A 227,132-nucleotide genomic window follows, 5' to 3' on the forward strand; every position below is an offset into this window, starting at 1 on the left:
GATCTGCGACACGCCAAGTTTCAGGCGCAAGACGATGAGCAATTGGAATCGTCGATCCGCCAGCCAACGGACGAGCGGCTCTGGGCGATCGCTGAGGGGCTTCGCCGAGGTTGGAGCGTGGAGACCGTCAACAAGATTTGCAAAGTGGACACCTGGTTCCTGCGCAAGATGCTCAAGCTGTTGGACATTGAGCGCGAACTGACGGAGGCGCACCAGTCGGATGTTCCGCTAGAAGACATTGTCTTCCGAGCATTCATGATCGGGTTCCCAAGCCCGGCGATCTTCGACATTGCCAAGACCGACGATCCGGCTTTCACTGAAAGATTGAAGCAGGTCGTGGATAACCTGAAGGTACAGCCGGTGTTTAAGATGGTGGATACCTGTGCAGGCGAGTTTGAATCGAAGACGCCGTACTACTATGGAACCTTCGAAACCCAAGACGACGTCGTTAGAGCTTAAGATTCGAGTCGAATAGCTCGATGGGATTGCCATCGGGGTCGTTGATGAGGACTTGCTTGCCACCGGGACCGGTGACCAATCCAATCCGAATTTTGGCGCCTTTCTCCACCAGTTTTGGCAGCTCGTTTTCGAGTTGATTGATTGGGACGACGATTCGATTCCACCCTCCGGGCGTCGCTTTTTCACCGATCTGCTCGGCGGCGGTGGCGGCAGAGGTTTGGGGGCCGCTCAACCAAAGCTGGTTTGACTTATCGAGGGTCATGATGGCGAAAGCCGGTCCCCACTGAACGACCAATTCGAACCCTAACACATCGCGGTAGAAAGCGATGGACTTTTCCAAGTCGGAAACAAAGTAGCGAATGTTCATGCGGGCATCTTACTACGCCCTTCCTTAACCTAGCAAATGTTCCAGGAGGATAAACTAAGGTCATGCGTTTCCTTGCCCTGGTTCCGGCAGTGCTTCTCTCGGGAGCCTGCCTCGCCCAAAAGCCGCTGACTTTGACCATTCTTCACTCGAACGACCTTCATTCTCACGAGGATCCTACGGCGATCAAAGGGAAGATGTATGGCGGGCTGGCTCGAATCACGACCGTGATCAAGCAGGTTCGGGCCAAGGAAAAGAATGTCATTTTGTTGAACGCCGGGGACTGCTTCCAGGGCACGCTATTTTTCAATATTTACGATGGCTTGGCGGAAGCGGCGGTTCTCGATAAGATGGGCTACCAGGCGTCGTGCATCGGTAACCACGAGTTCGACAAAGGCGTCCCGAACCTGGTCGATTTCTGCAGGCACGTCAACTTCCCGATGCTTGCCTGCAACATCGATATGACCAAAGAGCCGGAACTGGCGAAGGTCGTCAAGCCTTACACGATCCTGACAGTCGATAAGCAGAAGATCGGGGTGGTAGGTCTGATTACGGATACGACAGGCAACATCACGCTCGGCGCGGACAATCTCGTTTTTGAGAAGCATCTTGCGCCGACGCAGAAGGCCGTCGATGAACTGACGAAGCAGGGCGTCAACAAGATCATTGTTTTGAGCCACATCGGCTACGAGGAAGACCAACAGCTTGCGGCAAAGCTCCACAACGTCGATCTGATCGTGGGTGGGCACAGCCATACGCCTTTGGGCACTCCGGCTTTGGATGGATGGCGACCGGCGGCAGGTCCATATCCGACCTACGTGAAGGATGCCGACGGGAATTCTGTGCCGATCGTGCAAGCGTGGGAATGGGGCAAAGTGTTCGGCGACATCAAAGTTCAGTTTGATGCGAAAGGGAAGCTAACCAAGGTTTTGGAGGCCAAGCCGATCGTGATTGATGCCAGCATTCCCGAGGACCCAGAGGTTGCTAGCCTGATCGATACGCTTCGAAAGCCGGTGACGGCGATGGGCGACGCAGTCTTGGGAACCTCATCGGAGGCTTATACGGACCGTACTTCGGTCGGATACTTTGTGGCCGATTCGTACCTGATGGCGACGAGCAAACTGGGCACGAATCTGGCTTTGATGAACCCGGGTGGCGTGCGCGCGAACCTTGAGGCAGGGAAAATCACGTTTACGGCGGCCAACTCGATCTGTCCGTTCCGAAACTCGTTGGTGATTGCGGAGATGACGGGCGCACAGATTATCGCCGTGCTGAACGACAGCAAAGGCAGTCTGATTCCTTCGAAGGGGACGCACTATACTGTGGCGGGTGGCGGCGTTCGCGACCTTATGATCAACGGTGAGGCCGTTGACGTGGGCAAGACTTACAAGGTTGTGGTCAACAACTTTATGGCGGGCGGCGGAGACAACCTGGCGACCCTGAAAGATGTGAAGAAGCTCGATACCGGGTTATCCGATATCGATGCTTTCGTCGACTATATCAAGGCAAACAGCCCGCTTTCGACGGGCGGCGAAGTGCGAATCGGGCACTAAACCGTTTGGCTAGGCTCGGGGAGCCTAGCCACCCAATCCGTCCCAGCAGTTCTTGACGCCGCCGGCGAGTTTGAGCACGTCTCCCTCGCCTTCGTAGTGCATGAATGCGGTGTCGGGGGAGCCGCCGAACACGTGTCGGTGGATCGCCGTGATGTGGATTCCAACCTTTCGAAGGGCGTCGATCGAGTGCTGAAGATCTTTTTGGGTGCAGCAGGTGTCGCCCATCGCCATTGTCAGGCCGCACTCACACCCGCTGAAGGCCACCCAGGAGCCGAGGCCCATGCCGGGGGTGAATGACTCATCCAGAACCTTTACGTTTAGGTCTTTTCGGGGTGTAGCGAAGCGAACGACACCGCTTGGGAAGACTTGGGGGGCTGCGCCGAAAATTTTGCCGAGCGCTTCTTTGTCGATCTCGGGTTTGCCCATCTTGGGAAGAACCTTGATCTCTTCGCCGTGGCCCAGAATATCGAGCGCTGGCTTGAAACCCTTAGCGAGATCGGCGGGTGAGCCAACTTTTTGGAAGTGCAGGTAGAAGAGGCGAGGCTGCTCGGATGTCATGTGGTTGTGTAGCGACACGATCTCGAAGTCGGCTTTGCGGAGGGCATCGATCACTCCGTCGATCTCACCTTCGAGCATGGCTACATCGCCAACGGCAAGAGAGTGGTCGGTTGGTGAAGAGAAGGCGATATAGGTCGCGAGGCCGAGATCGGTGGGAATCGCCATTCCTCTTGAGTTCTCAAAGGTGACGTCGTTGCGGGGAAAGTTGATGCGATAGGTTCCGTCAGCGTTAAGCGTTCCGTTTTTACCGATGATTTTGGCGGCGTCGGTGTACGGCGTCGGTGGGGTCTGTTGACCAAAGCTTTGGGACGTGAGAAGGGAAGCGAATAGGGCGAACGAGAGATATGTGGGTTTCATGGTTGTTCTGCCTCCATTGTCGCACTTTTGCAAATCCGAAAAAAGTACGGTCGGTTTGGCACTTTTTGGCACGGGAGTCGGTATTCTTCATTTGAATACCCTACCCCTGGTGGGTAATCCTGATTTTCATGAATGGCCTCCTAGACTTCCTTCAAAAGGGCGGGGTGATGATGTACCCCCTCATCATCTGCTCCGTCCTTATGATCGCCCTTATTCTTGAGCGCATCATCGTCATGCGAAAGGAGTCTCCAGACGTGGAGAGTATTTTCGAGGACATTCGAGAGAATTATCAGCCGGGCGATGACCCGAAGAAAGCGATCGACATGATTCAGCGAAAGGGCATTCCGGGCAAGGTGTTTGCCCGTGGGCTCCTGAACTCGAGGCGGGACGCCGACGCAATTGAGATGGCGATGGAGTTAGAGGCGACGGGCGAAACTCCGACCCTGGAATCCAACCTGGCGATCATCAAAACGATTATCAATATTTCTCCGCTTCTGGGTCTTTTGGGCACGATCGCAGGCATGATCGCAAGCTTTCGAGCGGCGAGTCAGGTTGGTCTCAGCAATCCGACGCAGATTCTGGGGGGCATTTCGGAAGCCTTGATCTCGACGGCGACCGGTATCTCGCTGGCAGTGATCGGCTTTGTGTTCCACAACTACTTTTCCAACCGAGTTCGGCGAACGATCGAAGACATGGAGTATTTCGGGGCCGAACTCGTGAACCTCATCACCGGGCGAGTGGAGTAAGCCATGAGGAGTCGCGTCAAGATCGGTCGGCGCAAGCCGATTGAAGAGCCGGAAATCATCGTCATCCCGATGATCGACGTGATGATGTTCCTGCTGTTCTTTTTCATGGTGGCAAGCCTGGCGATGGCGGTTCAGAATGGGATTCCGGTGAACCTGCCCAAGGCGAGCACCGGGAAGGATGACCGGTCGCAGACCGTGACGATTACGCTTCAGCCGGACGGATCGGTGTATTTGAACACGGCGAAGATCAAGCTTGACCAGCTTGCGCCGAAGCTGAAGGAATTAGGTGTCACGGGACGGACCCTCGTGACTCTCAACTCGGACGATAAGGTGCCGTATGGAACGGTGGTTTCGGTCATGGACGAGGCGAGGCAGGCAGGCGTACAAGCGTTCGCATTTGCGACCAATAGGCAGTAAAGATGGCGAGCCGACGACGACGACGAAAAAAGAACCCTCTGCTCACGAGAATCTTCGTCATCACCGTTATTCTCCATGCCATCGCGTTGCCGATCGCAGCTCACTTTGGCGTCTTCAAGAACATCAAACGCGGAAACGGTACTTCGCAGATTGTGATGTTGACGACCAGCCTCAAAGATCAGCCTGAACAGCCCAAGGAAAAGCAAAAGCCGAAACAGGTTAAGGATACGAAGAAGGCCCCGTCGGGAGCGAAGTCGGCGAGTAAGGGGAAGTCGGACAATTTGCCCCAGCCGAAGGTTGTGACCTCGGGTCCGGCTAATGGAGCCGGTGGCGGCGGAGATACGCCAAGCGCAGAGTCGGGAAGCGGCAAAGCGGGGCAAGTTCCCAACGGGGGCAAGACCGAACCGGCGAAGACGGAGCCTACGAAACCCGAGCCAAAGCCCGAGCCAGAAAAGAAACCGGAGCCCAAGAAGCCCGACCCGCCCAAACCGGAACCGGCAAAACCGGAACCCGAAAAGAAGCCAGAACCCCAGCCAAAGAAGATCATTGAGGCGGTGGTCTCCGAGGCTCCGCAACCGGAGATTCCTGAAGACCTTCGCTATGACCCGCTGGACAAGACTCTAGTGGTGGAAGCGCAGATCGATACCGGCGGGCACCCGATCAATGTCGAGATCGTGACTTCGACCGGGATTAAGGAACTCGACGATGTGGGGCTGGAGACGGCGAAGAAGTATCGCTTTACTCCGGCGACGATCGACGGCGTGGCCATCGAGCAACGGGTCCGATTCAAGATTTACTTCAAAGTCGAATGATGCAGAACCTTCGTATGTTGTCGTTAGCTGCGGCGTTGGCCGCCGTGCCGTGCGCCTATGCCCACGGGCTGTCGCGGGTGTGCTTCGTGGTGGTCGATCCGGTGACGCGAATGCCGGTGGAAGGGAAGGTGACGGTCACCGACGATGCGGGGCGGAGCATACAGCTCACCAGTTCTTACTTGCGGCTAGGGCGGACCGAGGCCTTGAATACGTTGGCATGGCGTTCCGAACCGGAAGTTGATCCTGACGTGACGGTGATCACGATTCCGGCAGGAGCGGGAACCACGATCCAGCAGAAGGACCAACTTCCGACGAAGGAGATCACGATCCATGTGACGGCGACACGGCTGAAGCCGAAGACGCCGGGGACGACTTCGGGCACTACTCGCGACAACACGGAACTGAAGAAGTTTGGCGGCGGCGGTGCCACAGGCAACGACAACAACCGACTAACCAAAGGACAGGCGGGCGTGGCAGAGGACTCGGCGGGGCAGGCGCACGTGCGCGGCGAGCATAGCGAGATCGCCTATGTGGTGGACGGTGTTCCGCTTCCCGACACGCTGTCCGGTCGGCAAGGTTCGATCGTGGTCGAGAGCACCATCCAGACCCTGGAGATGATTACCGGAGGATTTGCACCGGAATTCGGCGGGCAAACGGCCGCAGTTCTGAACATTTCGACGTTGGCGAACATCAAGAAGCGCCGATGGGATTACTCGACTTCGGCGGGAAGCTTCGATACGTACGGGGGTGAGGTTACGGCGGTGAGCCCGCTTGGCGAACGCGGCAATATCGTATTCGACGTTTCATCGAGCAAGACGAATAGTGCACAGGAGTCGCCCCAACCGGACAACCAGACGGCGCACAACGCAGGATCGACGCGGTCGTACTTCAGCAAAGTGCGGCTTGCGCCGAACTCGAAAGACGCCTTTACGGTGACGCTAAGTCACAATCCCGACGGCCTGCAAATCGCCAATCGATCGGGTTTGCCGGACTCGTTCGCCTCGGCAGGGCAAGGGTACGGACTATTCGGCCTGCGAAATGCGGACGGGTCGCGACCAGACGTCAATTCGAGCAACTCCGGTTTGCTGGGAGCGGCGCCGGTGGTGCTCCAGAGCCAACAGCAGGCCGGGCAGGACATCAACCAGTCGGAAGTCAGCGAGTTTGCCACCATCAACTATCAGCGGCAGATGGCGAAGGGGGAGTCGGCACAATTGGCGATGACGCTTCTGCACAGTGGCCAAGATGTCACGAATAACAACCCGTTGATCGACCTTAATAACCTGCCGGTGGACAACAGCATCGAATACAACCCGACGGCGATTCGCAACGTCCACCACGTGCAGTTTTCGGGCAGTTGGCAGGCGAAGCGGGGGGCTCATCAGCTCAAGGCGGGGTTCTTGTGGGATGCTCAGAGCGGGACCGAGTCGTACAATGTCATTCCGGCTTCTCAACTGGCGCTCGACGCGTTGGCGGCGTTGGCACCGGACTTGGCTCCGCCGGGCACGACGAACGGCCAGCTCGACATCAACGGCAATCCGGTGTATACGGCGAACGGTTCGTCGCCGACCTTGAATGTGCATCGAACCGGTTCGTACAAGGCGGCTTACGTGCAGGACACGACAAAGTTTGGACGGTGGACGGCGAACTACGGCTTTCGTGGCGACTGGTACGACCAGGAGCAGAACTTGGGGCAGAACTCGGTTAACTCGTTCCAATTCTCTCCACGCGTGAATCTGCAGTATCAGATCGACCGAACGATGGACCTTCGGATGGCCTACAATCGCCTTTTCAACACTCCGCCGCTGGCGCAGGGCGCGATTGTGGGCGAGGCAATCCAGCCCGAGACTTTGAGCCAGTACGACATCGCGGTTTCCAAGCGGTTCACGCCTCGGCACACGATGACGCTGGCCTACTACTACAAGGACATCCGAAACCAGGTGGATACGGGATTGCTGATCCCGGGAAGCCAGATTGGGCTTTATAGCGCGGTGAACCTCCAGTTTGGCGGCGTCCACGGCGTCGAGTTTAGCTACGACGTTTCGGCCCCGAAGGACGGCGGCTGGGACACGTACGTTCACTACTCGTACTCGGCGGCAAAGCCGAACGGCGTCGACAACACAGGCGAGCCGGTCGATGACTATAACGACCACGATCAGCGGCAGACGGTGGGAATCGGCGCGGCGTACACGTGGAAGTCGGGTGCGACCTTTGCGATGACGATCGACCACGGCTCAGGCTTGGCGAGTAGCATCGTTCCTCCGAGTGAGGGGCGAACGCCGCGAACCCAGGTCGACCTGCACTTTTCAACGGGCGACAAGCTGTTCAAGGGCAACGGCGGATTGGCGTTCGATGTGTCAAATTTGTTCGATGACCGAACGGTTATCAACTTCCAGTCGGCGTTTAGCGGAACTCGATTCCAGCAAGGGCGACGAATCGCCCTTACTGTCTTCGGGCACTTCTAGAGTTCCATCTTGGGCGGTGGCTGGGGGCTTTCCTTCGTCCGTGCCTTTTTGATGACTCGGTTCACGATCCAGGCGATAAGTCCGAGAGGGATCAGCCAGGGAGCGACGGCGACCAGGAACAAAAGGAGCGCGGTCGCGACCTGCTTCATGACATCCATCGAGCCTCCGAAGGTGCGCCCGACTTGGGTTTTGACGCCGGGGGAGCCTTGGGGAACGAAGTCCTTGATCTCCTGCATGGCGATGTCGATCGTCGACATGTCGGCTTGGTTGGCAAGGAGGCGCATGCGGCCTTCGATGCGCTCGGCTTCTTCGCGGACGCGGCTGAGTTCCTTTTCGAGGGTCAGCACGTCGCCGAGTTTGCCAGATGATCTTTTCAGGAGGTCGATGAGGCGGTCCTCCTCAACCTTCTTGTTCTTGAGACGGGCGGCAGCATCGTAGTATTCCTCGCTGACGTCTTCGGCTTGGCGGTTGCTGGATTCGAGTTCACCGAGTCCGGAGAGGAACTGCATGAAGCCGTCGAACTGGGGGGAGGGGATGCGGACGGTCCAGTGGGCGGTGCGGATGGTGCCTTTGGCGCCGGTTGTTCCGCCGCCGCTGAGGTAGCCGCCGACTTTGCGGATTTGGGAGGCGAGTTGTCTGGAAGCAGAATCCAGGTCCTCGCAAGCGAGTTGGACGGTGCCCTTGTAAATGACTTTGCGGGGCATGGCGTCGGGGATCGACGAATTGGGATTGGACGGGGTCTGGGCGGCGACCATTTCGGCGGTAGCGGCGGCGGTGCTCGCTACTGTTCCGGCCGAATCGGCTCCACTACCCGATCCACATCCTACGATGGCGATGCCTGCGCACGCCAGGTAGATTAGTTTGCTCATCTCTTGGTGACCTCTCAGTCATGAGTTGTTCTTGTTAACCTGGCATTCGAGACAGGGGTTCCTAGTCTTTGGTACTTGAAATTGGGCTTCAGGCTTCAGAGAGAGCACAGGGCGCGGGGCACAGAGGGCGAGGCGCAAAGTGCGAAGTGCGAAGTGCGAAGTGCAGGAGACGGTAATGCTTGGTCCTGCGCCTTAATCATTTTGCTTACTTGGGATAACGATAGTGGCCGATGACGCGCCATTTGCCGAGGACGTCTTCTTCGAGTGGGGTGCTCATGTTATGGACGACCATGTATTTTCCGCTTGGGCCGCGTTTGTCGGTGACGAGGCCGATGTGGTCGAGGCCGCTATCGAGAATCCAGTAGACGATGTCGCCCGGTCGCCAGTCTTTATTGGTCGGGAGGTTGGCGTTCTTGGCCCGAAAGAAGACAGCCATGTTTTTGACTCGGCGGTGGTCGATATTGGGATCGAGTTTGCCTTTCGGATAGAGGCTCATATGAGTCCGTTTGTGCTCAATGATGAGCTTTTGGAGGTCGATATGGACGCTTCGATAGGATCGAATAATGACGTCGGTGCAGACTCCTTTGGTTCGATCAACGTCGCCGCCGGGGTATTTCATCGACACATAGGAGGGGTCGTAAGTTGTGCCCCAAGTGAGTTGGTTGCGGGCGGACGCGATGAGTTTCTGAGGAATCGTGGCTTGGAGCAGAAGGATAGTAGCGACGATCATTTGTTGGTTCAACGTGGATTTGCCGGGAAATGTCTCGGAAACTTGGGACGGGCGAACATCCGCTTGTCCTAGGACCTGGCCGGATCGGCCCTATTTGTTCTGTATGATTCCCTCGCAAAGCTCGGTGGGGTCGCTTCCGCCTTCGCCGAGGCTATGGCGGACAAGCCGCTCCTCGGACTTTTTCTAATGCGGGACTTTCCTGGGGTGCAGGCACCCCAGGCTAAGCTCTGGGACCCCGCTGGGGTCCTAAATTCGCACTTTGACTAGTCTGAACGACATTCAAACAGGATATAAAATCGGCTGGTTTTCGAACCTAGGTGGGAAGGCTTTGTACCCAAGTCGACTAATGGCGTCCAACTCGCTCAGACCTACGGGCCTAAACAAAATCATTTCCTGTCAATATTACTGAACATTCACTGAACACGGGTTTTGGTTTTTCGTCCATTCGTCCGAAGCGGAGCATACAGATGAAAATCTCTTCTAAAGCAATAACCTTGATTATTGTTTCGGCACTCGGTGTATCGATGGCGTTGGCCCAGGGCGGCCAAGGCGGCGGCGGTCGTGGCCAGCGCGGCGGTGGATTTGGCCAGCGCGGCGGCGGCAATTTCAACTATGAGCTGAACCTCCTCAATCGATCCGACGTTCAGAAAGACCTCGGACTCACCAACGACCAAAAGACGAAGGTCGAAGACTATATCGAAAAGAACCGACCGCAGCGCGGTCAGGGCGGCGGCCAGCGTGGCGCTGGCGGCGGTAACGGTGGCGGCGGAGGCCAGGGCGGCGGTCAACGCGGTCAGGGCGGCCAGGGTGGCGGTCAGCGTGGTCAAGGCGGCCAGATGACCGAAGAAATGATGAAAGCCATGGCCGAGCGACGCGAGAAGACCCGAAAGGATCTTCTTGAGATCATCAGCGACACCCAACTGAAGCGAGTGGACGAAATCCACCTCCAACTTCAGGGCAATCTGGCGATCATGGAGCCGGACGTGCAGAAGGCACTAGGACTTTCGTCTGATCAGACCGATAAAATTAAGGACCTGCAGACCAAGCAAGGCGAGGCAAATCGGGCTTTATTCCAAAAAGTTCGCGATCAGGAGATATCTCGCGAAGATATGCAGGCAGCTTTTCAGAAAAATAACGATACAATGAAAAGTGAACTTGGCAAGATTCTAACGTCCGACCAAGCCGCAAAGCTGAAAGCGATGCAGGGCAAGCCGTTTACGGCGGACGAAGACGGCGGAATCTAGACGACTTCATTAGCTGAACTCCTAAGCAAACACTCCCGGGACCGCCTTCAGTGCGGTCCCTTAATTCTTTTACTGGGAGTATTTTTCGCGTTATTCGGGGAATTCTTCTCCGACCAGCTTTTCGCTGACGGCCCAAAGAGCACGAGCACGATCGGCGTCCAGGGCGTAGCCGCGGACTCCTTCCATCACTGGATTGATGCTTTGGTCATCGGGAACGATTTGGCCAACGTGACAGTTTTCGCAATAGCGTCCGCCGACTTCGTCTACCGAAGCGACGAATCCGGCCCACACGGATGTGGCCGCGCCCTGGGGGATGGTCTTCCATTGGAAGGGCGGCTTGCCTTGCTCGGCCAGTTCACGGTTTAGGTTTTCGAGGAGGGCCGCGACGTTCTCCTGACCCATGTGGCGACCGAGCTCGGTTTGGATGCCTCCGGGGTGGACCGCAGTCGCGCGGATGCCTTTGCTTCGATAGCGTCGGTCGAATTCCACCGCGAAGAGAATATTGGCGGTCTTCGAGCGTCCGTAGGCGGCGAAAGGCTCGTACGGGGTGGATTCGAAGTTTGGATCGTCAAGATTGACGTCGCTAAACCGATGACCCGACGACGCGAGGTTGACCAGCCGACCGCCAGGGCGGAGCAGGGAAGCGATCCGGTTGATAAAGACGAAGTGGCCCAGGTGGTTGGTGCCGAACTGAGTTTCGAAGCCATCGGCGGTGAAGCCGAGCGGAGTGGCCATGACGCCGGCGTTCGCGATGATCACATCGAACGGACGCCCGTCGGCGAGGAGAGCATCGGCACAGGTCCTGACGCTAGAGAGGGAAGCGAGGTCGAGTTCGACGATTTCGAGACTGCCACCCGAGGCGGCTCCGGCTTGGATGTGGGCAGTAGCGGCCCTGGCTTTGTTCAGGTCTCGTGCGGTACCAACAACATTGGCACCGTGGGCGACCAAGGTTCGGGCGGTTTCGACGCCGAGTCCGGCGGAAACCCCGGTAACCAATACACGCTTGCCTTGGAGCTGAATTCCGTCCAAGACTTCATCGGTGGTCGATTTCGCATCAAATTGCTTTGTCATTTCTTTCCTTTTACGGCTGTCCACCCTTGTTATTCAGTAAAATGGAGACAGCCTCCATTTCTGAGAGTATAAACGGAGGATGGCTCCGTTTTCAATACATACGCCATGTCCGACGAAAATTCTTCATCCTCGCCTCGAAAATTGCGGTCCGACGCGCAACGGAATCGGGACCACATTCTGAAAGTCGCGCGGGAGGCCTTCGCTGAGAGAGGCGATTCGGTGACGTTCGACGATATCGTAAAGCTTTCTGGCCTCGGGGTGGGGACTCTGTATCGCCACTTCCGGACCCGCGAGGCGCTGGTTGAGGCGATGTATTTTGGAGAGATCGAAAAGCTGGCGGCGGCAGCAGGGGAGTTGGCGAAGTCGCTTCCGCCAGTGGAGGCTCTGCGGCAATGGATGCTGCTCTTCGTCGATTTACTGGTCACAAAGTATTCGATGCCAAGCTCGGTCAACGCGATTGTGGGGAGCGCTACGGCGCGATATGGCACTTTGAGCGATATGGTTGAAGCGGCGATCGGCGGGCTGGTCGATCGGGGCGTGGCAAGCGGGGAGATTTCGCTGTCGTTTCCGCCATTGGACCTTTTACGAGCGCTGGCAGGCGTGGCGAACTCCGGCGCGGGTGACCAGTGGGTGGAGAATGCCCGGCGAATGGTCGATGTCCTGATCGCTGGTATTCGGACTTAAGCGTTTAGCCTTTGGGCCAGCATACGGTGGAATTGGTGGGTGCCGATTTCCCGTTGAGGCGAGAAGCGTCCTCGTCCATAGAAGCGTGAGCGCAGACCTTTTTGGACAAGTTCGACGACCTGCTCGTCTTCGCGCTCCACGCGGTCGATTTCGGCTCCAGCTCCGACGCCCAACAGCTCCTCTCGCCATACGTAGCGGATGAACGAGACCTTGGTGGTGTCGATGCCCGTAGGGCGGACGACATTGATGCTGAGACCCCACGGGTAAAAGTTGAGCATCAGGTTGGGGAAGATCCAGTAGTAGTACGCCGCGATGCGCCGGCCATGGTCGGGCGAGGATGTGGGGAGGTCGAAGATGCCTTCGCCGCCTTTGGCCTCCGCAAGTTGGAGGTTGCCCCAGGCGAATCGCTCGGTGTGGTAGCTGTCGTACTCAAGGATGTCGTTAAGGGCAGTGTGCACGAAGGGAATGTGGAAGCCTTCGAGGTAGTTGTCGACGTAGAGCGCCCAGTGAGACTTGACGAGGTAGTCGCGGGAGTTAGCCGGATCGTGACGGAACTCGTCGAGCGGGAGCCAGGCGAGGCGTTCGAGGATGGGACCGAAGACTTCTTCAAAGGGCGCGGCGGGTTGAAGCGAGGCGAAGAGGAATCGGCTCCAGGCATGGAAGGGAACTTGGGTCAGATTGTCGGCGTCGGTAGGGAAGTTACAGACGTCTTCAAACTCGGGCATGGATTTGAATTTGCCGTCGAGCCCGAAACGGCGTCCGTGGTAGCGGCACCGAAGAAATCGCTCATTGCCGGGGCCTTCGCAAACCTGCATTCCGCGGTGGGTGCAGACGTTGCTGCAAAGGTGGACTTGATCTTCGGTATCGCGGGTGAAAAGGAGGGGTTCGGGCAAGAAGCCGGGCATGAATTCGAAGGGGTAGACCTGACCAGGAACGCGGATAAGGTCGGTGTCGCCGACGAGTTGCCAACTGTTAGCGAAGTAGGCCTCCTTGCCTCGGTTATAGGCGTCTAGGTCGTGGTAGTAGGCACCGGGGAGAGTCGAAGCATTTCTGATGTCTTCATCAACTTCATAAATGCGGGGCATGCTTCGATTTTAGACGGTAGCGTCGGCTAAGATGGAGAGAATGCTCAAGTACGCGGCTGTTTTCGGCCTAGTTGCCTTTTCATCTTTTGCCGCTGCCGATTCTACGGCGGACTTTCTGTCGGGGACAGGTTATAAGGCCTTTCTGGCGTACGGTGTGGTGCATGCGTTTGGGTCGGAGCACGACGAGGGTGTGCGATCGTTGGACACGCTGTTGTGCTCGGGGCTGGCGGCGGAAGGCTTGAAGCGGTTGACTCGGGTCGAGAGGCCGGACCATACGGACCATGAGTCCTTTCCCAGCGGACATGCGACGGCGGCATTTGCAATTGCGACCTTTGAAGCCGACCACCATCGAAGCGAGGCACCACTTTGGTACCTCGGTGCGGGGCTGATCGCGCAATCCCGCGTAGACCTGCATCGACACCATGAGACGGACGTGCTGGCGGGCGCGGCACTGGGCTTCCTGATGGCGAGGGCCGAGGAGCGCTCGAAGGACGGATTTCTGATTCGTCCAACCCCGACAGGGGCGGTAGCGCTTGGGATTAGCCTAAAGTTCTAAGCTCGGAGATCGAGGCGCTTTCGGAAGCGGATTTCTCGGGAAAGGAACTCGCGCAGGCGGGCGATGAGCGTCGGCTGAGGCTCAGGTACGAGCGTGTGCAGGAGTTCGGGGCACTTGGCGAGCAGGTCGCCGAGGGTTTCCGCAACGTGATCGACCTCGGTGTCGAACTTACCGGCCCAGTTGCAGAGGGTGCAGGTCTCGGCTTCGACACGAGTCAGGCTATTGCAGACTGGACACACCTTTAGGCGCAGAACCAAAGTCTGCATCTGCTCTTCCGTTCGGGTGTCTCTCAATCGTTGAATGTCTTCCATAAGCCTATTCAAATTTTCGGTTTGAGCCTCCATTCTTCCTTACGACTTTCGTGGCGAAAAACCTACAATTTCACGCGAGGATTGCCGGGGCGGCCAGGGATTAGACTGGTCTCGGGCCTCGAAGGACGCCATTTGGGGCCATGGACCCAGGTGGATAGGGTCATACTAGATTCATGGAAGCGAGAGATCGACAGGCCCAGTCTGCGGCCCGCCTTTCCCTGTTCTATAACTGCTTCCAGACCGCGCTGAAGCTATTTGGGGCGGCGCTGACGGGTTCCGTTAGCCTGCTCTCCGAAGGTCTCCATAGTTTGAGCGACATTTTGTCGTCGTTCATCAGCTTTGTGAGCATCCGGGCGGCCTCGGCTCCACCAGACGAAGAGCATCCCTATGGTCATGGGAAGATTGACACGCTGGCAGGCTTGAGCGAAGCGATCGTGCTCTTTCTGTTCTCGGTTTACACGTGCATTTTGTCGACGATGAAGTTCTTCCAGAAGCCGGAAGTGTCGAAGGTCGATGCCGGCGTAGGGATCATCGTGGCGTGTACGTTATTGGGCGGATTGATCTTCAACCGCATCAATCAGGCGAGCAAGGAGTGCGAATCGTTCGCTCTGAAATCGAACGCCCAGCATTTGTTGGTCGATTTGGCGACGTCGATCGGCGTTTTGGTGGCGTTGCTGGTGACCCGGTACACTGGATGGCATTATGCCGACCCGCTGTTTGGCCTCGGTTTGTCGCTGTGGCTCGGATATTCGTCGGTGCGGATGATCCATCGGTCGTTCGACGAGGTTATCGACCGGCGAATCGAGCCGGAGGAATTGTCGACGATCGAGGGAATCTTGAAGTCGGAGCCCGACTTGCTGAGCTACCACAAACTGCGGACTCGGCATTCGGGGAATGTGCACTATATCGATGTTCATTTGGTGGTGCCTCGGACGTGGAGCGTGGTGCAAGGACATGAACTGGCGGACCGGGTAGAGAAGGCGATTGAGAGCGCACTGGACCCGGCGGTTTGTACGGTCCACGTGGACCCCAGCGACGAATAGAACCCAGTAATTCTGCGGGCGTTGGACCTGGTAGGGGTGCGGAATAACTCACCTACCATGATCGAGTGGCTGGTCTACCTTTTGACAGGCGCTTTTGCGGGCTTTGTGTTAGCCTTCGGTATCGCATTGTTCAAAGTTGGGCCCGGAAAGCCTGAGTTCGCATTTGGCAAGGCTTTGTTGGCGTGCCTGGCGGTGGCCTGGGTTGGACCCTTCGGCTATGTCGAGGTCATGACCAAGCTCCACGAGCAGGCGCTTGAGCCGGTGGTGAAGGACTACTTCACTAGCGACGACTGCCCGATCCAGGGCACGATGAAGTACTTCAAGGTGCTGTACGCGACCAATAACACCGCAGTGGTGTATCTGGTGTCGAATGAGCCTCAGGACTGGGGCGGCAACGACTCACCGCTGGTGAAATTGAAGCTGAAGCACAGTCCGACGGCGGCGAACGCCAAGATGGGCGGCTGGGAAGTGACTTCAACGAAGCTGCTCCGCTCGGATCGCCTTCAAAAAGACAGCGTCGTGTGGCCTCCGTATCAGTAAAATGGAGTCTATGACTCCGACGTTGGGGTTTTTCGGCGCAGCGAAAACCGTTACTGGCTCAAAACACCTTCTTTCCCTCGGCAAAGCCAAAGTCCTCATCGACTGCGGAATGTATCAAGGGACCCGCGACCTCAAGGATCGGAACTGGCAGCCTTTTCCGTTTGATCCGTCCGAACTCGATGCGGTGGTTATCACTCACGCTCACCTCGACCATATCGGCATGCTGCCGCGGCTGGTAAAGGACGGTTTCACCGGGCCGATCTATGCGACCGCGCCGACGATCAGTCTTTCGCGAATATCGCTGGCGGACTCTGGCCGACTTCAGGAAGAAGAGGCTCGGTACCACGTGAGGCATGGCCTCCGTCACGACGCTAAGCCCCTGTACGATGAGGACGACGCCTATCGGGCGATGAAGCAGTTCAAGGCGGTGCCGTTCAACACAAGGCACGAGTTACCAGGCGGAGGATCGTGGGTGTATAAGCATGCGGGGCATATTTTGGGCTCGGCCTACGCGGAGATTGCTCTGCCGAACGGCGAACTGCTGCTGATGAGCGGAGACCTGGGTCGGTTCGACACGCCAATCATCAAGGACCCTGAGGTCGTCGATTACACGGATTATCTCGTGATCGAGTCGACTTACGGCGACCGTCTGCACTCCAAGGAGGACCCAATGATCAAGCTAGAAGAGGCGTTGAATTGGGCTTGGCAGAACGGCGGGACGATCTTGATTCCGTCCTTTGCGATTGGGCGCACGCAGGAGATGCTGTTCTACTTCAAGATGCTGCAGGAGCAGGGAAGGATGCCACGCATTCCCATTTACATCGACAGTCCGATGGCGACTTCGGTGACGAAGGTTTACGCCGACGCGAAGGACGACCACGACGACGAAATGAAGGTTTCCATCGCTGAAGGTCAAAGCGAACTGGAGCCGACGGGGCTGAACTACATCCGCGATCGGGAGCAGTCGCAGGCTCTGAACAAGCAGCATGGTCCACAGGTCATCATCGCGGGAAGCGGCATGGCGAACGGCGGGCGCATCAAGCACCACTTGATGCACCGGCTGGGCTTACCGGAGACGATGGTCCTGTTTACCGGCTATCAGGCTCAGGGGACGCTGGGCCGAGAACTGATCGAGCACGCGCCCTCGGTGAGCATTTTTGGGCAGGATGTGATGGTTCGAGCCAAGGTCGATAAGTTGAATGCGCTGTCGGCGCACGCCGACCAGGGCGAGATTATGCACTGGCTGAGCTTCTTCAATACACCCCCGAAGAAGACGTTCATCGTCCACGGCGAGCCTCCGGCGCAGGAAGCGTTGGCAGCGAAAATTCGGGATGAATATGGGTGGGATGTAGTGATTCCGGCGTTCGGCGATCATGCCGAATTAAGCAACTAGGCTTTGTCGGTCCTGCCGAACAGGACGGCAAGACCGACGATGACGAAGAGAGCGGCTCCGCCGATCATCAAAACCCATACGAGGTTGCCACCCACCGGTTCGCCATGAGGCATGGCGAGAATCGTACCGGCCACGATGCCGATACCGAGGACCATGCTGGCCACGCCGTGCCACCTCTTCATACTCATTGGGACGATTCACAGCCTGTCAATAGACCGGTAGTCCTACTAGGTTGACAGATAGTCTCGTTTGGTGCAAACTCATAGTGTTTCTCCCCACGCATGGTTGGGGAGCCTTAGTTGAGGGGCAAAATGAAAAAACTAATCATGACGGCGATGTTCGCCGTGCCTGCCGCGCTCTCGTTGGCGCAACTTTCTTCCGTGGGACCCTTTACCGGTTCAATGAGTGAAGGCTTTGAGTCCTTTACCAATTCCCAAATCGCCGGTCACTACCAAACGATGTCGATCTTTGGTGGCGGTGGCACACTCAACAGCGTTCCGATGAATGCCGAGCACATGTATGTGTACGAGCCAGGTGCTGGCGCGACCTGGGGCCTTGGCGGTCTTGGATCCGCCGGAGTCAATAGCGGCGCGAAGGCCGTTGGCTTTGAGGACATCAGCGCAAACCCGTCGGGCGATCAGAATGGAGAAATCCTCTTCGCCAGCCCAGTTGACTCCTTTGGTGGATACTTCGCCCTCGAAGCGAGCTCTCCTGCCTTCTTGCAGTTCTTTGATTCCGCCGGTATGCAGATCGGTACCGATCAGCAACTGATGTCGGCCACCAACGTCCTGCAGTGGCAAGGTTGGTCATCGACGGTTGGTATTTCGAGGATCGAAATCGTCAGCAGAGACAACTATCTGGCGATGGACGACCTTCAAGCGAATACCAGCACCGTTCCTGAACCGGCTTCGCTGGCCGTGCTTGGCCTGGGCGCGATCGCATTGATCCGACGCCGAAAGTCTGCCTAAGCGGATTTTGAAGCAACAAAGAAGGTCTTGGCGATTCTCGCCAAGACCTTCTTTGTTTTGACGCTTACTCCGAGGTGGTCGGGTCGATGATGGTTCGAACTTCGCTGATCGAGTTCGCCGGGAAGCCGCCTTTGGAGGCGTGCTCACGGACCATTTCTTCGTTGGGGGCAATGTAGACGCAATAGATTTTGTTGTCGGTGACATAGCTCTGAACCCACTGAATGGAGGGTCCCAGCTCGCGAAGGACGGAGCAGGATTTTTGTGAAATTCCTTGGAGATCACCGGCCGAAAGGTTTCCAGCACCGGGGATCTCTCTTTCAATTACAAACTTAGGCATTTTGTACTCATTAAGCCACATGAAGTAGCCAACTATAGTCTCGCGCATTTAGCGGTAACAAGACCAGTGGCCAAATGCCTAAAGGCAGTTATTCGTTCCGCAGAGTTATCCCCATTATTGGAATCTTGAACGAAGGACTTCCATGAACCTGCGTACGGCTGCCGATTGGCTGCTGCCGGCCAAGCGGACAATGTGTAGTTGCCGAGTAAACCGGAATGGGGTTTGTAGCTCGATAACCGCTTTTTCGCGGAACTCGGACTCGAGCGCCAGTGTGGAGACCACGCCGAGCCCCAAGCCCGTCGCGACAGCATGGGTAACCGCCTTCGTGCTCCCCATAACGCAAGAGATGGTCGGATTGAATCCTAACCGATCAAATCCCTCTTCGACAATTCTTCGGGTGCCAGAACCATGTTCGCGCATGATGAATCCATACTGAGCGAGGTCGGATAAGGAGACGGCTCTATTTGCCAACGGGTGTTCCGGCGGTGCGATGACCGATAGCTGGTCTTCGGCGAGAACGGACGTTTCGAACTTGTCAGAATCGACTCTTCCCTCCGTAAATCCGATGTCATATCGACCGTCGAGGACCCCTTGCTGGATCATTTCGGTATTTGAGACTTCAAGCGATATCTTGACCTTTGGATACTGAGTAAGGAATGAGGAGACAGCTTTTGGGAGCAAGTAGTCGCCAATCGTCGTGCTTGCGCCAATCTGAATGCTGCCAGCATCCAGGCCCTGCAAATCGTTTAGAGCAGCTATCGCTTCCCGTTCGAGTTGAAAGATCCGCCGGCCATAGTCGGCCAGGAGTCGGCCAGCTTCGGTTGGCCGAACCCCTTTCGGATATCGATCGAGAAGACGGGTACCAAGGGCGTGTTCGAGATCGGCTATGGCGCGCGAAATTGCCGGTTGGCTGACCGCAGCTCTTTGGGCTCCGCGAGTCACGCTACCTTCTTCGACCACCAAAAAGAACTGATGCAACTGACTGAGATTCACTTATAAGATTTCCTTATGGATTCTATGATTATTATGTCTTTGACTTATGGCTATTAGGGCAACACAATGAAAATATGTTCTTCAACACGGCCAGCGTCAGGGTGGTTTTCTGGGGACTCTGCCTGCTGTGTTTGGTTCCGCTCCTTCCGCTTCCATCGGCTGTCGGATCATTGGTTGCTCCCATCGCCCTTTTGAGCGGGGTGGCCTTGGCCCTGACTGTCGGAAATCCTTATCCATTCGAAGCAAGAAAATGGTCGAAGAACTTGCTTCAGATGAGCGTCGTGATCCTTGGTTTTTCGATGGATGTCGGGAAGGTCGCGAAGGCTGGACAAAGCGGCCTCATTTTTTCGCTTGTTTCCATCACGGGAATTTTCTTGCTTGGGTGGGCGCTTTGCCGAAGGCTGGGTATGCGGTCAGTTACCGGGTTCCTCGTGAGTGCGGGCACGGCGATATGCGGCGGTTCGGCCATTGCGGCTGTCAGTTCCGTGATCGATGCGCCGGAGGAAGACATTTCGGTGGCAGTTGGAACCGTGTTTGTACTCAATGCCCTGGCGCTGCTGGTGTTCCCACCCATCGGCCACTTCTTGGGGCTTTCGCAACGTCAGTTCGGCTTTTGGTCGGGAATTGCGATTCACGACATCGCCAGTGTGGTTGGCGCCGGCGCTTCGTATGGGCCGGTTGCGCTCGACGAGGCGACGGCTGTGAAACTATCCCGCGTCCTCTATCTGGTGCCGGTGATCTTCGTCGCCAAGTGGATTTTTCGCCGACAAGGCAAGACCGGTCAGGCGAAGGGGCAGATTCCCTGGTTTGTCGTTTTCTTCTTGCTGGCGGCTGCGCTGCGCACCTTCATTCCGGCGATCCACGGGTTTGAGTTGGACTTCAAGCGGGTTGCAACGACCGGATTCGCGCTGGCGCTGTTCCTTATTGGAACGGGGCTGCGCCGCGAAACCTTGAGGAGCGTTGGAGTAAAGCCCTTGCTCCTGGGGACCACGCTTTGGCTGACGATCTCAGTTGCCACCCTTCTGATTGTTCGACTAGGCTAAGATGTCGGCGGTAGGACGCCGACATCTTGCGAGCCTTTCCTAGTGGTTGATGCCAACCGCAAGTTTCGCGGTGTATCCGGCGGCGATGCTACCACTCATAGTTGCCATCTGGTAGGTGGTTCCATCGCTAAACACGTTGTCTTGCGCGAAGCTGGTGACGGACGTGTTCTGACCGTGGGCGGCGTACAGGGTGGAGTTGTAGACCGCAGTGGTGATGTCCTGCGGGAAGGCCATCTGCGAGGTCGCCGTGACGTTGGTCTGCGAGAGGGTCGTCAGGTAGACCTGGAAGTGGACGTGAGTAATGCGTCCGGTGTACCAGCCGGGATAGATGGTGGTGAAGGTGACTTTCCCAGTGGCGTCCGTTTTGTAGATGCCACGGCAGAAGGTTTGGCCTTCGTAGCCGTTGTAGCCGGAGTAGTTGCCGTCCTTATCGCAGTGCCAAATGTAGACGTAGGCATCGGGGATCACGGCGCATCCGCCGTTCACGTTGACCAGCGTAAGCTCGATGGTGAGAGGAACGCCGGTTTTGGTTTCGTTGACGGCGGTGCGGATCATCGACGAATTGCTGAGGACGCTGTAGAGCGGATAAGGGCCGTCGGTTTCGGTAGGGATGAGGTGGCACGACGTACTGGTCGAGGTGACGGTCAGGCTGACGCTATTCGTTTTGCCGGACTCGGATTCCGTGACCTGGATGATCGCGTTTCCGCTGGAGAGACCACTGACCAAACCGGTCGAATCGACGGTGGCGACGCTGGTGGAAAGGGAAGTCCACGTGACGTTTCCGCTGGAGACCAGTACTACTGCGCCGTTGGAGTCGAGCGCGGTCATGACCAGTTGGAGCGTGCTGCCAACTTCGACCGATGGGCTGCTCGGAGTGATCGAGAGCGAGCTAACGGTCGAATTCATGGTGATCGACAGGGTCGAGGTGACACCCGAGGTGATGGTCACCGATTTGGAGGCGCTGGCTTGGGCGGTTCCGGTACCATCGGCGTTGGGAAATGCCTCGGCCTTGAGGGTCAGACTTCCGGCGACGAGCCCCGAGAAGGAGACCGTGGTCGAGGATGCGGAACTGGGTCGGGCAACGGTTTGGGTGGCGACGACGACGGAGCCGTTGAGGAAGGAGATCGTGATGCTTTCAGAAGCATCGGGGATGAGACGCGATCGGTCAGGCCAATCGATGGTGAGAGCGGCGGCACCGGCGGCGGATGCCGAATCGGTACCTCCGCCGCACCCGACGACGATGGTCGAGGCGACGATGCCGGCGCTGGCAAGGTACTTGACGGCGTCGCGGCGCGAGAACTGATGGTCGCTGAGGGTCTTTTGATCTTTCATCGAGTCTTCCTGGTTTCGAGTTGGTTGGTTTTGCAGGTGGTGATGAGCGACGCATCCTTGCTCGCGCATCGAGGTTTTCAGTGCCTGTCGGCCGGTGGGGAGGCGCCCGTGATTTCCTCTTCCGACCGATATGGTTCCTTGATGTCCAACGACGTCGAGGAACTGGACTTCATTTCTAGCTTCGTCGGCAAGTATGAAAAATATTTATTTGATTTTTGTTTGGGGCTTTGTTTTTGAACCTAGGCATCGTCTGAAGACCTGGTAGGAACACTAGGGCAAGTGGTCTCGTAGTATGCTATGGATGAATGGCAAAGGGGCCTCGTTGGACGTTGCTTTGCCACTGACTATTAGAGGAATAACGTCATGATTTTAACTCTCGCAATCGCTCTCGCCACTCAGCAAGCTCCGACTCTCTCATGTCCGGTTATGGGCGGCCCCGCTTCGAAGGATTCGGTAGTGACCGAATACAACGGCGTGGCATTCAGCTACTGCTGCGGCGGATGCGACACTAAATTCAAAGAGAATCCGAAGGAGTACATCGCTAAGGCCGCGAAGGACGGCAAGACGATCGGTGTCTCGTACTTTGACCCCGTCAGCATGAAGCCGATCGACATGAAGAAGGCCGAGGGTGGATTCTCGGACTATAAGGGCATTCGATACTACTTTGCTTCGGCCGACGAAAAGGCGACCTTTGACAAGACTCCGGCGAAGTACGGATCGTTGCCGAAGAAAGAAGCGCTGTTCTGCCCGGTTAGCAAGGAAGCAGTTAAGTCGTACGACAAGGCTGGCGGCTATGCGGACTACGAGGGAACTCGCTACTACTTCTGCTGCCCGATGTGCAGCGGCCAGTTTGTGAAAGATCCTGCAAAGTTTGCGGCTAACTCCAAGGGACATATCGCCGACCCGGCGACGATGGATCAAAAGAAATCGGACTAACGGTTAGTCGTTAAGTGCGTTTTTGAAAGGGGGCTATGTTCCTCGGCCCCCTTTATTGCTCTGTGGCACGTTCCTCTTTCTTATTTCTGCGGGCTTTTCCTGCCCGATGATTGCTGTTCGGGTCCTATTCATCAATTGCTTTGGCCCGGGATACTTCGAAAGATGATATCTTAGGACGGTGCGTGCGATTAAGTCTCATTTGCTAGCGTGCTTGCTCTTTGTCACTACCAATGCCTTCGCTTCTGAAAAGCAGGTGTATGACATTGCCTCGTTCGATTCTCCAGTCGCTTGGACCCAACAAAATGGCGAAGGATTTCTCTCGTATTCCAAGACCGAAGGAGAAAATTGGTGTCAAATCGCCATCTATCAACATCGGACAAGCGCCGGAGACATTCAGGCTGATTTCGATAAGGATTGGAAGGACTTAGTCGCGAATTCGAGGAAGATTTCGAACGCGGAAAAGGCAAAGCCGGAGTCAGCAGGTGGCTGGACCGTAATGAGTGGCTCGGGAGTTTGGCAATACAAGGGCTCGAACGTGGCTACGATCCTCACCGTCTACTCAAATAGCAAGATTTGCCTTTCGGTTCTCTGCAATGCCACGACGTTGTCATACTTCAAGGACTACCAAGCGCTCCTTGCCTCGATGACGCTGGATGCGAGCAAAGTTACGTCGACCAACTCACCGGATGTCAAGAGTGCGTCACTTGTCGGGCTGTGGGATGATTACATCACCGAATCTAATGGGACCAGCACCAATGGCTTCCCTCAACTCACGGCGGGGTATTTTCGCCGCGAGTATCTGTTCAAAGCTGACGGAACCTATGTCTTCCGCGCCAAAGATTGGAGCGTCTATACCAAAGATATTTTGTTCCTTTATGAGACTGGCACCTGGAAAATTGGGGGCAACCAACTCACCTTGACCCCAAAGAGCGGCCGGGGACAATGGTGGGGCAAGGCCGCCAGCGGCAGTACCAAGGGATGGGGAAGTTTGGATAAGGCCTCCGAATATAAGCCGCAGACGGTCACCTATTCGTTCGAGTTGAAGTACAGGGATGATGTTAAGGAGATCCATCTTGTCCTCTACAACCCTAAGCGGACGTCGCGAGACCGGGGGACGAGTGGTTCGACTGGCATGAATCGGTGGGACTACCGGTCCCGACCTATCGATCAATCCCTCATCGATAATCCTCCGGGATTCAAGGTTCCGACTGTGTCGACCTCTAGTTCTGAAGGGACTACCGAGGCAAGATTGCGGAGAAGTCTTCGTGTTCTACGCTTGTCGATCATGCTGGCCTGCTCGTTGCCAGCATGATCGACGAACGCAGCGTTAGGCTGCGAGCTTTAGGTGGTTCTTTTCGTCGATGACGAACTTCGTGGCTGCCTCTCGAAGCTCGGCCGATATCGCTTCGAGGTCTTCGGCCGCGGCGGCAAGATGAGTGGTTGAGGCGCGCAGTTCCTCGGCGCAGGCCGACGACTCCTCGCTAATGGCGGCCGAACTGTTGGCCGAGTGCGAAACCGTTCCGGCAATTCCCCGCATTTCTTGAGCGATTTTGTTGCCGTTGGTTGCAACTTGTTGAAGGGCAACCATTTTCTTGCTCGTTGCTTCGGCTTCGGAACTGACGACCAGGATTTGGTCGACGGTTCCGTTAATGCTCTCGACGATGACCGACAAAATGGAGCCCGTTTCCTTGGTGAGTCCTACGCCGGTCACGACTTCGCTTCGCATCTCTTCGACGCAGTGGACGACTTCGTTAACGGAGGATGTCACATCGTTGATAAGGAGACCGATCTCCTTGGCGGCGTCGGATGCTTCCTGCGATAGCTTGCGCACCTCGTCGGCGACGACGGCAAATCCACGTCCATGCTCACCGGCACGTGCGGCTTCGATGGAGGCATTGAGCGAGAGAAGATTTGTCTGAGCCGCGACATCCTCGATGGCTTTGACGATGGAGCCAATCTTATGGCTCTTTTCCTTAAGGTCTTGGACAACGGTCAGCGACTGATCGGCCTGTTTGGAGATACTTTCCATCGCTCCAACCGTTTTCGCGACGGCGGCAGAACCCTGCTTGGCGTTATCCGCCATGTGTCCGGACGTCTGGTTGACCATGTCCAGCGCTTGGTTGGCCGAAGTGAGCGATTCGAGGGATTCCTCAACGGTGTCGAGCTGCTTCATCGAACCGTTTGCAGCCGTTTCGATGCTTTTGTGAAGTTGTTCGAGAGACTGGGCGGTGCTAGTGGTGGCCTCGGCTAGCGACTCGGACCCGCGGGCGATTTCCGTTGAAGTCTGCATCGTCATGTCGACGGCGTTCTTCATGCTCTCGCTGGCCAGGGCTAGCTTTTCGGCTCCCGACGACATCTTGCTGACGGTGTTGCTGAGCCCGGTCCGAGCGGCATCGTATGCGCCGACCATCTCTTCGGTGCGGTCGGCCATGCTGTCGAAGGCGGAGGCAATTTCGTCCCGAGGTCCTTGGGACATGCGAACGGCTTCGATTTGCGGACGGTAGGCCAGGTTTCCGGCCGCCAGGTTGTGTAGAGCCTCTGTGAGTGGACCGATGACGGAGTTTTCGAGTTCTTTGGCCGCATCCTTAACGTCTTCGGCGCGCTTATTGATGCGTGATCCGAGAACCCAAAGCGACACGATTGCGAAGGCGCCCATGGCGAAAACCGCAAAGAGGGAAACCTTGAGGTTTGTTTGACTGCTTTCCGAGGCAATAGCCTTCTCCTTGGCTGCATCACCTTGGATTGTGTTGCTAAGGTCGGCCATCTTGCCTTCGAGGACTTCAAAGGCTTCAAGGAACTTCGGAAGCTCGCCTTTGCCCTTTTCGTAGTCCGAGTAAGCCAAATTCGTAATCTTTCCGGCGCTCGAAACGTACGAGTCGAGGGCAGGCTTTACGTCATCCAGAGCCTTGCGGGTGAGGGGCGTGAGCGGCATCGAGTCGTTTTCCTTAATCATCGACTGGAAATGATCGGAGTGGTCGGCTAGGCCCTCAAGAATCTCCTTTTTGTCCTTTCCGCCCTGAGAAGCATCGTAGAGGGCGGCGATGACGTCGGCGCGCAGCGCGTCGTGCATCATGTCGGCCTCGAGGTGGTTTCGCAGAATCTTCGAACTCTTGATTGCACCTTCGAGCCCTTCCGATACGTGCTGCACGGATCGGATTTGGAACGTCCCAATCAGGAACGAAACGACGAAAGCGAAGACGATCAGAACGGCAAGCTGCTGCTTAATTGAAAAGTGGCGCATTGAAACAATCCCCCCAAAAGTTTTGCGGTCTTAGGGAGTTATCGGCTCTCCAACAATGACGACTGTAGCTCGTTTTATCCTTTTGTCGAAAATCGCTTCATGGTTGGTTTTTGAACCCAATAAAGCAATGAACTAAGGTGCGGAATTTGCTGCCGAAAGGGGTACTTTTGCCTTCTTCAGGAGGTGCTAAGGGAAGTCCGTACCTAGAAGGCGGGGGAGGCGTCTTGATCGCAGGAGGAGGCGGACGATAGAATGAGTCGGGGCCTCGTGACCGGTGCAAAGGCTACGCGATATGGAAACGAAAGGCGATTTGCCGATTCTTGGCTTTACGAATGCCGCCGCCTTTGCTTCGTGGATTTGTGGTCAGCCGTCGACGGCGGGTCTGTGGCTGAAGATTGCCAAGCAAGGGTCGGGAATTGCGAGCGTGACCAAAGCCGAGGCGATTGATATCGCCCTTTGCCACGGCTGGATCGATGGGCAACTCGCCGCCTACGACGATCAATTCTGGCTAATTCGCTTTACGCCACGCCGGGCTCGGAGCAAGTGGTCGGAGATGAATCGCACGCGGGCGATCGAGTTAATCGACCTGGGACGAATGACGGAAGCGGGCTTAGCCGAAGTCGAAGCCGCCAAAGCCGACGGTCGATGGGAGGCCGCCTATGCGCCCGCTAGCCGAGCCACGGTTCCGCCCGACCTGCAGGCGGCTCTCGATGCCAACGAAAAGGCCGCTCAGTTCTTTGCGACTTTGACCGGGGCGAACCGCTATGCCGTGCTGTATCGCATCGGCGTGGTGAAGAAGAGCGAAACTCGGGCGCGGAAGATCGAAAGCATTATCGCCATGCTGGAGCGTGGCGAGACTTTCCACTAACGCCGTGGCATATCAGGACGCAGAAGCGAACAACTAGGTCTCCAGCATATCCTACCAACACAACGCTCGGGCAGAGCGTCGGATACGCGGACCACTTCAATTAACCATGCTCACGAAGTGACTCGTCAATTCAACATTTTTTCATTAATACGTGATAAAGTTCATTGTTGGTATTTGAGGCATTTTGGTGATGAAAAATGTTGAAGAGAATGAGTTATACCGAAAACGATAAAACTGTGTCTCGGGCAGTTGTATCGCTACCAAGTAATAGAGTTGGTGAAGGGAAGCCCAACCCTCAAAAATCGATTGAACAGATATCTGAGGAGGCAAAGACCTTGAATATGTCCTGCACTGTATGCGGCGAAGTGGTCGCGTTGCAGGTTCCTATTGCGTTCGGCCAGCTCTTATGCACCTGCGGAGGCGAACTTGATCCCGTCAGTTGGCCCAAAAAACAAGATGCAAAGATCGAAAATATGGAACTGCGACAATATGAAGCAGTTCCCATAAACCACCTTCTTATGAGGCGGCTGATTGCTTGTTGCTACCGCAAACCGGCGTTCGCACAGGTAGTAATCAACCACTTTAGGCGCGACTGGGATCATGCTCGAAACCAGGAATGGGGAATTGACTGCGAGCTACTAGTCGCCCACGCTTCTCAGGCTATAGTAATGAAAGGACACCGTTCAGTCTGGCCCTATTTTGTGATTTTGGTAGCCAGTCTGACCTTCTTCGTGTCTCCACTAGTCTACGCAATTCTTTGCTTGCCGCTTCTGATACTTGCTGTTTGGATGGCAGCAGGCAATACGTCGAACGAGCAGCACTGGAAGAACTACTGTCGCTCTGATTCGTACGACCCCAGCAAGATTCTCCTAGAGAATAAGGAACGTGTGAACAAACTGCGCTCGTACTGTGATGGGTCCCAGCAAAAGAATCTGCTTTTTTTTGGTGGCTATCATCCATTTGCCTTGCTAGGGGAAGAAGATTCGGGATGGAGTCAAATGGTCGACAGGAGAAAGAGGTCAGATGGTGAGCAATCCCAGGAAGCAGCGGATCTAAATATCGATAGCACTGAGGAAAAGATTGTTCAGAGCATCACCGATGCGCTCGTAACATCTTCGGCTCGAAACGAACATCGACTTGGTAAGTTTGTTGCATCGCGACTGTCCGTCGATGAAATCGTGCTCACTAGTGGTCTGGGATTGAGGCACGAAGCGAGCCAATTTCTCGATAAAGGTTCTCCGAAGCAAGCTCTCTCCGTTGAGGAAGTCGAGCAGACTAAGTCCGAGTCAAACTCCACATCGCGAGTATATAAGAGGGTTTCCTACTATGATCCCGTAAGAGATTTAGGTGTAATGACTTTCTTTCGTTTGGCCCACGTTGGTCCATTTACCTACCTGGAGTCCTCAGGAACAAAGTTGTTGCCCGTAGTTGACAAGTTCTTGGGAATCTACTCGGATGAACCAACATCTCAAGAGTTAGAAGTTGATGGGCGTGGTCCTTCCTGGTGGCAAGCGCTATCAACAAGTCAAAAAGAGAAGGTGGCCGCCCTCATTATTGCCCTGGTCTTTTTTCACTTAGGGTCTGCGTGTGGGGTTGCCTTGGCTGGAGCTATGACGAGTCTTGACTTGAGTCAGCTTTTGAGTCAAGCTGAGACCTCAAAAGAAGACACATTCCTGCCGTTATTAGCAATAGTCGCAATGTCTTGGTTACCGGTCCTCATCCAAGTCTTTGCACACCATGGATTCATGCCAAAAGTGACCGATGAATTCAGCGAGAAAGAGCCGTCGGTATTCGAAATGGTAATGTCGCTTGGCTTAGCTATGATCCACTATGCTCCGGAGGTAAAACGCCTTGAGCTAAGACGAAAAGTGAGAATTCTGAAGACGACCGGTGAGTGGAATTATAGTCCTACAAAGATTGCATTTAGGGTGTGGCAAAGCAGGAAGTATTCTCGAAATGAGTTTGAGGCCACTGATCTCCTCATGCTTCGCAAAGTCAACGATGTAGCAATCCAGGAGGGTTTTAAGGATTGCCTTGAATCGGCAGGTATCGATACGACTTCCTTTGACGAAGGAGCCGCAATCGTGAATAACTTCGGAATAATCAACCAAAGCGGATCAATTAGCGGTGGAGCCATTGTAAGAAATGAGAAGCCAGCGAAAGCAAAGCCCAGCAAGAAAAAGGGTGCAGTAGTACTGGCAGCCCCAACGCCAACTGCAGAGTGAGACAATGAGAGTAAACGAAAATAAAGGTGTCATTAACTATAAAGGAACCATCTCCGGCGGTATCCACGTTCAAAACGTTTCTGCTGAGCATTCTTCAAGTAACGAAGAAGCAATTGACCTAAAGCAATTGGCCGAAGAGATCAAACAACTGAGACGGAGTGCACGTCTTGAGGCCTCAGAAGTAGAACATGACCACGCCGTTGCAGAATTGGCGTCTGCGGAGAAGGCAACAAGAGAAGGGGACGCTCCTACGGCCCTGGGACACTTGAAGAACGCTGGGCAGTGGGCTCTGGAGGTTGCAGAGAAAATCGGAGTTCCCTTAGTTCTGGAGGTGCTGAAGAAGAGTATTTAAAGCTTTTTGAGCGTGCCGCAAATCACCAAAAGTAACAAGTCATAAGAGCGAGCGTGGTAATTGGTTTGCGCATCCGATAGGATACGCTGGAGACTGGTCATGGGGCTCCACGGGTTATGTCGCACATACCCGGTGCAGAATCTAACAGAAGCCAAACGGATGACTACTCGAATTCGCTCGGGTGAACTTTCCCAGCAAAAGTGCGTAAGATAAGGAGCCGGTAACCGTGATCCGCAAGCCGTGAACTGGGAACAAGAGTTCTGTCGACTGCAAACTGCCAACTAGCGACTGGAAGTGGTGGGCGATGAGGGGCTCGAACCCCCAACCCTCTCGGTGTAAACGAGATGCTCTACCATTGAGCTAATCGCCCGGGGAAGTCCGAATGAACCGGACAGCGATTCAAGATACCCAGAAAAAAGCCGAAAATTCCAAGGGGGAGAGTGTCCACTATCGAAAAAAGCATGTACAATTACCGGGTCAGGATGAGAAAACTGCATCTAATTCTGGCGCTAGGGACGGCGCTCAGTACAGTAGCAGCGGCCTCGCAATCCCGAGTCGCTTCCGTTAACTTCACCTTCCGGGAGACTCCCTTGCGCGGCTATCGAGTGGGAGATGAGTTCCTTTTGCCCCTCGAAAACGTGGCCGACCTCGGTTGGACCGCGAGTTCGGCCAATGCCGGCGCGAAGATCGTCGCCGAGAGTCGAACCTTTAACATTCCCACACGGCAGGTCGAGGGCAAAACGTGCATTCCGCTTCGCGCGGCCGTCGATAAGGTCGGCGGAGATTCCAGTTGGAACCCCGGCGGATACGACATCCTTCAAGTTTCCAGTCCCGTCTTTCGCGTTTCGGTCAATAAAGGCGTTCTGAACGTCGACTCGGCCATGGCGGTCAAGACGACAGTTTCGGTGATCGGTAGCAAGAAGGTCGTGATCGACCTTGATGGCGCGAAGTTCACCCGAGAGACCAAGGTGGACGCCGACGGCAGTACCAGCGTGTCGCAGTACGGCCCCAACACGGTGCGCATCGTCCTCAACCTCGATTTCGTTCCGAACCTCCCAAAGGGGCAGGTTTCTAATTCAAGCCAGATCAAGCTTGACCTGAGCCCAGAACCGGTCCGACCCAAGGAAGTCGCGACGCCGAAGCCGGATAAGACGGTGCCGAAACAGGACGACCCGCCCAAGACGGACCAGACGACGCAAAATCAGACCCAAAACCCAACTCAGAATCCGGTTCCGACGGGTCCGATCGATCTTCCCATCGCGATCAATTGGGAGAATGAGACGAACACGTCGATGGCGATCAAGTTTGCGCCCGGCCAATGGGTTGGCACTGCGACCTGTCGTAAGCCGGAAAAGAACATCCTGGAGTTGGAGCTTTCCAACCTCGACGGCGTTTTGCCCAAAGACTTTGAACTGAAGTCCAAGGCGATCAAAGAGATCACGGCCGAAAAGAACGGAACCTCGACGATCCTTCGCCTTCGGCTTGAGCGCGCGATGGGCGCCGACATCACGACCTCGGCGACGGGCGTTGTTTTGAACTTGGTTCGACCCACCAGCACCGGCGGACGCCTGGACGGAAAGGTCATCGTTTTGGACGCCGGGCACGGTGGACGCGACCACGGCGCGACGGCGGCGGGCATCATGGAAAAGAACATCAATCTTTTCCTTTCTCGCTATGTCCGGGACGCTTTGACGGCGGAAGGCGTTACTGTGATCATGACGCGCAACGACGACTCGTTCCCCGAGCTCGAAGCTCGTCCGGCGCTCGCGAACAAGAACAGCGCAGACATCTTCCTTTCGATCCACGTCAACGAGCCGGGAAGGGGCGGCGGCACGACGCCGTCGGGCACCATCACCTTCTATCACAAGGGGAGCGCGATCAGTAAATTCCTCGGCGAATGCATCCAATCCGAAATTGTGAAAAGTAAACTCTTACCAGATATGGGCGTGCGAAGCGACGGGACGATCTACCAGTCAGGCTTCGCGGTCCTGCGGCTTTCGAACATGCCGGGGGTTTTGATCGAAACCGGGTTCATCACGAACCCGAAAGATCGTCAGGTTTTGCAGTCGGAAGCCTTCGGAAAGGCATTGGCTAAATCAGTGGTGGCAGGGCTGAAAACGTACTACGGGCAATGAAGAATCGCAGTTTTCCATGGGCGCTTATCGCGGTGGCCGCGGTGGCCGGAGCCGGTTTTGCCGGCGTGATCAGCTATGTGCGCAACGAGCCTAAAAACTCGTTTGTGACGAACCAGCCGATCGATCAGCCGGGTGAGGTGATCTCCAAACCGCAGACGACGAGCGGGGGCACCACCTCCGGCACGCCTGCTGGGCAGAAGACCACGCACCTATCGCGCGCGGAAGACGTCAACGCGGCGCTGAAGGCGAAGAACTACGGCGAGTTTCGAGTCTTGGCGGTGAACGTTGAGAACGGCAACGCCATCGTGGACATGAACGACAAGCTTTTGGAAGGCATGGGAAGCGAGGCGGAGGCCGACTTTATCGAGACGATGAAGGCGGCGCTGGCCAAGTTTGACGACGTGAAGACGTTCCAAATCCGCATCGACGGCGAAATTCAGAAGTCGCTAAGCCACTTCGAGATGCTCGACCCGGTTCCGGTCCGCTAACTTCTCTTAGCTGAAGAATTCATCTTGACAACGGCAAGGCCGATGCCGAACAGGCTAACGCCCGCCCATAACAAAGCCCAGACGATCGCCGGAATGTGCGTGCTCTGGGCCATTAGTTGCGCATCGGTTGGTACGTCGGTCCTGGCGAGGAGTACGAGGTCGCGTACAGACTTGAGAGCATTCAGGCACTGTTGGACCGCGAAGAACTGAGCCGCGAAGACTAGACTGTCACCTTTGAGGCGACTGGCCAGCACCAGAATGACGACCGGCCAGGCGAGGCCGATGGTCCAACCCACCAGGTCGCCTCGAACCCAGATCACATTGGAGACGAGTACCATTCCGCCTAGTACTTGGAGCCAGATGCGAGCCGCTTTCTCGTTGGTTGCCGACTGGATCATGGCGGCACCAAACAGCGACGAGCCGAGGTAACCGGCCATTTGGATCGCGGGCGTGAGGCCGCCGCGCGTGAAAGTCACGCCCGATCCATCGGTGAAGACCTGGATATGGCTGACTTGCCCGCCGGTCAGGATGGCGGTGAGGGCGTGGAACATCTCGTGCAGGTGCGTGTTCAGGTAGTCGAACGGGAGCAGAAGGAGCCGAACAATGGGGAGGTACGGCAGGACGATCGACAAGGCGATCGCGATGAGGAACGCTCGGGTGACGGGCCGCTCTAGGTTCATACTTGCTGAGGCTCCGGTGCGGGGGGCTCATCGCCTTCGGACTTCTTGGCCCGCTTTTTGGCGATGAAATCCCACAGCCAAGAAATCAGTACGGCGTAGAAGGCACCTACGATCCAGCCCAACAGCACTTGATAGGGAAAATGCATGCCGGTGTAGATTCGGCTGAGGCTGACCAGGAAGGCGAGCAGGAGCCAAGGTATTCCGCCCCAGCGCAGGGCGATGAGCATGCAAATGGCGGCGGCCATCATGTTGGCAGAGTGGGCTGACGCCGTTCCTGCAGTGTGAGCTTCGGGCAGGCGAACCATGATGCCGGTGACGGTCGGATCGTCAAACGGACGGGGAAGCGGGAACCAATGCTTGAAGAGGTTAGTAGTGCCGTCCGAAAGCGGGAAGGCGATCATGCTACAGATGGCACCCTTGCGGGTGTCCTTTCCGGCCGCGATCATCGCGATGAGGACGATGAGCAGGAGAACCTGAACCCACCGCATGTTGATGGCTTGGCTGAAGAACTGCATCGCCGATTCCAAACTTGAGGGCCAGGAATTGATCCAATGGAACACGGCATGATCGAACTGCACAGGCGTAGTGTACATTGAGAGTAGCGCGCGTGTTAAGTTTTGCGAACCTGCTGGCCCGAAACACCTGGTTCCTGATCCTGCATTGGATGAGGCGGCCGTGGATGCGCCGTTTGCACCTCATGCCGATGCAGAAGATGGTCGGAGACCGGCGAACGCGGTTCTACACCACCTACAAAAATCAAAACCGTTTGGCGAGGCGGATCGGGCTCCCGTTGCTGAAGTCGGCGTTTTTTCTACTGTTAGCGTCGGCTTTGTTGCAGTTGACGTTGATGCTCGCGCTGACGATGAATGAACACGGGTGGCTGACACCGCCGCAACTGGATTCGCACCGCCTTAAGGACGGATAGGCTCGTAGTTGGTCCAGTCGCCCAGGTACAACACTTCTTCTTCTAGCTCCACGCCGAATCGCTCTTGGACACTGATCTTGGCGTAGTGCGCCAACGAACGGAGTTCGGTGGCGGTCGCGCCCGAGACGTTCAGTAGGAAGTTGGCGTGGCGGGAGCCGATCATGGCGCCGCCCAGGCGAAAGCCTTTGAGGCCGCAAGCTTCGATGAGGAAACCGGCGGGGACGACTCGGTTCTTGCGCATGCCTTCGGTCAAGCCCTCGATACGCTGGGATAGCTCCTCGCTGACGACGTTCTTGAAGAAACTTCCGGCCGAGGCAGAGGGTGGCTGTTTGCCGATGCGCTGTCGCTGGTATTCGCGAGCTTCGTCGTAGATGAACTTCGGTTCGCGCTCGGGTAGGCGCATGCGCACACGCTGGATGACGGCGCTGACGGGGTCGGGCTTGCGGAGAACCGAGTCGCGATAGGAGAACTGCATCCAACTGGGATCGACCCATTGGGTCGTTCCCCCATGGGTGATCTCGATTTCGACGAGGAACTCGGAGATGTCGCTTCGGTAAGCACCAGCGTTGCTGACGAGCGCGCCGCCGACACTGCCGGGGATTCCGACCGCGAATTCGAGGCCGCCGAGACTGCGCTGGGCGCATTGGAGAAAGAGGTTTTGGAAGCCGGTTCCGGAGTCGCAAGTGACCACGCCGTCGTCGCCGAAGTCGATGTTGGAGGCGAGGTTGACGGCGATCATGCCGGGGACGCCCTTGTCGGCAGGGAGAACGTTACTGCCCCATCCGAGCGGGGTCAATGGGATATCGTGCTGTTGACAGCCTTCAGCGATCTTGCGCAAGTCTTCGGCGGTGCGGGCAATGGAGAAGTATTCGGCGTTGCCCCCGGCCTTAAGCGTCGTGTAAGTTTTGATCGGCACCTGGCGCTCGACGATTTCCCAGTTCATGTGGTGCCTCCGGCGAGGCCGAGGCCCTTCTTCTGGACGGAGATGCTGGGCTCGATGAGGTAGGTCGGGACAAACTCCTCTGGACTCGTACGCTTCAGATGAGGCAGGAGAGAGGCGAAGCGGGCGGCGAGAGGGAAGGTTTCGTTGGCAATGCCTTTGCCAAAGCCGACAAAGTCGTGCTCGGGCAGGGAAGTGGTTCGGTACGGCTCCTGGCCTGGCTCACGGATGAACCACTCGGTCTTCTTGGATGGGAGAACAACGGTGCGGTCGGGGGCGATAAGATCGAAGGATGTCGCGCCGGCGCACCGGGCTTTGGCCACGTAGGCCAAAGTTTTGGCAATAGCCACGCCCACGCGAGTACCGGTGAAGGAGCCGGGACCAATGTCGGCAAGGAAAAGGGTTCCGAGTTTGGGGTCAAATCCGGCCCGGTCGAGCATTTCGAAGCAAGCCGAGCTGGCTTGCATGCTGGCGGCTTTTTCTTCGGCAAAGAGGATTCTGCCCTCGGCGTCGAAAACGGCGACCGAGGCGATGGCAGAGCTCGTGCTGAAGGCGAAGACCACTATTTCTTTTGGGTCAGGTCGGCCTGGAGAAGGTACTTCGTGACGATGGCCTGAGCTTTGGTAAAGTCGGCTTTGGTCGACGACGAATAGAACGCATGCAGGTAGACGGTCCCGACCTGGGTGACCACGCAGTCACAGGTGAGCAGAGGGGAGGAGTCTTTCGCAGAGACACCGGTTCGCCACACCATATCCCGCATCTGTTTGTCCGGGTTGTGCTGGAACGTCTTGTCGATGCGATAGATCGAACCAGTGAAAAGCTTGGCCGATTCAGCCGCCTTGGTCTGGAAGATGAGACTCGGTGGGTTGCCGCCCGTGTCGTAGGCGGTGAAGATGATCGAACCGTTGATGCCGGGAATCGTCACTGAAGCGGCGGAATCCGATAGCTTCGCGACCTTAGAACCTGCGGGCAGATTGAGGACGGTCGCGGTGGTTCCAGCCATTAGGTCTTCCTTGACGGGAAGCGGAGCGGGTTTGCCCGGACTGGGGCGAACAATGGCAATCTTCTTTTCAACAGCGACGGCCGGCTTCTTGGCGGGCGTAACCTTGATCTCGCGAAGGGTCTCAAGGGTTGACTGCATGTAGGGTTCGACCTTGTCGAATTCGCCGGAAATCGAGCTCACAGAGAGGACGAACTTCGACTTGTCTTCGCGGAAGAGGATGCCACGCACCGTGGTAGAGCCGCCCTTGGAGAAGCGAGTGAGAGCCATCGTCGAGTTCATGAGGTCGAGCTTCCACTGCTTTTCGACCGTGTTGCCGCCGGTGATGAGAATCTGCTTGGTGGCGGCGAGGAAGCCGTCGACGTCGGTGGATTGGTCCGATGAGTAGGCGAGGTCCATGCGCCCCTCATTCTTCGAGCCAGGAATCGGGATTTTGAAGGAAGCGACGAGGTTGGAGTCCTTTGGGTTTGCGACCCAGCTTTTGGGAACGGACACGGACAATCCGCATTGCTTGACCTCGACGACCCGATAGTCGGGCGCCTTTTGCGCGCCTTGGAGCGTGAGTGAGGCGAGGAGAATCGGTACGACAGTCATGGCTCTTACTGGATTATGGACGGCTCGGGACGCGTTTGGTTTTCATATCGAGGCAAGATAGTCGCCGAATTGCTTGAGAACTTTGCCGCGATGGCTGACCTGGTGCTTTTGCTGGGCCGTCAGATCAGCCATGCAACAATCCAATTGGGGCAAATAGAAGATGGGATCGTAGCCGAATCCACCGTTCCCGCTAGGCTCGGCGGCGATTTCGCCTTCGCAGATGGCTTCGAAGACTTTGACGGGATGGTTCGGACCGACGAGGGCGACATTGCACCGAAAGCGGGCCGCGCGGGTATCGGCATCTTCGAGTAAGTGAAGGATCTTCGCCATCTTTTCAGGAAAGGGAAGGTCTTCGCCACCGAAGCGCTTGCTGTAAAGTCCAGGCGCGCCGTCAAGGGCGTCGATTTCCAGGCCCGCGTCATCGGCCACGCACCAGTCGCCGGTGAAATCGAAGGCAGATTGGGCCTTGATGGCGGCGTTTTCGGAGTAAGTGGTGCCGGTTTCTTCGGGTTCCGGTGCACCCTCGATGTCGGCGAGGGTGAGCAGTTCAAGCGACGGAAACCGTTCGGACAAGATGGTCATCATCTCGCCAGCCTTCTTCCGGTTGTGAGTCGCGATGACGAGCCGAGCGATCATGGAAGGCCGAGGACTTCTCGCTGAGCGGCCATGAGTTCGTCACAACCTTTCTTGGCAAGCTTGAGCATGTGCCCCAGCGTGACCGCGTCGAACGGATCGCTTTCGGCGGTGCCCTGGACTTCGACGAACTTACCCGCGCCGGTCATCACGACGTTCATGTCGGTGTCGGCGACGCTGTCTTCGTCGTAGTTGAGGTCCAGTACTTCGGATCCTCGGTAGACCCCGACGGAAATGGCCGAGATCTGGTCCTTGAGAACATCCTTCTTCAGCATCCGCTGGCTCTTCATCCATTCGAGGGCGTCGAACGTAGCAATGTAAGCGGCGGTGATGGCTGCACATCGGGTGCCGCCGTCGGCGCGAATGGCGTCGCAGTCAAGCGTGATGGTGCGCTCACCAAGGTTTTCGAGGTCGACAACCGCGCGGAGGGCGCGACCGATCAGCCGCTGAATCTCCATCGAGCGTCCGTTCGGCTTCATCAGCGACCGGTCGTTGCGCTGGCGGCCCGAACGGGGAAGCATCGAATATTCGGCGGTCAGCCAGCCGCTTCCTTTGCCCTTCAGGAACGGAGGGACTCGTTCTTCGACGGTCGCGGTAACCAGCATGTGGGTGTCTCCGATTTTGAGGAGGCAGGAGCCTTCGGCGAACTTGGCAAAGCCGCGATCGAAGCTGAATGGTCTTAACTGGTCGGGTTCTCGCCCGTCGGGTCTCATATGGTAAAGGGTACCAGCCGAAGTCGCAAGACGACCGTCGAAAGTCATCGGATTCTCTTTACATTCGCGGGATCGTCGGCTAACCTATCAAGCATGATTTCGTCGGTCGTTTCGTTCGTCTTGATGGCGCAAAGCCAAACCGGGCCGTTGACCAAAGCCGAGGCCACTAACTACCAGGAGACCTCGTCGTACGCCGACGTGATGAAGTTTCTGGAGGACCTGAAGGCGACGGGTGCGCCGATCGACATTCGGTATAGCGGCACCAGCACAGAAGGGAAGAAGATTCCGATGGTGATCGCGGCGCGGCCGATGGTGAAAGGTCCAAAAGAGGCGGCGAAGTCCGGCAAACTGATCATCTACATCCAGGCGAACATCCACGCGGGCGAAGTAGAAGGGAAAGAAGCCGCGATGATGCTTCTGCGCGACTATTGCCGCCAAAAGAAAGGCGTGCTGGATAAGGCGATTCTCATCGTTCAGCCAATCTACAACATCGACGGGAACGAGAAGTTTGGTCCGCAAGAGCGCAATCGCCCGGGGCAGAACGGTCCGGAGATGATCGGCGTTCGGTACAACGGGCAGAACCTCGACTTGAACCGAGACTGCATGAAGGTGGAGTCGCCGGAGATGGAGGGCGTGCTGAAGCATATCTACACCTGGCACCCACACGCGATGTTCGACCTGCACACGACTGACGGCACGCGACACGGTTACCAACTAACGTACGCTGGTCCTCTGAATCCGAACACGCACCCAGCATTGGCCAAGTACGAACTCGACGAATTCCTTCCCGCCATCCGCAAGAACATGAAGAAGGACTATGGGAAGGACATCTTCGACTACGGAAATGGCATCAACGAGGGCGGCAAATGGCGTTTTGAGACCTTTGGCGGCGAACCGCGATACGTGACGAACTATGGCGCGCTCCGCAACACGCTGACCATCCTCAGTGAGTCCGTGGTATACGAGACCTTCAAGGACCGAGTCCTGGACACGGAGCATTTTGTGGACGAGTGCATGCAGAAGCTGCTGAAGGACGAAAAGCGGGTCAAGGCGATGCAGAAGCGGGCGGATGCGGCGATTGTGAATTGGGGCAAGAATCCAACGAAAGCGCCGCAAATGGCGATTCGCTACAAGATGAAGCTGCGAGGCAACGAGCCGGTTCTGCTGGAGAAGGGGCTGGCGGACGGCGGCCGACGATCGGGGCCGGTGCGGGATATTGAGACCGTACCGATGGATGTGTACGACCGGTTTGAGGGCGAGAAGTTTGCGAAGTATCCGTTCGCGTTCATCGTGCCAAGCGACGCCACCAAGGCGATCGAGAAGCTGAAACTCCACGGAATCAAGATGCAGGAGATTGCCGACGCACCACAGACGATTCCGGCCGAGGAGTTCCATATCGAGAAGTTCAGCCAGGCCCGGAACGCGTTTCAGGGCCATAAGCTGATCACTCTGGACGGCGAATGGTCGCCAGTCGCGCACAAGGTTTCGGGCTACTTTGTTCCGATGGCGCAACCGCTGGGCCTGCTGGCGTTCGAACTTTTGGAGCCGGATGCGGTGGATGGACTGACGGCGTGGGGCTTTTTCGGCGACACATTTGAGGAGAATTCGACCCACCCAGTTTTGCGGGTTTCTTTGCCGATCAAGGTCAATCTGAAAGGAAATTAGCTAGAATAGACCCGATGCGGTCTCTATTTTGGGCATTTTTCTGCCTGCTAGCTTTGTGTGTGTTGGGTTGCGCCGGTGGCGGCGTCAGCGTTGGGTCGGGCACGGTCAACGCGCTTTCGATTAATCCGAATCCGGTTCATCTTAAGCCGAAGGAAAAGATTCAGTTAACGGCCATTCTCAATGGCGGTACGGCTCCGATCACTTGGACCGTCAACACCGCGAATGGTGGGACGATTTCGCAGGAAGGCATCTACACGGCCCCCGCCGCATCGGGGAGCTATGAGATTCAGGTTGCACTGACTTCCGACCCCAGCAAGCTGGGCAAGACGACCGCGATTATCGATTCCGGCTATACGGTTTCTATCACGCCGTCGTCTTCGTCCTCGACGAAGGTCTACGCGGCATTCGGTGGGACCCTCCAACTGACGGCAAAGGTGACGGGTGCATCGACGGACGCGGTGACTTGGTCGACCACGAACGGCGCTGTGGACGCCAACGGCTTATTCACGGCTCCCACCTCGGCCGGAACCGCCGTGGTGACGGCGACGAGCGTCGCCGATCCAGGCAAGTCCTCGACGGTGACCATCGACGTCGTACCTCCCGTCAGCATTGAGAACGACAACGCATCAAACACGACCATCCCGATGGGTTACTTCAAGTACAAGGCGCTGGTGACCGGCGTGGAGTCGAGCGACGTCGATTGGACGGCGACCTCGGGCACGATCGATACGACGGGCAAATGGACGGCCGATGCGTCCTATCTGGGCAACGTGACGATTACGGCCACGAGTAAGACCGACTCGTCGAAATCGGATTCGGTGACGGTGAACGTGGTCAGCAACTTGAACGTCCGGTTCAGCTTCTTGAACCAAGGCGATGTGGTCTTCGCGTTGAGGCCGGACAAGGCTCCGAACACCTGCGCGAACCTGGTGTCGCTCGCAAACGCGAAGTTTTATGACGGCATTTATGTCCACCGCTACGAGGCCGGATTCGTGGTTCAGTGGGGAGACCCGCTGACCAAGACTCTTCCGCTGACCGATCCTTCGATCGGCACTGGCGGACCGGGTTACACCATCGATTTTGAAGCTAACGACCTTCTCCACCTGAAGTATGCGCTCGGCATGGCGCGGTCCTCCGGTTTGAACACAGCGGGAAGCCAAATCTACGTCTGCCTCGATGACTTACCTTCTCTGGATGGCAATTACGTGGTGTTTGGATCGGTGGCGAGCGGGACTTCGGTGGTCGATGTCTTACGAGTTGGCGACAAGATCACCACGGCTCGAACCGAAGCGCCGTGATCTTTGCGTGGGTGCTCCTGGTCGCTTCGACGAGGACACCCATTCTGACGTATCACGACATCATTCCCAAACGAAGGGCCAACTCTGTCTGGTTCGACTGCACGGTGCAGGAGTTCCGAGACCAAATTGCATGGCTTCGAAAGCGTGGGGCAGTGTTCGTCAGCACGCATGACATCTATGAAGCCCTCGAGCATCGAAGGACTCTGCCGACCAAAGCGATCTGCATCACGTTTGCCGACAACTACGAGGGGTTCTACAAGTACGCCTGGCCGATCCTAAGAAAGGAGAAGATTCCCGTCACACAGTTCGTGCACACGGGGTTTGTGGGCTCCAAGGTGGGGCGACCAAAGATGACATGGGCTCAGTTGAAAGAGTTGAGTCAATCTGGGCTGGTCTCGGTGGCTTCGCAGACCGTCTCGCATCCGGCCGACCTAACCACGATGAGCGACGAAGCGGTGACCAAGGAGTTCACAAAGTCGAGAGAATCCATCGCCGCCCATATCGGGCATCCCACATCTGAATTGGCCTACCCGAACGGGAAATACGACGCTCGCGTGGCGGCGTTGGCTTCGGCAACCGGCTATCGAATCGCGTTCACCGAGGATTGCCGACCGGCAGAAACCGCCAAGGGGCTTTTCACCGTTCCTCGGTATGTTCACACCAAATATCGCCAAGCCTGGGCCGACAAAGAGTTACGGAACTAGCGATTGACCCTAAAAATACTGTCCAAGTTTGCTGATAAGTTTAGTACTAAGCTTAAGTGACGACAATGAATTTGAATCGGGGGATATGTCACTGGGTCGGGGAAATCGACACCGAGGTCGGAGAATTCTTGCGCCTGCAGGGATTCGAAATTGTGCCGCATGAGCACAAGGCCTATTCGGGATTTGCCGAAGAAGGACATCACTTTTACGTGATTCGGTGCGATCAAAAACCGACGAGTCAGTGTGCTACAAGGTTGGCAGGGGAGGCGCGAAAGCGACACACAGTTGTCGTTTGGACCGAACCGGAGTACGCCAGCGACTGGTATCAGTTGGGAACAGAGTTGGTCCTCACTTCGGGGCCAATCGATCAAATCAAGCATTTTCTGGACTTCGCGATCAAGATGTTTGACGACCGAAGCCAGTGGCGCGAGGCCGAAGAGCGGCTGACGCGAACGAACGACGACTTGCATGCCAGCATCGAAAGCCTTGAGATCGCCTCGCGACGCTTTGAGGCGCTGTTCAACGGTCTGCCGATTGGATGCTTCACGTTCGATGCCAAGGGCATGATCCATGAGTGGAACGGTCTAGCGACTGAGATCTTCGGCATCGAAGGCTATCAGGCATTTCTCAATTCAGTTTGGGACGTTCTCGATCCAGACTATACCGGCGCATGGTCGGCGGAGCAGATCGCAGAGATTTTCGCCAGCGATGGCGGCTCGGAATTCGACTGGACGTTCACGCGGGACGACGGAGACGTCGTTCATTTGGCGTGTAAGGTGGTGTGCCTGACTAACAAGAAGGGCGAGGTTGTCGCCGCGATCGCGGGCAACCTGGACATCACGGCACGCGTTTTGGCGCAGGAGCGACTGGAAGAACAGATGCGAGAGAACCGCAACTACCTGAAGGTCATGGAGCGACAGCGTCTGAAGCTGCAGGAGGCGAACCGCCAACTGCGACGGCTGGCCGTTACCGACGGTCTGACCTCGCTGACCAACCGCCGACGGTTCAACGAACTGTTGGAAGAGGTTTTGGATCGTGCCATTCGGCAGAGCCACACGTTCTCGGTGCTGATGTTCGACATCGACCATTTCAAGTCCTTGAACGACGTGTTTGGCCACCAAGCGGGCGACGAGATTTTGGAGAAGTTTGCCGAGATTCTGCGGGAAACCGCACGACGCTACGAGCGTCCGGCGCGCTACGGCGGAGAGGAATTCGCAATCATCTTGGATAACTGCGACAAGACATCTTCACTGATCGCGGCGGAGCGGTTCCGCACCGCGATCAACACGTATCACTGGCCTTACCGCGAGATCACTTCGAGCATCGGCTGCTCAACGTTTACGGGCGTCGAGAGCGTGCGCGAGTTGGTGGAGCAAGCGGACTATGCGCTGTACGCGTCCAAGAACAATGGTCGCAACTGCGTGACGCACATCGACGATGTGCCGCGCGAAGCGAAAGCGGCCTAACCGAGTATCGACTTTAAGGCGTGGTGGACAATGTCCACCGCGTTTTTGTCGTTTAGGGAGTCGATTTCCACCCATTCGACGAGGTCGGTGGTTCCGTCAATTTCGTTGGTTAACTCACCAGCCTTGACCTCGGCACCAAAGAGGAATTGGAGGAGGTGAAGCGACTTCTCGTCGAACTCGGCTACCCGCGAATGAAAGCTGATCAGACCGCTCGATTGGACTTGCAGTCCCGTCTCTTCCAGAACTTCGCGAACCATCGCTTCCTCTAGGCTTTCGCCGAATTCCAATCCTCCCCCAGGAAGTGTCCAGCGGCCACGATGCTCAAGTCCATCGGAGAGACGGCATAGCAGAACTCGGTTGTTCTCGTGCATCACGGCGTAACATCCGACGCGGGTTTCCTTGGGTTTCGACATGGACGGAAGATAGAATAGCTGAATATGTCGTACGCCAAGCTCGTCAAACCAGGATCGAAAGTAAAGATGCGCGACTTTGACCCGTCGGACACCGCCGGGCTGTCGAAGGACGACGGATTGGAGAAGATCGCAAAGTTAGGCGAAAAGGTTTCAAAGCTGCAGGAACTCCATTACGCGGCGGGCGGAAATCCGATTCTAATCGTCCTGCAGGGGCCGGATACGGCGGGGAAGGACGGCACGATCCGAAGCATCATGCAGTTCATGAACCCGCAATCGACGCGGGTTGCGTCGTTCAAAGTTCCGACGCCGATCGAGTTGGCCCACGATTTTCTGTGGCGAATCCATCAGCAAACGCCGGCGAAAGGCGAATCGGTGATTTTCAACCGATCGCATTACGAGGACGTGCTGGTGGTGCGGGTCCACGAGATTGTTCCGAAGGAGGTCTGGAAGGAACGGTACGCGATCATCAACGCGTTCGAGGATGCCTTGGTGAAGTCGGGAACGATCGTCCTGAAGTTCTATCTGTGCATCTCGAACGATGAGCAGAAGGAGCGGTTGATTGCTCGGCAGGAGGACCCGACAAAGGCGTGGAAGCTGAGCGTTGGCGATTGGAAGGAGCGCGAACTATGGGACGACTACATGGATGCGTACGACGACCTGCTGGAGAAGTGCTCGACGGATGAGGCGCCGTGGCGAGTGGTGCCCGCCAACCAGAAATGGTTCCGTAACCTAGCCGTGCTAGAGGCGATTCACGACGCGCTGAAGCCGCACGAGGAAGAGTGGAAAGCGAAACTCGACAAGATCGGCGAGGCGGCGATGGCCGAAATTGTCGAGTTTCAGAAGACGACAGACTAAATTCTCCCTCGCTTGCCGAGGGAGTCCGTGAGTCGGGCCCTAGGACGAACGGGTGGGAGCTAGTCCGAAGGAGACTTAACCCTTCTTCAGCTTATCCCGGTAGTGCTCGCGGAACTTGGCAACCTTAGGCGAGACCACGAAGGCGCAGTAGCCCGCGTTCATGTGGCTTCGCTCCTCTTCCGAGGCGGCTTCGTACTTCTTGAAGTAATCCTGGTGGTACTCCTCGGCACGAACGTAGTTCTTCAGCGGCTCCAGCGTCGTAACGATGGGGTTCGGGTAGATCTTTTCGGCCGAAATCTCCTTGATGATCTTCTCGCCAAGCGCCTTTTCTTCGTCGCTGGTGTAGAAGATCGCCGAGCGATATTGGGTGCCGGAGTCCGGTCCCTGTCGGTTCAGCGTCGTCGGGTCGTGGGCCACAAAGAAGATGCGTAGGAGGTCGGCTTCGCTGACCTGCTTAGGGTCAAAAGTGATCTTGACCGCTTCGGCCGCGCCGGTTCGACCGGTGCAGACATCGCCATAGGTGACCGTGCCCTTGAAGTCGCCCGCGTAGCCGCTTTCGACGTCCAGGACTCCCTTCAACTCTTCGAACTGGGCTTCGACGCACCAGAAGCAACCGCCGGCGACGACTAACTGTTTTCCTTCCATATGTTTCGTGGGGGGTGTCGGCTGACCCTTCTGTCCGGTCGACGCCTGCACCGTGTTCATGGCGCAGGCAGCGCAGACGACGAGACTAGCGAGGGCTCCGCCGATTCCTATTTGCTTGACCATTCTAAGGTTCATACGAACGGAATGCCGATGAAGTGCGTTTAGTTTCCGGAAGTTTCGACATTTTCCCTTGGGTTTACTTTGGGAATATGAGTTCAGAGTTGAAGCCGATGGTGACGATCGACGTTTTGGAGTCGCTGGATATTCGGATGGGGCGGGTCATGAGCGTGGAACCGGCACCCGATGCACCAAAGAAGTCATACAAGCTTCAGGTCGATTTTGGGAAGTATGGGGTGCGAACCTCGGTGGCGCGGCTGACCTGCCATTCGGTCGATGAGTTGGTTGGTCTGCATGTTTTTGGCGTTCTGAACTTTCCGCCGCGGATGGTCGGGAGCACCGAGTCGGAGTTCTTGTGCCTTGGCGTGCAAGTGGCCAAGTTGGACAGTGGGGAAGCGACGCCGATTACGCCGCTGAACCCGAACGTGAAGATCGGGAGCAAGCTGTTTTAGCTTCAATCTTCAATCTTCTAGCTTTGGAATCTACCTAACGGCTACCAACTCTTCAGCGCCATCGTGATTTCATCCAACTTCTCCGACAAGCCTTCGTCGGCCAAAATCTTCTCGACGGTCATGCCGTGGCTGGCCAAGGGTACCGTGAAGGGAAGGATGTGGGCCTCCATGACCGAAAGCGTCTCGCGCAGGGCCGCATTCGCGATGGTCGCCTGATGCGAGCAGTTGACGACGACGGTCGGCTTCTTCATGAACTCACCGCTTCCCACCACCCAGTCGAGGGCATTCTTCATGACTCCGGTGACGCCATGGGCGTACTCGGGACTAGCGATGATCACCACCCGCGAGGCTCGGAGCAGGCGGCGGAACTCAAGGACAGGCTCACCTTCCGAGCCTTCGTCGTCGGGGTTAAACGGTTGGATGCCCGCAAGCCCTTCCCAAATCTGGATTTCGGGCAACTTGGTTTGGAGGGCTCGGAGAACCATGCGGTTCAAGGATTTGGCGCGGAGGCTCCCGCAAATGCCGAGGATCATGAGACTATTTTGGCGTCTTCAGCGCCACTTTCGGTTGTTGGCGAAAATCGGCTAGTCAGAGGCTAAAAAAGGTACAACTAATGCCCGTGACACAGTTTGCGTCCATCATCGATGCGGCCTGGGAAGACCGCGCCAATATTTCGGCTTCGGAGTACTCCGAAGACCTCAAGATCGCCATCGACGTCGTCTTTACCGGCCTCGACAGCGGCGAACTCCGAGTGGCCGAGAAAATCGACGGACAATGGGTCACCAACCAGTGGATCAAGAAGGCGGTCCTGCTGTCATTCCGCATCACCGGCAACGACGTGATGGAAGCCGGGTGCTTCCGCTACTTCGACAAGGTGCCGCTGAAGTTCGAGAACTATCGTTACGATAATTTTGCCAACGGCGGCTTCCGCGTAGTTCCGCCCGCGACGGTTCGCCGAGGCGCGTACCTGGGACCTAACGTCGTGGTGATGCCGAGCTACGTGAACGTTGGCGCATACGTCGACGAAGGCACGATGGTGGACACCTGGGCGACAGTTGGCTCGTGCGCGCAGATCGGCAAGAATGTCCACCTCAGCGGCGGCGTTGGCATTGGCGGCGTGTTGGAGCCGATCCAAGGCAATCCGGTCATCATCGAAGACAACTGCTTCATTGGCGCGCGATCCGAGATCGTCGAAGGCGTGATCGTCGAGGAGAACTCGGTGATTTCGATGGGCGTTTTCATTGGCCAAAGCACTAAGATTTACGACCGCGAGACGGGTGAGATCATGTACGGCCGTGTTCCTGCGGGTTCGGTGGTCGTGCCCGGCAACCTGCCGAGCAAGGACGGAAGCCACAGCCTTTACTGCGCGGTCATCGTCAAAAAGGTCGATGCCCAAACCCGCTCGAAGACGAGCCTGAACGAACTTCTGCGGGACTAAGCCGAATGCCGACGGTTGTCGAAATCGCTACCGAACTGATTCGACGGCCCTCGGTCACGCCCGACGATGCGGGTTGCACCGACTACTTGGCGGCACTGTTCGCCGATGCAGGCTTTACCGTCCGGCACCTAGACTTCAACGACGTCAAGAACCTCTGGGTGACGCACGGAACGGCTGAGCCGCTAATCGTCTTCGATGGACACTGCGACGTGGTTCCGCCCGGGCCCCGAGAGGCTTGGAATACCGATCCATTTACGCCGACGACCGTTGACGGCACGATTTACGGGCGCGGCGCATCGGACATGAAGGGCCCTCTGGCCGCGATGGTGGCGGCGCTGCTGGATTATGTGAAGGCCAATCCCAACCACCCCGGCACGCTTGGCATGCTGGTGACGAGCGATGAGGAGGGCTATGCGGTCGATGGCACCGGACGGGCTCTCAAGACGCTGGTCGAAGAAGGGGTGAAGATTGATTTTGCGATCGTGGGCGAGCCGACGAGCGAGGACTCGTTTGGCGACATGATCAAGGTCGGACGGCGCGGTTCCGTCAGCGCGAAAATGGTGGTCCGGGGCAAGCAGGGCCACGTCGCCTACCCGCATCTAGCGCTGAATCCCATCCACACGCTTTCTCCATTCCTCACCGAACTACTGGCGTTCAAGTGGGATATGGGCAACGAGAACTTTCCGCCCACCACACTCCAAGTAACAAATATCCATGCTGGGACCGGGGCGGTGAACGTCATTCCCGGCAGTGTCGAACTAGATTTCAACCTGCGCTACAACACTCTCCTGACCGCACCGATCATCCAGGATCGGATCACCAAGATGGCGCATGCATTCGGCCTAGACTGCACCTTCGAATGGAATGCGTCGGCGATGCCATTCGTAACGCGCGACCGACGACTGATCGGGGCGATCGCGACGGCAATCATCAAAGAGACCAAGCAGACGCCGCGCGAAGGCACGGGCGGGGGAACCTCCGACGCGCGGTTCTTTGCCGTGCACAAGATTCCGGTGGTTGAGTTTGGCCCCAGCAACGCCACGATCCATGCGGCTAACGAGTGCGTAGCGATTGGGGACCTAGAGGCGTGCGTTCGGGTCTACAAGGACGCACTTGCGAACCTCTTGTCGGGCGAGTAAACCTTTCGGGCCGACGTTCGTTATCGCCTACCATGAATGGGTTGGGACGAGCGGGAACAGTTTCGATGGTGACGATTTTGGCGGCGGCCAGCCAAGCCAATCTTCTTCTGTCCGCGTTACCCAAAACGAATGTGGCGCTGGTCGATCAGTCGAGCCTGATCGTCTGGGATCCGGCGACGAAGACCGAGCACCTGGTTCAAACCTCGACCTTTTTGTCCAAGGCCAACCGCTTCGACATCATCGTGCCGACGCCGACGATGCCGAAGGTTGAAACCGTCGGACCAACCGTCTTCGATCGCCTGATGAATGTGCTCCATCCGGCTACAGATTTGGTCGATTTTGGCGGTCAACAAACGCCAACGCAACCGGCCAAAGCGCCCTCGGTGGGATACCTAAAGACGACCAGCCTAAAGGCGTCGGACGTGGTGGCGCTGTACGAGTGGATGGATAAGAACGGCTACAAGCCGAGCATGGACCAGCGAAAGTGGCTGGAAAAGTATGTGGTGAAGGGGTGGTATCTGACCATGCTCCAGGTTCAGACCAACGAAGAATCCTTCCGAACCTTGCCGATTCGACTGTCGTTTAAGACGAACGCACCGGTTGCACCCACTTCAACGCCGGACCACACATGGCTGGCCGGGGTTCGACGACAGACCTTTCTGCTTTCGCCCGAGAGCCGAGACGGCTACTACTCGCTAAAGAAGTCGTGGAGCGCCGAACCCGAAAGCCACGCCTACGTGACAACGACAATAACCGAAAGGCTAATGAAAGATCTGAAGCTGGCCTCGAACGACCTACCTGGAAAGGCGTGGGTGAATCGGTTTGTCGAAATGGGCAAAGAGTCAACAAGCCCAGATGACTTGGTCTTCCTACCGAAAACAGCCGTGAAGAAGCAGACTAAAGCGCGGAAACCGACGGAGAAGCCAACGGGTTCACGTTCGGGATATTGATCTGCGGCGTGTACGTCGGCGCTAAATAGCTTCGGGGTTGATTATAGTTCTGCCTAGGCGGCTGAGCTGGTCGGTAAACCGGAGGCGTATACGTCGGTTGCTGGTAAGCGGGCGGCGTATACGTCGGCGCAGTGTAGTTTTGCGGGGCTGCAGCTTGGGCCGATGGCTGAGGCGGAACCAGGTTGGTTCCATTGATTTCGTCAAGCTCCTTCTGCATCGGCTCGGCGTACTTTTCGGCCATCTTGCGAGTGGAATCTTCTTGCTGCTTCTTACCGCCGCCGATCATGTACACGCAGAAGTAGGCAAGCGCAATGAGACCTACCACAAGGAGGGAATAAAGCACGACTTCGAAGATTAGTCGTGTTTTGTCCGCCTTCGTTGGTATTGCCGCTGTATAGGAGCCCGTCGTCATCTCTTACCCGTCCCTGACGTTACCGCCATCCCTTCGTATTTTTGGCAGGTCTTAGGCAATATTTTACGGCTTTACACGGCGAGGTATGTAAAAGAATGACTAAATTCACGCAAATTCCTAGACGAAATGACATAATGAACCTGGTTATCTATGACGACTGCGGCTTAAAAAGCCTGAACGACCTAGCCGTTCGGGCATCAGAAGAAATATCGTTTTGTGCGCGTTCCCGCGCCTGTCTTCTGTTACAAGCCAACTCCCTTGAAAGAAAAACTGAATCAACCGTTTCGTTGTCGCAACTGTGGACAAATGGTCTTTCCCGAAAATGCCGGAAGTCGGCATCGGAACCATTGCCCCCTATGTCTTTGTAGCCGTCACCTAGATTCGTCGCCCGGCGACCGAGAGGAAAGCTGTGGCTCGGTCATGGAGCCGATCGCCGTTTGGGTCCGAAAGGGCGGCGAGTGGGCTTTGATCCACCGATGCCGCGGGTGTGGGGCGATCCGCTCGAACCGAATCGCCGCCGACGATAACCCGGCGTTGCTGATTTCTATTGCCGCAAAGGCGCTTGCCAACCCTCCGTTTCCGCTGGACCGAACATTATGCGTGGAGAGCGAATGAATGTGGAAACTAATCGGTAGAATAGATTGGAGCGAGCCAAATGCCGAAAAGAGTTGAAACCGTAGTTCTGCACGACAGCACGATGCCCCAAATTCCCGGTGTGGAGAAGGGCGGCGGATGGCTGGTCACCAACATCGAAACTCTTGTCAGCCAAGCTCGAGCCAATTCGCTCTGGCCCGTCACCTTCGGCCTCGCCTGCTGTGCTATCGAAATGATGAGTGCGGCCGACCCGCGATTCGACATTGCCCGATTCGGTTCGGAAGCCTTCCGCGCGACTCCACGACAAGCCGACGTGATGATCATCGCCGGACGGGTCAGCAAGAAGATGGCGCCGGTCCTTCGACAGATTTACGATCAAATGCCGGAACCCAAGTGGGTCATCTCGATGGGCGCTTGTGCCTCCTCGGGCGGTGTCTATAACAACTATGCGATCGTGCAGGGCGCGGATCAGGTGGTGCCAGTTGACGTCTACGTTCCTGGATGTCCGCCATCGCCAGATGCCCTCATCTACGGCATCATGAAGCTTCAAGAGAAGATCAAGCGAGGCCGAGCCAAGACTTTCAGCGATCTGAAGCTCGTCGAACTTGAAGCACGAACCACCCAAGAGGTGACCGCCTAATGTCCCTAATCGAGAAGGTCGTCAAACCGCTCGTCGACGGAATGGGCATTACCGGCAAACGGCTGGGCCACGAGAAAGAGACCGTCATGTATCCCGAAGAGAAGCGGGAGCAGTTCGAGCGGACTCGCTGGCGACATGTTTTGACCCGATACGACAGCGGCCTGGAGCGGTGCATCGGATGTTCCTTGTGTGCAGGTGCCTGCCCCGCCAAGTGCATCAATGTCGTCGCAGCCGAGAACACCGACGAAGAGCGATACAGCCCGGGCGAGCGGTATGCCGCCCGCTACGAGATCAACATGCTCCGGTGCATCTTCTGCGGCTATTGCCAGGATGCTTGCCCGACCGGCGCAATCGTCCTAAGAAAGGATTTTGAACTCGCCAACTATGACCGCGAGAACTTCATTTTCACCAAAGAAATGCTTCTTGAGCCCATCAAAGAAGCGTAAACCCTAGAGTTCCGCCGCGCGATCTTCCGAGAATTATTCTCAGGGAAAGATATGTCTGAAGCCAAGGAAGATGCCGCGCCAAAAAAAAAGGGAGGGAAGATGCCCATTATCCTGGCGCTCGTCCTCATGCTTGGGGGCGGCGGATTCTTCATGATGAAGAAAGGCGGCAAGCACGAAAAGCCGAAAATTACGCTCGCCAAAGAAGAGATTCTGCTCGACGATGAATTCATCGTCAACATGGCCGACAACCGAACGTATGTACGCGCCAAGATCGGCCTAAAAGCCAAAGACGGATTCAAGGCCGAGGAAATCGTCAGCCACAGCGCCGAAGTTTCCGACGCGATCAACTCGATCCTGCGAACGACTAAGCCCGAACAAATCGTCACTGAAGAGCAAATTCACACGCTCAAGGTTCGAATCGCGACGGCGCTCAACAAGATATTCAAGGCGAGCGAGGAAGACGCGACCGACGAAGAATCCGATTCGAAGGACGACAAGAAAAAGAAGAAATCGTCCGACGACGAGCAGACGGACGACAAGTCCTCGAAGTCGAAGAAGGATTCCAAAGACGAGGAAGACACCAGTTCCGATCCTGAAGAACTTCCCGACGGATGGGATTCGGCCAAGGGGCCAATTCTCAAGGTCTTCTTCAAAGCGCTGGCCACGCAGTAAGGCTCGAAAAACCTGGAGAAATACTTCAGGTTTTTCGCATTTCTCCCTTAAGAACCTGCTAATTTTGCCGATTTGACACTTGGAAGTTCCAAAAGGAAATCGAAGTTGTCAGATATTCTCTCTCAAAACGAAATCGAGCAGTTGCTGAGTACGCTCAGCAGCGAGGTCGGCTCGAACCCGATTCCGGGTGCGAATCCTCCTCCTGGGATGCCGGCCAAAAAGTCCTCGGACAACCACGGCTCTCACCGGGTGATGCGGTCGTCTTCGGTCGCCTATGAACTTTACGATTTCCGCCGCCCGGACAAGCTGAGCAAGGATCAGCTTCGTACGCTCGGCATGCTCCACGACACCTTTGCGCGAGCCGCGGGCTCTTCGATTTCCGCCCAGACTCGTTCGTCGATCAACGTCGAGATGATCTCGATGGAGCAGATTCCTTACGACGAATACCTGCGATCAATCAGCTCTTCGGTCTTTGGCATCGTTTCGCTCCCTCCGCTCTCTGGCCAAATCGTGGTCGAGATGGAAACCACGCTCATCTTCGCCCTCGTCGATAAGATGCTCGGCGGCCCCGGACGACCGATCGAGCGCAACATGCTCACCGAGATCGAAAAGCCGTTGGTGAAGTCGATCATGGAGCGAATGCTCGGCGCACTGAAGCAGGCATGGGAAGCGGTGGTGGTCGTCGCCCCGTGCGTGGACGGCTTGGAAACCAGCAGTCAGTTTGTTAGCGTCGCGCCGCCCAACGACATCGTCCTCGTCATCCTCTTCGAAGTCAAAATCGGCGAAGTCCGCACGGCCATGAGCCTGTGTATTCCTTACCTTGTTCTCAAGCCGATCACCATCAAGCTGAGCGCGCAGAAGTGGTTTGCAAGCTCCAGCCGACGCCAGAGCCCGCAGACGCGACGCCTGATGAGCAGCCAGGTGGCTAGCTCGCAGGTCGATCTTTCCGTCTTGCTCGGCAAATCGAAGATGGCGTTCGAAGACTTCTACCAAATCAAGGTCGGCGATGTCATCAAGCTCGACCAAGACACTCAAAAAGACCTGACGCTCCTGATCGGGAATGTGGCCAAGTACAAGGGCCGCCCGATGATGAACGGCAGAAAATACGTTTTTTCCATTACGGAACCAATCCAGCAATAAGGCCAATCCATGAACCAAATGCAACTCCTACAACAGATTAGCGACGTCCTACCAAGCGTATGGGCGACCGTTAGCGAAATGGTCACGAACTCGTCGCCGGCCCCGGCTAAGTTCGAGTCGCCGATCGCCATGCGGGCGACGCCGCAAGACCTGTCCGCCGAACTCGGCGGCAATATGCTGATCATCCAATTCGCGATGGCTGCCCAGCCGGACGCGATGCAGTTGATCATCATCCGCACCGAAACGGTTCTGGAAGTCGCCCGAATCATCACCGGCATGAGCTGGGATGAGGTGGACGACAACGTTCAGGCTGAGATTCGCCCGTTCGCCGAAGCGATCATTCAGGGTATCTGCCTGGGTCTCGGCAATGTGCTGTTGGAAACCGTCGTTGCGACGGGCATGAGCATTCGATACCAAGACCTCCAGCTTCCCGAAAACCTGAGCACCTCGCCTTCGCTGGTGCGAACCCAGGTCGCGATGTCGATGGAAGATCTTTCCGGCGTCGTGCTGTGGCTGATGGACGATGAAACCGCGATGTACGTGACCGGTCAGGACAACGACGACGATCAGGTTTCTGCGCCGAGCATTCCGGCTATGACGGCCGCCGACGGCATGATGATGGCGGGCAACAACAACTCGGGACGACCCGAGTTCGATTCGAGCATGGAAGTCCTGCTCGACGTTCCCCTCGAGATTTCGGTCGAACTGGGCCGAGTGAAGATGATGGTTCGCGAAGTCCTCGACCTAGGAACCGGTTCGATCATCGAAGTGGACAAGGCCGCCGGTGAGCCGGTGGACGTGATGGTGAACGGCCGACTGGTCGCCAAGGGCGAAGTCGTGGTCATCGAAGACAACTTCGGTGTCCGTATCACCGAAATCCTCAACCCGGCCGAACGATTCCGACTGGATGCCGCCTAAGATGCAACGATTTCTCGCCCTGAGCTTTGCCGCCCTCACCGCCTCGGTCGCATTTGCCGAGGATGGGATGCTGGGCACAAAGAGTGACTCCATCTCGGCCCTTCAGGGACCGACGAGCAGCGGAGGAAGCCTTTTGCAGATGATCATTGCCGTGATCGTCGTATTCGGCCTCATGAAGTTCCTCCTGCCCAAGATGATGGCGAAGTTCGGCGGCAAGCTGACGACGGGCGTGGGAAGTGGAATCAAGATAGAGGAATCCGCTTCGTTCCCGGGTGGAACGCTTTACCTGGTCAACGTCAAGGACCGATCGCTGTTGTTGGGAGTGACTCCGACCTCGATCAATACGCTGGCCGACCTCGGTGCCGTCGTCAAGAACGATCCCGGCCCCACCTTTATGGAATTTCTCGATTCGACGGATGGATCGAAGGCAGTCGTCACGGAAGCGCCCGCCGCTGAACCGCAAGAGGAGATCGCGATGGCGGTCGTCGGAACCGACGATGAAGCCAAAATCGCCCTCGAACGGCTTCAAAAGTTAATGAGTTAATTGAATGAAAAAGCTCTTTTGGATTCTCGTGTTGCTCGGTCTGATCCAAGTCGCTTCGGCGCAGGCAGGGCTCCCCAAAATCAGTATCGGAATGGACCAAGCTCACACTCAGGGTGACGTTTCCACTTCGTTGCAGATTATGGCGATGCTGACCGTGCTCAGCTTGGCCCCCGCGCTCATGATCCTCACGACGGCGTTCACCCGCATCGTGATCATCCTCAGTTTTGTTCGCACCGCTATCGGCACGCAGTCGATTCCGCCGAACCAAGTCATCATCGGCCTGTCGCTGTTCCTCACCTTCTTCGTGATGGGACCGACGTGGACCAAGGTGAACGACCAAGCGCTTCAGCCTTACTTCGCCCATAAGATCGACCAGAAGGTCGCGATCGATCGAGCCAGCGTTCCGGTCCGAAACTTCATGCTGAAGAACACCTACGAAAAGGACCTGCGACTCTTCCTCGATATCCGCAAAGAAGCGCCCAAGAGCAAGGAAGACGTATCTCTCACGACGCTGATTCCGGCGTTCGTGGTGAGCGAACTCAAAACCGCGTTCGTCGTCGGCTTCTACATCTTCATTCCGTTCCTTATCATCGACCTCATTGTGGCGAGCGGCCTGATGAGTATGGGCATGATGATGCTTCCACCATCGATGGTGTCGCTCCCTGCGAAACTTCTCGTCTTCATTCTCGCCGACGGGTGGGGAACCCTTGTCTCGGCCATCTTGGCAGGATACAGATAAATGAACCAAGCTCTCGCTCTCGATACCGCCCGCCTCGGCATGCAGACCGCCCTCATGGTCTCATTGCCGATTCTGGGCACCAGCCTCCTGATCGGCCTGTTGGTCAGCCTCTTTCAGGCCGTCACCCAGGTTCAGGAAGCGACCCTGACGTTCGTGCCGAAGCTCATCGGCGTCGGCATCGCCACCGCCCTCCTGGGGAACTGGATGCTGATCACGATGATCCAGTTCGTTCATCTGTGCTTCCAGCGCGCCGCCGGTTTGGGTCTGCAGTAAACGATGCTTCCGGTCAACGACATCGATGCTCTGTTCGGCCTGTTCATGGTCTTCGTGCGGTGTAGCGCCGCCGTCATGTCGTCGCCTTTGTTCGGAGCGCAGAACACGCCCGTTCAAGTTCGAATCTTTACGTCGCTCGCGATCAGTTTCGCCATCAGCCTGACCGTGAAAGGGAACCTTGGCCACGCGCCAGAAAATCTGGGCGGACTCATCATGGTCATCGCCAACGAGGTCGCTTCTGGACTGCTCATCGGCATGCTGCTCCAGTTGGTGTTGCAAGTCGCGATGATCGCGGGTAGTTTTCTCGATCTTCAGATCGGCCTTGGTATGAGCCAGACGATGAACCCGCTGTTGGGCATCCCCGTGACGATCATCGGGCAGTTTAAGATGATGCTCGGCACCATGATCTTCCTTTCGATGGACGGCCATCACATGGTGATTCGCGCCATCATCCAAAGCTACAAAGTCGCTCCGACCCTGACCGCTTCCGATCTTGGCATTCTCCAGTCCGGCATCCTGCACCTGCTGACCAATTTCATGCTCCTGAGTCTGCAGATCGCCGCGCCGGTGCTCGGTGTTTCCATCATCATCGACGCCGCGCTCGGATTGATGTCTAAGGCTCTGCCCCAGCTTCAGCCGATCCAGATTGGCGCGCCGGCCAAGCTCGGCCTCGGTATGGCTTCGATTTCGTTGTGTCTTCCGGCTTTGGTCGCCGCTACCCAGAGTGGCGTGGCCCAAAGCATGGACCTAATCGGGCGAGTTTTCGCGAGGTAGACCATGGCGGGCGAAAGCGGACAAGAGAAGACAGAACAACCAACAGACCGTCGTAAAAAGGAGGCTCGCAAAAAAGGCACCGTCGCCAAGTCGATGGACATGATCAGTGCCGTCGTCTTCATGTCGATCCTGATGTCGGCCCCGACCATCATCGGCATGGGCTTCCAGGGCTTCAAGGACGGATTCCGAAGCTCGATGACGGTTGCCAATCTCGAACCGACATCGGCCAACATTGGCCGCGCGACCTTTGCCGCGATTCAGCCGATGCTTCCCGCGCTTGCTATGTTGATGGGGGTGGCGATGATGGTTGGCCTCGTGGGGAACTATGCTCAGGTTGGATTCAATTTCAGCGCCGAGGCGATGGCGCCGAAATTCAGCAAGCTCAACCCCGCTAATGGCCTGAAGCGACTTTTCGGTAAACCCGCTCTGTTCGATCTGGCCAAGAGCCTGGTCAAGTTATTCCTGTTTTCGTGGATGACCTACACCGCCATCCGCGACAACTGGCTTCAGATCGGCATGATCTGGAGCTTGTCGCCGCTCGGCGCATTTGCCGTCATCGGCGGCATCATCCGTACCATCCTGCTCCGCGTGGGCATGGTGTGGCTGATCCTGGCCGTCGGCGACTTCATCTTCCAAAAGAAGCAGGTGAACGATCAGCTCAAGATGACCAAGGAAGAGGTTCGGCAGGAAATGAAGGACGCCGAGACTTCGCCTGAATTAAAAGGCGCGCGGATGCGACAGGCGAGAAAGCTGACACGGATGCGGATGACCCAGGCGGTTCAGTCGGCGGATGTCATCGTCACGAACCCGACGCACTATGCGGTGGCACTGTCGTACAACCAGGGCAAGAGCCATGCGCCGGTGGTGGTGGCGAAGGGTGTGGACCATTTGGCATTCCGCATTCGAGAGATTGCCAAGGAAGCAGGTGTGCCGATCGTCGAGAATCGACCGCTTGCCCGAGCCCTGCACAAGCAGTGCGAAGTCGGCGACTTCGTGCCGCGCGAACTGTTCCAGTCGGTCGCCGAAGTCCTAGCTTACGTTTACCGAATGACGAAAAAGGTTCGAAAGTAGGCTTATCTTTCATCCGTGAGGGAGTCGATGTCGAATCGCGACGGTGCAACTCTCCCTCATTCGTGAGGGAGACGGTGAGCAGGCCGTAGGCGAACCGGTGGGAGCAAGAATATATGGTCCAAGCAAAAAACTTTAGAGCAAGGTTTGCAGATTTGTAATCGGGTCAGCTCACTTAGAGCCGTGAGCATTTCGCTCGCTCAGATAGAGTAGTAGACATGATGCGGCCGACCACGAAGTGGTCGCGGACCTTAGCCTGGTGGTCGGAGTGAGGAACGAACGCAGACCCCAGGATAGAAAGTGATTCCGAAATAGTCCGAGGAGCGTCTCGTCTGCCAAAGCATGGCGATGGCGGAAGCGACCCGGTCCTTACGACCGCCATGTCTGAGAGTTGCGAGCAACAAGGGAGGTGCCAGCAAGCCCTAAATCAACTCCAATGACGCGCAAGTAGCCTCGTTACTCATCCGGCCCCTGGTCAAGAACATAATCCCGAATCCAATCGAAGCGCCGCCTAGGATCCTCAAGGAGCCTCGATACATATCCCAATGCCTGGTCCCGCTCAATCCAGCCCCGCTGGAAATTGCCATAAACCCACAGGCTCCGCCGATACGGAGCCGAATTGGGTGGAATGGGCCCCTCCAGGAATTCACCCATCGACGGATCATCGAGATCGATCAGCGCTCGTTCGATATAGAAGCGAACGACGGGATGCGTCTCCTTGGCTCGCATGATCGCGAGAAGCCCAGGCCCTTCTTTCCGGAGTTGACTGAGCGCATCTGCAACTCCGCACCGCATCACCCACCAATTCTCCAAGCTAGAAGCATCAAGCAGAACCGGAAGATCGAGCGGCTTCGGGCTCGCCGCAAGGATGTCGACCGCCAGGATCGTCTCGTTCTTGTCGCCGCTCCAGTAGGCGTTATGGATGTAATCGCGATCATCCGCCCGAAGCGCCCGCCCCGCCCGAACTGAGTCTAACAGTGTTTGCAAACGATCGAGAGTGGGCGACATCTACCCTCTATTTTGCGGGATTCGCACCATCGCCAGCGGCGCGGGCGTCCATATTCCTTAAGCCATGAATGTTGTCGTCCTTACTGGAGCCGGAATCTCGCGCGAGTCGGGAATCAAAACCTTTCGCGACGAGGATGGCCTTTGGGCGGGCTACAACATCGAGGAGGTCTGCACTCCGACCGCTCTGGCGCGCGACCCGCAGAAAGTCCTCGACTTCTACAACTTGCGGCGCAGGGAAGTAGCGGCGTGCGAACCCAACGCTGGTCACTTTGCTCTCGCCGAACTGGAGAAGTATGCCGACGTGACGGTGGTGACGCAGAACATCGACGACCTGCACGAGCGAGCCGGGAGCACGAACGTGATTCATATCCACGGCGAGGTGTTCAAGGCTCGGAGCATAGACGACGACGAACTCATCGTCGAGGTGCGCGGCGACTTTAACGTCGGCGATCTCGCGCCGGATGGCGGCCAGCTTCGCCCGCACGTGTGCTTCTTTCACGAGATGCCGTATCGATGGAATGAGGTCGCATTCCTGGCGATGGATGCCGACGTCTTCGCCGTGATCGGAACCTCGCTGAACGTCTATCCGGCGGCCGGGCTGGTCGATGTCACCAAAGCAAAGTCGATCTACATCATCGACCCGAATCCGCCAAGGGTGGCGTCGCGGTGGGGAAATATCGAGGTCATCGCCGAGCCTGCGACGACTGGAGTCCAGCAATTGGTTAACCTCTTGCGGAATTAGCGGTTCTTCCGTCTATCCTCCCGTCCACATGGCCGATCTCGACAGCAGAGTGGCCCGACCACGGAGTGGTCGCAGAGCTTAGCCCGGGGTCGTAGACCCCGGGAAAGATCCAAAATTGATAGAGTCCTAGGAGTCCCGAGTGTCGGGACGAACCCGCCATTATGGCGGCAGCAAGACCAGTAAGTTTTGATAATAATACGTATAATTATATCATTATCGATTAGGAGTGTAAATGGTGTGAAGGTTCAGGTGGGCCTACACCCTAGAAAATCGTGCCAAAATGTGCCACAATTGCTCTGTCGCCCGAACATTTCTGACCTTTTCTGGCGGCATCCCCTAATGTCTAACTCAAATTCCCCGATTGCGCCTGCCCGCAAGCATGGCTCTGGCGGCTCGCGCAACAAATTCCGCAATTACGGCTCCTCGAAGCAGGGGTCCAATAACCGATTTTCATCCCATCAGGAGCGAGGCGGCCTCCAACCCAAGCCGCGCACCGACGAACCCAAGGTGGTCGCCGTCGATTTTCTGCGACTCGGTATCAGCGAAGGACTCGCCGCTCGACTGGGCGCGAACTCGATTCTGCATCCAACTCCGATACAGGAGATGGCGATTCCGGCCGCGCTCACCGGCGACGACCTGATCGGTCTCGCGCAAACCGGAACCGGCAAGACGCTGGCGTTTGGCCTGCCAATGCTAATGACGCTTGCTAGCAACCAGCAGGGATTGGTGCTTGCACCGACCCGCGAACTGGCGATGCAGATCGACGAGACGTTTCGCAAGCTTGGCGTTCGGACCGCACTGCTGATCGGCGGAGCGCCGATGCCGAAGCAGATTTCGCAGTTGCGAGGCAATCCGCGAGTCATCGTGGCAACCCCGGGACGAATGCAGGATCACCTGAACCAGCGTACCGCTGACCTACGAGATGTGCAGACCGTCGTTCTCGACGAAGCCGACCGAATGCTCGATATGGGCTTTGTCACGGCTATCCGCGCGATCCTCGGCAAGGTGCCTAAGGGACGCCAGACGATGCTCTTCTCGGCCACGTTCCCTCGATCGGTTGAAGATATTTCGAAGGACTTTATGACCGACCCGACTCGGGTCGAGATTCCGCGCGACACGCTGACGGCCGATACGGTGACGCAAGAGCTGATCGTGGTGGAGAAGGACGATAAGCCCGAGATTCTGACCAAGCTCCTCAAGGATAACGACGGCTCGATTCTGGTGTTTGCCCGTACGCGCCACGGCGCACGCAAGATCGCAAAGTCGATCAACAGGCAAGGGCACTCCGCCGCCGAAATCCATTCAGATCGAACGCTGGCTCAGCGCGTAACCGCGCTCAACGGGTTCAAAAGCGGCGAGTATCGGGTGCTGGTGGCAACTGACATCGCGGCACGTGGCATCGACGTCAAGAACATCTCGCTGGTCATCAACTACGACATTCCCGAGCATGCGGACGACTACGTGCACCGAATCGGGCGAACCGGACGAGCAGGGAAGAAGGGGCATTCGATTACGATCGCAACCCCGGAGCAGCACCGCGACGTGCGCGACATCGAGCGACTGATCAAAATGAAGCTCGACTCGTCGAATCTGTCTCAGGCAAGCTTGCCCGAATGGCAGCCCAAGCCGCCGACTCCGGCGAAGACACGCAAGTTCCGACCAGGTGGAAACCGTGGCGGTAAGGCGTTCGCCGCAAAGCGGTAGTTCTTTACTTCGTTTGCGTTGAGTGAAATTGTGGCGGCGATTAGCCGCCACAATTATGTGAAAACTACTTAAATCCCGGCAGGAACTGAGCTTCGGCTTCGAACAATCGTCGAGTCAGTTCTTTGACCTCAGCCGGTGAGCACACGGCGGCGGTAAGCGGATCGAGCATCAAAGCCCATTCGGCGAGTTGGATCGATCGTTGGACGGCCGCGTCGGCAGCGAGGTCGAACATGCGCATGTTCGAGTCGCAGATGGCGGCCATTTGCTTGGGCAGGCGTCCGTACTTGGTCGGCTGGTAGCCGTTATGGTTGATCAAACAGGCGACTTCGATACAGCCATCGGTCGGAAGGTTGGCGATGCAGCCGTTGTTGGGTGCCATGTTTCCGTACACCACGATCGGGGCATTCTTCTCGATGGATTCGATGATCCACGCGCCGTATTCGAACGAGCGCTTGAGGTCGAGTTCCTTCTCACCGGAGATCATTTTGTCGCGGTTTTCGTCGGCGGTTTTGCGCCAGTTCGGCCAGTTGTTGGCGTAGAACGACTCTTCGCCGCGATATCCGGTGTCGGTGTACTTGTCGAGGAGGTCCTTTCGCTTGCGGTAGTAGGGAAGGTACTCACTGAGGTGGCCGCTGGATTCGGTAATGAAGGCGCCGAAGTGGAGCATCATATCGGAGCGGACCGGCTCCTTGGTGGCAAACTCGGACGAGCGGTCGGCGGCCATCGCCATCAGCTTCGGATAGAGCGACTTGCCGTCCGGGCCATTGAACTCCGTGAACCAAGCGAGGTGGTTGATGCCAGCGCACTGCCACTGAACCTGCTCGTAAGGAACTTCGGCGAACCCGGCGAGCATGCGAGACGTGCCTTGGACCGAGTGGCAAAGGCCGATCTGCTCAATCTCGGGTACCGCGCGGGTTCCGGCGAGGATCATCATGTTCATCGGGTTCGTGTAGTTGAGCATCCGCGCTTTGGGGCAAAGCTCGCGCATGTCCTGGAGAATGCCGATGTAGACTGGGATCGTTCGCATGCCCTTCATCAGGCCGCCCGGGCCGATGGTGTCACCGATGTTTTGGCTGATGCCGAATTCGAGCGGGATGTCGTTGTCGAATCGAACGCAGTCGACGCCGCTGACCTCGATAGAGTTGATGACGTAGTCGGCACCAGGGAGCAGTTCACGTCGGTTGGTGGATTTGACCAGCTTCCATTTATCGCTCTGGCCGACGGCGTCCACGACCTTCTGCATGAGCTTGGCTTGGAGCTCGAGACGAACCGGGTCGATGTCGCACAGGCGAAGCTCACCGCCGAGGTTATCAGGGATGAGAATGACATCGCGGAGCACCGAATTCGTGAAGAAGCTTCCCGCGCCCATCATTACGACGTTGATCTTGCGGGGCATCGCGCCAGGAAGTCCGTTGCGCTCGTCGGGTTTGCTGTGTTCGAGATGTGATTCGGTGGTCGCCGCCATGGAAGCTCAAGGATACCGAACGGGTTTGGGCGCAAGTATAGGGGAAAAACGATTGATATTTGGGATGGCTTGATCATCCCTTCCGTGGTGCAACCTTCCTCTCGATTCGCCAGAGGCTCCTGGGATCCAGCGACAATCTTTGGGAATGAGCTAAGTTAGTTGGATTGGGGCAAGATGTCTTTTCCCCTCCGAAGCTCGGAGAGGTGTCAATCCTTGTTTCCGACTTTGGGCGTTAACTTTCGTTGCAGGATCGACGGGGAGGATGACTTCGGGTTTTCATCATCCCTTCCGTCGCATCGCCCATAATGGCCGCCGTGCCACCTTCCCAATCTTTGGGAAAGAGTTGGTTGGTTCGGTGTCGGGAAATAGTTGATTCCCCTCCAAAGCTTGAAGTGGTGTCGATCCGTGCCTCCGACTCGGCACATTGTCTTTCGTGGCAGGATCGACGGGGTGGATGGCTACGGGTTTTCATCATCCCTTCCGCCGCACCGCCCATAATGGCCGCCGCACCACCTTCCCAACCTTTGGGAAGGAGTTGGTTGGTTCGGTGTCGGGAAATAGTTGATTCCCCTCCAAAGCTTGGAGTGGTGTCGATCCGTGCCTCCGACTCGGCACATTGTCTTTCGTGGCAGGATCGACGGGGTGGATGGCTACGGGTTTTCATCATCCCTTCCGCCGCACCGCCCATAATGGCCGCCGCACCACCTTCCTCCCGATTCGCCAAAGGCTCACGGACTCCCTCACTTCTGAGGGAGAACTTAAAAGAGCCCGTCGATCGACAAATAGCGCTCGCCGGTATCGTAGCAGAAGGTGAGGATGGTCGCGCCGTCGGCGGCTTCGGGCAGTTTCTTAGCGACGGCCGCCAAGGAAGCACCTGACGAGATTCCCACAAAGATGCCTTCTTCGCGAGCCAGACGGCGGGCGTACTCCATCGCTTCTTCCTCCGAGACTTGGATCGCTCCGGTGAGGACGTCGGTATGGAGGTTGGCGGGAATGAAACCTGCGCCGATGCCCTGGATTCGGTGGGGGGAAGGCGACCCACCTGAAATGACCGGCGACTTTTCGGGCTCAACGGCGAAGACTTGGAGCGAAGGGAACTTGGGCTTGAGTATTTCGGCGACGCCTGTGAGGTGCCCACCGGTTCCGACGCCGGTGATCAGGTAGTCGACGCCATCCGGAAAGTCGTTCAGGATTTCAACCGCGGTGGTTTGGTGGTGAGCTTCAATGTTAGCGGGGTTCTCGAACTGCTGAGGAATCCACGAGTTGGGAATGCTGGCCTGAAGATCGATGGCGCGTTGGATGGCCCCATTGACGCCAAGCTCTTTGGCGGTGAGGTCGACCTTCGCGCCGTATGCGGCCATGATGCGGCGGCGCTCGATCGACATGGATTCGGGCATGACGAGAATGACTTTGTAGCCCTTGGCGGCGGCGACCATGGCAAGGCCAATTCCGGTATTGCCTGAGGTCGGCTCGATAATAGTGGTGTCCGGGTTGATGACGCCATGCTTCTCCGCTTGCTCGATCATCGAAAGGGCGATACGATCCTTGATCGATCCTCCCGGATTCTGCCTTTCCAACTTGAGGTAGACCGAAACGCGGTCGCCGAACAGGCGGCTGAGTTTGATGTGCGGTGTGTTGCCGATCGCTTGGAGAATGGAATCGTATTTCATGGCTGTCGCTTCGTGGTGGTGTTGGGCGGGATAGAGGCGGTAACCCAGGAGTTTCCGCCAACGACCGAGTTGGCCCCAATGACGGTGATACCTCCTAAAATCGTGGCATTGGCGTAAATCACCACATGATCTTCTACGGTGGGGTGCCGTTTAGTATTCGCGAGGTCCTTGGATACCGAGAGGGCACCCAACGTGACTCCTTGATAGATTTTAACGTGTGAGCCCACTATCGCGGTCTCGCCGACGACCACGCCCGTGCCGTGGTCGATGAAGCAGTAGGGTCCGATTTCTGCGCCCGGGTGGATGTCGATGCCGGTTTCGCGGTGGGCTTTCTCGGTGATGATGCGCGGAATCAGCGGGTAGCCCTTTCGCTGCAAGGTGTGGGCGATACGGTAGTGTGCGAGGGCGCGAAAGCTCGGATAGGCGATGACGACCTCGTCGATGGAGGTCGCCGCGGGGTCACCGTCGAGGGCGGCTTGGGCGTCCGTGAGCAGGACTTCGCGGATGCGAAGCAGCTCATCGGCGGCTTGGCTCAGCGAGAGAGCTTGGTATCCGACAAGGCCCTCCAGGCGCTCAAAGTCGGACCAGATTTGGCTGAGGTCATCCTGGACGGCGGACTCATTACAGTCGATCTTTAGGCAGAACTGAGGAAAGATGAGGGCCAGGGCGCGCTCGATCCATTGCTCGGTCCGTGTTTTGAGCAGGGAAGTGGCGTGACTGGTCTCCCTAATTTCGACAAACTTCGAAAGGGTTTCGGTAGAAAGATCGTGGTTCATCCGATAGATTTGCATACGGATCGAGCAGGTTCCTCGTCCGCTTCGGACGGAAGGATTCTCAATCTTGGTAAGATAGATATTGAAGGGAATGACTTCGAGAATCAAGCATCTTGTAAAAGAGGTTGCACTACGGCTCAGGAAGATGTCATACTTTTCTTTCGCACGCGGGTGTAGCTCAGTGGTTAGAGCGCCGGCCTGTCACGCCGGAGGCCGCGGGTTCAAGTCCCGTCATCCGCGCCATTCGAGTGCCACGGTAGCTCAGTTGGTAGAGCAAAGCACTGAAAATGCTTGGGTCGCCGGTTCGAGTCCGGCTTGTGGCACCATATTCCTCCTTTTCGTAATGGCACCGTTGGCTCATGCCGACCAGACCGCCCAGCTTCAAGACGTTGTCGTCGTTCATTGTCAGTCGGAAAGCCGCCTGAATGGCCGCTACCGAGTGCTGTCAAACGGTTCGATCAATATTCCGTCGCTTGGCCAGATCGTGGTAGTGACCCGTTCAAGCGGGTTGATTCAAAGCCTCATTCAAGACAAGATCGCCGACGTTTATGGGATTCGGGATCAGGTGGTTGTGAGCGTGGTAGCCGACCGATCTTCGGCAGTGACGATCACCGGTGCGGTGAAGAAGGAACTGCTTTTGACTCCACCCACCAAGATGACGGCCAAAGAACTGCTGAGCCTGGTGGAGGTGACCGACTCGGGCGACGCCAGCGCGGCGTCGGTAACGGACGCTGAAGGGCATTCGGTTCCGCTAACTTCGATGGTTCGACCGGGAGACCGAATTCGGGTGCCGGTCCAGGCAGCCAGGGCCGAAATTTTCGTGATTGGCGGCGTGGAGAAGCCAGGATCGTTTCGTTTTTATGACGGGATGAGCCTCAAGGCGGCGGTGGAATCTGCCGGGGGCGTCGGGCCGCGTGGCGACTCGAAGCGAGTCTTCATTATTCGAAGCGTACAGATGGGACCGTTCGACTTGTCGAAGGATGGCGAAGTAAAGGTCCAGCGCGGTGACTCGATCCGAGTCGAAGCGAAGGCCGAAGTTCAGTATGTGGCGGTGACCGGACTCGTTCGGAAACCGACCAATGTCGTTTGGTCGGACAAGCTGACGGCGAAAGACGCCATCAAGCAGGCCGGCGGGGTGGCAAATCCCAATTGCTTTGTGGTGGTGAGGTCGCTGGTGAAGGTCAATAAGCCAGAAGTGAAGGTCCGCTGGCGCGACTTCGATAAGGACAAAAACAAAGATATTCCGCTGGAACCCGGCGACATTGTGGATGTGGTCGAAAAGTGACGGCTCCGAAGCCGGTCAAGGCTCGTCCGCCCATCAAGTGGGACCGCACGAAGGGGCGTCCCGAGCCCATACGCCTGCTGAACTACATTGATGAGAAAGAGAATGCCGATCCGCTCGTCGATCTGCGCATCGAATGTCCCTCGGTTCGAATTCTGCGACCCCAAGTGATCCCATATCTAAGGAGCAAAGTGGCGGGCATGCTGGAGTATGCGGCTCGTTCGCTTCCTGAAGGAATTTATCTCGGCGTGATCGACGCTTGGCGACCGTTCGACCGCCAGCAGAGAATCTACGATTTCGTGTGGGAGTGCGCGAAGATCGCCTTCCCAGATCGCAATAATGTCGCTTTGCGACGGACCGTTTGCCGATGGGTTGCGCCCACCGACCAAAAGGCCCCTCCTGGGCATTGCACGGGTGCGGCGGTTGACGTGTGGCTGGTCGACGAGAACAACGAACCGATCGATGTGACTTCGCCCTACGACCGATTTGGGGCGGCTCCAACCTATGCGTTTGGGCTGACGGATGAGGCGCAGTACAACCGGAGCGTCCTGGTGGAAACGATGCTGGCGGCGGGATTCTCCAACTGTCGCGACGAATGGTGGCACTATAGTTGGGGCGATGCGGGTTGGGCGGTGCGGATGGGCCTCAAAGAGTGCGTATACGGGCGCGTCGACTTGCCGAAGGAGCTTTACGAAGAGCAGGAACAACTATGGATCGCGGCGATGAAGGACCGCGTGAATCCGTTCATCGAACCGTCTTCACCGTGAGGGTGGTTTTGATAGCTTCCAAGTAAGAGGATTACCGCGATCGTCCGTGCGCCAGGCGGCAAAGTCGTCGATCGTCTTACGATAATCTCTGGTTGGACTGGATTGCTCTAAGTTGACGGGAAAGGCAATTTGAACGGACGGGAATCCGGACTCGTTGAGGCGCTTACTTTGGATTGCGACTCCTCGCTCATCGAAGTAATAGTCAAAGCCTGCGTCGCCAACGTGGCCGGGTATTTGGACTCCGATTTCGTGCAGATTTGCCGGATAGTGGCCGGTCTTTGCTTTGGCCTCAAGGGACTTGAAGATGGTTTGGATCAGGGCGTTGGTTTCGACATCGATGTTGAAGTTTTCCAGGATGCTGTCCGCATCGGTCATGCCGTAGACTTGCATGAGCTGGGGCGGGGCGTCGATCATTGCGTCGAAGCAGGCGGCGAACTCGTCCGGTCGGTCGAAAGGCGTAATTTTTCCGCCGACTAGGTCGGTCATGAACGGCTTCCATCGCTCAAGGCGTCGGCGAAGGAACCGGCGAACGGTGTGGCTCTCCGGCATATAGTCGTCTTGGCGGACCTTTCCGGCCTTTTCCAGTTCGGAAAGGGAAGGAGCAGGGAAGAGGCGGGCGAGTGGTCCGCTAAATGTCTTCTTGTCCATCAGAGTTGAATCGAAGGCTCGGGCGGTAACGACTTGAGCCATGAAGTCGCCTTCGAGAATTCGTAAGTCGTTGCCGTGGTGGAAAAAGTCGGGCGACGTGAAGTACTGGGCGACTTCGTGAAGCATTCCGGGCTTGGCTTCCACGATTCGAAGTCCGGCGTTTGCCATGATCTTCATGCACGCGGCGCCCAGGAGGCGCCCAATGAGTTCGTCTCGAGTTTCGCAATGTTGCGTCAATCGCTTGGCCGAGTCGAAATTCCGACGCATGGCCGAGGTGTCGCCCTGCAATGCGGCGACATAGGCGGCAAGGGAATAGTCCTTCACTAGCCCCTTCATCGTCGCGAACTCGGGAAGGAGCATGGCGTACCCCTCGTTGTAGTTGTGGGGCACCTGGAGATTGGGTTTGGCGGTGAATGCTTTGTCGATTTTGTCGCGAATGGGCTGATTGACGGCGAGGTAGCGGCGCATCGCCGGGAGGTCCGCCTGTGTTCCGGCCATCAGGAGGTCGTTGGCGATGCCGACCCGGTACAACGGGCCGTTGCCAAAGCCGTGCTTGTTGAAGAGGAGCGGGGCAATATCAACCCAGGCGTTTTGGCTATCGGGGATTTTGTGGAAGAAGTCCGTTCCGTTGGTGGCGACGCCCATCGCTTTGTAATCGGCAATGAGGCGCTCGATAGCTCGTCCGTCGGCGTCGTATTGGATTTTTGAGGCGACGACCAAGGCTCCCCCAAAAAAGAGGGTGGTAACAGCGACTCCTGCGGCAAAGTGAATGGGCTTCAAATCACTTAGTCTCCTGACGGCAATGGTGAGGTCGGCCGACCAGCCTTTGGCCGCTGGCCCAATCGGTCGATGACCCCCTTTCGATAGTCTTGGACGTCTTGTTTCTGCTTTTGTTGCGATTTGAGGGGGAGGTATGTCGTTGCCGGATAGGAAATGATAAAGTCGGGAGCTCCGTCACCGGCGGTGACGGGCCGAGTCTGAAGGATGAATCCGTTTTCGGTCAGCTTATAGAGAATCCCCCCGAGGACGGAAAATGAACTAAAATCGACCCCGACGGCGTCCAGCTTCGCCGGATATTTTCCGGTCTTTCGTTTGACGTCGAGAATCTTCCAGATCGCCTGATTGGCGTCGGCGAGATGCTTGTTCCGAAAGAGTTGTTTGTAGCCGTCCTCGCTCGCTTCCGACGACGGCGAAAGGTCGTAGACCTTCTTGAGGCTCTCGGGCTCCTGGGATTGAACGCTCAATACAGCTTCGTACTTAGAGAAAGAGGGGAAGAAGTCGTTGCCTTTGGACTCGACCACCTCGCGCATGAGAGGTTTCCACGCCTCCATGACGGCGAGGAGATACTTCCGATCGGCCGCGCTTTCCGGCACATAATCGCCCGGGCGGGGGTGAGCCTCGAAGTAAAGGTCCTCGTCGGTTGGTGCTTTTTTGAGTTTGTTGAGAGGGAATGGCGGCTCGGAAACGTCGATGAGCGGTGAGTCGAAGTAGCGGATGCTCGCGATCTGTGATAAGAACTCATACCGGAAAAAGGGCTTCATATCATAGACGACAAATCGGTCGTTTGTCGTCATGAAGTCGCGAATCGGTTGATACAGGTTTGGGGCTTCTTCAATGATTCTGAGAGCCGTTTGGATGACGGTCAGCTGAATACTCGTACCGACGGCCCGGGCGATCCAATCGCCTCGTTCGAGGCACGAGTTGGCAAAATCGCAGGCCACTTGCAGGTTCATCGTTGCTTCTTCGGCGTTGCCCTGAATCCCGGATCGGAGCGCGGCGACGCGGAACTCACGAGCCGCATTGCGGAAGAACGCGCATTCGGGCACAAGCACCATGTCCCCTTCGTTGTAGTCGTGGGGCACCTGAATTTTGGGTTTTTGGCCAAGGACCTTGGCGATGGCTTCGCGGGCGCTCTTGTTCTGAGCGAGGTATCTGTCGAGGACGTCAAGGTCGGCCTTGTCGGCGAATCGGACGAGGGTCAACGAAATTCCGGGTTCGAATACGCCCGAACTCCCCTCGGGCGCTCCCTTCTTGATCAGGAGCGGCTGAAGCTCGTCCCAGGCGTTTTCACTGTCGGGAATCTTGTGGAAGTACTCTTCGCCGTTGGTGGCAACTCCCATTTCCTTGTATTCCTTGACGAGTTTTTCGATGGTTCGTCCGTTTGCGGCATGCTGGAGTTTGCCACGACCCACCAAAAAGCCGGATACAGCGATGGCACCGACTGCGATTCCGATAGCAATGTGGAAGGGTTTCAAGGCGCTGTTCCTATGGTATCCGCGTTTGGCCGGATTTCGAATGTTGTCGCAGATGGAAACGCTCCATCTGCTTCTTATACATAGCAAGCGCTTGGGGCATCAGGGAATCGGAAATTGGAAATGCCATTTGGTGACCGACGTTACCGTTCGATGCTTCGAAGTAGGTCGAGTCAAGTTGAAAGCCCTTGGTGGTTTGTCGGTATATGAGATTTGGCGGATCCTTTGAGAACGAAGCCTCTTGAAGATTGGTGGGGAAGCGGCCATGTTTGACTCTGAAGATGAGGACGGCACGGACGACGGCAAGCAGGTTCCTTAAATCGTGGTACGCATCGAAGTGCTGGTAACTTATGCTTGCACCCTCCATGTCTTCGAGTAGTTTCTTGAGGCGTTCGGGCACCTGCGGGCCGTATTTCATGCTTTCTTCCAAATCGGTTCTTTCTGGAATGGCTGATTCCTGTGACCGAGGACCGAACTTGAGCATGAGGCTGCGCCAGGATTCCAAGCGTTCCCGAAGTAACGAACGCCCTGCTCGGCTCTGGGGGACAAAATCGTCCGTGTGTCTGGCACCGGCTTGCCTTAACTCATCATCGGAGGGCCCCGTTATGTGCCGACCGAGCCATCCAGAGAAAGTCGGCTTATCGAGCAGAGATGAATCGAGATTTCTTACGGTGGTCACGTCCGTCAAGAACGCCGATAAGACAATGCCGCGACCACTAAATGGTGGCCCCCGAAGTTCGCTTGCAATGGCCATTGTGGTCTCTGGCCGCACTTCGACGATTTTCATTCCGAAGGCCATCAGTTGTTTCCACATGGTCGCACTGAGAATTGATTCCGAACCTGGGTAGCCCGAGTAGTAGTTAGCGATATAGGCTGCCGCTTTGAAGTTCTTAAGCGTCGACTTGTCATTCCGTTCGAGCGCATCTACGACCGCAGAAAAGGCGAACTCATTCATGATCGTATAAGCGTCAAAGTAGCTTATTTGACCAAGTGATGCATTCGAGCTAAGGTCCTTTGATTGGATCAAGAATTGGCTCAGGGTCGCCTTGTTGCCATTCGCATAATCCCTGAATGCGGACGAGTCTGAGGGGCCACCGGCAAACAGCATTGCCTCAATCGAAGGATACTGGTATTTCAGAAGATTTCCCTCGTAGGCAAAGCCTAAGTTTGTCCGGCTCTCGTCATCGTGCTTGTAGGCTGGGTACTGTTGATCAAATTCAGACTTCGTCGTCGGAACACCGGCCGATTTGAGCTCCTTGATGATCCGATTGATCGCCTCACCATCGGCGTTATAGGCTCGATTTCGGACGGCGGAAGAGACAAGCGTCGCGATAATGGCGGCGACTGCAATTGCAAGAACGATCCTGACCGGTTTCACCTTTCGGCTACGCTTTCTTCTGCATCTTGGCCACTCCGAACGTCAGCAGACCCAGCAGGACGCCACCAAAAGTGCCTTCGATGACAGCAAGAGCGGCAGTCACCGTCCGTGGGCTGATGCCCTGCGGGTAGGCGCTGAGGAGGTCGCCATGAGTGGCCGAATACGCGTCGAAGAACGCGAACCGGAACGTCACCAAGTAGATACAGCTAATGATGCCGAGCATGAAGCCGTGGAAGAAGAACTGGCCGGTTGCGTGTTTGGCGATGAAGTAGGAACAGAACCCGAAAATGAACACCCAGAGGATAACCTCGTACATCTGCGGGATGAAGCTGATCGTGGCGATGGCCATCACGAAGGCAAAGAGTGACAAGTAGACCAGCAGTCGCCAATTCATATTTTCCCCGGACCCAGTATGTGAAACCTGTTAGAGGAATTTTAGACGGATTCGCCCTTCACTGCAAGGGGGAGGGCTTCTTTGAACCTAAACTTGCCAGGTTACACGCTTGATTTTCCGTCTGGGACGCCTTGCAAAAGTACGCCCCTACTTTGAAGCGCGTACCTTAGGCAAGGTTTGACGCAACCTTGGGACTTTCGACCCCGTAAATTTGTATAACAAAGAGATGCCTCGATTTAAGTCCCTTGGGAACGAGCCAACCTTCGAAATTCCTTCCGATTTTGTTCCATTCGAGGTTATTCCCAATCCGACGCCGATGGTGTCGAAGATAGAACGGCACGCTAAGGACAGTCGGCGTCGGGTGCAATCTCGCATATGGATTTGCGAGGACATTTCTCACCCCATGCGTGACTTTCTTCTCCTTTGCCTGAAGTTTGTCGGGCACTATAACAGTAGCTTTAGTACTGGTGCCTACGCCGTGGCCAAGGTGGCGAACTAGTGGGCGGACTCTGCGTTAAGACAGTTCGTCGCTTCTCAAACTGGTTCGTGTTTTCAAGTCGAAATAACGAAAGTTGGTATTCGTACGTCGAAAGTACTAGATCGGGGGGTTGGGAGAGGCAATGAAGCTTTACTCTTATCGGAGGCAGCGCTGTTCTAGGGGGGGCATTGGCGCAGACATTGGGGGTCGGCATTCTGTCGAGAGGCAGGGGTGGGTTCGTTCCTGTGGTTATGCATTCCGAATACCAAACAGCTTTGGTTCGCTTGTTACCGACAGAAGTCGGAGGGCAAGCCAGATTTTTCTTGTGGGATAACGTATGCCTGATTGGAAGCAAATAACCGACGACAGTCGACTCCCTAACTCGAACGAGTTAGAGGGATACGACGTTTATGACGTCTTCGAATCTCAGACTCGACCGAGAAAGGTTGGGTCTCCCGACATCGAGCTTCGCCTAGAGTTAGGGGGACGCCTTATGGGAACGCTTGATCTTGGCCGTAATGGAAGCGGGTTATTCCGATTCGGTCTGGCCAAGTACGGCGTCTCGTACCAAGTGACTTCGTCGTCGTGCGGCGACACGTTCTATTTGGAAGTCTTTGACTTGGAGTTTGAGCGGCTTTTGGGGCGGGCGATGGCGCATGGCATCGTGAGCCTGGTCCACATTATCGGCCTTGAAGTCGAGCAATCGGTACTCCTGACCGAGGGGCCGTGCGTCAATCTCATGCGCGGGCGTACTTCGGTAACCAAGACGCCGGTTATAGGAAATGGGGAGCGAGACGAATCAGCAATTTGTCAGATTTATGTTCGCAAGGACGTCGAGGAGCCCGATTTGCTGGTACTGAATAGCCTTCTGTTGTCTGATCAAGAAGCGTGGCATTCCATTACGGCGCGAGTATCCTCTTCCTAATGAAGCAGGTTAGGTGTCAATGCCAAAGCTGACTTCGTTTCATGACGGCGACTCAGGGTTCTCGAAAGCCGAGCATTTTGAACACTATGCTGCTTTCGAGGTGACCAGCGAAAAGCAGTCCTTCTTTGAGAATCCGGCTGACGGCACTACATACCGAATTTACGACGAGCGTGGACTCCACGCGACATACATTTCAGGCGCCAACGGTTCGTACACGACCTCTGAGAAGCTGTTCGATGTGCGACGAACGATCGCATACGAAGGAAATTACGGCGGTCATTACGGTTTAGAAGCGAGTTTGCCCGGTCAAAACTTGCTCCAACTACAGGCCTTGTATTCGTTCAGCATGTTGGGAGTACAGTCGATCGTGGCAATTCGCGGCCTCGATTTGATTCGGACGACGGAAAACCGAGAGGTGTCGATAGCAGGAATGCGCAACGGTTCGGTACTTACCGCGAAGGCACCTGTGTGGAAGGATTCCGATACGAGCAGAGGCGTCTTGTTCCGAATCCATGTTCGAAAGGATCTGACCGGGAACCTATGTGATCTGCTCCTCCTCGGTGCAATGGTTAGAATGAATCCCGACTGTTGGCACACTCTGATAGAAGACCGGCTGTAAACAAAAAAAGCCCCGGAGAAAATCTCCGAGGCTTGTGGACCGAAGTCCGAAATTACTCGCCCGAACCGACAGCGAGAAGTCGGAATCCGGTAACCGTCGTGCCCTTGGCTTCTTCGGCCAGGTACTGAGCAACGGTCTTGCTCGGGTCGATGTAGAACGGCTGTTCGAGCAGAACGGCTTCCTTGATGAACTCCTTGTTCACGCGGCCCTTCGCGATGTTCTCGGCGATGTTGGCGGGCTTGCCTTCATTGATGGCGCGCGTGTACTGGATGTTGTATTCGTTGTCGAGGAGTTCCTGCGAGAGATCGTCCTTGCTGACGACCTGCGGTCGCGAGGCGACGACCTGGACAGCGACCTTGCGGACCGCTTCAGATCCGGCGTTGTCGCCGGTCGAATCGACAATGGCGCCCTTCGTACCGTCGTGGTGGACGTACGAAGCAAACTTGCCGTCGGTCTTGACCTGCTCGGCCAGATTGACCACGCAGTTCTCGCGAAACTTGGCGATCAGTTCCTCGCCGTATTCCTTCATCTTTTCCTCGCTCAGGGTTCCGTTTTCGAGTGCGTACTTGGCGATCTCTTCGACAAGCTTGACGAAGCCTTCGTTGTTGGAAACGAAGTCGGTCTCGCTCTCGGCGATGGCCAGTCCGGCGGTCTTTCCGTCGGCGCTCAACGCGATGCCAACGCGTCCGGCGTTGGTGGCTCGACCGGCCTTCTTGCCGGCGCTGGCCTTGCCCTTCTCGCGAAGGATTTCCTTGGCGCGCTCGTAGTCGCCACCGGCTTCTTCAAGCGCAGCCTTGCACTCCATCATAGGAGCGTCGGTTTCTTCTCGTAATCGCTTTACGTCTGCTGCTGTGTAGCTCATTGCTTTTCCTTATGCGCCTTCCTTGTCCGCGCCGAAAGCCTTGAGAAGCTCGTCGTCGACATGGATCGGCGCTTCGTCGTCGAGATCGGCCGGAGCCTCACCGTCGCCCGTCACGCCTTCGGTGATGGCGTCGCTGAGCGGTCGTGCTTCCAGGATCGCTTCGCTCATCTTCTGGGTCACGAGTCGGATCGCGCGGATCGCGTCGTCGTTGCCCGGGATGATGACGTCGGCCATATCCGGATCGCAGTTAGTATCTACGATCGCGACGATGGGAATGTTAAGCTTCTTGGCTTCGGCCACGGCGATGGCCTCCTTATTGAGGTCGACCACGAACATGACGGCCGGCATTTGGTTCATGTTTCGGATGCCACCGAGGAACCGCTGCAGCTCGTCTCGCTCGCGTCGTCGCTCCAGAGCTTCCTTCTTGGGCAGTCGCTCGAAGTAGCCGTCGGCTTCCATTCGGTCCAGTTCCTTCAGGCGCTGGATGCGCAGGCTGATGGTCTTCCAGTTGGTGAGCGTGCCGCCCAGCCAACGTTCGGAAACAAAGAACTGACCGCTTCGCTCGGCGGCTTCCTTGACTGCGGCCTGAGCCTGCTTCTTGGTGCCGACGAACAGCACGGTGCCGCCGTCTTCGACGATCTTCTTGACGTAGTTGAGGGCGTCCTCGAACATCTTGATGGTCTGGTGAAGATCCAGGATGTAGATGCCGTTGCGGGCGCCGTAGATGTATCGCTTCATCTTGGGGTTCCAGCGTCGGGTTTGGTGCCCGAAATGCACGCCGGATTCCAAGAGCTCTTTCATGCTCAATTGAACCATTCGTTATTCTCCAGGTTGTATCCTCTGGATCTCGCGGGTTTTACGCACGGTGAACTTTGAGCCCTTATGGGGTCTTCAGAACCTGGCCGTGCCACGGATCCATGTGTGATCGGGCAAGAGTATACCTTTTTGGAGTGCGAGTGCGAGTGCGAGTGCGCTACGATCGCGTCTGAATCTTGGAGTCCTTAGTTCCGTCTGGCTTCAGTAAAACTAAGTGAGGATGTTCGCCAACCGTTCTGGCAAGGATGTCGCCATTGGGCAACAAGGGATTCTCAAGCATTAAAGCGACTAGATTGTCGTTTGGGGTACGGAAGGTTGTTTGATATTTGCTCCAGGGGGCAATTGGCTCGTTGAGACCTTGGATCGACAACTGACTCAGGTCGAAGTACTGATTCCCAGTCCATAGGAAGGTCTTGCTGTCAATATCTTTGTGTCGGGCGTTGATTAGGCACGTCCCGTCGTCGCGAATACCGACCATCTCGGCCATTTGATATCCATTCGGAATAGGCAGGTAGGTCAGTTGATGGTCTCGCACCATAAGCGGGCGCGACGCCCAGGAGCAATTCTTGACGGCATTAAGCCCAAGCACGCCACCATTCGACATCACCATTTCCGAGTTGATTTGAACTTGCTCAAGCTCAGGAACCAACTCGAAACCCGTTTCCGTCAATTGGCAAAGACGAGCTGATCGACTCTCTTCGCAAGCGTAGAGGGATGTACCGCCCCACATTTCACCATAGACCTTGCCTTTTCGGTCCATCACAACCGATTGAGTCGCAATACTTCGATCGGTCGGTTCAAATATGCCGACCATTCTAAGACCGGCAACGATGGGGCTCTCGACACTTACAGGCTTGCGGCTAATAGTTTGCGTCGACCCGTTCGAATCGAAAATGAAGTCTTGTTGTGATGCATCGTATCGGATGTTGTAGAACTTTCCACCGGACGACTCAAATAATCGGTTCCGGTCGACCGAGGTAGATAGTCGCCTTACAGGATGGTTGGCAACTTCTTCACCATCGACGAGTAGCTTTCGACTGTCCATTTCGCCAACGCACTCGACCAAATGTCCGTCCCGTGAATATTGGGCGGGATTGAGCCCAAGATATCGATACTCGCCCTTTGGTGATCGAATGAAAAGTCCTTCTTTGGGTTGCCCTTTATAGTCAGATGGCATCGTTTTGCCGTCACAGCTAAGAATCAGGTCGCCCAGATCGTTGGTCGACACAGGATTTGAAACGCCGAGGTCTACGGCATGAAAAGAGGGACCAGATTCGGGTGCCGAAGCCGGAATCGACGTTCCGTGAGGAATTTCAATGCCAATGCCTTTGGTGAATTGAAAATACGCTTTCTCTCGTTGCTTCCAGAAGCGATTCCTCTCGATTACTCGATAGCCGTTTCCAAGTAGGACGGCAGACGCCAATGCCGAAAGAATAATCAGCTTTCCGTATTTCTTAAGGCGAACTAGCAACAAAGATATTTTAATCTGTTTGTCACCAAGGTAGAAACTAGATTTTCATGCCACTCAATTCTGCACTCGCAAAATAACTGGGTGAAGCTGTCTCTCTCTTGAAGCGAGAGAGACAGCTTCACCTTTACAGCTTCGTCTTTACTTCTTCCGTCGCCGCATAAGCGCCAACGCACCGATGCCTAGCACCGCGAACGAAGCAGGTTCGGGGACGGGGATGACTTGGATATCGCCCATGTTCGTGCCCGTGGCAATAGTGCTTTCGTAATTCCAGGACGAATTGCCGGAATCATAAAGGAATCGGTCGATCTTGTTCCCGGTATGGCTGGAAACGAACATCTCCTGCTGATCGGGGCTAAAAGCGACGCCGATCGCACCACCGACGTTCGCGACCACCGAACTGCCGGTCACCGCGCCGTTGGCGTCGAACTTCACATCGAACACCTGTCCGGTCCCAAAGTCGCTGACATAGAGATCGTCGTTCAGCCATGCGCCGAAGTGGAGTCCCGAAGCGCCGGAGATCGAGTAGTTGGTGACCGAGGAAGTCGCGAAGTTGTAGCGCGTCAGGGTTCCATTGACACCCTGTGTGGCGTACAGGTTTGCGCCGTCGGCGGAGAAGGTGACGTCTCGCATCGGACCGCTGAGCAGAGTTCCGTTGGCAGTCGCACTTGACGATGTGATCGAAAAGATTGAGAGCCCACTGTTGACGTTGGCGGCGTAAAGGTCATTCGTACCCGGACGCACCCACACGCCATGAACGCCAAACAGACCGTTGCCAGTGATGGTGCCGTTCGAAGTGAAGCTGTCGGTTCCGGCATCGAAGGTGAATCGGGAAATGCTGCTGGCGAAGCTGTTGCCGTGGCGGTTGCCGACAAAGAGTTCGCCACCGTTGTAGAACAGGCCGACCGGGTCGGAGACTTGGCTGGCCGAAATTCCGGTCAGCGAGGTAGCCGAAGAACCAGTTCCGCTGAACCCATAGCGCTGAATCCCCTGCCAAAGGTTCGAGTTCGAGTTACTGCCCATGAACGATTCCGTCACGAGAATCTCGAATGGCGAGGCCATCGCGTGGCTGACGGTCCCAAAAAACAAAGTTGCTAGAGTGATCCTCAAAGCTTTCATTAAATGCTCCTGGGCTCCAGTCGAGCCCTACGAAGACACTGTACAGGCCGAGCGTGACAAAGCGTGACAAAGCGTGACGAATTGTCTTAGAAAAATGGTACAGTACCAGTTATGCTTCTTACCCTTCCTTTGATCATCGGCCTGCAAAGCAAATGGCAGCCGCCCTACCAAGCCGTTGAGCCGCCCGTGCAAGTGGAAAAATATGCCTCCCAAGTGCGGGAAGGCGACGGGAAAGTCATTTTGGATGGTGACCTGCTTACGTTGGTTGCGAAAGGGAAGGAGAACCCGATGTCTGTTCTGAATCGCTTTCCTACGCCGATGAAGCAAGTGGGGGGAACCGACGTCTGGATCGGCCAAGCTCGGTTCAAGGATTGGGACAAAGCGTTCTTCAGCTACTCGATTCTGCGGGATGGGAAGACCGAGCCTCATCGCTTTCGGGGCCCTCGCGCGCCACGATTTCCATCTGAGGCGAAGATGCTGAAGGGAAGTGTGACTTCGTACACGCTGACGAGCAAGGATCTGGACGGCGACCGGACCGTCGATGTGTACGTTCCGCCGACGGCTAATGTCGACCTTCCGGTTGTGGTGATGGCCGACGGGCAGTCATGCAAAGAGTTCGCAACCGTTGCCGAGCCGCTAATTCTGGCCAAGAAGGTCCGACCCTTCGTGATCTTGGGCGTGTACCACGGCGACTACACCGGCCCGAAGGACAGCTACGATTTCAGCAAAGACTTCCGAGCGCGCGAGTATCTCAAACTTGCCGACCCCGACCGCTTCGCCGCCCACTTACGGTTTGTTTGTGATCAGGTCCTGCCCTGGGCTCGGGACAAGTTTCACGTATCGAGCCGTCGCGAGGACACTGCGGTGTTTGGGTTCTCCAACGGCGGCGCGTTTGCGCTCATCGCGGCATTGGAGAGGCCGGACGTGTTTGGAGGGTCGATGCCAAGCTCGGTCGCCGCATACGACCCAAAGGATCTGGAATCTCTAGCCGAGAAAGGCAGGGGCACCAAGTTCTTTTTTGTTGCCGGTGAACTCGAACTCTTTTCGCGAAATACGCGTCAAGCCGTAGATACAGTGAAGCCCAGGGTGGCGAATTGCACCCTGGACACTTACTACAGTTGCCACGACGAGGGCATGTGGATGCTTGGCTTTGCCAAGGACATTCAGAAGGTCTTTCCGATTCAGAAGCGGTAGATGCTGTACATGTTCCAATCCGGCTCCAGCGCCATGCGTACCGCTGCCATCTGGCCGACGTGGTAGAACTCATGGGCAATGAAGAAGTCTTTGGCGAAGTGAGACTCTTCGTCAAACCGCTCCAGAGCGATCGCGGAGGACTTAGCCCTTTCGCTCTGGTACAACGCGATTAACTCGCTCATCGTGCCTTCGGGGAACTTGTAATTGCCCCAATCGTGCTTCTCGCCTCGGCTGATGGTCTGCACGGCAAGGCAACACTCGGTCATGTGCTCAAGGCACTCCTTCATCGACATCAGATGCTCGACTGGTTTCTTCTCGAAATCGGACTCCGACAACCCCTTCAGGCATGCCATGAATTGAAAATCGCTCTCTTCGAGCAAGGTTTCGGCAAATGCTTTTCCTGTCATGGCCAAAGTATAGAATGAACCGTGCATAGTTCGGAACTCACCCCAGAAATGATTTACTGGGGTTACCGTGAGGGGTGGTTTCCGATGGTGATGGACGAGGAAACCGACGAGACGCAATGGCTGAAGCCTCGCGACCGGTGTCTGTTTCCGATCGAGGGGATCCGCCTTTCGCGGTCACTCCAAAAGACGATCCGACAGGGCAAGTTCGATATCCGGTTCGACACGAGCTTCACGCAGGTGATCGAGAACTGTCGCCGCCCCGAGGCGAACTGGATCAACGACGACTTTATCCGTGTGTACTCGCAAATATATACGGAAGGTTGGGGCCACTGTGCAGAATGCTGGTTTTCGGGAAAACTGGTAGGCGGAGTGTACGGCATCGCCATCGGTGGCGTGTTTTTTGCCGAATCCATGTTTCATCGGATGACCGATGCGTCAAAAGTCGCCCTTTGGGCTCTCGTCGAAACTTGTCGAGACAAGGGGTTCGTACTCTTTGATGCGCAGATTATGAACCCTCATTTGTTATCGTTAGGTGCCTATGAGATTCCGAATGAGGAGTACGACCGTCTATTAGGTGAGGCGATCGTTCTTGGAACCGAGTGGTCTGCTTGAAAACCTGTAAGAAAAGTATTATAAAATAGGATCAGACTATGGCATCGAAGCTAATGTCCATGAGCGAAATCAAGTCGGCGTACGACCGGCTGTCTCGCGATAACAACATGATGGCCTTATCGGCCGTCCTCCGCATCGGCGCCGAACAGATCGAACGGCGAGGAAAGATCGGCATTTTCAAGAATATTGTGATTGCGACGGGCGGTATCGCCCTGTGCTTCTCAATTGCCGCCTTTTTCGCACCGGACAACATCAAGCCGTCCCTGCAAATCTGGCAGATCGTTGCGATCTGTTTGATGGCGATCTCGCTGGGCCTGCTTTGGCGCGTGCGCAACAACATGGAGCAGTTCTTGAAGGACGAACAGGATATTCGGGTGCTGATGGTGGAAACCGCCCAGCGAATTGTTGGCGTTCCGACCTTCAACCCGACCCCGCTCTCAGAAGAACTGCGAGGAACCTTGAGGAACGCCGTCGCTCACGTCCGCGTGAAGGCGAGCGACGAACTCACGGCCATCATCGACCGTCACTAAGACATCTTGATGTCCAGTAGGTGACGGGACTCTTCTCTGATCGGCTCAAAGCCGGTCTCGTCTGCATATTGCCGGACTATGTGCTGAACCACGATCCCGGTTGCCGTTGCGACGTTGAGCGATCCCATGAGCCCGAACATGGGAATGGCGATGTGGGCATCACAGTGCCTGAGCACCTCGTCGGGAATGCCGTCCTTTTCGGAACCTACCACTAGGGCCAAGGGAAACCGGTAGGGAAAGGTCGCGAAATCCACTGCCTCGTCCGAAAGCGTCAGGGCGATCTTTAGCCGATTCGGCTTTTCGGCCAGCGCCTCCAGTGGCGAGAGCCAGCGGTAGGGTTGCCATCGCGTCGATCCTCGGTTGCCGCTGAAATCGTTAGCGTGGTCTTCCTCGTGGGCAAAAGTGACCATCTCGATGCGAAACGCCTCGGCCGTCCGAAGAATTCCACCGTGATTGACGCTCTTGCCGAGTGGACAAGAGACAATCTCCAGCGGCACGCGCGGCGCATTCCGAATCTGCTCGCGGATGGAGCCAGGCAACGCCTCAACCTCCAGCCACGCGTCCTCACGCGACTCTCTCATGCGCTGTTGACGTTGTTTGTAATTCAGCCTCAACCCCTTGCCTCTCCCCTAGAATACTGGAATCCCAGTATTTGTAATGGGCTGGATAATTACCAGCCAAGGAATCTACTAGTCATGCTGGAAGGCCGAACAGGGATGGGCGGCCACAGAGGGATATACAAGGAATGTCTAAGCGTCACATGAAGGTGGTGCGGCTTCTCGAACCCGAAATGTGTCTTAACTGTCGTTTTGCGCAAATCGCGGATGTCGAGACTGCAAGCGGAGGAAAGCAGCGTATGATCTACTGCCGCCGACTTGATTGCGACAATTGGGATATGACTAGTGCCGAAACAGCAACCGACGTCCAAGTTCGCGACGATGAAGCAGCTTAGGGTGCGGGAGGGTTAACTACTTTTACGCCTTTAGGGGGGTAGTGATCTAAATTCATACGGGTGTAGGAAGTGGAGGGCCTGCACCCGTCTTTTCTATTTAGCTCCCGGTACTTCTCGGGGGCTCGGCAACTTTTGTACTGAGAGACTTGTTGTTAGTCTCGTGCAATCGAAGAAAGTTTCTCGTCGAAATATCCTAAAATGGGGCTCTGCTACCGTTGTGGGTGGCTTGCTTGGCGAGGGACTGATCGAGCCGAACCGGTTGGAGCATGTCGCGATTTCGGTGCCAATCAAAGACCTTCCAGCATCGTTCGAGGGGTTCAAGATCGGGATTCTGAGCGATATCCATTGGGGACACGCGATCGACTCGAAGTTCATGAAGATGTGCTGTGATTCGGTCATGGCGTTCAAGCCGGACCTGATGGTGGTCCCCGGCGACTTTCTGCACGGGATCGATCGTCACACCCGCACCCGGCCACGACTGGAGGGCGTGATCGAGTCGCTCGATTCTCCCCACGGCGTATTGGGAGTCCTCGGCAACCACGACCACTGGACCGGCAAATCTTACGCTATCGACCAGGTGCATACCCATTCGCGGGTTCAACTGATCGACAACCAAGGTGTGATGCTGGAGCGGAACGGCGGACTGCTGGCGGTCGGCGGCGTTGGCGATCTTTGGGAAGATAAGGTTGAACTGGATAAGGCGTTCAAGGGTGTCTCGCCGGACACGCCTCGCATTCTGCTTTCGCACAATCCCGATGTCGCCGAGTTCGTCGAGCACGATCCCGGGACCCGAGTGGACCTCCAGATCAGCGGCCACACCCACGGCGGCCAGTTCGTTCTGCCCGGAATCTATGATGCCACTTGCCGCGTCAGCCATTACGGCAGTAAATTCAATCACGGTTTGGTGAACGGCAAACGAAATCGAGTTTATGTGACGAAGGGCGTGGGACGTCCCCACGGCATCCGGCTGTTTGCACCGCCCGATGTGACGTGCCTGACGCTCACGAGGGCGGCTTGAAGCTCTCCCGACGAAAACTCCTCAAATTCGGTTCGCTGGCGGTGGGTGGAGCTTTGTTTGGTGAGGCATTGGCCGAGCCGAATCGCATTGAGACAATCCGGTTGACGGTGCCGATTCACGACCTGCCCACCGCATTCGAGGGATTCCGTATCGGGCTCCTAAGCGATGTTCATTGGGGGCATAACATGGATGCCGACTTTGTGGGGCGGGCGTATGGTTTGCTGAAGCCGTTCAAGCCCGATCTCATTGCGATTCCCGGCGACATTTACCATGGTCAAGGACAGACACCTGCGAGCGCCCCAAAGCTAACGGGCGCGTTCGACATGCTCCAGGCTCCGTTTGGAGTGGTGGGCACACTCGGGAACCATGATCACCGCATTGGCCGACGGTTCGTCGAGGATCAGATCGCTCGCTACTCAGCTATTCGCTTGCTCGACAACCGAAGCATGGTCATCGAGAAGGGTGGGCAGGCGATCGCAATTGGAGGAGTCGGCGACTTGATCGAGGATGTGGTTTTGCTCGATCAGGCCTTCGAAGGTTTGCCGCCCGATATCCCCCGGATTTTGCTCTCACACAATCCCGAAACGGCGGAGCACATCGACCACGACATGGGAACTCGAGTGGACCTCCAACTCAGTGGCCACACGCATGGCGGGCAGATCGTGATTCCCGGTATCGTCGATCCCTACTCATGGTTCAGCCATTACGGAAGCAAGTTCAATCGGGGGTTCGTGGAAGGGAAGCGGCACCGCGTGTTCGTGTCGAAGGGATTAGCCCGGCTCAACCACATGCGCTTGTTCGCTCCGCCCGACGTGGTGTGCATTACGCTTGTTCGGGCGTGATGGATTGCTCGCGTTTTCGAATCGCGTCCAGGACATCCTCTTTGATCTGAAGAGCATCAGAGTTTCCGGGATTGAGTTCGAGGGAACGATCCACCCAGTAAATGGCTTCGTTAGCTACATCGAAGTCGTGATACAAGAGCCCGGAATAGATTTCCGCCAAAAGCAGGGCAAGCTTGCCGGATTCGGGATCGAGCCGCGCTCCTCGGTTGGCGGCGTCGAGGATTTGCTCGGATTTGGAAACCCAACCGTCAATGTCTCCCCAGTCGTTTTCAAACATTTGCTTGGCGTACCAGTAGCACACATCAGCATTATTCGGTTCTATCTCTAAGGCGCGGATTGGGCAGGCGTGGTCGGCTGTTTGAGATTGGACTTCTCGCTGGACTCGGCGGCAATCCTCAACGGTCGAGACATGATCGGCCAAGGCTTCATGGATGAGATTTGAATGAAAATGATGAAACCGAATGAGGGCGTCAACATCGCCCGGGGTGAGTTCCATCGCCCTGGCGGCAAAATCCTCAACTCGCTTCTTGATCCAAAGAGTGGAATAAAAGCGGCAAGCGATGTAGCACTCGTTGACGTCGGAGGTAGAGAGAGTTACCTGTTCACGAAACATCGCGCGAGCTTTGGTGACCTCACCATCGATGGCTAACTGAAGAACTCCGGCAATCTCCGGATACTGGGATCCGTACGTGCGGATCAAATCCTCGAAAACTTCCGCATGATGATCGAGCAACTTAGTAGGTAATCCGAAGATCGGGTCCGCGTCTTCCAAATCTGGATCGCCAAACGGAGAGCCGGATGCCTTCTTTCTATATGCGATCCCGGTAGCCACCAATCCAACTCCAATCGCGGCAAGCCAGTTCATGTCTCACTAAAGTATCCTCACCGCTGCATAATAAGTCTATGTTCAAAGTTGGAGTCGTCGGCGCTGGGCGGCTGTCGCGAGTTCATGTCCGGCACCTGTCTCGAATTCCTGACATCTCATTCCTGGTCTACGATCACCACTTTGAACGGGCCGAGCAGTTGGCAACCGAATGCGGAGGCACGGCGGTCGATTCCTTTTCCGGGCTCCTGGAGCAGGTCGATGCGGTCGATGTGATCACTCCCAACGACACGCACGGCGAGTATGCCGTCAAGGCAATTCAGGCGGGGAAGGCGACCTTTGTCGAGAAGCCTTTGGAGGCGTCGCTGGACGCGGCCAAGCAGATTCTCGACGCGGCCAACGACAGTGCGGCGACGGTCATGGTCGGTCAAGTGGTTCGTTACTTCGCCATGTACCGACGAGCGCACGACCTGGTCAAGGCGGGTTCGATTGGCAAACCCGCTGCGGTCCGAATGACACGTGGCGGTGGCATGCCGGGCGGTGAAGCAGGCTGGTTTGCCGACCATTCGCGGTCGGGCGGCGTCTTCATCGACCTCGCGGTGCATGACTTCGACTGGTTACTTTGGACGATCGGTCGAGTGACAGAGGTCTATGCCAAATCGGTTGGATCTCAGTCAGGCCAGGGACCTGACTATGGCCTCGCGACACTGACTTTCGACAACGGTTGCGTAGCTCATGTCGAATCGACTTGGATGGATAAAAACGAAAGCCGAACCGCGTTTGAAGTCTGCGGCTCCGGGGGCATGTTGGAGTTCGATTCGCGCACGACCCCGACCTTGCGAAGCGGCAGTCGGCTTGATCAGAACTTCTTGCCCGACGACGATCCGTTCTTCCTTCAACTGAAGGACTTTGTGGAGGCGGCGCGCGACCACCGACCAGCACCGGTGCTTGTAGCCGACGCTTTTGCCGCGCTTCAGGTGGCTGATGCGTGTCTGCGAAGCGCTAAATCCAACGCACCCGTCTTTCTATGACCGTCGGCGAACTTCTGGCTGAACTGAGGAACGCGAAGCCGGACTTCGTCCCGTTTCAGCCGTACGTTTGTGGGATGCCAACGGCGGACGTGCCGACCGGTCACGATGATCCCATGCTTCGGGCCGCCATTCATGTCTATTTCGGCGACCAGAACGGGGCGCACGACCAGCTTCAACCCCTTGAAGCGATGCCGGAGGCGTCGTATCTGCACGGCATCATCCACCGCCGCGAAGGCGACTTCTGGAATGCGAACTATTGGTTTCGGCAAGCCCGATCGATCGCCCGCCAAATTGGCATCGATCCCGAAGACCTGACGGAGCGAGTTCAGGCATCTCCAGACCTGGATAACCTGCTCGCCGACGATCTGTTGGCCGAGTGGAAGTCGCTCGTTGATCTTCGTCTGCGACAACTAGGCTAAAAAGCGGCCAGGCTGATGAGAGCCTGGCCCAAGGACTTAACAGCATTTGCTGCCATTTTGGTTGGTTGTGAGGATCGCTCCAACCTTCCTGCCACTATAACTGCCCCTCGTGACGACCGCGTGACGGGGGCGCCCCGTACACCGTTAACCGTTATCCGAGAACCGGGAATCCAGAGTTGGATTGCGATTTCTTCGACCCATTTAACGCTTAAGCGAATCCTAAAAATGACACCGATAGTATATAACCACGATTTAGAACTCGTCATGGCCATGCCAGAACTGACCACGTGGGAGACTGAGCCGCTCCTCGAAGGCTACGACCCCGAAACCAAAGAAGGGGAATTTAAGATTGCGCCCGCCAAGTGGATTTGGTTGCCATCCGAGCGCACATTGCCATGCACGTTCGTGATGTTCCGCAAGCAATTCGAACTTGAAAAGGTTCCAAAGTTCGCCCGAGGGTGGATTGCGGCCGATAGCCGCTATGTTCTGTACGTGAACGGCGAGCGCATCCAATTTGGGCCGGCACCGCACGACCCTCGCCATGCCGAAGCCGACCCAGTCGATATCGCCCGCTATCTGAAGAAAGGGACCAATGTGATCGGTGTGCACGTGCTGTTCTACGGGCAAGGCGATGGCACATGGCCAACAGGCAAGCCTGGACTGATTTTCCGTGTGAACGTTGGAAGGGAAGTGATCGCGAGCGACAATACGTGGAAGTGCTCGGTCGATCGTTCACGGACGCCTGGCCGCGCAAAGCGCTGGTATCTGCGCGCTCTGCAGGAGGACTATGACGCGTCGAAGTTCTGGCACGGCTGGAACTTTGCAAATTATGCGACAGACCTCTATTGGTACGACGCCGAAGAGTTGAAGACGCCAGGAAATGCGGCGGCGATCGCTAGTCCGTACCCTTCCTACGGGGAAGACATCGCCCTTGCCCAAACCAAGGGCTCGACGCTGATCGGCCGGTCGATCCCGATGATGGTGGAGGAAGAACTGCACGCCCCACTCTTCGAGTACTTCCGAGTCAATTGGAAGGGAAATCCGAACGACTGGTTCGACTTTCGTGTGCCGGGGCTGATGGAGACCTCGCGTAGCGAACCTCCCGAACGGTTGGGGCCAGGATGCCATCTGCTCACCTACGAACTGCCTTTCCTGATGATCGGCTGGCCGGAAGTATTTTGCTCGAAGGCACCCGAGGGCGCGATTATCGAACTGATCTGCCAGGAGAGTCGGTCCGACGATCAGACGTTGTTGGATACACAGTTCTTTGCTTGGACTCGGTTCCGGTTGAGCCCCGACCAGAGCAGGTACGAGCCCTTTGACTACGAAGCTTGTAAGTACATCCAGCTTCACGTCGAAGTCCCGCCCGGCAAGAGTATGAGTAGACCGAGTGTTTCTTTCCGGCGGCGTGTACTGCTCACTAACCACGCCCAAAGACTCGAGGTCGATAATCCGCGCCTGCAAATGCTGATGGTGGCGTCCGATCTGACCCTCAAGAATTCGGCCCAAGACATTGTCGTGGATGGCATGGCGCGCGAGCGACAGCAGTACGCCGGGGACTGCGCCCACCAGCTTCATGCCGTGCGCCAAGCACACGGAAACATCTCCATTTCTCGTCGCTTCCTTCGGCAGTTTGGCTATGGGCAAATGGAGAACGGCGTGTGGTTTGACTCCTGGCCGGCCTATGACCGCTACGCTCGCTTAGCCCAACGCCAGTTGGGGCTGACCAATTGGGGACCGCTGGTGGATCATTCCATCGGGTTCGTGATCGAGCACATTAACCACTGGTTGCAAACCGGTGAGCGCCAACCGTACGAAGAGAATCGGGACCGCATCGTGCGGTTCATGGATTATCTTCAGACCATCACGGGGCTGGATGGCTTGCTTAGGGTCGAAGACCTTGGTACCGAAGCGGTGTGGCTAGATCATGACTCCTTCCAGGAGCAAGCGCACAAGAAACTGGCCTTCAATCTCTACGCTCTCCAGATGCGTGTGATGCTGGGCTGGATTGAGGGTGAGCCGCCGAATTTGGACTTGGAAATCGATGCGATCCGACGTCAGTTCTGGCATGACAAAGTGGGCGCTTTCATCAACAACCGTTACGAAATCGCCTCCCGCGGGGCGCGGTACTGTGACCGGTCGATTTCGCACCTCTTTTGGCTCCACGCGCACGGTATCGAGATCGCTCCCGACCTGACCAAGGCCATCGACCTACTGGTCCGCCAACCCAAGTCGCTTGGCATCGGCTATCCGGCGAATTCGGTTTGGCGGCATTGGGCATTGGCAAGAATCGGGCGCGTTGATCTGATCATCGACGAGTTGATGACGAGATGGGCGACGATGGCCTCGGTTCGGCAGACGACCACGATTCAGGAGATGTGGAACGCCGTTCCGGGTGGGAAGGATCAGATGAGTCATTGCGCCGTTGCCCCGACCATCGCGATGCACCAAGCGGTGCTTGGTGCCGGTCAGAATCCTGATGGAAGTTGGTTCATTCGACCGCAGATGGGCAGTCTGAGGTCCATCGATATTCATAGCTGGACTCCGTTCGGCAAGCTATGCTTCAAGGCAGATCTGGGCTTGGACGACTACGTTTGCCGTCTCATCAAACCGTCGGGAATGCCACTCACAATCCGGACTTCGACGCCACTTGAGTTACCATTCCGGGACCGTGGTCATGAGTTCTCGACCGACCTTACCGAGATGTCCCTGGTCGAATTCCGGCTCTCGCCGTACGCGGAGAATAGGCTGATCTACGAAATCGAAAAGGTGGACTGAAAGTCCCCGCCGAAAACCGGAAAAGGCTTAGAATCGTAGGTGAGACCATGATCGCTCCCATCTTTGCCGCCTTTGCCCTGGCCTCGTTGCAGACTGGCAAACCTTCGATTGCGCTGTCGGCAATGCCGCGCGAGCCATTGGGGGAAGAAACCATGCTCGACGCCCTGCGCGACGAGATTCGATTGGAGGTTCAGGGAGCCTACGTCAGCGTCAAGTGGAGCGATTTGGAGAATGATCAGCCGTTCAATGCGAAAGCGATGCAGGATGCTCTTGGCATGGCAAAGTTCATCGGCGGCGACTCGATTGTGGTGTGCATCAAGGCCGTCGATACAAGCGTGAAATCGGTTCCGATCGCCTATGCGACGCGAAAGTTCGACGACCCGGAGGTCGTGAAGCACTGGGAAGACATGCTTCAGCAAGTGATTCCGCTCCTGCCGAAGCAGACAAAAGCGATCGCATTGGGCAACGAGGTGGATGTGTACTTCCACAATCATCCTGACGAGTTACCGAGCTTCATGGAGTTGGTCAAGACGACGCGCGCGTTCCTAAAGGGGGCGGGGGTTAAGGCGCCGATCGGCATGATTACAAGTTTTGACGGCCTTCAACGCCATCCCGATTTGGTGAAGCAGATTCAGTCTGGGTTCGACGTGACGATGATGACGTACTACCCGTTGGATCAGACTTTCCAGGTTCTGCCAATGGAGGATGTGGGCAGGCACTTCGATTCGATGCTGGCAGTCGCGGGATCAAAGCCGCTTTTCCTGACGGAAGTTGGGTGCCCGGCAGGGGAGTCCAACAAAAGCAGTGAAGACCTACAGGCTCAGTTTGTGGCCAAAGTATTCGACCAGCTTAAGCAGCGGGGAAGCAAGATCAGTTTCGCCAACTACTTCATGCAGGGCGACTATCCCAACCAAATGCTCGACATGTTCGAGCAGTATTATCAATTCAAGGACGACAACTTCCGCAGCTACCTGGGGACGCTGGGACTGAGGAAGTCCGATGGTACGCCTCGAAAGGCGTACGCCGAATTTAAGCGGCAGATGCGCGCCTGGGTGGGCGAGTAGCCTACTTCAGAATTCGGCGCGTGCCTTTGACCGCCACGTAGAGTCGGGCGTATCGAGAAACCTTCGAACGAAGAAAATTCAACATAAGAACCAAAACCCTCCAATTTCCATCGGAGACAGGTTGAGTATAAAGCGGTTTGTGAGGTTTTTGAGTTCAGAAACCTAAACCTGGCAGACTTGCCGAGACAAACCCGGTAAAGCGGTCGGGACAGCCTCTCAAGTAAACTTTGAGGCATGAATCCTGGGTTCGAAACCTGGCTCTCCGACCAACTCCAAGTCCTCCGCGACCAAAACCTGTACAAGGTGCCGAAGATTCTCGAATCGCCAGCCGGTGGCCGCGTTCGGATGAACGGCAAGGAGGTCGTGAACCTCTCTAGCAATAACTACCTGGGACTTGCGAACCACCCGAAAGTGCGCCAGGCTGCCCTCGATGCGATCGAGAAGTGGGGCGTCGGCGCAGGTGCGGTCCGATGGATCGGCGGCACGATGACGGTTCACCAGGAATTGGAAGAGAAGCTGGCCGAGTTCAAGCATACGGAGGCTGTTCTGGTTTTCACCGGTGGATTCACGGCCAACTCCGGGTGCATTCCTGCAGTTTTGACCGATAAGGACGTGGTCATCAGCGACGAGTTGAACCATGCGTCGATCATTGATGGCGTGCGCCTTAGTCCAGCTGAGTACAAGAAGTCGGCGGGCTGGGTTTATGGCCATAAGGACATGGACCAGCTTGAGGACTGTCTGAAGCGAGCCAACGAGAAAGGCTTTGCCAAGAAGATGATCATCACTGACGGCGTGTTCTCGATGGACGGCGATATCGCGCCGTTGCCTGCGATCGTCGAACTGGCCGAGAAGTACGACGCGTTCGTGATGGTGGACGATGCCCACGCCAGCGGCGTACTGGGTAAGAACGGCGCCGGCTCGACGTCGCACTTCAACCTTTATGGTCGAGTCGACATCCAACTCGGAACCTTGTCAAAGGCCCTCGGCGTCATGGGCGGATACATCGCGGGATCGCAGAACCTGAAGGAGTGGTTGATCAACCGCGGCCGACCGTATCTCTTCAGCACGGGGCACCCGCCGATGGTTGCGGCGGCGCTGATCGCGGCGCTGGATATCATGCAAACCGACCCTGAGCCGATGAAGAAGCTTTGGGACAACGCTAACTGGTGGAAGAAGGCTCTGGCCGAGGAAGGCTTCGACACGATGGGTAGCGAAACTCCGATTACGCCGGTTTACGTCGGCGATGAAGGGAAGGCCCAGCAGATGGAGAAGATGCTTTGGGATGAGGGCGTCTATGCCCTTGCGATCGTCTTTCCAACGGTTGCTAGAGGTAAGGCTCGATTGCGCACGATGCCGAGCGCAGCGCATACTCAGGAAGACCTCGATTTTGCGCTTCAGGCGTTCAAGCGGGTTCGCGACAAGCTGAAATAAGAAGAGAGGGCTCAATCGAGCCCTCTCTTCAACTTGATCCGTTTTCGAATTTAGACGCGGAAGCCAACGCCAACTGTGACGAGGTTGCCTGAGTTACCGCCTCGGTGGAGGTACAGGAAACCGGCGTCAATGCTGACTTCGCTCGAAACATGGTACGAGCCCTTCACGCCAGCCATCAGGTTGGTGGACTTGTCGACCGAGTCGTAGTACAGACCGCCGCAAAGCTGCCAGTTGAGAGGCATTTCGCCCTGGGTGGCCATGTCCTTGAAGTAAAGGAACGTGAAGTCGTTCTTTCCGTTGAATCCATCACCGCCGAGAACGCCGATTCCGACCGATGCGTCGGACTCAATGTACTGTCGATAGGTGAAGTCCCAGATGTTGGCGCCGGCAGCTCGTGAGAACATGCCACCGAAGACACCAGGACCCTTTGCGCTCTCGCTAACGGCCTTCTCGAACGAGACGACATAGCCGTTGGAAGAGCCGCCGCCATTGACGGTGTACCGAGCGAACGGGCTGTAGTTGATGTACAGACCCTGCTTGGTGCTGCTGGAGGCCAGGTCAGACTTCGAAACTGCTCCAAACTGAGCATTGGCAGAAACAGCTCCAAGTGCCGCCCCTACTACGATTGCATATTTTAGGACTTTCATTTTCTCCCTACGAAACGGACGATCCATACTCCGTTACGGATGCGTGAATTGTACGTGATTTGTTTCGTTCGACGCAAGAAAATTTAGGTTCAAGTGAGTCTGGTACCCTTTAGGGAACCGATGCCAGATGAGAAAACAGTGACGTATGACCCGCTGATCGAGCTAATGAAGCGGTTCGAGAACGTTCGGATCAGCGATTCCGGCACGGACGCATTCGAAGGTTTGTCCATTGAGGACCAGCTTAAAAAGCACATCGTAGACGGGGTGAAAAAGAACCTTGAATCCCGTTTGGAAGAGGCGCTGAAGACATATTCGCCGCTCGATATCATCAACGAGATTCTCCTCGACGGTATGAAGACCGTCGGCGAACTTTTCGGATCGGGCAAGATGCAGTTGCCGTTTGTTCTGCAAAGCGCAGAGGTGATGAAGACGGCGGTTCGATTCCTCGAACCCCTGATGGAGAAGACCGAAGGATCGGAAAAGGGATCGGTCTTGCTGGCAACGGTGGCGGGTGACGTTCACGACATCGGCAAGAACCTGGTCGACATCATTCTTTCTAATAACGGTTACCGGGTTGTGAACATCGGCATCAAGCAGCCGATCTCGGCGATCATCGAGGGAGCCCAGCGCGGCAATTGCCAGGTGATCGGCCTTAGCGGCCTCTTGGTGAAGAGCACGTTGATCATGCGCGACAACCTTCTCGAACTGAACGAGCGGGGCCTCCATCACTATCCAGTCATTCTTGGTGGCGCGGCGCTGACGCGAGCTTACGTTGAGGAGGACCTTCGGTCGATCTACCGAGGAAAGGTTTATTACGCACAGGACGCCTTCGAAGGGCTTCGGCTGATGGAGTCGGTCAATGACATTGATTTCACTGCCGAGACCGACGAAAGTGGGGAAGAGGAGTTTGCGCCGCGAGTGACCTCGCACCGACTGGATGCGCTTGAGAAGGACTTGTACGTGTTCGATGGCGTTCGGTCCGAAATTCAGCCACTGGCCGAAAGTCCGGCTCTGCCATTCTATGGTGCCAAAAAGCAGACTCGATTTGGCATCTTCGAACTTTACAAATTCATCAATCCGATCGCTCTTTACCGCGGCCAATGGCAGTTCAAACGACAAGAGGGGATGGGCAATCTTGAGTTCAACGAATGGCTGAAGGAGAACGTCGATCCGATCTTTGATCGGATGTGTCGCGAACTTGCGAGTGTGCTTCAGCCGAGAGTGAAGTGGGGCTACTTCCCGTGTAACAGCGAGGGCAATGACCTGATTATCTATCAGGAGGATGCGGCGACTGAGCGGCTACGGTTCTCTTTCCCGCGTCAGCGGGACGGGCGTCGGCTTTGTTTGGCCGACTTCTTCCGACCGGTCGGCGAAGCGCCAGACACCGTTGGTTTTCAGATCGTGACCGTCGGCGCGGAAGTCAGCAAGCAAGAGCGAGCGCTGTTTGAGAAAGGGGACTTTCAGGACTACCTTTTCACGCACGGCATGGGGGTTGAGACGGCGGAGGCGTTGGCCGAATATTGGCACAAAATGGTACGGCAGGAGATGGGAATCGCCGACCAAGAGCCGGACGATATGAGGCTCCTGTTCAGCGCGAAATACCATGGTGCGCGGTACTCGTTTGGGTATCCGGCGTGTCCAAACCTGGAAGACCAGAGCAAGCTTTTCGAACTGCTTCAGCCGGAGGACATCGGTGTGGAGCTAACCGAGGAGTTCATGCTGAACCCGGAGCAGAGCACGAGCGCCATCATTGTTCACCACCCTGAAGCAAAGTACTTTAATATCAGGTGATTCTGCTGGTAGGTTTGTGAGAAACTAGGGGGATGCCCTTGCTTGTGCCTTGCGTTGCGCTCCTGCTAGCTTCCTCTGCCAATGCTAAAGTCCACGCCGACCTGGTCGCGAAGAATGAGCCTTCGCGCGACGTGTGGGTGTTTCGATGCGTTTTGGACCACTTTCCCCGGATGGCTACGTTGGCCCTTGGTCCGGGCTACTGGCTAAGCTACGACGCCTCAAACTGTGGCCTCTATAAGTTCTGGAAGGGCGAGGTCAAGTTCGATGGAGCGGTCTACACGACGGTGCACGGCCCACAGCCGACGACTGACGGCCCGGCGATCGAGCAAGGATCGACGACGGATGAGGCCTGGACGGTCTTCGTCGATGGAAAGGCGCAGAGCGTCAAGCCGCGGTATCGCGGCCATCGTTTCGATCTGAAGGATCGAAACATCGTTCACTTTCAGTACGACTTCAAAGTCGGCGGTAAGACGGTTCGGGTCAACGAGACCCCGACCCTCCTTTGGAGCGACGGCAAGCCGGTTGGCTTGCGGCGGCAATTCAGCGTCGGTGACTACACAGCCGACGGGTTCAAGGGGGCGACGATGGGTTCGCTTTCGTTCGAGGTGGCGTTGGGTAATGCCAACGGGACGTTTAAGCACTTCCTGCCGTCGGGTGGCACATACTCGGTCGAAAACGGCAAGAATGAGTTCAAATTCAGCGGCAATTTGGCGACGGTCGATGCTCTGATGGACCCGGCTCCGGGCGCTCTTCAGACGGTCATCGACTCAAAGGAGCTTTACGCTTCGATCTCGCCACAAGGGGGAAGTCAGGACCAGCAGAAGAAGGAGCAGGAGTCCGACGTACGCGAAGCAGGCTTGGCCTACCGCGGCTACCAGTTGGATCGAGCCTTGCTCTTCATCCCGCGATTGGTGCCAAACCAGACGCCGAACGTGAGCCGCAAGATCGACCAGATTCTTTTCTTCGGATCGGACGACTTTGGCTTGCAGGGCAAGATGTACGTCGACATTTCCGGCTGGATCAAGATCAAGAAGCCGGGCCTTTACCTGTTCCGCCTCAGTTCGGATGACGGCTCACGACTGACAATCCGTGGCGAAAAGGTGATCGACAACGACGGCGTGCATGAGGCGGTGGCAAAGGAAGGTTCGCTAGAGCTCGACGCCGGTTCGCACCCGATGAAGCTGGAGTACTTTAACAACACGCCGGATTCATTCCTGCAATTGGAGTGGAAGAAGCCGGGCGACGCCAACTGGGATGTGGTTCCCGCCGATGCGTTTGAAACATTGGCGGACGAGGTTCGAGTCACGAGCCCTGGAAACAAGAAGGTTATCGACTCGCTGTTCCCGCAACGACCAGGTGACGGCCGTCCGCTCTTGGACGTTCACCCGTCGTTCGACTTGACGACCCCGCGACCGAAGGACTTCAATCCTCGGGTTGGCGGCATGGACTTCTATCCCGATGGGCGAATGGTCATGTGTACCTGGGATCCAGACGGTGCGGTTTATGAGGTTAGCGGAACCGAGACGGGTGATCCGTCGAAGGTGAAGGTCAAGAAGATCGCAACCGGTCTTTCGGAGCCGCTCGGAATTAAGATCGTTGGCAAAGACATTTACGTGTTCCAGAAAGGCGAAATGACTCGTCTACGCGACCTGGACGGCGACGGGATCATCGACGAGTATTATTGCCTCTGCAACGGCTTTGGCGTGACCGAGAACTTCCATGAATTCTCGTTTGGTCTGGTCTACGACAAAGGCTACCTTTACGGAACATTGGCCATCGGCATGAACGCGGCGGGACGTAGTACTGAGAAGCAGAACTTCGACCGGGGACGCGTCATCAAGGTGAACGCGACGACCGGTGACTACCAGTTCGTGGCTTCGGGCCTGCGAACGCCCAACGGCATCTCGAAGGACGCGAAGGGGCGAATCTTCATCACGGACAACCAGGGCGACTGGCTTCCGTCGTGCAAACTTCTAGAGCTGACGCCGGGGGCATTTTACGGTAACCGGTCGGTCGATCCGGACGGCATGAAGAATACGAAGGATGTTCTGCCGATCTGCTGGTTCCCGCAGGGCGAAATCGGAAACTCGACCAGCCAGCCGGCATCGTTTGACTACGGACCCTACAAGGGGCAGATGATCGTCGGCGACGTGACGCACGGCGGTCTCAAGCGCGTGTACATGGAGAACGTCAACGGCCGGCTCCAGGGTACAGCGTTCCGTCTAACTCAGGGCTTGGAAGCGGGCATCAATCGCGTCATCATCGGCCCGGATAAGTCGGTCTACGTCGGCGGTATCGGTTCGACCGGTAACTGGGGCCAGGAAGGGAAGGAGCGGTACGGACTGCAACGCCTGACCTACAACGGCAAGACCACGTTTGAGATGCTGGCGGTTCGCCCGGCGAAGAACGGCGCGGAGATCGAATTGACCGAGCCGCTTCTCGACAATGGCTTGCCTTACTACTTGTCAGACTTCTTTGTCTCGACGTGGACGTACGTGCCGGAGAACACTTACGGCGGCCCGAAAGTGGACGAGAAAGAACTGCCGGTGAAGTCGCTGACGATCTCCAAAGATCGCAAGAAGATCTTCTTGGAATTCGATGGCGTCCAACCCAACCATGTTCTTTACTTCAAGATGCCGTCTGAGCTTCAGGCGGCGAACGGCGACCTGATGTGGTCGACGGAGGCCTGGAGCACGGTGAACTCGGTTCCGAACCGAACCGGAAAGGTTAGCCCGGCGAAGACGGTTGCCAACTACAGCGTGATGAGCGCCGAGGAGAAGGCCGAGGGCTTTAAGTTCCTGTTTGATGGTTCGAGCATGGACGCCTTCCGAGGCTACAACCGCAAGGACCTGCCGAAGGGATGGGTGATTGCCGACGGCGTGCTGGCTTACGTGCCGGGCGTCGAAGGCGGCGACATCATCACCAAGGAGCAGTACGGCGACTTCGAACTCCGCATGGAGTGGAAGATCAGCGAAGGCGGCAACTCGGGCATCATGTACCACGTGCAGGAAGGGAAGGGCGCGACTTTCGAGACGGGCATCGAGATGCAGGTCTTGGACAACGCTCGCCACAACGACGGCAAGAACCCGCTGACGTCGGCGGGATCGGCGTACGGCCTGTATGCGCCGACGCAGAAGGTTGTGCTTCCGGCGGACCAATGGAATCGAGTCCGCATCATTTGCAAGGGCAACCATGTGGAGCATTGGCTGAACGGCGTGAAGGTGGTCGAATACGAAAAGGATTCGCCTGACTTCAAGGAACGACTTGCCAAGAGCAAGTTCAAGGACTGGGCAGACTTCGCGAAGTTCTCGACGGGCTACATCGCTCTGCAGGACCACGGCGACACGGTCGCTTTCCGAAATATTCGAATCCGAAAACTGTAATGGTTGAAACGAAGGCTCTAGCGATCAACGAGGATAAGTCGATTCACGAAATCGACTATCCCACGGCGCTAGAGCGCTTTCGGAAAGGAACCGAGGTCACTTGGATTCATATCTTCGATGAGGATCCGCACGAGAGCGCCCAAATGCTTCTCAATGACTTCGGGTTCCACCCGGTGGGCGTCGAAGACGCGGTTGGGCGAGACGAGCGGCCTGAACTGAAAGAGTTTGAGGACCATGTGTTTCTTGTTGCTCCGGCGATCGTAGGCCAAGAGGGTGAGGAGGAAGTTTACGACGAAGTCGGCTTTTTTGTGAAGGGCGAGACCTTGGTGACGATCTCGCACAACAAGATTCCGTGCCTGCTGGGCCTCATCAAGCGGTGGACGACGCGAATGAGTTTGTCTCGACCAGAGGTGGGGTACCTCGTGTTCGCGTTGCTGGACACCATTCTGGACGACTATTTCCCGCGTTTGGACGCGATCGAGGACCTAGTCGACTGCGTGTCGGACATGATCTACGAAGGCGACACGCACAAGATGCGAGAGCTTTTGGCGATCAAGCGTCGGATGCTGTATATGCGGCGGCGATTGGGGCCGTTTCGCGACGTCATGAACTCTTTGCTTCGGCGCGAACTGGACTTCGTGACGGAGCCGATGGCGCCGTATTATCACGACCTGTTCGATAACGTTTTGCGGCTGACGGAGCTTGTCGACACGAACCGCGACGCTCTGACTGGACTTTTGGACATCCATCTATCGACGGTGTCGAACAACCTGAACGAGGTCATGAAGAAGATGACGGTCATTTCGACCGTCTTGATGACGAGCGCATTGATCGCGGGCGTGTATGGAATGAACTTCAAGATTCCTGAACTAGATTGGGCGTTCGGATATTTGTACTCGATCATTCTGATGGTCGTGTCCAGCTTGTTTGTGCTGTGGCTGTTTAGGCGAAAGGGCTGGTTGTAGGATCGGCTTGGATTCCGTTTCGGCAGGGACCAGGTTTTGGTGGGCTGGAAGCCCACCTTCCCAGAATTGTTTGCCGGCAAGTGCAGTGAAATTCGGCACCCGTTTGAAGTGTCGCTTCGATCATTAGGATTCAATAAGTACCCGGCATTTATACGGTAGCGAGGAGATTGGGCATGTATCATGCACCAGGGAGAGTGATCATGTCTCGAATGTCCTTTTTGTCTCTCGCGGTTTCTTTTAGCCTGGCTGGTGTCGCATCGGCGCAGGGCAGTTTCAACTTTCAAAAGGTCGATATTCAGGAGGGCTACAACCCGACGTCGATCAATAGCAGCGGCGCAATGCTCGGCGACTTTTATGGAACGACCGAGATGTGGACCCAACAGTATGGCCTGACGCAGGTTACCAAGCAGTCGGGCGACTCGTATCTTTCGACGATTTCCGAGTCTGGTCGCGTGTATGGCAGTTCGAATGGGTCGATTATTCGGTTCGATCCATACGGCGGGCGGCAGACCATCGTCACGAACGCAAACACGCAGTTTTCGATCGTGGCGACGAACGACCAGGACAATCTGCTCCTCCGTGGAGTCAGCGCAGCGGGTACCAGCTACTATGTGTGCGGCTTGGGCGGTCTGCAACAGATCACGATTCCCACGAGCAGCAATTTCACGCCGACCCAGATCATGCGCGACGGATCGGTGTTCGGAACCGTGCCGGGAGGTACGAATGAGGTAGGCACTCCGGGTGTGAACATCGTTCGGTGGAACGGAGATGGCACGACTTCGGCGGTTGCTCATTCGGCCCTGAACTTCAGCAGTTACGGCTACAGCAAGTCTCAGTCGTTCGACTATCTGCCCAGCGGGTATTCAGTGGTGAAGACACTCGTGAGCACGTCGGACACCAGTTCGAGCAGTCAGGGGTTCAGCTACGATGTCTACGCGCCAGACGGCTCTATGTACGAGGCGACGGCCGACTATTATTCTTCTCACATTGGAGGCTTTCAGTCGGGCTTTGCGCCGAAGGTCTTTTTGAACGACGGGACGATGATCGGCAGTACGCTGTATCCCTACCAGGCTAAGACGATCTACTCCTTTAGTCACCCCGAAGGCGTCGAGATGGATTCGTCGTTTTTTGCGACGGGATCGTCGATTCCCGATTCGATTCTGTGCGGCGCGTCGAACGGAAGGATGGTCGGGACGGCCATGGTCGATGGGCATCAGGAGTACTACATGACAAACTTTGGGACGGTCCCAGAACCGGCGTCGTTGGCCGCGCTAGGACTTGGCGCGTTGGCCCTCCTACGACGGCGAAGAAAGTAGGCATTGCAAAAGAAAGAAGGCTCTCGCGAATCGCGAGAGCCTTCTTTCTTTTTGACAGTTGAACTTAGCCGAGGGCTTCGGCGCCGCCGACGACTTCCAGGATTTCCTTGGTGATCGCGGCTTGGCGTTCGCGGTTTGCCTTCAGCGTGAGCGTGTGGATCATCTTGCCCGCGTTGTCGGTTGCGGCGGTCATCGCGCTCATTCTCGCACCGAATTCGGATGCGGTGGACTCCAGCATCGCTTGCCAAACAAGGGTTTGGAAGTACCGGGGAAGGAGCGTGTTGAGAACCACGTCGGCGCTTGGTTCGAATTCGACCTCGCCGCCGAGAGCGCCCTCGCTGGTGTCGGGCGCTTCGATGGGAAGCAACTGGACAACCTGGGGAATCTGGCGGATGGCGGAAATGAACTTGGAGTAGACGACGTAAACGGCGTCGACCTGCCCAGTTTCGAACATCTCTCTCGCTTTGCGGGTGATAGCGACGGCATCGGATAGGTCAGCGCCAGCCGACGGGGCCGAGTAGCTATCGACGATGGAGTATCCGCGCTTGCCAAAGAACTGGTTCGCCTTCTTGCCGTAGGTCAGCAAGTGAAGCGGCTTTCCGTTGAGCGACTTGAAGAAGTCGGTAGCTTTACGAAGAATCGACGTGTTGAACGCACCGGCCAGACCTCGGTCGGAGGTGAGCACCAGCACCAGCACGTTGTTGACGTCGCGCTTGGTGAGGAGCGGGTGGGCGGGCAGGCTACCCGACGCCGACATGCTGGTCATGATGTCCTTGAGCTTGTCGGCGTAAGGGCGAGCTTCGAGAACTCGGTCGGTCGCCTTCTTGAGGCGCGCCGCCGCAACCAGCTTCATCGCTTTCGTGATCTGCTGGATGTTCTTTGCCGCACGGATGCGTTGTCGAATCTGCTTAAGAGTGGCCATCTACCTTCTTACATGTTCGCCTTGACGGCGTCTTCGGCGGTGTCCTTGCCGGTGTCGTACTGGGTGTAGCCCTTGGGACCCGACTTGGCGAATTCCGCTTCGTATTCCTTGATTGCCTTGGTGAGCGTCTCTTCGGTTTCCTTCGACAGCGCCTTGGTGCTTCGAACGGTCTCGACGACGTCGCTGTACTTGGCCTTCACGAAGCCAAGCAGGCCCTGTTCGAACGGCTTGACTTGGTCGTTCGATAGGTTGTCCAGCACGCCGAGCGAACCGGCGTAGATCGCGATGATCTGATCGACGACGTCGAGCGGGCTGACCAAGTCCTGCTTGAGGAGCTCGGTGAGTCGCTGACCGCGGATGAGCTGCATCTGCGTGGACTTATCGAGGTCGGAAGCAAACTGAGCGAACGCGGCAACGTCGCGGAACTGCGCCATTTCGAGCTTCAGCTTACCGGCGACCTGCTTCATAGCCTTGATCTGGGCGTTACCACCGACGCGGCTGACCGAAATACCAACGTTGATTGCGGGGCGAACGCCAGCAAAGAAGAGGTCGGGCTCGAGGTAAATCTGACCGTCGGTGATCGAGATGACGTTTGTCGGAATGTACGCGGAAACGTCGCCGGACTGCGTTTCGATGATCGGCAGAGCCGTCAGCGAACCGCCGCCGTTGGCGTCGGACACCTTCGCCGCTCGCTCCAGAAGGCGCGAGTGGAGGTAGAAAACGTCACCAGGATAGGCTTCTCGTCCAGGCGGGCGTCGCAGAAGGAGCGAGACTGCGCGGTAGGCCTGAGCCTGCTTGGTAAGGTCGTCGTAGATGACCAGAGCGTGCATGCCGTTGTCGCGATAGTACTCACCGATGGCGGCACCGGCGAACGGAGCGAGATACTGCTCAGCGTTCGAGTCGGAGGCGGAGGCGAGAACGATGGTCGTGTACTCGAGAGCGCCGTGCTCTTCGAGCGTCTTCACGACGCGGGCGACGTTGGAGGCTTTTTGGCCGCAAGCAACGTAGATGCAGTAGACCGGGCTTCCGCCGGGCTCGTGCGTCTTCTTCTGGTTGATGATCGTATCGATACAGATCGCGGTCTTACCCGTCTGGCGGTCGCCGATGACGAGTTCGCGCTGGCCGCGGCCGATCGGGATCATGGCGTCGATGGCCTTAATACCGGTCTGAAGCGGCTCGGTAACTGGCTGTCGGTCGACAACGCCGGGAGCGATGGTTTCGAGAAGTCGGAATTCGTCGGAAGCGATCGGACCCTTGTTATCGATCGGCTGGCCCAGAGCGTTGACGACGCGGCCGAGGAGAGCCTTGCCGACCGGCACCTGGATGATTCGACCGGTTTCTCGGACGGGGTCGCCTTCGGTGATCTTGGTGTCGTCGCCGATGAGAACCGCACCAACGGATTCCTCTTCGAGGTTCAACGCCAGGCCAACGACGCCGTGCGGGAACTCAAGGAGTTCACCCATCTGACAGTTGGGCAGTCCGTAGACTCGGGCAATACCGTCACCAACTTGGATAACGGTTCCGACATTTTCCTTCTTGGCGCTCTTATCGAACTGCTCAAGCTGTTGTCGGAGGATGTCTGTAATCTCTTCTGGTCGAATGGCCATGTGTTTCTATGCCTGTTTAAGGGTGTCTTGTCGAAGCGTGTCTCGGAGCCGGTTGAGGGACCCTCGAACGCTACCGTCGATAATAAAATCTCCGTAAGCAACTCGGACGCCGCCGATGAGGCTTGGATCGATTTCAAACTGTGTCTCGACCTTCTTGCCCAGTTTGGCAGCGAGTTTTTCGTCGATCTGCTTCTGCTCGGCTTTGGTCAGTTCCACCGCGCTGGTCACCGTCGCGCTGATGGTGCCTTCGTCGGCTCTTCGAAGTTCGCTGAACTCGGCTCGAATGCCGGGCAGTTCTTCTTCGCGCCGCTTTTCGAGCATGAGCTTGACGAAGCGGCAAGTTAGGGCGGTGATGCGATCACCGAAGACTTTGTCGAACAGCGTGATCTTTTCGGTTCGGTCGCGTCCGGGGCTGAGGATAAAGGCGCGGAAGTCGCCGTCATTTGTCAGAAGCGATTCGATCGTAACGAGATCGGCTTCGACACTGGCCACCACTTTCGAATCCTTGGCGGACTCGAAAAGGGCGGTTGCATAACGGCGGCTTACGCTCTCCTCTGCCATTTAGTTGGCGACCTCCAGATCGTTCACAAAGTCGGCGACGAGCTTGCGGTTCGTCTCGTTGTCCATGTTCTTGCCAACGACCTTTTCGGCTGCCAGGAGGGCAAGGTCGGTAACGTGAACTTGGATGTCTCGAAGTGCCTTCGCTTTTTCGCCGGCAATCTCTTCCTGCGCCTGCTTCAGCAGAGCGTCGGACTTGGAAGCGGCTTCGGCCATGAGCGATTGGCGCAGGGCTTGGGCTTCCTTGATTTGGGCGTTGATCTTTTCTCGGGCATCGGCTTCGCTGGCGGCGAGCTTCTTCTCGTAATCCGACTTCATCGTGGCCATTTCGTTGCGAAGCGATTCAACCTCGGAAAATGTGGCTTCCAGGTTGCCGTTTCGCTCGTCGATGGACTGCTTCAGCGGATCGGTGTAGAAGACTCGGATCAGCGGGAAGGTGATCAGCAGGACGCCGATCGTTGCGATCGAGATGCCTGGATTGATCGGAAGACCCTGTTCGTCGAGCGTGTTAAGCTGGTCGACTTTCCAGTGACCAACAGGCTCGGCGGGCTTGCCGGATTCCTTGGCTTCTTGCGCGGCGGCTGCAACTTTGGTTTTGTACTCTTCGTCGGTCAGGTGCAGGGACCTATCCATGAAGGCGCCACCAAACATCAGGACGGCACCGATGATGATGCCAGGCCAAATGCTTCCTTTTGATGTCGAATTATCTTGAGACATTAGTGTTAAAAGGTTGGGGTTGCCCCGCTTAGAGCGGAGCAACGAAAACTGCGTATCCGTGGGTTCTGTTTATTTGAAACCGCTGGTAGCAAAGACGGTCAAGAAGCCCATCAGCTCGACGAACGCGAGCGCGATCAGCATCTGAACCTGAAGCTTACCGATAGCTTCAGGCTGTCGTGCCATTCCTTGCAGGGCGCCGTTACCGATCAAACCGAGACCGATACCAACACCAGCGATACCAATACCAACTCCGACTAGGGGACTCATATTCTGTGTTTATTTCTCCAAAGGTTTTGTTGCGGGGTTAAATCTTTCTACTTAGTGGGCGTGAGCTTCGTCACCATGACCGTGGCTCGTGACCAAGCCGAGGTAAACGCAGGTGAGAAGCGTAAATACCAGGGCCTGAACGACGCACGTCAGGATTTTGAGCGGAAGCAGGAACTCGCCAAGGGGAACGAGGTTCAGACCGGGAACACTCAGGCCGAAAAAGAGGCTATTCATCGACTCTACAGCGGCATGGCCACCGTGCATGTTGGCAAAGAGTCGAATGCTGAGCGACATGTTCTTCATCAGCTCGGAGAAGATCTCGATGACGAAGATCATGAGCGTGATGGGCAGAAGCGCGAGACCGAGCTTGGGACCGGCGAAGTGAGTCACGTGACCGAAAAATCCGTTTGCCTTGATGCCTTCGTACTGCACGTAGGCGATGGAGGCGACGGCAAGTCCGACGTTGAAGCTAAGAACCGTCGTTGGCGACATTGGCGCGAGGAGTGCGAGAATGTTGCTCACAAAGATCAGAATCCAGAATCCAGCGGCAAGAGGCAGATACTTTCGACCGTGTGGGCCGATCGCGCCGAGGACCATGTTCTCAAGGAACAGGTAAAGCTGTTCCGCCAATCGAGAAACTTTGCTGGTGAAAACTCGACCGTTGTAGCCTTTCTTGGCGTATCCAAGAAAGACGCAGATGAAGACGATGACAATCAGCAAATAGAAGGCCCAACCCTTAAAAGATACGAACTGCTCTTCTTCTGCTAGGGGCAGGGTGGTCAAGCTGCTAAGGTTCATCATCTGCTCTTCGATTCTGTCGAAAACCGTACACGGCCATGCCGACAACGGTGCAGAAGTATACCAAGCATACTCCGATGATTGCGCCGTTCACATCGGCCCTATTTGTGGATTTGGCGATTTTTAATACGTAGATGACGCCGGGAAATTTGAGCCCGAGTCCAAAGGCGAAGTTGGCCGCCGCGCCGAGAGAATTCGCCTTTCCGGCTTCGCCAAAAGCCCGGACGATGCACCACGATCCGCAGACGAATACGAAAGTCACGAAGAGGCTTATGACGAAAGTAACCGGATTCACTTAAAGGCGGTTCTCGTTGCGATTCGTCACCATGGCGACCCATATGATGCCGATGATGCTGCCGAGCAGGGTTAGCCAAATCTGCCAACCTTGGGCACCCGTCAGCTTATTCATGAGGAGCCCTGCTCCGTAGCCGACGATCGGTGCGCCGATGATGGTGTAAGCGAGGGTTAGGCCGAGGCCCATCGAAAGGCTGGATTTTTGGTCGAGGCCCCCGGAGAAGGAGTCGCGCTTGGGTTCGGAGGTGGCGCGAGTGGCTTTGGCTTTGCGAATCTTCTCGTCCAGTTCGTCCAGCTTTTGCTGATAGGCGTCGTGCTCTTCTTCATCGAGACGGTCGGCCTTGGTGTTGGCGAGAATGTCGTCGAGTTTGGAGTCCACGTCGTCGAGATCGACGCCGAGATTGTCGCGAATCTTGGCGAAGCGGGCTTCGATCTCCTCATCGGAAGGTAGTTCGGGTCGCTCCGGATCGGTGGACATGATTATTAGTTTACAGCTTTCAGGCTTAAGGATTGAGTTGCGACTCTGCCGCTTCGCTTGTACCGCGCTCAGCGACCTCTCTCGCCCTTGGCTAGCTGGATGTTCTAGTTGCCTTGACAGTTCTACGGTGTCTCTTCGAGCATCTTCAGATACTTGGGCGGTGCAACGGCGCGATAGGCCTCCTTCAGAAGGTCGGCGAGTTCGTCCCAATCGACTTCGCCGTCGAGGTTCACGCCGACCCAACCGCGCGGGCCGACGTACGGCGGCCGGTAGAACTTCTCGCCATCGCTTTGGATCAGCATTTCTTGGGCGCCGGGAGGGGCTGCCATCCAAATTCCCAGCCTCATGCCGTGGTGGTAGGTGCAGAACATGGCGAACGACTTCTTGCCGTCCACGAACCAAGTCGGCTCGCCGTGGCTGAGCTTCTCGGTTACCAACGGGAGGGCCAATGCCGCCTTCCGCGTCTCGGTTAAGACTTTTTCTGCCAGCGGATCCATATGCTCGTATTATAGATAGTTGCCATGGATGCCGCTGCGATCGACAGTCCTTTGCCGGAGGATACTTCTCCTCCTTCTCGCGTCGAGATTCCGTTCAAGCGGATCCTCATCTATGGTGTTACTGGTTCGGGTAAGACCACGATGGCCCGGCATTTGAGCGAAGAGACAAGCATCCCTTGGACCGAGGTCGATACCCTCACTTGGGACCCCGGCTGGGTCGAGGTGCCGGTCGAGACTCAACGAGATCGGATTCAGGCGATCTGTGCTCAGGATGAATGGATTCTCGATTCAGCCTATGGGAAGTGGCTTGAGATTCCGCTTGAACGGGTTGAGTTGATCATCGGGCTCGACTATCCCCGTTGGCGCTCTCTGCGACAGCTTTTGTGGCGGACGGTCAGCCGCTCGATCACCAAAGAGAAGGTGTGCAACGGGAATGTGGAGTCCTTGCGCGGGATGTTCTCGAGGGATAGCATCATTGGCTGGCATTTCAAGTCCTTTGCGAGGAAGCGGGAGCGGGTGTACCAATGGGCGAAGGACCCGCGCTGGACGGTGGTGATTCTTCGGCATCCACGTGAGCTTGATGCGTGGCTTGCTGAGGTGATGAGTTAGGCAACCTGGGAGGGTGGGCTTCTAGCTCACCAAATTTTGTAGAATTACCTCGTTGATGTCCGATCACAAAGGTTGGTATACGCCAAGGAAATTGCCTCACTATGATACTGGGGACGTTAACCAATTCATTACCTTTCGTCTCGCCGACAGTGTGCCAACGAATCTGCTGGATCAACTTGAAGAAGAGCTAAGACTCCTTAAGGGCGATGTTGAACGAGAAAGGACTGCTCGCGTGGAGAAGTTGCTCGACTTGGGCCATGGCTCCTGCGTACTTCATCAAACGATGTGCGCGGAGATCGTTCACGATTCTCTCCATTTTCTTGATGGCACCCACTACGATCTTGTCTCGTGGGTCATCATGCCAAACCATGTCCATTTTCTGGCTCGGTTCAACCAAGGTCAATCAATGCCGAAAGCGCTTCATGCTTTGAAGTCGTTTACTTCCAACGAGATCAAGAAGGTTCATCCTCAGATGGGCGCTGTGTGGATGGAAGGCTACTTTGATCGGTTCATGAGAAGTGAGGAGCATTATTTGAGAACGATTGGTTACATCCACGGAAATCCGGTGGTGGCTCGGCTTTGTGACGAGCCAGGTGAGTTCAGGTGGAGTAGCGCGTATGGCAATTTCGACTAGGTGGTTGGAAGATGCTCTATTAGTTGCAGGCATCTCACTAATGAAGGCTTGGTGGGCTGGAAGCCCACCCTCCCATGCGGCCTAACCTTTGTTGGACTCTGCTGCTTACGATGGCTCTGGTGGGCTGTCCCGATTCGCTCTGCTCATTTCCCTTTGGCGGGAGCTTCGTAAAGCCCACCCTCCCAGACGGCCTGACTTTTTTTGGGACTGCAGAACCACCTTCTAAGGGATTATCGACTGACGTTACAGGTTGCGAATGCGGCGATGCCTTCTCCGCGACCGATGGCGCCCAAGCCTTCTTGGGTTGTCGCCTTGATGCTTACGCGGTCTAGGTTGATGTCGAGCAGTCCGGCGATTCGCGTTCGGATGTCGAGCGCTCTCGGCATGATCTTTGGCTTTTCGGCCTGGATCGCGATGTCGAGGTTGACGACGGTCCAACCGACTTCATCAATGAGGCGCTTGGCTTCCAGCAAAAACTCGGCTGAGTCGCGGTTCTTGTTGGTCGCGTCGGTGTTCGGGAAGAGCTGACCAATGTCGCCGGCGGAGATGGCTCCGAGGAGGGCGTCAACGACTGCGTGGAGCACCACGTCGGCATCGGAGTGCCCCTCAAGCCCAACCTCTCCCTCGAACAGGATGCCGCCTAGCCAGCACGGGCGAGCGGGATCGGTCGAAAATCGGTGGATATCGTAGCCGAGCCCGGTGCGGGTCTCCATCCTAGCCAGGGACCTGGCGCGCAAGAGGTCCTCGGGATTCGTAATTTTGAAGTTTGCCGCGTCGCCCATGACCCAGCCGGTATTGTATCCGGCTTTGCTCAGGACTTCCATATCGTCGGTGCAGGGCTCCTGAACGGCGGCAAACGCTTTGACGAACATCTGGACGGGGCCCCCTTGAGGTGTCTGCATCGCCACGAGGGATTTGCGCTGAAGATGCTCGACGATCGCGCCATCGTCGGCCCGCTTCATGGTGTCGATGCTGGGGATGGCGGCGGCAACGGCTTCTCCCGCCCTCACCCGCTCGATGACCCGATCGATAATGTCGGCGGAGACGAAGGGACGAGCAGCATCATGGAAAAGGATTCCGTCGCAGTTGGTCTTGGATGCCTTCCAGAGTCCGGCGATGGTGCTCGCCGTGCGGGTGTCGCCCCCGAGGATGACTTCGGCGGACTCGCCGACTTCGGCTTTGATGGCCGGATAGTTGTTTTCAGAACAGACGACGATGACTTCGGCGACCTCGGGATGGTTTAGATAGGTGAGGAAGCTGTGCTTCCAAATGGGGACGCCGCGCAGTTTGTACGCGAGCTTGTCACCGCCGAACCGAGTTCCTGAGCCTGCGGCGAGAATCACCGCCGCAATCTTCATGTGTGGTGCCGACGGACGCCGGGACGGCGCGGCGGCTCGTCCTCGCCCGGCACCTCGGCAAAGATCAGTTTGCCGCGCTCGGTTTGGATGACTTGGGTGACCATCACGTCGATCGTCTCACCGATGTGGCGTCGACCGTTTTCGATGATGACCATGGTTCCGTCTTCGAGGTAGCCCACGCCCTGGCCAGACTGGTTGCCTTCGCGGTGGACCAAGATTTCCAGATGCTCCTGCGGTAGTACATTCGGACGAAGCGAAAGAGCGAGATCGTTAATATTGAGGACGCGAACCTCTTGGAGGGTCGCAACGCGGTTCAAATTGTGATCGTTGGTGACGAGGTCGCCGCCAACCGCGAGGGCGAGGCGCACCAGTCGGGCGTCAACTCCGTCGCCTTCATCCAGCGCGAGTTGGTCATGGGTTCCGACTTCAACCTCAAACTCCGACTGCATCAGCTTGAGAATCTCCAGACCTCGGCGTCCACGCTGTCGGCGCAGGCCGTCGTGGCTATCGGCGATGTACTGAAGCTCTTCGAGAACGAACTTGGGCACGTAGACGTTGCCCTCGATGAATCCGGCGCGGGCGACATCGTAGACACGTCCGTCGATGATGACGTTGGTGTCGAGAATCTTGATGCCGGTTCGCTTGCCGCGTACCTTGCCGCGGTACCAAGGCAGGGACTCCTTCATCGAGTGCAGGCCGAAGATCGTCAGCACTGAGAAGAGGATGGCGAGGCCGAACACCAACAGCGCGACGATCGGCTTTTGGATATTGAACTGCGAGAACAGCGTGATGAAAAAGGTGGCGGCCAGAAATCCGGTGACGCCGCCCACGAACCAGGTGACCTTTTCTGAATCATCGGTGCGGTCCCATCGTCGGCCAAATCGCTCGGTCGAGCGGATGAGGAGTGAGCCGAGGAACCAGCCCAGCATGATGCCGCCGACGACCAGCGGCACCGTCGTGACGATAATCGAATTGGGCGGCTGATATTCGTCGTTGAGGCGCTTAGCGAAGTCATCGACGACCTGAGGGCCATAGGCGCCGCAAAGAGTCGCGGTAAAGATGGCGAAGACGGCAGGAATCGCGACCTGCAGGACGCTTTTCGTCTTCTGGCTCTTTATCTGAGGCTGTGGTTTTTCCATCGTGGTTTAACTCTTTTGCTCAAGTACTTCCATGTGAGCGTTTGCCAGGATCGTGAAGGTAAATGCCTGATCGACGTTTCCCTGACTTAGTTTAACATGGGTTGCGGTAAAGAAGTCCGAGGAAGGCACACTATCCAGCCCCAGCCAATCGTATCCTGTCCAAACTTCAACCCAGGCGTGATAATAAAAGTTTCCTTCGAAATTAACTAATCCGCTGGCGAGTCGTGCCGGAATTCCGGCGGCGCGACACAGCGTGACGGTGAGGATGGCATAGTCGCGACAGACGCCCTCTTTTGCGTCCAAGACCTCGCTAGCATCGCGGAGGACACCGATGCCGGCGTTTGGCGTCATGATCGAGTTGACGTAATTTCGGATATCCAGCGCTGCCGACTTCACGTCGGTGTCCTTCTTAAGGATGGTTTTGGCGAGCTTGGTGAAGCGGGGCGAATCGGCAGGAATGTGCAGACTCGGCTTGATCCAATCCGGCTGTTGCTTCTTGGCTACGTCGATACTGACGGTCTTGGAGTCTTTCAATTGGGTCGGCCGGACGTTGATGATCCAAGCTTTGCCGTCGGGGCGAGAGCGCTGTTGGGGATCGTTAGGAATCTGCGGCAGGTTGTCGGCCGAGAGTCGGATGCGAAGGTTTTTGGTAGCAAGAGGGTTCTCGATCGGTACGCTGGGCTTGACGCTGGTCAGGTCGGCGATGTCCGGCTGATTGTTGGTCGAGACCTTGCCCATCGCCTCCTCCTTGGTCGCGGGCACCATCTCCATGCCGATGGTGGTGGTGATCTTGACGATGTCGCCCTTGCCGCTGGTGTACACGGTCGTGTTCATGCGTGGGTCGGCGATGAGGATGGCGTTAGCCGAAATCTGCCTGCCGTTGACCGTGATGTCTTCTTTGCCAGTGAGCTTCGCGGTGTTCTTGACGAGGCTGACGGTAGTGGGGTCGAGGATATAAAACGTCTTGGTCGCCCCGGCGGCGGTCGGATGAAGGGCAAATTCGGCGACGGGGTCATCGACGATGGTTCCATCCTTCGGATATTGGAGCGTCTCTTTGGTTTTTGCGCCGTTGTTGTCGACTTCAACACGGATCGCTTTCGGCTCGAACCAGGCGTCCATCACCTGCTGACGACCGCCGCTGGACTGCACGAAGTGCATCTGCACCGGCTTTCCGCTGACCGTGATGGTTTCCGAGTCGATGGTCATTTCGAGCGGCGAGCCGATCAGGCCGACTTTGAGTTCGGTCTTGCTGGTGGACTTCTCGGCGGGCTTGCCCTGGTACTGAATGGACTCGGACGCGTAGGAGGAATAGCCGATCTTGGCACCCTGCATCCAGACGGTGAAATAGGTCACGTCCGGTTGGAAAGCGGTGAGGGCGGAAAAGATCAGCGGAGCCAGCATCGTGTAGTAATGACGTTCTTTCGTCATAAGGAATTCAGCACATTTTGAGAACTTTTGAAAAAAATTGGTACAGTTGCGTCGGGTTGAGGACATTATTATCCAGGTAAGGTCCCGCTCGGACCTATCGGATACTTTATGGCTTCAAAACTCGTCATTGTCGAATCTCCCGCAAAGGCCAAGACAATCGGTGGCTACTTGGGCAAGGATTACGAAGTCCTTGCCAGCATCGGTCATATCCGCGACCTCGTGCCCAATGCCAAGGGGCTTCCGCCGGAAGTCAAGAAGAAGTGGTGGGCGGATTACGGCATCGACATCGACCAGGATTTTGAACCTTACTATGAGGTGCCGAAGGAAAAAGCGGCGCAGGTTTCCAAGCTCCGAGCCGCGCTGAAGGACAAGGACGAATTGGTACTCGCGACGGATGAAGACCGAGAGGGTGAGGCGATTTCGTGGCACCTTCTCGAAGTTCTGAAGCCGACCAAGAAGCAGAAAGTCTCGCGCATCGCGTTCCACGAGATTACGAAAGACGCGATTCAGCGAGCCGTGGCCACGCCGAGGACGATCGATCTGGATTTGGTCGAAGCTCAGGAAACGCGGCGCATCCTCGACCGACTTTACGGCTACACGCTTTCGCCGGTTTTGTGGACGAAGGTCACCAAGAACCTATCGGCGGGACGTGTGCAGAGCCCGGCGGTGAAGCTGGTGGTCGAGCGCGAAAAGGCGCGGCGCGACTTCGTTTCCGCCGAATATTGGGATTTGAAGGCCAAGTTCCAGGCTACCGCTGGTGTGGTGCTGGCGGACCTTGTGGAGGTCGAAGGCAAGCGGGTTGCGGCGGGGCGAGACTTTGACGAGCACACGGGCAAGCTGTCGGGCAAAGCCGACGTGCTTTGGGTCGATGGCGCTCTGGCGGTCGAACTGGCCACTGCCGCTAAGGCGGCTAAGCCGTACGTTGTCGAATCGCTGACCGAGAAAGAGGGGCAACAGAAGCCTCAGCCGCCGTTTATGACGACCACGCTCCAGCAGGATGCGAACCGCAAGTTCGCCTACGGCGCGGAGCGAACGATGCGCATTGCGCAGACGCTTTATGAAGGCGTGGAGATCGGCGGAGAGACGGCGGGTCTCATTACTTATATGCGTACCGACTCGCTGACGCTGGCGGAGGACGCCCTGCATTCGATCCGTGGATACATCGCCCGGCACTACCCGGATGCGCAGACGGACAAGCCGGTCAAGTACTCCAACAAGGTGAAGAACGCCCAGGAGGCGCACGAGGCGATCCGACCGACGGACATCAGCCGCTCGCCAGACAAGGTGCGGAGCTTCCTGACCGACGACCAATTCAAGATTTACTCGCTCATTTGGCAACGAACCGTTGCCTGCCAGATGAAGCCGGCCAAGGTGCTTCGAACCGAAGCCAAGATCGGCTCGGATTCGGCCAAGGGGCACCTAGTGTTCCAGGCGAACGGCTCGCAGGTCGTCGATCCTGGCTTCTTGAGTGTTTACATGGAAGGGAAGGACGAGGAGGACGACGGCGACCGAATCCTGCCGCGAATGAGTCAGGGCCAAGAGGTTACGCTGGCCGAGCTCGACCCTTCTGAGCACCACACGATGCCGCCGTCCCGGTATACGGATGCGACGCTGATCCGCCGCTTGGAAGAGCTTGGCATCGGCCGACCGTCGACGTATGCGTCGATCATTTCGGTGATCGTGGATCGCGGCTATGTGCGCAAGGCGGGCAAGCAATTGGTGCCGACTTGGCGAGCGTTCATGGCGATGGACGTGCTGGACGTCCACTTCCAGGAACTGATGGACTTTGGCTTCACGGCCAAGTTGGACGACGTTCTCGACGAGATTTCGGAAGGTAAGGCGGACTCGAAGGTGTACTTGAAGGAATTCTTCATGGGCGACGCCAACAAGCCGGGCCTCAAACCGATGGTGGAGGAGCGGCGGCTTCAGATTCCATTCCCGAACCTGGAGATTGGCAAGCATCCCGAGAGCGGGGAAGGGATTCGCGTTCGCTCGGGCAAGGACGGTAGCCCGTTCCTTCAGCTTGGCGACCAGAAGGTTTACGCGAATATTCCCGACGATTTGGCTCCCGCCGACCTGACGCTCGAGAAGGCGCTGGAACTTTTCGCCCAGCGGTCTCCGGCGGCCGAGGTGGTCGGAGTTCACCCGGTGTCGGGCCGAAACCTGCTGTTGAAGTTCCGCCAGGGGTACTACCTGGAGGCGGAGCGAACGCCGGAAGAGATCGAGGCGAAGGTGAAGCCGACGTGGATTTCGCTCCCGCCGGGCATCACCCCGCAGGAGCTTTCGCAGGAGGATTTGGACATCCTGTGTGCGTATCCGAAGCTGATCGGCAAGGATGGGTCCAGCGAGGTTTGGTTCCGAATGGGCAAGTTTGGTCCGTACGTTGAAGAGGGAACCGAGCGGCGCACGATCGAGGATTGGCGAAAGGGCGTTGCGATGACCTTGGAAGAAGCCAAGGCGATTTTGGCTCAGCCCAAGACGTCGGGAGCGGCTTCTAAGAAGGGGCCGATTAAGGAGATGGGTGAACTACCCGGCGCGGCAGGCCCTGTGCGGGTCATGACCGGCTTCTACGGTCCGTACGTGACCGATGGCGTGACGAATGCCACGATTCCCAAGTCGATCGATCCGCTTGAGATCACCAACGACCAGGCCAAAGAGCTTTTGGACAAGAAGCGCGAGGCCGGGCCATCGACCAAGAAGCGGACGTTTAAGCGGAAGGCGACGGCGCGGAAGAAGTGAACTGCTCGGTCGTCGCCCATGAATCGCCGGAGTACTGGGCGGCGGTCGAACTGAGAAGGCAGGTTTTGCGCTTTCCTTTGGGCATGGATTACACGCCCGAGCAGCTCGCGAGCGAGGGTGATTCGACGCACTTTGCCATATTGGATGGCGCTGTGGCGGTGGCTACGGCGATGGCGACACCCTACACGGACGAGATTGTGAAGATTCGGCAGGTCGCAGTTGATCCTTCGCGCCAGGGCCAGGGCCTTGGACGGCAGGTGATGTTCTACGCCGAGGATTGGGCACGGGCTGAGGGCTTTGCCGAAGCGGTCCTCCATGCGCGGCAGGTGGCTGTCGACTTCTATCTGAGGATCGGATACGAAATCTTCGACGAGCCGTTTGAAGAGGTCGGCATTCCGCATCGGAAGATGCGGAAGCGGTTACTTCTTTAGCTTATCGGCGGCGGCTTTGGCGGCTTCTTTGGCTCGGGCGGGTAAGGCCTTGGGCTTCCTTTTGGGAAAGTTGACCCCATGCTCTTTGGCCATTTGGTAGGCGCGCAGAACGAGCCCGAATCCGGCGATGTATGGCGCGAATTTGCCCACGAGTTGAGTGCTCGCAGAGGTGAAAGCCTCAGCGGTGGACATCAGCCGGGTGGAAGTACTGCTGAGGTCTTTGACGCGACCTTGGACCTCACCGGCGATCATGTCGACCTTTTCGGAGATGGAATCGACTCGATCCGAAATCCTTTCGATCTTGGGTTTCATCTCCTGCGCGACCTGCATCACCTTGATGAGGGCGACGATGAGGACGCAAAAGAACACGATGTTGACGAGAAAGAATATCCCGGACACCCATAGCCAAGCTTGAGGAATCTCCACGCTTACAATGATAGACGGTTTTGGCGGGGAAAGGTAGATCAACGGTCCCGCACGCGGTAACGAGAAATGCCTAACGGCAGCGAGAAACGGCGAGCATCTGTTTGCCTAAGCCAAGGTCGAGTTTACGGATGGTGTGAGTGAGAACATCGACGGTGAACAGCCTTCCATCCCAGTCGCCGACCAGGGCTGTGCGGTCGTCGAGTTCTGCACATGACGCCAAATTGAGATCGTTTGGACCGACGGAGATTGTGCGGCCAGTCTTCATGGAAAGCAGGGCCAGTTGACCGTTCCCTGCGCTCGGCCTGGTGACAAATCCGAGAATTCCAACTTGAGGATGCCATGTGTACCTTCCGTCCATATGGTCATCGACCAGCTGCTGGTGGCCAGAGTCCGTGTTGAAAACCACCAAGTGCGATAGAGGGCCTAATCCGTCTCCGCCCGTAGTCAACATCCTAATTACCAACAGGGACTTCTCCGGATAAGTGGCGATGATATCTCGTTGAAATTCGTCAGTCGGAATAGCTTGAAGCCTCTTGCCGTTTGAATCTAGGTGGATGATCGTGTGGAGGCGAGCTTTGGGGTCCCATTTGCTCAACCAGAGGGTGTCGCCATCAACGGTCATTTCGTTGGTTGTGATGTCCGAAATCGGAGATTCCTTCCAGGTGCCTTCGGAAGGAGCCCATCGGGTGAGCGGCTGTTTCGTGCCCACATAAACGATGCCTTTGCCGAACCATGATGCCACGCAATAGTCATCGAAGTGATGGCTGGCAATTTGGCCCGTATGATCGACCACCAGAAACTCGCCAGTGGTCCTCTTCGTGTCAAAGTTGTATTTCTCGAGGGTGGCGAGGGCCATGGTTCCGTCTGGAGACATGCGGATATCGCGACAATCTTCGGGGACTTCCAAGCTTGCGAGGGTTTTTGCCTTGCAATCGAGGAAGGTCCAGGTCTCCTTGTCGTCTGTCGATGTTTCGACTCGGACGACTGCCGCAGGATTGAGCGCTTTCGCCAGACTTTTGACGAACGTTTCATCGGTCTTTGGCATTCCCAAAAGCGCAGAAATGAACATAGGTTCTTCCTTTTGGACGGTCCAACGACCTCGCGGTTTCTTGGCGCTAGATTCCGGGCAGGGACATCACGATGTCCCACTCTTCTTTCGTCACGGGCATGACGCTGAGGCGCTGACCCTTGCGGACGACAAACATGTCTTCGAGGCCCGGAGTCTCGCGCAGTTCGGCGAGGGTGATGCAGCGGTTGAATTTGCTGACGAACTCGACGTCGCGCAGGAGCCACCGTGAGCCGTCGGCAGGAGCTTTGGGATCGAAATAGTCAGACACGGGATCGAACTGCGTGGGGTCGGGATAGGCTTCACCAACCACACGCATCGTGCCGACGATGCCGGTCGGGTTGGCGACGGAGTGGTAGAAGAACGCCATGTCGCCATCGGCCATCGAGTCTCGGAAGAAGTTACGCACCGTGTAGTTGCGGCACCCTTCCCACATCGCCGGTTTGCCCACGCGCTTGAGGTCATCGATCGAGTAGGTTTCCGGTTCGGACTTGAAGAGCCAATAGTTCATGTCTAACCAAATCTTGGCATAAAGTCAGCGGCGAGGAAACAGTCGTTGGAACCACGATTTCTTGGTTGCCGGAATATCGACGGTGATCTCAGTCGCATGAGCGGTGATGTAGTCAAGCAACCGTTCGACGATTGGATCGGGATATTGCTGGAACTCGGCGTCCAAGGTATCAAAGTCTGCGCTTATTTCAGAATTGTGGAGACCATCGATGTCGGTAGCCTTTTTGCCGGTTGCCTGGACGGCCCTTTCGACGATGGACGCCGCAGTGGGGCAGCTGATAGCCTTGAGCGCTTCAATTGCTGGGGCGACACACTCGGGCGAGTAATCGAAGAACGACGAGAATCCGCCCGAATTTACTTGATCTTCCAACTCTTCGACAACCAGGATTGCAAACTCGACTTTAGTGTAATTCGTGCCTCTCGCCTGACGGTGGAGTCGATCACGAATGGCCATCACGAGCGAGTCGTCACGATAGGCTCCGCGCAGAGACAAGAGTTGCGCAAGCGACCGTTGACCGTCGTCCTCGAAGAAGGGAAGCTCGGGCATGGGACCCATTCTAGCAGGTACGAAAGTTGAGTTCAAACGGAACGTTTCGTTTTGGATGAATCGCATCCGAAACAACGTGAGTGCTGTAAAAAACGCTAGTACATTCCGGCGAAAGACCTGGGTATCGTTGAACCTTAGGGATGAGACAGACGATTCTTGATTTAAGCGATGCCCGAGAGATTTTCGACAGCATCATCAAGCATTGGCAGAATTCAAATCAGTCTCTCCGGGGTTCTGGAATCGTTCTCAAAGGGAACTACACCGTCGATTCGTTTGTGGCCGCTGTGGCCCAGTTCGACGAGATGTCAGCGAACATCGACTCAGTGGTCGAGCAGCGCGACAAGGCCAGCGAGCAGCTTTGGCTCTTTAAGACCAATATGCGGCTGACCATGCAGCGGTTTGCGTTCCTGGTTCGGGGCCTTCAGCCGGAGTATGCGAAGGACCTGCCAGCCCTGCCCGACGTTCGGTCGCACGAAGCCAAGTTCATGGCGAGCGTGGAGAAGACTCAGCAGGTTTGGAAGCGGATCAGCCGGATTCAGCCGATCGTCATGCCGGATGGCACGACCTTTGAGGCGTTCAGCCAAGGCATCCAAGTGCTTCGGGTCTCATTCAAGGCGCGCGAGCGGGCCTTTGCCCAGGAGCGACACCTTCGAGCGCAGCGCCGCCAGCACCACCAAGCGCTGATTAACCGTGCGGTGCAGTACCGCTCGCTCGTGTTGGGAACGTTTGGCGAGGAGAATGTGCTCTCCAAGACCCTGCCGTACCTTTGGCCGAAGCAGGATCGGACGAAGAAGCCGAAGAGCCGCGAACAGAAGCTGGAAGTCATCGATACGGAAACGATGCTCCGCGTTATTTAGTTTTCTATCTGGCACCCCAAAACCCCTTCCGCGTGCGGGAAGGGGAGAGCCTTGCTTCCGATTGGGTTATTGCCTATAATTGTAGGCAGTGTATAGCGTCATTGTTGGTTTCTTGACCTTACTCACCTTCGTGAGTTTGGCGCTTTCGATAGTCGAAGTCGGCACTCAGAAATCCCCCTATGGATTCCTGTTCTCACTCGCGAACATGGCCATTTTGATCCTCAGCATCTGGGCCCTCTGGACTCACAATTCGATTTGTTGGGTCGTTGTACCAGTAGCCATATTTGGGTCGGTGATGGTCGTTGTTGCGCAGTTGACCAGGGTTTTCGAGCCATCGCGTCGGTATGAACCTTAACGTAAAGTTCGTCTATTTTCACCATTCATGGTCTAGATTCACCATCGGGGTCCCTGGCAGACAAACCTGGTATTGAAGTACCCGCGACTCCCTGATACGCTGGGTTTGTGAAATTCCTTGGTTTTGGAGTCCTGCTTGGGCTTTCCTCTCTCGCTTCGGCTCAGACGCTTTTGCACGACGGGTTCGACTCGTATTCTTTTTCGACAGTGGACGGTCAGGGCGGCTGGTTTACGTCGTCGCCGACATCGTTCTTTGTGGTTCCCCAGGGCGGCGACAATCCGCCTGCGACCAGCGGAACGCAGATGCTGGCCTCCAACGGCCTCAATACCACCGTTGGCAACTTCATCCAGCCTGCATGGAATGCGCGCGACCCGTTCAAGAACATGCTGATCGCGGAGACCGATCTGTATGTTCGTAGCGACGACACCTCGGGTCGGTCGCTGAACTTTGGCATCGTGAGCGATGCAGGGCAGACCTTGGCCGACATCGGCTATGCGTGCAACGGCGATGCCTTCTTCGTTTATTCACAGACCGAAGGCTATGGCCAAGGACCTTCCGGGTCGAGGAATGCCTGGCACCATTTCATGATCAAACTGGATTTTGACGCCAAGTCCACTCAATACTTCGTCGATGACGCTCTGATTGGGTCGGGTTCGTTCCATTCGGATGAGGTCATCAATTCCGTCAAGTTCAACTCGGTGATAGGGACGGCGGCTCCCGATGCCTATTGGGATTCGGTGAACATCAAGGCGGTGCCGGAGCCAGCGTCGATTTTTGCTGTGGGGTGGGGCGGTCTGCTCCTTCTTCGACGCCGAAAGCGGTCTTCAAGTTAGGGTTTGGCCGTTCAGCGAGTTTAGGTTAGAATAAGTGACGTGAATCGTGAGCGGGCGTTCAATCTGGTCGGCGCGGCATGGTTGATACTGGGGCCGCTCGGGTTATGCGTTCCGGCTCTCTGGGTTCTTGTCACCCACTATCACGATCAGCGGATTTCCGCGGTCATGATTAGTAGTGCAGGGTCGGCTATCTTGGAAGTGCTTTCGATTTTCAGAGTTGTCGGCCTTTGGCGTCGTAACGAACTGAAAGCGATGGTGATCAAGAGTGCGAAGATTGCGGTTGGCGCGTTTCTGGTTTTTGGACTGCCTTGTGTACTTGAGGCGTTTCGTTCTCCCTCCCTCCTGAAGTGTATGGGCCTCTATACTCTTTGCGTGATTGTGAGTTTGGTTTTTGGGCCGTCGATCGCGCTGATGTTGACGAAAGAGCCCGTTCGGAAGCCGATTTCGGCGCGTGATATACGCCTCTGACATCTTCAATCAGAGGTAAAACCGGGGCATGGTCGGGATTGCGCTCGCCCTTTTTACCATTGCTCAAGTCGGCCTGTACCGGGTTGCCGACAAGTTGCCCGATGTCATGCGAGAGTCTTCGCCAGCGGAGGTCCATCTCGCGGGCTACATCGGTCAGCGCATCGCTGATAGCGAGGTCAACCGTTTGCGCACGGTTGACCTCAAGCCCCTGCTGGAAGGGTTTCACCATCGACCGGGGAGCCATCCTTGGATCGGCGAGCACATCGGCAAATGGATCCATGCCGCGACGCTGGCTTGGGCGAATACAAGAGATTTTGAGCTGAAGACTAAGCTCGATTCGGCGGTGAAGGAGCTGATCTCTTGTCAGGAACCCGACGGCTACCTGGGTACCTACACGCCGGACAAGCGCTTTGGGCTGTATGAGAACGCCGACTGGGATGTGTGGGTGCACAAGTACGATCTAATCGGTCTGCTGACCTACTACCGGTTTACCGGTTACAAGTCGGCGCTGGATTGCAGTCGAAAGATCGGCGACCTCATGATCGCGACTTTCGGTCCCGGCAAGAAAAGCATTCTGTCGGCGGGAACGCACATGGGCATGGCGGCGACCAGCATTTTGGAGCCGATGACATTGCTTTATCGCCATACCGGCGAAGCCAAGTATCTCGACTTTGCCAAGTACATTGTGAGTTCATGGGAGGAGCCAGGCGGGCCGAAGATCATGTCCACCTTGGAGGCGGGAAAGCCGATCGACCAGGTCGGGAACGGCAAAGCCTACGAGATGCTTTCGAATCTGGTTGGCTTGTGCGAACTGGCGCGAGCAACCGGCGAGAAACGCTATCTTCACGTGGCCGAACTGGCGTGGGCCGACATTGTCAAGCACGAACTGTACATCACGGGGACGGCCAGCTACTACGAGCATTTTCACCCGGGTACCGACCTGCCCAACCAAACCTCCAAGAACGTCGGCGAGACGTGCGTGACAGTGACGTGGATGCAACTATGCCAACAGCTTTTGCGCCTCACTGGCGAGGCCAAATACGCGGAAGAATTTGAGCGATCGGAATACAACCACCTTGCCGCCGCGCAAAAGCCGGATGGAAGCGCCTGGTGCTATTACACATCGTTGGAAGGGAAGAAGCCGTACACCACCGAGACCTGCTGTTGCCTGTCAAGCGGGCCGAGGGGGATGGCGATCATTCCCGAGACGGCGTACTTGACGGGATCCCTCGATGGGCAGAACACTATCTTCGTGAACACCCTTGAGACCAGCCACGCCACGGTGAACCTGCCTGGATCGACGACCACGGTCGATCAGCAGTCGAGCTTTCCCAACGCAGGAAAGTCGAACATCACCTTTGCCACCCACTTTAAGGCAGAGACTCCAATGGGCGCGGCGAAGTTGGCGATCCGTATTCCGAAGTGGGCGACGAACTTCCGCGCCGATGTTCCCGGCACGATTCGTAACGGGTGGTATGTCATCAAGCCCAAGCGAGAGGTCACGTTGCGAGTTCATCTTTCGTTTGACATGCCATTGGTCAAGAACGAGTCAATGATTGGTGGCGAGACCTATTTGGCGTGGACCAAAGGACCGTTTGTGCTTTGCAAAGACATGAGCAAGGCGGCGGATGACGGTCTTGTTCGGTTTGCCGACATCGTCGATGACCGCTATCGAATCTGGCTTCCGACTCAACCGTTGGCGACCTCGGCCTTCCAGGATGCGAAGGAGTCAAGATCGGTGGAAGGCAATGTGGACGGCTCCATTTGCGATGGCGATCCGGGAACCTTCGTGGTGACGTTTGACGGGAAGAAGCACGAATCTGCTTGGTTTGCCTTGAACCTGGAGTCTCCGGTAGAGGTCAGCCACTTCGAGTTTGTGCTGGGCGGGCTGTTTCACGACGGCGGATGGTTTGACTCATCAGTTGAACCGCCAAAGTTTGAGGTTCAGATCGCAAAGGACGGCAAGTGGATGACGATTGCACCGGTGGTCGGGTATCCGAAGACCACGGCGACGGATCGAGGGAGCCTGAAGGCGGGAGACGCCTTTAAGGTCGATATGCTGAAAAGCCTGAAGGTGTATGGCGTTCGGGTGATTGGGACGCCGGCCTGTGGCGACAATCCTCTGCAGTCGTTCGCGTCGTGCGGCGAGTTGATCGCCCGGCCATAAGTCTTGATCAATTTAGTCCACATGAGCGTCAATATAAATGAGGAATAATGATAAGGATGGCGAGTTCCAATCTACACATTGAAGACCTTGATGACAAGGTTCCGGAGGCAGTTCGAATGGCTGTCCGCGAGGCGTATCTTCATCATTTTCAAGAGGGACGTGTACTCATCATTTCAAAAGACGGCCAATTGTTGCAGAGACAACTTGGAAAGGACGATGTTGTGCTCAAGAGCCTGCCTCCTCGTCGAAAGGTGATGTTGGTAAAGAAGCCAGCAAGTTAATGGACCTTTCTGTTCCACGGTTACGAATGATTGCCGGGCCAAACGGCTCCGGCAAATCCACTATCAAGAAGAAGCTCGACGACTTGAAGGGTTCGCTTGGGGATTTGATCGTGACTTTCGTAAATGCAGACGAGATTCAGGACCAATTTCGCCAATTTGGAATTCTCGATTTCTCTCAGTTCGGCCTCTCGATCGACATTGATGATCTGCGCGACTTTATGGAGCAAAGTACACAGTTGCGCCGCTCGGAAACCTCTGTCCAGGCCCTGGAGCTTTCATTGGAGGGCGACCGTCTTTCGATAGGCAAAGGTGAACCTAACGGCTACTTCGCTGCTACCATTGCTGACTTTGTTCGCTCACGACTTTTAAAAGAAGGCAAGTCGTTCACGTGCGAAACAGTGCTTTCTCATCGGAGCAAGATCGATATGCTCAGGGAGGCACGAGGGCTCGGGTACAAGACTTATCTCTACTTTGTGGGAACCGATGATGTGCAGATTAACCTTGCGCGGATCAAGAATCGGGTGCTGGATGGTGGACATAACGTCGACTCAACGAAGGTTACGGAACGTTATGATCGGAGTATGAGTCTTCTTTACGAGGCTGTCCAAACATCTTGGCGAGCCTACGTATTTGATAACTCGCAAGACCAGGGGGACACCTCCCTTGTTGCAGAATTTGAGAATGGAAAGGCTGTCTGGATTGAATCTGAGGTGCCAGACTGGTTTGCGAAGCACTACGTTGCTCTCTCTTCTGACCTCAGGCTGGACTAAATCGCAAGGATTCTCTATCCCCGATCCGCCTGATGACCTATGTCACAATAGACTTAGTGGTTACCCCTGCCGACGCATCGCGAATTTTAGACACCGTTCTGAACTCTCCGCTACACGGAGCGGCGTTGCGGCGTCTGGCGATGGAACAGCTCGATACCCTGGACACCTACAACTGGTCGGGGATTTATCGGTTGGAGGGTGACACGTTGGTCTTGGATGAGTACGTGGGCGCGGAGACCGACCACACCCATATTCCGGTTGGTCGTGGAGTGTGCGGAACCGCGGTTGCGGAAGGGAAGAACCAGGTCATCAAGGATGTGCGCGAGCTCTCGAACTACCTCGCTTGCTCCTTGCAGACGCGATCGGAGTTGGTGGTGCTGATCTATCGTCCAGAAGTCGGGCAACAAACCCCCATCCCAACCCTTCCCCCTGACGAGCAAGGGGAAGGGCAACGTGTCATTATTGGCCAAATCGATATTGATGGGCATCAGGTCGGGGCGTTTGACGCCAGCGATGAGGGGCTTTTGACCAAGCTGGCCGAGATATTGGCCGAGAGGTGGGAGTGACGCAGTTCGACGTCATCGTCGTCGGGGCCGGTCACGCTGGAATCGAGGCGTGCCTTGCGGCCGCGCGAATGGGACTCAAGACCGCGTGCATCACGATGCGCCTGGATCGCATCGGGCACCTGCCGTGCAACTGCTCGGTGGGTGGACCGGCGAAGGGGCACATGGCGCGCGAGGTGGATGCCCTCGGCGGACAGATGGCGGTGACGACCGACTTTGCTATGACGCATATTCGACGCGTCGGCACGGGGCGGGGTCCGGCGGTTCAGACCCTACGGGCGCATGTCTGCAAGGACCTGTACCCGGTTCTGATGCGCAAAGTGCTGGAGGACCAGCCGAACCTGACGCTCATTCAGGCTAGCGTCGAGCGGGTTTTGACGAACTCGTACGGAGTGACCGGCGTCGAACTGTCGGACGGGACGCCGATTCTCGCCCGGTCGGTGGTGCTCACTACAGGCACTTTCCTCAACGGCCTGTGCCACGAGGGCAAGAAGCAGACGGTGGCGGCGCGCCACGGCGACGAGGCGGCAGTCGGCCTATCGGCTTCGCTGGCTGGATTCGGAATCCGACTTCGACGCTTTAAGACTGGCACGACGCCACGCGTGGCCAAAAGCTCGATCGACTTCGGCAAGACGCTGGAGATGGAGAGCGAACTGGACGCCGGGCCGATGTCGTTCCTGCACGATCATTTTTCGCCGCAACACGACCTGCTTCCGTGCTGGCAGACGCACACGAACCAGAACACGCACGAGGTCATCAACGCGAACCTGAATGAGTCGGCGATGTACTCCGGGCAGATTCAGGGCGTCGGGCCGCGCTATTGCCCCAGCATCGAGGACAAGATCGTGCGGTTTGCCGACAAGGATTCGCACCCGGTTTTTCTAGAGCAGGAGACGTGGATGGGCGAAGAAATGTACGTTCAGGGCGTCTCGACGTCGCTTCCAGCCTGGGTTCAGATCGAGCTTTTGCGGACGATCCCGGGCATGGAAAACGTCGAGTTGCTCCGCCCTGGGTACGCGGTGGAGTACGACATGGCCGACCCGCTCCAGCTAACGCCGGAACTGCAGTCGAAGCTGGTACCAGGCCTCTTCTTGGCGGGGCAATTGAACGGAACCAGTGGCTACGAGGAAGCAGCGGGGCAGGGAATTGTGGCGGGAATCAACGCTGCGCAGTTCGCACGCGAAGGTGAGCCAGTACCGTTCCCGCGAACGAGCAGCTTTATCGGCGTAATGGTTGACGACCTGACGACGAAGGGCGTCGAGGACCCTTACCGAATGCTGACGGCACGAGCCGAGCATCGATTGCTATTGCGCCATGACAACGCCGACGAGCGATTGACGCCGCTTTCGCGGTCAGTGGGATTGTGCGGCGACGACCGATGGGCGCGGTTCGAGGCCAAGCAAGAGGCGATCGAGCAAGGAATCTATGCGCTAGAGAGCACGTTTGTGACTCCAGCCCACGACGCCGAAATGGCAGCGCTGGGCTTGCAGGGATCGAAGAATCGGACCTCGATGTTCGACATGATGCGCCGACCCGAGGTCGGGCTCGACGTGATTGAGCGGATCGCGGGTGCGATCGGAAGCGAGTTGGTTTTGCCCACGGACGAGGCGGTGCGGGAGCAGATTTCGCTTCGAGCGATGTACTCGGGCTACATCGCGCAGCAACAGCGGCTGGTCGACAGTGCGATGAAGCTGGACGACATGAAGATTCCGGCGGATTGGGATTACGAGAAGATGGCGGGGTTGAGCTTTGAATCGAAGGAAAAGCTGTCGCGCATTCGCCCGTCGACGATTGGGCAGGCTTCGCGCATACCGGGCGTTCGTCCGACGGACATCGCCTTAGTAGTGGGCTACCTGCGAGGCAAGGTCGGCCGGTCGGCGGTGGGAGAGAAGGCATGAAGTTTTGGAAGACGTTCCTCGGCCTCTTTTTCGTACTCTATATTCCGCTGATGCTCGTGATCGGCTACGTTGTTCGGCCCCAAAATGCTTCGCCAACCCAGGTCATGGGCGGGGCGGCGGTGCCGGTCGGGCTGATCCTGCTCGTGCTGTCGCTCGGGTTTGCGTTGCTGAGCCGGGCGATCGACGCAAACGAGTCGAAGAAGTAGGCGATGTGTTCTAATTGCGGCTACTCGGGAGTTGGGTCCTGCCAAGAGGTGTTCGCGGAACTGTCGTTCTACACGCTGGCCCAGCCACGGCCCCCTTTTATTCATCAACTGGCGGTCGATGCGTACGCAGCGCAACACCTTGACGATTCAATGTCGCCGATTCAGCGGCTATTTGGTCTTATGGGGCTGTGCTTGGTGTGCGAGCACGGCGCGACGGGCTACGACGTGCAGATGGCGCACATGGCGAAATCGAAGGATACAAAGCGGGCCGATTGGCCGTTGCTCGAGGTTCGCCACCTATCGTTTCCGACAAACATCGGCGATGTGCTGGCGGCTGACGATCGAGATGCCGCGATTCGGCAATGGGTCGAGACGACGTGGGCGGCGTACGAATATGCGCACCCACTTATTCGACAATTCTGCTCTGAGCTAGTTTGAGTTTGGAAAAAGCTCATTGTAGGTAGGGTCGGCATGCTCAAACTGCGCGCCGGATTCGAGAAGGAATTCCCGAATCGCCCAGAGATCGACTTCGGGTGGAAGGCAAATGGTAAAGAGCGAACCGAAGGCGCACTCGAACCAACACCCTCGATCATTGAGGCCCTTGAGGACGGGATGCTCTGTCGGATTACCTTCCAGGTCCTCAATTATGATCCTGACGGTCTTGCTTCCCGACTTTGCGATGATTCGTCGAAAGGTCGGTATGTCACCTGGCTCGTCGGGAACGGCGTAGACGAGGTCCTTCCAGGAGACACCATAAACATAGAAAGGGTAGTTTTCGATGCGGTACTGGTGATCGCCCATCGTAGTTGCCCAAACCCGTTCGGCCGAGTGCGGATCGTCACTTGTCAGAGGGAACCGCACCTTGGCATCTGGCTCACAGTCGTCAATTTCGGACAGCCTCGGATCAACAGCAGGCGGAATGGTTATGTGATGACCAAAGCCAAATAGCTTTTTCACGGCCTCGAAACGACCCATCGATGCCCTTGATTTTGAACTGAAAGGTGGTGGCAAATGCTACCAGCGACCTTTCTTTTTCTTACCGAATTCGCCCCGACCCTTTTTCGGGCTCGGCCCAGAGGTCGTTCCGAAGGCGGGTTGAGCAAATTCGATTTTGACTTTTCGGTTCCTCAGCTTCGTGTTCGCGAGGGCTTCGACCACTCTCTGACCTTCGTTGGTGGGCACCTCGACGAACGAGGCGCGGTCGAGGATTTCGATCACGCCAACCTGTTTTCCGTTCAATCCGGCTTCGTTGATGATGGCACCAACGAGGTCGCCAGGGCGGAGTCCATCGTTTCGACCCATGCCAACAAAGATTCGGACCATACCCATTTCGGGCTGTTCGAAATCGGCGAAGGATTCTTCCTCATCCTCGACGTGGTCGCGCTGGTGACGCTCCTTCCACAGCAATTGCAAAGCGGCGGCGGCGACATCGAGCGGATCGAATTGTTCGGCAAGCTCATCGGCGGCAGAGAGCATCGCTTCGTATTCGCCCGCTTCGAGCGTTTCCCGAAGCAGTTCGACGAATGCCTCACGGCGACGATAGGCGATGTCGGCGGTGGTGGGAATCCGGGCCGGCTGAATTTTCGATCCGATGAGCCGCTCGATATTCTCCAGCTTGCGCTTTTCTTTTCGGTAGATCAGCGTGATGGCATCGCCGGTGCGGCCCGCCCGTCCAGTGCGGCCGATGCGGTGGATGTACTGCTCAACGTCGTACGGTACGTCGTAGTTGATGACGTGGGTGACGCTGTCGATGTCGAGACCCCGGGCGGCGACGTCGGTGGCGATGAGCAGGTCAGTCATGCCGTCGCGGAATCGGCGCAGCACCCGCTCACGGTCGTTTTGGCTCATGTCGCCATGGATCGGCTCGGCGTTGTAGCCGTGCAAGCCGAGCGAATCGCTCAGTTCGGCGGTCTCAAGACGGGTTCGGCAGAAGACGATGGTCGAACCAGGGGTTTCCATATCGAGGACGCGGACGAGGGCTTCCTGCTTCTTGCCGGGCGCGACTTCGTAGTAGGTTTGGTTCGTGGTTTCGAGGGTGCGCTGTTTGGCGACGATCTCGACCTTCTGCGGATCGCGAAGGAATTTCTTCGTGATGTCGAGGACGCGGGGGGCCATCGTGGCGGAGAAGAAGGCGAGTTGGCGGCTCTCGGGAAGTTCGGAAAGGATGGCGTCGAGGTCTTCACTGAAGCCCATCGCCATCATCTCATCGGCTTCATCGAGGACGCAGGCTTTGACCTCGTCGAGCTTGAGGGAGCCACGGCGTAGGTGGTCGAGAACTCGGCCAGGAGTGCCTACGACAATCTGAGGACCCATGCGCAAGGCTCGGAACTGACGGTCCATCGGCTGTCCGCCGTACACAGGAACGACCTTCAGGCCGGCGTATTTAGCAAAGTCATGAATGCCTTTGGCAACCTGAACCGCGAGTTCGCGCGTTGGGGCGAGGATCAGCGCCTGGGTGCTACTGTCCTCGGCGCTCAGCTTTTCGATGAGCGGAAGACCGAATGCGGCGGTTTTACCCGTTCCGGTCTGGGCAAGGCCGATGAAGTCGCCGCCGGTGAGAAGGGCAGGAATAGCGAGGGCCTGGATCGGGGTTGGAACCTCGAAACCGAGGTCAGCGATGGCTTTCAGCGTGTTCTCGGCGAGGCCAAGTTCGGTAAAGGTCGTCGCGTCGACGACGGTCGGTTCTGGTTTAGGCGGTGCGACTCGCTCGGATTTCTTCGGTCGTTCGCGATCGGGCTTGCCTCGGAACGGCTTCTTGCTGGACTTTGGGGGAGCCGCGTCCCACTTCTTCTTAGGTTTGAAATTGCCGCTGGCATCGGCATTTTTCGCCTTGGAGGGCGCGTCTTGATTCTTCTTTTTGGGCATGTTGATCTTGGGTTGGTCGAATTTCGTACCCAAGGTTGCGGGTATGGAAAAGCGGGGGAATGGAGACCTGCGTTGGTAGCTCCGAGTGGAAATAGTTTACCGCTTCGCAGGGGGCTTCCGAGAAAAACTGGCAGATTGACGTAGTGGGGCACCCTAGTCCAGAAACCGGGGATCGTACTCGATCCCCGCCAGCTTCAATATCTCCAAGCGCTCCTCAGCAAAGGTCATTTTCCGATGATGTTCGACTTGGTTCTGGATGTACTTGGTTACTTCGGCGATTTCGCTGTAGCCAACGGACAAAGCCGCATAACCACCCTGCCAAGCAAAATCTCGGACATCTTCTTGTAAGCGGTTTGTCGATGCCTTTTTGATTTCCTGCACCAGATTAGATATTGAATGGGTTGCTTTGATGCGAAGAAGCAGATGAACATGATCTTCGACCCCGCCAATTTCAAGAGGAATGGCCCCTAGCCCTCGAACGGTTCCACCCATATATTCGTGCGCTCTCGTCTGCAGTTCGCCTTGTAGGTACGGATTTCGATTCTTCGTGCTGAATACAATGTGGACATTGAGGCTAAGGTATGTCGACATAACAATCGATCATAGCACTTGGTCTGCGACCCACTTTGGGGTCGTGATTTGTCGTGGACTTACCCCAGGTGCAAGCACCTGGGGCTAAGGTCTTTGACCTCTTCGAGGTCATTGAGTCCGTCAAAGTCAGATTAGCCGAATGTATTTGTGGTCACGGATAAACAAGTAAATCCGAAGTCGCGCCAAAAAGATATTTCGAAGTGACGTTGGACCGTAGCACTTGGTTTGCACCCACTTCGGGGTCGGCGATTCATCGTCCTACCCCGAGTGCAGGCACCCGGGTCTAAGGTCTTTGACCTCCTCGAGGTCAGGGTTCGGGGACATCTCTAAGGTCGCGTCCTGGTAGTGAGGGTTGGAAGAGAGTGTTAGGAACCATCTGCAATTAGATCATGTTCAAAGGCTTCGAACCGATCAGCCTCTCTTTGTTTGAATAACTTTGCCAACATCTGGAGATCGACCACAAAGTGGTCGCAGACCTTAGCTTGGGGTGCCTGCACCCCAAGATTGGATCCCACCCAACAAATGACCCCGAAGTGGGTCACAGAAAATCAGAATTCGGTTCGTGGGGTCTGTTCACGTTCGTACACTTCCTCGGCGAGCGGTGGAGATCAACAAAAAACGCCCCATCGAAATTCGATGAGGCGTCTTTCGCTTCTAACCCAACCGCTTAGTGGTGGTGATGATCGTGGCCGTGGCCCTGATCTTCTTCTTCCGGAATCTCGGCCACCAAAGCTTCGGTCGTCAAGAGCAGACCAGAGATCGACGAAGCGTTCTCCAGAGCTTGGCGGACAACCTTCGTCGGGTCGACGACGCCCTGCTTGATCAGGTCGCCGAATTCGAGGGTGGCGGCGTTGAAGCCCTTGCCTTCTCGCTTGACGGTGTCCACGACCACGCTACCTTCCATGCCCGAGTTGTGGGCGATGGTTCGGAGCGGAGCCTCGATAGCCTTGCGGATGATCGAAACGCCGATGGCGGCGTCGCCTTCCAGCTTCAGCTTGTCGAGCGCCTTGGAAGAGCTGATGAGCGCGGTGCCGCCGCCGGGGACGATGCCTTCTTCGAGCGCGGCTCGCGTTGCGGCGAGGGCGTCTTCGATTCGAGCCTTCTTCTCCTTGAGGGCGGTTTCGGTGGCCGCGCCAACCTTCACGACGGCAACGCCGCCGCTCAGCTTAGCCTGTCGCTCCTGAAGCTTCTCCTTGTCGTAGTTGCTGTCGGTGGTTTCGACCTGCTTCTTGATCTGGGCGAGTCGGCCCTCGATCGCGGCTTTCTGACCCTTGCCATCGACGATGGTCGTGGTCTCCTTGGTGATGACGATTCGTCCGCAGGAGCCGAGCATGTCAGGCGTGACGTTCTCAAGCTTGATGCCGAGGTCTTCGCTGATGAACTGGCCACCGGTGAGGATCGCCATGTCTTCCATCATCGCCTTTCGTCGGTCGCCAAAGCCAGGGGCCTTGACGGCGGCGACGGGAAGGGAACCGCGGATTCGATTGAGAACCAGGGTCGCAAGCGCTTCGTTCTCTAGGTCTTCGGCCACGATGATGAACGGCTTGCCCATTCGTAGAACCTTTTCCAAAAGCGGAACGAGATCCTGTACGCTGGCGATCTTCTTCTCGTGGAAGAGGATCAGCGGCTCTTCGTAGACGGCTTCCATTCGGTTGGCGTCGGTGACGAAGTAAGGCGACATGAAGCCCTTGTCGAACTGCAGACCGTCGACCTGCTCGGTCACGGTGTCGATCGACTTGGACTCTTCGATGGTGACGACGCCATCCTTACCGACTTTGTGGATCAGTTGGCCGACCAACTGGCCGAGTTCGGCGTCGTTGGCCGAGATGGTGGCGACCTGGACGACTTCGCCTTCGGTCTTGATCGGGGTACTGAGCTTCTTCAACTCACCGACCACGGCGTCGACTGACTTGTCGATGCCCTGCTTGATCTGGGTGGCGTTGCTACCGGCGGCGACGTTGCGGATGCCTTCCTTGAAGATGGCCTGCGCGAGAACGGTCGCGGTCGTGGTTCCGTCACCAGCGGTGTCGTTGGTCTTACTGCTGACTTCGCGAATGAGCTGAGCGCCCATGTTCTCGAATCGGTTCTCGAGTTCGATTTCCTTGGCGATCGTCACACCGTCGTTGATGACGGTCGGCGAGCCGAACTTCTTTTCGAGAACGACATTGCGACCACGGGGGCCGAGAGTGACTTTGACGGCGTTCGCGAGCTTATCGACGCCGGTTTCGAGCATTTTTCGTGCTTCGTCGGTGTATTTGATTTCCTTTGCAGCCATCGCTTATTTCTCCACCACTGCCAAAACGTCGTCGGCGCGAAGGATGACGAAATCATCGCCATCGACCTTCACTTCCGTGCCGCTGTACTTGCCGTAATAGACATGGTCGCCAACCTTGACATCGACCGGTGCGACCGTGCCGCTGTCCAGCGTCTTGCCAGGGCCAACGGCCAAAACTTCGCCTCGTTGAGGCTTTTCCTGAGCGGTGTCAGGAAGAATGATGCCGCCAGCAGTCATCTGCTCTTTTTCGGCGGCTTTCACGACGATTCGATCGTGAAGCGGTTTGATCTTCATAGTTCTCCGTATATGAAAAATGGGGTCGCCGGACGACCTTTCGCCCGTCGGCACATTTTAGCAGTGTACCCCAGAGAGTGCTAACGACAGGATCGAATCGACTGTTGCAAATTTGGTCCTAATTTGACTGAAAAGGGAAACAAATACCTTTCAAACACTTCTATTGCGTATGATAGGGTCGGTAAACATTACAAATCGGTCGAACCGATGGATCGGGTGGATCGGCACTTATTACAAGGAAGAATTGAATGGTCACATTTGGGGTGATAATCGCGGGCGCCGCGATTCAGGCAAGTCGTGCACAGGACATCCTTGCGCGCAGTAAAGACATATTAGGGAAGGCGACGACGGTGGTCGGAAGCTTTACCCAGCAGATCGATCAAGGGACAGGCAAAGGCGACTTTCAACTGAAGAAAGATCGCAAAATGGCGCTGACTTTTGGTTCGACGCAGGAACTTTGCGATGGCCGGGTTCGCACGACGGTCGATCTGGACGACGGCACCTATACAGTGCGCGACGTGCGGGTCTTCAACCTTCTGTATCTGCCCGGATTCGAGGCTTTTACGGTGAACGAAGGGCAGACCTTGCTGGATAAGTTCACGAAGGATGCCATTGCGAAGAAGCTCCCGGCGGAGCCCGCCAACATCGGCATGACAACCTTCGATGGTAAGGAGGCGGCGACCTATACGGTGAGCGGCAACCAGGTGTTTTTGGATGCCAAGACCGCGCTCCCTCTCGGGGTCGATTTTGTCGGAGACAACTCACTCAAGGTTCGGATGCGGTTCCAGGATGTCAAGCTGGACACGTTGGTGGACGACTCGACGTTCTCCTACAAACCGGCGGAGAACGATGCGAAGAAGTTGATCACCGAACCGGGAATGGCCAAGGCAGGCGACACGGTGCCGGAAGGGACCGGAGTCGAGTCGATGGACCTGCTTCGAAAGTTCATGGAGCCGAACAAACTCTCGATCATCATCTTCTTCGACGATAAGAATGGAGCAGATTCGGACCTGTTGAACAAGTTCGATAAGATCGCGGGTAAGACACCGAGGGGCGTTGGGATCATCGGCGTATCGCGCATTCGCGATTGGCAGAAGATGTTCCGGGGCAAGCCGAAGTTCCCCCTTGTCATCGATGCGCAGCTTCCGTCGGACTCCATCGTTTCGCGCTTTGGCGTGACGCGATATCCAACGTTGTACGTGTTGGACGATAAGCGGGTGGTGAGGTACGTTCAGATCGGCGCCGGGACGGGCGACCTAGATCCCTTCCTCAAGAGCATCGGCATCGCCAACCCATAGGGCGACCCGCATATCGGCCTTGCCGTTCTCCTTAATCGGGACCCCCTCGCTTTCGAGGCGGTCCCGCTGTTCTTTTTCCAATAGCGGATTGCGTTTGGCGATGGAAAAGGTGCCGTCGTGGGCGAGCACGCGCCACCAGGGAATGTCTTGGGCGTCCATCATCGACATGATTCGTCCCACTTGGCGGCCGGTGAGACCGATACACCGACCGACCGCGCCATAGCTCATCACTTTGCCTTTCGGAATGGTCTTGACGAACTCATAGACTTCCTGGTGGGTTTCGAATTTCATCGGTTATTCTTGGACGACGTAAGTACCTTCCCCAGCGCCCTTTGCCGTGATCAAGTTTAGCCCGCGATGGTCGACCGCTTTCGCGACCGGCTTCAGATTCTTGCCCGCTTTGTCGCCGATGAGGAGCGTAAGCCTTGGGCGAGGGCCACGGCGCGAAATTGGCACTCGGAACTCAAGCGGGCAACCTTCGAGAACAGAAGGCTCATCGGAAAGGATTCGGTAGGCGTGGGAGGGATTGCCCTGCGAGTCGGCTCCGCTGACCATCGAGGTTTCGGCGATCAGGATTTTGGCGGTCTGCGTTTTTTGGGTGAAAAGACTGAGACCGATTTGACCTGCCGGTCCGAACACTTCTCTCGGCCTGCCACCTTTGAGAGTGGCAAGAGTAATAGCGCAGGTGCCAAAGGCGGGTTGGCCGTCTTTCGCGGTGCCGAACACATACACGGTTCCATTCGCTTCGGGGTAGGTGCCGAAGCGGATCGTCCAAGTGCCGTCGGCATTGGGCGTCACCTTACCGCCATTTCCGGCCCGACCTCCGTCGAGTTCCAAAACGGCTCGATCTATTTTCTCCAGCTTCTGACTCTTTTCGACGGTGAATTCAAGGCTGGGAACGAGGCGAGCTTCGACGGGAATGGGGAGAAGCCCTCTGTTTTGAGGGATGATGATTTTGCCCTTGCCCTTGTCAGGACGAACTTGGGCGACAGCTTCGGTGGTGGGTCCCATGACGACGAGCGTGGACGCTAAGGTGCGGGTGTTGGCGACTGATCCGAGTCGAAGGCCGTCCATGCTTTGTGCGCTGAACGTGTCAAGCCAGTGACTACCCTCGACGGTAATGTTGCCGCCGCTATCGGTGGTCCCAATATAGAAGTTGTGCCCTCCGGGGCCGTTTTCCTGCATCCAAACCTTGGCGCCGGCCTCGGCTGAGCCAGAGGAATTGACGACGCGAAGGTTGCCCGATGGAAGAATGCCCGGGCGGGATGTGCCTTCGAACGAGATCGTCGGCATCATGTAGTTGAGTCCGACCGGAGTGCCACCCATGGTGATCGTGCCAAGAACCGTGCCCCGGGCGCTAGGGGTGATGAGTTCCGCGGAACCAGGGCGATTCCATCGGCTAACGAGTTTGTCCCAACAGGATTGGGAACCTTGGCGGGTTCCGTCACGGTGTGGGTTACTGCTGATGGAGCTACAAATTTTGCCTGCGTTCCACTGGCTCCACATCATGCAACTGGCCTTGGGCTGGTTCATTTGGAAGGGCGAACCCGCGGTGTCGAGCGTGAGGGTGCACTTGAGGTTGCCGTCGTCGTCGGAGTATTCGTCTCGGACATCGAGGCCGTAGTGGCCGAACTCGTGCGAAAGGGTGGGGGAGTCGTTAGCGCGGCTGAGCATCATGCAGGTGCCGGCAATGTTTTGGCCAAGGAAGCCACCCGTTTGGTTGGGGACGTTCGCGCGATAACCGTTGTCGGAGACGATGCGACCGTCGGAGTCATCCCAGTTCTGCGACTGCTTGGTGAAGACGACGTGATCGACGAAGAACTGGCCGTCGGTGGCGTTGTACAGGAACTGCGAAACACCCATGACGAGGTTGATCCATTTGGCGTTGTCAGATGGATGCTCGTCCATTTGGGTGCAGTAGAGAAGGTTGAGGCCGAAAAGGGCCTGGCGCTTCTTGACGACGACGTTCACCCGGTCGCCGACGACAGAGAATTCTGGGATGGCAGTTCCGCTATTATCGATTCGAACGTTGGTTTGGTAGACGCGATAGTTCCAATTTTGGGTCGAGTCATCGGAGTGGTGGGATCGATAATAGTCCTGCTCGTGGATTCGGGACCGAGCGATGAGTTGAGATGCGGAGGTGATAGGGGTTAGGGTCGTGAACTGACCTGCCGCGTTGGTATGCCCGATGTTGACGTTGTTCAGGAAAAGATCTGTATTGGGCTGTGGGCGACCGATCTCGTCGTTGACCTGGATGAGAAAGCCGCCGGAACGGCGGAAGGTCGCAAGCGTGCCGGTCGACCATGTCGTGTCACTCTGGAAGAATTGATCGACATGTGGGTTGTCGTAGAGCGTTTGAGTACCGCCGAGGACGGTGGCTTTGACTTCCAAACTATTGAATCGCCACTTGTCGTCCTCCATGAAGTCGCGATGGCGATTATAGTAGCGAAGCTCGAGATGCTCGATGGAATCGATTTCGAGATCGCGGGGAAGATCGACACCAATGGTCTGGGTCGTCCGGTCCGGGAATCGCTGGCCTCGGGCGATTTCGATTGGCACCAAGGCGCCAGAGCGGGTGACGACCTTCAGGTCTAACTTGCTTCCATTGCGAAAATCGTCGTCACCAGTCCCAATCCTAAGGGTCAGGTGGCGAGTCGAAACATGGAAGAACGCAACCGAGATCAGCGCGGCCAGCATGCCAAGGTTCTAACACCTAGCAAAAGTACTGTCAATGCTTTTCTTTGGTGCGGAGTCCGGTTCCGGGCCTTACGTCTCGAAGTTTGCCGTTTTCGATGACTTGAACTCCGTTGATGAGGACGTGGTGCATACCGATCGAGGTGAGGGCGGGCTCATCGAAGGTTGCTCGGTCCGAGACGGTCTTGGGATCGAAGACGATGATGTCGGCGTCGCTTCCTCGCTGGACTCGGCCCTTGCGCTTGAAGTCGGGGCATCGGTGCTCCATTCGCTTGGCGGCCATGATCGTCATTTTGCGGATGGCTTCGGACAGATCGATGAGCTTGAGTTCGCGGCTATAGCGACCGAGGACACGGCAGAACGTTCCCGCCGAACGAGGGTGGCCGACGCCTTTGGTGAGTCCGCCGTCGCTACCGACCATAGCGCCGTGGTTCTGAATGGCGGCTTGAACGGCGGCTTCGGGGATGGCGTGGGCAATGACCATACCGCCTGCGGCCCGATACTTCTCGAAGGTTTCTTTGGTGAGGCGCTCGTGGGTTTTAGCATACTCTAGATCGGGATAGTCGATGCCGAATCGCTGTTGCCAACCCTCGGCGAAAACCTCGGAACTGATGCCGGTTCCGAAGGCGGTGTAGGGGTAGAAGTCGCAGGTGAGGAAGCGGTACCCGCGCTCGGCCATCGCCTTTTGAGCCCGGTTGATCATCATCAATGCGTCCTTGGTCTGACCGAGGGCCATGCTGGGGACGTGGACGATGTGAAGGGGGGCGTCGGTCATAAGCGAGAGGGCAACGACCTCTTCGATGGCGGTGAAGACGCTTTGCTCTTCCAGGTAGGTGCCGTAGCGCATGTGGACGTGACACGAGGCTTCATGCTTTCCGGCGACTTCGAACATGCGGAAGGCCTCCATTCGGGTCGAGCCCGGGACGTATTCGAATCCGTATCCGACGGCGATCGCACCCTTGCGCAATTGTTCATCGATGATGTTGGCCATCTTGTCGACTTGAGCTGGGGTCGAAGGGGAGAGTTCCGCATCGTGCTCGTTGCCCATGACCTCGCCGCGAATGGTAGGGTGGCCGACCCCGGCGCCGTAGTTGCAAATTCGGTTGCCCTTCATCGCTTTGTGCCACTGGTCCTGGTCACGGACGCCGGCTTCGAGCTGGAGCTTGGTGGTGAGACCGTCGAATACTTGGACCTGATCGTTTTCGAGGTCTTGGCCGTGAGAGATGGGATCGATGAAGCCGGGAGCGACGACGAGGCCGGTCGCATCGATCGTTTTGCGTCCCTTAATCGGTGTCTTTGAGATGGCGGCGACGGTTCCGCCCCGAATTCCGACATATCGGATTCCGTCGGTCTTCGAATCGGGGTCGATCAGGCGTCCGTTGGCGATTACGAGATCGTAGTCGGCGTGGAGGATGGGTGAGAAACCGAGGGAGGATGCGGCCAGCGCGGAACCTCCAGCGACCAATATCTCTCGGCGGGAGAAACCCGAAGAACTCATGATCGCGAGTTTACAACCGAATGGTACAAAATGGCACGACAAATGACGCTTGTGCCCATGAATACGTATTTTGTGAGAACGCTTACCTTAGTTTTTCTCGTCTGCTAAAGAATCGTTCTACTTAGACCGATATCAATTTTATCACCTGGTGTATTTACCGATGAAACGCTTGTTCGAGAACCTTCCAGTCGCAGCAAAACTCAGCATTGGCTTCCTTGCCTGCATTTTGCTCACCCTTGCAATCAGCCTCTTTTCGTTTCGTAGCTTCGCAACCTTCGATCGTAATACGATGACCACAATTGGCGATGCCCGATCGATGGGCACCGCTTCCGACATTCAGGTCAACACGCTCCTCGCGGTTCGAGCCGCGAAGAATTCTTTGGCCGCGACGAGCAATTCTGACCGATTGAAGTTCAAGAGCGACGTGGATTCCGATTTTCAGAAGATCGAGGAAAGTCTCAAGACCTTTACGGAAAAGGCCGACACCGATGCCGAAAAGAAAGCAGCAAAAACGTTTACAACCCAGTGGGCGGGCGTGAAGTCTGGACTTGTACAGGCGGTGGCCTTGGCTTTGGATGGAAAGACGGAGGAAGGTCATCGCGTCATGATTTCGGGAGAGACAGGCATCGACGCGTTTGTGGCTTCTGTTGAAGACTTCCAGGCGGCTGAGGATCACCAAATCGACACTCTCAAGGCGGAAGAGACGAGTACCATGCAGCAAGTTCGACAGGGCATCATCCTCATGCTGTTGGTGTCGGTCGTGGTGGCGGTTGGCATCCTGATCGTCACTGTCAGGTCGATCAAGCGATCCCTGACCATGCTTTCTGGTCGCTTCCGGTCGATCATGGATGTGGAGGTTTCCAGCATGGCGCAAGGAATCTCCGCGTTTGCGGAAGGCGATTTGACGGTGGAGGCGAAGAGCTCGACCGAGGCTATGCAGTTAGGTACCCGCGACGAGTTCGGTCAGATCGCGGACATCTTTGATTCGATGCTGGTGGATCTCCGAAATACGGTTGAGTCCTACAATGCCACCCGAAACTCGCTCCACGGCGCGGTGACGTCGATCATGGATGCGGAAATTACGCAGCTTCGCGACGGTCTTGAGGCTCTAGCGAAGGGCGATCTGACGGCTCGGGCGGAAACGACGACGCAACCGATGAGCACTGACTCCAACGGAAAGAACATTTTTGACCGAATGCTCGGAGACCTGAAAGGTGCGGTTGAGTCTTATAACTTTGCACGCAACTCGGTCAGCGACGTGCTTTTCTCGATCCGCGGAAGCTCGTCACAGGTATCGCATATGAGCGAAAGCCTGGCGGCGGCGGCGATGCAGAGCGGCGCTACGGCGACCCAGCTTGCGGGTGGAAGCGAAACCCTGGCCAAGAGTGCGGCGAATTCGTCGGCGGTCGTGGCCGAGCTGAACGCTCAGGTTGAGTCGGTGGAAGTCAGCAGTCGCAACCAGATGGATCTCGTCAAGACGGCGACGCAGTCGCTGGAGCAGACGGCCAACGGAATTTTGGAAGTAACGGACTTGGCCCAAGAAATGGCCGAGGTCGCGGCGCAGGGCGGCCTTGCCGTCAACGAAACCGTCGAAGCGATGGTGCGTGTGAATCAGACGGTTCAGGAGTCGGCAGAAAAGGTTAAGCTCCTCGACAAGAAAGGACAGGAGATCGGCGCCATCGTGAACACGATTGAAGAGATCGCCAACCAGACGAACCTTTTGGCCTTGAATGCGGCGATCGAAGCAGCACGCGCCGGAGAGCACGGAAAGGGCTTTGCGGTTGTGGCCGACGAGGTTCGCAAACTGGCCGAGCAGGCTAGCAGTTCGACCAAGCTGATCAGCGGGCTGATCGACTCCGTACGCGAAACAGTGGCGGAGACGGTGCTTTCGATCGAAAGCACGAGTGCAGAGGCTACGGCGGGATCGGCAAAGAGCCGAATTGCCGGCGAGGCTTTGGCGGGAATCTTGTCGAGCGCGGAGACCGTTGCCACCCGCGCACAAGGGGCGGCAGACTTGACGAAAGAAGCGCGTGTCAACAATGACACGATTGCCCGAGCGGCCAAGGAAAATGCCGTCGTGAGCCAGGAGATGGCTTGTGCGGCGAACAGCGTCGGCGGGGAAGTCTCCTCGGTTGCGGCGATCAGCGAACAGACGGCGGCGGGCGTTGCCCAGCTAACGATGGCGGTTGAGAGCACGAGCGAAGCGGCGCAGGAACTGGCGGGCCTCAGCGAGGAGCTAACAGATTTGATTAATCGGTTTAAGCTGGTGCAAGCGGGGGATGCAGGGCATCTGAAGGCGGCCTAGCGGACCGCCCTCGGTTGACTAGCTTCAACTGGACCCACAATGCCTCGGCTTAATGCCGGGGCAGCCCCGTTTGTCAGCTTCTGGCCGCAAGCTACTAGCCTCTGGAACTACGAGCCATCCGACATTAATACTCAATTTCCTCCCCAACGCTTCGCCTACGGTCTGCTTAGCGACTCCCCCCGGGTAGTAGCGTGGCTAGTGCGCTTTTTCAACATACTGACTCCTTATCGCTTTGTCACCTTGAGCCGAGAGAATTGTGCTTCAGGTTGTTAATGTTTTTAACAATGCTAGCTTAGTTATTCCAATTATTGGCTTTCAGCCAGAACAGGAGGTCCGTTGCCCAGGGGTGGGGGTTGGTATACGGTGCTTTGACGGTGAGGCCGATGCCGTGACCGCCCTTCTGGAAGATGTGGAGTTCGTAGGGGACCTTGTGGTCTCGGAGGGCGTCGGCGAACATCTCTGAGTTCTGCGACGGCACCACTGTGTCCTCGGTCGTACTCCAGATGAAGCAGGGCGGAGTATCTTTGGTGACCTGGCTGGGCAAATCCATAAAGTGCATCAGCTCTTTGGGGGCGTCGGGTCCGATCAGATTATCTCGTGAGCCGGTGTGGCCGTACGGAGCGTTAAAGGTTAGGACGGCGTAGCAAAGCACACCGAAGTCGGGGCGGGCGCTGATTTTGTCGATGTCATCCTTAGCCTCGTAGGCAGGGAAGTCGTAGTGGACACAGGCGGTTCCGGTGAGGTGTCCACCGGCCGAGGAGCCCATGAGTCCCACCGTTTTGAAGCCCATCGAGCGGACAGTGCGGACAGCGCGCTGGGCATCGGCGAGCATGGCGGGGTGGCGGTAGCCAAATTGTCCGAGGCGGTAGCGAAGCACAAACGCGGTGATGCCATGCATGGCAAGGAATTCGGCATAGTCGTGTCCTTCGTGGTCGGCCAGCATGTAGTATCCACCACCGGGGCAGACGACGATGGCGGTGTTGGACTTCTTCTCGGGGAGGAACGGGGTCAGGGTCGGGATGTCGTTCGCGCTCGTGCCCTTGGCGTAGGGGGTGTCTTTCCAGAGCGGGAAAGACTGTCCAGATTGGAGGTCGGATTGGGCCAGGATGAGACTGAGAGCGACGGTGCCAAACATGGCGGGATTTTACACAAGAACAAAGTTGTGATAGAGTGAAATTGTGCTTGTTGCGCGCAAAAGATTGCGTGTCGTGGTTCTCCTTATCTTCGGCGTCGTCGCAACGTTCTTTGTTTCACGTCATCGGGTCCCTCAATTCGTCAAGGACTCAGGCATTTCCATTCAATGGGATTCTAGAGAGCACGCTTTTCGAATGTCGTGTGACGATCAAGACAAACTCCAAGCTGTCTTGAAAAAGGAAGGTTATGACTACGCAGGTTCGGTTGACTGTGCCGATGACGCTGGCATGTACGGATATAACATGTGGGATAAGGGTAGAGATCGAATTGAGGAAGGAGCGTTTTCAGGTGGTCGCGATATGTGTTTCGTACGCTTTTAGTTGTACAGACGAATCCTAGCCTCCGAACACTATGAACTCGTTTCGGCATAGAATTAAGCGGAAGCTATAGGCGATGATCGATAAGAGGGAAAGGCCTGAGTCCCTGCTCTACTTTGGACTCAACTCGTTGTCGATCACACTTTGGTGGCTTTCCCTCTTCCTTTGGCCCAATTCCCGAGAGAACTACTTTGGTTTCGATTACGCCCAACGCTGGCGCTGGGGTTTCGCCTTGCCTGACAACATGAATGCCAGGTCGGTTCATTCGTTATTTGGTAATTCTCAAAGATAGGAGGAATCTCACCCTCTTGGCATGGGCATACCCAGGAATAACGGCTTATGCTTGGGGCACAATGCCAAGATTGAAATTCCGCCTGCCTGATCAGGCAGGCGGAAAACGCTAGACGGCTCTAAGCCGAAAGATCGATGCCGCCCGGGTCGCCGGCGACGTAGATTCGGTCACCCGGCAAGGGGCCGATGGGGGAACCTTTCTGGTCGGCGTCCGAGCCGGAGATACTTCCCGTGCCGGCGGGAAGAATTCGCATTCCGGGAAGTGGATCGGTTTCGGTGCCCTTCTGGTTGGAACCGGAGCCAGCGGGAAGGATTCTCATTCCCGGGAGAGGTCCTGCTGAGGAGCCCTTCTGGTTGGTGCTAGTGGGCGAGATCATGTTCACAAACTCTTTCTTTGCGGTGCCAAGATCGCCAACCTGGAGGGCTTCTCCGATGGTGGACATCGGGTTTGCGTTATTCACTTGGTTGGGAGGAAGCGGTCCTCGGTTGGAGCCGCTCTTCTGAAGTCGCGCGAAGGCGGTGCGGGCGGCGGTCAAATTGTTGTTCTGCAAGGCGTTCGCCAGAGGTCGAAGCGCGAGCGTGTTATCCTTGTCTTGTTGGTTGGAGCCAACGGCCACTAAGCTCGAGATGTTCATTTTCGTCTCCTTTTCGGGCGGGGCGAAGATCGGTAAAAATGCTAGGTCCCGGATTGATTGTCGGTCAATCTATTGAATGTGATTAGGTTTGGCGAAATTTAGCCCTTTGCCGTTGGTGGCGACGGGGCTTCGCCCGGGTCGCCCCGATTCTCGGGACTCCTTGAACTCTAAACGGTGCGGTGCAGATCCAGGGGTCTTCGCTTTGCTACGACGCCCTAAGGGTTGATTAAATACTTGGGTTTTAGTCGGCGCTACGAACTCGACTCTGATCAATTTGTTCAGGGTGAGAATTAGGCAAGAAGTAGGGCCGCTTGCTTCGGCGGAAGGGCGGCCCAGGGTTAGTGCAGGTGATTTAAGCCGAAAGATCGACGGAAAGGCTTCCGGAGAGGTTGACGGCGTTGGTGTTGGTCGAACTGGAGTCGTCCGCCTTGTGGTGGTGATGATGCTGGTGCGCCTGCGACATCTGGGTCTGCATTGACTGGAAAGCCTTTTGCGCGCCCGCGAGGTCGCCCGACTGGAGTGCGGAGCTCAGGGCCGACCAATTCTGATCGTCGGCGTCGTTGTCGTTGCCTTTGGCTCCTTGCTTGGATTGTCGCTTGGCCTGGATGTCGGCAAATGCCTTTTGTGCTCCGGCCAAGTCACCGCTTTTCAGAGCCGATGCGAGCGCCTGGAAAGGTCGCGGCTTCGTCTCTTGCTGAGCGGCGGCGGCTGTTTGTAAGCCCGAAATGTTCATGTTAATTTTCCTTGAAAGGGCAGCGCTTGCTCATTGAGGCGCTCCCAGTGGATTCTTCGGTACTAAAAGTAAATCGGTTTAGATTGAAGTGTAACTAAAGTACTAAATTCTTACACATCAAAAATGGCGGCTCAGTACTCCATTCTTGGGCCGTTTGGATGTATGCTCCCGAGCATCATGGGTTTCAGCCGTCGCGATGTCCTTTCTCGTCTTTCCGCCACTGCCGGAGGGTTTCTTTTAGGCGGTCTCGTCAGTCGAGGAGCCGAAGCACAAGGTTACGACGATACGCCGATGCTTCCTGGTGGTCACTGGAGGGTTCACGACAGCAAGCGGCCCCAGCCGACGGTCATTACTCCGGGTGCGGTTGCGGGCGCGGCTCCCTCGGATGCGGTGGTGCTGTTTGGCGGCAAGGATCTTTCGATGTGGAAGAGCGGGGAAGACGCTGCGAAGTGGAAGGTTGCGCCCGGCGAGTACTTTGAGTCCACACGCGGAACCGGCAATATTCGAACGCGAGACGAGTTCGGCGATTGTCAACTTCATGTGGAGTTCTGTGAGCCAAATCCACCGAAGGGAAGTGACCAGGGACGCGGTAACTCGGGCATCTTTTTGTTTGGGCGATACGAGATTCAGGTTCTGGACTGTTTTGAGAACAAGACTTACGCTGACGGTATGACGGGGTCGATCTACGGCCAGACGCCGCCATTGGTAAACGCTTGCCGCAAGCCGGGTACGTGGGAGACATACGATATCGTGTTCGTGGGTCCGCGATTCGATGGTGACAAACTGGTGACCCCAGCGCTGGCGACGGTGTTCCTGAACGGTGTGTTGGTTCAGCACGCGACGCCATTGATTGGCTCGACGCAGCACCGGCAAGTGGGCAAGTATGAGCCGCATGGGCCGAAGGGTGCACTGGAACTGCAGGATCATGGCGATCCGGTGCGATATCGCAACATCTGGATTCGGGAAATTGGTCCGCATGCCGAGGTGTACACACGGGCGATGAATAGCATCGGTTAGGGCGATCTGGCCCTCACCTCCGGCCCTCTCCCATTTCAAGATTCGGGAGAGGGGAGTACTCGTTCGATAAATTGCGATCGGCTTTGAGCGTCCCTCTTCACTGGCTTTTCCGAATGGCGGTGGCGGTGGTAACATGCCCGCATGTTGAGGCGATTGAGTTTTGCAATCCTAGCCGCCGCGATTGGCGGAACCGCTTTGGCCCAGGGGGACCAGGCGACCATCGACAAGATTCTCGACGAAGGAATGGTTCGCAACCAGGCTCGGCAGACGCTAGAGACTTTTTGCGGTCAATTTGGCGCACGGCTGACGTCCTCGCAGGCGCTTGAGAAAGCGCAGGCGTGGGCGATGGAGCAGTTTAAGTCCTATGGCTGTACGAACGTTCACTTGGAGAAGTGGGGCGAGTGGCCGGTCGGCTTCGATCGAGCCATGTCGGGCCATGTGGGGCGGATGACGGCCCCGTTTTCGCGTGAGCTGCAGTTCACGACGCCGAGTTGGACACCGGGCACGAGGGGGCTGACGAAGGGCACGGCGATTATGGAGCCGAAGTCGATGGACGACTTGACGGCGCATAAGTCTGACTATAAAGGAAAGTGGCTCGTGCTGTCCTCGGCCTTGCCGCGGCGACGTCCATCGGCGAGCGGCGAGACTCAAGCTCCCGACCCGCGTACCTTGGTGATCGAGGCGGCGTTCAAGGCTGGGATTCTTGGGACAATCACCCCTTCGCGAAATGATTTGGTGGTGACGTTTGGCAACTACAACATCACCTGGGACAAGCTTCCGACGCAGACAAGCATCATCGTTCGGAAGAGCGACTACGACGCGATGACCGGCGCGATGACGGCAGGGCAGAAGGTTCAGCTTGAGTTCGACATCAAGCAGAGCTTCCGCAAGGGGCCGATCGCGATCAATAACGTGGTGGCCGAAATTAAGGGAACCGAGAAGCCGGATGAAGTGGTGATCGTGAGCGGTCACTATGACAGTTGGGACGGACCGGGTTCACAGGGTGCGCTCGACAACGGCAACGGCTCGGCGGTGACGATGGAGACGGCGCGAATCCTGATGGCTTCGGGCGCAAAGCCGAAGCGGACGATCCGGTTCATTCTGTGGTCGGGCGAGGAGCAGGGGCTGTTCGGCTCGCGCGGATACGTGAAGGACCACGAGGCGGAGATGGATAAGATCAGTTGCGTGCTGGTGGATGATGGCGGAACGAACTACTGGGGTGGCTTCGTCGGTCTGGAGACGCAGCGGTCGATGTTCCAGCCCTCCATGGATGTGCTGAACAAGGCGTTTGCCGATCTGCCGATGATCTTTCGGGCTCAGGAACAGATGCCGAAAGGAGGCGGAAGCGACCACGCGAGCTTCAATGCGGTGGGCGTTCCCGGCTTCTTTACGATCGAGACGGGTGTGAGCGACTATAACTACGTTCACCACACTCAGCACGACAAGATCGAAGCGGCGATCAATAAATACATGATTCAGTCGAGCACGGCGGCAGCGGTGACGTCGTTCAACATTGCGTGCGCGGACGGGATGATGCCGCGAGGTCCAAAGCCGGCTCCTCCGGTGGGCGGCTAGCGTATTTTGACCCTGGGGAAATGACATTTCCCCAGGGTCGCGCTGTTTCCCATCGAGTTCGGAACGAAGGCTGAGATAGACTCAGACCGGTGAAAAAGGTCGCTATTCTCGTTGCGCTTCTGCTCTGTTCGAACGTCTTTATGAACTTTGCCTGGTATGGGCATCTCAAGTACAAAAGTAGCCCAATATTGATCGCTATCCTCGCGAGTTGGGGATTAGCCTTTTTCGAGTACTGCTTTCAGGTTCCGGCCAACCGTATCGGCAGTGATGCATTGAATCCCACTCAGTTGAAGGTGATTCAGGAAATCATCTCGCTATCGACGTTTTCCGTCGTGGCCTTCGTGCTCTTTCGAGAAAAGCCGACGACGAACCACGGAATTGCCTTTCTGTTAATGGTCGCGGCAGCCTACTTTGCGACTAAAAAAGGGTGAGGATTAGACGCAAAAATGCCCAGGTCGTGCGCGTCCTGGGCAATGGCGGGAGAGAGAGCACCTCCAGGTCCGCAAGACTAAACGCGAGGATGAATCGTTAGGGGGCGATTTGGCCTCAACTGAAGGTGGCCGAGGCAGTTGCTATTGCTTTAGTCTCTCGATCAATTCGCGAAGGTTGGTCCACCCGTAGCCGCCGTCGAATCCGCCTTTCGTGTTTAGCAAACGCTCGCCACCGATCGCTTCGTGAAACGCGATCGACGGATTGCTGGGTTCGCCGAAGAGTACAACTGCGTCGATTCCTCGTTGCAAGAACCGTTCGGCCGTCTCGAGAACCAGCCGCTTTCCCAATCCGAGTCGCTGGTATTGCGAAAGCAGATAGATCTTGTTGATTTCACCGGTGAACTCTGGCCGCTCGGCGCTGGAGTATGTTTTGCCCTTCGTGAATCCGATCAGTTCGCCGTCGAGCTCGATCACCACAGCGAACCAATTCGTTTGCGGGCTTTGAAACTGCTCGATCCACTGATATTCGCGGATGGCAAAGGTCGGAGGGCGTTTCACGTCGGGGTAAGTTTCTGCCCAAGCTACGACATGCAACTGGGCGAGTTTGGGAATGTCCTCGGCGGTGACGTCACGGAAGACGGCTTTGCTTAGATCCTCTCCTCGCTCACGTAGACCGACGAGGTTGGCTTCTTTCGTTGGGCGCAGTTTCGCGTAGCGGGCTCGCTTGACTGAATTGAGGAATTCCTTCATGTCGACGTTGGAAGATTATCTTTTCCGTTGCCCCTCAATCCCTTTTTACCCAAAGGTTGCTACAAGGGCAAGCTTTGTTGCGGACCCTCCCTCTCCCCAAACACCAAAGGGGTGAGGTTCAGACGCAAAAAAGCCCAGGTCGTGCGCGTCCTGGGCAATGGAGGAAGGGCTCGCGCTTCTCGTTAATTCTTGAGCGCGTTCATTCGTGGCGTTGCCGGAGCAACTTCGACTAAAGCCTGTTTCGGGGCGATGAGATAAACATCGGGGCCGAGTTCTTCCCAAGTTCCTTCTTGGACATAGTTGACGCCGCAAAGGAAGTTCAGGACCTTGTCTTTCACTTCGGGAGTCAGAAGGGTGAGATTCAAAATTTGCTGTTCGCCATGCTTGAGGCCATTGGCGGTGGCCATGGCATCTTCGAAGTTCATAACCTCTTTTCGAACCGTGATGGTGTACCGGTGGGTCGGCCGCATCGGCGACATGACGACGGGCTGATCCATGGTTTCAGGTTCGAAGTCGTCGACGAACTCGTCGTCTTGGCGGGTAAACAGGTTGGCGATTTTGCCGATAATGGACGGTTTGTCCTGTACCATCTCTTCCATGAGTCTTTCTCTTAAATAATTTCTTTATCTCTCCCCGAAGAGAGAGGTTCCAACTCTGACGTGGGTCGCTCCTTCCTGGATGGCCACGCCAAAATCTTTGCTCATTCCCATGCTGAGCCAATCGCCTCCGACTTTCTCGTTCAACCTTCGAAGCTTTTCGAAGTAAGGTCGCGAATCCTCCGCTTCCCGAACAATCGGACCGATGGTCATCAAACCTCGGAATATTGCTAGGTCAGATTGTATGACACAGTTGTGGAATTCGTCAAGGCTTTTTTCTAAAATTCCAGACTTTTGTGGTTCATTCGCAGTATTTACCTCGATGAGCACCTGAATTGGTTTGGAAAGCTTACTAATTTCCTTAACCTGAGACTCGGTCTCGATGGTGTGAATAACGTCGCATATTTCGGCGGCTCGGCGCAGTTTATTGCTCTGTAGCTTGCCGATGAAGTGCCATACGATGTCTGGCGGCAAAGTTTCGGCTTTGGGAATGAGTTCTTGCAGGCGGCTCTCGCCGAAATGGAGATGGCCAAGATCGTACAGTTTCCGAACAATATCGGCGGGCTGGGTTTTGCTGGCGGCGATGAGAGTGACGCTCGCCGGGTCGCGCCCGACGAGATCGCAATTGCGCGCGATCTCGTCGAGAACGGCTTGGTACCGGGCCTTCATTCGGGCTTATTCGTACGAGTAGTTGCCCTCGTGGGCGTTTTCGATGTACTTGGCGAGGAGGTCGATACAGGCCTTGACGTCGTCTTTGTGCACCGTCTCGTTGACAGTGTGGATGTACCGCGTCGGCGTGGAGAGTGTGAAGGCGGGGATGCCGCCGTGCAGGCGCTGGATTCCACCGGCGTCAGTGCCGCCACGGGGAAGCACTTCCATTTGATAGGGAATTTTGTTCTTGATGGCGACTTGGCGGAAGTGCTCGACGACCTTGGGGTGGCAAATGAGCGAACCATCGAGAATCTTGATAGCCGCGCCCTTACCGAGCTTGGTGACATGATCCTGCTCGGGCACGCCGGGAATATCGTTAGCCAGGGTCACGTCGAGGGCGACGACGATGTCGGGGGCGATGGCCGAACCGGCGGCAGAGGCTCCGCGCAGGCCGATTTCCTCTTGGACAGTGGCGACGGCGTATACATCGACCTTGTGCTTCTTGGCCTTCTTGACGGCTTCGATCATGATGAAGACGCAGACGCGGTCGTCCATGGCCTTACAGCTAAAGAGATCACCCAGCGAGATCATTTGGCGGCTCATCGAGACCATGTCGCCAATGGTGACGACGTCTTTGGTCTTGTCGCCCAGGCCGACGTCGACGAAGAAGGAGTCCAAGTTCTGACCCGCGTTCGCTTCAGCGTCGGTCAGCAAGTGCTTGGGCTTGGTACCGTACATCAGGACGCCATTGAGGGGACCCTTTGCGGTGTGGACGATGACGCGCTGGGAATTGAGCTGGCGAGGATCGAAGCCGCCAAGCGGGTTGATGCGGATGAAGCCGTCCTTATCGATAAATTTGACGACAAAGCCGATTTCGTCCATGTGGGCGGCGAGCATCAGCTTTTTGCCATTGCCAGACCCTTTTTTGACCGCGATCAGGTTGCCCATGTAGTCGGTCGATAGCTCACAGATGCCCTTTAGCTCGCGGGCGACGATCTTGCGGATTTGGTCTTCCTGACCGGGGACGCCGTGCCCTTCCACTAATTCCTTGAGCAATTCCGTGTTCATTCGGCTTGTTTTACCGTCTTAAGGAGTGTGGAAAACGAGTTCTTCTTTTTTTTCGTAGACTAAGGGAGAATTCTTCTAAGGAGTTGGAATATGTCTGAGCAAATCAAAAACGCGATCAAGGAGAACCCGTACCAGTTCGAAAACGAGTTCATGACCGTGAAGTTCCAGCAGGGCCTACCGCCCGAAGTTGGAATCAACGGCGTTCAAGTGGAGGATGTGATCGAGGTTGCGATTGCGAAGCTCGAATCCTACCAGTCGGGCCCGCTGGCATGTTCGGAGAACACGGCCGCGATCCAGGCGCTGACGGTGGCTAAGGACGCTCTCAAGCGCCGTCGCCAGCGACGAATGCTCCAGGGGGTTTTCAACACGATGAGCCCGCACGTGGAGCGAACAGAAGACGTTTTGGACGAATTTTCCGCCACGGGCGCGTAAGAATTCGCTAAACTCCCTTTATGAGGGGATTGACCTTTTCGGGCGCCGTGTTTGGCGCCCTTTTGCTGGGTCCCTATGCTTGCGCCCAGCTCTCCTATACGGTGTCCGATGGGCCGGATACCTCCAAGCTGCATGTTCATCTTGAGTTCAAAGCCAACTCGGCGTTAACTCAGTTGCAGATGGCGAACTGGGGGCCGGGTTCGTACCGCTACGCCAACAACTGGACTCGGGTTAGCGCGCCGGTGATGACGGTCGGTGGGGTGGATCAGACCGTCGACCGCGTGGAGACGGGCACTTTGCCGAAGATTGTGAATTGGCAGGTGCGGACTCACATCGGCGATATGGTGACGGTCGATTACGACGTCAACGTTCAGTTTGCCGACGGGATCGGCCACTACGGCGGCCCGGCAACCTACATGTATCCGGTTGGCCGCACCCAAGAGCCGTGCCAACTGAAATTTGCGTTCGCGAAGCCGACGCCGATCGCGATCGGAATCGAGCCGGAAGTTGAGAACACTTCGTACAGCATCGATACGTTCGACCATTTGGCCGATAACCCGGTCACGTACGGGGACTACACGGTGGACACCTATACGCAGTACGGCAAGACTCACTACATCGCATATCGCGGCGCTCCCGCCATAGTGGCGGGTGTCGATCGCGACTACGTGAAGAAGGCGTGCCAGTTCGTGACCATGATGGAAGGCGACTTCTTCGGCGGGTCTGTGCCTTACGACCGCTACGTGTGGCACTTTGCGGTTAACCAGGGTGCCGACGGCGCGGGCGGACTGGAGCATCTTTCTTCGACAGAGATTTCGATGGCGCAGGGCGTCGGTCCAGGTGTGGTGGGTGTGTACGCCCACGAGTTCTTCCATCTTTGGAACGTGAAGCGGATTCGTTCGAAGATCCTTGGCCCCTTCGATTACACGACGTTGCCGCAAACTGGAGCTTTGTGGTGGTTGGAAGGCGTTACGGACTACTATGCCCACACGCTTTTGGGACGATATGGCTGGTACGGCAAGAACGAGCGGTTCGACAACTCGATCGACAAGATGTACGGCACGTTGGTGCAGAACGTGGTTTCGGTGCGCCGAAATGCGAACCGAAAGATCGTGTCGCCGTATGAAGCCAGTTTCCGAGTTCGAGAGGCAGCGAACGGTGTCGGAAACTCGCAGGGGTACTTGATCAGTTACTACGACACCGGTTGGCTGTGCGGCCTGTGTCTGGACATCGAGATTCTGGACCAGACGAAAGGGAAGTACTCGCTTGACGATGTCGAGCACGAACTGTATCGACTCTGTAAGGACAATCAACCGGGATTCACCGAAGGCAAGATTCGGGAACTCGTGGCGCGATTTGGCGGTGCTGAGAGTGGAAAGCTCTACGACCAGATCATCATGCACCCTGGCGAACTGCCAGTGGAGGCTCAGCTAGCCAAGATCGGTCTGGCTTTGGCAACGGTCGAAGAGACCTATGGCAAGACGCCATTCTTGACCGAAGCGAGCCCAGACGACAAGGCACTGAAGGTGATTTCGTCCGAAGTGCCGGGTATCAAACTGGGCGATTTGGTGACGAAGATTAACGGCACCTCGTTCAATAGCAGCGACCGACGGACTCTGCTTGGCGGATTTCGCGACCTAACGCGAAACCTGAAGCCCGGCACCAAGTGGTCGGTGACGGTGATCTCCGACGGCGAGACGAAGCAGGTCGAGGTCGAGGTCGCGTCGGCGACGCGCAACTCGTACAAGGTGATCGAGACCAGCTCGGCAACGCCGGAGCAGAAGCGACTGCGCAAGCTGTTCGAGTCGAAGAAGCGGTAAATCGGTCTGGTGGGGTCATTGTATTGGCGCTTGAATGCAATGACCTCGCTTTTGCCCCCAGCATCTCGGGGAACAGGTTCGAAATTCTATCGAGAACCTCGATACTGAGGGAGCGCTGAAAGGCTTTCCCTCTCTATGACCATCATTTTCGAAAATTCTTATGGGGTTTTCGGAACGAATGCGGTGAACCTGTCTGTACTGTAGTTAACGCTCCGGCGTTGCGACAGGAGGAACTTGGTTAGATGCCAATAATTTATGGAATTGCGGCGATGGCCGCCCTATCGAATGGGTGCGACATGGAAGGGATCGACCCGCAGATCGACCGTCAGTATGCGATCGTGAAGCAGGCCGAGGTGCCGGCGACAACGACTTCTACGGTCGATACGTCGATCAACGAGAGCTCCTTTGCCCCGCGGAAGGCAGAGGAAGTTTGTCCGGTTGGAAGCTTTGCCACCGGTCAGGCGACCATGAGCTTTTCGATCCAAGGTGGAAGCACGAACGGCGATACGATCTCCGTTACGGCGAGTCCGTCGACCTTCCTTCCGGGAACTACGACCAATATCGCTACGACCCAGTACACGGTTGCGGGCCAGAACCCGAACAACCGGATCATCACGACGCGGGCTATCGGTGCGGGTTCGCTGCAGAGCCTGAAGGGCATGGACCGCAAGGTTTCGGTTAAGTTCGAAAATGCCTCGGCGGGCGATGTCCTGAAGTGGCTGGGCAAGCAGAACGTGAACTTCGTGGCCAATTTGGATCAATTGCCGAAGTCGAAGATCACGATGAACCTGAAGGATGTTCCGCTCTCGGAGGCGCTTGAGTCGGTTGCGGACGCACTTGGCGGAAGCTGGCACGTGAAAGGCTCGACGATCATCTTTGGTCATGGCGGATTCTTCTCCGGCAATGGCTTGATGATGGGGCCGAATAACTTCTTCCAGTGGAGCGACAAGGACATGAAGGGTCTGACGATCGATCCAAAGGTGTTCCAGTTCGACAATAAGGCGTTGAGAGGGATGCAAATCGACCCCAAGGTCTTCCAATTCGACGGGAAGGCTTTGAAGGGGCTGGATGGCAAAGCATTTCAGTTCGACAGCTCGAAGTGGAAGGACATGACGATCGACCCGAAGGTGTTCCAATTCGATGGAAAGAACCTGAAGGGCATGGACGGAAAGACGTTCGAATTTGACGGCAAGGCGTTTAAGGAACTGAAGGATATGAAGACCTTCAAAGGCGCGATGACGTTCAAGAAGATTGACGCCGCGAAGTTCCTGAAGTCGCTAAGCTCGGCGCAAAAGGAGACGATGAAGAAACAGGGCTACCTGAAGATTTCGGACCTCACCGACGAGCAAAAGGGAATGCTGTTCAATGACCCGAAGGGAGAGATGCCGAAGAGCATTACGATCACCCTGAGCGACGGCGACAACAGCGTCACCATCAAAAACTGATTACTAGCCTCAGTTGAACCTCACGAGCCGGCCTTCGCGCCGGCTCTTCCTGTTTATTGGCCCGTGGTAATCGTGATGACGCCTGCTTTGCCATCATAGTCAACCTTGGCATCGAGCGATTCGGCGACGAAGCGGAGTGGCACGTAGGTGGTGGAGTTAAAAATCTGCGGCGGCGCCTCCATCATGATTTCGGCTCCGTTCTTGCGGGCGATTCGTTCGCCGATGGTGAGTTGGACTTCGTTATTGTCCTTGGTGGCGGTGACGCGTTTCAGCACCACATCGTATTCGACCTCGGCCCCCATGTACTCGAATAGCGGCCGGAAGGGGACGAAAGTTCGGCCACCCATGACGCGGACCCCGTTTGTGCCGAAGTCGATCTGCTTTCCGTCGACGATCACCACCATGTTTTGCGATGGCGACGCCTTGAGCGGTTGTTGCGCACTGACGATGCCGCCGATGAGGGCCAATGCGAGCGGTGCGGCGGCGAACAAACGGATTTTCATCTGGTTCATTTTAGTCCCGGACGGTAAGCTTTGGGATAGTGAATTCGAACCGATTTGCAGCGTTGGCCGCGCTTTTGGGCGGTTTGGCCGTGATCCTGGGGGCTTTTGGAGCCCATGCTTTGGGCGATAAGGTGAGCGCAAAAGATTTGGACATCTGGAAGACGGGCGCACACTACCATCTGGTGCATTCGGTTGCGCTGTTGGCACTGTGCCTTTGGGATCGCGAAGGGAAGTTTCGGATGGTGGCGTGGCTGTGGCTCGTGGGGATTTTGATCTTCGCCGGGAGCCTATATGCGCTGGTGTTGAGCCAGGTTCGAGTGTTGGGGGCGATCACGCCGATCGGCGGGTTGTGTTTGATTATTGGGTGGCTGATATTGGCGGTGAAGCTGTTTCGGGCGGGCGCCGAACCAGGCTAACACCGCCGAGATGCGCGGTCGTAACGACCGGGTCGCTTCCGCCTTCGCGCAGGCTCTGGCGGACAAGACGCTCCTCGGACTTTTTTCTTATGCGACTTGCTAATCCAGCCCTTCGGACTGGGCTAATTTGAGGCGGGCCTTCAGCCCTTGTGCTAGATACAACCGGAGTTTGTTGGTTGGCTCGAAATGCAACTTATGCGCTTAGGGAGGATGTCAACTCGACATGACAACATCGCTAGTTGGGGTCGAGTTTAATGTGGTCAAAGACGTAGATTTCCTTTTCGCTTTCGGTGACCAGGAGCGAAGTACAGAGATCTTTTCGCAGATACGTCGTGATATTGAGGATGGCTCCTGGCTGTTGGTACATTGGGTCGAATGACATCCCGTTGGCGTAAATGTAGGGAGATGCCAGCGGCCTTCCGCCCGACTGATGGTGATTCATCCACTCCTGAACAATCTTGTCATTCACAGGATTTCCGTCCTTGTCGACGTACGAAATGGGATTCCCCTTGCCGTCGGCATACATCGCGGAGAATGCCTTCATCGGATTCGCGACCGAAAAGACTTTAACCTGGATGTCGGTCTTCGGCTTAATCGGGTTGGCCGGTTCACCATAAAATGGCCCATCTTTCCCAGTTTTGTGCTCGGAAATTGAGATCACTTCGAAGACATTGCCTCCGACCTCGAATTGGCCGGGGTGGAGCGGAATCTGATGGGGTTTGTCGTCACGATGAGTGACGACATATCGGAAAGGAAATTCCTTCGTATCTTTGTTAAAGGCTCCTCCCATCGTGCTCCAAGATGTGCTCGACCCATCGAAGTCACTGGCAGAAGCCCAAAAAGTGGTACCGCCGTAACGACCCCAACCCTCGGCAAAGCCCGGCTTCGAATAGTTTGGATTCATCGGAGTTCCATCGCCAAGTGAGGTGCCGGAGTTCTCCCGCCGCTCACGGGTCACGAGGACCCGATTCTTCTTCCCGATGACGACTGAAAACGTTCGGTATTCTTGGTTCTGGCTCTTGATCCCTCGATTCAGAGAGTCGGTCAAATGCTCGTTGGGCGAGCCATCGGGTTTCCAGCAGAGGGCCGAATCCGGTTCTACCTTGCAGACGCCCTCGATACCAAACTGATGGTTTCCTAGGTCGACTTCGTTATTCGAGACGACGTGTTCGCCAGCTTGAGGTGGAAGCCCATTCTCGGCGAAGGACTTGGGAAGGCCAGGGGACTGTTGGTGATTGGCCACCGCAGATAGGGCGAGGGCCACAAATGTGAGGCCCAAGGCGTGGCTTGCAAAGGTTCGCTTTTTGTTCATGGCTCCACTCATTTGGGGTCAAGGTAGATCGGGTCGAAATTGTAGATGGTTCGATGGTTGGATGTCAGTACCAGCTTATGAATTGCCTTTCGGTCCAGGTCGAAGCGAATGTAAACGGGAGTGCCTGGCTTCATGTAAGTAGGATCGAGAGCACTTTGCATGGAGATGGGTCTTCTTCCGAAGCCCGGCCCGAATTGTGGCCCGCCGATGACTTTGCCCTGACGAATCTGGTCTTGGCTCCGCTTTTGCCACTCGGCGGCAGTGAGGGGGTGACCCTTTTCGTCTAAGGTGACGTACATTTCTCCCTTTTGGTTTGCGGGCGACAATTGGACGATGGTAGATGGGTCAACTAGACTGATAGGCTTGATCTTGAGGTAAGTCACCTTCTGATTGGGCTGGGGATTGAATCCAAAGCCTCCGGTTACCGTTGGCGGTTTGGACGGATTATCCAAGATGTCCATGATCTCGAACTTGTTTCCGTTGATCTCAAATGTGCTCTTCTTGAAGTCGATGACAGATTTGCCCGTGTTCAATTGGGTGAACTGGTATTGGAGGGGGTGTGTTTCTGTCGTCTTGTCGAAGCTGCCGCACAGGTAAATATGCTCGACCTGCTCGTGATCGCCGGTGGCTGAAGCGTTGTACGAAGAGAAGATCGTATTCGAGGTCCAAGTTTCACTTTGCGGACCGCCGTCGGCATAGACGAGTCCATAGCTAAATGGCAGATCTCCTGGTTTTGCTGCTTTGGTGACCGACTTTAGCATGAGGATTCGATTCTTACGATTGAATCGGAATTGGGCTTGGGGTGGCGGGTTGTTTGGGTTGCCTTCGCAGGTCTTGATGAATTCCTCGGTGATCGCCTTATCTTTGGTCCCGTCCGGCTTCCAGCATTCGATGGAATCTTCTGAGACTTTGCAGATGCCTTCCACCTCGACAGTTCGATTGCTGACGGTGAGGCTATAGCCTTTGATCGTCTGAATTTGTTTCGCGCCAGCGATGCCGATCGCCAGGGTGGCGGCTGTACCCAAAAGTAGCTTCACGATTTACCCTCCACAAAAGAGACATTCTGTCCCCTTCTATTTATCAGTCACGCGAAAGGTCGAATCGGTTCGGTGATTTTCACAAAAAGTGCGGCCCGCATGGTTTTGAGGGCCGCACTGATCGTTTTAGTTGCGGTCCAGTTTGATCTTGTCGAACACGAAGATGGTTCGATGGTTGACCGCGCCGACGAGCTTCTTGATCTTTGAAGGCTCGACGTTGATCTGCATCATGCGGGTCATGTTGGCCCCGCCCGACGACAGGTGGCTTGGATCGAGCGACAAGGAAAGCAGGTAGCGGTTCGACATTGAACGGCTGTAGTCGTAAGGTTTGCCAGATTGTTGGGCTTCCAGCATCTTCTTTTGGTCGTCGGCGCGCTGTTTTTGGGCCTCGGCTTGGGTGACCGGATTACCCTTGTCGTCGAGCCCACCGTAGGGTTGGCCCGAGTCGTCGGCGGGCATGAGATTCACAACCGAGTATGGATTGGTGATCTTGACCACTTTGAGGCCAATGAAGCTGTACTTCATCGGGGGCTGATTGCCGGATCTCATCATGGGCGGATTTCCACGGTCACCTTTGTCGGAGATCGAGACGATCTCGTAGGTGTTTCCGTCGATGGTGAACGGACCCTTTTGGAAGGGGATCGAGGCCTTGTCTTGGTTCGACGGCGAGTAGCTGGTGATTTGATAGCGGAGAGGGAAGGTCTTGGTGTCTTTGTTGAATGCGCCAGTAAGGACCTGTCGTTCGATGCGGCTTTGGTCAAAACCGGTCGAACTGGATTGGTTGAAGAACGAATAGTTCTGGGTCCAGCCTTCGGTAAAGCCGGGGCCGTGCTGGTAATCGTTCATCAGACCAAAGCTGCCACTAAACCCTTGGCGGCCCGGCTGGGGAGGCGCCGTCGTGGTCTTGAGCACCAGAATTCGGTTCTTCTTCATGAACTTGAACTGGAAGTTGCTGGAATAGTCGTCTGACCGGCTTTGGATGGCATTGGTGAGTTCTTTGGCCAAATCGTCGTTGCGGTCACCATTGGGCTTCCAACACATGGCCTCGTCCTCGGTTAGCTTGCAGACGCCTTCGACCTCAACTGTACGGTCGCCAGCTTCTATCTTGAAGTCCTTTGCGACCTGCTCGCCGGGCTTGGGCGGAGCCGCAGCGGGGTTTTCTCGCGGCGGGGCCGACGGCTGGCTTGGTGCGTGGGTTGGAATCCCCGAGCCCCGTAGAGACGGGTTCACCATTGGCGAGGTGGCGTTGGCGGTCTTAGGGGGTTCCGGATTTGATTTTTGATCGGCGGGCGTGTTGGTAGACGAAGTCTTGGGCGAGACTTGGGGCTCAGGGGCGGCGGGTAGGTTTTCGCTGCTCGGGCTTTGCCCGCATCCGATCATTATTCCGGCGACCAAGCAGGCACCGGCGAGTTGCTTGACGAATCGATCTGTCATATGAATTCGTGAACATGATACGGCAGAGCGTTCAATTTCGCTACGAATTTCTTAATCTTGAAGATTATCGCAAAAAAAGAAAACGCGGCCGGAAGCGAAAACGGCCGCGTATCTTGGGTTGGATCCTTTGGCTTGAGGGTTGGGGAGAAGCCTCCGGATCCTGATCGAATGTCAAAAAGGGTAGCTGCGGAATTCGTGCCGAAAAATGACAAGTAATTGAATCTGGTACAAATCCGGGCTAAAATATGTTGTCTGCGGCTCTGAGGGTCCTTCCTTCTATCCCTTTCTCGGAAATCTAGGGCGCTTGCTTTCCGCAGGTACTTTCATGGGTGCTTTTGTGGTCGATCGCGTTTCTCTCTACTTTCGAAGGAGGGGTAAGGTTTTGCCTCCCAAAAGTTCCTGCCAAGAGTTGCTTCCGATCGAAACCGTTGCTACCCTCTCGATAAATTTGGAAGGTCTTGGCTACACGCTTTCTCCAGAGCTTCTTGAGGCTTGCCGACGACTCAGCCACAAAGAAATTGAAGCTCTTCAGGCGCAATTACTGGCGAATCTGGAGTTGCTTGCTAGTGGGGCAAAGGTCTATCGCCCTATGTATTTGAATTTTCCCAGGCAGGTCATGGAGGCTAGTGCAGCGCAGTTGTATGTGAATGCGCTCATGCACTATTGGTCAAGCGGAAAGCTCTTTCCGGTGCAGAGGAAGAAGCTACGAAATCTCCTGGCCGATAAGGTTGAGTTGAAATACCTCGAACTGGGATCAATCGAAGAGTTTGAGCAGATTTGCCAACAACTGGCATCGTCCAATCTGGCGTTTTCAGTTCAAGATCAGGAGGACATCGCCTGGTTCGTCGACGAATACGGTGTCGAAGTGCTCCGGCTGTTTCCAGAAAAGATCCCGCAAAAAGAGAACGCAGCCGTCGTTTCGGCGCTCCTTCTCCGAGCAGGCATTGGCCATGACTACGTTCGGCAGAATATGCGTACACCAACGGACGCTCTCCGCCTGGCTGTGGCCTTGTCTGGCGGAGACGTTTCGCTGGCAACGGCGAGCAAATTTAAGCCTGTGAGCCGACCTCTCCGTCGCCTGATGCTCAGTCTTTTAGAAGAAATGCCGACGCTACAAGAAGAAGTGTTGCGGCGCAAAAATCGGTGGAAACGCTTGGGAGAACGTCTTCATCCTGGCGAGTTTTCTTCGAAATTCCCAAAGGTGTTTGCGGCTTTTTCCGTGTTGCGAAACGACCTTCCTTCGCCGACATTCGCGTCGCGTGTCGAGTTGAGCATTGCATCCGGCGACGTGTCTGCTGCCCTCGCGGAACTCGTCAAGCGTCCAGGCTATCTTGCCCGGCGCTTAGACCACCTTTTGCGCCTTGAAGGTACAGACCCTTCGCCGGTCCTGGGTGAATTTGGTAAGGTCTCCGAACAAGTTTCGACTCCTGTGCTTTTGCAGGCTATGCATCACTTTCGGACCAGGAACGAGGTTCGCGAAGCGAGAGTTTTCTTTCCCAAGGGGCAAGTGTCCAAAGTTTTTGCCACCCAGAATCAGCTACCTACTCTATCAGGGAATGTCTGCGAGTCGGCGGCAAATATCTGCGAGGACACTCTTGTACGGCGCTTTAGTATGTTGAGTTCGATGGGAAAAACTTACGTTGACCCAGATTTAGAGAACTACCCAGTGCCATTTGCAACGAGGTCAGCTTCCAAGGCTCTTCGAACTCTTCCGAAGGGCAGTCGCCTGCTTATGCCAGAAGCAGATACTTTACGATTCTTCATCTGGTGGAAGAATGGCAAGTGCAGAACTGATATTGACCTGTCGGCGGTTATGTTCGACGATAATTTGGCGTACCTCGATGTTCTGTCCTACTACAATCTGAGGAGTTTTGGCGGTTGCCACAGTGGAGACATCGTCGATGCTCCGAATGGAGCTAGCGAGTTTATCGATGTCTCTATTTCAAAGTGTTTAGAGCAGAACGTTCGTTACATCGCTATGTTGGTCAATGGATATCATTCTGAGCCATTCGTCGATTTGCCTGAATGCTTTGCTGGATGGATGGCTAGGCAGAAACCGGAAAGCGGCGAAGTTTTCGAAGCGAAGACCGTTCAAGATCGTTTTGACCTCGCGGCGGATACTCATATCGGTATCCCGATAGCTTTCGATCTAGTCGAGCGCAAAGCCATTTGGTGCGACATGGCTCTGAGAAAGAACCCAAGATTCCAAAACAACGTATGCGGAAATCTCAGTGGGATTGGGGCCACTTTGTACTCGATGCTCAATTTCAACAAGTTTTCGCTCTACGACTTAGCTCTGCTTCACGCTCGGTCTCGTGGCGAAGTTTGGCCTTCGATGGAGGGTTCGGACACTCGATTCACGGTTGCTTCAGGTCTGCCCTTTGAACTGGAGCGAATCGGTGCCGAATTGATGGCTTAGCTTTCTTCTGGCTCATCGACCACTGCGCCGAATTTGCGGGTGCGCTTTTGGTATTCCTTCACGGCGTCGAGCAGGTGTTTGGCCGAGAATTCCGGCCACGGGTCATTGGTGACCCAGAGTTCGCAGTATGCGCCTTGCCAGATGAGGAAGTTTGACCAGCGCATTTCTCCGGCCGTGCGGATCATGAGGTCCGGTTCTGGGTGGTGCGGGTTGTAGAGGTGGGCGGAAATGATGTCTTCCGTAATGTCCTCGGGATCGAAACCGGCGGCCACAACGTCGCGGACGGCGTCGACAATTTCGGCCCGACCCCCGTAGTTGACGGCCAGCGTGAAGACGATGCCGGTGTTCTCGCTCGTGGTTTCAATGCCATGGTCGAGGGCTTCTTGAAGTCCTTTTGGCAATTCTTCGATCCGGCCCGAGACGTTTACCCGCACGTTGTTTTGGTGCATCGTGCGGAGCTCTTCGCGAGCGGCGGTTTCGATGAGCCTCATCAGACCGGAGACTTCGTCTTCGGGGCGTCGCCAATTCTCGGCCGAGAAGGCGTAGACGGTGAGGTATTTGATGCCCAACTCACTCGCATCCAGAAGCGCACCGCGTAGGGCTTTGTAGCCTTCGCGATGGCCGAGTAGACGTTGCCAGCCCTTCTTTTTGGCCCAGCGGCCGTTGCCGTCCATGATGATGGCGACATGCTGGGGAAGGCGGTCGAGGTCGATGCCAAGCTCGACGGCTTTCTTCTGGATGCGGTTGAGGGTTGCCTGGGCCATGCTTAGACTTGGAGAAGTTCCGTCTCTTTCTTCTTACCCAAGTCGTCGGCCTTGGCGATGAAGTTGTCGGTCAGTTTCTGCACCCTGGCTTCGTTCGATTTGAGGTCGTCCTCGGTGATTTCCTTCTTTTTCTCCAGAGCCTTGAGGTGCTCGTTGGCGTCGCGGCGGATATTTCGGACCGAGACGCGGCATTGCTCGGTTCGGGCGTGAACCTGCTTGACCATCTCCTTTCGTCGATCCTCGGTCATGGTGGGGAAGGTGAGGCGGATGCCGGTGCCGTCGTTGACGGGATTGATGCCGAGATCGCTCTTCATGATCGCCCGCTCAATGACCGGGAGCATGTGCTTTTCGTACGGTTGAATCAGGAGCTGACGCGGTTCGGGCACGCTGACGTTAGCAATTTGGTTAACCGGAGTTTCCGTTCCGTAATATTCGACGTGCACGCGCTCCAGCACTTGGGGCGTGGCTCGTCCGGTTCGGTAGCTCGCAAAGTCGTGCGCCATTGCATCGATCGCGTGCTGCATCTTGTTTTCAGCGTCCTGCAGTATTTCGTTTACACTCATTCGTTGTCGTCTCCTACTAGAGTTCCCGACTGGCCACCGGTGAGGGCGTCCAGCAGGCTTCCGGGTTTGTGAAAATCTAAAACGATCAGCGGCATTTTGTGTTCGTCGGCCATTGTGAACGCCGTCTGGTCCATGACTTTGAGACGATCTTGGATCGCCTTGGTGTACGTGAGGCGGTCGTAGCGGACGGCGTTGGGGTTCTTTTTGGGGTCGCTGTCGTAGATGCCGTCAACTTTGGTGGCCTTCACGAGGACATCAGCCTCGATTTCGAGAGCGCGGAGGACGGCGGCGGTGTCGGTGGAGAAGAAGGGATTGCCGGTGCCTGCGGCGAGGACGACGAGCCGTCCCTTTTCCATGTGGCGAAGTGTTCGGCGGCGGATGAAAGGTTCGGCAACCGAAGCAATGGTGATCGCGCTTTGGACGCGGACTTCGATGCCTTGGCGTTCGATTGCACTCTGGAGACCCAGTGAATTCATCAGGGTGCCTAGCATGCCCATTTGGTCGGCAACCGAACGATCGATGCCGCCCTCGACGGAGAAGGTCTCGCCGCGGATGAAATTGCCCCCACCGACGACGATCGCGGACTGGATGCCGGCCCGATGGACGGCGGCGACTTCACCGGCAATGTAGTTGAGGATGTGGGGATCGAGGCCAAATTTGAGGTCGCCGGCGAGAGCTTCGCCGCTGAGTTTGATGAGGGCGCGTTTGAAGGGTTTTCGAGCAGATACCAAGCTTGTCCTCTTGGTGGTTCAGTGTACCTTCAGTGTCGACGGGCGAAGGAGGCGAAAGAAGCGTGGAAGGGAAGAAGCGTTGCTGGCTAACCATCAATGCTAGGCGCCCGAAGCAACTCTATTTCGCGACGAAGATTTCGTCTAGCCGACTGTTCAAATCGTTCTCGAAACGCGGCTGTGGTGAATATCGTTTCTCGAAGAAGAAATCTCTCGAGAACCTCGGTGCGGCCCTTGCGGTAGTCATCGTCGGCCACGAAGTCGTACTCATTGCGAATCGCCGCCGAGTATTCGTCATATTCCGCCGAACTTTGCCCAAGGATCGCTAGGTCTGCGTCGACGAAGAGTGCGCTTTCGAACGTGTCATCAGCGGGAACGTGCCGCTTCGTGCTGAGGATCAACTCCGTAACCCTTGTTGCGAGTGGGGTTTGACCGAGGGCTTTCATTGCCAGTTCCGCGCTGTCCTCCTCGTTGGTGCTCGACTTCGGATCGTAGACGAGGTCGTGATAGATGGTCGCTAGATCGAGCGCCGGAAGCAGTTCTTCGTCAGGAATGTGCTCTTGAATGAATTGCATCATCGTCGCGATGTGGACGACGTTGTGGTAGGCACGACTAGGTTCAGAATACGCCGAGATGATTGCCTCTATGGAGTCAGCGACCTTATACTCCTGAATAGCCAAAGACCATCGAAGTCGAACCAGATTGGTGGCCTCAGAAGCCGTCATTTGGGGGCACCCAGCAACTGGCTGGAGTCGTCTGACGGAAACTTCTTCAACAGCATGGATTCAGCCAAGATGGTTGCGTCGTCATTTCGACTTGAGAAAGCGACTTTACCACTGGAATAGCTCGTGGGGAGGACTGTCGCATATTGAAACTGCGTCCCATTGTAAGTGAGTTGGTACAGCGCCGCGCCACCGCCGCCGGGGTTGACAAGGTTGCCCAGCGAATAGAGGATTGGCTTGCCTTTGTAGAGTTCGGCGGGTTGGAGGACGTGTGGGTGGTTACCGATGACGGCATCGGCTCCGGCGTCGATGAACAACCTTCCCAGAGAAACCTGATAGGCGGCTGGATAGGGTTGGCGTTCGATGCCCCAGTGGAGGGCCACGACCACCATGTCGGCTCCCTGGCGAGCTTTATCGACGATGGCTTTCAGGCGAACGAGTTCGTCATCGCCGCTTTTGCCATCGAGGGTGAGGGTGGCGATTCCGGCCGTTGTTGATGTTGCAGGCGTGCACTTCCGCAGGGCATCGGGAGTGAGGAAAGACAGGTAGCTGATGAAAGCGATCTTGAGGCCATTTGGCGCTTCGACGATGGCGGGCTTTGTGGCGGCCCCCCAGTTGTCACCAGCCCCGGCGTGTTGAATTCCAGCTGCGTCCAATAGACCGAGCATCTGGTCGAGACCGGCGGCGGTGCCATCCATCGCATGGTTGTTACCGAGGCTGACGACGTCGATGCCCGACGCAGCCAAATTCTGAATATGCGCGGGATCGGCCTTGAGGACGAACTGTTTTCTCGCAGCGAGTTCCTGCGGTGTTTTGTGTGGCGTGCGATCGGGGACATTGGTCAGCGGTATTTCGAGATTGGCGTAGAAGACCGAATCGTTCGGAACTTCAAGACCCTGGAACGCCTGAACGGATGGGCTAACACCGTTGAGCATGATGTCTCCGCCGCATACCAGGTTCCAGTACGGCAAGGGAGCCTGCCGAACAACAAACGCTAGGAGCGTGGCCAGAAGCATCAAACAAGGGACGGATCGACGCCGGCCTTTGGTGCGAGGGCGCCACCCGTGTTTGAAGGGAATAAGAATTTGGCGATTTTCCCGCCTAACCGCCGATTGGAACAAATCCTGCGACCACCTCAGTGCTTTCCGAATTTTCGGAGTGCGAGGTTATCAATGAATTATAGGAACATGAAGATCATGTCCTTGGTTGCAGGTGTGGTTACAGCGGGATTTGCTTCCGCAGGCACGTACACCTTCGAACCGAGCAACGGGAATCTTTCGAATCTTGACCACTATTACGCCTATTCGTGGGGTATCGACTTCAACGTCCCGCAGGGCGAAACGATCACGGGCGCAACCCTGACGATCAAAAACATTTGGGACTGGACCCAGGAAAACGACATCCTATACGTTCAGATGTTGGACAACCCGGCTTCGGGCGTCAAGAGCTTTTACGACAACCAGGGCGGCGGCAACTACTTTGGTGGTCAGGGCACCGCGGTTGGTACTTGGTCTGACCCGGTTGGCGGCCATTCGACCAACACCAACCTGACGTTCGACCTCGGCTCGCTGGGTCTGCTGAACAAGCTGAACCAGTACGCGGCTGACGGCCGATTTGGCTTCGGCTTCGACCCGGACTGCCACTACTACAACGACGGCGTCAAGCTGACGATCACGACTTCGAGCCCAGTGCCGGAACCGGCTTCGTTCGCTACCCTCGGCGTTGGCGCATTCGCGCTGCTTCGCCGACGCAAGAAGAACGTTCGCTAAGATAAGGACTTCCTTTCGCAAAGCCTGGCCGGATGAGATTTTGCTCATCCGGCCATTTTGTTTTTGCATTCATTTAACGGAAAGGCCGCAATGGAAGAAGTCCTGGCGGCGTAGGTCATTAAGGGTATCATTTAGCAATCCCGGCGCGAGAGTGCTAATTCTTCGCGCCGCAATGAATACGGAGGAAATCCACAGAATTACCAATGGCAAATTTGAAACCACTCGGTGATAAAGTCGTCGTTGAGGTGCTCGACGCAGAAGAGAAGACTGCGAGCGGCATCTACCTGCCCGATAGCGCAAAGAAGAAGCCGCAAGAGGGCACCGTCATCGCCACTGGCAATGGCCGCGTGCTGGACAGCGGCGAGCGCAACAAGCTCACCGTCAAGGTCGGCGACCGCGTGCTTTTCAGCAAGTACGGCGGCAACGAGGTCTCCCTCGACGGTAAGGAATACACCATCCTGGACGAGGACCAGATCTACGCCATCCTCGGCTAACGAGAGCAATTCATGGCCGATTATCGAAGTCTCGACGTTTGGCAACTCGGTCGTTCCATTGTAACGACCGCTTATCGATTTACCGAGCTGTTGCCGGAAGCCGAGAAAGACGGCCTAACCCGTCAAATCAAGAGTTCGGCGATCGCCGTTCCCGCCGCGATTGCGGATGGAGCCGGTCGTGCGAACGATGTACAGTACCTGCGCCTAATCCAGGACGCATTGGGTGCGATTTCCACGCTCGACACGCTGGTCCTGCTGGCCGCCGATCTCGAATATGTCGAAGAGTTTCACACTCATGACATCGAGAAGCGCACGAAGGAGCTTTCGACGAAGCTCCGCGCGTTGGCGAGCAAGCTGGAGAGCGACGCCTTTGGCGTTCGCAAGCGACAGTTTGAGCCGCGAAGATCGTTCTCGGATGGGCCGTCCGACGAGGCTCCGGCCTCGGAAGAAGGTGATGACCGACCGCGACGACCGCGCGCACCTCGTGAAGAGGGCGGTGACGATCGACCTCGGCGCACGTATCGACGCGAGCCGGAAGGCGACGACCGACCTCCGCGCCGAAGCTACCGCGACGGCGGCGACGACCGACCTTCGGGTGGCGGCTATCGAGGCGGCTCGAGAGATTCGGGCGGACCTCGGGGCACAGGTGGCCCACGCGGCACCGGCGGACCTCGAAGTTCGGGCGGTCCGCGAGGTGGTTCGGGCGGAACAGGCGGCTTTGGCGGACGACCAAAAGGTCCGGGCCGACCAAGCAGCGGTGGTGATCGCCCGCCGCGACGCAGAAAAAGCGATTAAGCAATTTGAAAATCAAGGTTAAACAATGGCAGCAAAGAATCTAGTGTTTGATGAAGCGGCGCGACGAGCGCTGGAGCGAGGCGTCAATAAGGTCGCCGACGCGGTCAAAGTTACGCTCGGTCCCAAGGGCCGAAACGTCGTTCTCGACAAGAAGTGGGGCAGTCCCACCATCACCAAGGACGGCGTCACGGTCGCCAAGGAAATCGAGCTTGAAGATCCGTATGAGAATATGGGCGCCCAGCTCTGCAAGGAAGTTGCGTCCAAGACCAACGACGTCGCGGGCGACGGCACTACCACGGCTACCGTTCTGGCCCAGGCCATCGTGAACGAAGGTCTACGCTACGTGGCAGCCGGTGGCAACCCAATTGCCGTCAAGCGCGGCATCGATAAGGCCGTCGAGCAGGTCGTTTCCCACATCAAGTCCTCGGCTCAGCCGATCAAGGATAAGGAGCAGGTCGAGTTCGTGGCCACGATCGCCGGTAACGATTCCGAAGTCGGCAAGCACGTCGCTGAGGCGATGGACAAGGTCGGCAAGGACGGCGTCATCACCGTCGAAGAGTCGAAGGGCCGCGAGACGGTTCTCGAAGTCGTCGAAGGTATGCAGTTCGACCGCGGCTACCTCAGCCCGTACTTCGTGACCGACCCCGAGCGCATGGAAGCCGTTCTCGAGAACCCGCTGATCCTCATCCATGAGAAGAAGATCAGCAACGCGCAGGAGTTCCTGCCGTTCCTGGAGAAGGCTGCTGCCGCTCGACGCCCGATCGTTCTGATCGCGGAAGATATCGAAGGCGACGCGTTGGCGACTATCGTTCTGAACAAGATTCGTGGCGTACTCCAGATCGCGGCCGTCAAGGCGCCGGGCTTCGGCGACCGACGAAAGGCGATGCTGGAAGACATCGCGGTTCTGACCAACGGCAAGTTCATCAGCGAAGACCTCGGTGTCAAGCTGGATAACGTGGCGGTGGACATGCTGGGAACGGCCAAGAAGGTCATCATCAGCAAGGAAGAGACGACCATCATCGAGGGCTCCGGCTCCAAGGAAGACGTGATGGGCCGAATCGAGCAGATCAAGCGACAGATCGAGAACACCGACAGCAACTACGACCGAGAAAAGCTCCAGGAGCGACTGGCCAAGCTTTCGGGCGGCGTTGCGGTGATCAAGGTCGGCGCATCGACCGAAACCGAACTGAAAGAGAAGAAGCACCGATACGAAGACGCTCTCTCGGCGACCCGCGCGGCCGTCGACGAAGGCATCGTGGCCGGCGGCGGCTCGACCCTGCTCCGCGCAAGCGAGAAGCTCTCGACGAAGGACATGACCGCCGACGAGGCGACCGGTGTCGCCATCGTGAAGCGCGCGATCGAAGAGCCTCTGCGCCACATCGCGAAGAACGCGGGCCTGGAAGGTTCGGTCATTGTCGAGAAGGTTCGCGACGCGAAGGACGGCTTCGGCCTGAACGCGGTCTCGGGTGAGATCGTGGACATGGTCAAGGCTGGCATCGTCGATCCGGCCAAGGTCACTCGTTCGACGATCCAGAACGCGGCTTCGATCGCGGCTTTGGTCTTGACGACCGAGACGCTGGTTGTCGACAAGCCGGAAGCCAAGAAGGGCGGCGGCGGAATGCCGGGCGGCATGGACGACATGGGCGGAATGGGCGGCTTCTAAGGGAGCTACCAGCCACAAGATTGAGCCTCGCGAGTTATCTCGCGGGGCTCTTTTCGTTTTACGGCTTCACTTTCTTCAAGTATTTCGCCGCCATTTCTCGGACCTTGGGGTTTGGATTCGTCAGTTCCTTCTCGATGGCATCCCGACTGGGTTGATTGTCGCCCGTCGTACGCAGAAGAGCTTGAAAGTCTTGTTCATTCGGCACGTCGGATTTGCCAAGCAGGAGGAAGGGCGATAGGAGCCGAACATCGGGGCCAGAGCCAGACCCGATCGTATTCGCGTTGTTGGTGTTGTACGCGATCTTCTTCTCCGGGTCATAGGCGATGAAGCACATGTTCCTGTCTGCCAAACCAACGAGCAGGCCAGATGGACTTCGGTAAATCTGATAAGAGTCAGGTGCTCCTTTTGGTCGTACCACGGTCAAGTAGGAATCTTCCCAGGTGTCGTCGTCGACGATCTTGTAGGCTGTCTCGTACGGCGTGTGACGCTCCAACTGTCCGAGGATCAGGTGCGAACCCTGCAGAAAGTGGGAGGTCATCAAATGGTATTCCTGGCCCTTGGTGTCCGTGAACTTGGCGACGTCCTCGTACTCCCCGGCTTGGTCCAAGCCCGGCCCAAACAGGATGACCAACGTCCCGAGCATCACGCCCAGGAGGATCAGCCCTTGCCAATTCTTCCGGACGGCACTGATGATCAGGACAACCAAGCTGATGACAGAAACAGCTTGAAAAACGATGTCTGCCGCGTGAGCATAGGGACTTGTCTTAATGATGAATTGCGAGAGATTTCCAGACTGGTCGTGCGTAACGCTCTGTTGGGGGTCGGGAAAGGCATAAGTGCAGAGAAGGAATACGATGATGAAGATCGCAGACGTGATGAGCGGCGAGAAGTCTTTCCGCTTCTTCGTCGCCTGCATGGCATCCATGATACATTTGGTTTGGCAGAAACTGATGTTTAGCGTGAAGACCCGTGATGAACAGTTTGGCTAATAGTAATGGAATGGTAGGGTCTATGCGATTGTGTATGCTTCACATAAATGAACCCGGAAGGTGAGCCAATGTTGTTTCCGTTCGGTTGGAGTGAACAACCACAACTGGTCGGCTGCGTGTTCCTTTTCATGTTGATGATCGGGGGAGTAGGAGTCTTTAGTTTTGTCCAGACGGCGCAAAGGAAAGATTACGGCGATCTGCCGATTGCTTCCATTTTCATCCTTTTTCCTGCGCTAGTTTTGGTCTTGATTTTGATAGATCGGGCGAGAGGAAAACGGTCGAAAGCTCGCATTGAACTTGCTGGCAACGTCATCTCCCAGTACGCCTATGACGGAACGCTGATGGTTTCAAAGCCCCTCAGCGAAGTCAAGACGATGCTGACCGGCAACTCGGGTCCCCAATCAACAACATACGCCTACCTTCTTACATTCGAAGATGGGCAAGAGATTTTCTTTGACGAGAGGATTGACTTGTGCTGGAAGCTGGTCAAGATTGTCAAAGAAATAACTGGAAGAAATTTCGAGCGTGGAACGGTCCGGCTCCGTCGCATCAGATAACTGCCCCAGGACCCGGAGGGTCCCAGATGGTAGCCAGGGTGTCGAAGACCCCTGGTCAGTCCCAACCAATCCACGACCCAGCGGGTCGCAGAATCAGTCGAAGTGACTCTCATCAAACTCGATTCCGGCGTAGCGAAGCAGTTCAATCCATTCCTCTTTGAACGACTTCTTTGCGTGATGTTTCTCCTGCTGGTCAATGTTTCGAGACAGCAGGAATTCGCTCTGGGCTAACCGAAAATGCCTCATAGCCTTCCTGCCATGCAAAGTGCAGGTGGGTTTCTCGAAGCCAATCGGTTGAGGCCCTTTTGATTTCTCGGACGAGGTCGGCTAGGCAATGCCTCGTCTTTTGGCCAATCAAGAGGTGGACATGGTCGGCAACACCGCCAATTATCACGGGCTTCGCTTCGAGGCCCCGAATAGTGCCGCCAAGGTATTAATGTGTTCGGGCTCGAATATGATCGTCGAGGTATGGATGCCGACCTTTTGTGCTGAAGATTATGTGGGTGTGAAGACTGTAATACGTTGTCGACATTTTCGCCATCTTACTTGCTGTCGTTCTGCGACCCGCTGGGGCGTGAGGAAATGGCGTATTTCTCGCCGGGCTCTATTTCTTCTTTTTACGAAGTAGGCAAACCACACCAAGCCCTAGGACCGCAATCGAAGCCGGTTCGGGCACGGGGCTGTCGCCGATTCCCATGCTCAGGTCGAAGAAGTTGACTGTAAAATTGTCGGCTGGGTCTAAACTAAAGGAGTTGGCATTATTGAGTGGCGATCCAACGCCATTGGCACCACTAGTGGTCGTGAACCCTCCGGTGAACAACGCGTCCGGCACGACAATCGCCATGTCGAGAATATAATAATGCCCGTTCTGAAGTGGAACGGAACCAATATCGGCCGTCATCGCGAACTCGATGAAACTCGGCACGACGGACCAAGAACCGAGGGAAGTCAACTGAGCATTTGCGGTTCCAGATGCAATCACATTGCCGATTTGGTTCATGAAGATGTTTCCGTTGTCTCGAATCTCCCAATTGATTTGGGAGAAGCTAGACGTGCCGACCATTGTTCCCATCACAAACGTCGCATTATTGGGGGAGTTCCAAACAAAGTCTTCGCATTGTCGAAATTCGAAATTTCCTTGACCGTTGGGAGTTCCAGACAGGGCTGCGAAACCCCTATTACCATCGTCGTCGCCGTTATACCAGACGACAGATGCAAACGAAGAACTTGCCAAAAGGCCAAGTGAAATGAGTCCGAAAAACTTCATGGTTCCCACAGCATTCCTATACAGAACGAACGTTTAGTTTTACCAGAAATTTTGCCGGGCAAAAGCGATCTTGATTAAGGCGGAGCAATTGGCGCCTAGAATTATCTTCCCAACTAGAGGTTTGAATCAACCCAGGCATCGAGTCTTGCGTCATTTGCGTCGCCGACGGATCATCATTAATGACCCTACGGCGAAGATTGTAAGGGAAGCAGGTTCAGGAACACCGTTGACGGCAACCCCTTCAAAACCCGGATTGAAATCGAAATTAATGTAGTCGGTGCCACCATAAGTTCCGTTATCCGAAAAGGCATAAAACTGAACCGAGGTCGGTGCCACTACATCCGTGGTATGAGCAACAAAGCCGCTTACGTATGCGCCTGGAGTAGGACCAGTGGTGCCTGAAAAGTCGATCCAGTTGACGTTATAGTTCGTGTTGGAACCGCCGTACGTTGCATTGTTCCAGGGCGATTGAGGGTTAGGACCATAGATTCCAGGCGAACCATCAATAGTAGATCCTGGGCTAAGGAAGACGCCGAAAACGTAAAAGTCGCCTTCACCGGCATTAAAATGGCTCTGAAGCGTAAAGTTCAAGTCCCAATTTCCAGCCGCGCCCGAAACTGTGTATGAGGCGGTCGGGGCACGTTGCGCGGACGAGAAAGCCGAAAGTATGACAAGAGCACTAACCAAGCCTAATTTGCGATTCATGAAATAAGCCTCGTGGCGAATCCCTCGCCTAATTCGTATAGACTATCACGATTCTTTTACTTGGGCAATGCAGAAAACGACGAGTGAATGGACCGTTAATCTTGATACTTGAAGCGAACCACAAAGACTCGTTCACCACGGCCATGTTTGGCGGTGGCAAGAAGATCTTTAAACGACGCGAAGCCAGATTCGATTGCCATCTCCTCGGTGATCTCCTCGAACCCGATTTCTTCGATCGACTCGACCACGATCCAACCTGGGAACAGGGGGTAACGGCCGCCGACCTTGACTCGCGGCGTCATCCATATCCGTACGGACAGCGTGATTTCGCCCGAGCGGACCCGGTCTCACAGTTGTTTGGCGAATACCATGAACCCAGACGTTACCTCTTGCGAACCTTCGCGTCAGAACGGTATGGGGAATCAATTGGGACGATGCGCCAGTGCGGCGCTCACACTTTCTATTCTTGTTTCATTCGCTAGCGCCCAGCAAGGTGGTGCCGGAGGCGGATTTGGTGGAGGCGGATTTCTAGGCTCTAACATTTCGAGCGAGCAAGAACTGTCCTATCCACCCGCAAATCTGAATGTCAACGAATGGGATACGAAGTCGATGATCCTGACTCAGGGCGACCGCGTCGAGTGGACGTTTAAGGGATCGAAAGGCAAGACGATGTTCGCAACCGTGCGAAGCGACGTTTTCGACCCCGCATTGAAGCTGGTGGATAAGGACGGAAAGACGCTCGTGGAAAACGACGACCAGTATCCGGGCAATCAGTCCCCGTTTGTGATGTACCAGTTCAAGGATGACGATGAGTACAAGCTAATCGTTCAGAACTACCATGGCACGGCGGGAGGGCGGTTCGACCTGTATATGCAGACTCTGGATACCGTCGATGTCGGCATGGGGGAGAGCCTAAACGAGGTCTCCAGCCACGAGGCGAAGCCGGAAAAGGGTGGGAATCGAATCGCTATTCATCTCACTGCCAAGAAGGATCACACCTACGATTTGCGCCAGACCTTTTCCAGCGAGGCCCTGCGGAGACTTTCGCTTTCTCGGAGTAACCTCGTTGGTCCGACCGGCGTGAAGCAGGACGACTTTCGTCAGTTCACCAACGCCACCGGGTCGCTGACCCTGTTCCAAGCCAAAAGGGATGGCGATTATTACCTTCTGGTCGATGCGCCGGGTCAGTCAGGCAACCTGAATCTGAGGTTGGGGGAAGTTACGGTGCGAAAGCCAGGCAAACTTGAATCGACAAGTATCGACTTGAAGCCGAAGGAGACAAGCGTGGTGCTGTATAACAACGCCAAAGGCGATATTGCGCGAACCCAATGGACGATCCCGACGAAGTCGGTGGACTTCTCGTACCAAGCCCTAACTCCACCCGATTTGGCGCATGCCGAATCGCAGAGTCCGCAGATCAAGGAGTATCGGACCCACATCACCGACCTCAGTGACCAGTACCGAGTCTATTGCGATCCGACCGAAGAGTGCTATGTTTTCACCAACACGTCGGAGCAGCCCGCGCACGTCGATATCAAGCGGTCGTTCGATCTGAAAGAGTGGACGCCGGGCACATCTGTCGAAGGCACTCTTGCGCTGGGGGAATCCCACTTCTATCTCATCCATGGCAGGCGCACCGAAATTCAGCGCCTCGTGGGCAGCGCGAAGGGCTTTGAACTGGTATTCACCCTTACCGAACTCATCGGTCAGAGTTCGGAGTTCATGAATCGAAGCAACCACCAGCCGGAGGCCAAGCTGCGCTACGGTGAGGATAAGACGTTTCTGGTCGTGGTCACTTCGCCCGAAGGTGGAGGAAGCGGCACCTATTCGATGCACCTCGATTTGGCCAAGCCGGAGGAGCTGACCTTGGGCAAGGCGATTCAGTACCAGGAAGGGCAGGCAATGGGAACCTATCGGCTGAAAGTGGAGAAGGGAACCCGGTACCAACTGTTGACGATTATGCGGGGAGAGTCCTTTGACCTCTATGACGAGAAGGGAGATTGGGTCCAGCCGTTTTTGGCGCAGTTTGGCGACAAACGAGCGACTTATTTTACGGCTCGAGAGAGCGGTGAGTACACAATTTTCGTCCGTAACGGAACGTCGCAGACTCGGTTCCGCGTCGATAAGCATATTCTCCCCGACCTTGGGGGAGGATAAGAGCCGGACGATTGCGGAAGTCCAAACCAAAAGAACAGGATTCGAAACCACGGAAGAGGCGACGCCTTGCTCCATGGTGGTCGGTTGTTTGGCTGATCGTTTGGACCCTTTTGTACGCCAATCGGAGCGACTGGAACTACGTGGTGACCGTCTGGCCCGCCTGGACGTGGGGAGCGGTTGGATTGGTTTTCGCACTGTTTGCTCGCAAAGGGAAGTCGCCGCTCGTCGCGCTTTGGCTCGTCTTTGCCCTGATGTTCGTCGACGAAGCTAAGTCTTACCCGCGCATGCTGGTTCCCACTGGACCGCACGACCTGCGGTTCGTCTCACTCAACTGTGCAGGCGGAACGGTGGCGGCGGCGCAGGAGATCAAAGCGTATCGGCCTGATATCGTTCTTTTGCAGGAGTCGCCGGACCGAAATCAAGTCGCGAATCTGGCGAAAGAGTTCTTTGGTGACGAAGGAGTAGCCATTCCGGGGCCGGATGCCTCGATCATCGTTCGGGGGCCGGTGACGCCGGTGACGGCAAAGTACACCAATGACTTTGTGGGCGCGCATTGGAAGGACTCCCAGGGGCATTCCCTCGATATTGTCAGTCTGCGGTTGCTTCCACCGTGCATGCGGATCGATTTCTTCAACCCCGAGGCTTGGCAAGAGTTTTCGCGAAATCGGAGCGGGCGACGGAAGGAGGTAGCCGAAATGGCCACGAAGCTGGCTGACCTTGGATTGAAGCCCGATTTGATCGGGGGAGACTGGAACACGCCTCCAGATATGGGAGTTCAGAAACCGATCGTGGAGGGGTTGGGCGATACGTTTGCTCAGGTGGGCCGAGGGTACGGCGCTACCTGCGTGAATCCCTATCCGTGCCTGGTGCGGATCGATCAGATTTGGCATTCGTCAGCGCTGACGCCGGTCAATGCCTTCGTGGTAAAGACCGAGAATTCCGATCATCGGATGCTGGTAGCCGACTTTCGCTGGAGCCGTTAGACGGTGGCTCTCGGCACCGTTTCCAAAGCGTCCGTTACCGGGTTTTGGCCCTTTCCTGGTCAAATTAGATTCAAAGCCTTATAATTGGTCTTGGAAAGGAGTCTGTCCGGCGAACTGTTGTCGGCTCTTCTTTCTATTCTTTCGGAGTAGACATGAAAAAGGTTATTTTGAAGCCGTTGGTTTTGACGGCGATTTTGGGTAGTGCCGTTGTAGCGAACGCAGATGTTCTTCTGAACACTTTTGGCGCCACCGATCCGGGCTTTACCAACACCGGATGGACGGTCGACAACACTCAGTCCATGGGGCGCGCCTTTACCTCGCCAGGAACTTACGTCCTGACCGAGATCGACATTGCGCTGTTTGCAACGCACGCGGCTTCGAATGTCAGAGTGAACCTGTGTTCGGATGGCGGCGGAATGCCGGGGTCAGTGATGGAGTCCTTCCTTGTGACCACCACGCCCGATCCGACGAAGTACTTCCTCAACTCGGTGACGAATCCAGTGCTGACAGCGGGAACCTACTTCATCACTGTCACGCCAGACACGGACGATGACGGTGGCGCCTGGTGTCAGACCAACGACGGCCACAGTGCCGACTTAACTTTCTCCACCGATAGCGGTGCAACCTGGAACAACTTCAACGATACCGATGGTGCTGTCACGGTATTCGGAAGTCCGGTTCCCGAGCCTGCATCGTTTGCCGTTTTGGGTCTCGGCGCATTGGCGCTCGTTCGACGCCGACGCAAATAGTCGTTAGGCGAGCACGCCTTTGATCACTTGGCCGCTGACATCCGTGAGTCGGAAGTCGCGGCCTTGGTATTTATAGGTCAGCTTCTCGTGATCGATGCCAAGTTGGTGCAGAATGGTCGCGCCGAGGTCGTGGGCATCCATGGCGTTCTCGGTCACACTGTAGCTGTAGTCGTCGGTTTGGCCATAGACCGTGCCGGGCTTGAATCCGCCGCCCGCTAGCCATAGGCTATAGCACGAGCCGAGGTGGTCGCGCCCGTGGCCGTTGGGCTTGTTGACGTCGCCCTGGACGAAGACAGTGCGCCCAAACTCGCCGCACCAAAGCACGATGGTGTCATCCAGAAGTCCGCGCTGAGCGAGGTCTTTGACGAGCGCCGCCGAAGGCTGGTCGGTGTCACGGCATTGGAGTTCAAGCTGGGTATCAAGATTGGTGTGCTGGTCCCAGCCCGAGTGCATAAGCTGGACAAACCGCACTCCGCGTTCCAGGAGCCGCCTCGCGAGCAGGCAATTGTGGGCGTAAGTGCCTTTCTTCTCCACGTCGGGCCCGTACATTTCCAGCACATGCTTTGGCTCTTTCGAGATGTCGGTCAGCTCCGGCACGCTGGTCTGCATACGGAAGGCTAGCTCGTACTGCGATATTCGAGTTTCGATTTCGGGGTCGCCGTACTCCTCATGACGCTTGGTGTCGAGGTCCTGGATGTCGTTGAGGACTTTGCGCCGAAGCTCGGGCGGCATTCCGGGCGGATTGGTGAGGTAGAGTACCGGGTCGCCCTCGCTTCGGAACCGCACACCCTGGAACTTGGAGGGTAGGAAGCCGGAGCCCCAATAGTAGTCATAGAAGAGCTGGCCGCAGGTCTTCTTTTCGTCGGCGGAGGTCATGACGACGAAGGCGGGTAAATCTTCGTTCATGCTTCCCAGGCCGTAGGCGCACCACGCCCCCATGCTCGGTCGACCGGGAATCTGGCTACCAGTCAGGAACAGGGTAACGCCCGGCGCGTGGTTGACGGCGTCGGTGTGCATCGACTTGATGAGGGTGATGTCGTCGGCGATGCCGCCAATGTGCGGGAGCATCTCGCTGAGCCACATGCCGGAGTTTCCGTACTGCTTAAACGGCTTGATGGCGGGCAGGATGGGGAAATGCGCCTGGCCGCTCGTCATGGTCGAGAGTCTTTTTCCGGCCCTCACCGATTCGGGAAGCTCTTCGAGGCGATGCTGGAAGAGGTTGGGCTTGTAGTCGAATAGGTCGACTTGCGACGGCGCGCCGCCCTGCCAAAGAACCACTACGCGCTTAGCTTTGGCGGGGAGCTTGCCTGGCGTCTGAAGGACGCCGAAGGCATCTTGGGCGAGAAGGGAATTGAGGGCCCAAGCACCGACGCCGGTCGCGGCCTTGCCGAAAAGCTGTCGGCGGGTGAGGCGGAGGTCGCGTTCGAAGAAGGGGTTCATGGCTACTCTCGGGTCAGGGCCTCGTCGAGGTTGAGGATCATCAGGCCGGTGACGGCGAAGGAGGCGAGTTGGGCTTGGTCGAGCTTGGCATCAGGCGGCGAGTCGCCCTGCGTCAGATAGGCTTCGGCGTCCTTCGGGTGGGTCTTGTAGTATTGCTCGGCTGTCTGCTGGCACTGCTGCAGGCGCTTCAGTTCGACGGCGTCCGGGCGGCGAGCAAGAACTCGGCGGAACATTTCTTTCAACCGTTGGTCGGTCTGGGGCATCGTGGTCATCACGCTTTCAGCGAGAGCGCGGCCCGCCTCAACCCAAGTCACATCGTTGAGGGTCGTGAGGGCGTGAAGTGGAGTGGAGGTCTGCGAAGCCCGAACCGTGCAGACCTGACGACTGGAGGCGTCGAACATGTCGCCAGGGGCCACGGTGCGCCGCCAGAATGTGTAGATGCTTCGGCGATAAAGATCGGCTCCTTTCGACTGCGGATAGCTGAAGTCTCGTTCGTCGGTAATGTTGAGCCCGTCCCAGATGCCTTTTGGTTGATAGGGATAGACCGGTTTGCCGAACATGGTGGGGTTGAGGAGCCCGCTGGCGGCCAGGGCCTCATCGCGCAGGACCATCGACGGCATGCGGAACCGGGCTCCACGGGCGAGGAGGCGGTTGTCCGGGTCTTCTTTCTGGAGGGTGTTGGAAACCTTGGATGATTGGCGGTAGGTCGCACTCATGACGATCTGTTTGACCAGTCGCTTGACATTCCAGCCATGCTCGCGGAAGTCCACCGCGAGCCAATCGAGCAGGAGCGGGTGTGTCGGCGGCTCGCCTTGTACCCCAAAGTTCTCGGGGGTTCGGACGAGGCCCTTCCCAAAGAGAATCTGCCAGTATCGGTTCACGGCGACCCTGGCAGCGAGGGGATTTTGGGGGCTGACAATCCACTTTGCAAGGTCCAATCGATTCTTAGGCGTTTGCGCAGGTTTCGGAAGCGATTCTGGAGTGTTCGGCTGAACCTGATCGAGAGGCGAAGTGTAGTCGCCACGCGAGTAAATGAAGGTTTTGCGGGGCTGAGCATCGGACATCACCATCACTTTCGGGAGCTTCGATTTCACGTCGTTGAACTGCTTTTCGAGACTTTGCCAGCGCTTTCTGAGTTCATTTCCAGGCTCGGGCAGGGCATGATCGAGGAAGTAGTTATGCAGAGCACCCGCCTGATCCTTGGTGCGTTTGTCGGCGGCGATGGCCAAAATGCCGTCGATATTTTTGTCTCCCGTCTTCGGGCTCGTTTGCTCCCACTTCGACTGCGATTCAGCATTATCCTCGTAGGGTTTGGCGGCATTTTTGGCCGTGTCCAAGTCATTCGAAAGGCTGTGGAATTTCGCCATGTCTTCCGGGGTTCCGGCGTAAATCCAGGGCTTGGCGACATACATCTTGCCGTCGTTGTCGGTTGGGACGCCGGTCTCGGGCAGATTGTTGAAGAACGCCATTAGCGAGTAGTAGTCCTTCTGCTTGAATGGGTCGTATTTGTGGTCGTGGCACCGGTCGCAGGTCATGGTCAAACCTAGCCAAGTGGTGCAAGTGGTATCGACCCGGTCGAAGAGCCCGACGTTGCGCTGTTCCTCGGGGATTGCGCCGCCCTCGCCATTGAGCATGTGGTTTCGGTTGAAGCCGGTGGCGACTAGGTCGTCCTGGCTTGGGTTTGGCAAGAGGTCGCCCGCCAGTTGCTCGATGGTGAACTGGTCGTAAGGCATGTTGGTGTTGAGGGCGCGGATCACCCAATCACGCCACACGTACTGGCAGTTGTCGCCGTCCATCTGGAAGCCGTTGCTGTCAGCATATCGGGCCGCATCTAGCCACGGTAGGGCCATTTTTTCACCGTAGTGCGGGCTCGCGAGTAGGCGATCGACCACTTTCTCATAGGCGTTTGGCGAGCGGTCGATGTTGAAAGCGTCCACTTCGGCCGGAGTCGGCGGTAATCCGGTGAGATCGAGAGTCAGGCGACGAATCAAGGTCGTACGGTCGGCTTCGGGAGAAGGCGACAGATGGTTGGCTTGGAGGCGCTGGAGAACGAAGGCGTCGATCTCGTTTCGGGTCCACTTGCTTCTCTGAATGGGAACGGACGGCTTGACCGGTGGAATGTAAGCCCAGTGTTTGCGTTCGTCGACCGAACCGGCCTGGCAGCCTTGGTCGATCCACGCTTTGATGGTGTCGATATCCTTCTGTTTGAGCGGCCCGAAGCCCATCGGCATGCGAGGCTTGCCGCCTTTGCCCTCGATGCGGAGGATCAATAGGCTCGCCGAACCCTTTCCGGCCAACGCGGCTTTGCCGCTAGTACCGCCTTTCATGAGGGCGGCGATAGACTCCAGAGAAAGACCACCGTCCGGCGCGTCGCCAGAGTGGCATTGGGTGCAGTGGGCGCGCAGGATCGGTAGGACGTCGTGGGTGAAATCGACCTTGCTTTGGGTTCTGGCGAGCAGGGCGATGGGAAGGGAAGCGGCCAGCCCAAGTTGGGGCAGACGCAAGCCGATCCGTCGAAGCCCCATTGCCATATCCCCATTATCGCAGGTTCAAATCTGCGCGTAAAGGAGAAATTCAGCGTTGCGTTCACCTGAATTCGTTTGTTATGATGAAGGGACGGTTTTCCCAACGATGCCAAAACTGAGCGACTTTGTAACCCCCATCCTGCTTTCGCTCGTGACCCTGGCTCTCATTGGGACTGAGCTACGGAGCCATCCGCCCGACGATCAGACCAGAACCCACATCGCGGTTTGGGTTGGTTGGTCCTCGTTCGAATTCGACGCGTTTAAGGGCGTGGTCGATGACTTCAACAAGTCTCAAAACAAGATTTTCGTCGATCTTTTGTCGGTTTCGGGCAACAGCCAAAAGACGCTGATTAGCACTGCGGCGGGCATTCCGCCGGAGATTTCGCTGATCGGCGGCTCGGAACTGCCCCAATTTGCCGACGCGGGCGCGATCGAACAACTCGACGAAATTTGCAAGGAAAACGGACTGACCGACGAGAAGTATGTTCCGGGTGACTGGGGCGTGGTGCATTACCAGGATCATGTCTATGCTCTACCAGCTACTCCGGCGACAGTAGCGCTCCACTACAACAAGGACATCCTCAAAGCGGCCGGGTACGACCATCCGCCCGAAACTATCGAGGAGATGGACGAGATGGTGAATAAGATCACCAAGGTGAAAAACGGCAAGGTGGTGATGGCGGGATTTCTGCCAGGTGAACCGGGCTGGTGGAATTGGTGCTGGGGACCCTATTTCGGTGGTCAACTGTGGGATGGCGATTCGAAAATCACCATGGATTCCCCCGAGAATTTGAAAGCCTTTCAGTGGGTTGCGTCGTTCAGCAAGCGGTTCGGTCCGGGCCAGATTCAGGCGTATCGAAGCGGGTTCGGTGCTTTCGAGTCACCTCAGAACGCCTTTATGTCGGGCAAGGTCGCGATGGAGGTCCAGGGCGTGTGGATGAACAACTTCATCCAAGCCGCCAACCCGAAGTTGAATTGGGGCGCGGTGCCGTTTCCGTATCCGAAAGATCATCCCGAACTGAAGGGGCATACGATCATCGACCAGGACATATTTGTCCTGCTGAAGGGGTGTAAGCACCGGGCAGAGGCCATCCAATTCCTGGTGTATTGCCAACAGCAAGGGCCAATGGAGAAGCTGTGCTGGGGTCAGAAGAAGTCCTCGCCGCTCCGCAAAAAGTCGGATTGGTTTTGGAAGACCCACGCTAACCCGTATATCAAGCTTTTCGACGACATGGCCTATAGTCCGAACGCGTTTACAACGCCCAAAACGGCTATTTGGCCCCAGTACCAGGCGGAAATTACGAACGCGATGGACGAAGTAACGCTTTTGCAAATGACGCCGGAAGAGGCGATTAAGTACGTTCAGGCGCGGATGCAACCGAAGCTGGACTTGTACCGGAATCGCCTGGAAGCGCGGAGGAAAGCCGGTCTATGATGCGTCGGCGAGAGGGACGGGCGGGTTTTATGTTTGCCCTTCCGTGGCTATTCGGCCTGTCAGCGTTCATGTTCTATCCGTTGCTGATGTCGCTCTACCTCTCGTTCTGCGACTATTCGGTTTTGCGACCGCCGGTGTGGGTGGGGACGGCCAACTATACTGAACTCTTCCACGACGAAGTCTTTTGGATCACGGTCAAGAACACGATCTTTTACGCGTCGGTTTCGTTACCGCTCAGCATGGTCATTGGCATCGCCTTGGCGATGCTTTTGAATACGAATGTCAAGGGCATGGCCATCTACCGGACCATCTTCTTCATCCCCTCATTGGTGCCGATGGTCTCGCTTGCGATGCTGTGGCTATGGCTGTTGAACGGCGATTACGGCGTGATCAACAACGCGCTGAGCGTGATCGGCATCAAAGGGCCGAACTGGATGAGCGACGTGGCGTGGACCAAACCGGCTCTGATTCTGCTCAGCGTCTGGGGCGTAGGCAATGCAATGTTGATCTATCTGGCCAGCCTGCAAGACGTTCCAACATCCTTGCTGGAGGCTTCGGAACTCGACGGAGCGACGCCGTGGCAGAAGACGCGCAATGTCACCTTGCCGATGATCTCGCCAGTGATCCAGTTCAACATGATCATGGGCATCATCGGTTCGCTCCAGGTGTTCGCCGTGCCGTTCATCATGTTCCCGGGTGGCAGTCCGGCGCGTTCGACCTACTTCTACTCGGAATATCTGTACGACAACGCGTTCCTGTATAGCCGCATGGGTTACGCGAGCGCGATGGGATGGGTGCTATTCATCGTTATTTTGATCTTGACACTGTTGGCGTTGAAGCTCAGTAACCGTCACGTCCACTATGGAGGCGTTTAGATGAAGAACCACAAGAAGCACATCACGATACTCACGCACTTCGTGCTGATTTTCCTGTCGGTGCTGTTCATCTTCCCGTTCCTATGGATGCTGGACACGGCGATCAAGCCAATCGCTGAGACGATGACGACCACCCCGAAGTGGATTCCCTCGCACTTCGAGTTCGACAACTTTTGGAAGGCGATCACATACGGCTCGGACAAGCTGGGCTACATTCCGTTCCTGGTTTACGCGGAAAACACGCTCATGCTGGCGGCCTTGGTGGTCATCGGCACAGTGGTTTCGAATTCGATCGTGGCGTATTCGTTTGCGCGTCTGCGGTGGTGGGGAAGAGATGTCATCTTTGCGATCACCCTCGCGACGATGATGGTGCCGTTCCCGGTGCTGATGGTGCCGACCTTCACGATCTTCAAACACCTGGATTGGATCGGGACGTATCGGCCGCTGTGGGTTCCGGCATGGTTCGGCAGCGCGTTTTCGATCTTCCTCTTGCGGCAGTTCTTCAAGACGATTCCGTTCGAGCTATCCGAGGCCGCTCGCATCGACGGCGCGGGTGAGTGGAAGATTTTCCGCTCGATCATCCTGCCGCTCAGTAAACCGGCGTTATCCGTCGTTGCGCTGTTTGCGTTGATGGGCACCTGGAACGACTTTCTAGGTCCGCTCATCTACTTGCTCCGCCAGGAGACATTCACGCTCTCGCTAGGGTTGGAGTTCTATCACAGCCACGCGGGTGGAACCATTTGGAATCTCCTGATGGCGGCGACGAGCATTGTGGTCGTGCCGGTCCTCATCCTGTTCTTCTTCTGCCAAAAGCAGTTCATCAAGGGCATTTCGATCACCGGCATCAAGTAACCCTTGACTTTCAACTTATGGCCTTTTCATGCCAAGGTTAACTTTTCTATATTCTGTAATATAGTTTTCTATATTTTGGAGTTATACTGGTTGGCATGTTGAAGAAATCGTGGACTTTTGCCGTTTTGGCCGCCATGGTTATGGCTCTGCCGAGCGCCTCCTTTGCGCAGACTGGCCAGAAACCGAAGAACGAGACGAAAGGACAGTCTCAACTCGCGGGAGGCTTTGCTCGCTTTGGCGAAACGTACAGCCTCAAGAGCGGTTGGAACTTTCAGTTCATTAGCGCGAAGTACACGGTTCAGCCGTTCCTCTGCTACGGCGACTCATTGGCGATGAGTGGCCAGAAACTGCTGGTCATCGACTTCTCGCTAAAGAACGCGACGCACGACGACATGTGGTTCGGCGGCATCGACCAAATGATCTCGGTTTTTGACGATAAGGGGGCTAAATACAGTTCTTGCGCGACCCAACTGGAGAGCAATGGGATCAAGTCGATGGACCGTACGTTGAAGCCAGGGCAGGGAATTGGGCAGCCGGAACTCAAGGATCCCCTTCGAGTTTGCTTCCCGGTGCCCCTTGACGCGAAGATCACGAAGATCATCTTGAACGAGCCTCGGTTGGGCAAAAACGAAGAGGTCGTGCGATTCCTGATGGCAGGCACTGACAAAGAATCTGACCCGAAGAACATCATCGCACCGCTCCCGAAGAATGTGGCTGATCCAAGCGACCCGACGGGTGCGGTCGCCCTCAAGGCGGGGCTCGCAAAGATCGGAGACGTAGTTCCTTCGGGCGAATTTTCGTTCAAGGTCACGGGTGTCACGACCACGAAGGAAGCGCTTGACCCGGATAATCCGCTGGAAGATGGCAAGCAGTACGTGGTGGTGACCGTTCAAGCCAAGAACATCTGGGGCGACAAGGCTAGCTATTTCGATGCACAGGACACAGACGACAACGTCTTGGTCGACGCAGACGGTGAGAAGTATCATGCGGCGAAGGTGCTCAAGGCATCATCGAACGAAGAGGCGGATACAGGGCGGCAGATGGATCCCGACGACACCTACACGGTTCGGTGGGTGTTTGTGATGAGCGAAAAGTCGAAGGCGACCGTGTTTCGGCTACGCGCCACGTCCGAGGCCTACACCTGGGCATTCGACTTATCTAAGTAGAACGCGGGCCCACGGTCGTTTGTTTGGGGTATCGACCAGGGCTCAGCATTCATCGGGGCGGAGTCGGTATCCGACTCCTGTCTCGGTTTGGATCAGGCGATGTTGGCCCGGTCCCGAGTCGATTTTTTGCCGCAGGTTGGCCATATGGACGCGAAGAGTATGGGTCGAGTCTTCGAATGCAGGACCCCACACTTCGGTCAGGAGTTGCTTTTGGGTCACGACCTTACCGGCGTGTTGACAAAGAATCGACAGCAGTTTGTATTCGATCTGGGTCAGTCGAATCTCTTCGCCCGCAAGGGCGACGACGCGGGCGGCAAAGTCGACGCGAAGATCGCCGGCCTCGAAGACGGCGACATCGGGGGCGGGTTTGGAATGTCGCAAGGCCACTCGCACACGCGCCATCAATTCACCGACTGAAAAGGGTTTCGTCAAGTAGTCGTCGGCACCCTGGTCGAGGGCTCCCACCTTGTCGTTCTCCTTCCCCCGAGCCGAAAGGACGATGATCGGTACAGTCGACCATTCGCGGATGCGGCGCAAGACCTCCAGGCCGTCGATATCCGGCAGGCCGAGGTCCAGGAGAACGATTTCTGGATTCTTTTGCGCGACTAGTCGGATTCCCTCTTCGCCGGTGGCGGCCTCGTACCAGGTCGCCTCGTCGTCGCCCAAGCTGGCGCGCAGGAACCGACGGATTGGCACCTCGTCTTCGATGACGACGAACCGGATCGGGTTATTCACGGCCCTCCGATTTAGTGGGGGCAGGTTCAAGAGGGAACTCGATGCGGAAATCGGCCCCGACCTTCGTGGGGACGATGGATATTCGGCCCTGATGGGCTTCGACCGCGGCTTTGCAAATCGCTAGCCCGAGGCCAAAGCCAGCCGAGGATCGCCCTCTGTACCGTTCGAAAACCTGCGCGCCAACTTCCTTAGGGATGCCTGGCCCATCGTCGATGACGTCGAGTTGGGCCGACCATCCGGCCTGACGAATCGTGACTTGAACGTGAGCGTCTCGTCCGGCGTGGCGGCTTGCGTTTTCGAGCAGGTTGACGATCACCTGCTCAAAAAGCACGCCATCGGCTCGCACAAGCAATTGCCCACCCTCCACCTCGACCGAGACGGGATGGTCGAACAGGGATTCAGTGCGAAGAATGGCGGCGTTCACGATCTCTTCCAGATTATGCCAGTCGTAGTTGAGATCGATGGAGCCTCGAATCCTCGTCATGTCGAGAAGGTTTTGAACCAACCGGCTCATTCGCTCCGATTCTTCGACGATCACCGATGCCAAGTCTTGCTGTTTGGCCGTCGCTTCGGCATTCGACTTTAAGATCGACGCCGCGCCAAGAATGGATGCCAGCGGAGTGCGCAGGTCGTGAGAGACCGAGCTGAGAAGGTCTCCGCGCAGTCGCTCCGTCTCGGCCTTCAGGGCGGCAACATGAGAGGCCTTGGCGAAGAACGCGCGCTCCAGCGCGGTCGAAAGCAGGCTTCCTACCGCTTCGATTAGGTGGCGACTCGACGTGTCGAGTTCGCGGTCGCTAAGTTGGACGGCGAATGCTCCGAAAGTCTCCTCCGATCCAGCGAGGGGAAGGTAGAAGCCTTCGGCACCGGAGAGCGTATCGGTCGATGCTCCGGCCGGCTTGCCGTGATCCACAACCCATCGTGCCACCGCCTGCTCCTTTTCCGTACTCTCAAACCCGTTTTCGGACGCAACCAAGGGCCCGAAGAGGCCCGCGCTTGAAATTCGTAAAACGGCAGAGTCGGCCCCAACGAGGGAGCGAATTTTGTCGATGGCGAGTTGCGCCATTTCGGTTTTGCTTCGCGTGCCCGCCAGCTTTTTGCTGAGATCGTACAGTGCGGCGGTGTTACGTTCGCGATCGGACGCCGCCCGCGAATGCTCCTTCAGACGCGATGTGAGCGAGCTAATCATCAGCGCCACCGCCAGCATGACGGCAAAAGTCAGAACATTCTGAACGTCGCTGACCGCGAACGTGTGAATGGGCGGAACGAAGAAGAAGTTGAAGCAGGTTACGGCGAGAACGGCGCTCAGCATGGCCTCCCGGCGCGTGTGGCGAACCGAAACAATCGACGTTCCCAGCAGGTACAGCATGATGATGTTCGCGTGGCGAACTTCGTTGCCGATAAAGTGACCAATAACGGTTGCCAATGCGACGAGCAGGATGGTTTCGGCGATACCTTTGATGCTCCATGCACCTTCTCGTTGAGATCGTCGCAAGGGCGTGCCCGATGCTTCATCGCCGGTGATGATCAGAACGTCGATATTGCCACTGCTCCGCACCGTATGGTCCACCACCGACCCGAAAACAATCTCCTTCCATCGCTGGCGAACCGGCTTGCCCATGACGATGGTCGTGACGTTCTCTTGTTGGGCGTAGGCGATGAGTTCGGAAACGATGTCGTCGCCGGCGAGGGTCGTGGTTTTGGCGCCTAGCTCCTCGGCTAGGCGCATGGCGGCATCCATTTCGGCTTGGGCTTGGGTGCCGATGCCTGCCTGTCTAGAGGAGGCGACGGTGACGGCTAAGAGATCGGCGTGGAGGCTGTTGGCGAGCCGCCGCGCGGCCCGGACGACTTTCGACGCCATTCGGCTGGGGGCGACACAAACGAGGATGCGCTCGCTAGCGTGCCACGGCTCGGTCGTTTTGGTGAGCGATCTAGTTTTGCGGAGTTCCTGATCGACCCGCTCGGCGGTTTGACGCAGGGCGAGTTCTCGAAGCGCGAGAAGATTTCCTTTCTTAAAGAAGCCCTGCAGAGCCTGCTCGATCTTCTCGGGCACATAGATTTTGCCGTCCTGTAGGCGTTGTTGGAGTTGCTCGGGCGGAATGTCGATCAGCTCGATCTCGTCAGCGCGTTCGATGAATGAGTCTGGAACGGTTTCCTGGACGAAGATGCCGGTGACCTGGGCGACGACGTCGCGCAGACTCTCGATGTGCTGGATATTGACGGTGGTCCAAACGCCAATTCCGGCATCCAGAAGCTCTTCGATGTCCTGAAAACGTTTGGCATGGCGCGATTCGGGCGCGTTGGTGTGGGCCAATTCGTCCACCAACACAATCTCTGGCTTGCGGGTTAGGGCCGAGTCAATATCGAACTCTTTGATCTCGATTCCACGATGCTCAATGACGCGCGGGGGCAGTGACTCAAGGTTCTGGGCGAGCGCTTCGGTCTCTTTGCGGCCGTGCATCTCCAGATAGCCGATAACGATCTCTTGCCCCCTCTCACGAGCCTCTTGGGCATTGGACAGCATGCTATAGGTTTTGCCTACGCCAGCGGCCATACCGAGGAAGATTTTGAGGCGTCCCTTGGCTCGCTGAACCTTGTGTTCGGCGACGATATCGAGCAATTCGTCGGCGTCAGGGCGAATGTCAGACATGGATGGACCAGCAAGGTTTACTGCAGAAAGTTACCATTTTCTGGTTCATGAGCCAGACTTGAGATCGTCGAGGGCCAAATTGAATTCGAGAACATTGACCACCGGCTCGCCGAGAACGCCGAGAGTCGGCGCAATCGTGTGATCCAGGACAAGCCGCTTGACGGTGGCATCAGGTAGACCGCGCGCCTTGGCGATGCGATGTACTTGGTACAGGGCTGCCTCGACGGAAATGTGCGGATCGAGCCCGCTTGCCGAGGAAGTCACCAATTCGGTTGGTACCAGAGCGGTGTTCGAGGGGTCCGCGTCGCGATAGGTCTTGACCGAAGCAGTCAGCCGGTCTTTCAGCGCTGGGTTCGTCGGGCCAAGATTGCTTCCGCTGGATGCCGCCGCGTTGTAGGGCGTCGGGGACGTGGCCGAAGGGCGTCCCCATAAGTATTTGGGCTCATCGAACGGCTGGCCGATGAGTCTGGAACCAACCACCTTTCCTCTGCTAACGATCAGCGAACCATTGGCTTGGCTCTTGAAAGCGGTTTGGGCGATGGCCGTGACCGCGAGGGGGTAGAGAACGCCAGTCAGAATCGTGAGAACAACGAAAATGCGAATCGCGATGATAAGGTCTTTCATTTGAAGAACAATCCGACGATGATGTCGATCAGCTTGATGCCGACGAACGGAACGACGATGCCGCCAAGGCCATAAACGAGCAGGTTTTCTTTCAGCACTTTGTCGGCACCGGCCGGTTTGTACTTGAGGCCTCGCAAGGCGAGCGGAACCAGCCCGATAATGACCAGAGCGTTGAAGATCACTGCGCTGAGGATGGCGCTCTCGGGCGATTTCAGGCCCATGATGTTCAGAACCCGCAACTGCGGATAGGTAACGGCGAAGGCGGCGGGAATGATGGCGAAGTACTTCGCAATGTCGTTAGCGATGCTGAAGGTGGTCAGTGAGCCACGAGTCATCAGAAGCTGTTTGCCTGTCTCAACGATTTCGATGAGTTTGGTCGGATTACTGTCGAGGTCCACCATGTTTCCCGCCTCCTTGGCGGCCTGGGTTCCGGTGTTCATCGCTACCGCCACATCGGCTTGGGCGAGGGCGGGGGCATCGTTGGTGCCGTCCCCGGTCATCGCCACGAGTCGCCCGCCTTCCTGATATTCACGGATGAGCTTAAGCTTGGCTTCGGGAGTGGCCTCGGCAAGGAAGTCGTCGACGCCGGACTCAGCCGCGATGGCCGCCGCCGTCATCGGGTTGTCGCCGGTGATCATCACGGTCTTGATACCCATCTGGCGAAGCTCGGCAAATCGTTCTTTGATGCCACCTTTGACAATATCCTTCAGGTAAATCACACCGAGCACCCTGCCGTTTTCAGCCACCACCAGCGGGGTGCCGCCTGCCTTCGAAATCTCTTCCACCTTGGCCTGGATTTCGCTGGGGAAGGTGCCTCCAGACGATTCGACCCACTTTCGAATGGCATCCTGGGCACCTTTCCGGAGTTCGATCCCTTCGAAATTCACACCGGACATGCGGGTTTGGGCCGTGAAAGGTACGAAATGTTCGCCCGCGACCTCTCGGCCCCGGATTCCATATTTCTCTTTGGCGAGCACGACGATGCTCCGTCCCTCGGGGGTTTCGTCGGCCAGGCTGGACAGTTGAGCCTTCTCGGCGAACTCTACTTCGGCGACACCTGGGGCCGGGATGAACTCGGATGCCTGCCGGTTTCCTAGCGTGATCGTGCCGGTTTTGTCGAGGAGGAGCACGTCCACGTCACCTGCCGCCTCGACCGCACGCCCGCTGGTGGCGATGACGTTTTTGCGCAGGAGCCGGTCCATGCCGGCAATGCCGATCGCGCTCAAGAGTCCACCGATGGTGGTGGGGATGAGGCAGACGAGCAGAGCGACGATGACGGTCACGCTCACGGGCTGACCCTGATTGGCCGACTGCACGGCGTAGAGCGAGAAGGGAATGAGGGTGGCACAAGCCAAGAGAAAGACGATCGTTAGCGCCGAGAGCAGGATGCTTAGGGCAATTTCGTTTGGTGTTTTCTGGCGTTTGGAGCCCTCCACCATCGCGATCATTCGGTCCAGGAAGCTCTCGCCGGGATTGGCCGAAATTCTGACCACGATCCAGTCGCTGAGAACCCGCGTGCCGCCGGTGACCGCGCTGCGGTCGCCGCCGGATTCGCGAATGACCGGCGCGGATTCGCCGGTGATCGCGCTTTCGTCCACCGTTGCCACTCCTTCCGTGACATCGCCATCTCCGGGGATGAAGTCACCAGCTTCCACGAGTACGTAGTCGTCTTTACGAAGGGCGCTGGCCGAAACCGATGTAAATTCCGATCGATCTTGGGGAGAGGAGAGTTTTTTCGCCGGAACATCTTTCTTGGCGCTCTTGAGGGCGTCGGCCTGTGCTTTTCCGCGACCTTCGGCCATGGCTTCGGCGAAGTTCGCGAAGAGAACCGTGAACCAGAGCCACAGGGCGATGGAAAGGATGAATGCAGGGGAGGCTTCGCCCTTTCCGACAAGCGACTGAATCCACAGACCAGTCGTGAGAATCGAGCCGACGAACACGACAAACATGACCGGGTTCTTCACTTGAAGGCGCGGATTTAATTTGCGAAGAGCGTCGATGACGGCTCGCTTGACCTGAGCGCCATCGAACATGGCTTGAGATTGATTGGACATTATTTGACACCAGCCATTTGAAGATGTTCGACGACTGGACCGAGAGCGAGTGCGGGTACGAAGGTGAGAGCCCCAACGAGGAGAACGGTTCCGCACAAGAGGATGACGAAGAGGGGGGTGTGGGTTGGCAAAGTTCCCGGTCCGGTGGGCACAACCTTCTTCTTTGCCAACGATCCGGCGATAGCAAGGACGGGAATGATGATCCAGAATCGGCTGATCCACATGATGATGCCGCCAAGGAAATTGTGGAAAGGCACGTTGGCGTTAAAGCCAGCGAACGCCGAGCCATTGTTGTTACCCATGCTGGAGTAGGCGTACAGGACCTGGCTGAATCCGTGCGCGCCGGGGTTGCTCATGCTAGTCTGGGCCGCCCCGCTGACGAGGGGGATGGCCGTTCCCAACAGCACGAGACAGCAGGGAATGAGGATGACGAGTGAAGCCATTTTCATCTCGTACGGCTCGATTTTCTTACCGATGTACTCGGGTGTGCGGCCAACCATGAGTCCGGCGATGAACACGGCAATGATGGCAAAGATCAGCATTCCGTAGAGACCGCAGCCGACGCCGCCAAAGACGACCTCGCCAAGCTGGATCATGGCTAGCGGCATCATGCCGCCGAGTGGCGTGAACGAGTCGTGCATCGAGTTCACCGAACCATTGCTGGCGGCGGTGGTGGCCACCGCCCACAGGGCCGAATTTTCGATGCCGAGCCGTGATTCCTTGCCTTCCCAGTTCGCGGTTGTTGTGAGGCCAACGTCCTTGAACATGGGGTTTCCACCATGCTCCGCGATGTTGCACGGAATGAGGAAAAGGGCAAAGAGGATCGTCATGGCGGCGAGAATGGCCCACCCTTGTCGGCGGTCCTTCAACATCTCGCCGAACGTGATACACAACGCGGCGGGAATCAATAGGATGGCGAGGCATTCGAGAAAATTGGTAAGTGGGGTCGGATTCTCGAAGGGGTGGGCTGAGTTGACGTTGAAGAAGCCCCCGCCGTTCGTCCCTAACTGCTTGATCGCGATTTGCGATGCGGCGGGTCCAACCGCGATGGTCTGATCCGCAACCGTTTTGCCGTCGGCACCCTTGATTGGGTTGATTAGACTAGCGGTTTCGTACCGATGGAAGGTTTGAACCACGCCCTGGCTGGCCAACACGACGCCAAAGAGCAGGGAAAGAGGAAGCAGGATATAGAGCGTGCTTCGGGTTAAGTCGACCCAAAAGTTTCCAAGTTTGCTTGACTCGCGTGACCGTAAGCCACGGATCAGCGCGGCAAGAACGGCAATTCCGGTTGCGGCGCTGACGAAATTCTGAACCCCAAGACCGACCATTTGGGTGAGGTAGCTCATCGTCGATTCTCCGCCGTAACCCTGCCAGTTGGTATTGGTGGCAAAGCTGGTGGCGGTATTGAAGGACGAGTCCGCTGTGACGGCAGGCATTCCGGCTGGATTAAGCGGTAGGAATCCTTGGAGGCGCTGAAGAAGATAGACGACGACTGCACCGATGAGATTGAATAGGACGACGGCGACCGCATACGACTTCCATGTCTGCTCCCGGTCGGGATCGACGCCGCTAAGCCGGTACAGAAGCCCCTCCAGCCATCCCAGCGGCTTGAGGAGAAAGTGTGGCTTTCCGTCGAGGACTCGGGCCATGAAAACCCCAAGAGGCTTGGCGCAAGCCAGGAGAACGGCCACGTAGAGGACAATTTGAATCCATCCCGACATCAGAATGCCTCCGGCTTCAGCATTGCGAAGAAGAGATAAATAAGGAGGAGCAAGCAGAGGACGCCTGCAACGAGGTACAGGCTCATGGTTGTCCCTTTCCTAGACGCTCGCACCCCTTGATGAGGGCCAAAGATGCGAAGGCAAGCAGGATAAGTCCGCCGATTGCCGCGAGATCACTCATGCCTTCAGAGTGGCGGCGGCGAACTGCAAGCCCGTGTCAAGGCCGAATGAGCGACGTCAAGATTTCGTCAAGAAAGGTGAGAGCCCCGAGTTTGGAGTGGGAAACAAACCGGGGCTCGTTTTGGAGTGTTAGTTGGGTCTTTGACTTGAGAGAGGGAGCCAAAGTCGTTATTGCTTGAGGGCTGGGCTGTACCGGCTGATATTTTCAGCGTGATATTTGGCCAGCAGGCTCTCAACCTCATAGTTGGTCAGCATGCCTTGGATGCCGATGGCGATGAGGGCACCGCCCTTCTCAACCGTTTCGTGGAATTCATAGGCGGCGTTTTCGGGGACACCTTGGTCTTTCAGGAAACCAACCACACCTCCCGCGATGACACCTGCTCCGGTGGTCGCCGCTGCGGCGGCAATGGCGATAGCCAATGCACCTCCACCAAGCACGATTCCGATTCCAGGAAGGAAGACGGCGGCGAGGGCCGCGACGACCCCGACCCCGAGGCCGACCCCTGCGCCCGCCAAGGCGCCCGATTCAGCGTCGGCTCCCGTGGTGGTCGTGATGCCGGTCTTGGCGTGAATCTCAAGGTCCCTGAGGTTCAGATTCTCGCCAGCCGAGTAATTTGAGAGGCGACCGGAATGGCTCTCGTTGGCGATGAGGCTGACATCTTTCGGTTTCACGCCGTGGTCCAAAAGGGCTCCAATCGCCCGCTCAGCGTCCGTCATATTGTGGAACGATGCGTAGATCGTATGGGTCATGGTTGTCTCCTTGGTGGGGCTGTAGCCCAGCCAGGTCTTTGTAACCTTATGGACGTCATCCTAAACGCATGACACACGGACAGGACCGTTAGTCCCGGTTCCTGTGGTGGCGGGTGGCCAATGTGCGGCAACTTACGAAGCGAGGCCGTGGAGTTTGCGAAATGCCTCGACGAAAACCTTGGCTAGATCAGGGTCGAACTGGGTTCCAGCGCCCTCTTCGATGGCATTCAGGGCCGTCTCGACGCTGAGCCCCTTTCGGTAAGGTCGGTCGCTGGTCATCGCATCGTAGGTGTCGGCGATGGCGAGAATTCGGGCAACAAGCGGGATGGTTTCGCCTGCGAGTTCGTCGGGATAGCCGCGACCGTCCCAGCGCTCATGGTGACCACGGATTCCCGGCAGGGCATCGGCCAGTTCGGGAATTTGGCGGACGATTTTCTCACCCAGCGCGGGGTGAAGCTTGATCATCTCGAACTCTTCGTCGGTCAGCCGTCCCGGTTTCTTGAGGGCGGCATCTGGTACGCCGATCTTACCAACGTCGTGCAGGGTTCCGGTGAGGAAGACGAGGTCGACGAACCCGGATTCGCTGCCGCAAGCCTCGGCGAGGCTCCGGGCGTATTCGGCGACACGCTGAGAGTGGCCACGCGTGTATTCGTCCTTGGCGTCAACGGCTTCTGCCAACGCCTTAACGGCGGCGTAGCTGGATTGGCGAAGGAATGAAAGGCTCTCCTCGTTGCCCTCAAAGCTGAAGCCCTCAAAGATTTTCACCTTGTTTCGACCCGAGTTCTTGGCTTGGCTGACCGCCATTTCAGCGGCTAGGAGTGCAGTTTCGACGCGGTTGGTGGAGTCGTTGATTTCGCAAAGGCCAACGCTTACCGTGATCGGTAGCTCTCGCTCGATTCGGTTACGAACCGCTTCGGCAAGAAAGGGCGTCGAGTCCTCGTCGCAAAGGGCAAATTGGTTTCCGCTGTAGCGGGACAGGGGCGAACCATCGTTCGCCTCGTCACGGAGGATGTCGGAGACTTGAACCAGAAGCTCATCGCCTGCCTGAGTGCCGTGAGCCTGGTTATACGCCTCGAACTGATCGAGGTCGAAGAGGGCGACCCACTTCCGCGTGGGTTCCTCGGCCAAAAGCGATTCAAGGCTTCGGCGGAAACTGCGGTAATTCAGAAGTTCGGTGAGGGGATCAACATCGAGCATCCGCACCAGTCGTTCGCGGCTGGTACGAATCGAAGTCGTCATCTCGTCGAAAGCGTGCTGAAGCACTCCGATTTCATCTTGTCGAGCGCTCGCGATCGGCTCGGGCCAATGCCCTCGCTCTAGGACGCGGAAAGAAGATACAAGTCGCTCGATCGGTCCGCTGAGTGAACCCGACAAGTAGATTCCGGCCCCGACGCCAAGCGAACAGCCCAGCAGAAGGAGGACCCAAAGGGTCGTTTTGAGCGGCTGGAATGGACCCGTCACATTCGATTCCTTGACCAAGCTAGAAAGTGTGAGCTTGGCGTCGGCTCCGTTGGTCAGCACCGCGACGGGTTGAGATCGGGCAATGTACTTCTCGCCGTTCGTCGTCAGTTCGCCGTTGTGGAAACTCGACATGTCGATAGTTGAAACTACGACCCGACCGTTGTATGAGAGCACCGCTTCGCCACCGGAGAGTCCCGTGATGTTTTCGAGTAGTTGACGATCCAGCCGGCGGCCAAGGACCAGCGTAGCCTGTACGTATTGGCCGATGACGATCGGGTAGGCAGCGGCAACCGAGACCTTTTGCTGATCGAGATAGAGTCCGCCCTTCGGCTTGCGGTCCAGAGCAGAGGAGATCAGACTCGACTTGGCGGCATCGGTCCCCGGTTTTAGTGGGGCGGTATCGGTTGAACCGAGCACCTCGCCTTGTGAATCTGTCAACGCGATCCAATCGACATCGGCAGTGCCTTTCAACTCCTGCAGATGGTCATTAATGGTCCGCTCGTCGGCTTGGTAGACGTTGCGGGTGCCCTGCCGATCTGCAAGGAGGGAAGTCTCGACGAGCAACCGATTGGAGAACTCGTTAATGGCGGAGTCTAGCGCTCGGCTGGTGCGCTGGACCGTCGAGGTCGCAGTCGATTCGGCTTGTCGTTGCGTAATGACAGTGAGGATGAGAAGGGCGATACCGAGCGTCCCGACGATCAGACCGGTGATCGTCAGCAGGATTTTGTTTCGGTACGTTATTCCCTTCATCGGCCCAGATTGAAGCTTAAGTTTGTCGGCCCCGCCGCGTTTAGGCTTCCCTGATAGGTCGCGCCAGACTCGTGCCAGCCTTCGACTTTGTAGGTGCCTTTCGGCACGTCGGCGATGCTGAAGTGGCCGTTCCTATCGGTCTTCGCGAAGAAAGGCGTGCCGACAACGATCACGTATGCGCTCATGTTCGAGTGAATATTGCAGAGGACCGAAACGACTCCGGTCTTGTCGAAGGTGACTTCGCGGGTTTGTCCCTTCGGGTACATGCCGAGGTCGAACTTCTTGGCGCGATATTCGGCAAAGACGTTATGAAAAATGTCGTCGCGGTTCGGAAAGCTAACCGTGCTGTCCGAGGTTACGACCAGTACGTGCGGAATGAACGCTTTGCCCTTCTGCTCGATCTTCGCCGCCATCGGCTTGCTGGCCACCGAGCCGGAAAGCCAGACCACGGCATCCCCAACGGGCTTGCCACGAAGCGTGAGAGTGCCGCTGACAGTCGAAGCTTGTCCGAGGACGATGAGGGGCAAAAGAGAAGTCATCATGGTTAGAATCGAATGGTCTTGTAGAGTCCGACTGTCCAAGGACCGCCGAGAGAGACTTGGTTCGTGCCGGGGCCGCCGGTGTAGTTGGTTAGGAGCGTCATGTCCCAGGGAAGTCGGGTCTTGACCGCCGCCGTCCAGGTTTCTTGTCGCGAAGGGGAGGTCCCCATTGTCGATTTGCGCTCAAGTCGGAAGGCAAGCGTCACGTCTTGCCAGTTCTTGGGTCGATGGTTGACATCGAGGACGTAGCCGGCCATTCGGGTGCCCGGAGCTTGGTAGGCCGCCATCTCGGTGGTAACGATCCAGTGGGGAATCGTCCACCGGTAATCGAACATCAGCATCTGCTCCTCAGAGCCGAGCGTGTCGGTGTCGAAGAAACCGGATAGGCCAACGATCGAACCGTCGTGGTAACGGCTCCACCGCAGGGAGACTCGGTTCAATTTGTCGGCAAAGAGGTGGCTAACGAGTTCGTTAGAACTTGTGACAGAGGCCTCATAGGTGTCGTTGCCTTGAATCGTTTGCACTTTTGCGCCAAGGGTGGTCCGTTCCAGAAGCTTTTGGTCGCCATAGGTATGGCTTTCGATGAGCGGAACGAAGACGAAGTTGGAATACCACTGGTTGTCCCATGTGACTTGGCCGACGGGCAGCAGAAATCGACCGACTTCGGCCGAGGTATTTCCGACCGAGTATCCGAGCGTCGTATTGTCGAGTTCGTGCCAGTGGCAAAAGCTATAGTTCCAGTAGCTAGCCTTGGCGGTCCAGTTGCCCGATGAAGCAGTCAGTTGAAAACGGTTGAATCGCTCGCCTTGGCGGTAGTCGCTTTTCTGACGTCCAGAAACAAACGCCTGTTGGATCGAACCGGACCAGTCAACGCCTTGGGCAGGACAGAGGGCGACGCCCAATGGACCCCAAGAAAGCACCCATGCCAACCGCATACCTGCACGTTTTGCCAGCACGACTATAGTAATGATCGGGTTGTCCTTCGTCGTTGCTCAGGAGGCCGGTAAGGGACCCTGGAACATTCAGGCTTGTGACGCCCGAAGGTAGTCCCCAATTTGCCGGGTTTTGCGTTTAAGCTGACTGGGAATAACTTAGATAAGTCATTGATTATGCTAAAATCAGGCCCTAATGTCCGAATTGCGAACATTTCTTGAGATTCCTTACGACGAACTGGAGGAGCGAAATCTAGAGGCCAAAAAGAAGCAGTTAGATCGCGTCTCGGCCTCTGATCTGGAAAGCTACTACCTGAAGTATTTGGAGAAGGAAAAGGGCATCAAAGCAGTCACCGTCTGCTTTAGCGACCTCGAGGGCCGGTTCCACATGCTGGACTACGACAAGAAGTTTCTCCTGAAGAGCCACGACAACCTCACGTTCGACGGCTCGAGCATCCGCGGCTTCAGCGTGGTCAGCGAGTCCGACCTCCGACTCGGAATCGACTGGGGCTCGTTCCGATGGCTCCCGAGCGACATCTTCGGCCCGGGCAAGGTCATCGTTTTCGGCCTGATCCTGGATCGCGAAGGCAAGCCTTACCAGTCCGACTTCCGCGGACTTCTGAAGGAATACTCCGAAGAGCAGTTTAAGAAGAACGGCTACAACTTCAACCTCGCGGTCGAAGTCGAAGGCTTCCTCTTCGAAGGTCGCGGCGCCGAGCAGAATTTCCAATCGAGCGAAGGCTTCAAGATCGTGTCGAGCGGTGGCTACTACCACTCGCTTCCCAACGACCCGCTTCGCCTTTTCATCGACCGACTTGCTGAGGCTCAGCGAGCCCTTGGCTTCGAGAATGAAAAGGACCACCCGGAAGTCGCCCCGAGCCAGTTCGAGTTGAACTACAAGTACAGCGACGCGATGATCGCGGCCGACCAGATTCAGCTTTACAAGCTGACGGCTCGACAGATCGCCGCCAATATGGGATGCACCGCAAGCTTCCTTCCGAAGCCGATGGTTGGCATTAACGGTAGCGGCATGCACACGAACATGTCGATCTCCGACAAGTCCGGCAAGAACCTGTTCTTCGACAAGAAGGGTGAAGATGGCATTAGCCCGATGGCGATCGACTTCATCGACCGAATTCTCAACAGCGCCAACGATATTTGTTTGATCCTCAACCCGAGCGTCAACTCCTATCGACGTCTGGACCCGCACTACGAAGCTCCGAACCAGATCAAGTCGTCCGCTGTCGACCGAACGTCGATGATCCGAATTCCGTTGGGTAACGAGAAGTCTGCCCGTGTCGAGTGTCGAACGGTTGCTCCAGACGCGAATCCGTATCTGGCGTTTTACACACTCCTTCGAACCGGTCTGGAAGGCCCGATGACGGAGAAGATCACCAGCGAGACGCGACGAACGCGAACGCGGTTCCTGCCCGACAACATCTACGACGCAATCCGACTGATGAAGCAAAGCGACTTCATGGCTAAGCTTCTCGGCGACGAGAACAAGGAGAAGTACCTCGAACGAAAGCTCTCCGCTGCCGAACGAAGCCCGAAGGAGCTCGGCACCCGCGTCAAGACCGGCGAGATCATCTACCACCACGAGGTCACCAACCAGTACCTCTGGGGCAAGTTCTAAGCCGCTCGAATCTCAGTCTGCCCTTTGCCCCATTCGCACCGCGTTTGTAGCAAAGGGCTCTTTTTTCTTTACAATCAGGTTCCGAACGGTTATAGCCAATCGGGAATAATAATCATTCAAGGTTGAATTTTATGGTGAAAACAGGTACGGTACTCCCATGAACAAAGGTCTGTTCTTAGCATTGTTAGCATCGTTAGCCATCGTTGGCTGTAACTCCGGTGGAACAGAAGGCACCTCTTCGTCCACAACGGCCAATACTTCGGCCGATGGCACGACGAAGCCTGCCGGTGAAGTCAAGAAACTGGCCTTTGTCACGAACAACGCCAGCGACTTCTGGACCATCGCCCGTAAGGGAACCGAGCAAGCCGTGAAGGAACTCAACGGCGCCGTTTCGGTCGATTTCCGCATTCCGCAGGACGGAACCGCCGCCCAGCAGAAGGAAATCCTCGACAGCCTCGTTGCGGACAAGGTCGATGGCATTGCCATTAGCTGTAAGGACCCAGCAAACCAGAAGGATCTTCTGAACTCGGTCGCGGCCAAAACCCTCCTCTTCTGCCAAGACAGCGATGCACCGGACAGCAACCGCGTTTGCTATGTCGGTACCGATAACGTTGCCGCTGGCAAGATGGCAGGCGAAGAACTGATGAAAGCGCTTCCGAACGGTGGCAAAGTCATGGTCTTCGTCGGATCGAAGGACGCCCAAAACGCTCAGGAGCGATACAAGGGTCTCGAAGACGCCATCAAGGGTAGCAAGATTCAGATTCTCGACATTCGAACCGACGAAGCCGACCACGCCAAGGCAAAGACCAACGTGGCCGACACCATCGTCAGTACTCCAGACCTCGCCGCATGCGTAGGACTTTGGAGCTATAACGGTCCGGCCATCGTGAGCGCAATTCACGACGCGAAGAAGGAAGGCCAAATCAAGGTCGTCTGCTTTGACGAAGAAGCCGATACGCTGAAGGGCGTGAAGGACGGCGTGGTTTCCGCCACCATCGTTCAGCAGCCGTTCGAGTTTGGACGACAGAGCGTCCTGATGATGTCGAAGTACCTTGGTGGCGACAAGTCGGTGGTTCCGGCTGACAAAAAGGTCATCATCGAAACCAAGGCTATCACGAAGGACAACGTGGACGATTTCTCGGCCAAGTTGAAAGAGCTGACAGGAAAGTAGTGCTTCTCCAACTAAAGGGAATTACGAAGCGGTTTCCTGGCGTCGTCGCTCTCGAAAATGTGAACCTCGACCTCGCTGCTGGCGAGGTCGTGGCCATTATCGGCGAGAATGGCGCGGGGAAATCGACGCTGATGAAGATTCTCAGCGGCGTGTATCAGGCGGATGGCGGCTCGATTCAGTTCGAAGGCAAGCCTCTGACGCTGAGATCACCCAGCGATGCACTAGACAAGGGCATTCGCATCATTTACCAGGAACTGAGTGGTCTCGATAATCTTGATGTCGCATCCAATATCTTCTTGGGCCGCGAATACACGAAAGGGCCGTTCGTTGACCAGAAGAAACTGGTGGACCTCAGCAGGTCGATTCTCGAACGAGTGGGCCTGAAGGTTCTGCCCAGTACACTCCTGAGCCGACTTTCGATTGCCGAAAAGCAGCTTGTCGAAATCGCTCGGGCGCTCTCGCTGAAGGTGAAGGTCCTCATCCTCGACGAGCCGACCAGCAGTCTGACGCTGGAGGAAACCCATAACCTCCTCGCCCTGGTGAAGAGCCTCAAAGCCGAGGGCGTTTCGATTCTGTACATTACTCACCGGCTCGATGAGGTTCAGCAGATTGCCGATCGCGTCGTCGGTCTTCGCGATGGAAAGAACGCGGGCGGCCTTGCCCGCGAAGAGATCACGAAGGCGGCGATGGTGAAGATGATGGTGGGGCGAGACATCGAAAGGGCGAACTTCGAAGCCAAAGAAGGTGGAGAAGTCGTCATGCGATTGGTGGACTTCCGCACGACGCGTTATCCGGATAAGGCGATCAACCTCGACATTCGAGCCGGAGAAATCCTCGGCATGGCAGGCTTGGTTGGTGCCGGACGCTCGGAACTGGTGCGAGCCATCTTCGGGATCGACCCCTTTCAGGGGCGGATCGAAATTGGTGGCAAGGCGGTTCGAATCCGAAGTCCCAAGGATGCCATCCAATACGGCGTGTTTCTTGCGCCCGAGGATCGGCGGGGATGCGGCCTCACCGTCCAGATGTCTGTAAAGGACAACGTGACCATGCCGAAATTGGCTTGGCTTTCGACTGCTGGGCTGGTGCGCCGCCGCGATGAAGAGGCTTACGCCCGCGATTCGGTGGGCAAAATGAGTGTGAAAACCGCCAGCATTCACACCGAGATTTCGACGCTTTCGGGCGGCAACCAGCAGAAGGTCGTTCTTGGCCGCTGGATGGCCATGAATCCGAAGGTGTTGATCGTCGACGAGCCGACGCGAGGAATCGACGTGGGTTCGAAGGCAGAGATTTATGAAGAACTGAGGATGATCGCCTCAACGGGGACCGCGATCTGGATGATATCAAGCGACATGGAGGAAGTAATTAATGTCAGCGACCGGGTGGCCGTCATGCACGAGGGCCAACTCGGCGGTATTTTGGATCGAACGAACGTGACCGAAGAGGCGATAATGAAGCTCGCGACGGGAGGACACTAGCATGAAGCAAAGAGGAAAGGAACTCGGAATTTTCATCATCATCGTCGTGCTTCTGGCTTTCAGCTATTGGAAGAACCCCACCGTTCTCAGCTCCGATAACCTGATCAACACCAGCCGACTGATCGGCATCTACGGCATCATGAGCTTGGGGATGGCGTTCGTCATCATCACTGGCGGTATCGACCTCTCGGTCGGATCGGTGATCGCCTTGCTCGGCGTTATTTTGTCGATTCTGCTTGTGGACAAGAATGCGCCGCCATCCATCGCGCTCGGTGTCACTGTGCTTGTCGGCGCGCTTTTGGGTTGGCTGAACGGCTTTCTCGTCACGCGGATCAAGCTTCAGCCTTTCGTGGTGACACTTTGTGGACTCCTGCTCTTCCGGGGTTTGGCGCGGTTCATCAGCAACGACGAAACCAAAGGATTTGGCGACTCGCCCAGTCTAACGTGGCTGAAGACGCTGGCTACCGGCAACACGGTTTTCTCGATTCCGTGGCCGCTGGTTTTCATGCTGATTCTCAGCGTCGTGTTCTTCTTCCTGCTTCACAAAAGCACCTACGGCCGCTACCTATTCGCGAGCGGCTACAACGAAGAGTCGGCGCGGTACGCGGGCATCAATTCACGAAATATCATCTCGTGGGCGTATGTCATCTGCGGCATCACGACGGGCATCGCGGCGATTCTGTTTGCGTTCTACACCAACTCGATCAGCCCGTCGATGCACGGCAACTTTTACGAGCTGTACGCCATTGCGGCGGCGGTTCTCGGCGGTTGTTCACTTCGAGGCGGTGAGGGCTCGATTGTCGGCGTCATCCTTGGCACGACACTCCTGCTCGTCATTCGAAACTTGGTGACGATGCTTCACATTCCGTCGAGCCTCGAGTTCGCGGTCATGGGAATCGTGATCTTCGTGGGCGTTTTGGCCGATACGCTGTTCCGCAAGAAAGCTTAACATCGGTTCTGGCGTATCCCTGAGATAGACTACATATCCTGCCCCGCAACTTTGCGAGGCGGGATATTTGCGTAGGACAACCAAATGGACATTACCGATAAGGCAAAAGAAGCGCTGGAGAAGGGAAAAGATGTGGCGGAGCACGCTGCCGACAAAGCCAAGGAACTAGGCGGAGAAGCCCTCGATAAGGCAAAAGAGATCGGCGGAAAAGTTGCCGATAAGACGAAGGAGGTCGCAAGCGAGGCGACGAAGGAAGGCAGCTTCCTTGACAAGCTGAAGGACAAGGCCGAAGAACTGACTGGCATCGATATCAATCGAGACGGCAAAATCGGCGACACGCCGATCGAGAAGAAAGACTGATTTTATGGCCCTCTGTCCAGAGGGCCAACACCTTCCACGGAATGAATTGGATATGCTTATTCCGTGGTCTCCATAGCCCTCCTTCTCGCCGGTGTCGCCGGTCAAACTGACCTTCCTGCATACCAATCGATCAACTTTGACGACAACTGGCGGTTTGCCCTTGGCAACGCCGCCGACCCGGTCAAGGATTTTGGCTTTGGAAAAACAGGGATGGGCTACCTGGCCAAAGCGGGCTCGGGCGAGGGACCGGTCAACGCTGGGTTTGGCGACAGCAAGTGGCGGCTCATCGACTTGCCCCACGACTGGGCGATCGAACTTCCGTTCGACCAAAACGCCGAGGGTGGCCACGGCTACAAGGCGATTGGGCGCGACTACCCGCAGAACTCGATCGGGTGGTATCGCAAGACATTCGAGGTACCGGCCGACCTACTGGGCAAGCGCGTTTCGCTTCACTTCGACGGCATTTACCGAGATGCCCGCGTCTGGTGCAATGGCACGTTCATCAAGCGCAACGAGTCGGGATACATCGGCTTTGACTGCGACCTGACCAACATGCTTCGCTACGGTGGGAAGAACGTCGTCACTGTGCGCGTTGATGCGAGCGAATTTGAGGGCTGGTTCTACGAGGGAGCCGGCATCTATCGCCATACCTACTTGAATATCAACGATACGGCAAGCTTGGTGAAGGACGGCCAATTCCTGATTCCATCGGTGCGGGACAAGAATGGAATCGTCGATTCCAAGCTAGAAGTGCGCAACATCGGCGACAAATCGCGACGACTGCGAACAGTGCTCTCCGTCGATGACCCAGAAGGGAAGCGGCTGGCCAACATCACGACGGAATTCGACATTAAAGCAGGCGAAACGAGGCTCCTAAACCCGGAGATTGCGTTACGTGCGCCCAAGCTATGGTCAATCGAAGAGCCAAATCTGTACGTCGGTCGCGTCGAGCTTTTCGATGGCGACAAGAAGATCGATGAGTATCAGAGCAAAATCGGATTCCGGACGGTGGTTTGGGACGCCAACAAGGGCCTGACGATCAACGGAAAGTACGTCAAGATCCAGGGCACCTGCAATCACCAAGACGCGGCCGGGGTCGGCATTGCCCTACCGGATCGCCTGAGCTATTGGCGCATCGAGCAACTGAAGAAGATGGGTTGCAATGCATACCGAACCAGCCATAATCCACCGACACCGGAACTACTCGACGCCTGCGACAAACTAGGAATGATCGTCCTCGACGAGACCCGTGCGTTCGGTGACTCTGAGGAAGCAAGGAGTCAGCTCACTCGGATGATCCGACGAGACCGCAACCACCCTTCGGTCATCTTCTGGTCCATTGGCAACGAAGAGTTTGCCTTGAACGGAACCGATGAGGGCGAGCGCATGGCCAAGGACACGACCAAGCTTTGCCACGAACTCGACCCGACACGCCCCACGACCTATGCGGGCAACAACGGAGCCGAATATCACGGCATCAACGCCGGAGTCGACATCCGCGGATTCAATTACGGCCTGCCGCAGGCGGATCGCTACCACGCCGAGCACCCGACTCAACCGGTCCACGGAAGCGAAACGGCCAGCACGACCACCACGCGCGGAACCTATATCGACGACTACAAGAACGGGCGAGTGAGCGCCTACGACGGCCGCAAGGTCGGTTGGGGCTCTGGTGCCGAAGAGTGGTGGTCTTGGGCCGCTCAGCGCGAGTGGTTCATGGGTGGTTTCGTTTGGACCGGCTTTGACTATCGCGGCGAACCGACGCCGACCGGCTGGCCGACGATCAACAGTCACTTCGGCATCATGGACACCTGCGGCTTCCCGAAGGATATCTACTACTACTATCAGTCGTGGTGGACCAACCAGCCCGTGCTCCACATCCTTCCGCACTGGAATTGGCCGGGCGATGAGGGTAAGGAAAAGAACGTTTGGGTGTTCTCAAACGCGGATGAGGTGGAACTGTTCCTAAATGGCAAGTCGATGGGACGGCAGAAGATGCCCTACACCAGCCACTTGGAGTGGAAGGTGACCTATCAGCCCGGAAAGCTGGAGGCGGTGGCGTACCGCAAAGGGAAGGAAGCCGAGCACGAGGTTGTGGAAACGACCGGTGACACGGACTCGATCAAGATTTCCGCCGACCGCACGGCCATCGCGGGCGACGGGAAGGATCTCTCGGTTGTCGATCTGTACGGGCTCGATGCGAAGGGGCATGTAGTCCCAACCGCTGATGACAAGCTGGAGTTCTCAGTCGAAGGTCCAGGCAAGATCATTGGCGTCGGAAACGGAAATCCGACGTGCCTGGAGCCCGACGTCTACACGCCGACGACCTACAGCGAAGACCTCTCGACCGGTTGGCGATACTCGAAAGTGACCGGCTCGCCTGAAGGAAGAGCCGACGTGGCTCCGGGCTTCGACGACTCCAAGTGGGAGTTGATCGATACGTGGGAGAACCAGCACATGGCCCCGAACTCTCTGGCCATCGTCCGCAAGTCGTTTGAGGTCTCCGATCCGGCCAAGTGGAAGTACATCGACATCGGCGCGATCGACGACGAAGGGTGGATCTACATCAACGGCAAGCTGGTGAAGACTACGAACGTTTGGAACGAAACGTACCAGTTGCAGACCGAAGGTCTCCTGAAGCCAGGTACCAACCATATTGCCATCGTCATCAAAAACAATGGCGGTGACGGCGGCTTTAGCAAGGGAGTCTCGCTCAGCGGAGTCACGATGCCGGCGTCTTGGAGCCGAAGCTTGTTCAACGGTTGCGCGCAGGTGATCGTCCAGTCGACGGGCAAGGGAGCGATCATCTTGCATGTAAATTGGAAAGGAAAGACCTACAATCAGACGATCCAAGCCAACTAGCGCCGGAACGGCTTGTAATTTTGCCGGGAAGGGGTAATACTTTCGTCATGAATCTCTCAAGGCGAGACGTTCTGGTGGGAGCGTCGGCGATGACGCTATCAGGAATTGTAATGGGACAAAATAATCCGCAGAAGCGACTGGTCGTTGGCTCGGGTGAGCACACGTACGAGGTCTACCATGACTGGATCCAGCCACCGATGAACCTAGCGTGGGGCGACACCCACGGCGTCACCACCGACGCCCACGGGCACATTTACATCGCTCACACGGTCGGCTCTGGCAGTATTAGCAAAGACACGATTTGCGTGTATGACCAGAAAGGGAAGTTCATCCGATCTTTTGGCTCGGAGTTCGCCGGCGGTGCGCACGGTCTCGACCTGAGAAAGGAGGGCTCAGAGGAGTACCTCTACATCTGCGATGTGAATCGCCACGTAGTGGCCAAATCGGACCTGAACGGCCGCATCCTGTGGGAGTTCGGCGCTCCGAAGGAATCCGGTAAGTACGACAAGGGCGAAGCTTGGAATCCGACCAACGTGGCCTTTGCGCCCAATGGCGACTTCTTTGTCGGCGATGGCTACGGCTCTAGCTATATCCATCGCTACAACAAGGACGGGCAATACCTGAGAACCATCATCGGTCCGGGTTCGGACCCTGGTCAGGTGAAGTGCCCGCACGGGCTTTGGGTCGACGATCGCGACAAGGACAACAAGATGCTGGTCGTGGCAGACCGAAGCAACAATCGCCTGCAGTACTTCACGCTCGAAGGGACGCACATCAAGTTCGTGAAGGACCCAGTGCGCCAGCCGTGCCACATCCACTTTAACCACGACCTCATGCTCGTTCCCGACCTTGCGTGCCGCGTGACGATTCTCGATGGCAAGAACGAGGCTGTGGCCCAACTGGGCGATGGTCAGGGTGACGGCGAACTACGCGGCGCTCCGCGCGAGAAGTTTGTGCCGGGGCACTTCGTCCACCCGCATGGTGCGGCTTGGATCAACAAGCGCGACATTGTGGTTGTTGAGTGGGTCCCTCAGGGACGAATCACGCTCCTCAAGAGGGTTTGAGGCCACAACAAAAAAGCCCCATCCAAATCGGATGGGGCTTTTTTGTATTGAATCTTACTTGCCGGTGTACGGCTTGGTGGGCTTGCTGGCCTTACCCGTCGCGCTGGCCTTGACTCCGGCCTTGGCGGCTTCCTTCTTCTCGTCGAAGCCCTTGAACGAGAGCTTGTGTGCGCCGTAGTACATGCCTCGGAATCCTCGCGGTCCGCCCCCTCGGTCAACGGCGTGGCAGTAACTACAATTCTTCTTTTCTTTCTTGGCGTAGGCGGGCCGAGCTTCGACCTGGATGGTCGAGACGGCGAACGCAGCGGTGATGCAGATTGCGACGATCAAGCTCTTCATGTTGCTTCCGTTTCCGGTCCTCCATTGTAACCGAAGATCATTATTATTGGACGGTAATCAGCAAAAAAGAGATGTAAATTGGACAATCGCAGAAAGTGACACTTTTGCCTGGAAGTTTCCCGCGCGCGTACGGAACAACAAGATTAATGAGCGCTCTCCCGATCCATCAGTTGCCGGTGCAGGAACAGCAGGATGCCGAAGTTATCTACTTGGTCGTCCCGCCTACTGTTGAGGCTCCGATGGCCGCGCCTCGGCCGTTCTCCCTGGCTGAGCGCGCGTCGCTGTGGATGATGGATTTTCAGGCCCGATCACGAAGCGCTTCCGACAAAGCGCTGGCGATTTCGTTCGCCGTCTTTGCCACATTGGTGATTGGGCTGTGGGCGTACAACGTCAAGTCGGCGTTTGGGATCGACATCTTCCCGCATCAGCATCTTGAGAACTTCGCTCCGTTGCCCGGTTGGCAACGGTAGCTACATCCGCTGGTCGATCGCGACGACGAGAATGTCGACGGTCTTGAGCTGTTTCGCGATTTCGAGCATCAGTGAGCCCTTCAGGAACTCCTGAATCTTGGTTCGCTCGCTATGACCAAGGATGATCTGCGAGACGTTGTTCTCTTGGACGTACTTGATGATGGCGTCGGCTGGTTCGCCTTGCAAGATTTCGGTCGGAATGCCGAGCCGCTCGCACAGTTTGAAATCGTCTTCGAGGATTTTCTTTGAGGTCTCCGGCAGTTTTGGCTCTTCGACGTAGACGGCACGGACTTCGCCCTGCATTTTGCGGCCGATCCGCCAGCCGCGGCGAATAACGCGCAGGGACGACTGGGTGGGAGAAATGCAGATGAGAATCTTGTCGCTGGTTTGCCACGGTCGCGCAATGCGCTGTTGTCGCCGCCAGGCGATCAAATCTTCGTCCACCCGGCGAGCAACCTCGCGCATGGCCATTTCGCGGAGGGCATTGAGAACGGCTTCGCTGAAGTATCCCAATAGGGCCTTGTCGATCTGCTCAGTTGGCACGATTTCGCCGCGCTTGACCCGATTGCGTAGAGCCTGCGGCGTGAGGTCCACCAATTCGACTTCGTCGGCTTGGTGGAACATGCGATCGGGAACAACGTCCTTGACTTCCTTCCCGGTGATTTCAAAAATGTCATCGTTGAGGCTCTCCAGGCTCTCAACGTTCATGGTGGCGATGACGTTGATGCCGCTGTGGAGAATCTCTTCGGCGTCCTGCCAGCGATAGGCGTGGGCCGAGCCGGGCACGTTTGCGTGACCAAGGTTGTCGATCAGGACCGTGTTCGGATGCCGCTGAAGAATCGCTGGAATATTGATTTCGCTTCGCGTCTTGCCACCGTATTCGAACGAGAGTGGCTGAACGTAATCCAAGCCGGAATTAAGGTCCGCATTGACGATTAAACGGTCTTCTTCGGAGAGGATGGCGACGATACAGTCCTCACCTCGCGCCTTCCGGCGTCTGGCCTCTTCGACCATGACCTTGGCTTTGCCAACGCCAGGCGCGTAACCAAGGAAAATCTTAAGTTTGCCGGGCATGCCTTACTGCGCGACCGCCACGCTGACCATCGAGTCGATCCATTTCTGGATGTCCTTCGTCAAGTTGTCGATCACGATCTTGGAGGTTCGCGGAACCCCGCCACTAGTCTTCAATTCATTAGCCACGGTTTCCTCACAGATCGCCTCGAAGAAGCGCCCGCCACAGGGCACGTCCTCGCTGTCGATGTAGGCACGAATCAATTCTTGAATGTAGGCGGGCATGACCACGGTGAGGGTCTTCATACCGCCGGGGGTGGAGACTTCGAACTTGCAGGTGAGGTCGCCAAACTGCTCATCAACCTCTTTCTCCTTGAGCTCGAAGGAGGTCCCGTTCACACTTTGACGGCTGAATTCCCGGCACACAGTGGTAACCGGTGAAAGCTTGCGGTCGCGCTCCAAGGCGGATCGGACAGCATTGCGCAGGGCGTCGGGAGTGAAAGGCTTGCGCAGAAAGTCGGTTGCGCCCTTATTGATGGCTTCCAGGGCGGTTTCGATGCCGCCGTAGCCGGAAACGATCAGGACCTTGGCCGAAGGATCTCGGCGCAGAATCTCAGCCTCTAACTCGATGCCGGTCATTTCAGGCATCTTGTAATCGGTGATGACTAGGTCGTAGTTGGCGCCGTTGCCGTAAATACCGAGAGCTTCGCGGGGATTATCCGCGGTTTCGACGGAATAGCCTGCGTTTGCAAGCACCAATTCCATCATTTTCAGAATACAGGCTTCGTCGTCAACGACGAGAATCTTGGAGCTCAACTATCCTCCGTGCGGTACCCATACATTTTGGTTGCTGCCAAGTTTATTTACGCCAGACAGACCCCAAAGGTGATGGCCTCCAAAGGGTTATTATGGTCCAACGCGTCCCGGATATAGATAGGGATACACCGATAAATTACCCCCGGTGGGAAATTTGACCGACATCGGAGACCTGGCATTATTGCGGGGTAAAGGTCATCACCAGGTTCAAATTTCCATTCTCGCTCGTGACGACGGTCTTCTTGGTGTGCCGACGTAAAACTGCGCGCACAAAGTCCATTTCGTCGTAGTGCTTAGCGTCGATTCCGGCTTTTTTGGCCAAAACCGAGCTGTACGCGTCAGCTATTTCGGGCCGCAATTCGACGCCTCGGGAGGAGAGCGTCACGACCCAGTCTTGGTCGATCTTTTCGTAGTTCAGATCGAAGGTGGTGACATCTTGTTTTCGGCTGAGTTCCGACATCCAGTTGATGAGCGCCAAGCCTAAGTCGTCGGGCCAACCTTTGAGTTGGATCATGGAGCCGGGAAAGCTGGCGATGGTCGAGTCGCCATCGCCGATTAGTCTTGCGAAGGCGACTACGTCTTTCAGTTCGCTTGCCAGGTCAATGTCGAGTTCGACCAGAGAGCGCTTATTGCCCGTTATGTACTCCTGCGTGTGGGGCCGGTGAAGCGAGGCCACCGTCATCCGGGCAACTGCCTTGCTCAATTCCTCAAGCTCCTCTTTGCCCTTGAGCTCTTTTTGAAAGCGTCCTGCTATCGCCATCGCAGTCGGCATTGCCAGTGAGTGCTGAAGCAGGCTGTGGAAGGAATCTTCTTTGTCCATGCCAAAGAGGTCTCTGAATAAGATGGGAATGAAGAGGATGCAGATACATCCAAAGACGAGGAACAGAATCCGAAACATTTTTCGGATTTGGGCCTGACTGTCGATGTTTTCATCGAGCGACGATTCTGCTTTGTCGAGTACCTGTTTCAGACCCGTGTCAGTTGGAACAACCTGACCCACCAAGATGCCGCGAGCCATAGTCGCATCACCTTTTTCGAGCGCACTCGAATACGCAACGATGGCTTGGTGGAGAGGGTCGAGGAAGACCAAGATTCGAGCTTTCTCGTTCAGCGTTTTGATCTTGGGGATTGCATCAGTGATCATAGCGTCGGCGTCGGCCAAGCGGGGCAGGGGAGTCGAGGGGAAAGTCTTGGCGATGTTTGCCGCTTCTGAGATCTGTTTCGAGGCGGCGGACAATTTGCCGAATAGAATTCCCAATTTCGTCGCTTCGCTCTTTTCTTGAGGCTGAAGGGCAGTCATGATCCCATACAAAATGAGAAAAATTACGAAGCAGCCGATGGCGGCAAATCGCAAAGTCCTGGCATTGAGGAAGGCTTGAACGTATTTCATGAATATAAATTCCGGTCGTCTATTCTAAGGACTGCGGGAACCTTCCTACAAGGGATACACTGAAGCAGACGTGAAAGTGATTCGAATTCTCGTCCTGTGCTCCACATCTGCGTTGGCGTTGTGTGGGCTCGCCATGGTTTACATGGCGTCAGTCAGGGGAACGTATGTCCCAGGGGTCAACCTCATTCAGACCCGGCATGCGGTCACCCCCGAAATGGCTGAGCAGGTCAAGAAGCTGGATCGCAAGATCGGCAAGTTCTTTCAACTGCCCGATACTTCGGGCAAGCCGGTCGCCATCGGCGGCCAAGGGCCGAAGCCGCAGTTCATCTACTTCGTGAAGAAGGGATGCCCATGTAGCTACGATGCCGAACCGATTTTCCACAAACTGTACGACCAGTTTGCGGGCAAAATCGACTTCATTTCGGTGACCGATGCCGACATGGCCTCGGCTAAGCAGTGGGCGAAGGACCTTGAGGTTCCGTATCCGGTGGTGGCCGACCCGAAGATCGATGTAATGGAAGCCTACGAGGCTCCGGCGGCGACGTACATCTCTCTGCTCGACCAGAACGGCCTCATCGTGAAGCGATGGGCCGGGTATTCGCAGGACTACCTGAAGGAAATGAATGAGGACATGTCGAAGCTGATCGGCGAGCCCGCTCGACCGTTCGACGCGCAGTATGCCCCCAAGATCAAGACAACGGGCTGTGCGTTCGATAACTACCAGGAAACCAAGCAGTAAGAAAAGATTTGGCCCGGACGAAGGGATTCGAACCCCCAACCCTCAGTTCCGAAGACTGATGCTCTATCCGTTGAGCTACGTCCGGGTGCGGTAAGAAAATATACCCAGTCGGCGGCCCTGATTTCTACAGGGCTGTGTCGTTAGAAACTCGCTGGAATACCAGAGATTTTCCCAAATCACTAAAGAACCTTACGGGTTTTCCGATATCTGTTTCTGTAAGGGGAATACGGAAATGCAAACGTTACTGAATCCAATTTTGGGGCTTGACAGCGAGTTTCCGGACAGCGTTTACGTGCTCCATCATGTTTCGAGCAAGCGCTACGGATGCTATTGCCACCAAAACGTTCATGGCTTGGCATGCTTTAGCACGGAAAGCGGAGCGGCTAAGTTCGGCCAGTTTATCGACCTGGACGGCCTAAAGATCGTCGAACTCACTTTCGACGAAGCGCGCGAAGTCGCAAAGGATCGACCGATGCCGGTTACGGCGGTCATGTTGCTCGACAATATGAGCGATCCTAAGATTCACTACATCCGCTAAGAGACGACGTTTTTAGACCGTCAGGAAGCTCCCGGGCCTAGCCAAGGCATCGGGAGCTTTCTTGCTTTTGAATCCAAAGACCCAGGTTTGCTCGTCTGACTAATAATTCCAGCATATTTTAGGTATATGGTTACTCAAACCTAAACTAAACTTAGGAGAATCGTGGAGAAGCGGATATCCCTGATTGCGTATATTCCTGTCGGCACGTCCGACCGGCTTGACTACGTCGGCGATACGATCGAGAGCATTTATCATAACTCGCCGGACGACGTGGTCGTGATCCTGATGGACGATTCAGGAGCGGCCAATCACGGCGAAGCACTGAAGGTCCGCTATCCCAAAGTGCACATTTTCAAGACTGAGCCTCGGTACCAAGGGAAGGGACTCTCGGGTCGGCACGCGTACGAGACGGTGCGTCTGTTGAAGTACGCGTGTGAGAACTTTTGGTTCGATACGATTCTTCGAGTGGACAGCGATGCGCTGATCACGGGGCATAACATTCACCTTTGCCTGCAGGAGATTTTTGAGCGATATCCCAACGTTGGAATGCTGGGACGGTATTGGATCAATACAGAGGGATATCGGATTCACCGCGGTGAGAGCGCCTTTTTGATTCGCCGTCTTCAGCGGCTTCCGTTGCGGCTGGCGTTCTTCCGAGGCGTCACATGTATGAACCGGATCATTCGGCGGGCGGAGCAGAACGGGTACGTTTTCGGCGAGTTGGTGCTGGGCTGCGCGACGGCCTACAGCTACGAGTGCGCGTTTAGGATGGCCAAGTTCATCGACCATTTCAAGGGTTTGCGAGGTTTGCGCGGGTTGGCGGAGGACTACTTTACGACGATGTTTGTGAAGTACGTCAACATGGATTTGGGAAATGCGGGGCATCCCGAAGGGCCGATGGCGGTCGATTTGAAAGGGATTCCGTTTACGCTGGAAGAGATCGTCGCAAAGGATAAGAAGATCATCCATTCGATCAAGAACGATGATCGGTATACGCAGGATGAGATCCGGGCGTTCTTTCGAGCGGTTCGGGAACGGGAGCGATTTGATATTGTTGCGCATCGTGTGGTGGCGTCTTCGTTTGGCGATGAAGTCTCACTAAATTAAGATTTGGCACGTTTTGGCACAGCTTTTGCATAAATATGCAATTTCGTGCATGAGTATGCAATAATGTTTCGGTGAGCCCTACGCCACCGAGAAACTCGAAGAGTTTGCGCCAGCAGAGCCTGCGGCAAATCCTCGAGGAGAACGAGATACTTAGCCAGGAAGAGGTCGTCGAACGGATGACCGGCCTGGGCTTCTCGGTGACTCAGTCCTCTATTTCCCGCGACTTTAAGGAGTTGAGTGTTTCGAAGATCGATGGCCGCTATGTGGTGCCTTCGGCTGTCAATCGCTTCTCGTTGTCGCGCTATGTTTCCGATACCGGTTCGGCGGGCGCCAATCTGTTCGTCATCAAGACGCAGAGCGGTTGGGCGTCGGTGGTTTCGGAAACGATGGACCGGGAGGGAGTCGAGGGCGTGGTCGGAACGGTGGCGGGAGACAATACGATCTTCGTCGCGACGGCCGATGCGATGGTTCACGCTAGGATCAAGGAGTTCCTCGAAAAACTTTGAAGAGAGTCGTCGTCGATAAGATTGGATCATCGTCCAAAAACGTTCCGCTGAGAAAGGAAATTCGCGTTTCCGAAGACGTGATCGCCAAGGAAGGCTATCTCGTATGTGGACGGGTCATTGGTCAGAAAACCAGCTACAACACGCTGGAAGGCACCGACGGCCGGATGATGGCGCTTCATGACGGCGACATTGTCGTGGGTGTACTGGGACACCGAAATGCGCTCCACGGCTATTCGGGCGTGGTTCCAGACGCGATCAAGGTCGGCGACCGGCTGAACATCCTTAATTTAGGCGGCGTTATCGGCAAATGCACGTCGGCTAACCCGCAGATTGGCGCTCCATTCGAGGTCGAGATTCTGGGTTCTGTGCTCGTTTTCCCCGAACTGGCTCAACGCAAGGGCATCCCCGCGCACATCGGTATGAACTCTATTGCACCGGCGGGGACGTTGGAGGATTCGAAGAGCACGCCGATCGTGATCATCGCGGGTACCTGCATGAACTCGGGCAAGACGTTTGCGGCGTCGGAGATCATCCGACACTTTCACACTGCCGGGCTCCGGGTGGCGGGCTGTAAGCTCAGTGGCGTTTCGCTTTTGCGCGATACGCTCAACATGTTCGACCACGGCGCGGAATATACGGCGTCGTTCAACGATGCGGGCATCGTGACGACGAATTCGGAGAACTCGAACGTCGGGGCGCGAAAGGTTTTGCAGAGCCTGTTGGAGACGGACGCGCAGGTGATCGTGGCTGAGCTTGGCGACGGCATTATGGGCACTTACGGCGTGCAGGACATTCTTAGCGATAAGGCGATTCAAGCGCGAACGAAGGCGATCGTTTTGTGCGCCAACGACCCGGTGGGGGCGTGGGGCGGACAAATCTTTTTGGAAGAGCAGTTTAAGATCAAAGCCGACGTGGTGTCGGGCCCGGTGACGGACCACGACGCGGGGGCGGGCTTTATTAGCGAGAAGCTAGGCGTGCCGGGGATCAACGCGGTTTCGAGCGGCAAGAAGCTCGCGGAGTTTCTGAAGAAGAAGGTGGGCCTATGATCAGCGTCGGCATTCTGGGCGGAACGGGATTTGGCGCGGGTGAGCTTCTGCGTCTTTTGGCCAACCACCCAGTAGCAAAGGTGGTGGCGGCGACGTCGCGATCTAGCGCCGGATCGGGCTACGATTCGGTTCATCCGCATCTGACGAGCATTTACGACGCGGCGTTTGTGGCCAGCTTGGAGGACGCCGGATTTGGCGATCAGGCGAACCAATGCGTTTTTTCGGCCCTGCCGCACGGCGAGAGCGGGAAGGCGGTCGAAGAGGTTTTGGCTAAGTTCCCCGAGGCGAAGGTCATCGACCTTAGCGGCGATCTGCGGCTTCGCGATCTGGACCAGCATCGCGAGCACTACGGGCATTCGCCAGACCTTGAAGCGATTCGTCGGGAGGCGGTTTATGGTCTTGCGGAGGTGAATTCGGAAGCCGTTGTTGGGGCACGAGTGGTCGCCAATCCCGGATGCTTGGCGACGGCTTCGGCTCTGGCTCTGTTACCGTTCGAGAACCGCGACCTGAAGTCGGTTCACCAGCATTTGGCGACGGGATCGTCGGGTTCGGGTAAGGATCCGAAGGCTTCGACGCATCACCCGGTCCGCCACGCGAATTTCCTTGCTTATAAGGCGTTGGAGCATCAGCACGTGCCGGAAGTGGTTCAGGTGCTTCAGGATCACCACGTAAAGGTCGATAACTTGCCGTTCGTCGCGCATAGCTTGCCGATCAGCCGGGGAATCTTAGCCACGACTTTTGTCGAACTGAATGCTCCGAGCACACAGGAGAACATTGAGTACCTGTTTGCCGAGTACTATGTCGGCAAACCATTCATCCGACTGCGTGGGGCGAAGGCAGCAGAGATCGAAAACGTGGTAGGGTCCAACTTCTGCGATATTTCGATCAAGGTGAAAGGGAACCAGGTGGTGATTCACACCGCCATCGACAACCTGGTGAAGGGAATGGCGGGGCAAGCAATCCACAATATGAACCTGATGTTTGGACTGCCGGAGACGACCGGCCTGTGGTTTGGAGGATGGAGACCGGTATGAGCCGCCACTTGATCAAGACCTTTGATCCGTTGCCGTTTCCGATCGAGCGGGGCGAAGGCGCCTATGTTTACGACGACCAAGGCAACCGGTATCTCGACTTGTACGGCGGGCATGCGGTTTCGTTGATGGGGCACAACCCGAAAGCGATCGTCGAGGCGATCACGGCGCAAGCCAACAAGCTGTTCTTCTACTCGAATGCGGCGGACACGTCGATTCGCGACCAGGCGGCGGACGCCTTGGCGGAGATCGTTCATCCGACGCTTGGCAACTTCTTCTTCTGCAACTCGGGAGCCGAGGCGAACGAGAATGCGCTGAAGCTGGCAATCCGGTTGACGGGGCGCGCTAAGTTGGCGGCCTATAGCGGGTCGTTCCACGGCCGGTCGCTTTTGTGCACCTCGGTTTCGGACAACCCGAAGACCAACGACGAGTTAGGCGAGTGGACAGGGGGGCGCGTGACGTTCTTGGAGCCGAACGACGAGGCGGGCCTTGAGCTTTTGAGCGAGGAGTTTGCGGCGGTGATTCTGGAGCCGATCCAGAGCATGGCTGGCATGACGCAGTTCACGCACGAATACCTTTGCAAACTGCGCGAGCTTTGTTCGCGGTTTGGCATTGTGCTGATCTTCGACGAGGTGCAGACCGGGTTTGGCCGCACGGGACAGAATTTTGTATCGGGTTTCTCCGGCGTCGAGCCGGACATGATGACGAGCGCAAAGGGCATTGCCAGCGGGTATCCGGTCGGATTGCTTGCCGTGCACGACAGCCTCGTCAGCCGCGTCAAAATGGGTGACCTGGGCTCCACTTATGGTGGAGGGCCGGTCGCAATGGCGGCGGTAAAGGCCACAGCCGAAATGCTGAAAGATGGCCGCATGGTGGAGCGAGTCCGCCAACTTGGCTCTGAATTTGAGAGCCTGATTCAAGTAAACGGGGTCGAGGAGGTGCGTGGGCAGGGGTGCCTGATTGGTCTCAAGACGGTCTTACCCGCCAAACAACTCCGCGACAAACTATTGGAGCATCGGATCATTACTGGAACCAGCAAAGATCCGTATGTGCTGAGGCTCTTGCCTCCGATCGTTTTGGAAGACGAGCACATCGCCGCCTTCCGAGTCGCCCTTGGCGCTTGTTTGCTATGAAAAACTTTGTTTCATTTCTCGATCATTCTCCCGAGCTAGTCCGGCAAATAGTGGAAGACGGCTTGGCGATTAAGAAGGGCGCGAAGGTGCCCAAAAACATCCTTGGAAAAACATTGGGCATGATGTTTTTCAACCCGTCCCTGCGTACGCGCGTATCGTTTGAACTCGCGATGAAGCAGTTTGGAGGCGAGGCGATCTCGCTTTCGGCCAGCGGGGACGTGTGGAATCTCGAATTTGGTGAGGGCGCGGTGATGAACGGCGCGACCGTCGAGCACGTGAAGGACGCGGCCAAGGTCTTGAGCCGGTATGTGGACGGCCTGGCGATCCGCAGTTTCGGCGAACTGAAGGACCTGACGGACGACCTGAGCGAGCGGGTTTTGAAGAGCTTTGCGAAGTACGCAGATATTCCGGTGGTGAGCATGGAATCGGCGACCGAGCACCCGGCGCAGGCGTTGGCGGACATGATGACGATTCGCGAGCGACACGGCGAGGACCGAGTGAAGTTCGTTTTGAGCTGGGCTCCCCACGTGAAGGCTCTGCCGATGGCGGTTCCGCATTCGGCGATTCTGGCAGCGGCGCATCTGGGGCTCGATATTACGATTGCGCATCCGCAGGGCTTTGATCTTGCGCCGAAGTTTGTGGACTACTCGCGCAACGTCGCGAACCAGTTGGGTGGCTCACTGTCGATCAATCATTCGCAAGAGGATGCGTTGGTGGGAGCGAAGGTGGTTTATGCCAAGAACTGGGCTCCATCTTCGGCTTATGGCAACCCAGACAAGCTGGCGCACATGCTGGGTGAGCACAGCGACTGGTTGATGACCGGCGACAAGATCGCGGGGGCAGATACGCTTCTGCACTGTCTACCGGTGCGACGAAATTTGGAGGTCGCGGACAGCGCGCTGGACAACCCGCGTAGTGCGATCTATGACGAAGCCGAGAACCGGCTTTGGGCTCAGGTAGCCTTGCTAGACACGATTTTTGCCCCTTAGAACCCTTATGACATCCCCTCAAATCTCATCCGTTGTCGACTTCTCCAGTATTCGAAGCGCGTTTCCGTACATCAAGACGTTTCGCGGGAAGCGGTTCGTGTTCAAGCTGGGCGGCGAGCTTTGCGAGAACAAAGCCACGCTCAAGCAGATCATGGAGCAGATCGCGCTCCTCAGCATGTTCGGGATCAAGGTTTTGATCGTGCACGGTGGGGGCAAGCACGCGACCGAGCTTGGCGAGCGTCTGGGCTACCGAAGCGCGTTCGTTTCGGGTCGGCGGGTGACGTCGGAAGAGATGATCGAGGTGGCGAAGATGAGCTTTGCTGGGGTGCTGAACTCGGACTTGGTGGCTTCGATGAACTCGCTCGGGATTCCGGCGCTGGGCATCAGCGGGGTGGATTTCAACCTGGTGCAGGCACACCGGCGTCCGCCGGTGAAGATTCACGACGATCGAGTGGGCGAGGAGCGGGAAGTCGACTTTGGTTTTGTGGCAGACGTGGACGGGATCAATTCGGCGGCTTTAGAGACGCTATTGAGTCTGGAGGCGGTGCCGATCGTGGCTTCGCTGGTGGCGGAGGACGACGGGACGATTTTGAACATCAACGCGGACACGCTGGCGACCGAGCTTGCGAAAGCGATGGGCGCTTCGAAGCTGATTCAGTTGACGGCGGTGGACGGGGTCATGAGCGACCTGAAGGACCCGGGTTCGCTGATCAGTGTGTTGACGGCGAAGGAAGCAGAGGCGATGATGAGCGATCCGTCGGTTTCGGGCGGGATGATTCCGAAGCTGAAGAACGCGGTGGCGGCGTTGGAAGGTGGTGTTGATCAGGTGCACATCATCAGCGGGACGAAGCAGGACGCGATTTTGCAGGAAATTTTTACGAACGAAGGTTCGGGCACGATGATCATGGGTTAGGGCACCCTTGACGAGGCAAGCGGTTGGTCCCTCGACATTGGTAGCATGGCCATATGGCCACCAAAAAGAAGGTGCCCTTTCTTCATGACTGCGTGCACAAGGGTGACGGCTCTGAACTCTTCGTAGTTCAGCCGGGCGAGTTTTACGACGCTCTTTTGCTTAACCGGGATCGGTTTCAGCAGGCAGTTGTTGTTTTGGGAGACGACATTTATGGCATCGCTAAGGAGCCTCATGTAGATGTGCTCGACTGCTCTAGCTTTCGGTACCTTGTCATGGCGCTAGGAACTGGTGTTAGCTTTGTAAAGGGCGTTCAATTACCTGAACCTCGGTATCAGAAGATCATCGTTGTTGCCGACGGGACTGACAACGCTGAGCAGTTTAGCAAGTCAGTTTTGGATGTTATGAGACTTTACTTTGAATCGCTCCTTCGATCCGGGCATGTTTTCTCGACCAAATACGTGGGATCGTTTGAATTCGAATTAGTTCGTGAGCCTTGAGGAGTGGTTCTGGGCGAAAAGTTTGGTGGGCAAGATGCCCACCTTCCCAGGAGGTCTGATATCCACCCGTGAGGGCAAATCAAAGAATTGGGAGAGGGAAGTGGGGTTTGCGTGGAACCTTATTTCCGGCGTTTGCGGGGCTTTTTGACCTGAGGTTTACGGGGTCGGTCGGCGTTCATCTTTTTCACGATGTCGCGGATCGATGTTGGCTGAGGTGGTCGAGCGGCTTCTTTGGCGGCTTTCTTCTCGGCTTCGATTTCTTCTCGCGGTCGCGGTTTGATGACCTCATCACCATAGCGCCACATGGCGGGCATGTCGCCTAGCGGTTCGTAATGTTCTGGCGTTTCGCCTTTGCGGCGGACCAGGCAGGCGAAGGCGCCTGCGCCAAGTCCCTGGTGTGGGTAGAGGCGGTAGGCGGGGAAGTCGGAGAAGCGAGAGCGGAATTCGGCCAAGTGCGGGACTTCGACAGCTTCCATATCCGGGTGGGTTTTGAGGAACCACTCGATGACCTTTTCGTTCTCCTTGGGGCTGAACGTGCAGGTGGCGTAGAGGATGGAGCCGCCGGGGCGGAGGCAGTGATAGCAGTTGCCAATGATGCGTCGTTGGCGACCGACGTTCATGTCGATCATGTTCGGCGCGAAGGCACCGAGGGCTTCGTCGCCTTTGGCGATCAGCGATTGTCCCGAGCAGGGGGCGTCGCAGATGACGAGATCGAAGCATTCTTTGTAGCGTCGGGCGAAAACAGAAGGGTCGGCGGACCAGACGAGGCTTCCTTCGCACTTGCACCGGTCGAGGTTGCCGATGAGGGTTGAGACGCGCTTGCGGATGATCTCATTGCAGAGCAGGACCTCGGGGTGGAAGGCTCGATAGGCGAAGACGGCTTTGCCGCCGGGCGACGAGCACATGTCGAGAACTCGCTTGGGCGGGGCAGCGACGGCGAGCATTGCCGACGCGGAGAAGACGGACGAGAAATCGAGCGAATAGTAGGCGCCTTTGGCGTACAACGGGTGCTTCGCGGCTTTGAATTCGGGGTCGCTGATGCGCTCGACGAAGGGCGGTTGCCATTTGAGGTGGCGGTCGCGGGGGAAGGACTTTATCTCGGGGCGATCCTGGAGGATGATCATCGCCATCTCTTTGGAATCGCCAGCGAGCATGGCCTCCAAGAACTCTTCCCGCTCGTCCTCCGACTCGAATAAGTCGTGGGCGGCTTTGAGCAACAGTCGGGAAGCGTCCTTGGCGGGCTTGGCCATGAGAATTAGAGTCCTAGCACGAGTTCGGCGACTTGAACCGCGTTGAGGGCCGCACCTTTCAGCAGTTGGTCGCCCGACAGCATGAGGCAGAGGGCGTTCGGATTGCTAAGGTCGTGGCGAAGGCGGCCGACGAGCACGTCGTCTTGGCCGCTGGCTTCTAGCGGGGTCGGGAAGTGGTTTTTCTCGCGATCATCGATGAGGCGAACGCCGGGAGCTTTCGACAGAGCTTCCCGGGCGTCCTCGATAGACGGCGCGGGACCATCGAATTCCATCGTCACGGTCTCGGTGTGAGCGCGAAGAATGGGAACGCGAACGCAGGTGACATTGATCTTGAGATCGGGCATTCCGAGGATTTTCTTGGTTTCCTCGACGACTTTCATTTCTTCTTCGTTGTAGCCGGTTTCGCCGACGGCGGTGTTGTGGCTGAAGAGGTTGAACGCGTAGGTTTGGCTCAGCGTGGTCGGCGGGAGTTCTTCGCCAAGCACTACGGCCTTCGTCTCACCTTCGAGTTGGCGCATCATACCGGCGCCGCCGCCGCTTGCGCTTTGGTAGGTGCTGACGATCAATCGCTGGAGCTTGCCGAGCTTGAGGATCGGGTTGATGGCGGTGCAGAGCAGGATTGCGGTGCAGTTGCCGACAGCGAAAAGGCGATTGTCGGGCGAGTAGGTCGACGGGTTGACCTCGGGCACGATGAGCGGCACGGCGGGGTCCATGCGGAATGCGCTGGAGTTATCGACCACCAACGAGCCGGCGGCGATGGCGTCGGGGACCAAAGCCTTAGATCGGGTTGCACCCGCAGAAAAAAATGCGACGTCGATGCCCGCAAAAGCACCGGGTTTGGCCTCTTCGATCGCGATGGATTCTCCCTTGAACGAAAGATGTTTACCGACCGATCGCTCGCTAGCAAGGAGCTTGAGAGATCGAATGGGGAAGTTTCTTTGTTCGAAGAGCCTGAGGAATTCTCCGCCAACGGCTCCGGTCGCACCAACTATTGCGACACTATAGGATTGAGACACTCCTAGTGTTGTACCGCAAATCATGGTAAAACCTGAGTCAATCATTGACCTCTTCGACTATATAAAGTGACTCGTGGTGCTTGGACAAAGAAAGATTTTGTGGTGGATTTCCCCTTGGGAACCACGACGCAACTTTTCCGGGAAGTAAATTATCCGGGCCCATCGGGCTGCTTCAAGGTTCTTAATTTCGATCAGGTCGTTCCTGAGAGCGTTGACGGTACTTCGGACTTTGGGTCGGAGACGTGGGGCCTGCTGATCAAACGGCAGGGCACGACGATTTTTAAGGCGGACGAGCACCAGAACCCGATGATCGTTCCGGCGGGGACGGTGATGCTGACCCGGGCGCGAAACCTGCGGATGCGGATCACGAAGGGGGTTCACGAATCGACGATCGTTTTGTGGAAGGCGTCTTCCTTGCCTCGGTTGGCGGCGAGCCTTGAGAAGTCGAAGCGATTTGTGATGGTGCAGAGCGTTCTGCCGCACCACCGGCATACGGTTTCGATCCTGCAGGGGTTGGTGGACGACCCGCATCGGCACTTTGAGTTGATGATGGTGGGATTGTTGTACACGACCATCGGAGTGATGATTTCGGGGAGGGATGAGTTGAACCTGTCGGCGATCGACCAGGGGTATCCAGATTCGATGAAGCCGCTGATCGATATGGTTCGGAAGGAACCGGCGCGGTACTGGCCGGTGCCGGAGGCGGCGAACATCGTCGGGTATTCGGACCATCATTTCTCGCGGATGTTCAAGCAGGCGACGGGGATGAAGTTCCAGTCGTTTGTGGAGCGGTGCCGGACGGCGTATGCGGTCGAGCTTTTGATCACGACAAAGCTGTCGGTGGACACGATTGCCAATAAGACGGGGTTCGGGGCTCCTCAGGCTCTGCGTGAGGCGTTTAAGAATGTGCTGGGGATTATTCCGAGCGATCTGCGGGGTTTCAACCACGTTTCGAAACCGTAATCCGCAACCTTTTTTCGGGCTTGTCGGTACTTCTAGAAAACAGTGAAAAATCGTTCGGGCTTGATTCTTTTCGTTGGCTCGCTGATTGCCGGGCTAATGAGCCTTTTGCGGGCGGGTTCCATTCCTGATCGGGTTCCGATGCATTGGAACTTGGCGGGTCAGGTAGACCGGTACGGCAGCCGATGGGAAGGGCTTTTGTTCATCCCGATCATGTCGCTGGTGTTGAGCTTTGTGTTCATGCTGATCGGCGCGGTTAGCGGGAGCCGGTTGCGCCAGAACACAGTGAAGGCGCTGAACATCATTTCGGCGGCGATGATGACGTTTTTCTTGGTCATCCACAACTTCATGTTGTCGGCTCAGCCGGATCGGATCCCGGGGATGATTCCGGGCGGATTGGCGTGTTTGATGGTCGTGATGGGGTTTGCGATCAAGGATGTGGAGCCGAATCCGTTTGTGGGGATTCGGGTGCCATGGACGATGAACAATCCGCTGGTGTGGCGCAAGACGCACGATCGGGCGAGCCGATTGTGGATTGTCGGCGGGGCGGTGGCGTTGGTGTTGGCGTTGTTGCATGCGCCGACGATATTGCCGATTGCGGTGTTCGTGGGGTTGATTTTGTATCCGATGTTGGATTCGTATCGGATTTCGAAGACGGGTTAGTTTTTCGGGGCGAGGGCAAGGGCGAGGGCATATTCACATTGGGGCGGGCAGGTACCCTATAGGCATCAATGCCCATCCGCGAAAGTGACGTCCTTGAAGCCCTCAAGAGCGTCATGGACCCCGACCTCCATCGTGACATCGTCACCCTTGGGTTTGTCAAAGACATCGTCCTTCAGCTTCCTCGCGTCGCGTTCAAAATCGACCTGACGACGCCGGCGTGCCCGGTCAAGGACCTTCTCAAATCGCAGGCGGAAGAGGCCGTTCTCGCCCTTGAGGGCGTCGAGACGGTTGAAATCGAGATGACGGCGACGGTTCGTCAGCGAAACCAGAAGCCGGAGGACCTGATCACGGGCGTCAAGCATGTAATTGCGATCGCGAGCGGTAAGGGTGGAGTCGGAAAATCCACCGTGACGGTGAACTTGGCGTTGGCGCTGGCGGCGACGGGGGCGAAGGTGGGAATTCTCGACGCCGACGTGTATGGGCCATCGATTCCGTTGATGTTGGGCGCGCAGAACGACAAGCCGTTTACGGAGGCGCAAAAGATTCTGCCCGTCCTGAAGTACGGGGTGCAGACGATGTCGCTGGGGTACCTGCTGGACGAAGACAGTGCGGTGCTGTGGCGCGGGCCGATGGTGGCGGGCACGGTGCGACAGCTTTTGGCCGATGTGGAGTGGGGCGAACTCGACTACCTTTTGGTCGATTTGCCGCCTGGAACCGGCGATGCCCCGATGTCGCTGGCTCAATTGGTGCCATTGACGGGCGTGGTGATCGTTTCGACGCCGCACAACGTGGCGGCGAACATTGCCGGCAAGGCGGTGCAACTGTTTAAGCGGCTGAACTCGCCGATTCTTGGCGTGATTGAGAACATGGGGCCGTACGTGGACGCGGCGACGGGCGAGACGCGAAAGATGTTTTCGGGGATGACAGGCGAGGAGCTTGCCCAGCATTTGGCGGTGCCTTATCTGGGTTCGATTCCGTTCGATCCGATCGTGTCGGAGTCGGGCGATGCAGGAACTCCGGCGGTGGTGGCGTACCCGGACACGGTTCAGGCGACGGCGTTTAAAGATTTGGCGGGCTCGGTGGCGCGCCAGGCATCGATTCGGACGATCAACGGCTAAGTCAGAGCTGGTTCAGCCACTGGACGAGGGGGCTGTTGCGGTTTTGGTGGAGGAAGACCGAGGGGTATTCCTCCTTGTTGATCCAGCGAAGAACCTGGAATTTTTGGCCGTCGAGAGTTTGCGGTTGGTCGCTGGAGGGGTCCCACCAACGGTTGGCAGGCACATCGAAGACGGGCATCTGGCGGGCCATGACGGGATCGAGCGGCTCTTCGCTACAAACCACCAGACCCTGGGCGGATTGGAGGGCAGCAGCCTTGGATTCACGATTGTAAATGATGTGGGGGATGCGGTTGACGCGGAGGAAGATGCGCAGGACGCGGCACATGGCATCGCACCGCTCTGGGTTTTCGTCCCAGGCGTGAATTTCGATTTGGCGCTCTCCGTAAAAGTTGGCGATGGAGGCCGCTACGTACGTCGCGGACATGAAATCGCCGAACCCGATAATTGCAAGTCTCTCAAACACCCGTGCGTTTCGTTTCCCGTTTCAAAGATAATGTTAGCTGATGGATGACTTTGATTTCGGAATGGAACCTGCCGAACTGAGTACGTCCGCAATGAATTTCAGCTTTGGCGCGGCGGGCAAGATTTCCAGTTTATGGGTTGCCGAATCCGGCGGAGCCTACGGCGGCGATCAACAATTCATTTCCGGTCCAATCGTTATTGGAGACGAAACTTCGGACGAATACGTTCCAGGGACGATTCTGCTTGGGACCCGGACGGATATCGAGGATCCATGGATCGTGAGCCGCAATACCGGCGGCGATCCCCAGGTGAGCGAGACGCAGGTCGATATCGACTACGACTTTTCGCTCCTCAGCGACCTGACGGTGAAAGGGAAGTTCTATGAGGACACCGAGCGGCCGGGAGTGGTCATTTGGGAGATCACGATTCGGAATAAGAGTCGGCAGAGCGTCGAAATTGGCGAACTTGGGTTTCCTCTGGCGCTGAATACGTCGCTGGAGGGCTTTCCGATCTCGGATGAGGGGATGAACTCGCTGTTGACCGAGCGGCTGATCGTGCAGAAGCATATCGGCGGGGCAGGAAGCTATTTGGTGGCGAAGAAGGTGTGTGGCGATCCGCCCGGGCTTCTGGTTTTTCCGGGGAAGGACACGTCGTTTGAGTTTTTCCATTCGGCGCCGCTTTCGATGCGGTTGTCGCCGGGTTGGTCGGGGATTCCGATCTTGTACGTACACTCGCAGGCAACGATCGAGCGGGAGGACTGGGGGGAGTGGTTCTTCGACCATACATCGCTCGTGATGGAGCCGAAGGAAGAGAAGACGTTTCAAATCTGCTTTGCGCCGGTTCTGGCGCGGCATGGCTACGATGTGCCGCTGGCCTTGGCGGAGTACGGTGTGCCGACATTTCGTCCGATTCCGGGTGCGGTCGTGCCGACCGACGTCACGTTGGCGGTCGAGGTTTCGGGCACGCGTCCGGCTGAATTTCTCTCCGACGACGAAGCGGCGGAGCTGGATTCTGAAAGCGACGAGTTTGGTGGCACAGTGCTGGTGCGGAGCCCAAACACCGGCCAGAACCGGATTGTGGTGAAGGACATGGACGGGCGGGAGGCGTGGGCGCATATCTACGTCGTCAAACCGATCAAGGACTTGATTGAGTCGCGGGCGTCGTGGATTTGTCGCAACCAGGTGATGAAGGACGGACCGTTTGAGCACGCGATCGTGCCGGCGGATTTATCCGAAGAGACGAAGGCAGTTGCCGAGTTCGACAACAGTTGGGCGATCATTTCCAGCTTGGCGGACGCAACGTTTTTGGCAGAGAAGAATCGAATTTACTTCGACCCCGACCAGGTGAAGGTCCTGGATGACTACATCGAGAAGTTTCTGCTTCAACGGTTCCACAAGCCGGGGCAGGGGACTTTTGGGGCGATCTGCCCACCCTGGAAGGATTCGATCGCGATGGATGGGAGCCGGGCCCAGCTTTATGTGTTGGCGGCGAAGTTCTATGTGTCGTGCGCGGACTTGGCGACGGGGGCTAGGCTGTCGCGGGTGGCGAACGACTATCTGGAGTTGGCGCGTGAGCTTTTGGTTGGGATGCTGAAGTTTGCCGACCGGGAAGGGTACGTGGCGCAGACGCTTTATGGGGCGAACGAATTGTTTCGGTTCGACGAATGGGCGGATTTGCGCGAAGGCTTCTTGGAGAAGACGCGGCTCCCGTTCTGGAACGGACGGTATTTCTCGCTGACGACTCTGAGCGAGGTGAGCGTGATGGCGGAGCTGACGAATTCCATGAGCGCGACCGGCTCGGTCGAGCAGTTGTGTCTGGCCCACAAATCGTCATCGCCTAACTGGTGGTCGTTTGGGGCAGAGCCGCGGCCGAGCGTGGATTACGAGGCGCATCCGTACCTGCCGGACTACGCCGAAGTGTTCCCCTCGTACACGAGCGTGAGTTCGTCGATGGCGATGACGACGTGGCTGAAGCGCGACTATACGCGGCTGGACGAAGCAGGTTTGCGGTTGGCGACTGGCGGAATGCTGGCTCCCTGGAGTTTGGTCCGGGAGGATGGAGCGTTGACGATGGGCTTTTGCCCGGATTTGGGATCGTCGCAAAGGGGCATCGTCAACTTTACGGGCGACGCTGGCTTTGCGCTGGCGGACTACCTTCGGTACTCGACGGGCTACTTGCTGTCGAGTTTCGACCGAGGTTTTGTGCCGCTTGGCGTGCATTTCGAGTCTTATCCGCGCGATGGGATGACGATCATCCGCTTGGAGCCGTGGGACGGCGTGGGTCGGCGAATCATGGTGCGGCACCTGAACCTTTCGGTCGAGGTCGAAGGTGCGAAGATCGACGTGATTGAGTTTGATGTGAACCTGCGATGGGCAAAGGTGACGCTGGACAACCCGACGGAGACGATGAAGCGGAAGACGCGCGTGCTGGTGGACGGGCTGTGGGGGACGAAGTTCGTGGTAACGGATGCGGATAGTAAGGTCGAGGACGGGGTTTTGGTTTTGGATACGGTGGTGGATGCGGGTCGGCTGAAGGAGATCGAGATTCGGGTGGTTTGAGGCTTGTCCTCGCTTCCCTTGCTCGACTCACCCGGTTCGCCAACACAGCGTTGTGAAAATTGGTTATTGGTGTTGGCTCACCGACCTCTCTATCCAAAGAGGTATCTCGGTTTGGTAGCCGGAGTGAAATCTTGGGAGACGAAGTTCGTGGTAACGGATGCGGATAGTAAGGTCGAGGACGGGGTTTTGGTTTTGGATACGGTGGTGGATGCAGGTCGGCTGAAGGAGATTGAGATTCGGGTGGTTTGAGGCTTGTCCTCGCTTCGATCTGGTAGTCCCGGCGGACGAGCTTACTCTGGCTCTTTTTGAATCTGCTTCGATTGGACCCCCATCCCAACCCTTCCCCCTTTTCGGGAAAAAGGGGAAGGGCTCAGGGCTTCGCCTGGGTCGTCCCTAAGACCGGGACCTGTCGGTTTTTTGGCAAGGATTTACCAGGGCGGGAGTGGGGGAAGGCGGAAGGGTTCGCGGCTCAACGTAAGCACGTAAAACTCGATCGGTAAGTGCCGACATGAGTCGGCGAGGGTGTCGCCAAGAATTGGATCCCAAACAAGGACTTGGTCAGGAGTTTCTTTCGATAGCTCGGCGAGGAACGTCGGTGCGTCGGGTAGCGCTTTGGGTTTGATGCCTCGAATCTCGAACCAAAGGTTGACCAAACGGGTTTGGAGGTCGTCGGGGCCGATGATGACAACCTTTTGACGATCCACCGTCTGAGTTTAGCAAAGTCGCTCTACGTGACTGGTTTCCTTGGACCCCCATCCCAACCCTTCCCCCTTTTCAAGAAAAAGGGGAAGGGCTCTTTGCCTATCTGCATCTTCGAAGTATTGCTTACGGAGATTAGGCACAAATGGAATGAGGCCGTCATGCAAGAGCATGACGGCCTCATTCCAAGTGAATTGGCTTTGGTTAGCTTACTTGGCAGTGCGTCGTCGTCGAACAAGTGCCAGAGCGCCGAGGCCGAGGACGGCCATGGAAGCCGGCTCAGGAACGGTCGTCGATGTACCCATGACTCGAACAGCCACGTCGGTGCTGTTGAAGTTGTTCCAGCTAGCGCCACCGTCGGTGCTGAACTGCTGGTCGCCAGTGTTGTTGGCGTTGTTCCAGCCCCAACCACCATTCAGGTTCGCATCCGTCGTGGTAGCCGTGACGTAGTACGTGCCGGTCGTCAGCAACGGATTCAGGGACGAGTTGAGCAGGTAGCTGTTCACGACGCCATTGGCGGTCGTCACGTTGACCGCAAACGATTCGAGAACGGTGCCAGGAACGCCAGCGTTGTCGGCGCAGATGCTAACATCGTAGACGCCCGTATTGTCGTTGAAGTTGCCGAGCGGGAGCTCAATGCTGTCCAACGTGTAGGAACCGGTGACCGAGAACGGTCGGGACATGAATTGCCAGGTCGCAACGATCCAACCATTAGCTTGGAAACCAGGTGCATCGCCCGCATACGTGTCAAGAAGCACGTCTGCATTTGCCGAAACGGCGCCGCCCACGACGAGAAGAGCGATGAGCGCTCTACTTACAGTATTTTTCATATTAGTACCCTCCAAGTCCATCCCCATTCGGTGAGGACCAAGAAACAAACGGTAACGTGTACCGGCGGCAAAGAGTTTGCCCTTCCTGCCGCAATGATAGGTATAGCATGTCTTTGCGAAAAGTAGAAGAGTATAAGAATCGAATTAGCAAAATTACTAGCCGCACTAGTTTCGACCCCGTTTTGGAGTTCGGGAGACCCGTTTGTTTAGGAAATCGTTCTCACGAAAAATATCATGCCAAAGGTGATATCTTTGCGTTGAATAAGTACCTGAAAGTAAGCGAAGTAGGTAGGCGAAACGGATGGGCATTCTCGACTTTGGTACTTAGCCGGATTTCAGGCTCCTAGGCCCTCGGTCCCGGCGCCGGGCGGGTAAACTGGCTTTTTAATGAGTGAAACGGTTCTCGTTCTCGGCTCGGGACCGATTCGCATCGGCCAAGGCATCGAATTCGACTATTCCTGCGTTCATTGTGTTTGGTCTTTGCGAGACATGGGCTATCGAGCCATTCTCGTCAATAACAACCCCGAAACCGTTTCGACCGACTTCGATACGTCCAACGGACTGTACTTCGAGCCGGTGACCTTGGAGGACGTCATGGACGTCATCAGCCACGAAGAGCCCATGGGCGTGGTGTGCCAGTTCGGTGGCCAAACGGCGATCAACCTGGCGATGGGGCTACAGGAGCGAGGGATTCAGGTTCTGGGCACGACACCCGAGGCGATCGCCGAGGCCGAGGACCGCGAGCAATTCGACGCTTTGTTGGAGAAGCTGGGGTTTCAGCGGCCGAAGGGAAGAGCCGTTCGCTCTCTGGAGGACGCGGTGAAGGTTGCCGAAGAGGTCGGTTATCCGGTTCTCGTTCGCCCAAGTTTCGTTCTCGGAGGCCGGGCGATGGAGATCGTTTTCAACGAAGAGCATCTGCGGGCGTTCTACGGAGAGGCAGAATCCGCCAACCCCGGGCAGCCGGTGCTGGTCGACAAATATCTGCTGGGCAAGGAAGCGGAAGTCGACCTGATTTCGGACGGCGAAAACGTTTTGATACCTGGGATCATGGAGCATATCGAGCGGGCCGGCGTGCATAGCGGCGACTCGATGGCGATCTATCCTCCGGTAGCGCTGACGAGCGACGAAATTACATCGATGTGCCGAATGGGCATCGAGATTGGCCGGGCTTTGAAGGCTAAGGGGCTGGTCAATATTCAGTTTGTGATTGTGGATGGGGTGGCGTACATCCTTGAGGTGAACCCGCGGGCGAGTCGCACGGTACCGTTCTTGAGCAAGGTGACGGGCATTCCGATGGTCGATCTGGCGACGCGGTGCATGATGGGTGAGAAGCTCGCTGAGCTAGGCTACGAGACCGGGCTTTGGACTTTGGAGACGACGGCCGGGACAGAGTACTCGGGTCCGAAAGGCACGAAGTACGCGCCGATCTATAAAGGGCGGATTTTGGACGTTTCGAACCAGGATGCGCCGGTAGGGAAGTCGCAGGTTTATGCGGTGAAGGCTCCGGTGTTCTCGTTCCTCAAACTGCGGTTGGTCGAGCCTTCGCTTGGGCCGGAGATGAAGTCGACGGGCGAAATTATGGGGGTCGATTCGACCTACGAGGCGGCTTTATATAAGGCGTTTTTGGCGGCGGGAATTGGTTTTAAGGGAGATGGCGCGGTGTGCATCACGGTTCGCGACCAGGACAAGGAGCAGGCGGTGGACATCGGTCGGCGGCTGAATGCGAACGGACTGAAGCTGGTGGCGACGCCGGGAACGGCGGCACACCTGCAGGCGCAGGGCATTGCTTGCGAGAAGGTGAACAAGATTCAAGCGGGTTCGCCGAACTTGCTAGACCTGATCATGGAAGGCGGGTTAAGTATGATGATCAATACGGCCAGCCTGACGGAAACGAGCGAGAGCGAAGCGGCGCGGATTCGGCGTGCGTGTATCGAGACGGGTGTCCCTTGTGTGACGGCGATCGACACGGCGAGCGCGTTGGTTCGGGCTTTGGAGATTTATTCGGATCCGTCGCAGAGCGAGTGCAAGCGGC

224 protein-coding genes, 4 tRNA genes and 4 pseudogenes (2 of these 232 only partly in view) are annotated in these 227,132 nt (G+C 56.5%); 123 read left to right on the forward strand and 109 right to left on the reverse strand.

Features of this window, described 5'->3' with window-relative positions; genetic code table 11:
* Positions 1–459: the end of a carbamoyl-phosphate synthase large subunit gene (carB, locus tag GC165_10720; protein MBI1333339.1), read on the forward strand. Its footprint begins 1,194 nt before the window's first position; 459 of the gene's 1,653 nt are visible here — the last part of the coding sequence; its start codon lies off the left edge, out of view; it ends in the stop codon at positions 457–459.
* Here carB (GC165_10720) and GC165_10725 read toward each other — a convergent pair.
* Positions 449–826: a VOC family protein gene (locus GC165_10725; protein ID MBI1333340.1), complete on the reverse strand. Its 378-nt coding sequence runs from the start codon at positions 824–826 to the stop codon at positions 449–451. The two genes, carB (GC165_10720) and GC165_10725, sit on opposite strands and share 11 nt — an antisense overlap.
* Before the next feature lie 62 nt (positions 827–888).
* Here GC165_10725 and GC165_10730 point away from each other — a divergent pair, with 62 nt between their 5' ends.
* The gene (locus tag GC165_10730) at positions 889–2,376 is read left to right on the forward strand and encodes a multifunctional 2',3'-cyclic-nucleotide 2'-phosphodiesterase/5'-nucleotidase/3'-nucleotidase (protein ID MBI1333341.1); all 1,488 of its coding nucleotides are present in this window, start codon (positions 889–891) and stop codon (positions 2,374–2,376) included.
* Between the two features lie 24 nt (positions 2,377–2,400).
* Here GC165_10730 and GC165_10735 read toward each other — a convergent pair whose 3' ends face one another.
* Positions 2,401–3,291, reverse strand: coding sequence for a DUF1259 domain-containing protein (locus GC165_10735; GenBank protein MBI1333342.1), 891 nt, complete (start codon positions 3,289–3,291; stop codon positions 2,401–2,403).
* 128 nt (positions 3,292–3,419) lie between these two features.
* On the opposite strand from GC165_10735, the gene GC165_10740 reads away from it, so the two are divergent.
* The 4 genes from GC165_10740 to GC165_10755 are packed head-to-tail and all read left to right on the forward strand — an operon-like array spanning position 3,420 to position 7,728.
* The gene (locus tag GC165_10740; GenBank protein ID MBI1333343.1) at positions 3,420–4,037 is read left to right on the forward strand and encodes a hypothetical protein; all 618 of its coding nucleotides are present in this window, start codon (positions 3,420–3,422) and stop codon (positions 4,035–4,037) included.
* Between the two features lie 3 nt (positions 4,038–4,040).
* Positions 4,041–4,454, forward strand: coding sequence for a biopolymer transporter ExbD (locus GC165_10745; protein ID MBI1333344.1), 414 nt, complete (start codon positions 4,041–4,043; stop codon positions 4,452–4,454).
* A gap of 2 nt (positions 4,455–4,456) precedes the next feature.
* On the forward strand, positions 4,457–5,266 hold the full coding sequence (locus GC165_10750) for a TonB family protein (protein ID MBI1333345.1): 810 nt from the start codon (positions 4,457–4,459) through the stop codon (positions 5,264–5,266).
* Entirely contained in the window at positions 5,263–7,728 is a 2,466-nt protein-coding gene (locus GC165_10755; GenBank protein ID MBI1333346.1) for a TonB-dependent receptor, read from the forward strand. Before GC165_10750 ends, GC165_10755 begins: the two co-directional genes overlap by 4 nt.
* On the opposite strand, the gene GC165_10760 is transcribed toward GC165_10755, so the two are convergent.
* From GC165_10760 to GC165_10775, 4 genes and pseudogenes are all read right to left on the reverse strand, one after another.
* Positions 7,725–8,597, reverse strand: coding sequence for a DUF4349 domain-containing protein (locus GC165_10760; GenBank protein MBI1333347.1), 873 nt, complete (start codon positions 8,595–8,597; stop codon positions 7,725–7,727). The genes GC165_10755 and GC165_10760 overlap by 4 nt on opposite strands.
* A gap of 205 nt (positions 8,598–8,802) precedes the next feature.
* Positions 8,803–9,327 (reverse strand): DUF1287 domain-containing protein, encoded by a 525-nt coding sequence (locus tag GC165_10765; GenBank protein MBI1333348.1) that lies wholly within the window; start codon positions 9,325–9,327, stop codon positions 8,803–8,805.
* A 376-nt stretch (positions 9,328–9,703) separates the two neighbouring features.
* Positions 9,704–9,937, reverse strand: coding sequence for a hypothetical protein (locus GC165_10770; protein MBI1333349.1), 234 nt, complete (start codon positions 9,935–9,937; stop codon positions 9,704–9,706).
* 114 nt (positions 9,938–10,051) lie between these two features.
* A pseudogene (locus GC165_10775) lies at positions 10,052–10,141 on the reverse strand (DUF2497 domain-containing protein).
* Between the two features lie 22 nt (positions 10,142–10,163).
* On the opposite strand from GC165_10775, the gene GC165_10780 reads away from it, so the two are divergent.
* The gene (locus GC165_10780; GenBank protein MBI1333350.1) at positions 10,164–10,571 is read left to right on the forward strand and encodes a hypothetical protein; all 408 of its coding nucleotides are present in this window, start codon (positions 10,164–10,166) and stop codon (positions 10,569–10,571) included.
* Between the two features lie 90 nt (positions 10,572–10,661).
* Here the strand turns inward: GC165_10780 and GC165_10785 are convergent, their stop codons facing one another.
* Positions 10,662–11,642, reverse strand: coding sequence for an SDR family NAD(P)-dependent oxidoreductase (locus tag GC165_10785; GenBank protein MBI1333351.1), 981 nt, complete (start codon positions 11,640–11,642; stop codon positions 10,662–10,664).
* Between the two features lie 105 nt (positions 11,643–11,747).
* Here GC165_10785 and GC165_10790 point away from each other — a divergent pair, with 105 nt between their 5' ends.
* Complete coding sequence (locus GC165_10790) at positions 11,748–12,326, forward strand: TetR family transcriptional regulator (protein MBI1333352.1); 579 nt, start codon at positions 11,748–11,750, stop codon at positions 12,324–12,326.
* Here GC165_10790 and GC165_10795 read toward each other — a convergent pair.
* Entirely contained in the window at positions 12,323–13,411 is a 1,089-nt protein-coding gene (locus GC165_10795; GenBank protein MBI1333353.1) for a Rieske 2Fe-2S domain-containing protein, read from the reverse strand. The two genes, GC165_10790 and GC165_10795, sit on opposite strands and share 4 nt — an antisense overlap.
* A 31-nt stretch (positions 13,412–13,442) precedes the next feature.
* Between GC165_10795 and GC165_10800 the strand changes: the two genes are divergently transcribed.
* Positions 13,443–13,967 (forward strand): phosphatase PAP2 family protein, encoded by a 525-nt coding sequence (locus GC165_10800; GenBank protein ID MBI1333354.1) that lies wholly within the window; start codon positions 13,443–13,445, stop codon positions 13,965–13,967.
* On the opposite strand, the gene GC165_10805 is transcribed toward GC165_10800, so the two are convergent.
* On the reverse strand, positions 13,964–14,278 hold the full coding sequence (locus GC165_10805) for a hypothetical protein (GenBank protein MBI1333355.1): 315 nt from the start codon (positions 14,276–14,278) through the stop codon (positions 13,964–13,966). The two genes, GC165_10800 and GC165_10805, sit on opposite strands and share 4 nt — an antisense overlap.
* A 173-nt stretch (positions 14,279–14,451) precedes the next feature.
* Between GC165_10805 and GC165_10810 the strand changes: the two genes are divergently transcribed.
* From GC165_10810 to GC165_10820, 3 genes are read left to right on the forward strand one after another with little or no spacing between them, the layout of a single operon-like run.
* Complete coding sequence (locus GC165_10810; protein MBI1333356.1) at positions 14,452–15,321, forward strand: cation diffusion facilitator family transporter; 870 nt, start codon at positions 14,452–14,454, stop codon at positions 15,319–15,321.
* A gap of 57 nt (positions 15,322–15,378) precedes the next feature.
* Positions 15,379–15,861, forward strand: coding sequence for a hypothetical protein (locus tag GC165_10815; protein ID MBI1333357.1), 483 nt, complete (start codon positions 15,379–15,381; stop codon positions 15,859–15,861).
* 1 nt (position 15,862) lies between these two features.
* A complete protein-coding gene (locus GC165_10820; protein MBI1333358.1) occupies positions 15,863–17,254 on the forward strand; it encodes an MBL fold metallo-hydrolase in 1,392 nt (463 codons plus the stop codon).
* On the opposite strand, the gene GC165_10825 is transcribed toward GC165_10820, so the two are convergent.
* The gene (locus GC165_10825; GenBank protein ID MBI1333359.1) at positions 17,251–17,436 is read right to left on the reverse strand and encodes a hypothetical protein; all 186 of its coding nucleotides are present in this window, start codon (positions 17,434–17,436) and stop codon (positions 17,251–17,253) included. The genes GC165_10820 and GC165_10825 overlap by 4 nt on opposite strands.
* Positions 17,437–17,565: 129 nt before the next feature.
* Between GC165_10825 and GC165_10830 the strand changes: the two genes are divergently transcribed.
* Positions 17,566–18,222, forward strand: a complete 657-nt coding sequence (locus GC165_10830; protein ID MBI1333360.1) for a PEP-CTERM sorting domain-containing protein — start codon at positions 17,566–17,568, stop codon at positions 18,220–18,222.
* Positions 18,223–18,286: 64 nt separating this feature from the next.
* Here GC165_10830 and GC165_10835 read toward each other — a convergent pair whose 3' ends face one another.
* On the reverse strand, positions 18,287–18,559 hold the full coding sequence (locus GC165_10835) for a DUF4242 domain-containing protein (protein ID MBI1333361.1): 273 nt from the start codon (positions 18,557–18,559) through the stop codon (positions 18,287–18,289).
* 114 nt (positions 18,560–18,673) lie between these two features.
* The gene (locus GC165_10840) at positions 18,674–19,552 is read right to left on the reverse strand and encodes a LysR family transcriptional regulator (GenBank protein ID MBI1333362.1); all 879 of its coding nucleotides are present in this window, start codon (positions 19,550–19,552) and stop codon (positions 18,674–18,676) included.
* Between the two features lie 74 nt (positions 19,553–19,626).
* Between GC165_10840 and GC165_10845 the strand changes: the two genes are divergently transcribed.
* Positions 19,627–20,595: a putative sulfate exporter family transporter gene (locus GC165_10845; protein ID MBI1333363.1), complete on the forward strand. Its 969-nt coding sequence runs from the start codon at positions 19,627–19,629 to the stop codon at positions 20,593–20,595.
* Between the two features lie 39 nt (positions 20,596–20,634).
* Here the strand turns inward: GC165_10845 and GC165_10850 are convergent, their stop codons facing one another.
* The gene (locus tag GC165_10850) at positions 20,635–21,996 is read right to left on the reverse strand and encodes a hypothetical protein (GenBank protein ID MBI1333364.1); all 1,362 of its coding nucleotides are present in this window, start codon (positions 21,994–21,996) and stop codon (positions 20,635–20,637) included.
* A 294-nt stretch (positions 21,997–22,290) separates the two neighbouring features.
* Between GC165_10850 and GC165_10855 the strand changes: the two genes are divergently transcribed.
* Both GC165_10855 and GC165_10860 read left to right on the forward strand, forming a co-directional pair.
* Positions 22,291–22,863 carry a YHS domain-containing protein gene (locus tag GC165_10855; GenBank protein MBI1333365.1) on the forward strand — a complete coding sequence of 191 codons (573 nt, stop codon included), beginning with the start codon at positions 22,291–22,293 and terminating at the stop codon, positions 22,861–22,863.
* A 178-nt stretch (positions 22,864–23,041) separates the two neighbouring features.
* Positions 23,042–24,175: a hypothetical protein gene (locus GC165_10860; GenBank protein ID MBI1333366.1), complete on the forward strand. Its 1,134-nt coding sequence runs from the start codon at positions 23,042–23,044 to the stop codon at positions 24,173–24,175.
* A gap of 15 nt (positions 24,176–24,190) precedes the next feature.
* Here GC165_10860 and GC165_10865 read toward each other — a convergent pair whose 3' ends face one another.
* Positions 24,191–26,104: a hypothetical protein gene (locus GC165_10865; protein MBI1333367.1), complete on the reverse strand. Its 1,914-nt coding sequence runs from the start codon at positions 26,102–26,104 to the stop codon at positions 24,191–24,193.
* Between the two features lie 292 nt (positions 26,105–26,396).
* On the opposite strand from GC165_10865, the gene GC165_10870 reads away from it, so the two are divergent.
* From GC165_10870 to GC165_10880, 3 genes are all read left to right on the forward strand, one after another.
* Positions 26,397–26,972: a hypothetical protein gene (locus GC165_10870; GenBank protein ID MBI1333368.1), complete on the forward strand. Its 576-nt coding sequence runs from the start codon at positions 26,397–26,399 to the stop codon at positions 26,970–26,972.
* A 209-nt stretch (positions 26,973–27,181) separates the two neighbouring features.
* The gene (locus GC165_10875) at positions 27,182–29,197 is read left to right on the forward strand and encodes a hypothetical protein (GenBank protein ID MBI1333369.1); all 2,016 of its coding nucleotides are present in this window, start codon (positions 27,182–27,184) and stop codon (positions 29,195–29,197) included.
* Between the two features lie 4 nt (positions 29,198–29,201).
* A complete protein-coding gene (locus GC165_10880; protein MBI1333370.1) occupies positions 29,202–29,549 on the forward strand; it encodes a hypothetical protein in 348 nt (115 codons plus the stop codon).
* 295 nt (positions 29,550–29,844) lie between these two features.
* Here the strand turns inward: GC165_10880 and GC165_10885 are convergent.
* A tRNA-Val gene (locus GC165_10885) sits at positions 29,845–29,919 on the reverse strand.
* A 70-nt stretch (positions 29,920–29,989) separates the two neighbouring features.
* Here GC165_10885 and GC165_10890 point away from each other — a divergent pair.
* Together GC165_10890 and GC165_10895 are read left to right on the forward strand one after the other, a co-directional pair.
* The gene (locus tag GC165_10890; protein ID MBI1333371.1) at positions 29,990–31,684 is read left to right on the forward strand and encodes a hypothetical protein; all 1,695 of its coding nucleotides are present in this window, start codon (positions 29,990–29,992) and stop codon (positions 31,682–31,684) included.
* A complete protein-coding gene (locus GC165_10895; protein MBI1333372.1) occupies positions 31,681–32,172 on the forward strand; it encodes a hypothetical protein in 492 nt (163 codons plus the stop codon). The genes GC165_10890 and GC165_10895 overlap by 4 nt, the downstream gene beginning before the upstream one ends.
* On the opposite strand, the gene GC165_10900 is transcribed toward GC165_10895, so the two are convergent.
* Together GC165_10900 and GC165_10905 are read right to left on the reverse strand one after the other, a co-directional pair.
* A complete protein-coding gene (locus GC165_10900; GenBank protein MBI1333373.1) occupies positions 32,169–32,852 on the reverse strand; it encodes a hypothetical protein in 684 nt (227 codons plus the stop codon). The two genes, GC165_10895 and GC165_10900, sit on opposite strands and share 4 nt — an antisense overlap.
* Entirely contained in the window at positions 32,849–33,445 is a 597-nt protein-coding gene (locus GC165_10905; protein ID MBI1333374.1) for a phosphatase PAP2 family protein, read from the reverse strand. The genes GC165_10900 and GC165_10905 overlap by 4 nt, the downstream gene beginning before the upstream one ends.
* A gap of 14 nt (positions 33,446–33,459) precedes the next feature.
* On the opposite strand from GC165_10905, the gene GC165_10910 reads away from it, so the two are divergent.
* Positions 33,460–33,777 (forward strand): hypothetical protein, encoded by a 318-nt coding sequence (locus tag GC165_10910; GenBank protein MBI1333375.1) that lies wholly within the window; start codon positions 33,460–33,462, stop codon positions 33,775–33,777.
* On the opposite strand, the gene murB is transcribed toward GC165_10910, so the two are convergent.
* Genes murB through GC165_10935 form a run of 5 tightly spaced genes read right to left on the reverse strand, consistent with a single transcriptional unit; the run spans position 33,764 to position 37,657 of the window.
* The gene (gene murB / locus GC165_10915) at positions 33,764–34,720 is read right to left on the reverse strand and encodes a UDP-N-acetylmuramate dehydrogenase (GenBank protein MBI1333376.1); all 957 of its coding nucleotides are present in this window, start codon (positions 34,718–34,720) and stop codon (positions 33,764–33,766) included. The genes GC165_10910 and murB overlap by 14 nt on opposite strands.
* Positions 34,717–35,280 (reverse strand): hypothetical protein, encoded by a 564-nt coding sequence (locus GC165_10920; GenBank protein ID MBI1333377.1) that lies wholly within the window; start codon positions 35,278–35,280, stop codon positions 34,717–34,719. The genes murB and GC165_10920 overlap by 4 nt, the downstream gene beginning before the upstream one ends.
* Entirely contained in the window at positions 35,280–36,311 is a 1,032-nt protein-coding gene (locus tag GC165_10925; GenBank protein ID MBI1333378.1) for a hypothetical protein, read from the reverse strand. Before GC165_10925 ends, GC165_10920 begins: the two co-directional genes overlap by 1 nt.
* A 42-nt stretch (positions 36,312–36,353) precedes the next feature.
* Complete coding sequence (rdgB, locus tag GC165_10930; protein MBI1333379.1) at positions 36,354–36,947, reverse strand: RdgB/HAM1 family non-canonical purine NTP pyrophosphatase; 594 nt, start codon at positions 36,945–36,947, stop codon at positions 36,354–36,356.
* On the reverse strand, positions 36,944–37,657 hold the full coding sequence (locus GC165_10935) for a ribonuclease PH (GenBank protein MBI1333380.1): 714 nt from the start codon (positions 37,655–37,657) through the stop codon (positions 36,944–36,946). The genes rdgB and GC165_10935 overlap by 4 nt, the downstream gene beginning before the upstream one ends.
* On the opposite strand from GC165_10935, the gene GC165_10940 reads away from it, so the two are divergent.
* The 4 genes from GC165_10940 (at position 37,658) to GC165_10955 (ending at position 42,790) form a co-directional block, all read left to right on the forward strand.
* Complete coding sequence (locus GC165_10940) at positions 37,658–39,322, forward strand: hypothetical protein (protein MBI1333381.1); 1,665 nt, start codon at positions 37,658–37,660, stop codon at positions 39,320–39,322.
* A 14-nt stretch (positions 39,323–39,336) separates the two neighbouring features.
* Positions 39,337–40,620, forward strand: a complete 1,284-nt coding sequence (locus GC165_10945; protein MBI1333382.1) for a hypothetical protein — start codon at positions 39,337–39,339, stop codon at positions 40,618–40,620.
* Positions 40,539–41,324, forward strand: coding sequence for a polysaccharide deacetylase family protein (locus GC165_10950; GenBank protein ID MBI1333383.1), 786 nt, complete (start codon positions 40,539–40,541; stop codon positions 41,322–41,324). Before GC165_10945 ends, GC165_10950 begins: the two co-directional genes overlap by 82 nt.
* Positions 41,325–41,389: 65 nt before the next feature.
* The gene (locus GC165_10955; protein ID MBI1333384.1) at positions 41,390–42,790 is read left to right on the forward strand and encodes a diguanylate cyclase; all 1,401 of its coding nucleotides are present in this window, start codon (positions 41,390–41,392) and stop codon (positions 42,788–42,790) included.
* Here the strand turns inward: GC165_10955 and GC165_10960 are convergent.
* Positions 42,787–43,203, reverse strand: a complete 417-nt coding sequence (locus GC165_10960) for an NUDIX domain-containing protein (GenBank protein MBI1333385.1) — start codon at positions 43,201–43,203, stop codon at positions 42,787–42,789. The two genes, GC165_10955 and GC165_10960, sit on opposite strands and share 4 nt — an antisense overlap.
* A 24-nt stretch (positions 43,204–43,227) precedes the next feature.
* Between GC165_10960 and GC165_10965 the strand changes: the two genes are divergently transcribed.
* Positions 43,228–44,058, forward strand: coding sequence for a polyphosphate kinase 2 family protein (locus tag GC165_10965; GenBank protein ID MBI1333386.1), 831 nt, complete (start codon positions 43,228–43,230; stop codon positions 44,056–44,058).
* A gap of 75 nt (positions 44,059–44,133) precedes the next feature.
* Here the strand turns inward: GC165_10965 and msrA are convergent, their stop codons facing one another.
* A complete protein-coding gene (gene msrA, locus GC165_10970; GenBank protein ID MBI1333387.1) occupies positions 44,134–44,703 on the reverse strand; it encodes a peptide-methionine (S)-S-oxide reductase MsrA in 570 nt (189 codons plus the stop codon).
* 209 nt (positions 44,704–44,912) lie between these two features.
* Here msrA and GC165_10975 point away from each other — a divergent pair, with 209 nt between their 5' ends.
* Positions 44,913–45,272, forward strand: coding sequence for a tRNA-binding protein (locus tag GC165_10975; protein ID MBI1333388.1), 360 nt, complete (start codon positions 44,913–44,915; stop codon positions 45,270–45,272).
* Between the two features lie 41 nt (positions 45,273–45,313).
* On the opposite strand, the gene GC165_10980 is transcribed toward GC165_10975, so the two are convergent.
* A complete protein-coding gene (locus GC165_10980; protein MBI1333389.1) occupies positions 45,314–45,805 on the reverse strand; it encodes an FMN reductase in 492 nt (163 codons plus the stop codon).
* Positions 45,806–45,885: 80 nt separating this feature from the next.
* On the opposite strand from GC165_10980, the gene dapD reads away from it, so the two are divergent.
* The 3 genes from dapD to GC165_10995 are packed head-to-tail and all read left to right on the forward strand — an operon-like array spanning position 45,886 to position 48,799.
* A complete protein-coding gene (dapD, locus tag GC165_10985) occupies positions 45,886–46,710 on the forward strand; it encodes a 2,3,4,5-tetrahydropyridine-2,6-dicarboxylate N-succinyltransferase (GenBank protein ID MBI1333390.1) in 825 nt (274 codons plus the stop codon).
* 5 nt (positions 46,711–46,715) lie between these two features.
* Positions 46,716–47,849, forward strand: coding sequence for a succinyl-diaminopimelate desuccinylase (dapE, locus tag GC165_10990; GenBank protein ID MBI1333391.1), 1,134 nt, complete (start codon positions 46,716–46,718; stop codon positions 47,847–47,849).
* 32 nt (positions 47,850–47,881) lie between these two features.
* Positions 47,882–48,799, forward strand: coding sequence for a DUF2330 domain-containing protein (locus tag GC165_10995; protein MBI1333392.1), 918 nt, complete (start codon positions 47,882–47,884; stop codon positions 48,797–48,799).
* On the opposite strand, the gene GC165_11000 is transcribed toward GC165_10995, so the two are convergent.
* Positions 48,747–49,211, reverse strand: coding sequence for a hypothetical protein (locus GC165_11000; GenBank protein ID MBI1333393.1), 465 nt, complete (start codon positions 49,209–49,211; stop codon positions 48,747–48,749). The two genes, GC165_10995 and GC165_11000, sit on opposite strands and share 53 nt — an antisense overlap.
* Before the next feature lie 306 nt (positions 49,212–49,517).
* Here GC165_11000 and GC165_11005 point away from each other — a divergent pair, with 306 nt between their 5' ends.
* The 11 genes from GC165_11005 to flhB all read left to right on the forward strand — a co-directional run bounded on the left by GC165_11005 (position 49,518) and on the right by flhB (position 57,022).
* Positions 49,518–49,826: an RNHCP domain-containing protein gene (locus GC165_11005; protein MBI1333394.1), complete on the forward strand. Its 309-nt coding sequence runs from the start codon at positions 49,518–49,520 to the stop codon at positions 49,824–49,826.
* Positions 49,827–49,908: 82 nt separating this feature from the next.
* Positions 49,909–50,445, forward strand: a complete 537-nt coding sequence (locus GC165_11010) for an NADH-quinone oxidoreductase subunit B (protein ID MBI1333395.1) — start codon at positions 49,909–49,911, stop codon at positions 50,443–50,445.
* Positions 50,445–50,891 carry an NADH-quinone oxidoreductase subunit NuoI gene (gene nuoI / locus GC165_11015; GenBank protein MBI1333396.1) on the forward strand — a complete coding sequence of 149 codons (447 nt, stop codon included), beginning with the start codon at positions 50,445–50,447 and terminating at the stop codon, positions 50,889–50,891. The genes GC165_11010 and nuoI overlap by 1 nt, the downstream gene beginning before the upstream one ends.
* A gap of 51 nt (positions 50,892–50,942) precedes the next feature.
* On the forward strand, positions 50,943–51,563 hold the full coding sequence (locus GC165_11020; protein ID MBI1333397.1) for a hypothetical protein: 621 nt from the start codon (positions 50,943–50,945) through the stop codon (positions 51,561–51,563).
* 105 nt (positions 51,564–51,668) lie between these two features.
* Positions 51,669–52,703, forward strand: coding sequence for a flagellar motor switch protein FliM (gene fliM / locus GC165_11025; protein ID MBI1333398.1), 1,035 nt, complete (start codon positions 51,669–51,671; stop codon positions 52,701–52,703).
* 9 nt (positions 52,704–52,712) lie between these two features.
* Positions 52,713–53,621 carry a flagellar motor switch protein FliN gene (fliN, locus tag GC165_11030; protein MBI1333399.1) on the forward strand — a complete coding sequence of 303 codons (909 nt, stop codon included), beginning with the start codon at positions 52,713–52,715 and terminating at the stop codon, positions 53,619–53,621.
* A complete protein-coding gene (locus GC165_11035; protein MBI1333400.1) occupies positions 53,611–54,165 on the forward strand; it encodes a hypothetical protein in 555 nt (184 codons plus the stop codon). Before fliN ends, GC165_11035 begins: the two co-directional genes overlap by 11 nt.
* Before the next feature lie 4 nt (positions 54,166–54,169).
* Positions 54,170–54,904, forward strand: a complete 735-nt coding sequence (gene fliP / locus GC165_11040) for a flagellar type III secretion system pore protein FliP (protein ID MBI1333401.1) — start codon at positions 54,170–54,172, stop codon at positions 54,902–54,904.
* Complete coding sequence (gene fliQ, locus GC165_11045) at positions 54,905–55,177, forward strand: flagellar type III secretion system protein FliQ (GenBank protein MBI1333402.1); 273 nt, start codon at positions 54,905–54,907, stop codon at positions 55,175–55,177.
* Positions 55,178–55,180: 3 nt separating this feature from the next.
* Positions 55,181–55,951, forward strand: coding sequence for a hypothetical protein (locus tag GC165_11050; GenBank protein MBI1333403.1), 771 nt, complete (start codon positions 55,181–55,183; stop codon positions 55,949–55,951).
* 3 nt (positions 55,952–55,954) lie between these two features.
* Positions 55,955–57,022 carry a flagellar biosynthesis protein FlhB gene (gene flhB / locus GC165_11055; GenBank protein ID MBI1333404.1) on the forward strand — a complete coding sequence of 356 codons (1,068 nt, stop codon included), beginning with the start codon at positions 55,955–55,957 and terminating at the stop codon, positions 57,020–57,022.
* Positions 57,023–57,475: 453 nt separating this feature from the next.
* On the opposite strand, the gene GC165_11060 is transcribed toward flhB, so the two are convergent.
* The gene (locus tag GC165_11060; protein ID MBI1333405.1) at positions 57,476–58,027 is read right to left on the reverse strand and encodes a hypothetical protein; all 552 of its coding nucleotides are present in this window, start codon (positions 58,025–58,027) and stop codon (positions 57,476–57,478) included.
* 64 nt (positions 58,028–58,091) lie between these two features.
* On the opposite strand from GC165_11060, the gene GC165_11065 reads away from it, so the two are divergent.
* Entirely contained in the window at positions 58,092–58,769 is a 678-nt protein-coding gene (locus GC165_11065) for an NAD-dependent deacylase (protein MBI1333406.1), read from the forward strand.
* Positions 58,770–59,108: 339 nt separating this feature from the next.
* Positions 59,109–60,473: a DEAD/DEAH box helicase gene (locus tag GC165_11070; GenBank protein MBI1333407.1), complete on the forward strand. Its 1,365-nt coding sequence runs from the start codon at positions 59,109–59,111 to the stop codon at positions 60,471–60,473.
* Between the two features lie 64 nt (positions 60,474–60,537).
* On the opposite strand, the gene GC165_11075 is transcribed toward GC165_11070, so the two are convergent.
* The 3 genes from GC165_11075 to GC165_11085 all read right to left on the reverse strand — a co-directional run bounded on the left by GC165_11075 (position 60,538) and on the right by GC165_11085 (position 64,384).
* Positions 60,538–61,869, reverse strand: a complete 1,332-nt coding sequence (locus GC165_11075) for an alpha-glucosidase/alpha-galactosidase (protein ID MBI1333408.1) — start codon at positions 61,867–61,869, stop codon at positions 60,538–60,540.
* Positions 61,870–62,696: 827 nt separating this feature from the next.
* Positions 62,697–63,608 carry a cysteine synthase A gene (gene cysK / locus GC165_11080; GenBank protein MBI1333409.1) on the reverse strand — a complete coding sequence of 304 codons (912 nt, stop codon included), beginning with the start codon at positions 63,606–63,608 and terminating at the stop codon, positions 62,697–62,699.
* Positions 63,605–64,384: a serine acetyltransferase gene (locus tag GC165_11085; protein ID MBI1333410.1), complete on the reverse strand. Its 780-nt coding sequence runs from the start codon at positions 64,382–64,384 to the stop codon at positions 63,605–63,607. The genes cysK and GC165_11085 overlap by 4 nt, the downstream gene beginning before the upstream one ends.
* Positions 64,385–64,548: 164 nt before the next feature.
* Here GC165_11085 and GC165_11090 point away from each other — a divergent pair.
* From GC165_11090 to GC165_11105, 4 genes are all read left to right on the forward strand, one after another.
* Positions 64,549–64,624: transfer RNA gene (locus GC165_11090), tRNA-Asp, on the forward strand.
* Between the two features lie 7 nt (positions 64,625–64,631).
* Positions 64,632–64,707: transfer RNA gene (locus GC165_11095), tRNA-Phe, on the forward strand.
* Positions 64,708–64,724: 17 nt separating this feature from the next.
* Positions 64,725–65,666: a hypothetical protein gene (locus tag GC165_11100; GenBank protein MBI1333411.1), complete on the forward strand. Its 942-nt coding sequence runs from the start codon at positions 64,725–64,727 to the stop codon at positions 65,664–65,666.
* A complete protein-coding gene (locus GC165_11105) occupies positions 65,663–66,430 on the forward strand; it encodes a hypothetical protein (GenBank protein MBI1333412.1) in 768 nt (255 codons plus the stop codon). Before GC165_11100 ends, GC165_11105 begins: the two co-directional genes overlap by 4 nt.
* Here the strand turns inward: GC165_11105 and GC165_11110 are convergent.
* The 4 genes from GC165_11110 to GC165_11125 are packed head-to-tail and all read right to left on the reverse strand — an operon-like array spanning position 66,422 to position 71,102.
* Positions 66,422–67,858, reverse strand: a complete 1,437-nt coding sequence (locus GC165_11110) for a hypothetical protein (protein ID MBI1333413.1) — start codon at positions 67,856–67,858, stop codon at positions 66,422–66,424. The genes GC165_11105 and GC165_11110 overlap by 9 nt on opposite strands.
* Before the next feature lie 5 nt (positions 67,859–67,863).
* Positions 67,864–69,333, reverse strand: coding sequence for a hypothetical protein (locus GC165_11115; GenBank protein ID MBI1333414.1), 1,470 nt, complete (start codon positions 69,331–69,333; stop codon positions 67,864–67,866).
* A 10-nt stretch (positions 69,334–69,343) separates the two neighbouring features.
* The gene (locus tag GC165_11120) at positions 69,344–70,708 is read right to left on the reverse strand and encodes a hypothetical protein (GenBank protein ID MBI1333415.1); all 1,365 of its coding nucleotides are present in this window, start codon (positions 70,706–70,708) and stop codon (positions 69,344–69,346) included.
* A gap of 7 nt (positions 70,709–70,715) precedes the next feature.
* On the reverse strand, positions 70,716–71,102 hold the full coding sequence (locus tag GC165_11125) for a hypothetical protein (protein ID MBI1333416.1): 387 nt from the start codon (positions 71,100–71,102) through the stop codon (positions 70,716–70,718).
* A gap of 815 nt (positions 71,103–71,917) precedes the next feature.
* Here GC165_11125 and GC165_11130 point away from each other — a divergent pair.
* Complete coding sequence (locus GC165_11130) at positions 71,918–72,505, forward strand: hypothetical protein (GenBank protein ID MBI1333417.1); 588 nt, start codon at positions 71,918–71,920, stop codon at positions 72,503–72,505.
* 19 nt (positions 72,506–72,524) lie between these two features.
* On the forward strand, positions 72,525–73,124 hold the full coding sequence (locus tag GC165_11135; GenBank protein MBI1333418.1) for a hypothetical protein: 600 nt from the start codon (positions 72,525–72,527) through the stop codon (positions 73,122–73,124).
* A 52-nt stretch (positions 73,125–73,176) separates the two neighbouring features.
* On the opposite strand, the gene tsf is transcribed toward GC165_11135, so the two are convergent.
* The 4 genes from tsf to GC165_11155 all read right to left on the reverse strand — a co-directional run bounded on the left by tsf (position 73,177) and on the right by GC165_11155 (position 77,389).
* Positions 73,177–73,986 carry a translation elongation factor Ts gene (gene tsf, locus GC165_11140; GenBank protein ID MBI1333419.1) on the reverse strand — a complete coding sequence of 270 codons (810 nt, stop codon included), beginning with the start codon at positions 73,984–73,986 and terminating at the stop codon, positions 73,177–73,179.
* A 9-nt stretch (positions 73,987–73,995) separates the two neighbouring features.
* Positions 73,996–74,802, reverse strand: a complete 807-nt coding sequence (gene rpsB, locus GC165_11145; GenBank protein MBI1333420.1) for a 30S ribosomal protein S2 — start codon at positions 74,800–74,802, stop codon at positions 73,996–73,998.
* A gap of 157 nt (positions 74,803–74,959) precedes the next feature.
* Entirely contained in the window at positions 74,960–76,273 is a 1,314-nt protein-coding gene (locus tag GC165_11150) for a hypothetical protein (protein MBI1333421.1), read from the reverse strand.
* A gap of 138 nt (positions 76,274–76,411) precedes the next feature.
* Positions 76,412–77,389 (reverse strand): PEP-CTERM sorting domain-containing protein, encoded by a 978-nt coding sequence (locus GC165_11155; GenBank protein ID MBI1333422.1) that lies wholly within the window; start codon positions 77,387–77,389, stop codon positions 76,412–76,414.
* A gap of 111 nt (positions 77,390–77,500) precedes the next feature.
* Between GC165_11155 and GC165_11160 the strand changes: the two genes are divergently transcribed.
* Complete coding sequence (locus GC165_11160) at positions 77,501–78,583, forward strand: hypothetical protein (GenBank protein MBI1333423.1); 1,083 nt, start codon at positions 77,501–77,503, stop codon at positions 78,581–78,583.
* On the opposite strand, the gene GC165_11165 is transcribed toward GC165_11160, so the two are convergent.
* Positions 78,571–78,990, reverse strand: coding sequence for a hypothetical protein (locus GC165_11165; protein ID MBI1333424.1), 420 nt, complete (start codon positions 78,988–78,990; stop codon positions 78,571–78,573). The two genes, GC165_11160 and GC165_11165, sit on opposite strands and share 13 nt — an antisense overlap.
* Before the next feature lie 21 nt (positions 78,991–79,011).
* Here GC165_11165 and GC165_11170 point away from each other — a divergent pair, with 21 nt between their 5' ends.
* A complete protein-coding gene (locus GC165_11170; protein ID MBI1333425.1) occupies positions 79,012–79,602 on the forward strand; it encodes a leucyl/phenylalanyl-tRNA--protein transferase in 591 nt (196 codons plus the stop codon).
* A gap of 38 nt (positions 79,603–79,640) precedes the next feature.
* Positions 79,641–80,132 carry a hypothetical protein gene (locus GC165_11175; protein ID MBI1333426.1) on the forward strand — a complete coding sequence of 164 codons (492 nt, stop codon included), beginning with the start codon at positions 79,641–79,643 and terminating at the stop codon, positions 80,130–80,132.
* Here the strand turns inward: GC165_11175 and GC165_11180 are convergent.
* A complete protein-coding gene (locus GC165_11180) occupies positions 80,129–80,713 on the reverse strand; it encodes a hypothetical protein (GenBank protein MBI1333427.1) in 585 nt (194 codons plus the stop codon). The genes GC165_11175 and GC165_11180 overlap by 4 nt on opposite strands.
* Positions 80,714–81,244: 531 nt before the next feature.
* On the opposite strand from GC165_11180, the gene GC165_11185 reads away from it, so the two are divergent.
* Positions 81,245–82,102 carry a hypothetical protein gene (locus GC165_11185; protein ID MBI1333428.1) on the forward strand — a complete coding sequence of 286 codons (858 nt, stop codon included), beginning with the start codon at positions 81,245–81,247 and terminating at the stop codon, positions 82,100–82,102.
* Entirely contained in the window at positions 82,075–82,944 is an 870-nt protein-coding gene (locus tag GC165_11190) for a hypothetical protein (protein MBI1333429.1), read from the forward strand. The genes GC165_11185 and GC165_11190 overlap by 28 nt, the downstream gene beginning before the upstream one ends.
* Here GC165_11190 and GC165_11195 read toward each other — a convergent pair.
* The gene (locus GC165_11195; GenBank protein MBI1333430.1) at positions 82,925–83,809 is read right to left on the reverse strand and encodes a hypothetical protein; all 885 of its coding nucleotides are present in this window, start codon (positions 83,807–83,809) and stop codon (positions 82,925–82,927) included. The two genes, GC165_11190 and GC165_11195, sit on opposite strands and share 20 nt — an antisense overlap.
* A gap of 38 nt (positions 83,810–83,847) precedes the next feature.
* Between GC165_11195 and GC165_11200 the strand changes: the two genes are divergently transcribed.
* The 5 genes from GC165_11200 to GC165_11220 all read left to right on the forward strand — a co-directional run bounded on the left by GC165_11200 (position 83,848) and on the right by GC165_11220 (position 90,490).
* Positions 83,848–84,798 (forward strand): hypothetical protein, encoded by a 951-nt coding sequence (locus tag GC165_11200; GenBank protein MBI1333431.1) that lies wholly within the window; start codon positions 83,848–83,850, stop codon positions 84,796–84,798.
* Positions 84,795–85,217, forward strand: a complete 423-nt coding sequence (locus tag GC165_11205; GenBank protein ID MBI1333432.1) for a hypothetical protein — start codon at positions 84,795–84,797, stop codon at positions 85,215–85,217. Before GC165_11200 ends, GC165_11205 begins: the two co-directional genes overlap by 4 nt.
* Positions 85,218–85,232: 15 nt before the next feature.
* A complete protein-coding gene (locus GC165_11210; GenBank protein MBI1333433.1) occupies positions 85,233–87,995 on the forward strand; it encodes a Bacterial alpha-L-rhamnosidase in 2,763 nt (920 codons plus the stop codon).
* Between the two features lie 47 nt (positions 87,996–88,042).
* Positions 88,043–89,059 carry a hypothetical protein gene (locus tag GC165_11215; GenBank protein ID MBI1333434.1) on the forward strand — a complete coding sequence of 339 codons (1,017 nt, stop codon included), beginning with the start codon at positions 88,043–88,045 and terminating at the stop codon, positions 89,057–89,059.
* 234 nt (positions 89,060–89,293) lie between these two features.
* Positions 89,294–90,490: a glycine C-acetyltransferase gene (locus tag GC165_11220; GenBank protein ID MBI1333435.1), complete on the forward strand. Its 1,197-nt coding sequence runs from the start codon at positions 89,294–89,296 to the stop codon at positions 90,488–90,490.
* A 50-nt stretch (positions 90,491–90,540) separates the two neighbouring features.
* Here GC165_11220 and GC165_11225 read toward each other — a convergent pair whose 3' ends face one another.
* On the reverse strand, positions 90,541–91,137 hold the full coding sequence (locus GC165_11225) for a hypothetical protein (protein ID MBI1333436.1): 597 nt from the start codon (positions 91,135–91,137) through the stop codon (positions 90,541–90,543).
* Positions 91,138–91,257: 120 nt separating this feature from the next.
* Between GC165_11225 and GC165_11230 the strand changes: the two genes are divergently transcribed.
* The 4 genes from GC165_11230 to GC165_11245 all read left to right on the forward strand — a co-directional run bounded on the left by GC165_11230 (position 91,258) and on the right by GC165_11245 (position 98,592).
* A complete protein-coding gene (locus GC165_11230) occupies positions 91,258–92,928 on the forward strand; it encodes a hypothetical protein (protein ID MBI1333437.1) in 1,671 nt (556 codons plus the stop codon).
* 32 nt (positions 92,929–92,960) lie between these two features.
* Positions 92,961–96,311 (forward strand): DUF1080 domain-containing protein, encoded by a 3,351-nt coding sequence (locus GC165_11235; GenBank protein ID MBI1333438.1) that lies wholly within the window; start codon positions 92,961–92,963, stop codon positions 96,309–96,311.
* Complete coding sequence (corA, locus tag GC165_11240; GenBank protein MBI1333439.1) at positions 96,311–97,276, forward strand: magnesium/cobalt transporter CorA; 966 nt, start codon at positions 96,311–96,313, stop codon at positions 97,274–97,276. Before GC165_11235 ends, corA begins: the two co-directional genes overlap by 1 nt.
* Before the next feature lie 173 nt (positions 97,277–97,449).
* The gene (locus GC165_11245) at positions 97,450–98,592 is read left to right on the forward strand and encodes a PEP-CTERM sorting domain-containing protein (protein MBI1333440.1); all 1,143 of its coding nucleotides are present in this window, start codon (positions 97,450–97,452) and stop codon (positions 98,590–98,592) included.
* Between the two features lie 64 nt (positions 98,593–98,656).
* Here GC165_11245 and atpG read toward each other — a convergent pair whose 3' ends face one another.
* The 9 genes from atpG to GC165_11290 form a co-directional block, all read right to left on the reverse strand.
* Positions 98,657–99,514 carry an ATP synthase F1 subunit gamma gene (gene atpG, locus GC165_11250; GenBank protein ID MBI1333441.1) on the reverse strand — a complete coding sequence of 286 codons (858 nt, stop codon included), beginning with the start codon at positions 99,512–99,514 and terminating at the stop codon, positions 98,657–98,659.
* 8 nt (positions 99,515–99,522) lie between these two features.
* Positions 99,523–101,121: a F0F1 ATP synthase subunit alpha gene (locus GC165_11255; protein MBI1333442.1), complete on the reverse strand. Its 1,599-nt coding sequence runs from the start codon at positions 101,119–101,121 to the stop codon at positions 99,523–99,525.
* Positions 101,122–101,127: 6 nt separating this feature from the next.
* Positions 101,128–101,682 carry an ATP synthase F1 subunit delta gene (gene atpH / locus GC165_11260; GenBank protein MBI1333443.1) on the reverse strand — a complete coding sequence of 185 codons (555 nt, stop codon included), beginning with the start codon at positions 101,680–101,682 and terminating at the stop codon, positions 101,128–101,130.
* The gene (atpF, locus tag GC165_11265; protein MBI1333444.1) at positions 101,683–102,396 is read right to left on the reverse strand and encodes a F0F1 ATP synthase subunit B; all 714 of its coding nucleotides are present in this window, start codon (positions 102,394–102,396) and stop codon (positions 101,683–101,685) included.
* A gap of 69 nt (positions 102,397–102,465) precedes the next feature.
* On the reverse strand, positions 102,466–102,663 hold the full coding sequence (locus GC165_11270) for a hypothetical protein (protein MBI1333445.1): 198 nt from the start codon (positions 102,661–102,663) through the stop codon (positions 102,466–102,468).
* A gap of 51 nt (positions 102,664–102,714) precedes the next feature.
* Positions 102,715–103,464 carry a F0F1 ATP synthase subunit A gene (gene atpB / locus GC165_11275; protein ID MBI1333446.1) on the reverse strand — a complete coding sequence of 250 codons (750 nt, stop codon included), beginning with the start codon at positions 103,462–103,464 and terminating at the stop codon, positions 102,715–102,717.
* Positions 103,451–103,723 (reverse strand): hypothetical protein, encoded by a 273-nt coding sequence (locus tag GC165_11280; GenBank protein MBI1333447.1) that lies wholly within the window; start codon positions 103,721–103,723, stop codon positions 103,451–103,453. The genes atpB and GC165_11280 overlap by 14 nt, the downstream gene beginning before the upstream one ends.
* Before the next feature lie 33 nt (positions 103,724–103,756).
* Positions 103,757–104,233, reverse strand: coding sequence for a hypothetical protein (locus tag GC165_11285; protein MBI1333448.1), 477 nt, complete (start codon positions 104,231–104,233; stop codon positions 103,757–103,759).
* Positions 104,234–104,355: 122 nt separating this feature from the next.
* A complete protein-coding gene (locus tag GC165_11290; protein ID MBI1333449.1) occupies positions 104,356–104,730 on the reverse strand; it encodes an MmcQ/YjbR family DNA-binding protein in 375 nt (124 codons plus the stop codon).
* A 141-nt stretch (positions 104,731–104,871) separates the two neighbouring features.
* Between GC165_11290 and GC165_11295 the strand changes: the two genes are divergently transcribed.
* Together GC165_11295 and GC165_11300 are read left to right on the forward strand one after the other, a co-directional pair.
* Positions 104,872–105,339 (forward strand): adenylate kinase, encoded by a 468-nt coding sequence (locus GC165_11295; protein MBI1333450.1) that lies wholly within the window; start codon positions 104,872–104,874, stop codon positions 105,337–105,339.
* A gap of 52 nt (positions 105,340–105,391) precedes the next feature.
* Positions 105,392–105,973 carry a transposase gene (locus tag GC165_11300; GenBank protein MBI1333451.1) on the forward strand — a complete coding sequence of 194 codons (582 nt, stop codon included), beginning with the start codon at positions 105,392–105,394 and terminating at the stop codon, positions 105,971–105,973.
* 230 nt (positions 105,974–106,203) lie between these two features.
* Here the strand turns inward: GC165_11300 and ispF are convergent, their stop codons facing one another.
* From ispF to GC165_11315, 3 genes are read right to left on the reverse strand one after another with little or no spacing between them, the layout of a single operon-like run.
* Entirely contained in the window at positions 106,204–107,331 is a 1,128-nt protein-coding gene (ispF, locus tag GC165_11305) for a 2-C-methyl-D-erythritol 2,4-cyclodiphosphate synthase (GenBank protein ID MBI1333452.1), read from the reverse strand.
* Entirely contained in the window at positions 107,328–108,470 is a 1,143-nt protein-coding gene (locus tag GC165_11310) for a PIN domain-containing protein (GenBank protein ID MBI1333453.1), read from the reverse strand. The genes ispF and GC165_11310 overlap by 4 nt, the downstream gene beginning before the upstream one ends.
* Before the next feature lie 6 nt (positions 108,471–108,476).
* Positions 108,477–109,964, reverse strand: a complete 1,488-nt coding sequence (locus tag GC165_11315) for a hypothetical protein (protein ID MBI1333454.1) — start codon at positions 109,962–109,964, stop codon at positions 108,477–108,479.
* Between the two features lie 42 nt (positions 109,965–110,006).
* On the opposite strand from GC165_11315, the gene topA reads away from it, so the two are divergent.
* Both topA and GC165_11325 read left to right on the forward strand, forming a co-directional pair.
* On the forward strand, positions 110,007–112,637 hold the full coding sequence (gene topA, locus GC165_11320; GenBank protein MBI1333455.1) for a type I DNA topoisomerase: 2,631 nt from the start codon (positions 110,007–110,009) through the stop codon (positions 112,635–112,637).
* Positions 112,634–113,068, forward strand: a complete 435-nt coding sequence (locus GC165_11325; GenBank protein MBI1333456.1) for a GNAT family N-acetyltransferase — start codon at positions 112,634–112,636, stop codon at positions 113,066–113,068. The genes topA and GC165_11325 overlap by 4 nt, the downstream gene beginning before the upstream one ends.
* Here GC165_11325 and GC165_11330 read toward each other — a convergent pair.
* The 4 genes from GC165_11330 to GC165_11345 form a co-directional block, all read right to left on the reverse strand.
* Positions 113,057–113,494: a hypothetical protein gene (locus tag GC165_11330; GenBank protein ID MBI1333457.1), complete on the reverse strand. Its 438-nt coding sequence runs from the start codon at positions 113,492–113,494 to the stop codon at positions 113,057–113,059. The genes GC165_11325 and GC165_11330 overlap by 12 nt on opposite strands.
* A gap of 70 nt (positions 113,495–113,564) precedes the next feature.
* Complete coding sequence (locus GC165_11335) at positions 113,565–114,563, reverse strand: hypothetical protein (protein ID MBI1333458.1); 999 nt, start codon at positions 114,561–114,563, stop codon at positions 113,565–113,567.
* 46 nt (positions 114,564–114,609) lie between these two features.
* Positions 114,610–115,071, reverse strand: coding sequence for an EVE domain-containing protein (locus GC165_11340; GenBank protein MBI1333459.1), 462 nt, complete (start codon positions 115,069–115,071; stop codon positions 114,610–114,612).
* Between the two features lie 24 nt (positions 115,072–115,095).
* The gene (locus tag GC165_11345) at positions 115,096–115,683 is read right to left on the reverse strand and encodes a DUF4375 domain-containing protein (protein ID MBI1333460.1); all 588 of its coding nucleotides are present in this window, start codon (positions 115,681–115,683) and stop codon (positions 115,096–115,098) included.
* Between the two features lie 74 nt (positions 115,684–115,757).
* Between GC165_11345 and GC165_11350 the strand changes: the two genes are divergently transcribed.
* From GC165_11350 to GC165_11395, 10 genes are all read left to right on the forward strand, one after another.
* The gene (locus tag GC165_11350; GenBank protein ID MBI1333461.1) at positions 115,758–116,474 is read left to right on the forward strand and encodes a hypothetical protein; all 717 of its coding nucleotides are present in this window, start codon (positions 115,758–115,760) and stop codon (positions 116,472–116,474) included.
* A 462-nt stretch (positions 116,475–116,936) separates the two neighbouring features.
* Positions 116,937–117,662: a PEP-CTERM sorting domain-containing protein gene (locus GC165_11355; GenBank protein MBI1333462.1), complete on the forward strand. Its 726-nt coding sequence runs from the start codon at positions 116,937–116,939 to the stop codon at positions 117,660–117,662.
* A 39-nt stretch (positions 117,663–117,701) separates the two neighbouring features.
* A complete protein-coding gene (locus GC165_11360) occupies positions 117,702–118,130 on the forward strand; it encodes a hypothetical protein (GenBank protein MBI1333463.1) in 429 nt (142 codons plus the stop codon).
* A 28-nt stretch (positions 118,131–118,158) separates the two neighbouring features.
* Positions 118,159–120,297, forward strand: coding sequence for a hypothetical protein (locus tag GC165_11365; protein MBI1333464.1), 2,139 nt, complete (start codon positions 118,159–118,161; stop codon positions 120,295–120,297).
* Between the two features lie 56 nt (positions 120,298–120,353).
* On the forward strand, positions 120,354–120,578 hold the full coding sequence (locus GC165_11370) for a hypothetical protein (protein MBI1333465.1): 225 nt from the start codon (positions 120,354–120,356) through the stop codon (positions 120,576–120,578).
* Positions 120,578–121,348 (forward strand): hypothetical protein, encoded by a 771-nt coding sequence (locus GC165_11375; protein ID MBI1333466.1) that lies wholly within the window; start codon positions 120,578–120,580, stop codon positions 121,346–121,348. The genes GC165_11370 and GC165_11375 overlap by 1 nt, the downstream gene beginning before the upstream one ends.
* 56 nt (positions 121,349–121,404) lie before the next feature.
* Positions 121,405–121,914, forward strand: coding sequence for a GAF domain-containing protein (locus GC165_11380; protein ID MBI1333467.1), 510 nt, complete (start codon positions 121,405–121,407; stop codon positions 121,912–121,914).
* Positions 121,905–123,809, forward strand: a complete 1,905-nt coding sequence (gene mnmG / locus GC165_11385; protein MBI1333468.1) for a tRNA uridine-5-carboxymethylaminomethyl(34) synthesis enzyme MnmG — start codon at positions 121,905–121,907, stop codon at positions 123,807–123,809. The genes GC165_11380 and mnmG overlap by 10 nt, the downstream gene beginning before the upstream one ends.
* Positions 123,806–124,015, forward strand: coding sequence for a hypothetical protein (locus GC165_11390; GenBank protein MBI1333469.1), 210 nt, complete (start codon positions 123,806–123,808; stop codon positions 124,013–124,015). The genes mnmG and GC165_11390 overlap by 4 nt, the downstream gene beginning before the upstream one ends.
* Positions 124,016–124,018: 3 nt before the next feature.
* A complete protein-coding gene (locus tag GC165_11395) occupies positions 124,019–124,453 on the forward strand; it encodes a hypothetical protein (GenBank protein ID MBI1333470.1) in 435 nt (144 codons plus the stop codon).
* Here the strand turns inward: GC165_11395 and GC165_11400 are convergent.
* From GC165_11400 to GC165_11420, 5 genes are all read right to left on the reverse strand, one after another.
* Positions 124,445–124,990 carry a DUF4265 domain-containing protein gene (locus tag GC165_11400; GenBank protein ID MBI1333471.1) on the reverse strand — a complete coding sequence of 182 codons (546 nt, stop codon included), beginning with the start codon at positions 124,988–124,990 and terminating at the stop codon, positions 124,445–124,447. The genes GC165_11395 and GC165_11400 overlap by 9 nt on opposite strands.
* Before the next feature lie 39 nt (positions 124,991–125,029).
* Positions 125,030–126,880 (reverse strand): DEAD/DEAH box helicase, encoded by a 1,851-nt coding sequence (locus GC165_11405; protein ID MBI1333472.1) that lies wholly within the window; start codon positions 126,878–126,880, stop codon positions 125,030–125,032.
* 153 nt (positions 126,881–127,033) lie between these two features.
* Positions 127,034–127,471: an IS200/IS605 family transposase gene (tnpA, locus tag GC165_11410; GenBank protein ID MBI1333473.1), complete on the reverse strand. Its 438-nt coding sequence runs from the start codon at positions 127,469–127,471 to the stop codon at positions 127,034–127,036.
* 667 nt (positions 127,472–128,138) lie between these two features.
* The gene (gene groL / locus GC165_11415; GenBank protein ID MBI1333474.1) at positions 128,139–129,746 is read right to left on the reverse strand and encodes a chaperonin GroEL; all 1,608 of its coding nucleotides are present in this window, start codon (positions 129,744–129,746) and stop codon (positions 128,139–128,141) included.
* Positions 129,747–129,749: 3 nt separating this feature from the next.
* Complete coding sequence (locus tag GC165_11420; GenBank protein ID MBI1333475.1) at positions 129,750–130,040, reverse strand: co-chaperone GroES; 291 nt, start codon at positions 130,038–130,040, stop codon at positions 129,750–129,752.
* 263 nt (positions 130,041–130,303) lie between these two features.
* On the opposite strand from GC165_11420, the gene GC165_11425 reads away from it, so the two are divergent.
* Positions 130,304–131,338 carry a hypothetical protein gene (locus tag GC165_11425; GenBank protein ID MBI1333476.1) on the forward strand — a complete coding sequence of 345 codons (1,035 nt, stop codon included), beginning with the start codon at positions 130,304–130,306 and terminating at the stop codon, positions 131,336–131,338.
* Here GC165_11425 and GC165_11430 read toward each other — a convergent pair.
* From GC165_11430 to GC165_11440, 3 genes are read right to left on the reverse strand one after another with little or no spacing between them, the layout of a single operon-like run.
* Positions 131,297–131,629: a cysteine methyltransferase gene (locus tag GC165_11430; protein MBI1333477.1), complete on the reverse strand. Its 333-nt coding sequence runs from the start codon at positions 131,627–131,629 to the stop codon at positions 131,297–131,299. The genes GC165_11425 and GC165_11430 overlap by 42 nt on opposite strands.
* A gap of 3 nt (positions 131,630–131,632) precedes the next feature.
* Positions 131,633–134,035 (reverse strand): hypothetical protein, encoded by a 2,403-nt coding sequence (locus GC165_11435; GenBank protein MBI1333478.1) that lies wholly within the window; start codon positions 134,033–134,035, stop codon positions 131,633–131,635.
* A 31-nt stretch (positions 134,036–134,066) separates the two neighbouring features.
* Positions 134,067–135,530, reverse strand: a complete 1,464-nt coding sequence (locus tag GC165_11440) for an amidohydrolase family protein (GenBank protein ID MBI1333479.1) — start codon at positions 135,528–135,530, stop codon at positions 134,067–134,069.
* Between the two features lie 160 nt (positions 135,531–135,690).
* Between GC165_11440 and GC165_11445 the strand changes: the two genes are divergently transcribed.
* Entirely contained in the window at positions 135,691–137,835 is a 2,145-nt protein-coding gene (locus tag GC165_11445; GenBank protein ID MBI1333480.1) for a hypothetical protein, read from the forward strand.
* 292 nt (positions 137,836–138,127) lie between these two features.
* On the opposite strand, the gene GC165_11450 is transcribed toward GC165_11445, so the two are convergent.
* The 3 genes from GC165_11450 to GC165_11460 form a co-directional block, all read right to left on the reverse strand.
* Positions 138,128–138,970: a prolyl oligopeptidase family serine peptidase gene (locus GC165_11450; GenBank protein MBI1333481.1), complete on the reverse strand. Its 843-nt coding sequence runs from the start codon at positions 138,968–138,970 to the stop codon at positions 138,128–138,130.
* A 786-nt stretch (positions 138,971–139,756) separates the two neighbouring features.
* Positions 139,757–140,272 (reverse strand): hypothetical protein, encoded by a 516-nt coding sequence (locus GC165_11455; protein ID MBI1333482.1) that lies wholly within the window; start codon positions 140,270–140,272, stop codon positions 139,757–139,759.
* 352 nt (positions 140,273–140,624) lie between these two features.
* Positions 140,625–141,005 (reverse strand): hypothetical protein, encoded by a 381-nt coding sequence (locus tag GC165_11460; GenBank protein ID MBI1333483.1) that lies wholly within the window; start codon positions 141,003–141,005, stop codon positions 140,625–140,627.
* Positions 141,006–141,182: 177 nt separating this feature from the next.
* Between GC165_11460 and GC165_11465 the strand changes: the two genes are divergently transcribed.
* From GC165_11465 to GC165_11475, 3 genes are all read left to right on the forward strand, one after another.
* The gene (locus GC165_11465; GenBank protein ID MBI1333484.1) at positions 141,183–142,022 is read left to right on the forward strand and encodes a DUF1080 domain-containing protein; all 840 of its coding nucleotides are present in this window, start codon (positions 141,183–141,185) and stop codon (positions 142,020–142,022) included.
* Between the two features lie 141 nt (positions 142,023–142,163).
* Positions 142,164–143,597: a M20/M25/M40 family metallo-hydrolase gene (locus GC165_11470; GenBank protein ID MBI1333485.1), complete on the forward strand. Its 1,434-nt coding sequence runs from the start codon at positions 142,164–142,166 to the stop codon at positions 143,595–143,597.
* Positions 143,598–143,737: 140 nt separating this feature from the next.
* Positions 143,738–144,028 (forward strand): hypothetical protein, encoded by a 291-nt coding sequence (locus tag GC165_11475; protein ID MBI1333486.1) that lies wholly within the window; start codon positions 143,738–143,740, stop codon positions 144,026–144,028.
* Positions 144,029–144,169: 141 nt separating this feature from the next.
* Here GC165_11475 and GC165_11480 read toward each other — a convergent pair whose 3' ends face one another.
* From GC165_11480 to GC165_11495, 4 genes are all read right to left on the reverse strand, one after another.
* Positions 144,170–144,778: a GNAT family N-acetyltransferase gene (locus GC165_11480; GenBank protein ID MBI1333487.1), complete on the reverse strand. Its 609-nt coding sequence runs from the start codon at positions 144,776–144,778 to the stop codon at positions 144,170–144,172.
* A gap of 182 nt (positions 144,779–144,960) precedes the next feature.
* On the reverse strand, positions 144,961–145,377 hold the full coding sequence (locus GC165_11485) for a DUF552 domain-containing protein (GenBank protein MBI1333488.1): 417 nt from the start codon (positions 145,375–145,377) through the stop codon (positions 144,961–144,963).
* 24 nt (positions 145,378–145,401) lie between these two features.
* Positions 145,402–146,043, reverse strand: coding sequence for a YggS family pyridoxal phosphate-dependent enzyme (locus GC165_11490; GenBank protein MBI1333489.1), 642 nt, complete (start codon positions 146,041–146,043; stop codon positions 145,402–145,404).
* A gap of 6 nt (positions 146,044–146,049) precedes the next feature.
* Entirely contained in the window at positions 146,050–147,093 is a 1,044-nt protein-coding gene (locus GC165_11495) for a M20/M25/M40 family metallo-hydrolase (protein ID MBI1333490.1), read from the reverse strand.
* A gap of 90 nt (positions 147,094–147,183) precedes the next feature.
* On the opposite strand from GC165_11495, the gene GC165_11500 reads away from it, so the two are divergent.
* The 3 genes from GC165_11500 to GC165_11510 all read left to right on the forward strand — a co-directional run bounded on the left by GC165_11500 (position 147,184) and on the right by GC165_11510 (position 150,790).
* Positions 147,184–147,525, forward strand: coding sequence for a hypothetical protein (locus GC165_11500; protein MBI1333491.1), 342 nt, complete (start codon positions 147,184–147,186; stop codon positions 147,523–147,525).
* Between the two features lie 20 nt (positions 147,526–147,545).
* Positions 147,546–149,345, forward strand: coding sequence for a PDZ domain-containing protein (locus GC165_11505; protein ID MBI1333492.1), 1,800 nt, complete (start codon positions 147,546–147,548; stop codon positions 149,343–149,345).
* 242 nt (positions 149,346–149,587) lie between these two features.
* On the forward strand, positions 149,588–150,790 hold the full coding sequence (locus GC165_11510; protein ID MBI1333493.1) for a hypothetical protein: 1,203 nt from the start codon (positions 149,588–149,590) through the stop codon (positions 150,788–150,790).
* 53 nt (positions 150,791–150,843) lie between these two features.
* Here GC165_11510 and GC165_11515 read toward each other — a convergent pair whose 3' ends face one another.
* Positions 150,844–151,302: a hypothetical protein gene (locus tag GC165_11515; protein MBI1333494.1), complete on the reverse strand. Its 459-nt coding sequence runs from the start codon at positions 151,300–151,302 to the stop codon at positions 150,844–150,846.
* A gap of 26 nt (positions 151,303–151,328) precedes the next feature.
* On the opposite strand from GC165_11515, the gene GC165_11520 reads away from it, so the two are divergent.
* Positions 151,329–151,709, forward strand: coding sequence for a DUF423 domain-containing protein (locus tag GC165_11520; GenBank protein MBI1333495.1), 381 nt, complete (start codon positions 151,329–151,331; stop codon positions 151,707–151,709).
* Positions 151,710–151,944: 235 nt separating this feature from the next.
* Here the strand turns inward: GC165_11520 and GC165_11525 are convergent, their stop codons facing one another.
* The 3 genes from GC165_11525 to GC165_11535 all read right to left on the reverse strand — a co-directional run bounded on the left by GC165_11525 (position 151,945) and on the right by GC165_11535 (position 155,492).
* Positions 151,945–153,021: a hypothetical protein gene (locus GC165_11525; GenBank protein ID MBI1333496.1), complete on the reverse strand. Its 1,077-nt coding sequence runs from the start codon at positions 153,019–153,021 to the stop codon at positions 151,945–151,947.
* A gap of 8 nt (positions 153,022–153,029) precedes the next feature.
* On the reverse strand, positions 153,030–154,058 hold the full coding sequence (locus tag GC165_11530; protein MBI1333497.1) for a hypothetical protein: 1,029 nt from the start codon (positions 154,056–154,058) through the stop codon (positions 153,030–153,032).
* Between the two features lie 126 nt (positions 154,059–154,184).
* Entirely contained in the window at positions 154,185–155,492 is a 1,308-nt protein-coding gene (locus GC165_11535; GenBank protein MBI1333498.1) for a hypothetical protein, read from the reverse strand.
* Positions 155,493–155,817: 325 nt separating this feature from the next.
* Here GC165_11535 and GC165_11540 point away from each other — a divergent pair, with 325 nt between their 5' ends.
* Positions 155,818–157,911 (forward strand): hypothetical protein, encoded by a 2,094-nt coding sequence (locus GC165_11540; protein ID MBI1333499.1) that lies wholly within the window; start codon positions 155,818–155,820, stop codon positions 157,909–157,911.
* On the opposite strand, the gene GC165_11545 is transcribed toward GC165_11540, so the two are convergent.
* The 5 genes from GC165_11545 to GC165_11565 form a co-directional block, all read right to left on the reverse strand.
* The gene (locus GC165_11545; GenBank protein ID MBI1333500.1) at positions 157,908–158,675 is read right to left on the reverse strand and encodes an isoprenyl transferase; all 768 of its coding nucleotides are present in this window, start codon (positions 158,673–158,675) and stop codon (positions 157,908–157,910) included. The genes GC165_11540 and GC165_11545 overlap by 4 nt on opposite strands.
* A 2-nt stretch (positions 158,676–158,677) precedes the next feature.
* Positions 158,678–159,238: a ribosome recycling factor gene (locus GC165_11550; GenBank protein ID MBI1333501.1), complete on the reverse strand. Its 561-nt coding sequence runs from the start codon at positions 159,236–159,238 to the stop codon at positions 158,678–158,680.
* Positions 159,235–159,969, reverse strand: coding sequence for a UMP kinase (locus GC165_11555; protein ID MBI1333502.1), 735 nt, complete (start codon positions 159,967–159,969; stop codon positions 159,235–159,237). Before GC165_11555 ends, GC165_11550 begins: the two co-directional genes overlap by 4 nt.
* An 86-nt stretch (positions 159,970–160,055) precedes the next feature.
* Positions 160,056–160,691 (reverse strand): hypothetical protein, encoded by a 636-nt coding sequence (locus GC165_11560; protein MBI1333503.1) that lies wholly within the window; start codon positions 160,689–160,691, stop codon positions 160,056–160,058.
* Positions 160,688–161,704: a hypothetical protein gene (locus GC165_11565; GenBank protein ID MBI1333504.1), complete on the reverse strand. Its 1,017-nt coding sequence runs from the start codon at positions 161,702–161,704 to the stop codon at positions 160,688–160,690. Before GC165_11565 ends, GC165_11560 begins: the two co-directional genes overlap by 4 nt.
* 156 nt (positions 161,705–161,860) lie before the next feature.
* Here GC165_11565 and GC165_11570 point away from each other — a divergent pair, with 156 nt between their 5' ends.
* The 4 genes from GC165_11570 to groL (GC165_11585) all read left to right on the forward strand — a co-directional run bounded on the left by GC165_11570 (position 161,861) and on the right by groL (GC165_11585) (position 165,409).
* Positions 161,861–162,457, forward strand: coding sequence for a PEP-CTERM sorting domain-containing protein (locus GC165_11570; protein MBI1333505.1), 597 nt, complete (start codon positions 161,861–161,863; stop codon positions 162,455–162,457).
* Positions 162,458–162,660: 203 nt separating this feature from the next.
* Positions 162,661–162,951 (forward strand): co-chaperone GroES, encoded by a 291-nt coding sequence (locus GC165_11575; GenBank protein ID MBI1333506.1) that lies wholly within the window; start codon positions 162,661–162,663, stop codon positions 162,949–162,951.
* Positions 162,952–162,963: 12 nt separating this feature from the next.
* Complete coding sequence (locus GC165_11580; GenBank protein ID MBI1333507.1) at positions 162,964–163,746, forward strand: four helix bundle protein; 783 nt, start codon at positions 162,964–162,966, stop codon at positions 163,744–163,746.
* Positions 163,747–163,771: 25 nt separating this feature from the next.
* Entirely contained in the window at positions 163,772–165,409 is a 1,638-nt protein-coding gene (groL, locus tag GC165_11585; protein ID MBI1333508.1) for a chaperonin GroEL, read from the forward strand.
* A 58-nt stretch (positions 165,410–165,467) separates the two neighbouring features.
* Here groL (GC165_11585) and GC165_11590 read toward each other — a convergent pair whose 3' ends face one another.
* Positions 165,468–166,325, reverse strand: coding sequence for a hypothetical protein (locus GC165_11590; GenBank protein ID MBI1333509.1), 858 nt, complete (start codon positions 166,323–166,325; stop codon positions 165,468–165,470).
* A gap of 120 nt (positions 166,326–166,445) precedes the next feature.
* Between GC165_11590 and GC165_11595 the strand changes: the two genes are divergently transcribed.
* The gene (locus tag GC165_11595) at positions 166,446–166,955 is read left to right on the forward strand and encodes a hypothetical protein (protein MBI1333510.1); all 510 of its coding nucleotides are present in this window, start codon (positions 166,446–166,448) and stop codon (positions 166,953–166,955) included.
* 93 nt (positions 166,956–167,048) lie between these two features.
* Here GC165_11595 and GC165_11600 read toward each other — a convergent pair.
* The 4 genes and pseudogenes from GC165_11600 to GC165_11615 form a co-directional block, all read right to left on the reverse strand.
* Positions 167,049–167,487: pseudogene (locus GC165_11600) on the reverse strand (transposase).
* A 72-nt stretch (positions 167,488–167,559) separates the two neighbouring features.
* On the reverse strand, positions 167,560–168,222 hold the full coding sequence (locus GC165_11605) for a PEP-CTERM sorting domain-containing protein (GenBank protein ID MBI1333511.1): 663 nt from the start codon (positions 168,220–168,222) through the stop codon (positions 167,560–167,562).
* Between the two features lie 150 nt (positions 168,223–168,372).
* Positions 168,373–168,927, reverse strand: a complete 555-nt coding sequence (locus GC165_11610; GenBank protein MBI1333512.1) for a PEP-CTERM sorting domain-containing protein — start codon at positions 168,925–168,927, stop codon at positions 168,373–168,375.
* Positions 168,928–169,022: 95 nt separating this feature from the next.
* Positions 169,023–169,298 (reverse strand): annotated as a pseudogene (locus GC165_11615) (ASCH domain-containing protein).
* A gap of 43 nt (positions 169,299–169,341) precedes the next feature.
* On the opposite strand from GC165_11615, the gene GC165_11620 reads away from it, so the two are divergent.
* The 3 genes from GC165_11620 to GC165_11630 all read left to right on the forward strand — a co-directional run bounded on the left by GC165_11620 (position 169,342) and on the right by GC165_11630 (position 172,816).
* Positions 169,342–171,084 carry a hypothetical protein gene (locus tag GC165_11620; GenBank protein MBI1333513.1) on the forward strand — a complete coding sequence of 581 codons (1,743 nt, stop codon included), beginning with the start codon at positions 169,342–169,344 and terminating at the stop codon, positions 171,082–171,084.
* Positions 171,085–171,095: 11 nt separating this feature from the next.
* The gene (locus tag GC165_11625) at positions 171,096–172,067 is read left to right on the forward strand and encodes a hypothetical protein (GenBank protein MBI1333514.1); all 972 of its coding nucleotides are present in this window, start codon (positions 171,096–171,098) and stop codon (positions 172,065–172,067) included.
* A gap of 152 nt (positions 172,068–172,219) precedes the next feature.
* Positions 172,220–172,816, forward strand: a complete 597-nt coding sequence (locus GC165_11630; protein ID MBI1333515.1) for a PEP-CTERM sorting domain-containing protein — start codon at positions 172,220–172,222, stop codon at positions 172,814–172,816.
* A gap of 3 nt (positions 172,817–172,819) precedes the next feature.
* Here GC165_11630 and GC165_11635 read toward each other — a convergent pair whose 3' ends face one another.
* On the reverse strand, positions 172,820–174,256 hold the full coding sequence (locus GC165_11635; protein MBI1333516.1) for a DUF1501 domain-containing protein: 1,437 nt from the start codon (positions 174,254–174,256) through the stop codon (positions 172,820–172,822).
* Between the two features lie 2 nt (positions 174,257–174,258).
* Positions 174,259–176,781 (reverse strand): DUF1553 domain-containing protein, encoded by a 2,523-nt coding sequence (locus GC165_11640; protein ID MBI1333517.1) that lies wholly within the window; start codon positions 176,779–176,781, stop codon positions 174,259–174,261.
* A gap of 106 nt (positions 176,782–176,887) precedes the next feature.
* On the opposite strand from GC165_11640, the gene GC165_11645 reads away from it, so the two are divergent.
* The 4 genes from GC165_11645 to GC165_11660 all read left to right on the forward strand — a co-directional run bounded on the left by GC165_11645 (position 176,888) and on the right by GC165_11660 (position 181,109).
* On the forward strand, positions 176,888–178,216 hold the full coding sequence (locus GC165_11645) for an extracellular solute-binding protein (GenBank protein ID MBI1333518.1): 1,329 nt from the start codon (positions 176,888–176,890) through the stop codon (positions 178,214–178,216).
* Positions 178,213–179,091, forward strand: a complete 879-nt coding sequence (locus GC165_11650) for an ABC transporter permease subunit (protein ID MBI1333519.1) — start codon at positions 178,213–178,215, stop codon at positions 179,089–179,091. The genes GC165_11645 and GC165_11650 overlap by 4 nt, the downstream gene beginning before the upstream one ends.
* Complete coding sequence (locus GC165_11655; GenBank protein MBI1333520.1) at positions 179,092–179,943, forward strand: ABC transporter permease subunit; 852 nt, start codon at positions 179,092–179,094, stop codon at positions 179,941–179,943.
* A gap of 95 nt (positions 179,944–180,038) precedes the next feature.
* A complete protein-coding gene (locus tag GC165_11660; GenBank protein ID MBI1333521.1) occupies positions 180,039–181,109 on the forward strand; it encodes a DUF4352 domain-containing protein in 1,071 nt (356 codons plus the stop codon).
* A gap of 42 nt (positions 181,110–181,151) precedes the next feature.
* On the opposite strand, the gene GC165_11665 is transcribed toward GC165_11660, so the two are convergent.
* The 10 genes from GC165_11665 to GC165_11710 form a co-directional block, all read right to left on the reverse strand.
* The gene (locus tag GC165_11665) at positions 181,152–181,844 is read right to left on the reverse strand and encodes a response regulator (protein ID MBI1333522.1); all 693 of its coding nucleotides are present in this window, start codon (positions 181,842–181,844) and stop codon (positions 181,152–181,154) included.
* Positions 181,837–184,491, reverse strand: a complete 2,655-nt coding sequence (locus GC165_11670) for a DUF4118 domain-containing protein (GenBank protein MBI1333523.1) — start codon at positions 184,489–184,491, stop codon at positions 181,837–181,839. Before GC165_11670 ends, GC165_11665 begins: the two co-directional genes overlap by 8 nt.
* A 45-nt stretch (positions 184,492–184,536) precedes the next feature.
* Positions 184,537–185,115, reverse strand: coding sequence for a potassium-transporting ATPase subunit KdpC (kdpC, locus tag GC165_11675; GenBank protein ID MBI1333524.1), 579 nt, complete (start codon positions 185,113–185,115; stop codon positions 184,537–184,539).
* Positions 185,112–187,169, reverse strand: coding sequence for a potassium-transporting ATPase subunit KdpB (gene kdpB, locus GC165_11680; protein ID MBI1333525.1), 2,058 nt, complete (start codon positions 187,167–187,169; stop codon positions 185,112–185,114). The genes kdpC and kdpB overlap by 4 nt, the downstream gene beginning before the upstream one ends.
* Entirely contained in the window at positions 187,169–188,896 is a 1,728-nt protein-coding gene (kdpA, locus tag GC165_11685; GenBank protein MBI1333526.1) for a potassium-transporting ATPase subunit KdpA, read from the reverse strand. The genes kdpB and kdpA overlap by 1 nt, the downstream gene beginning before the upstream one ends.
* Positions 188,890–188,976: a K(+)-transporting ATPase subunit F gene (gene kdpF, locus GC165_11690; GenBank protein ID MBI1333527.1), complete on the reverse strand. Its 87-nt coding sequence runs from the start codon at positions 188,974–188,976 to the stop codon at positions 188,890–188,892. Before kdpF ends, kdpA begins: the two co-directional genes overlap by 7 nt.
* Before the next feature lie 262 nt (positions 188,977–189,238).
* Positions 189,239–189,820, reverse strand: coding sequence for a hypothetical protein (locus GC165_11695; protein ID MBI1333528.1), 582 nt, complete (start codon positions 189,818–189,820; stop codon positions 189,239–189,241).
* A 132-nt stretch (positions 189,821–189,952) separates the two neighbouring features.
* Positions 189,953–192,031: a diguanylate cyclase gene (locus tag GC165_11700; GenBank protein MBI1333529.1), complete on the reverse strand. Its 2,079-nt coding sequence runs from the start codon at positions 192,029–192,031 to the stop codon at positions 189,953–189,955.
* Positions 192,028–192,573: a methylamine utilization protein gene (locus tag GC165_11705; GenBank protein MBI1333530.1), complete on the reverse strand. Its 546-nt coding sequence runs from the start codon at positions 192,571–192,573 to the stop codon at positions 192,028–192,030. The genes GC165_11700 and GC165_11705 overlap by 4 nt, the downstream gene beginning before the upstream one ends.
* Before the next feature lie 2 nt (positions 192,574–192,575).
* The gene (locus tag GC165_11710; GenBank protein ID MBI1333531.1) at positions 192,576–193,505 is read right to left on the reverse strand and encodes a hypothetical protein; all 930 of its coding nucleotides are present in this window, start codon (positions 193,503–193,505) and stop codon (positions 192,576–192,578) included.
* Between the two features lie 193 nt (positions 193,506–193,698).
* On the opposite strand from GC165_11710, the gene GC165_11715 reads away from it, so the two are divergent.
* The 7 genes and pseudogenes from GC165_11715 to GC165_11745 all read left to right on the forward strand — a co-directional run bounded on the left by GC165_11715 (position 193,699) and on the right by GC165_11745 (position 203,019).
* Entirely contained in the window at positions 193,699–195,138 is a 1,440-nt protein-coding gene (locus GC165_11715; GenBank protein ID MBI1333532.1) for a glutamine synthetase, read from the forward strand.
* A 157-nt stretch (positions 195,139–195,295) separates the two neighbouring features.
* Positions 195,296–196,309: a substrate-binding domain-containing protein gene (locus tag GC165_11720; GenBank protein ID MBI1333533.1), complete on the forward strand. Its 1,014-nt coding sequence runs from the start codon at positions 195,296–195,298 to the stop codon at positions 196,307–196,309.
* Positions 196,309–197,784: an ATP-binding cassette domain-containing protein gene (locus GC165_11725; GenBank protein ID MBI1333534.1), complete on the forward strand. Its 1,476-nt coding sequence runs from the start codon at positions 196,309–196,311 to the stop codon at positions 197,782–197,784. Before GC165_11720 ends, GC165_11725 begins: the two co-directional genes overlap by 1 nt.
* Position 197,785: 1 nt before the next feature.
* Complete coding sequence (locus GC165_11730; GenBank protein MBI1333535.1) at positions 197,786–198,733, forward strand: ABC transporter permease; 948 nt, start codon at positions 197,786–197,788, stop codon at positions 198,731–198,733.
* Positions 198,734–198,817: 84 nt separating this feature from the next.
* Positions 198,818–199,030, forward strand: a pseudogene (locus GC165_11735) (hypothetical protein).
* 126 nt (positions 199,031–199,156) lie between these two features.
* Positions 199,157–201,955: a DUF4982 domain-containing protein gene (locus GC165_11740; GenBank protein ID MBI1333536.1), complete on the forward strand. Its 2,799-nt coding sequence runs from the start codon at positions 199,157–199,159 to the stop codon at positions 201,953–201,955.
* A 47-nt stretch (positions 201,956–202,002) separates the two neighbouring features.
* Positions 202,003–203,019 carry a hypothetical protein gene (locus tag GC165_11745; GenBank protein MBI1333537.1) on the forward strand — a complete coding sequence of 339 codons (1,017 nt, stop codon included), beginning with the start codon at positions 202,003–202,005 and terminating at the stop codon, positions 203,017–203,019.
* Between the two features lie 54 nt (positions 203,020–203,073).
* Here GC165_11745 and GC165_11750 read toward each other — a convergent pair whose 3' ends face one another.
* Entirely contained in the window at positions 203,074–203,358 is a 285-nt protein-coding gene (locus GC165_11750) for a hypothetical protein (protein MBI1333538.1), read from the reverse strand.
* 146 nt (positions 203,359–203,504) lie between these two features.
* Between GC165_11750 and GC165_11755 the strand changes: the two genes are divergently transcribed.
* Entirely contained in the window at positions 203,505–203,828 is a 324-nt protein-coding gene (locus GC165_11755) for a hypothetical protein (GenBank protein MBI1333539.1), read from the forward strand.
* Here the strand turns inward: GC165_11755 and GC165_11760 are convergent, their stop codons facing one another.
* From GC165_11760 to GC165_11770, 3 genes are all read right to left on the reverse strand, one after another.
* Entirely contained in the window at positions 203,829–204,902 is a 1,074-nt protein-coding gene (locus GC165_11760; GenBank protein ID MBI1333540.1) for a sensor histidine kinase KdpD, read from the reverse strand.
* Between the two features lie 3 nt (positions 204,903–204,905).
* Positions 204,906–205,655: a response regulator gene (locus tag GC165_11765; GenBank protein ID MBI1333541.1), complete on the reverse strand. Its 750-nt coding sequence runs from the start codon at positions 205,653–205,655 to the stop codon at positions 204,906–204,908.
* Positions 205,656–205,833: 178 nt separating this feature from the next.
* The gene (locus tag GC165_11770; GenBank protein MBI1333542.1) at positions 205,834–207,045 is read right to left on the reverse strand and encodes a hypothetical protein; all 1,212 of its coding nucleotides are present in this window, start codon (positions 207,043–207,045) and stop codon (positions 205,834–205,836) included.
* Positions 207,046–207,115: 70 nt separating this feature from the next.
* Here GC165_11770 and GC165_11775 point away from each other — a divergent pair, with 70 nt between their 5' ends.
* Positions 207,116–207,784, forward strand: coding sequence for a redoxin domain-containing protein (locus GC165_11775; GenBank protein MBI1333543.1), 669 nt, complete (start codon positions 207,116–207,118; stop codon positions 207,782–207,784).
* A gap of 9 nt (positions 207,785–207,793) precedes the next feature.
* Here GC165_11775 and GC165_11780 read toward each other — a convergent pair.
* Positions 207,794–207,869, reverse strand: a tRNA-Arg gene (locus GC165_11780).
* A gap of 147 nt (positions 207,870–208,016) precedes the next feature.
* Between GC165_11780 and GC165_11785 the strand changes: the two genes are divergently transcribed.
* The 9 genes from GC165_11785 (at position 208,017) to GC165_11825 (ending at position 215,544) form a co-directional block, all read left to right on the forward strand.
* Positions 208,017–208,322, forward strand: coding sequence for a hypothetical protein (locus GC165_11785; protein MBI1333544.1), 306 nt, complete (start codon positions 208,017–208,019; stop codon positions 208,320–208,322).
* Positions 208,323–208,484: 162 nt separating this feature from the next.
* On the forward strand, positions 208,485–209,429 hold the full coding sequence (locus GC165_11790; GenBank protein ID MBI1333545.1) for a hypothetical protein: 945 nt from the start codon (positions 208,485–208,487) through the stop codon (positions 209,427–209,429).
* Positions 209,430–209,500: 71 nt separating this feature from the next.
* The gene (locus tag GC165_11795) at positions 209,501–209,935 is read left to right on the forward strand and encodes a hypothetical protein (protein MBI1333546.1); all 435 of its coding nucleotides are present in this window, start codon (positions 209,501–209,503) and stop codon (positions 209,933–209,935) included.
* The gene (locus GC165_11800; protein MBI1333547.1) at positions 209,932–210,981 is read left to right on the forward strand and encodes a hypothetical protein; all 1,050 of its coding nucleotides are present in this window, start codon (positions 209,932–209,934) and stop codon (positions 210,979–210,981) included. The genes GC165_11795 and GC165_11800 overlap by 4 nt, the downstream gene beginning before the upstream one ends.
* Positions 210,978–212,015, forward strand: coding sequence for an N-acetyl-gamma-glutamyl-phosphate reductase (gene argC / locus GC165_11805; GenBank protein MBI1333548.1), 1,038 nt, complete (start codon positions 210,978–210,980; stop codon positions 212,013–212,015). Before GC165_11800 ends, argC begins: the two co-directional genes overlap by 4 nt.
* Entirely contained in the window at positions 212,000–213,145 is a 1,146-nt protein-coding gene (locus tag GC165_11810) for an aminotransferase class III-fold pyridoxal phosphate-dependent enzyme (protein MBI1333549.1), read from the forward strand. The genes argC and GC165_11810 overlap by 16 nt, the downstream gene beginning before the upstream one ends.
* A complete protein-coding gene (locus GC165_11815) occupies positions 213,142–214,134 on the forward strand; it encodes an N-acetylornithine carbamoyltransferase (GenBank protein MBI1333550.1) in 993 nt (330 codons plus the stop codon). The genes GC165_11810 and GC165_11815 overlap by 4 nt, the downstream gene beginning before the upstream one ends.
* 7 nt (positions 214,135–214,141) lie before the next feature.
* Positions 214,142–215,047, forward strand: coding sequence for an acetylglutamate kinase (gene argB / locus GC165_11820; GenBank protein MBI1333551.1), 906 nt, complete (start codon positions 214,142–214,144; stop codon positions 215,045–215,047).
* Between the two features lie 53 nt (positions 215,048–215,100).
* Positions 215,101–215,544, forward strand: coding sequence for a hypothetical protein (locus GC165_11825; GenBank protein ID MBI1333552.1), 444 nt, complete (start codon positions 215,101–215,103; stop codon positions 215,542–215,544).
* 119 nt (positions 215,545–215,663) lie between these two features.
* Here the strand turns inward: GC165_11825 and GC165_11830 are convergent, their stop codons facing one another.
* Positions 215,664–216,794, reverse strand: a complete 1,131-nt coding sequence (locus tag GC165_11830; GenBank protein MBI1333553.1) for an RsmB/NOP family class I SAM-dependent RNA methyltransferase — start codon at positions 216,792–216,794, stop codon at positions 215,664–215,666.
* Positions 216,795–216,799: 5 nt separating this feature from the next.
* Positions 216,800–217,834: an aspartate-semialdehyde dehydrogenase gene (locus GC165_11835; GenBank protein MBI1333554.1), complete on the reverse strand. Its 1,035-nt coding sequence runs from the start codon at positions 217,832–217,834 to the stop codon at positions 216,800–216,802.
* Positions 217,835–217,912: 78 nt separating this feature from the next.
* Between GC165_11835 and GC165_11840 the strand changes: the two genes are divergently transcribed.
* The 3 genes from GC165_11840 (at position 217,913) to GC165_11850 (ending at position 220,551) form a co-directional block, all read left to right on the forward strand.
* Positions 217,913–218,773 carry a helix-turn-helix domain-containing protein gene (locus GC165_11840; protein MBI1333555.1) on the forward strand — a complete coding sequence of 287 codons (861 nt, stop codon included), beginning with the start codon at positions 217,913–217,915 and terminating at the stop codon, positions 218,771–218,773.
* Positions 218,774–218,833: 60 nt separating this feature from the next.
* Positions 218,834–219,433, forward strand: a complete 600-nt coding sequence (locus GC165_11845) for a DUF1648 domain-containing protein (protein ID MBI1333556.1) — start codon at positions 218,834–218,836, stop codon at positions 219,431–219,433.
* 68 nt (positions 219,434–219,501) lie between these two features.
* Complete coding sequence (locus GC165_11850; GenBank protein MBI1333557.1) at positions 219,502–220,551, forward strand: P-loop NTPase; 1,050 nt, start codon at positions 219,502–219,504, stop codon at positions 220,549–220,551.
* Between the two features lies 1 nt (position 220,552).
* Here the strand turns inward: GC165_11850 and GC165_11855 are convergent, their stop codons facing one another.
* Positions 220,553–220,975 carry a hypothetical protein gene (locus tag GC165_11855; GenBank protein MBI1333558.1) on the reverse strand — a complete coding sequence of 141 codons (423 nt, stop codon included), beginning with the start codon at positions 220,973–220,975 and terminating at the stop codon, positions 220,553–220,555.
* A 79-nt stretch (positions 220,976–221,054) separates the two neighbouring features.
* Between GC165_11855 and GC165_11860 the strand changes: the two genes are divergently transcribed.
* Entirely contained in the window at positions 221,055–223,571 is a 2,517-nt protein-coding gene (locus GC165_11860) for a hypothetical protein (protein MBI1333559.1), read from the forward strand.
* Positions 223,572–223,999: 428 nt separating this feature from the next.
* On the opposite strand, the gene GC165_11865 is transcribed toward GC165_11860, so the two are convergent.
* Complete coding sequence (locus GC165_11865) at positions 224,000–224,275, reverse strand: hypothetical protein (GenBank protein MBI1333560.1); 276 nt, start codon at positions 224,273–224,275, stop codon at positions 224,000–224,002.
* Between the two features lie 204 nt (positions 224,276–224,479).
* The gene (locus tag GC165_11870) at positions 224,480–225,127 is read right to left on the reverse strand and encodes a PEP-CTERM sorting domain-containing protein (GenBank protein ID MBI1333561.1); all 648 of its coding nucleotides are present in this window, start codon (positions 225,125–225,127) and stop codon (positions 224,480–224,482) included.
* A gap of 360 nt (positions 225,128–225,487) precedes the next feature.
* Between GC165_11870 and carB (GC165_11875) the strand changes: the two genes are divergently transcribed.
* A protein-coding gene (carB, locus tag GC165_11875) for a carbamoyl-phosphate synthase large subunit (GenBank protein ID MBI1333562.1) crosses the window boundary here: on the forward strand, positions 225,488–227,132 show its 5' portion. The gene runs 26 nt beyond the window's last position; 1,645 of the gene's 1,671 nt are visible here — the first part of the coding sequence; it begins with the start codon at positions 225,488–225,490; its stop codon lies beyond the right edge, outside the window.

The sequence above is a fragment of the Armatimonadota bacterium genome (assembly GCA_016125185.1).
Lineage (GTDB): Bacteria > Armatimonadota > Fimbriimonadia > Fimbriimonadales > Fimbriimonadaceae > Fimbriimonas.

Excerpts from the sequence above, each read along its gene's own strand:
- GC165_10725 (MBI1333340.1), bottom strand. The coding sequence starts at position 826 with ATGAACATTCGCTACTTTGTTTCCGACTTGGAAAAGTCCATCGCTTTC.
- GC165_10730 (MBI1333341.1), top strand. The coding sequence starts at position 889 with ATGCGTTTCCTTGCCCTGGTTCCGGCAGTGCTTCTCTCGGGAGCCTGC.
- GC165_10735 (MBI1333342.1), bottom strand. The coding sequence starts at position 3,291 with ATGAAACCCACATATCTCTCGTTCGCCCTATTCGCTTCCCTTCTCACG.
- GC165_10740 (MBI1333343.1), top strand. The coding sequence starts at position 3,420 with ATGAATGGCCTCCTAGACTTCCTTCAAAAGGGCGGGGTGATGATGTAC.
- GC165_10745 (MBI1333344.1), top strand. The coding sequence starts at position 4,041 with ATGAGGAGTCGCGTCAAGATCGGTCGGCGCAAGCCGATTGAAGAGCCG.
- GC165_10750 (MBI1333345.1), top strand. The coding sequence starts at position 4,457 with ATGGCGAGCCGACGACGACGACGAAAAAAGAACCCTCTGCTCACGAGA.
- GC165_10755 (MBI1333346.1), top strand. The coding sequence starts at position 5,263 with ATGATGCAGAACCTTCGTATGTTGTCGTTAGCTGCGGCGTTGGCCGCC.
- GC165_10760 (MBI1333347.1), bottom strand. The coding sequence starts at position 8,597 with ATGAGCAAACTAATCTACCTGGCGTGCGCAGGCATCGCCATCGTAGGA.
- GC165_10765 (MBI1333348.1), bottom strand. The coding sequence starts at position 9,327 with ATGATCGTCGCTACTATCCTTCTGCTCCAAGCCACGATTCCTCAGAAA.
- GC165_10780 (MBI1333350.1), top strand. The coding sequence starts at position 10,164 with ATGACCGAAGAAATGATGAAAGCCATGGCCGAGCGACGCGAGAAGACC.
- GC165_10785 (MBI1333351.1), bottom strand. The coding sequence starts at position 11,642 with ATGACAAAGCAATTTGATGCGAAATCGACCACCGATGAAGTCTTGGAC.
- GC165_10790 (MBI1333352.1), top strand. The coding sequence starts at position 11,748 with ATGTCCGACGAAAATTCTTCATCCTCGCCTCGAAAATTGCGGTCCGAC.
- GC165_10795 (MBI1333353.1), bottom strand. The coding sequence starts at position 13,411 with ATGCCCCGCATTTATGAAGTTGATGAAGACATCAGAAATGCTTCGACT.
- GC165_10800 (MBI1333354.1), top strand. The coding sequence starts at position 13,443 with ATGGAGAGAATGCTCAAGTACGCGGCTGTTTTCGGCCTAGTTGCCTTT.
- GC165_10805 (MBI1333355.1), bottom strand. The coding sequence starts at position 14,278 with ATGGAAGACATTCAACGATTGAGAGACACCCGAACGGAAGAGCAGATG.
- GC165_10810 (MBI1333356.1), top strand. The coding sequence starts at position 14,452 with ATGGAAGCGAGAGATCGACAGGCCCAGTCTGCGGCCCGCCTTTCCCTG.
- GC165_10815 (MBI1333357.1), top strand. The coding sequence starts at position 15,379 with ATGATCGAGTGGCTGGTCTACCTTTTGACAGGCGCTTTTGCGGGCTTT.
- GC165_10820 (MBI1333358.1), top strand. The coding sequence starts at position 15,863 with ATGGAGTCTATGACTCCGACGTTGGGGTTTTTCGGCGCAGCGAAAACC.
- GC165_10825 (MBI1333359.1), bottom strand. The coding sequence starts at position 17,436 with ATGAAGAGGTGGCACGGCGTGGCCAGCATGGTCCTCGGTATCGGCATC.
- GC165_10830 (MBI1333360.1), top strand. The coding sequence starts at position 17,566 with ATGAAAAAACTAATCATGACGGCGATGTTCGCCGTGCCTGCCGCGCTC.
- GC165_10835 (MBI1333361.1), bottom strand. The coding sequence starts at position 18,559 with ATGCCTAAGTTTGTAATTGAAAGAGAGATCCCCGGTGCTGGAAACCTT.
- GC165_10845 (MBI1333363.1), top strand. The coding sequence starts at position 19,627 with ATGTTCTTCAACACGGCCAGCGTCAGGGTGGTTTTCTGGGGACTCTGC.
- GC165_10850 (MBI1333364.1), bottom strand. The coding sequence starts at position 21,996 with ATGCGCGAGCAAGGATGCGTCGCTCATCACCACCTGCAAAACCAACCA.
- GC165_10855 (MBI1333365.1), top strand. The coding sequence starts at position 22,291 with ATGATTTTAACTCTCGCAATCGCTCTCGCCACTCAGCAAGCTCCGACT.
- GC165_10865 (MBI1333367.1), bottom strand. The coding sequence starts at position 26,104 with ATGCGCCACTTTTCAATTAAGCAGCAGCTTGCCGTTCTGATCGTCTTC.
- GC165_10870 (MBI1333368.1), top strand. The coding sequence starts at position 26,397 with ATGGAAACGAAAGGCGATTTGCCGATTCTTGGCTTTACGAATGCCGCC.
- GC165_10875 (MBI1333369.1), top strand. The coding sequence starts at position 27,182 with ATGAGTTATACCGAAAACGATAAAACTGTGTCTCGGGCAGTTGTATCG.
- GC165_10880 (MBI1333370.1), top strand. The coding sequence starts at position 29,202 with ATGAGAGTAAACGAAAATAAAGGTGTCATTAACTATAAAGGAACCATC.
- GC165_10895 (MBI1333372.1), top strand. The coding sequence starts at position 31,681 with ATGAAGAATCGCAGTTTTCCATGGGCGCTTATCGCGGTGGCCGCGGTG.
- GC165_10900 (MBI1333373.1), bottom strand. The coding sequence starts at position 32,852 with ATGAACCTAGAGCGGCCCGTCACCCGAGCGTTCCTCATCGCGATCGCC.
- GC165_10905 (MBI1333374.1), bottom strand. The coding sequence starts at position 33,445 with ATGTACACTACGCCTGTGCAGTTCGATCATGCCGTGTTCCATTGGATC.
- murB (MBI1333376.1), bottom strand. The coding sequence starts at position 34,720 with ATGAACTGGGAAATCGTCGAGCGCCAGGTGCCGATCAAAACTTACACG.
- GC165_10925 (MBI1333378.1), bottom strand. The coding sequence starts at position 36,311 with ATGACTGTCGTACCGATTCTCCTCGCCTCACTCACGCTCCAAGGCGCG.
- rdgB (MBI1333379.1), bottom strand. The coding sequence starts at position 36,947 with ATGATCGCTCGGCTCGTCATCGCGACTCACAACCGGAAGAAGGCTGGC.
- GC165_10935 (MBI1333380.1), bottom strand. The coding sequence starts at position 37,657 with ATGAGACCCGACGGGCGAGAACCCGACCAGTTAAGACCATTCAGCTTC.
- GC165_10940 (MBI1333381.1), top strand. The coding sequence starts at position 37,658 with ATGGTAAAGGGTACCAGCCGAAGTCGCAAGACGACCGTCGAAAGTCAT.
- GC165_10945 (MBI1333382.1), top strand. The coding sequence starts at position 39,337 with ATGCGGTCTCTATTTTGGGCATTTTTCTGCCTGCTAGCTTTGTGTGTG.
- GC165_10955 (MBI1333384.1), top strand. The coding sequence starts at position 41,390 with ATGAATTTGAATCGGGGGATATGTCACTGGGTCGGGGAAATCGACACC.
- GC165_10960 (MBI1333385.1), bottom strand. The coding sequence starts at position 43,203 with ATGTCGAAACCCAAGGAAACCCGCGTCGGATGTTACGCCGTGATGCAC.
- GC165_10965 (MBI1333386.1), top strand. The coding sequence starts at position 43,228 with ATGTCGTACGCCAAGCTCGTCAAACCAGGATCGAAAGTAAAGATGCGC.
- msrA (MBI1333387.1), bottom strand. The coding sequence starts at position 44,703 with ATGGAAGGAAAACAGTTAGTCGTCGCCGGCGGTTGCTTCTGGTGCGTC.
- GC165_10975 (MBI1333388.1), top strand. The coding sequence starts at position 44,913 with ATGAGTTCAGAGTTGAAGCCGATGGTGACGATCGACGTTTTGGAGTCG.
- GC165_10980 (MBI1333389.1), bottom strand. The coding sequence starts at position 45,805 with ATGATCCTCGGCATTTGCGGGAGCCTCCGCGCCAAATCCTTGAACCGC.
- dapD (MBI1333390.1), top strand. The coding sequence starts at position 45,886 with ATGCCCGTGACACAGTTTGCGTCCATCATCGATGCGGCCTGGGAAGAC.
- dapE (MBI1333391.1), top strand. The coding sequence starts at position 46,716 with ATGCCGACGGTTGTCGAAATCGCTACCGAACTGATTCGACGGCCCTCG.
- GC165_10995 (MBI1333392.1), top strand. The coding sequence starts at position 47,882 with ATGAATGGGTTGGGACGAGCGGGAACAGTTTCGATGGTGACGATTTTG.
- GC165_11000 (MBI1333393.1), bottom strand. The coding sequence starts at position 49,211 with ATGACGACGGGCTCCTATACAGCGGCAATACCAACGAAGGCGGACAAA.
- GC165_11005 (MBI1333394.1), top strand. The coding sequence starts at position 49,518 with ATGGTCTTTCCCGAAAATGCCGGAAGTCGGCATCGGAACCATTGCCCC.
- GC165_11010 (MBI1333395.1), top strand. The coding sequence starts at position 49,909 with ATGCCCCAAATTCCCGGTGTGGAGAAGGGCGGCGGATGGCTGGTCACC.
- nuoI (MBI1333396.1), top strand. The coding sequence starts at position 50,445 with ATGTCCCTAATCGAGAAGGTCGTCAAACCGCTCGTCGACGGAATGGGC.
- GC165_11020 (MBI1333397.1), top strand. The coding sequence starts at position 50,943 with ATGTCTGAAGCCAAGGAAGATGCCGCGCCAAAAAAAAAGGGAGGGAAG.
- fliN (MBI1333399.1), top strand. The coding sequence starts at position 52,713 with ATGAACCAAATGCAACTCCTACAACAGATTAGCGACGTCCTACCAAGC.
- GC165_11035 (MBI1333400.1), top strand. The coding sequence starts at position 53,611 with ATGCCGCCTAAGATGCAACGATTTCTCGCCCTGAGCTTTGCCGCCCTC.
- fliP (MBI1333401.1), top strand. The coding sequence starts at position 54,170 with ATGAAAAAGCTCTTTTGGATTCTCGTGTTGCTCGGTCTGATCCAAGTC.
- fliQ (MBI1333402.1), top strand. The coding sequence starts at position 54,905 with ATGAACCAAGCTCTCGCTCTCGATACCGCCCGCCTCGGCATGCAGACC.
- GC165_11050 (MBI1333403.1), top strand. The coding sequence starts at position 55,181 with ATGCTTCCGGTCAACGACATCGATGCTCTGTTCGGCCTGTTCATGGTC.
- flhB (MBI1333404.1), top strand. The coding sequence starts at position 55,955 with ATGGCGGGCGAAAGCGGACAAGAGAAGACAGAACAACCAACAGACCGT.
- GC165_11060 (MBI1333405.1), bottom strand. The coding sequence starts at position 58,027 with ATGTCGCCCACTCTCGATCGTTTGCAAACACTGTTAGACTCAGTTCGG.
- GC165_11065 (MBI1333406.1), top strand. The coding sequence starts at position 58,092 with ATGAATGTTGTCGTCCTTACTGGAGCCGGAATCTCGCGCGAGTCGGGA.
- GC165_11070 (MBI1333407.1), top strand. The coding sequence starts at position 59,109 with ATGTCTAACTCAAATTCCCCGATTGCGCCTGCCCGCAAGCATGGCTCT.
- GC165_11075 (MBI1333408.1), bottom strand. The coding sequence starts at position 61,869 with ATGCCCCGCAAGATCAACGTCGTAATGATGGGCGCGGGAAGCTTCTTC.
- cysK (MBI1333409.1), bottom strand. The coding sequence starts at position 63,608 with ATGAAATACGATTCCATTCTCCAAGCGATCGGCAACACACCGCACATC.
- GC165_11085 (MBI1333410.1), bottom strand. The coding sequence starts at position 64,384 with ATGAACCACGATCTTTCTACCGAAACCCTTTCGAAGTTTGTCGAAATT.
- GC165_11100 (MBI1333411.1), top strand. The coding sequence starts at position 64,725 with ATGGCACCGTTGGCTCATGCCGACCAGACCGCCCAGCTTCAAGACGTT.
- GC165_11125 (MBI1333416.1), bottom strand. The coding sequence starts at position 71,102 with ATGAATTGGCGACTGCTGGTCTACTTGTCACTCTTTGCCTTCGTGATG.
- GC165_11130 (MBI1333417.1), top strand. The coding sequence starts at position 71,918 with ATGCCTGATTGGAAGCAAATAACCGACGACAGTCGACTCCCTAACTCG.
- GC165_11135 (MBI1333418.1), top strand. The coding sequence starts at position 72,525 with ATGCCAAAGCTGACTTCGTTTCATGACGGCGACTCAGGGTTCTCGAAA.
- tsf (MBI1333419.1), bottom strand. The coding sequence starts at position 73,986 with ATGAGCTACACAGCAGCAGACGTAAAGCGATTACGAGAAGAAACCGAC.
- rpsB (MBI1333420.1), bottom strand. The coding sequence starts at position 74,802 with ATGGTTCAATTGAGCATGAAAGAGCTCTTGGAATCCGGCGTGCATTTC.
- GC165_11155 (MBI1333422.1), bottom strand. The coding sequence starts at position 77,389 with ATGAAAGCTTTGAGGATCACTCTAGCAACTTTGTTTTTTGGGACCGTC.
- GC165_11160 (MBI1333423.1), top strand. The coding sequence starts at position 77,501 with ATGCTTCTTACCCTTCCTTTGATCATCGGCCTGCAAAGCAAATGGCAG.
- GC165_11165 (MBI1333424.1), bottom strand. The coding sequence starts at position 78,990 with ATGACAGGAAAAGCATTTGCCGAAACCTTGCTCGAAGAGAGCGATTTT.
- GC165_11175 (MBI1333426.1), top strand. The coding sequence starts at position 79,641 with ATGGCATCGAAGCTAATGTCCATGAGCGAAATCAAGTCGGCGTACGAC.
- GC165_11180 (MBI1333427.1), bottom strand. The coding sequence starts at position 80,713 with ATGAGAGAGTCGCGTGAGGACGCGTGGCTGGAGGTTGAGGCGTTGCCT.
- GC165_11195 (MBI1333430.1), bottom strand. The coding sequence starts at position 83,809 with ATGAACTGGCTTGCCGCGATTGGAGTTGGATTGGTGGCTACCGGGATC.
- GC165_11200 (MBI1333431.1), top strand. The coding sequence starts at position 83,848 with ATGTTCAAAGTTGGAGTCGTCGGCGCTGGGCGGCTGTCGCGAGTTCAT.
- GC165_11205 (MBI1333432.1), top strand. The coding sequence starts at position 84,795 with ATGACCGTCGGCGAACTTCTGGCTGAACTGAGGAACGCGAAGCCGGAC.
- GC165_11210 (MBI1333433.1), top strand. The coding sequence starts at position 85,233 with ATGAGAGCCTGGCCCAAGGACTTAACAGCATTTGCTGCCATTTTGGTT.
- GC165_11215 (MBI1333434.1), top strand. The coding sequence starts at position 88,043 with ATGATCGCTCCCATCTTTGCCGCCTTTGCCCTGGCCTCGTTGCAGACT.
- GC165_11220 (MBI1333435.1), top strand. The coding sequence starts at position 89,294 with ATGAATCCTGGGTTCGAAACCTGGCTCTCCGACCAACTCCAAGTCCTC.
- GC165_11225 (MBI1333436.1), bottom strand. The coding sequence starts at position 91,137 with ATGAAAGTCCTAAAATATGCAATCGTAGTAGGGGCGGCACTTGGAGCT.
- GC165_11230 (MBI1333437.1), top strand. The coding sequence starts at position 91,258 with ATGCCAGATGAGAAAACAGTGACGTATGACCCGCTGATCGAGCTAATG.
- GC165_11235 (MBI1333438.1), top strand. The coding sequence starts at position 92,961 with ATGCCCTTGCTTGTGCCTTGCGTTGCGCTCCTGCTAGCTTCCTCTGCC.
- corA (MBI1333439.1), top strand. The coding sequence starts at position 96,311 with ATGGTTGAAACGAAGGCTCTAGCGATCAACGAGGATAAGTCGATTCAC.
- GC165_11245 (MBI1333440.1), top strand. The coding sequence starts at position 97,450 with ATGTATCATGCACCAGGGAGAGTGATCATGTCTCGAATGTCCTTTTTG.
- atpG (MBI1333441.1), bottom strand. The coding sequence starts at position 99,514 with ATGGCCACTCTTAAGCAGATTCGACAACGCATCCGTGCGGCAAAGAAC.
- GC165_11255 (MBI1333442.1), bottom strand. The coding sequence starts at position 101,121 with ATGGCCATTCGACCAGAAGAGATTACAGACATCCTCCGACAACAGCTT.
- atpH (MBI1333443.1), bottom strand. The coding sequence starts at position 101,682 with ATGGCAGAGGAGAGCGTAAGCCGCCGTTATGCAACCGCCCTTTTCGAG.
- atpF (MBI1333444.1), bottom strand. The coding sequence starts at position 102,396 with ATGTCTCAAGATAATTCGACATCAAAAGGAAGCATTTGGCCTGGCATC.
- GC165_11270 (MBI1333445.1), bottom strand. The coding sequence starts at position 102,663 with ATGAGTCCCCTAGTCGGAGTTGGTATTGGTATCGCTGGTGTTGGTATC.
- atpB (MBI1333446.1), bottom strand. The coding sequence starts at position 103,464 with ATGATGAACCTTAGCAGCTTGACCACCCTGCCCCTAGCAGAAGAAGAG.
- GC165_11285 (MBI1333448.1), bottom strand. The coding sequence starts at position 104,233 with ATGTCCACCGATCCGGAGCGACCCGAACTACCTTCCGATGAGGAGATC.
- GC165_11290 (MBI1333449.1), bottom strand. The coding sequence starts at position 104,730 with ATGGATCCGCTGGCAGAAAAAGTCTTAACCGAGACGCGGAAGGCGGCA.
- GC165_11295 (MBI1333450.1), top strand. The coding sequence starts at position 104,872 with ATGGCCCGGCATTTGAGCGAAGAGACAAGCATCCCTTGGACCGAGGTC.
- ispF (MBI1333452.1), bottom strand. The coding sequence starts at position 107,331 with ATGAAGATTGCGGCGGTGATTCTCGCCGCAGGCTCAGGAACTCGGTTC.
- GC165_11310 (MBI1333453.1), bottom strand. The coding sequence starts at position 108,470 with ATGGAAAAACCACAGCCTCAGATAAAGAGCCAGAAGACGAAAAGCGTC.
- GC165_11315 (MBI1333454.1), bottom strand. The coding sequence starts at position 109,964 with ATGTCCTCAACCCGACGCAACTGTACCAATTTTTTTCAAAAGTTCTCA.
- topA (MBI1333455.1), top strand. The coding sequence starts at position 110,007 with ATGGCTTCAAAACTCGTCATTGTCGAATCTCCCGCAAAGGCCAAGACA.
- GC165_11335 (MBI1333458.1), bottom strand. The coding sequence starts at position 114,563 with ATGTTCATTTCTGCGCTTTTGGGAATGCCAAAGACCGATGAAACGTTC.
- GC165_11340 (MBI1333459.1), bottom strand. The coding sequence starts at position 115,071 with ATGAACTATTGGCTCTTCAAGTCCGAACCGGAAACCTACTCGATCGAT.
- GC165_11345 (MBI1333460.1), bottom strand. The coding sequence starts at position 115,683 with ATGCGATTCATCCAAAACGAAACGTTCCGTTTGAACTCAACTTTCGTA.
- GC165_11350 (MBI1333461.1), top strand. The coding sequence starts at position 115,758 with ATGAGACAGACGATTCTTGATTTAAGCGATGCCCGAGAGATTTTCGAC.
- GC165_11365 (MBI1333464.1), top strand. The coding sequence starts at position 118,159 with ATGGTCGGGATTGCGCTCGCCCTTTTTACCATTGCTCAAGTCGGCCTG.
- GC165_11370 (MBI1333465.1), top strand. The coding sequence starts at position 120,354 with ATGGCGAGTTCCAATCTACACATTGAAGACCTTGATGACAAGGTTCCG.
- GC165_11375 (MBI1333466.1), top strand. The coding sequence starts at position 120,578 with ATGGACCTTTCTGTTCCACGGTTACGAATGATTGCCGGGCCAAACGGC.
- GC165_11390 (MBI1333469.1), top strand. The coding sequence starts at position 123,806 with ATGAAGTTTTGGAAGACGTTCCTCGGCCTCTTTTTCGTACTCTATATT.
- GC165_11395 (MBI1333470.1), top strand. The coding sequence starts at position 124,019 with ATGTGTTCTAATTGCGGCTACTCGGGAGTTGGGTCCTGCCAAGAGGTG.
- GC165_11400 (MBI1333471.1), bottom strand. The coding sequence starts at position 124,990 with ATGGGTCGTTTCGAGGCCGTGAAAAAGCTATTTGGCTTTGGTCATCAC.
- GC165_11405 (MBI1333472.1), bottom strand. The coding sequence starts at position 126,880 with ATGCCCAAAAAGAAGAATCAAGACGCGCCCTCCAAGGCGAAAAATGCC.
- tnpA (MBI1333473.1), bottom strand. The coding sequence starts at position 127,471 with ATGTCGACATACCTTAGCCTCAATGTCCACATTGTATTCAGCACGAAG.
- groL (MBI1333474.1), bottom strand. The coding sequence starts at position 129,746 with ATGGCTGCAAAGGAAATCAAATACACCGACGAAGCACGAAAAATGCTC.
- GC165_11420 (MBI1333475.1), bottom strand. The coding sequence starts at position 130,040 with ATGAAGATCAAACCGCTTCACGATCGAATCGTCGTGAAAGCCGCCGAA.
- GC165_11430 (MBI1333477.1), bottom strand. The coding sequence starts at position 131,629 with ATGAAATTCGAAACCCACCAGGAAGTCTATGAGTTCGTCAAGACCATT.
- GC165_11435 (MBI1333478.1), bottom strand. The coding sequence starts at position 134,035 with ATGCTGGCCGCGCTGATCTCGGTTGCGTTCTTCCATGTTTCGACTCGC.
- GC165_11440 (MBI1333479.1), bottom strand. The coding sequence starts at position 135,530 with ATGAGTTCTTCGGGTTTCTCCCGCCGAGAGATATTGGTCGCTGGAGGT.
- GC165_11445 (MBI1333480.1), top strand. The coding sequence starts at position 135,691 with ATGAAACGCTTGTTCGAGAACCTTCCAGTCGCAGCAAAACTCAGCATT.
- GC165_11450 (MBI1333481.1), bottom strand. The coding sequence starts at position 138,970 with ATGTTTGGCACCGTCGCTCTCAGTCTCATCCTGGCCCAATCCGACCTC.
- GC165_11455 (MBI1333482.1), bottom strand. The coding sequence starts at position 140,272 with ATGAACATCTCGAGCTTAGTGGCCGTTGGCTCCAACCAACAAGACAAG.
- GC165_11460 (MBI1333483.1), bottom strand. The coding sequence starts at position 141,005 with ATGAACATTTCGGGCTTACAAACAGCCGCCGCCGCTCAGCAAGAGACG.
- GC165_11465 (MBI1333484.1), top strand. The coding sequence starts at position 141,183 with ATGGGTTTCAGCCGTCGCGATGTCCTTTCTCGTCTTTCCGCCACTGCC.
- GC165_11470 (MBI1333485.1), top strand. The coding sequence starts at position 142,164 with ATGTTGAGGCGATTGAGTTTTGCAATCCTAGCCGCCGCGATTGGCGGA.
- GC165_11475 (MBI1333486.1), top strand. The coding sequence starts at position 143,738 with ATGAACTTTGCCTGGTATGGGCATCTCAAGTACAAAAGTAGCCCAATA.
- GC165_11480 (MBI1333487.1), bottom strand. The coding sequence starts at position 144,778 with ATGAAGGAATTCCTCAATTCAGTCAAGCGAGCCCGCTACGCGAAACTG.
- GC165_11485 (MBI1333488.1), bottom strand. The coding sequence starts at position 145,377 with ATGGAAGAGATGGTACAGGACAAACCGTCCATTATCGGCAAAATCGCC.
- GC165_11490 (MBI1333489.1), bottom strand. The coding sequence starts at position 146,043 with ATGAAGGCCCGGTACCAAGCCGTTCTCGACGAGATCGCGCGCAATTGC.
- GC165_11495 (MBI1333490.1), bottom strand. The coding sequence starts at position 147,093 with ATGAACACGGAATTGCTCAAGGAATTAGTGGAAGGGCACGGCGTCCCC.
- GC165_11500 (MBI1333491.1), top strand. The coding sequence starts at position 147,184 with ATGTCTGAGCAAATCAAAAACGCGATCAAGGAGAACCCGTACCAGTTC.
- GC165_11505 (MBI1333492.1), top strand. The coding sequence starts at position 147,546 with ATGAGGGGATTGACCTTTTCGGGCGCCGTGTTTGGCGCCCTTTTGCTG.
- GC165_11510 (MBI1333493.1), top strand. The coding sequence starts at position 149,588 with ATGCCAATAATTTATGGAATTGCGGCGATGGCCGCCCTATCGAATGGG.
- GC165_11515 (MBI1333494.1), bottom strand. The coding sequence starts at position 151,302 with ATGAACCAGATGAAAATCCGTTTGTTCGCCGCCGCACCGCTCGCATTG.
- GC165_11525 (MBI1333496.1), bottom strand. The coding sequence starts at position 153,021 with ATGAACAAAAAGCGAACCTTTGCAAGCCACGCCTTGGGCCTCACATTT.
- GC165_11535 (MBI1333498.1), bottom strand. The coding sequence starts at position 155,492 with ATGACAGATCGATTCGTCAAGCAACTCGCCGGTGCCTGCTTGGTCGCC.
- GC165_11540 (MBI1333499.1), top strand. The coding sequence starts at position 155,818 with ATGGGTGCTTTTGTGGTCGATCGCGTTTCTCTCTACTTTCGAAGGAGG.
- GC165_11545 (MBI1333500.1), bottom strand. The coding sequence starts at position 158,675 with ATGGCCCAGGCAACCCTCAACCGCATCCAGAAGAAAGCCGTCGAGCTT.
- GC165_11550 (MBI1333501.1), bottom strand. The coding sequence starts at position 159,238 with ATGAGTGTAAACGAAATACTGCAGGACGCTGAAAACAAGATGCAGCAC.
- GC165_11560 (MBI1333503.1), bottom strand. The coding sequence starts at position 160,691 with ATGACGGCTTCTGAGGCCACCAATCTGGTTCGACTTCGATGGTCTTTG.
- GC165_11565 (MBI1333504.1), bottom strand. The coding sequence starts at position 161,704 with ATGCTTCTGGCCACGCTCCTAGCGTTTGTTGTTCGGCAGGCTCCCTTG.
- GC165_11570 (MBI1333505.1), top strand. The coding sequence starts at position 161,861 with ATGAATTATAGGAACATGAAGATCATGTCCTTGGTTGCAGGTGTGGTT.
- GC165_11575 (MBI1333506.1), top strand. The coding sequence starts at position 162,661 with ATGGCAAATTTGAAACCACTCGGTGATAAAGTCGTCGTTGAGGTGCTC.
- GC165_11580 (MBI1333507.1), top strand. The coding sequence starts at position 162,964 with ATGGCCGATTATCGAAGTCTCGACGTTTGGCAACTCGGTCGTTCCATT.
- groL (MBI1333508.1), top strand. The coding sequence starts at position 163,772 with ATGGCAGCAAAGAATCTAGTGTTTGATGAAGCGGCGCGACGAGCGCTG.
- GC165_11590 (MBI1333509.1), bottom strand. The coding sequence starts at position 166,325 with ATGCAGGCGACGAAGAAGCGGAAAGACTTCTCGCCGCTCATCACGTCT.
- GC165_11595 (MBI1333510.1), top strand. The coding sequence starts at position 166,446 with ATGAACCCGGAAGGTGAGCCAATGTTGTTTCCGTTCGGTTGGAGTGAA.
- GC165_11605 (MBI1333511.1), bottom strand. The coding sequence starts at position 168,222 with ATGAAGTTTTTCGGACTCATTTCACTTGGCCTTTTGGCAAGTTCTTCG.
- GC165_11610 (MBI1333512.1), bottom strand. The coding sequence starts at position 168,927 with ATGAATCGCAAATTAGGCTTGGTTAGTGCTCTTGTCATACTTTCGGCT.
- GC165_11620 (MBI1333513.1), top strand. The coding sequence starts at position 169,342 with ATGGGGAATCAATTGGGACGATGCGCCAGTGCGGCGCTCACACTTTCT.
- GC165_11630 (MBI1333515.1), top strand. The coding sequence starts at position 172,220 with ATGAAAAAGGTTATTTTGAAGCCGTTGGTTTTGACGGCGATTTTGGGT.
- GC165_11635 (MBI1333516.1), bottom strand. The coding sequence starts at position 174,256 with ATGAACCCCTTCTTCGAACGCGACCTCCGCCTCACCCGCCGACAGCTT.
- GC165_11640 (MBI1333517.1), bottom strand. The coding sequence starts at position 176,781 with ATGGGGCTTCGACGGATCGGCTTGCGTCTGCCCCAACTTGGGCTGGCC.
- GC165_11645 (MBI1333518.1), top strand. The coding sequence starts at position 176,888 with ATGCCAAAACTGAGCGACTTTGTAACCCCCATCCTGCTTTCGCTCGTG.
- GC165_11650 (MBI1333519.1), top strand. The coding sequence starts at position 178,213 with ATGATGCGTCGGCGAGAGGGACGGGCGGGTTTTATGTTTGCCCTTCCG.
- GC165_11655 (MBI1333520.1), top strand. The coding sequence starts at position 179,092 with ATGAAGAACCACAAGAAGCACATCACGATACTCACGCACTTCGTGCTG.
- GC165_11660 (MBI1333521.1), top strand. The coding sequence starts at position 180,039 with ATGTTGAAGAAATCGTGGACTTTTGCCGTTTTGGCCGCCATGGTTATG.
- GC165_11670 (MBI1333523.1), bottom strand. The coding sequence starts at position 184,491 with ATGTCTGACATTCGCCCTGACGCCGACGAATTGCTCGATATCGTCGCC.
- kdpC (MBI1333524.1), bottom strand. The coding sequence starts at position 185,115 with ATGAAAGACCTTATCATCGCGATTCGCATTTTCGTTGTTCTCACGATT.
- kdpB (MBI1333525.1), bottom strand. The coding sequence starts at position 187,169 with ATGTCCAATCAATCTCAAGCCATGTTCGATGGCGCTCAGGTCAAGCGA.
- kdpF (MBI1333527.1), bottom strand. The coding sequence starts at position 188,976 with ATGAGCCTGTACCTCGTTGCAGGCGTCCTCTGCTTGCTCCTCCTTATT.
- GC165_11695 (MBI1333528.1), bottom strand. The coding sequence starts at position 189,820 with ATGACCCATACGATCTACGCATCGTTCCACAATATGACGGACGCTGAG.
- GC165_11700 (MBI1333529.1), bottom strand. The coding sequence starts at position 192,031 with ATGAAGGGAATAACGTACCGAAACAAAATCCTGCTGACGATCACCGGT.
- GC165_11705 (MBI1333530.1), bottom strand. The coding sequence starts at position 192,573 with ATGATGACTTCTCTTTTGCCCCTCATCGTCCTCGGACAAGCTTCGACT.
- GC165_11710 (MBI1333531.1), bottom strand. The coding sequence starts at position 193,505 with ATGCGGTTGGCATGGGTGCTTTCTTGGGGTCCATTGGGCGTCGCCCTC.
- GC165_11715 (MBI1333532.1), top strand. The coding sequence starts at position 193,699 with ATGTCCGAATTGCGAACATTTCTTGAGATTCCTTACGACGAACTGGAG.
- GC165_11720 (MBI1333533.1), top strand. The coding sequence starts at position 195,296 with ATGAACAAAGGTCTGTTCTTAGCATTGTTAGCATCGTTAGCCATCGTT.
- GC165_11730 (MBI1333535.1), top strand. The coding sequence starts at position 197,786 with ATGAAGCAAAGAGGAAAGGAACTCGGAATTTTCATCATCATCGTCGTG.
- GC165_11745 (MBI1333537.1), top strand. The coding sequence starts at position 202,003 with ATGAATCTCTCAAGGCGAGACGTTCTGGTGGGAGCGTCGGCGATGACG.
- GC165_11750 (MBI1333538.1), bottom strand. The coding sequence starts at position 203,358 with ATGAAGAGCTTGATCGTCGCAATCTGCATCACCGCTGCGTTCGCCGTC.
- GC165_11755 (MBI1333539.1), top strand. The coding sequence starts at position 203,505 with ATGAGCGCTCTCCCGATCCATCAGTTGCCGGTGCAGGAACAGCAGGAT.
- GC165_11760 (MBI1333540.1), bottom strand. The coding sequence starts at position 204,902 with ATGCCCGGCAAACTTAAGATTTTCCTTGGTTACGCGCCTGGCGTTGGC.
- GC165_11770 (MBI1333542.1), bottom strand. The coding sequence starts at position 207,045 with ATGAAATACGTTCAAGCCTTCCTCAATGCCAGGACTTTGCGATTTGCC.
- GC165_11785 (MBI1333544.1), top strand. The coding sequence starts at position 208,017 with ATGCAAACGTTACTGAATCCAATTTTGGGGCTTGACAGCGAGTTTCCG.
- argC (MBI1333548.1), top strand. The coding sequence starts at position 210,978 with ATGATCAGCGTCGGCATTCTGGGCGGAACGGGATTTGGCGCGGGTGAG.
- GC165_11810 (MBI1333549.1), top strand. The coding sequence starts at position 212,000 with ATGGAGACCGGTATGAGCCGCCACTTGATCAAGACCTTTGATCCGTTG.
- GC165_11815 (MBI1333550.1), top strand. The coding sequence starts at position 213,142 with ATGAAAAACTTTGTTTCATTTCTCGATCATTCTCCCGAGCTAGTCCGG.
- argB (MBI1333551.1), top strand. The coding sequence starts at position 214,142 with ATGACATCCCCTCAAATCTCATCCGTTGTCGACTTCTCCAGTATTCGA.
- GC165_11825 (MBI1333552.1), top strand. The coding sequence starts at position 215,101 with ATGGCCACCAAAAAGAAGGTGCCCTTTCTTCATGACTGCGTGCACAAG.
- GC165_11830 (MBI1333553.1), bottom strand. The coding sequence starts at position 216,794 with ATGGCCAAGCCCGCCAAGGACGCTTCCCGACTGTTGCTCAAAGCCGCC.
- GC165_11835 (MBI1333554.1), bottom strand. The coding sequence starts at position 217,834 with ATGATTTGCGGTACAACACTAGGAGTGTCTCAATCCTATAGTGTCGCA.
- GC165_11850 (MBI1333557.1), top strand. The coding sequence starts at position 219,502 with ATGCCCATCCGCGAAAGTGACGTCCTTGAAGCCCTCAAGAGCGTCATG.
- GC165_11855 (MBI1333558.1), bottom strand. The coding sequence starts at position 220,975 with ATGTCCGCGACGTACGTAGCGGCCTCCATCGCCAACTTTTACGGAGAG.
- GC165_11860 (MBI1333559.1), top strand. The coding sequence starts at position 221,055 with ATGGATGACTTTGATTTCGGAATGGAACCTGCCGAACTGAGTACGTCC.
- GC165_11870 (MBI1333561.1), bottom strand. The coding sequence starts at position 225,127 with ATGGGGATGGACTTGGAGGGTACTAATATGAAAAATACTGTAAGTAGA.